Origin of the sequence: Nocardioides sp. (assembly GCF_047602075.1) — a bacterium.
In the GTDB taxonomy this organism is placed as follows: Bacteria; Actinomycetota; Actinomycetes; order Propionibacteriales; family Nocardioidaceae; genus Nocardioides.
This window is the reverse complement of the sequence record NZ_JASGIF010000001.1, coordinates 618,422-846,492: the sequence shown is the minus strand read 5'-3', so window position 1 is coordinate 846,492 and position 228,071 is coordinate 618,422. Positions and strand designations below refer to the sequence as shown.

The 228,071-nt window shown below is 68.6% G+C and carries 229 protein-coding genes, 1 tRNA gene, 2 pseudogenes and 1 riboswitch (2 of these 233 running past the window's edge); of the genes and pseudogenes, 105 read left to right on the top strand and 127 right to left on the bottom strand.

What is annotated here, in order from left to right; translation table 11 throughout:
- The 4 genes from QM714_RS04405 to QM714_RS04390 all read right to left on the bottom strand — a co-directional run.
- Positions 1-1,932, bottom strand: the 5' portion of a protein-coding gene (locus QM714_RS04405; protein WP_415097964.1) for an aldolase/citrate lyase family protein. The gene continues 489 nt to the left of window position 1, outside the view; 1,932 of the gene's 2,421 nt are visible here — the first part of the coding sequence; its start codon is at positions 1,930-1,932; the stop codon falls past the left edge of the window.
- Positions 1,929-2,393 carry a MaoC family dehydratase gene (locus QM714_RS04400; RefSeq protein WP_415097962.1) on the bottom strand — a complete coding sequence of 155 codons (465 nt, stop codon included), beginning with the start codon at positions 2,391-2,393 and terminating at the stop codon, positions 1,929-1,931. Before QM714_RS04400 ends, QM714_RS04405 begins: the two co-directional genes overlap by 4 nt.
- 88 nt (positions 2,394-2,481) lie before the next feature.
- Positions 2,482-3,243 carry an enoyl-CoA hydratase/isomerase family protein gene (locus tag QM714_RS04395; RefSeq protein ID WP_415097960.1) on the bottom strand — a complete coding sequence of 254 codons (762 nt, stop codon included), beginning with the start codon at positions 3,241-3,243 and terminating at the stop codon, positions 2,482-2,484.
- Between the two features lie 19 nt (positions 3,244-3,262).
- Positions 3,263-4,849 carry an AMP-binding protein gene (locus tag QM714_RS04390; protein ID WP_415100969.1) on the bottom strand — a complete coding sequence of 529 codons (1,587 nt, stop codon included), beginning with the start codon at positions 4,847-4,849 and terminating at the stop codon, positions 3,263-3,265.
- Between the two features lie 164 nt (positions 4,850-5,013).
- Here QM714_RS04390 and QM714_RS04385 point away from each other — a divergent pair, with 164 nt between their 5' ends.
- Both QM714_RS04385 and QM714_RS04380 read left to right on the top strand, forming a co-directional pair.
- On the top strand, positions 5,014-5,604 hold the full coding sequence (locus QM714_RS04385; RefSeq protein WP_415097958.1) for a TetR/AcrR family transcriptional regulator: 591 nt from the start codon (positions 5,014-5,016) through the stop codon (positions 5,602-5,604).
- Between the two features lie 164 nt (positions 5,605-5,768).
- Positions 5,769-6,587: an alpha/beta fold hydrolase gene (locus tag QM714_RS04380; protein WP_415097956.1), complete on the top strand. Its 819-nt coding sequence runs from the start codon at positions 5,769-5,771 to the stop codon at positions 6,585-6,587.
- Positions 6,588-6,714: 127 nt separating this feature from the next.
- Here QM714_RS04380 and QM714_RS04375 read toward each other — a convergent pair.
- Positions 6,715-6,801 (bottom strand) — tRNA-Leu (locus QM714_RS04375).
- Positions 6,802-6,892: 91 nt separating this feature from the next.
- Between QM714_RS04375 and QM714_RS04370 the strand changes: the two genes are divergently transcribed.
- Positions 6,893-8,215 (top strand): M20/M25/M40 family metallo-hydrolase, encoded by a 1,323-nt coding sequence (locus QM714_RS04370; protein ID WP_415097954.1) that lies wholly within the window; start codon positions 6,893-6,895, stop codon positions 8,213-8,215.
- On the opposite strand, the gene QM714_RS04365 is transcribed toward QM714_RS04370, so the two are convergent.
- Complete coding sequence (locus tag QM714_RS04365) at positions 8,121-8,468, bottom strand: DUF5703 family protein (protein ID WP_415097952.1); 348 nt, start codon at positions 8,466-8,468, stop codon at positions 8,121-8,123. The two genes, QM714_RS04370 and QM714_RS04365, sit on opposite strands and share 95 nt — an antisense overlap.
- 4 nt (positions 8,469-8,472) lie before the next feature.
- A complete protein-coding gene (locus QM714_RS04360; protein WP_415097950.1) occupies positions 8,473-9,420 on the bottom strand; it encodes an aldo/keto reductase in 948 nt (315 codons plus the stop codon).
- Between the two features lie 129 nt (positions 9,421-9,549).
- Here QM714_RS04360 and QM714_RS04355 point away from each other — a divergent pair, with 129 nt between their 5' ends.
- The gene (locus tag QM714_RS04355) at positions 9,550-10,377 is read left to right on the top strand and encodes an undecaprenyl-diphosphate phosphatase (protein WP_415097948.1); all 828 of its coding nucleotides are present in this window, start codon (positions 9,550-9,552) and stop codon (positions 10,375-10,377) included.
- Between the two features lie 67 nt (positions 10,378-10,444).
- On the opposite strand, the gene corA is transcribed toward QM714_RS04355, so the two are convergent.
- The gene (corA, locus tag QM714_RS04350; RefSeq protein WP_415097946.1) at positions 10,445-11,425 is read right to left on the bottom strand and encodes a magnesium/cobalt transporter CorA; all 981 of its coding nucleotides are present in this window, start codon (positions 11,423-11,425) and stop codon (positions 10,445-10,447) included.
- A gap of 33 nt (positions 11,426-11,458) precedes the next feature.
- Between corA and QM714_RS04345 the strand changes: the two genes are divergently transcribed.
- The 4 genes from QM714_RS04345 to mshC all read left to right on the top strand — a co-directional run bounded on the left by QM714_RS04345 (position 11,459) and on the right by mshC (position 14,826).
- On the top strand, positions 11,459-12,160 hold the full coding sequence (locus tag QM714_RS04345) for an MSMEG_4193 family putative phosphomutase (protein WP_415097944.1): 702 nt from the start codon (positions 11,459-11,461) through the stop codon (positions 12,158-12,160).
- Between the two features lie 46 nt (positions 12,161-12,206).
- Positions 12,207-12,779: a DUF3090 domain-containing protein gene (locus QM714_RS04340; RefSeq protein ID WP_415097942.1), complete on the top strand. Its 573-nt coding sequence runs from the start codon at positions 12,207-12,209 to the stop codon at positions 12,777-12,779.
- Between the two features lie 80 nt (positions 12,780-12,859).
- Positions 12,860-13,573, top strand: a complete 714-nt coding sequence (locus QM714_RS04335) for an SCO1664 family protein (RefSeq protein WP_415100967.1) — start codon at positions 12,860-12,862, stop codon at positions 13,571-13,573.
- 29 nt (positions 13,574-13,602) lie between these two features.
- Positions 13,603-14,826, top strand: coding sequence for a cysteine--1-D-myo-inosityl 2-amino-2-deoxy-alpha-D-glucopyranoside ligase (gene mshC / locus QM714_RS04330; protein WP_415097940.1), 1,224 nt, complete (start codon positions 13,603-13,605; stop codon positions 14,824-14,826).
- Positions 14,827-14,842: 16 nt separating this feature from the next.
- Here the strand turns inward: mshC and QM714_RS04325 are convergent, their stop codons facing one another.
- Positions 14,843-15,691: a PAC2 family protein gene (locus QM714_RS04325; protein WP_415097938.1), complete on the bottom strand. Its 849-nt coding sequence runs from the start codon at positions 15,689-15,691 to the stop codon at positions 14,843-14,845.
- A 127-nt stretch (positions 15,692-15,818) separates the two neighbouring features.
- Between QM714_RS04325 and metH the strand changes: the two genes are divergently transcribed.
- Together metH and QM714_RS04315 are read left to right on the top strand one after the other, a co-directional pair.
- The gene (gene metH, locus QM714_RS04320; RefSeq protein ID WP_415097936.1) at positions 15,819-19,550 is read left to right on the top strand and encodes a methionine synthase; all 3,732 of its coding nucleotides are present in this window, start codon (positions 15,819-15,821) and stop codon (positions 19,548-19,550) included.
- Between the two features lie 4 nt (positions 19,551-19,554).
- Complete coding sequence (locus QM714_RS04315; RefSeq protein ID WP_415097934.1) at positions 19,555-20,211, top strand: HAD family hydrolase; 657 nt, start codon at positions 19,555-19,557, stop codon at positions 20,209-20,211.
- 69 nt (positions 20,212-20,280) lie between these two features.
- Here the strand turns inward: QM714_RS04315 and QM714_RS04310 are convergent, their stop codons facing one another.
- Positions 20,281-21,147: a PD-(D/E)XK nuclease family protein gene (locus QM714_RS04310; RefSeq protein WP_415097932.1), complete on the bottom strand. Its 867-nt coding sequence runs from the start codon at positions 21,145-21,147 to the stop codon at positions 20,281-20,283.
- Positions 21,148-21,201: 54 nt separating this feature from the next.
- Between QM714_RS04310 and QM714_RS04305 the strand changes: the two genes are divergently transcribed.
- From QM714_RS04305 to arc, 3 genes are all read left to right on the top strand, one after another.
- Positions 21,202-22,350 carry a site-2 protease family protein gene (locus QM714_RS04305; protein ID WP_415097930.1) on the top strand — a complete coding sequence of 383 codons (1,149 nt, stop codon included), beginning with the start codon at positions 21,202-21,204 and terminating at the stop codon, positions 22,348-22,350.
- A 2-nt stretch (positions 22,351-22,352) separates the two neighbouring features.
- On the top strand, positions 22,353-23,309 hold the full coding sequence (locus tag QM714_RS04300) for a tRNA (adenine-N1)-methyltransferase (protein WP_415097928.1): 957 nt from the start codon (positions 22,353-22,355) through the stop codon (positions 23,307-23,309).
- A gap of 99 nt (positions 23,310-23,408) precedes the next feature.
- Positions 23,409-25,145: a proteasome ATPase gene (gene arc, locus QM714_RS04295; RefSeq protein ID WP_415097926.1), complete on the top strand. Its 1,737-nt coding sequence runs from the start codon at positions 23,409-23,411 to the stop codon at positions 25,143-25,145.
- A 77-nt stretch (positions 25,146-25,222) separates the two neighbouring features.
- Here the strand turns inward: arc and QM714_RS04290 are convergent, their stop codons facing one another.
- Together QM714_RS04290 and QM714_RS04285 are read right to left on the bottom strand one after the other, a co-directional pair.
- Positions 25,223-25,543, bottom strand: coding sequence for a hypothetical protein (locus QM714_RS04290; RefSeq protein ID WP_415097924.1), 321 nt, complete (start codon positions 25,541-25,543; stop codon positions 25,223-25,225).
- Between the two features lie 150 nt (positions 25,544-25,693).
- Positions 25,694-26,323 (bottom strand): class I SAM-dependent methyltransferase, encoded by a 630-nt coding sequence (locus QM714_RS04285; protein WP_415097922.1) that lies wholly within the window; start codon positions 26,321-26,323, stop codon positions 25,694-25,696.
- 36 nt (positions 26,324-26,359) lie between these two features.
- Here QM714_RS04285 and dop point away from each other — a divergent pair, with 36 nt between their 5' ends.
- The 14 genes from dop (at position 26,360) to QM714_RS04215 (ending at position 40,775) form a co-directional block, all read left to right on the top strand.
- A complete protein-coding gene (gene dop / locus QM714_RS04280) occupies positions 26,360-27,886 on the top strand; it encodes a depupylase/deamidase Dop (RefSeq protein WP_415097919.1) in 1,527 nt (508 codons plus the stop codon).
- 9 nt (positions 27,887-27,895) lie between these two features.
- A complete protein-coding gene (locus QM714_RS04275; RefSeq protein ID WP_415097917.1) occupies positions 27,896-28,093 on the top strand; it encodes a ubiquitin-like protein Pup in 198 nt (65 codons plus the stop codon).
- Positions 28,093-28,929, top strand: coding sequence for a proteasome subunit beta (gene prcB / locus QM714_RS04270; RefSeq protein WP_415097915.1), 837 nt, complete (start codon positions 28,093-28,095; stop codon positions 28,927-28,929). The genes QM714_RS04275 and prcB overlap by 1 nt, the downstream gene beginning before the upstream one ends.
- An 18-nt stretch (positions 28,930-28,947) precedes the next feature.
- Positions 28,948-29,772, top strand: a complete 825-nt coding sequence (gene prcA / locus QM714_RS04265) for a proteasome subunit alpha (protein ID WP_415097913.1) — start codon at positions 28,948-28,950, stop codon at positions 29,770-29,772.
- 386 nt (positions 29,773-30,158) lie between these two features.
- Positions 30,159-30,962 carry a hypothetical protein gene (locus tag QM714_RS04260; RefSeq protein ID WP_415097911.1) on the top strand — a complete coding sequence of 268 codons (804 nt, stop codon included), beginning with the start codon at positions 30,159-30,161 and terminating at the stop codon, positions 30,960-30,962.
- Positions 30,963-31,046: 84 nt separating this feature from the next.
- A complete protein-coding gene (pafA, locus tag QM714_RS04255) occupies positions 31,047-32,408 on the top strand; it encodes a Pup--protein ligase (protein WP_415097909.1) in 1,362 nt (453 codons plus the stop codon).
- 168 nt (positions 32,409-32,576) lie between these two features.
- Positions 32,577-33,581: an FKBP-type peptidyl-prolyl cis-trans isomerase gene (locus QM714_RS04250; protein WP_415097907.1), complete on the top strand. Its 1,005-nt coding sequence runs from the start codon at positions 32,577-32,579 to the stop codon at positions 33,579-33,581.
- 20 nt (positions 33,582-33,601) lie between these two features.
- Entirely contained in the window at positions 33,602-34,561 is a 960-nt protein-coding gene (locus QM714_RS04245) for a helix-turn-helix transcriptional regulator (protein ID WP_415097905.1), read from the top strand.
- Positions 34,558-35,565, top strand: coding sequence for a helix-turn-helix transcriptional regulator (locus tag QM714_RS04240; protein ID WP_415097903.1), 1,008 nt, complete (start codon positions 34,558-34,560; stop codon positions 35,563-35,565). Before QM714_RS04245 ends, QM714_RS04240 begins: the two co-directional genes overlap by 4 nt.
- Positions 35,566-35,616: 51 nt before the next feature.
- Positions 35,617-35,868: a twin-arginine translocase TatA/TatE family subunit gene (tatA, locus tag QM714_RS04235; protein WP_415097901.1), complete on the top strand. Its 252-nt coding sequence runs from the start codon at positions 35,617-35,619 to the stop codon at positions 35,866-35,868.
- Between the two features lie 50 nt (positions 35,869-35,918).
- Complete coding sequence (gene tatC / locus QM714_RS04230; protein ID WP_415097899.1) at positions 35,919-36,734, top strand: twin-arginine translocase subunit TatC; 816 nt, start codon at positions 35,919-35,921, stop codon at positions 36,732-36,734.
- Positions 36,731-37,159: a hypothetical protein gene (locus QM714_RS04225; RefSeq protein ID WP_415097897.1), complete on the top strand. Its 429-nt coding sequence runs from the start codon at positions 36,731-36,733 to the stop codon at positions 37,157-37,159. The genes tatC and QM714_RS04225 overlap by 4 nt, the downstream gene beginning before the upstream one ends.
- Complete coding sequence (locus tag QM714_RS04220; protein ID WP_415097895.1) at positions 37,156-38,028, top strand: diacylglycerol/lipid kinase family protein; 873 nt, start codon at positions 37,156-37,158, stop codon at positions 38,026-38,028. Before QM714_RS04225 ends, QM714_RS04220 begins: the two co-directional genes overlap by 4 nt.
- The gene (locus tag QM714_RS04215; RefSeq protein ID WP_415097893.1) at positions 38,025-40,775 is read left to right on the top strand and encodes a DEAD/DEAH box helicase; all 2,751 of its coding nucleotides are present in this window, start codon (positions 38,025-38,027) and stop codon (positions 40,773-40,775) included. Before QM714_RS04220 ends, QM714_RS04215 begins: the two co-directional genes overlap by 4 nt.
- A 120-nt stretch (positions 40,776-40,895) precedes the next feature.
- On the opposite strand, the gene QM714_RS04210 is transcribed toward QM714_RS04215, so the two are convergent.
- Positions 40,896-41,834: a 5'-3' exonuclease gene (locus QM714_RS04210; protein ID WP_415097891.1), complete on the bottom strand. Its 939-nt coding sequence runs from the start codon at positions 41,832-41,834 to the stop codon at positions 40,896-40,898.
- 33 nt (positions 41,835-41,867) lie between these two features.
- Between QM714_RS04210 and QM714_RS04205 the strand changes: the two genes are divergently transcribed.
- Complete coding sequence (locus QM714_RS04205; protein ID WP_415097889.1) at positions 41,868-42,305, top strand: Lrp/AsnC family transcriptional regulator; 438 nt, start codon at positions 41,868-41,870, stop codon at positions 42,303-42,305.
- Between the two features lie 18 nt (positions 42,306-42,323).
- Here the strand turns inward: QM714_RS04205 and QM714_RS04200 are convergent, their stop codons facing one another.
- The gene (locus tag QM714_RS04200; protein ID WP_415097887.1) at positions 42,324-43,772 is read right to left on the bottom strand and encodes a KamA family radical SAM protein; all 1,449 of its coding nucleotides are present in this window, start codon (positions 43,770-43,772) and stop codon (positions 42,324-42,326) included.
- A 127-nt stretch (positions 43,773-43,899) separates the two neighbouring features.
- On the opposite strand from QM714_RS04200, the gene QM714_RS04195 reads away from it, so the two are divergent.
- Genes QM714_RS04195 through QM714_RS04165 form a run of 7 tightly spaced genes read left to right on the top strand, consistent with a single transcriptional unit; the run spans position 43,900 to position 50,456 of the window.
- Complete coding sequence (locus QM714_RS04195; protein ID WP_415097885.1) at positions 43,900-44,991, top strand: L-erythro-3,5-diaminohexanoate dehydrogenase; 1,092 nt, start codon at positions 43,900-43,902, stop codon at positions 44,989-44,991.
- Positions 44,991-46,580 (top strand): lysine 5,6-aminomutase subunit alpha, encoded by a 1,590-nt coding sequence (locus QM714_RS04190; protein WP_415097883.1) that lies wholly within the window; start codon positions 44,991-44,993, stop codon positions 46,578-46,580. Before QM714_RS04195 ends, QM714_RS04190 begins: the two co-directional genes overlap by 1 nt.
- Positions 46,577-47,320 carry an OAM dimerization domain-containing protein gene (locus tag QM714_RS04185; protein ID WP_415097881.1) on the top strand — a complete coding sequence of 248 codons (744 nt, stop codon included), beginning with the start codon at positions 46,577-46,579 and terminating at the stop codon, positions 47,318-47,320. Before QM714_RS04190 ends, QM714_RS04185 begins: the two co-directional genes overlap by 4 nt.
- 14 nt (positions 47,321-47,334) lie before the next feature.
- On the top strand, positions 47,335-47,709 hold the full coding sequence (locus tag QM714_RS04180) for a hotdog domain-containing protein (RefSeq protein ID WP_415100965.1): 375 nt from the start codon (positions 47,335-47,337) through the stop codon (positions 47,707-47,709).
- Between the two features lie 25 nt (positions 47,710-47,734).
- Positions 47,735-49,219, top strand: coding sequence for an apolipoprotein N-acyltransferase (lnt, locus tag QM714_RS04175; RefSeq protein WP_415097879.1), 1,485 nt, complete (start codon positions 47,735-47,737; stop codon positions 49,217-49,219).
- Positions 49,219-49,983 carry a polyprenol monophosphomannose synthase gene (locus QM714_RS04170; protein ID WP_415097877.1) on the top strand — a complete coding sequence of 255 codons (765 nt, stop codon included), beginning with the start codon at positions 49,219-49,221 and terminating at the stop codon, positions 49,981-49,983. The genes lnt and QM714_RS04170 overlap by 1 nt, the downstream gene beginning before the upstream one ends.
- Positions 49,980-50,456, top strand: coding sequence for an FxsA family protein (locus QM714_RS04165; RefSeq protein WP_415097875.1), 477 nt, complete (start codon positions 49,980-49,982; stop codon positions 50,454-50,456). Before QM714_RS04170 ends, QM714_RS04165 begins: the two co-directional genes overlap by 4 nt.
- On the opposite strand, the gene QM714_RS04160 is transcribed toward QM714_RS04165, so the two are convergent.
- The 4 genes from QM714_RS04160 to QM714_RS04145 form a co-directional block, all read right to left on the bottom strand.
- Entirely contained in the window at positions 50,453-50,833 is a 381-nt protein-coding gene (locus QM714_RS04160) for an RNA polymerase-binding protein RbpA (RefSeq protein WP_415097873.1), read from the bottom strand. The genes QM714_RS04165 and QM714_RS04160 overlap by 4 nt on opposite strands.
- A gap of 124 nt (positions 50,834-50,957) precedes the next feature.
- Complete coding sequence (locus QM714_RS04155) at positions 50,958-52,361, bottom strand: MFS transporter (protein ID WP_415097871.1); 1,404 nt, start codon at positions 52,359-52,361, stop codon at positions 50,958-50,960.
- A gap of 72 nt (positions 52,362-52,433) precedes the next feature.
- A complete protein-coding gene (locus QM714_RS04150; RefSeq protein ID WP_415097869.1) occupies positions 52,434-53,960 on the bottom strand; it encodes a helix-turn-helix domain-containing protein in 1,527 nt (508 codons plus the stop codon).
- 51 nt (positions 53,961-54,011) lie between these two features.
- Positions 54,012-54,536 (bottom strand): CAP domain-containing protein, encoded by a 525-nt coding sequence (locus QM714_RS04145; protein WP_415097867.1) that lies wholly within the window; start codon positions 54,534-54,536, stop codon positions 54,012-54,014.
- 53 nt (positions 54,537-54,589) lie between these two features.
- On the opposite strand from QM714_RS04145, the gene QM714_RS04140 reads away from it, so the two are divergent.
- The 5 genes from QM714_RS04140 to QM714_RS04120 are packed head-to-tail and all read left to right on the top strand — an operon-like array spanning position 54,590 to position 58,690.
- Positions 54,590-55,024: a fluoride efflux transporter FluC gene (locus tag QM714_RS04140; RefSeq protein WP_415097865.1), complete on the top strand. Its 435-nt coding sequence runs from the start codon at positions 54,590-54,592 to the stop codon at positions 55,022-55,024.
- A complete protein-coding gene (gene crcB, locus QM714_RS04135; protein ID WP_415097863.1) occupies positions 55,021-55,389 on the top strand; it encodes a fluoride efflux transporter CrcB in 369 nt (122 codons plus the stop codon). Before QM714_RS04140 ends, crcB begins: the two co-directional genes overlap by 4 nt.
- A 10-nt stretch (positions 55,390-55,399) precedes the next feature.
- Positions 55,400-55,858, top strand: coding sequence for a helix-turn-helix transcriptional regulator (locus QM714_RS04130; protein WP_415097861.1), 459 nt, complete (start codon positions 55,400-55,402; stop codon positions 55,856-55,858).
- 5 nt (positions 55,859-55,863) lie between these two features.
- Entirely contained in the window at positions 55,864-56,274 is a 411-nt protein-coding gene (locus QM714_RS04125; protein WP_415097859.1) for a VOC family protein, read from the top strand.
- A 55-nt stretch (positions 56,275-56,329) separates the two neighbouring features.
- Positions 56,330-58,690 carry an ATP-binding cassette domain-containing protein gene (locus QM714_RS04120; protein ID WP_415097857.1) on the top strand — a complete coding sequence of 787 codons (2,361 nt, stop codon included), beginning with the start codon at positions 56,330-56,332 and terminating at the stop codon, positions 58,688-58,690.
- Positions 58,691-58,702: 12 nt separating this feature from the next.
- Here the strand turns inward: QM714_RS04120 and QM714_RS04115 are convergent, their stop codons facing one another.
- Positions 58,703-59,263 (bottom strand): TOPRIM nucleotidyl transferase/hydrolase domain-containing protein, encoded by a 561-nt coding sequence (locus tag QM714_RS04115; RefSeq protein ID WP_415097855.1) that lies wholly within the window; start codon positions 59,261-59,263, stop codon positions 58,703-58,705.
- 41 nt (positions 59,264-59,304) lie between these two features.
- On the opposite strand from QM714_RS04115, the gene QM714_RS04110 reads away from it, so the two are divergent.
- Positions 59,305-59,514, top strand: coding sequence for a type II toxin-antitoxin system VapB family antitoxin (locus QM714_RS04110; protein ID WP_415097853.1), 210 nt, complete (start codon positions 59,305-59,307; stop codon positions 59,512-59,514).
- Positions 59,511-59,915, top strand: coding sequence for a PIN domain nuclease (locus QM714_RS04105; protein ID WP_415097851.1), 405 nt, complete (start codon positions 59,511-59,513; stop codon positions 59,913-59,915). Before QM714_RS04110 ends, QM714_RS04105 begins: the two co-directional genes overlap by 4 nt.
- Before the next feature lie 116 nt (positions 59,916-60,031).
- On the opposite strand, the gene QM714_RS04100 is transcribed toward QM714_RS04105, so the two are convergent.
- Positions 60,032-60,445: a VOC family protein gene (locus QM714_RS04100; protein ID WP_415097849.1), complete on the bottom strand. Its 414-nt coding sequence runs from the start codon at positions 60,443-60,445 to the stop codon at positions 60,032-60,034.
- Between the two features lie 135 nt (positions 60,446-60,580).
- Here QM714_RS04100 and QM714_RS04095 point away from each other — a divergent pair, with 135 nt between their 5' ends.
- The 10 genes from QM714_RS04095 (at position 60,581) to QM714_RS04050 (ending at position 66,352) form a co-directional block, all read left to right on the top strand.
- Positions 60,581-60,727: a hypothetical protein gene (locus QM714_RS04095; RefSeq protein WP_415097847.1), complete on the top strand. Its 147-nt coding sequence runs from the start codon at positions 60,581-60,583 to the stop codon at positions 60,725-60,727.
- Between the two features lie 168 nt (positions 60,728-60,895).
- On the top strand, positions 60,896-61,540 hold the full coding sequence (locus tag QM714_RS04090; protein WP_415097845.1) for a GrpB family protein: 645 nt from the start codon (positions 60,896-60,898) through the stop codon (positions 61,538-61,540).
- A gap of 14 nt (positions 61,541-61,554) precedes the next feature.
- A complete protein-coding gene (locus QM714_RS04085) occupies positions 61,555-61,839 on the top strand; it encodes a type II toxin-antitoxin system Phd/YefM family antitoxin (RefSeq protein WP_415097843.1) in 285 nt (94 codons plus the stop codon).
- A 47-nt stretch (positions 61,840-61,886) separates the two neighbouring features.
- Positions 61,887-62,108 carry a type II toxin-antitoxin system RelE family toxin gene (locus QM714_RS04080; protein ID WP_415097841.1) on the top strand — a complete coding sequence of 74 codons (222 nt, stop codon included), beginning with the start codon at positions 61,887-61,889 and terminating at the stop codon, positions 62,106-62,108.
- Positions 62,109-62,237: 129 nt separating this feature from the next.
- On the top strand, positions 62,238-62,726 hold the full coding sequence (locus QM714_RS04075) for a 2'-5' RNA ligase family protein (RefSeq protein ID WP_415097839.1): 489 nt from the start codon (positions 62,238-62,240) through the stop codon (positions 62,724-62,726).
- Positions 62,727-62,827: 101 nt separating this feature from the next.
- Complete coding sequence (locus tag QM714_RS04070; RefSeq protein ID WP_415097837.1) at positions 62,828-63,379, top strand: O-methyltransferase; 552 nt, start codon at positions 62,828-62,830, stop codon at positions 63,377-63,379.
- Between the two features lie 82 nt (positions 63,380-63,461).
- The gene (locus QM714_RS04065; protein WP_415097835.1) at positions 63,462-64,214 is read left to right on the top strand and encodes a class I SAM-dependent DNA methyltransferase; all 753 of its coding nucleotides are present in this window, start codon (positions 63,462-63,464) and stop codon (positions 64,212-64,214) included.
- A 64-nt stretch (positions 64,215-64,278) separates the two neighbouring features.
- Positions 64,279-64,533, top strand: a complete 255-nt coding sequence (locus QM714_RS04060) for a type II toxin-antitoxin system Phd/YefM family antitoxin (protein ID WP_415097833.1) — start codon at positions 64,279-64,281, stop codon at positions 64,531-64,533.
- Complete coding sequence (locus tag QM714_RS04055; RefSeq protein WP_415097831.1) at positions 64,530-64,955, top strand: type II toxin-antitoxin system VapC family toxin; 426 nt, start codon at positions 64,530-64,532, stop codon at positions 64,953-64,955. Before QM714_RS04060 ends, QM714_RS04055 begins: the two co-directional genes overlap by 4 nt.
- 473 nt (positions 64,956-65,428) lie before the next feature.
- Complete coding sequence (locus tag QM714_RS04050) at positions 65,429-66,352, top strand: hypothetical protein (protein WP_415097829.1); 924 nt, start codon at positions 65,429-65,431, stop codon at positions 66,350-66,352.
- A gap of 39 nt (positions 66,353-66,391) precedes the next feature.
- On the opposite strand, the gene QM714_RS04045 is transcribed toward QM714_RS04050, so the two are convergent.
- The 8 genes from QM714_RS04045 to QM714_RS04010 all read right to left on the bottom strand — a co-directional run bounded on the left by QM714_RS04045 (position 66,392) and on the right by QM714_RS04010 (position 71,112).
- Complete coding sequence (locus QM714_RS04045) at positions 66,392-66,832, bottom strand: PIN domain-containing protein (RefSeq protein ID WP_415097827.1); 441 nt, start codon at positions 66,830-66,832, stop codon at positions 66,392-66,394.
- Positions 66,829-67,035, bottom strand: coding sequence for a type II toxin-antitoxin system VapB family antitoxin (locus QM714_RS04040; protein WP_415097825.1), 207 nt, complete (start codon positions 67,033-67,035; stop codon positions 66,829-66,831). Before QM714_RS04040 ends, QM714_RS04045 begins: the two co-directional genes overlap by 4 nt.
- 314 nt (positions 67,036-67,349) lie before the next feature.
- Positions 67,350-67,784 (bottom strand): type II toxin-antitoxin system VapC family toxin, encoded by a 435-nt coding sequence (locus QM714_RS04035; protein WP_415097823.1) that lies wholly within the window; start codon positions 67,782-67,784, stop codon positions 67,350-67,352.
- On the bottom strand, positions 67,781-68,041 hold the full coding sequence (locus QM714_RS04030) for a hypothetical protein (protein WP_415097821.1): 261 nt from the start codon (positions 68,039-68,041) through the stop codon (positions 67,781-67,783). The genes QM714_RS04035 and QM714_RS04030 overlap by 4 nt, the downstream gene beginning before the upstream one ends.
- A 94-nt stretch (positions 68,042-68,135) precedes the next feature.
- Positions 68,136-68,957 (bottom strand): alpha/beta hydrolase, encoded by an 822-nt coding sequence (locus QM714_RS04025; RefSeq protein WP_415097819.1) that lies wholly within the window; start codon positions 68,955-68,957, stop codon positions 68,136-68,138.
- Between the two features lie 46 nt (positions 68,958-69,003).
- The gene (locus QM714_RS04020; protein WP_415097817.1) at positions 69,004-69,423 is read right to left on the bottom strand and encodes a type II toxin-antitoxin system VapC family toxin; all 420 of its coding nucleotides are present in this window, start codon (positions 69,421-69,423) and stop codon (positions 69,004-69,006) included.
- On the bottom strand, positions 69,420-69,647 hold the full coding sequence (locus QM714_RS04015; RefSeq protein ID WP_415100963.1) for a type II toxin-antitoxin system Phd/YefM family antitoxin: 228 nt from the start codon (positions 69,645-69,647) through the stop codon (positions 69,420-69,422). Before QM714_RS04015 ends, QM714_RS04020 begins: the two co-directional genes overlap by 4 nt.
- Before the next feature lie 40 nt (positions 69,648-69,687).
- Positions 69,688-71,112 carry a hypothetical protein gene (locus tag QM714_RS04010; RefSeq protein WP_415097815.1) on the bottom strand — a complete coding sequence of 475 codons (1,425 nt, stop codon included), beginning with the start codon at positions 71,110-71,112 and terminating at the stop codon, positions 69,688-69,690.
- 135 nt (positions 71,113-71,247) lie between these two features.
- On the opposite strand from QM714_RS04010, the gene QM714_RS04005 reads away from it, so the two are divergent.
- Both QM714_RS04005 and QM714_RS04000 read left to right on the top strand, forming a co-directional pair.
- On the top strand, positions 71,248-71,817 hold the full coding sequence (locus QM714_RS04005; RefSeq protein ID WP_415097813.1) for a hypothetical protein: 570 nt from the start codon (positions 71,248-71,250) through the stop codon (positions 71,815-71,817).
- Between the two features lie 46 nt (positions 71,818-71,863).
- On the top strand, positions 71,864-72,799 hold the full coding sequence (locus QM714_RS04000) for an LD-carboxypeptidase (protein WP_415097811.1): 936 nt from the start codon (positions 71,864-71,866) through the stop codon (positions 72,797-72,799).
- 1 nt (position 72,800) lies between these two features.
- On the opposite strand, the gene QM714_RS03995 is transcribed toward QM714_RS04000, so the two are convergent.
- Genes QM714_RS03995 through QM714_RS03970 form a run of 6 tightly spaced genes read right to left on the bottom strand, consistent with a single transcriptional unit; the run spans position 72,801 to position 78,859 of the window.
- Complete coding sequence (locus QM714_RS03995) at positions 72,801-73,226, bottom strand: type II toxin-antitoxin system VapC family toxin (protein ID WP_415097809.1); 426 nt, start codon at positions 73,224-73,226, stop codon at positions 72,801-72,803.
- Positions 73,223-73,459, bottom strand: coding sequence for a ribbon-helix-helix protein, CopG family (locus tag QM714_RS03990; RefSeq protein ID WP_415097807.1), 237 nt, complete (start codon positions 73,457-73,459; stop codon positions 73,223-73,225). Before QM714_RS03990 ends, QM714_RS03995 begins: the two co-directional genes overlap by 4 nt.
- A gap of 17 nt (positions 73,460-73,476) precedes the next feature.
- Positions 73,477-73,896, bottom strand: a complete 420-nt coding sequence (locus tag QM714_RS03985; RefSeq protein ID WP_415097805.1) for a pilus assembly protein CpaE — start codon at positions 73,894-73,896, stop codon at positions 73,477-73,479.
- A 14-nt stretch (positions 73,897-73,910) separates the two neighbouring features.
- Positions 73,911-76,346 carry a GcvT family protein gene (locus tag QM714_RS03980; protein ID WP_415097803.1) on the bottom strand — a complete coding sequence of 812 codons (2,436 nt, stop codon included), beginning with the start codon at positions 76,344-76,346 and terminating at the stop codon, positions 73,911-73,913.
- Positions 76,339-77,244, bottom strand: coding sequence for a phosphotransferase (locus tag QM714_RS03975; protein WP_415097801.1), 906 nt, complete (start codon positions 77,242-77,244; stop codon positions 76,339-76,341). The genes QM714_RS03980 and QM714_RS03975 overlap by 8 nt, the downstream gene beginning before the upstream one ends.
- A gap of 1 nt (position 77,245) precedes the next feature.
- Positions 77,246-78,859, bottom strand: a complete 1,614-nt coding sequence (locus QM714_RS03970) for an amino acid permease (RefSeq protein WP_415097799.1) — start codon at positions 78,857-78,859, stop codon at positions 77,246-77,248.
- 136 nt (positions 78,860-78,995) lie between these two features.
- On the opposite strand from QM714_RS03970, the gene QM714_RS03965 reads away from it, so the two are divergent.
- The 6 genes from QM714_RS03965 to QM714_RS03940 are packed head-to-tail and all read left to right on the top strand — an operon-like array spanning position 78,996 to position 84,942.
- Positions 78,996-79,730, top strand: a complete 735-nt coding sequence (locus QM714_RS03965; RefSeq protein WP_415097797.1) for a FadR/GntR family transcriptional regulator — start codon at positions 78,996-78,998, stop codon at positions 79,728-79,730.
- 19 nt (positions 79,731-79,749) lie between these two features.
- Positions 79,750-81,120: a glutamine synthetase family protein gene (locus QM714_RS03960; protein WP_415097795.1), complete on the top strand. Its 1,371-nt coding sequence runs from the start codon at positions 79,750-79,752 to the stop codon at positions 81,118-81,120.
- Positions 81,121-81,122: 2 nt separating this feature from the next.
- Positions 81,123-82,478 carry an aldehyde dehydrogenase family protein gene (locus tag QM714_RS03955; protein WP_415097793.1) on the top strand — a complete coding sequence of 452 codons (1,356 nt, stop codon included), beginning with the start codon at positions 81,123-81,125 and terminating at the stop codon, positions 82,476-82,478.
- An 18-nt stretch (positions 82,479-82,496) separates the two neighbouring features.
- Positions 82,497-83,276 carry a 3-oxoacyl-ACP reductase gene (locus QM714_RS03950; RefSeq protein ID WP_415097791.1) on the top strand — a complete coding sequence of 260 codons (780 nt, stop codon included), beginning with the start codon at positions 82,497-82,499 and terminating at the stop codon, positions 83,274-83,276.
- A complete protein-coding gene (locus QM714_RS03945) occupies positions 83,273-83,983 on the top strand; it encodes a gamma-glutamyl-gamma-aminobutyrate hydrolase family protein (RefSeq protein ID WP_415097789.1) in 711 nt (236 codons plus the stop codon). Before QM714_RS03950 ends, QM714_RS03945 begins: the two co-directional genes overlap by 4 nt.
- Positions 83,980-84,942 carry an alpha/beta hydrolase gene (locus QM714_RS03940; protein WP_415097787.1) on the top strand — a complete coding sequence of 321 codons (963 nt, stop codon included), beginning with the start codon at positions 83,980-83,982 and terminating at the stop codon, positions 84,940-84,942. The genes QM714_RS03945 and QM714_RS03940 overlap by 4 nt, the downstream gene beginning before the upstream one ends.
- Here the strand turns inward: QM714_RS03940 and QM714_RS03935 are convergent.
- From QM714_RS03935 to QM714_RS03920, 4 genes are all read right to left on the bottom strand, one after another.
- On the bottom strand, positions 84,939-85,901 hold the full coding sequence (locus QM714_RS03935) for a hypothetical protein (protein ID WP_415097785.1): 963 nt from the start codon (positions 85,899-85,901) through the stop codon (positions 84,939-84,941). The genes QM714_RS03940 and QM714_RS03935 overlap by 4 nt on opposite strands.
- Positions 85,902-85,971: 70 nt before the next feature.
- Complete coding sequence (locus QM714_RS03930; protein WP_415097783.1) at positions 85,972-87,120, bottom strand: SPFH domain-containing protein; 1,149 nt, start codon at positions 87,118-87,120, stop codon at positions 85,972-85,974.
- 34 nt (positions 87,121-87,154) lie between these two features.
- Positions 87,155-87,628, bottom strand: coding sequence for an NfeD family protein (locus QM714_RS03925; protein ID WP_415097781.1), 474 nt, complete (start codon positions 87,626-87,628; stop codon positions 87,155-87,157).
- 25 nt (positions 87,629-87,653) lie between these two features.
- Entirely contained in the window at positions 87,654-88,454 is an 801-nt protein-coding gene (locus QM714_RS03920) for an ABC transporter ATP-binding protein (RefSeq protein WP_415097779.1), read from the bottom strand.
- A 52-nt stretch (positions 88,455-88,506) separates the two neighbouring features.
- Between QM714_RS03920 and serB the strand changes: the two genes are divergently transcribed.
- Positions 88,507-89,730: a phosphoserine phosphatase SerB gene (gene serB, locus QM714_RS03915; protein ID WP_415097777.1), complete on the top strand. Its 1,224-nt coding sequence runs from the start codon at positions 88,507-88,509 to the stop codon at positions 89,728-89,730.
- On the opposite strand, the gene QM714_RS03910 is transcribed toward serB, so the two are convergent.
- Genes QM714_RS03910 through QM714_RS03895 form a run of 4 tightly spaced genes read right to left on the bottom strand, consistent with a single transcriptional unit; the run spans position 89,708 to position 91,990 of the window.
- The gene (locus QM714_RS03910) at positions 89,708-90,223 is read right to left on the bottom strand and encodes a SixA phosphatase family protein (protein WP_415097775.1); all 516 of its coding nucleotides are present in this window, start codon (positions 90,221-90,223) and stop codon (positions 89,708-89,710) included. The genes serB and QM714_RS03910 overlap by 23 nt on opposite strands.
- On the bottom strand, positions 90,224-90,994 hold the full coding sequence (gene fabI / locus QM714_RS03905; protein ID WP_415097773.1) for an enoyl-ACP reductase FabI: 771 nt from the start codon (positions 90,992-90,994) through the stop codon (positions 90,224-90,226).
- 11 nt (positions 90,995-91,005) lie between these two features.
- On the bottom strand, positions 91,006-91,734 hold the full coding sequence (locus QM714_RS03900) for a beta-ketoacyl-ACP reductase (protein WP_415097771.1): 729 nt from the start codon (positions 91,732-91,734) through the stop codon (positions 91,006-91,008).
- A 43-nt stretch (positions 91,735-91,777) separates the two neighbouring features.
- Positions 91,778-91,990, bottom strand: coding sequence for a dodecin (locus QM714_RS03895; RefSeq protein WP_415097769.1), 213 nt, complete (start codon positions 91,988-91,990; stop codon positions 91,778-91,780).
- Positions 91,991-92,022: 32 nt separating this feature from the next.
- Between QM714_RS03895 and QM714_RS03890 the strand changes: the two genes are divergently transcribed.
- Complete coding sequence (locus QM714_RS03890) at positions 92,023-92,322, top strand: DUF3099 domain-containing protein (protein ID WP_415097767.1); 300 nt, start codon at positions 92,023-92,025, stop codon at positions 92,320-92,322.
- Between the two features lie 150 nt (positions 92,323-92,472).
- Here the strand turns inward: QM714_RS03890 and moaA are convergent, their stop codons facing one another.
- On the bottom strand, positions 92,473-93,465 hold the full coding sequence (gene moaA / locus QM714_RS03885; protein WP_415097765.1) for a GTP 3',8-cyclase MoaA: 993 nt from the start codon (positions 93,463-93,465) through the stop codon (positions 92,473-92,475).
- A 44-nt stretch (positions 93,466-93,509) separates the two neighbouring features.
- Between moaA and QM714_RS03880 the strand changes: the two genes are divergently transcribed.
- Entirely contained in the window at positions 93,510-94,274 is a 765-nt protein-coding gene (locus QM714_RS03880) for an SURF1 family protein (protein WP_415097763.1), read from the top strand.
- Here QM714_RS03880 and QM714_RS03875 read toward each other — a convergent pair.
- Both QM714_RS03875 and QM714_RS03870 read right to left on the bottom strand, forming a co-directional pair.
- Positions 94,241-96,082 (bottom strand): ABC transporter ATP-binding protein, encoded by a 1,842-nt coding sequence (locus QM714_RS03875; RefSeq protein ID WP_415097761.1) that lies wholly within the window; start codon positions 96,080-96,082, stop codon positions 94,241-94,243. The two genes, QM714_RS03880 and QM714_RS03875, sit on opposite strands and share 34 nt — an antisense overlap.
- A gap of 23 nt (positions 96,083-96,105) precedes the next feature.
- Positions 96,106-97,704 carry an ABC-F family ATP-binding cassette domain-containing protein gene (locus QM714_RS03870; protein ID WP_415097759.1) on the bottom strand — a complete coding sequence of 533 codons (1,599 nt, stop codon included), beginning with the start codon at positions 97,702-97,704 and terminating at the stop codon, positions 96,106-96,108.
- 53 nt (positions 97,705-97,757) lie between these two features.
- On the opposite strand from QM714_RS03870, the gene QM714_RS03865 reads away from it, so the two are divergent.
- Positions 97,758-98,717 (top strand): neutral zinc metallopeptidase, encoded by a 960-nt coding sequence (locus QM714_RS03865; RefSeq protein ID WP_415097757.1) that lies wholly within the window; start codon positions 97,758-97,760, stop codon positions 98,715-98,717.
- A 9-nt stretch (positions 98,718-98,726) separates the two neighbouring features.
- On the opposite strand, the gene QM714_RS03860 is transcribed toward QM714_RS03865, so the two are convergent.
- The 12 genes from QM714_RS03860 to QM714_RS03805 are packed head-to-tail and all read right to left on the bottom strand — an operon-like array spanning position 98,727 to position 109,357.
- The gene (locus tag QM714_RS03860) at positions 98,727-99,632 is read right to left on the bottom strand and encodes a phosphotransferase (protein ID WP_415097755.1); all 906 of its coding nucleotides are present in this window, start codon (positions 99,630-99,632) and stop codon (positions 98,727-98,729) included.
- A gap of 39 nt (positions 99,633-99,671) precedes the next feature.
- A complete protein-coding gene (locus QM714_RS03855; protein WP_415097753.1) occupies positions 99,672-101,261 on the bottom strand; it encodes an ABC transporter permease in 1,590 nt (529 codons plus the stop codon).
- Entirely contained in the window at positions 101,258-102,148 is an 891-nt protein-coding gene (locus QM714_RS03850) for an ATP-binding cassette domain-containing protein (protein WP_415097751.1), read from the bottom strand. Before QM714_RS03850 ends, QM714_RS03855 begins: the two co-directional genes overlap by 4 nt.
- Positions 102,149-102,176: 28 nt before the next feature.
- Positions 102,177-102,779: an acVLRF1 family peptidyl-tRNA hydrolase gene (locus tag QM714_RS03845; protein WP_415097749.1), complete on the bottom strand. Its 603-nt coding sequence runs from the start codon at positions 102,777-102,779 to the stop codon at positions 102,177-102,179.
- Positions 102,780-102,784: 5 nt separating this feature from the next.
- Positions 102,785-103,147, bottom strand: a complete 363-nt coding sequence (locus tag QM714_RS03840; RefSeq protein WP_415097747.1) for a metal-sulfur cluster assembly factor — start codon at positions 103,145-103,147, stop codon at positions 102,785-102,787.
- The gene (sufU, locus tag QM714_RS03835) at positions 103,144-103,620 is read right to left on the bottom strand and encodes a Fe-S cluster assembly sulfur transfer protein SufU (protein ID WP_415097745.1); all 477 of its coding nucleotides are present in this window, start codon (positions 103,618-103,620) and stop codon (positions 103,144-103,146) included. Before sufU ends, QM714_RS03840 begins: the two co-directional genes overlap by 4 nt.
- A complete protein-coding gene (locus QM714_RS03830) occupies positions 103,620-104,903 on the bottom strand; it encodes an aminotransferase class V-fold PLP-dependent enzyme (protein ID WP_415097743.1) in 1,284 nt (427 codons plus the stop codon). Before QM714_RS03830 ends, sufU begins: the two co-directional genes overlap by 1 nt.
- The gene (sufC, locus tag QM714_RS03825) at positions 104,900-105,658 is read right to left on the bottom strand and encodes a Fe-S cluster assembly ATPase SufC (RefSeq protein ID WP_415097741.1); all 759 of its coding nucleotides are present in this window, start codon (positions 105,656-105,658) and stop codon (positions 104,900-104,902) included. The genes QM714_RS03830 and sufC overlap by 4 nt, the downstream gene beginning before the upstream one ends.
- 13 nt (positions 105,659-105,671) lie before the next feature.
- Positions 105,672-106,007 (bottom strand): non-heme iron oxygenase ferredoxin subunit, encoded by a 336-nt coding sequence (locus tag QM714_RS03820; RefSeq protein ID WP_415097739.1) that lies wholly within the window; start codon positions 106,005-106,007, stop codon positions 105,672-105,674.
- Complete coding sequence (gene sufD, locus QM714_RS03815; RefSeq protein WP_415097737.1) at positions 106,004-107,194, bottom strand: Fe-S cluster assembly protein SufD; 1,191 nt, start codon at positions 107,192-107,194, stop codon at positions 106,004-106,006. The genes QM714_RS03820 and sufD overlap by 4 nt, the downstream gene beginning before the upstream one ends.
- Positions 107,195-107,243: 49 nt before the next feature.
- Positions 107,244-108,662 (bottom strand): Fe-S cluster assembly protein SufB, encoded by a 1,419-nt coding sequence (sufB, locus tag QM714_RS03810; RefSeq protein ID WP_415097735.1) that lies wholly within the window; start codon positions 108,660-108,662, stop codon positions 107,244-107,246.
- Entirely contained in the window at positions 108,659-109,357 is a 699-nt protein-coding gene (locus QM714_RS03805) for a helix-turn-helix transcriptional regulator (RefSeq protein WP_415097733.1), read from the bottom strand. The genes sufB and QM714_RS03805 overlap by 4 nt, the downstream gene beginning before the upstream one ends.
- An 83-nt stretch (positions 109,358-109,440) precedes the next feature.
- Here QM714_RS03805 and QM714_RS03800 point away from each other — a divergent pair, with 83 nt between their 5' ends.
- The 5 genes from QM714_RS03800 (at position 109,441) to QM714_RS03780 (ending at position 114,984) form a co-directional block, all read left to right on the top strand.
- On the top strand, positions 109,441-110,172 hold the full coding sequence (locus tag QM714_RS03800) for an ABC transporter ATP-binding protein (protein ID WP_415097731.1): 732 nt from the start codon (positions 109,441-109,443) through the stop codon (positions 110,170-110,172).
- Positions 110,169-110,933, top strand: coding sequence for an ABC transporter permease (locus QM714_RS03795; RefSeq protein WP_415097729.1), 765 nt, complete (start codon positions 110,169-110,171; stop codon positions 110,931-110,933). The genes QM714_RS03800 and QM714_RS03795 overlap by 4 nt, the downstream gene beginning before the upstream one ends.
- Complete coding sequence (locus QM714_RS03790) at positions 110,924-111,817, top strand: COX15/CtaA family protein (RefSeq protein ID WP_415097727.1); 894 nt, start codon at positions 110,924-110,926, stop codon at positions 111,815-111,817. The genes QM714_RS03795 and QM714_RS03790 overlap by 10 nt, the downstream gene beginning before the upstream one ends.
- A gap of 435 nt (positions 111,818-112,252) precedes the next feature.
- Entirely contained in the window at positions 112,253-112,723 is a 471-nt protein-coding gene (locus tag QM714_RS03785) for an ABC transporter ATP-binding protein (protein ID WP_415097725.1), read from the top strand.
- 56 nt (positions 112,724-112,779) lie between these two features.
- Positions 112,780-114,984, top strand: coding sequence for an FtsX-like permease family protein (locus QM714_RS03780; RefSeq protein WP_415097723.1), 2,205 nt, complete (start codon positions 112,780-112,782; stop codon positions 114,982-114,984).
- Here the strand turns inward: QM714_RS03780 and QM714_RS03775 are convergent.
- Positions 114,930-115,814 (bottom strand): heme o synthase, encoded by an 885-nt coding sequence (locus QM714_RS03775; RefSeq protein WP_415097721.1) that lies wholly within the window; start codon positions 115,812-115,814, stop codon positions 114,930-114,932. The two genes, QM714_RS03780 and QM714_RS03775, sit on opposite strands and share 55 nt — an antisense overlap.
- A gap of 183 nt (positions 115,815-115,997) precedes the next feature.
- Here QM714_RS03775 and tkt point away from each other — a divergent pair, with 183 nt between their 5' ends.
- Genes tkt through pgl form a run of 6 tightly spaced genes read left to right on the top strand, consistent with a single transcriptional unit; the run spans position 115,998 to position 124,123 of the window.
- Positions 115,998-118,100, top strand: a complete 2,103-nt coding sequence (gene tkt, locus QM714_RS03770) for a transketolase (protein ID WP_415097719.1) — start codon at positions 115,998-116,000, stop codon at positions 118,098-118,100.
- A gap of 24 nt (positions 118,101-118,124) precedes the next feature.
- Positions 118,125-119,234: a transaldolase gene (gene tal / locus QM714_RS03765; RefSeq protein ID WP_415097717.1), complete on the top strand. Its 1,110-nt coding sequence runs from the start codon at positions 118,125-118,127 to the stop codon at positions 119,232-119,234.
- A gap of 8 nt (positions 119,235-119,242) precedes the next feature.
- Positions 119,243-120,907, top strand: a complete 1,665-nt coding sequence (gene pgi, locus QM714_RS03760) for a glucose-6-phosphate isomerase (RefSeq protein ID WP_415100961.1) — start codon at positions 119,243-119,245, stop codon at positions 120,905-120,907.
- Positions 120,907-122,427: a glucose-6-phosphate dehydrogenase gene (zwf, locus tag QM714_RS03755; RefSeq protein ID WP_415097715.1), complete on the top strand. Its 1,521-nt coding sequence runs from the start codon at positions 120,907-120,909 to the stop codon at positions 122,425-122,427. Before pgi ends, zwf begins: the two co-directional genes overlap by 1 nt.
- Positions 122,427-123,380 (top strand): glucose-6-phosphate dehydrogenase assembly protein OpcA, encoded by a 954-nt coding sequence (locus QM714_RS03750; RefSeq protein WP_415097713.1) that lies wholly within the window; start codon positions 122,427-122,429, stop codon positions 123,378-123,380. Before zwf ends, QM714_RS03750 begins: the two co-directional genes overlap by 1 nt.
- Positions 123,377-124,123 (top strand): 6-phosphogluconolactonase, encoded by a 747-nt coding sequence (gene pgl, locus QM714_RS03745; protein ID WP_415097711.1) that lies wholly within the window; start codon positions 123,377-123,379, stop codon positions 124,121-124,123. The genes QM714_RS03750 and pgl overlap by 4 nt, the downstream gene beginning before the upstream one ends.
- Here the strand turns inward: pgl and QM714_RS03740 are convergent.
- The 11 genes from QM714_RS03740 to uvrA form a co-directional block, all read right to left on the bottom strand.
- Positions 124,120-124,479 carry an RNA polymerase-binding protein RbpA gene (locus QM714_RS03740; RefSeq protein ID WP_415097709.1) on the bottom strand — a complete coding sequence of 120 codons (360 nt, stop codon included), beginning with the start codon at positions 124,477-124,479 and terminating at the stop codon, positions 124,120-124,122. The two genes, pgl and QM714_RS03740, sit on opposite strands and share 4 nt — an antisense overlap.
- Before the next feature lie 13 nt (positions 124,480-124,492).
- On the bottom strand, positions 124,493-124,729 hold the full coding sequence (secG, locus tag QM714_RS03735; RefSeq protein WP_415097707.1) for a preprotein translocase subunit SecG: 237 nt from the start codon (positions 124,727-124,729) through the stop codon (positions 124,493-124,495).
- A gap of 31 nt (positions 124,730-124,760) precedes the next feature.
- Positions 124,761-125,555 (bottom strand): triose-phosphate isomerase, encoded by a 795-nt coding sequence (gene tpiA / locus QM714_RS03730; RefSeq protein ID WP_415097705.1) that lies wholly within the window; start codon positions 125,553-125,555, stop codon positions 124,761-124,763.
- A gap of 35 nt (positions 125,556-125,590) precedes the next feature.
- Positions 125,591-126,796 carry a phosphoglycerate kinase gene (locus QM714_RS03725; RefSeq protein WP_415097703.1) on the bottom strand — a complete coding sequence of 402 codons (1,206 nt, stop codon included), beginning with the start codon at positions 126,794-126,796 and terminating at the stop codon, positions 125,591-125,593.
- Positions 126,797-126,809: 13 nt separating this feature from the next.
- The gene (gene gap, locus QM714_RS03720) at positions 126,810-127,814 is read right to left on the bottom strand and encodes a type I glyceraldehyde-3-phosphate dehydrogenase (protein WP_415097701.1); all 1,005 of its coding nucleotides are present in this window, start codon (positions 127,812-127,814) and stop codon (positions 126,810-126,812) included.
- A 161-nt stretch (positions 127,815-127,975) separates the two neighbouring features.
- On the bottom strand, positions 127,976-128,962 hold the full coding sequence (gene whiA, locus QM714_RS03715; protein ID WP_415097699.1) for a DNA-binding protein WhiA: 987 nt from the start codon (positions 128,960-128,962) through the stop codon (positions 127,976-127,978).
- A 36-nt stretch (positions 128,963-128,998) separates the two neighbouring features.
- On the bottom strand, positions 128,999-129,973 hold the full coding sequence (locus QM714_RS03710; protein WP_415097697.1) for a gluconeogenesis factor YvcK family protein: 975 nt from the start codon (positions 129,971-129,973) through the stop codon (positions 128,999-129,001).
- A complete protein-coding gene (gene rapZ, locus QM714_RS03705; RefSeq protein ID WP_415097695.1) occupies positions 129,970-130,839 on the bottom strand; it encodes an RNase adapter RapZ in 870 nt (289 codons plus the stop codon). The genes QM714_RS03710 and rapZ overlap by 4 nt, the downstream gene beginning before the upstream one ends.
- On the bottom strand, positions 130,836-132,821 hold the full coding sequence (uvrC, locus tag QM714_RS03700) for an excinuclease ABC subunit UvrC (RefSeq protein ID WP_415097693.1): 1,986 nt from the start codon (positions 132,819-132,821) through the stop codon (positions 130,836-130,838). The genes rapZ and uvrC overlap by 4 nt, the downstream gene beginning before the upstream one ends.
- A gap of 361 nt (positions 132,822-133,182) precedes the next feature.
- A complete protein-coding gene (locus QM714_RS03695) occupies positions 133,183-133,647 on the bottom strand; it encodes a Rieske (2Fe-2S) protein (protein ID WP_415097691.1) in 465 nt (154 codons plus the stop codon).
- Positions 133,648-133,709: 62 nt separating this feature from the next.
- Complete coding sequence (uvrA, locus tag QM714_RS03690) at positions 133,710-136,604, bottom strand: excinuclease ABC subunit UvrA (protein WP_415097689.1); 2,895 nt, start codon at positions 136,602-136,604, stop codon at positions 133,710-133,712.
- Positions 136,605-136,743: 139 nt separating this feature from the next.
- On the opposite strand from uvrA, the gene QM714_RS03685 reads away from it, so the two are divergent.
- From QM714_RS03685 to QM714_RS03675, 3 genes and pseudogenes are all read left to right on the top strand, one after another.
- The gene (locus tag QM714_RS03685; RefSeq protein WP_415097687.1) at positions 136,744-137,427 is read left to right on the top strand and encodes a maleylpyruvate isomerase family mycothiol-dependent enzyme; all 684 of its coding nucleotides are present in this window, start codon (positions 136,744-136,746) and stop codon (positions 137,425-137,427) included.
- A complete protein-coding gene (locus tag QM714_RS03680; protein ID WP_415100959.1) occupies positions 137,424-138,104 on the top strand; it encodes an MBL fold metallo-hydrolase in 681 nt (226 codons plus the stop codon). Before QM714_RS03685 ends, QM714_RS03680 begins: the two co-directional genes overlap by 4 nt.
- Positions 138,083-138,370: pseudogene (locus QM714_RS03675) on the top strand (LysE family transporter); the annotation flags it as partial. The gene QM714_RS03680 and the pseudogene QM714_RS03675, both read left to right, overlap by 22 nt.
- On the opposite strand, the gene QM714_RS03670 reads toward QM714_RS03675, so the two are convergent.
- From QM714_RS03670 to QM714_RS03645, 6 genes are all read right to left on the bottom strand, one after another.
- Positions 138,370-138,909: a hypothetical protein gene (locus QM714_RS03670; RefSeq protein ID WP_415097685.1), complete on the bottom strand. Its 540-nt coding sequence runs from the start codon at positions 138,907-138,909 to the stop codon at positions 138,370-138,372. The pseudogene QM714_RS03675 and the gene QM714_RS03670 overlap by 1 nt on opposite strands.
- Before the next feature lie 336 nt (positions 138,910-139,245).
- The gene (locus tag QM714_RS03665) at positions 139,246-139,719 is read right to left on the bottom strand and encodes a very short patch repair endonuclease (protein WP_415097683.1); all 474 of its coding nucleotides are present in this window, start codon (positions 139,717-139,719) and stop codon (positions 139,246-139,248) included.
- A 29-nt stretch (positions 139,720-139,748) separates the two neighbouring features.
- Complete coding sequence (locus tag QM714_RS03660) at positions 139,749-140,600, bottom strand: hypothetical protein (protein ID WP_415097681.1); 852 nt, start codon at positions 140,598-140,600, stop codon at positions 139,749-139,751.
- A gap of 10 nt (positions 140,601-140,610) precedes the next feature.
- Positions 140,611-141,483 carry a DNA cytosine methyltransferase gene (locus QM714_RS03655; RefSeq protein ID WP_415097679.1) on the bottom strand — a complete coding sequence of 291 codons (873 nt, stop codon included), beginning with the start codon at positions 141,481-141,483 and terminating at the stop codon, positions 140,611-140,613.
- Positions 141,480-141,821, bottom strand: a complete 342-nt coding sequence (locus QM714_RS03650) for a DNA cytosine methyltransferase (RefSeq protein ID WP_415097677.1) — start codon at positions 141,819-141,821, stop codon at positions 141,480-141,482. Before QM714_RS03650 ends, QM714_RS03655 begins: the two co-directional genes overlap by 4 nt.
- A 123-nt stretch (positions 141,822-141,944) precedes the next feature.
- Positions 141,945-142,910 carry a glutathione S-transferase family protein gene (locus tag QM714_RS03645; RefSeq protein ID WP_415097675.1) on the bottom strand — a complete coding sequence of 322 codons (966 nt, stop codon included), beginning with the start codon at positions 142,908-142,910 and terminating at the stop codon, positions 141,945-141,947.
- Positions 142,911-142,936: 26 nt separating this feature from the next.
- Between QM714_RS03645 and QM714_RS03640 the strand changes: the two genes are divergently transcribed.
- From QM714_RS03640 to QM714_RS03620, 5 genes are all read left to right on the top strand, one after another.
- The gene (locus QM714_RS03640) at positions 142,937-144,802 is read left to right on the top strand and encodes an amylosucrase (RefSeq protein WP_415097673.1); all 1,866 of its coding nucleotides are present in this window, start codon (positions 142,937-142,939) and stop codon (positions 144,800-144,802) included.
- Positions 144,799-145,566: a type I methionyl aminopeptidase gene (gene map, locus QM714_RS03635; protein ID WP_415097671.1), complete on the top strand. Its 768-nt coding sequence runs from the start codon at positions 144,799-144,801 to the stop codon at positions 145,564-145,566. Before QM714_RS03640 ends, map begins: the two co-directional genes overlap by 4 nt.
- A gap of 51 nt (positions 145,567-145,617) precedes the next feature.
- Positions 145,618-148,530 (top strand): M36 family metallopeptidase, encoded by a 2,913-nt coding sequence (locus QM714_RS03630; protein ID WP_415097669.1) that lies wholly within the window; start codon positions 145,618-145,620, stop codon positions 148,528-148,530.
- 95 nt (positions 148,531-148,625) lie between these two features.
- A complete protein-coding gene (locus QM714_RS03625) occupies positions 148,626-149,855 on the top strand; it encodes an alpha/beta hydrolase fold domain-containing protein (protein WP_415097667.1) in 1,230 nt (409 codons plus the stop codon).
- Positions 149,852-150,508, top strand: coding sequence for a class I SAM-dependent methyltransferase (locus tag QM714_RS03620; RefSeq protein ID WP_415097665.1), 657 nt, complete (start codon positions 149,852-149,854; stop codon positions 150,506-150,508). Before QM714_RS03625 ends, QM714_RS03620 begins: the two co-directional genes overlap by 4 nt.
- Here the strand turns inward: QM714_RS03620 and QM714_RS03615 are convergent.
- The 7 genes from QM714_RS03615 to uvrB form a co-directional block, all read right to left on the bottom strand.
- The gene (locus QM714_RS03615; RefSeq protein WP_415097663.1) at positions 150,467-151,561 is read right to left on the bottom strand and encodes a prenyltransferase; all 1,095 of its coding nucleotides are present in this window, start codon (positions 151,559-151,561) and stop codon (positions 150,467-150,469) included. The genes QM714_RS03620 and QM714_RS03615 overlap by 42 nt on opposite strands.
- Positions 151,558-152,271 carry a class I SAM-dependent methyltransferase gene (locus tag QM714_RS03610; RefSeq protein ID WP_415097661.1) on the bottom strand — a complete coding sequence of 238 codons (714 nt, stop codon included), beginning with the start codon at positions 152,269-152,271 and terminating at the stop codon, positions 151,558-151,560. Before QM714_RS03610 ends, QM714_RS03615 begins: the two co-directional genes overlap by 4 nt.
- Before the next feature lie 4 nt (positions 152,272-152,275).
- Complete coding sequence (locus QM714_RS03605; RefSeq protein ID WP_415097659.1) at positions 152,276-153,532, bottom strand: glycosyltransferase family 4 protein; 1,257 nt, start codon at positions 153,530-153,532, stop codon at positions 152,276-152,278.
- Between the two features lie 89 nt (positions 153,533-153,621).
- Positions 153,622-153,816, bottom strand: a complete 195-nt coding sequence (locus QM714_RS03600) for a ferredoxin (protein WP_415097657.1) — start codon at positions 153,814-153,816, stop codon at positions 153,622-153,624.
- A 6-nt stretch (positions 153,817-153,822) separates the two neighbouring features.
- On the bottom strand, positions 153,823-154,794 hold the full coding sequence (locus tag QM714_RS03595; protein WP_415097655.1) for an NAD(P)/FAD-dependent oxidoreductase: 972 nt from the start codon (positions 154,792-154,794) through the stop codon (positions 153,823-153,825).
- Positions 154,795-154,988: 194 nt separating this feature from the next.
- Positions 154,989-155,447, bottom strand: a complete 459-nt coding sequence (locus QM714_RS03590; RefSeq protein ID WP_415097653.1) for a cupin domain-containing protein — start codon at positions 155,445-155,447, stop codon at positions 154,989-154,991.
- A complete protein-coding gene (uvrB, locus tag QM714_RS03585) occupies positions 155,444-157,561 on the bottom strand; it encodes an excinuclease ABC subunit UvrB (RefSeq protein ID WP_415097651.1) in 2,118 nt (705 codons plus the stop codon). Before uvrB ends, QM714_RS03590 begins: the two co-directional genes overlap by 4 nt.
- A 94-nt stretch (positions 157,562-157,655) precedes the next feature.
- Between uvrB and QM714_RS03580 the strand changes: the two genes are divergently transcribed.
- From QM714_RS03580 to QM714_RS03570, 3 genes are all read left to right on the top strand, one after another.
- A complete protein-coding gene (locus QM714_RS03580; RefSeq protein ID WP_415097649.1) occupies positions 157,656-158,915 on the top strand; it encodes a phospholipase D-like domain-containing protein in 1,260 nt (419 codons plus the stop codon).
- A 238-nt stretch (positions 158,916-159,153) separates the two neighbouring features.
- The gene (locus QM714_RS03575) at positions 159,154-159,522 is read left to right on the top strand and encodes a hypothetical protein (RefSeq protein WP_415097647.1); all 369 of its coding nucleotides are present in this window, start codon (positions 159,154-159,156) and stop codon (positions 159,520-159,522) included.
- Positions 159,482-159,736 carry a hypothetical protein gene (locus QM714_RS03570; RefSeq protein ID WP_415097645.1) on the top strand — a complete coding sequence of 85 codons (255 nt, stop codon included), beginning with the start codon at positions 159,482-159,484 and terminating at the stop codon, positions 159,734-159,736. Before QM714_RS03575 ends, QM714_RS03570 begins: the two co-directional genes overlap by 41 nt.
- On the opposite strand, the gene QM714_RS03565 is transcribed toward QM714_RS03570, so the two are convergent.
- Positions 159,729-160,694, bottom strand: a complete 966-nt coding sequence (locus QM714_RS03565; protein WP_415097642.1) for a DNA-3-methyladenine glycosylase family protein — start codon at positions 160,692-160,694, stop codon at positions 159,729-159,731. The genes QM714_RS03570 and QM714_RS03565 overlap by 8 nt on opposite strands.
- 283 nt (positions 160,695-160,977) lie before the next feature.
- Between QM714_RS03565 and QM714_RS03560 the strand changes: the two genes are divergently transcribed.
- The 3 genes from QM714_RS03560 to QM714_RS03550 all read left to right on the top strand — a co-directional run bounded on the left by QM714_RS03560 (position 160,978) and on the right by QM714_RS03550 (position 164,072).
- The gene (locus QM714_RS03560; RefSeq protein ID WP_415097640.1) at positions 160,978-161,316 is read left to right on the top strand and encodes a cupin domain-containing protein; all 339 of its coding nucleotides are present in this window, start codon (positions 160,978-160,980) and stop codon (positions 161,314-161,316) included.
- Positions 161,317-161,361: 45 nt separating this feature from the next.
- On the top strand, positions 161,362-162,213 hold the full coding sequence (locus tag QM714_RS03555) for a tryptophan 2,3-dioxygenase (protein WP_415097638.1): 852 nt from the start codon (positions 161,362-161,364) through the stop codon (positions 162,211-162,213).
- A gap of 329 nt (positions 162,214-162,542) precedes the next feature.
- Complete coding sequence (locus QM714_RS03550) at positions 162,543-164,072, top strand: ATP-dependent DNA ligase (RefSeq protein WP_415097636.1); 1,530 nt, start codon at positions 162,543-162,545, stop codon at positions 164,070-164,072.
- Here the strand turns inward: QM714_RS03550 and QM714_RS03545 are convergent.
- From QM714_RS03545 to QM714_RS03525, 5 genes are all read right to left on the bottom strand, one after another.
- Positions 164,048-164,293, bottom strand: a complete 246-nt coding sequence (locus QM714_RS03545) for a hypothetical protein (RefSeq protein ID WP_415097634.1) — start codon at positions 164,291-164,293, stop codon at positions 164,048-164,050. The genes QM714_RS03550 and QM714_RS03545 overlap by 25 nt on opposite strands.
- Position 164,294: 1 nt before the next feature.
- Positions 164,295-164,459, bottom strand: coding sequence for a hypothetical protein (locus QM714_RS03540; protein WP_415097632.1), 165 nt, complete (start codon positions 164,457-164,459; stop codon positions 164,295-164,297).
- A 92-nt stretch (positions 164,460-164,551) separates the two neighbouring features.
- Positions 164,552-165,802, bottom strand: a complete 1,251-nt coding sequence (locus QM714_RS03535) for a peptidoglycan DD-metalloendopeptidase family protein (RefSeq protein WP_415097630.1) — start codon at positions 165,800-165,802, stop codon at positions 164,552-164,554.
- A gap of 144 nt (positions 165,803-165,946) precedes the next feature.
- On the bottom strand, positions 165,947-166,804 hold the full coding sequence (locus QM714_RS03530; RefSeq protein ID WP_415097628.1) for an acyl-CoA thioesterase: 858 nt from the start codon (positions 166,802-166,804) through the stop codon (positions 165,947-165,949).
- 4 nt (positions 166,805-166,808) lie between these two features.
- Positions 166,809-167,771: a proteasome assembly chaperone family protein gene (locus QM714_RS03525; protein WP_415097626.1), complete on the bottom strand. Its 963-nt coding sequence runs from the start codon at positions 167,769-167,771 to the stop codon at positions 166,809-166,811.
- Between the two features lie 99 nt (positions 167,772-167,870).
- Between QM714_RS03525 and QM714_RS03520 the strand changes: the two genes are divergently transcribed.
- The 4 genes from QM714_RS03520 (at position 167,871) to QM714_RS03505 (ending at position 174,117) form a co-directional block, all read left to right on the top strand.
- The gene (locus QM714_RS03520; RefSeq protein ID WP_415097624.1) at positions 167,871-169,070 is read left to right on the top strand and encodes a thiolase family protein; all 1,200 of its coding nucleotides are present in this window, start codon (positions 167,871-167,873) and stop codon (positions 169,068-169,070) included.
- Positions 169,067-171,154, top strand: coding sequence for a 3-hydroxyacyl-CoA dehydrogenase NAD-binding domain-containing protein (locus QM714_RS03515; protein WP_415097622.1), 2,088 nt, complete (start codon positions 169,067-169,069; stop codon positions 171,152-171,154). Before QM714_RS03520 ends, QM714_RS03515 begins: the two co-directional genes overlap by 4 nt.
- A gap of 70 nt (positions 171,155-171,224) precedes the next feature.
- A complete protein-coding gene (locus tag QM714_RS03510; RefSeq protein ID WP_415097620.1) occupies positions 171,225-172,217 on the top strand; it encodes a hypothetical protein in 993 nt (330 codons plus the stop codon).
- A gap of 328 nt (positions 172,218-172,545) precedes the next feature.
- Entirely contained in the window at positions 172,546-174,117 is a 1,572-nt protein-coding gene (locus tag QM714_RS03505) for a carbohydrate binding domain-containing protein (protein ID WP_415097618.1), read from the top strand.
- On the opposite strand, the gene dxs is transcribed toward QM714_RS03505, so the two are convergent.
- The 4 genes from dxs to QM714_RS03485 form a co-directional block, all read right to left on the bottom strand.
- A complete protein-coding gene (gene dxs / locus QM714_RS03500) occupies positions 174,080-175,987 on the bottom strand; it encodes a 1-deoxy-D-xylulose-5-phosphate synthase (protein WP_415097613.1) in 1,908 nt (635 codons plus the stop codon). The two genes, QM714_RS03505 and dxs, sit on opposite strands and share 38 nt — an antisense overlap.
- A 68-nt stretch (positions 175,988-176,055) precedes the next feature.
- Positions 176,056-176,985, bottom strand: a complete 930-nt coding sequence (locus tag QM714_RS03495) for an SMP-30/gluconolactonase/LRE family protein (protein ID WP_415097611.1) — start codon at positions 176,983-176,985, stop codon at positions 176,056-176,058.
- Positions 176,982-177,410, bottom strand: a complete 429-nt coding sequence (locus QM714_RS03490) for an NUDIX domain-containing protein (protein ID WP_415097609.1) — start codon at positions 177,408-177,410, stop codon at positions 176,982-176,984. The genes QM714_RS03495 and QM714_RS03490 overlap by 4 nt, the downstream gene beginning before the upstream one ends.
- A 28-nt stretch (positions 177,411-177,438) precedes the next feature.
- Positions 177,439-177,723 carry a helix-turn-helix domain-containing protein gene (locus tag QM714_RS03485; protein WP_415097608.1) on the bottom strand — a complete coding sequence of 95 codons (285 nt, stop codon included), beginning with the start codon at positions 177,721-177,723 and terminating at the stop codon, positions 177,439-177,441.
- Positions 177,724-177,879: 156 nt separating this feature from the next.
- On the opposite strand from QM714_RS03485, the gene QM714_RS03480 reads away from it, so the two are divergent.
- The gene (locus tag QM714_RS03480; RefSeq protein ID WP_415097606.1) at positions 177,880-178,224 is read left to right on the top strand and encodes a DUF6907 domain-containing protein; all 345 of its coding nucleotides are present in this window, start codon (positions 177,880-177,882) and stop codon (positions 178,222-178,224) included.
- Positions 178,225-178,232: 8 nt separating this feature from the next.
- Here the strand turns inward: QM714_RS03480 and QM714_RS03475 are convergent, their stop codons facing one another.
- Complete coding sequence (locus QM714_RS03475) at positions 178,233-179,288, bottom strand: histone deacetylase family protein (RefSeq protein ID WP_415097604.1); 1,056 nt, start codon at positions 179,286-179,288, stop codon at positions 178,233-178,235.
- 56 nt (positions 179,289-179,344) lie between these two features.
- On the opposite strand from QM714_RS03475, the gene QM714_RS03470 reads away from it, so the two are divergent.
- The 3 genes from QM714_RS03470 (at position 179,345) to QM714_RS03460 (ending at position 183,435) form a co-directional block, all read left to right on the top strand.
- Entirely contained in the window at positions 179,345-180,424 is a 1,080-nt protein-coding gene (locus QM714_RS03470) for a P1 family peptidase (RefSeq protein ID WP_415097602.1), read from the top strand.
- A complete protein-coding gene (locus QM714_RS03465; protein WP_415097600.1) occupies positions 180,409-182,328 on the top strand; it encodes a CocE/NonD family hydrolase in 1,920 nt (639 codons plus the stop codon). The genes QM714_RS03470 and QM714_RS03465 overlap by 16 nt, the downstream gene beginning before the upstream one ends.
- Positions 182,329-182,502: 174 nt before the next feature.
- Positions 182,503-183,435, top strand: coding sequence for an aldose 1-epimerase family protein (locus tag QM714_RS03460; RefSeq protein ID WP_415097598.1), 933 nt, complete (start codon positions 182,503-182,505; stop codon positions 183,433-183,435).
- Between the two features lie 12 nt (positions 183,436-183,447).
- Here QM714_RS03460 and QM714_RS03455 read toward each other — a convergent pair whose 3' ends face one another.
- The 8 genes and pseudogenes from QM714_RS03455 to ribD form a co-directional block, all read right to left on the bottom strand.
- Positions 183,448-183,810, bottom strand: a complete 363-nt coding sequence (locus QM714_RS03455) for a PH domain-containing protein (RefSeq protein ID WP_415097596.1) — start codon at positions 183,808-183,810, stop codon at positions 183,448-183,450.
- Between the two features lie 87 nt (positions 183,811-183,897).
- Positions 183,898-184,770: an ATP phosphoribosyltransferase gene (gene hisG / locus QM714_RS03450; protein ID WP_415097594.1), complete on the bottom strand. Its 873-nt coding sequence runs from the start codon at positions 184,768-184,770 to the stop codon at positions 183,898-183,900.
- Positions 184,771-184,777: 7 nt separating this feature from the next.
- Positions 184,778-185,041: a phosphoribosyl-ATP diphosphatase gene (locus QM714_RS03445; RefSeq protein WP_415097592.1), complete on the bottom strand. Its 264-nt coding sequence runs from the start codon at positions 185,039-185,041 to the stop codon at positions 184,778-184,780.
- A gap of 11 nt (positions 185,042-185,052) precedes the next feature.
- A pseudogene (ribH, locus tag QM714_RS03440) lies at positions 185,053-185,563 on the bottom strand (6,7-dimethyl-8-ribityllumazine synthase).
- The gene (locus QM714_RS03435) at positions 185,560-186,822 is read right to left on the bottom strand and encodes a bifunctional 3,4-dihydroxy-2-butanone-4-phosphate synthase/GTP cyclohydrolase II (RefSeq protein WP_415097590.1); all 1,263 of its coding nucleotides are present in this window, start codon (positions 186,820-186,822) and stop codon (positions 185,560-185,562) included. The pseudogene ribH and the gene QM714_RS03435 overlap by 4 nt, the downstream one beginning before the upstream one ends.
- Positions 186,819-187,502, bottom strand: coding sequence for a nicotinamide riboside transporter PnuC (pnuC, locus tag QM714_RS03430; RefSeq protein WP_415097588.1), 684 nt, complete (start codon positions 187,500-187,502; stop codon positions 186,819-186,821). Before pnuC ends, QM714_RS03435 begins: the two co-directional genes overlap by 4 nt.
- Positions 187,499-188,134: a riboflavin synthase gene (locus tag QM714_RS03425; protein ID WP_415097586.1), complete on the bottom strand. Its 636-nt coding sequence runs from the start codon at positions 188,132-188,134 to the stop codon at positions 187,499-187,501. The genes pnuC and QM714_RS03425 overlap by 4 nt, the downstream gene beginning before the upstream one ends.
- 2 nt (positions 188,135-188,136) lie before the next feature.
- On the bottom strand, positions 188,137-189,204 hold the full coding sequence (gene ribD / locus QM714_RS03420; protein WP_415097584.1) for a bifunctional diaminohydroxyphosphoribosylaminopyrimidine deaminase/5-amino-6-(5-phosphoribosylamino)uracil reductase RibD: 1,068 nt from the start codon (positions 189,202-189,204) through the stop codon (positions 188,137-188,139).
- 80 nt (positions 189,205-189,284) lie between these two features.
- A riboswitch (FMN riboswitch) is annotated at positions 189,285-189,415 on the bottom strand.
- A gap of 106 nt (positions 189,416-189,521) precedes the next feature.
- Between ribD and QM714_RS03415 the strand changes: the two genes are divergently transcribed.
- Together QM714_RS03415 and QM714_RS03410 are read left to right on the top strand one after the other, a co-directional pair.
- Positions 189,522-189,989, top strand: a complete 468-nt coding sequence (locus QM714_RS03415; RefSeq protein WP_415097582.1) for a MarR family winged helix-turn-helix transcriptional regulator — start codon at positions 189,522-189,524, stop codon at positions 189,987-189,989.
- Positions 189,986-191,194, top strand: coding sequence for an MFS transporter (locus QM714_RS03410; RefSeq protein WP_415097580.1), 1,209 nt, complete (start codon positions 189,986-189,988; stop codon positions 191,192-191,194). The genes QM714_RS03415 and QM714_RS03410 overlap by 4 nt, the downstream gene beginning before the upstream one ends.
- Before the next feature lie 4 nt (positions 191,195-191,198).
- On the opposite strand, the gene rpe is transcribed toward QM714_RS03410, so the two are convergent.
- Positions 191,199-191,867 carry a ribulose-phosphate 3-epimerase gene (gene rpe, locus QM714_RS03405; protein ID WP_415097578.1) on the bottom strand — a complete coding sequence of 223 codons (669 nt, stop codon included), beginning with the start codon at positions 191,865-191,867 and terminating at the stop codon, positions 191,199-191,201.
- Between the two features lie 157 nt (positions 191,868-192,024).
- On the opposite strand from rpe, the gene QM714_RS03400 reads away from it, so the two are divergent.
- Positions 192,025-195,270 (top strand): S53 family peptidase, encoded by a 3,246-nt coding sequence (locus tag QM714_RS03400; protein WP_415097576.1) that lies wholly within the window; start codon positions 192,025-192,027, stop codon positions 195,268-195,270.
- Here the strand turns inward: QM714_RS03400 and ligD are convergent.
- The 23 genes from ligD to QM714_RS03285 form a co-directional block, all read right to left on the bottom strand.
- Positions 195,260-196,225, bottom strand: coding sequence for a non-homologous end-joining DNA ligase (gene ligD / locus QM714_RS03395; protein ID WP_415097574.1), 966 nt, complete (start codon positions 196,223-196,225; stop codon positions 195,260-195,262). The genes QM714_RS03400 and ligD overlap by 11 nt on opposite strands.
- A gap of 9 nt (positions 196,226-196,234) precedes the next feature.
- Positions 196,235-197,638, bottom strand: coding sequence for an RsmB/NOP family class I SAM-dependent RNA methyltransferase (locus QM714_RS03390; protein ID WP_415097572.1), 1,404 nt, complete (start codon positions 197,636-197,638; stop codon positions 196,235-196,237).
- On the bottom strand, positions 197,631-198,047 hold the full coding sequence (locus QM714_RS03385; RefSeq protein WP_415097570.1) for an MmcQ/YjbR family DNA-binding protein: 417 nt from the start codon (positions 198,045-198,047) through the stop codon (positions 197,631-197,633). The genes QM714_RS03390 and QM714_RS03385 overlap by 8 nt, the downstream gene beginning before the upstream one ends.
- Before the next feature lie 17 nt (positions 198,048-198,064).
- A complete protein-coding gene (fmt, locus tag QM714_RS03380; RefSeq protein WP_415097568.1) occupies positions 198,065-198,991 on the bottom strand; it encodes a methionyl-tRNA formyltransferase in 927 nt (308 codons plus the stop codon).
- A 13-nt stretch (positions 198,992-199,004) separates the two neighbouring features.
- A complete protein-coding gene (gene def, locus QM714_RS03375) occupies positions 199,005-199,550 on the bottom strand; it encodes a peptide deformylase (protein WP_415097566.1) in 546 nt (181 codons plus the stop codon).
- 54 nt (positions 199,551-199,604) lie between these two features.
- Positions 199,605-201,644 carry a primosomal protein N' gene (locus QM714_RS03370; RefSeq protein ID WP_415097564.1) on the bottom strand — a complete coding sequence of 680 codons (2,040 nt, stop codon included), beginning with the start codon at positions 201,642-201,644 and terminating at the stop codon, positions 199,605-199,607.
- Positions 201,645-201,718: 74 nt separating this feature from the next.
- Positions 201,719-202,912 carry a methionine adenosyltransferase gene (gene metK / locus QM714_RS03365; protein WP_415100957.1) on the bottom strand — a complete coding sequence of 398 codons (1,194 nt, stop codon included), beginning with the start codon at positions 202,910-202,912 and terminating at the stop codon, positions 201,719-201,721.
- Positions 202,913-203,024: 112 nt separating this feature from the next.
- Positions 203,025-204,290 (bottom strand): bifunctional phosphopantothenoylcysteine decarboxylase/phosphopantothenate--cysteine ligase CoaBC, encoded by a 1,266-nt coding sequence (gene coaBC, locus QM714_RS03360; RefSeq protein ID WP_415097562.1) that lies wholly within the window; start codon positions 204,288-204,290, stop codon positions 203,025-203,027.
- A 39-nt stretch (positions 204,291-204,329) separates the two neighbouring features.
- Positions 204,330-204,680 (bottom strand): DNA-directed RNA polymerase subunit omega, encoded by a 351-nt coding sequence (gene rpoZ / locus QM714_RS03355; RefSeq protein WP_415097560.1) that lies wholly within the window; start codon positions 204,678-204,680, stop codon positions 204,330-204,332.
- 10 nt (positions 204,681-204,690) lie between these two features.
- Entirely contained in the window at positions 204,691-205,284 is a 594-nt protein-coding gene (gmk, locus tag QM714_RS03350) for a guanylate kinase (protein WP_415097558.1), read from the bottom strand.
- A complete protein-coding gene (gene mihF / locus QM714_RS03345) occupies positions 205,281-205,598 on the bottom strand; it encodes an integration host factor, actinobacterial type (protein ID WP_415097556.1) in 318 nt (105 codons plus the stop codon). The genes gmk and mihF overlap by 4 nt, the downstream gene beginning before the upstream one ends.
- 79 nt (positions 205,599-205,677) lie before the next feature.
- Positions 205,678-206,493 carry an orotidine-5'-phosphate decarboxylase gene (pyrF, locus tag QM714_RS03340; RefSeq protein WP_415097554.1) on the bottom strand — a complete coding sequence of 272 codons (816 nt, stop codon included), beginning with the start codon at positions 206,491-206,493 and terminating at the stop codon, positions 205,678-205,680.
- Complete coding sequence (locus tag QM714_RS03335; protein WP_415097552.1) at positions 206,490-207,596, bottom strand: quinone-dependent dihydroorotate dehydrogenase; 1,107 nt, start codon at positions 207,594-207,596, stop codon at positions 206,490-206,492. Before QM714_RS03335 ends, pyrF begins: the two co-directional genes overlap by 4 nt.
- On the bottom strand, positions 207,593-211,048 hold the full coding sequence (gene carB, locus QM714_RS03330; RefSeq protein ID WP_415097550.1) for a carbamoyl-phosphate synthase large subunit: 3,456 nt from the start codon (positions 211,046-211,048) through the stop codon (positions 207,593-207,595). The genes QM714_RS03335 and carB overlap by 4 nt, the downstream gene beginning before the upstream one ends.
- Positions 211,048-212,211, bottom strand: coding sequence for a glutamine-hydrolyzing carbamoyl-phosphate synthase small subunit (carA, locus tag QM714_RS03325; protein WP_415097548.1), 1,164 nt, complete (start codon positions 212,209-212,211; stop codon positions 211,048-211,050). The genes carB and carA overlap by 1 nt, the downstream gene beginning before the upstream one ends.
- Before the next feature lie 102 nt (positions 212,212-212,313).
- Positions 212,314-213,816: a hypothetical protein gene (locus tag QM714_RS03320; RefSeq protein ID WP_415097546.1), complete on the bottom strand. Its 1,503-nt coding sequence runs from the start codon at positions 213,814-213,816 to the stop codon at positions 212,314-212,316.
- Positions 213,817-214,541: 725 nt separating this feature from the next.
- Complete coding sequence (locus QM714_RS03315; RefSeq protein ID WP_415097544.1) at positions 214,542-215,300, bottom strand: ABC transporter ATP-binding protein; 759 nt, start codon at positions 215,298-215,300, stop codon at positions 214,542-214,544.
- Between the two features lie 554 nt (positions 215,301-215,854).
- The gene (locus QM714_RS03310; protein WP_415097542.1) at positions 215,855-216,745 is read right to left on the bottom strand and encodes a DMT family transporter; all 891 of its coding nucleotides are present in this window, start codon (positions 216,743-216,745) and stop codon (positions 215,855-215,857) included.
- Between the two features lie 91 nt (positions 216,746-216,836).
- Positions 216,837-216,962 carry a hypothetical protein gene (locus tag QM714_RS03305; protein WP_415097540.1) on the bottom strand — a complete coding sequence of 42 codons (126 nt, stop codon included), beginning with the start codon at positions 216,960-216,962 and terminating at the stop codon, positions 216,837-216,839.
- A gap of 93 nt (positions 216,963-217,055) precedes the next feature.
- Entirely contained in the window at positions 217,056-218,315 is a 1,260-nt protein-coding gene (locus QM714_RS03300; RefSeq protein ID WP_415097538.1) for a DDE-type integrase/transposase/recombinase, read from the bottom strand.
- A 50-nt stretch (positions 218,316-218,365) separates the two neighbouring features.
- Positions 218,366-218,761 (bottom strand): amino acid permease, encoded by a 396-nt coding sequence (locus QM714_RS03295; protein WP_415097536.1) that lies wholly within the window; start codon positions 218,759-218,761, stop codon positions 218,366-218,368.
- Positions 218,697-219,209, bottom strand: a complete 513-nt coding sequence (locus QM714_RS03290; RefSeq protein ID WP_415097534.1) for an APC family permease — start codon at positions 219,207-219,209, stop codon at positions 218,697-218,699. The genes QM714_RS03295 and QM714_RS03290 overlap by 65 nt, the downstream gene beginning before the upstream one ends.
- Positions 219,210-219,935: 726 nt before the next feature.
- On the bottom strand, positions 219,936-220,535 hold the full coding sequence (locus tag QM714_RS03285) for a TetR/AcrR family transcriptional regulator (RefSeq protein WP_415097532.1): 600 nt from the start codon (positions 220,533-220,535) through the stop codon (positions 219,936-219,938).
- A gap of 79 nt (positions 220,536-220,614) precedes the next feature.
- Between QM714_RS03285 and QM714_RS03280 the strand changes: the two genes are divergently transcribed.
- Positions 220,615-222,288: an amidohydrolase gene (locus QM714_RS03280; RefSeq protein WP_415097530.1), complete on the top strand. Its 1,674-nt coding sequence runs from the start codon at positions 220,615-220,617 to the stop codon at positions 222,286-222,288.
- Between the two features lie 34 nt (positions 222,289-222,322).
- Positions 222,323-224,662, top strand: a complete 2,340-nt coding sequence (locus QM714_RS03275; protein WP_415097528.1) for a M14 family zinc carboxypeptidase — start codon at positions 222,323-222,325, stop codon at positions 224,660-224,662.
- Here QM714_RS03275 and QM714_RS03270 read toward each other — a convergent pair.
- Entirely contained in the window at positions 224,656-225,072 is a 417-nt protein-coding gene (locus QM714_RS03270) for a PIN domain-containing protein (RefSeq protein ID WP_415097526.1), read from the bottom strand. The two genes, QM714_RS03275 and QM714_RS03270, sit on opposite strands and share 7 nt — an antisense overlap.
- Complete coding sequence (locus tag QM714_RS03265) at positions 225,056-225,301, bottom strand: DUF6364 family protein (RefSeq protein WP_415097524.1); 246 nt, start codon at positions 225,299-225,301, stop codon at positions 225,056-225,058. Before QM714_RS03265 ends, QM714_RS03270 begins: the two co-directional genes overlap by 17 nt.
- Before the next feature lie 88 nt (positions 225,302-225,389).
- On the opposite strand from QM714_RS03265, the gene QM714_RS03260 reads away from it, so the two are divergent.
- The 3 genes in view from QM714_RS03260 to QM714_RS03250 are tightly spaced (each overlapping or abutting the next) and all read left to right on the top strand, a layout consistent with a single transcriptional unit that may run on beyond the window.
- Entirely contained in the window at positions 225,390-226,382 is a 993-nt protein-coding gene (locus QM714_RS03260) for a Gfo/Idh/MocA family protein (protein WP_415097522.1), read from the top strand.
- A complete protein-coding gene (locus QM714_RS03255; RefSeq protein WP_415097520.1) occupies positions 226,375-227,943 on the top strand; it encodes a GMC oxidoreductase in 1,569 nt (522 codons plus the stop codon). Before QM714_RS03260 ends, QM714_RS03255 begins: the two co-directional genes overlap by 8 nt.
- On the top strand, positions 227,940-228,071 hold the start of the coding sequence (locus QM714_RS03250; RefSeq protein ID WP_415097518.1) for a VOC family protein. 399 nt of this gene lie beyond the right edge of the window; only the first 132 of its 531 coding nucleotides appear in the window; its start codon is at positions 227,940-227,942; the stop codon falls past the right edge of the window. The genes QM714_RS03255 and QM714_RS03250 overlap by 4 nt, the downstream gene beginning before the upstream one ends.

The window sequence follows — 228,071 nt, the reverse complement described above, 5'->3', positions numbered from 1 at the left end:
ACGACAGTCGGCAATTCCTCGGGCGGACTCCAGACCAACCACGAGAGGTGCGTCGCTGGGGAGCCGCTCCCGGAGGTCCTCGGCTTCGGTCCGATCTTGGTACTTCGGCAGGACAATGCCGATCCCGTCCAAGTCAGCCAGAGCTGCGAGATCGTCGGTGTACCAGGCGGTGCCCGGTGGGTTGACTCGGACAAGGACCTGGACTCGACTCGAGCCCAAGTCAGCCAGCGCGGCTACTGCAGAGTGCCTTGCCGCGTCCTTGTGCGCCGGCGCGACGGCATCCTCCAGGTCGACGACGGCGAGATCGGGACGGACCGATGGGATCTTCGCGATCATGGAGGGCTTGTTCCCAGGCACAAAGAGCATGCTTCGAGCCACGAGGGTCGTCGATGAGGGTATGGACATCAGACCGGGCTCACCAAGTGGTGGCGTCGCTCTTTGGAGCGAGTCCAGTGCCGGGCCGCATGCAACCGGGCGACAAGCTTCCCCCCGGAGTTCCTGCGGCTCAACAGTGGCGTCTACGACGAGCTCGCTGGCCATCCGCAACAAGGTGAACTCCTCAGCCTGTTCCTCGACCCGTGCTGCCACGAAAGCAGCACGTTCATCGGGGTTCTCGATCGCCGAGATCTTGTTGGCATAGATGGCGTTAACCGATGCATCCGGTGACATGGTGCCGATCGACGCCGTGGGGAGTGCGATCGTAGCGCGCGGCTCGAAGCCCGGTGCGCACATCGCATAGAAGCCTGCAGCGTAGGTCTTTCGGAGAATGACTGAGAACTTAGGCACCTCTGCGCTGGCCATGGCGGCGATCATCTTGGCGCCGTGGCGAATGATTCCCTGCCGTTCTACGGCTGCGCCGACCATGAATCCGGGGACATCGTGGAGGAAGAGCAAGGGGATATTGAACGCGTCGCACAGCGACACGAACCTGGCTGCCTTGTCCGCGGTATCGACGAATATCGCTCCGCTGCGGACCGAGGGTTGGTTCGCGACGATTCCCAACACTTGGCCTTCGATTCGGGCCAGACCAGTCACGATCTCGGTAGCCCAGACGGACTTGATCTCGTAGAAGCTGCGGGCATCGACGAAGCGATCGATGACGTCGCGGACGTCGTAGCTCACGTTGGCGTCTTCGGGTATGAGATCTGTCGGCCACGTGTTGAATTCAGGATCCACAGCCTCCGTGCGGGGCGGCGTCGTCCGCCAGTCGTCGGGCAAGTAGGTGAGGAGGTGTCGTGCGGCAGCGATGACCTCCCAGTCAGACCCGAAGACTTCGTCGGCGCATCCGGAGACGGTGGCGTGCATGACGGCGCCCCCCATCTCTTCCAGCGTGGTCTTCTCGCCGGTGACCTTCTCAGCTATCCGAGGTGACGCCAAGTACATGGACGCGTTGCCCTCGACCATCCCGACCCAATCGGTGAAGGCGGGCATGTAGGCACCTCCGGCCGCGGACGGGCCGTGGAGGCAGCAGATCTGAGGAACCCGCCCGGACAGCGCGACCTGAAGCTGGAAGATGCGCGAGGCACCGCGTCTGCCGGGGAAGAAGCCCATCTGGTCTGTCAGTCGCCCGCCGGCGGAGTCGACGAGATAGAACACCGGAAGCAGGTCACGATCTGCCCGCTCCAAGATGCGGATCTGCTTTTCACAGCTCAACTCACCCCACGAGCCCGCCTTCACCGAAAAGTCGTGCGCGACCACTGCGACCGGCCGACCCTCGACGGTGCCGACGCCGGTAAGCACGCCATCCGCGGGCAGTCTGCTGCCGGCGGCATCGGCTAGCAGTCCGTCCTCGACCCAAGAGCCTGGATCGAGCAGCAGGCCGATCCGCTGACGGACGGGGAGTTTCTCGGGCCAGCGGCTAACGTCGCCTCCCGCCAGGGCGGAGGACCTGGCGACGCGGAGCGAGTCCGCCACGCGAGAGTCGGGGTTCATGCCGAGCCCCCAACCGGGCGGCGCAGCATGAGGCCCACACGACGCACGCGGCAGACCAGCTCGTTGCGTTGGTTGAAGGCGCGATGTTCGAAGGTGACCAGGCCCGCATCGGGCCGGGAGCGGGACGGGCGGGCCCGGACGACCTCGGACTCCACGTGAATCGTGTCACCACAGAAGACTGGTTTGGGGAACTCAACGTCACTGAGACCCAATTGGGCAACGATGGTGCCCAACGTGAGCTCGTAAACCGAGATGCCGACGACGAGCGCAACCGTGAACATGCTGTTCACCAGCGGCTGACCGAACTCTGATCGGCCAGCGTAGTGCGCGTCGAGGTGCATCGGTGCGGGGTTCATCGTCATCGCGGTGAAGATGACGTTGTCGGTTTCGGTTGCCGTGCGGCGCACAGCATGGTGAATGGTCTCTCCGGGCTGTAGTTCCTCGAACCAGCGCCCGGACACCGGACGCTCGGGCTCGTGGACAGTGGATGTGTCCATGACTCCTCGATTCTTTGGCGCAGGCGGTGGAATTCGATGGTCGCAAGTGGGGTCAGGTGAAGCGAGGCGTACGTCGCTCGGCAAATGCAGAGAGCCCCTCCCTGACGGTGGCGCTGGACAGGTGCGCTAGCAATGCGTTCCGTTCCTCGACGGCGGCGCTCGCGGGGTGTGTCGCCAGGGCGACGCGGTGCAGCCTCTTCATCTCGCGGATTGCATCTGGAGGTCGTGTGGCGAGCCTGGTGGTGAGGTTCTCCAGCATCTCTTCCAGCTGACCCACAGCAGCGATGTGACTGATCAGCCCCAGGCGCAGCGCCTCCTCGGCACCGATCATGTCGCCGGTCAGCAGCAGGCGTCTCGCGGCCGCCGGGGGCATGGCGCGACTCATCCGGACCGAGCCACCCGCGCCAGGCAGCAATCCGTACTCGAGGTGTCGATCACCGATCTGAGAACGGTCGCTCGCCAGCGCAAGGTCGCACGCCAAGACGATCTCGCAGCCTCCGGCGAGTGCATAGCCGTCGATGACACACACTGAGATCAGGGGAGCCCGTTCGAGTTCGTCGAGCGCCGCGCCGATGGAGGCGATGTACTTGTGAGATGCGGCTGGATCGTCGAGCGTGCCGCGCAGGAAGGTCAGGTCAGCCCCGGCAGACAACGTTCCGCCGCTACCGCGCAGGATCAGGACCGTGCATCCCGAATCTACGGATCGTGCGATGGCCCTCCTCAGGCCGTCGATGACGTCCGGGCTGAGTGCGTTGCGGGTCTGAGGGCGGTCGATGACAACGGTCGCGACACGACCCTCGATCGCGACCCTCACGGCTGGAATCGTCGGGAGTTCAGCGGTTGAGGACAATGCCCGCCGCCTCCCGATCCCACAGCTCGCCGATCCGATCGGCTGCGGCGGTCTTCAGTTTGTATTTCTCGACCTTCTCGCTGGGAGTCTTGGGCAGACTCGGTAAGAACTCGAGGTAGCGAGGAACCATGTAGTACGGCATCTGTGCGTCGCAGAAGGCGATGACTTCTTCGAAGGACACATCTGCTCCTTCGGCGGCCACCAGGTAGACCATCAGGTCGTCTTCCCCGAGTTCGGATGCGACCGGGACGGCAGCCGCCTCGATGATTGCCGGGTGCTGACAGACGATCGTCTCGACTTCGTGAGCGGAGATGTTCTCGCCACGACGCCGGATGGCCTCCTTCTTGCGGCTTGAGAAGAACAGGTAGTCGTCAGCGTCGAGGTGTCCCAGGTCGCCAGTGTGGAACCACAGGTCCGTGATGGCATCGGTGGTCGCCTGCGGCATCTTGTAGTAGCCAAGCATCATGCAGCCGGGCTCGTTGGGTCGGATGCAGATCTCGCCAATCTGCCCGCGCGGAACCTCCAACCCAAGGTCGTCGACGATGCGGACTTGGACGTCGCTGCGCAGACGGCCGGTGGACGGTGCCTTGTCAAGTGGGTCCGTGGCGGTGAACACGGTGACTGGGCAGTTCTCGGTCATCGCATACACCGAGGTCGTCGTGATCCCATAGCGACTCTGGAATCCGATTGCGTGTTCCGAGGAGTTGGGCACCATCATGCACACGCGCACGTTGTGGTCCCGGTCCCGCTCGCTCGGCGGCAATTGCCAGATGATGTTCGCCATCGCGCCTAGACAGTTGATCACCGTTGCTTTGGACTCGCGCACCTGCTCCCAGAAGCATCGCGCGGAGAAGTGGGGATACAGGGCCACGCAGCCTTCGGCCCACAGAGCCGCGTACACGGTGTACCACAGCGCGTTGCCGTGAAAGACCGGCAGGCAGGTGTACAGGGTGTCCTGCGAGCCGTAGTCATTGAGTGATGCCATCGTCCGGCCCACCGTGTGTCCTTGCGCTTGTGGACTGACTGCTCCCTTGCTGGGCCCGGTCGTTCCGCTCGTGAACAGAATCAGGTGAGGGTCGCTCCACTGGACCGGTTCGGCGACCAGCGGCGGTGTAGGCGGGGCGTTGGACAGATCGTCGGTGCTGGCGAACCTAACGTCCTTGGCAGATATCGACGTAGCGATCTCGGTTGTCGTCGTACCCAGTCCGACCACGGTGCGCAGGCATCCGAGGTCGGACAGCACGGCCGCCAGTCTCGACAGCAGATCGCTGGCGATCACGATGGTCGTGACGTCTGACTGATCGAGGAAGTAGCGCAGCATCTCTCCCTTGGCAGCCGTGTTGAGAGGCACCGCAACTGCGCCGAGCTTGCCAAGTCCCCACAGGGTCCACAAGAACTCCGGACCGTTGGGGAGCAATAGTGCGACGTGGTCTCCGCGGCCGACTCCCAGCTGGGCGAGTCCGTTGGCGTAGCGGTTGGTCCACTCGTCGAGATCACGGTAGGTGAATGTCTCGCCCTGCCACAGCAGAAACGGGGAGTCGCCGACGCGCGCGGCCTTGTCTGCCAGCACATGCGTCGTGGTGCGATCCCTCAGGTCGTAGTCGCGCACGGGAGCCGTGCCTCCCTTCTGGGGTCCGAGGCGTGTAGCAGAGTATGCAGCCAACAAGTGTTTGTTACAAATGCCGTGGCCGATCCGACGATTCTGGGAGCCTCGGGCTGGGGTTAGATGTCAGGGTGGCGCGCGAGGACAAGGGCACAGTCGACTACTTCACTCCGATCGTAGAAGTTGCCGCGGGCTTGTTCGCCCGGAAGGGGTATCGAGGCACGTCGATGCGGGACATCGGTCGCGGCATGGGGATCCATGCGGGCAGTCTGTATGCGCACATCGAAACCAAGGAGGACCTGCTTGAGGCCGTCGTGCATCGCATCATGGAGCAGTCCGAGAAGGACATGCAGGCAGCGCTGGCGATGGGCGGTACTGCCAGGGAACAGCTCCACGAGGTCGCCATTCGTGACGTGGCGCTGATTGCGGGCAACCGAGAGTATGCCACCGTCTTCTTCCACGAATGGAGGAACCTGTCCCCAGAGCGTCAGGTCAAGGTGGTTCGGAGCCGCGATCGCTGGGAGGCGGGACTGCGAGAGATCATCGACCGCGGCGTGCGCGAGGGTGAGTTCCGTCCCGTAGACCCGAGATTGGCCAGCATTGCATTCGCGAGCATGCTCAATTGGGTCTACGTCTGGTATGCCCCTGAGGGAGACCTGAGCACGGATCAACTCGCCGATCAGTACGTGGAGCTCCTCGTCGACGGCCTCGGCGCACGCTGAAGCCGGGCGCAGCAAGAGTCGCCGCGTGACGGTGCGCCGCCGAGCGGATGCAACAAGTGTTTGTTGACTTGCCGCAGGGCTGATGCTTAACTCCCTCAACGCGCGTGGGCCACGTCACATGTTGTCCATGGGCGGAGCCCAGACTCAGCTAAAAGGAGACGAACATGCCCTTCGTACGAGCTTCCGACGGTGTCCTCCTCCACTACACGGCGGTCGGCGCTGGCCGACCGATCGTGCTCGTGCATGGGTGGACCATGAACGGGCGGTTCTTCGACAAGAACATTGCCGCGCTCGCCGAGAATCACCAGGTGATCACGATCGACTCCCGCGGGCACGGGCTCTCCGGCAAGGACTTGATCCACCTGACCATGCCTCAGGTCGGGCGCGACGTGGAGACGGTTCTTGCCGAGATCGACGTCCGAGAGGGAGTGCTGGCGGGCTGGTCCATGGGGATGGCGACCGTCTACAACTACCTCGCCCAATACGGGACCGAGCGTCTCGCGGGGATCGTCGACATTGATATGACGCCCTACCTGTTCGCAGAGGATGACTGGGAGCACGGAGTGTTCGGCAATCTCACACCTCGGTCATCACTGGAGGTGCAGGCACAGATGATCGCCGATCGAGAGACCCTCGGGACGACGTTGATCCCGGCCATGTTCGCCGCCGGAAGCACGCAGTCCCCGGAGGACTTGGCTTGGTGGGCAGAACAATCTCTCATGGTGCCTGACCTCATCGCGATGTCCTTGTGGGTATCCTTCTCCAACCAGGACTGGCGGCCGCTGTTGCCTGAAATCGACGTCCCGGTGCTGTTGGCGCACGGCCGCAAGAGCCAGATCTATCCCACTCCCGTCTGGGAGGCACTGGAACGCCAGATTCCGCAGACACACACTCACATCTTCGAGGACAGCGGACATTCACCGTTCTGGGAGGAGCCCGAGGAGTTCAACCGAGCTGTTCTGGGGTTTGTGGACGGTCTGTGAACTGAAGGATTGGCACACCGGTCTCCGCTGCCAGTGGGCGGGAGGCGCCACGCGGCTTCGATGCCGTGAACCGGAGAACGGCGCGACCGGTTGTACCAAGCGCCGACTTCTGACCGATTCCACGCGGTGTCCGAGGGGGGACTTGAACCCCCACGCCCGTTAATAGGGCACTAGCACCTCAAGCTAGCGCGTCTGCCAATTCCGCCACCCGGACGAGTGCGACCGCGACTCTAGCAAAGGCGGGGGCGTTTCCTGACATCGCGGCGCGACGCCGAGGTGTCCCTGGGTGGTGTCAGGATGGGGGCATGTCGGACCAGCCCGCGCGACCGCCGTACGACCCCGCTGCCGAGGTCGTGGGGCTGTGCAGCGACCTGATCAGGATCGACACTACGAACGCCGGTGACCGAGAGGGACCGGGGGAGCGGAAGGCGGCCGAGCACGTCGCCGGGCTGCTGGACGAGGTCGGCATCGCGGTCGAAGTCGTCGAGCTCTTCCCGGGCCGCACGCAGCTGATCGCCCGGTGGGGCGGCGACGGTCGCCGAGACGACGCGCTGCTGGTGCACGGCCACCTCGACGTGGTGCCCGCGGAGGCCACGGACTGGCAGGTGCATCCGTTCTCCGGCGAGGTGGTCGACGGATACGTCTGGGGTCGCGGTGCAGTCGACATGAAGGACTTCGACGCCATGGTGCTGTCGGTGGTGCGAGCCCGGGCACGGGCCGGAGTCGTGCCCAGTCGGCCGCTGGTCCTCTGCTTCACTGCTGACGAGGAGGCGGGTGGGTCGTACGGCGCGCTACCCCTGGTCGAGCAACGCCCCGAGCTGTTCGACGGCTGCACCGAGGCGATCGGCGAGGTGGGCGGCTTCAGCGTCGACGTGCGCGGACGCCGGATGTACCTCGTCGAGAGCGCCGAGAAGGGGATGTCGTGGATGCGGCTCAGCGCCCGCGGCCGCGCCGGACACGGCTCGATGATCAACCCCGACAACGCCGTCACGGCGCTGGCGCAGGCGGTGGCACGCATCGGCACCCATCAGTGGCCGGTGCGGCTCACCCCCACCATGCAGGTGCTGCTCGCCGGCGTCGGTGAACTGGCCGGTGTCGAGGCGACGCCGGACAACGCCGAAGCCCTCGTCGAGGAGTTCGGCGGCGCCGCGCGGATGCTCGGCGCGGTCCTGCGCAACACCACCAACCCGACCATGCTGAACGCCGGCTACAAGGTGAACGTCATCCCGACCGAGGCCACCGCGCATGTGGATGGCCGCTTCCTCCCGGGCTTCGAAGACGAGTTCTTCGACACTCTCGCCGAGCTGTGCGGGGAGCAGGTGGAGGTCGAGGTGCTGACCAAGCAGCCACCGTGGGAGATGCCCTACGACGGCGCGCTGGTCGACGCGATGACCCGCTCCGTGCTGGCGGAGGACCCGGACGCCCTGGTGGCGCCGTACCTCATGAGCGGTGGCACCGACGCGAAGTACTTCGGCCGGCTCGGGCTGCGCACCTACGGCTTCACTCCGCTCCGGTTGCCCGCGGACCTGGACTTCACAGCGCTCTTCCACGGCGTCGACGAGCGCGTCCCGACCGATGCCCTCGAGTTCGGCGCGAGCGTGCTGGACCGGCTGCTCGAGGACGTGTGACGGCGGTCAGACGCGGGGGAGTGCGGGCAGCAGGTCGGCGCGCAGCTGCCGGATGATCTTGCGGCGCAGCACCACCCGACGGGTCCCGTCGGGGGTCACCCGCAGGCGGTCGAGCTTCCCATCCCTCGTGCTCGGCACGCTCGACGAGGAGCCGGGTGACGTAGTTGCGGGAGAACTCACGAGGAATGGTCAGCCGGCAGTACTCCCACTCCACCCCGCGACCGGGCGGTCGGCGCTCGACGCGGGGGGCCATCGGGTCAGGCCCTCGAGACGTCGTCGAGGGCCTCGGCCAGCTCCCCCGGGAGGGCGAGCTCCTCGGTGGAGAGCGCGGCCGCGAGCTGGGCGGCGGTGCGGGCGCCGACGATGGGCGCGGTCACCCCGCGACGGTCCCGCACCCAGACGAGCGCGACCTGGAGGGGGGTCCAGTCCAGGCCGTCGGCCGCCCGGGCGACGGCCTCGACGATCCGTGCGCTGCGCTCGTCCAGGTAGGGGGCGACGAATCCCTCGAACGCCGGTGAGGCGGCCCGCGAGTCTGACGGCGTACCGGCGCGGTACTTGCCGGTCAGCACACCGCGGCCCAGCGGAGACCACGGCAGCACCCCGAGCCCGAGCGCCTCCGCGGCGCCGACGACCTCCGCCTCGATGCGGCGGTTGAGGAGGGAATACTCCACCTGGGTGGAAGCCAACGGCGCCCGGCCGGGGACGGCGCGCTGCCAGGTCGCGGCTTGGGCGGACTGCCAGCCGGAGTAGTTGGAGATGCCGACGTACGCCGTCCGACCGGTGGCCACCGCGGTGTCCAGAGCAGCCAGCGTCTCCTCCAGCGGCGTGTCGTCGGCCCAGGTGTGGACCTGCCAGAGATCCACATAATCCACGTCGAGATGCCGCAGCGAGGCATCCAGATCCCGCAGCAACGCTCGCCGTGACACGTCGACGGTGCGGTGACCGGAGCGCCGGGTGATCCCCGCCTTGGTCGCGAGGACGACATCCTCGCGTGCCACCACCGAGCCCAGCAGCGAGCCGATCAGTCGCTCCGACGCGCCGTCGGCATAGCTGGCGGCCGTGTCGAGGAGCGTCCCACCGGCCTCGACGAACGCCACCAGCTGGTCACGTGCCTCGTGCTCGTCGGTGTCCTGCCCCCAGGTCATCGTGCCCAGCCCCAGTCGGGAGACCTTCAGGCCCGTCCGGCCGAGAGAGCGCTGCTGCATGGGGTGAGACTAGTAGACCGGGTGATCTGACCGAGCGAAGGCCGCGGGGCGCCTCCCTGCAGCGCTGGCCCACCCCTCTACGCTGGTCGACGGCGCCCACCGTGGGAGGCCGACGGAAGGGGCGCACGGTTGAGCTACCTGGAGGCGGTGATCCTCGGGATCGTCGAGGGGCTCACCGAGTTCCTTCCCGTGTCGAGCACCGGTCATCTGACCCTGACCGAGAAGATCCTCGGTCTGCCGGTCGACGACCCCGCCATCACGGCGTACACCGCTGTGATCCAGATGGGTGCGATCGCGGCCGTGCTGCTCTACTTCTTCAGCGACATCTGGCGGATCGCCTCCGCATGGGTGAAGGGTCTGGTGCACGCGGAGTATCGCGGCTCCTTCGACCACCGCTTCGGCTGGTTCGTGATCGTCGGCACCCTGCCGATCATGGCCATCGGCTTCCTGGCCCGCGACGTCATCTCCGGACCGCTGCGCTCACTGTGGTGGGTCGGCGGCGCGCTGGTCGGCTGGAGCGTGGTGATGTGGTGGGCAGAGCGGAAGGCCACCCAGGCGCGCGGCGAGCGAGACCTGACCCTCCGCGACTGCCTGATGGTCGGGCTGGCCCAGTGCATCGCGCTGATCCCCGGCGTCTCCCGCTCGGGGGCCACCATCTCCGTGGGCCTGCTGCGTGGCCTGGACCGAGTGACCGCGACCAGGCTGAGCTTCTTCTTGTCCATCCCCGCCCTCACCGCCGCCGGACTCTTCGAGCTCAAGGACGTCATCGGCAGCCACATCGGCATCGGCCCGACGATCGTCGGCACCGTGGTCAGCTTCGTGGTCGCCTACGCCGCCATCGCCTGGCTGCTGCGCTTCGTCGCCCACCACCCCATCACCTGGTTCGTGCCCTACCGGGTGCTCCTCGGCGGTGGGGTGCTGGCGTTGTTGGCGGCGGGGGTTATCTCGGCGACGTGATGCGGTTTGGGCCCAAACGGCAGAGATTCGGGCCGGATTGTTGCCGTTTGGGCCCAAACCGCAACGGTCACAGCCATCCGGAGCGCTTGAAGAAGACCCACAACCCGGTCACGCTGAGCAGCATCAGACCGAGTGCCATGGGGTAGCCCCAGACCCAGTCGAGCTCGGGCATGTAGTGGAAGTTCATGCCGTAGATCCCGGCGATCAGGGTGGGTACGACGACGAGTGCGACTCCGGCGGAGATCCGGCGCATGTCCTCGTTCTGCTGGACCGAGATGCCGGCCAGATTGGCTTCGAAGGCTGCCGACAGCAGCACGTCGAGGGAGTCGATGGTCTCCGAGACTCGGATCAGGTGGTCGGCCACGTCGCGGAAGTAGTACGACGCGTCGCTGGGGACTCCCGGGACCTGGCCGACGGAGAAGCGGCGCATCGGGTCTCGGAGCGGCAGGACCGCGCGGCGCACTTCGGCGATCTCGCGCTTGAGGGTGTAGATCCTGGCCGAGTCACTCGTCCGGCGCTCGGAGAACACCGAGGCCTCGATCTCGTCCACGTCGTCCTCGAGGGCCGCGGCGACCACTTCGTACTCGTCGACGATCAGATCGGTGATGGCGTAGAGCGCGGCACCCGGGCCGAGTGCCAGCACTGAAGGGCGCTCCTCGAGACGCAATCTGGCGTCGTGGAGGTTGGCGCCGTCACCATGCCGGACTGTGACGATGAAGTCGGGACCGAGGAAGATGTTGATCTCGCCGGTCTCCACGGCGTCGTGCTCGTCGACGTACCACAGCGTCTTCAACGTGATGAACAGCGAACCCTCGTAGTGCTCGAGCTTGGGTCGCTGGTGGGCCGACACCGCGTCCTCGACGGCCAGGGGATGCAGTCGAAAGGCCACGGCCACATCTTCGATCTCGGCCTCGTTCGGCTCACGCAGCCCCACCCAGACGAAGTCACCGGGCTCGGTGATCCCGGCTCGGATCTCGTGCAGATCCTCCGCCTTGCAGTCGAGGGGGACTCGGATGCCGTTGCGGTACACCGCGCTGTCCACGATCACGAGTGAAGGCTAGCCCTCGTAGAGTCGGGCACCATGGCAACACTCATCCTAGTCCGGCACGGCAGGAGCACGGCCAACACGGCGGGGGTGCTGGCCGGCCGGACCGGGGGAGTCCATCTCGACGATCTGGGCCATGAGCAGGCAACGCGAGTGGCGTCCCGGCTCCGAGACGTTCCCCTGGCCGCACTGGTCTCCAGCCCGTTGCTGCGCTGTCGAGAGACTGCGACGGCGATCGCAACGGCCCACCAGCCGCCGCTGTCTGTGCGCACCGAGCGGGGGCTGACCGAGTGCGACTACGGCGCCTGGGAGGGGCGTCCCCTGCGCGAGCTGGCCAAGGAGAAGCTCTGGCGGACCGTCCAGCAACATCCCGCAGCGGCCGGATTCCCCGACGGAGAGACGCTGGCGGGGATGGCGACGCGAGCGGTGGCCGCCGTACGACGTCTCGACGCCGCCGTGACCGAGGAGCACGGCGCCCACACGGTCTGGGCGGCCGTCAGCCACGGCGACCTGATCAAGGCGATCCTGGCGGACGCGCTCGGTCTCCACCTCGACCTGTTCCAGCGCATCCAGGTGGACCCGGCCTCCGTCTCGCTGGTCGCCTACGGCGCCGACCGCCCGATGGTGCTCGGCGTCAACACCCAAGAGGGCGACCTCGGCTGGCTGGGCCACCGGCCCAAGCGCTCTGGCCGGGGGGCCACGGTCGGGGGTGGCGCGGGGCCGGCGGCACAGGGCTAGCGGCACAGGGCTAGCGGTATGGGGCTGGCGGCATAGGCTGACGAACATGCCTGTCGTCCACGGATTCGACCCGCCCGACCGCTTCGTCGTCGGGACCGTCGGAGAGCCCGGGGCGCGCACCTTCTTCCTGCAGGCCAGGCGGGACGCCAGGTTGACCAGCGTGGCGCTCGAGAAGCAACAGGTCGCCGTGCTCGCGGAGCGGATCGACCAGTTGCTCGACACCCTGCTCGCCGACCCCGACATCACCGCCGTCATCCCTGCCGTCGCCCCCGAGGGCAGTGAGGACCCCGCGCCCCTGGATCAGCCGATCGAGGAGGAGTTCCGCGCCGGCACGATGACGCTGTCGTGGGATCCCGACGACGAGCGGATCGTCATCGAGGTGTTCCCGCTGGTGGGGTCGGAGGAGATCGAGCTCGACGACGACGGCGACCCGGTGGAGCCGGAGCCCGAGGAGGTCTTCCTGGTCCGCGTCTCGGCGGGCGCCGCGCGGGCCTTCGTCAGGCGCGCGGTCCAGGTCATCGAGGCTGGTCGGCCGAGCTGCCCCTTCTGTGGGATGCCGGTGTCGCCGGAGGGCCACCTGTGTGTCCGCGCCAACGGCTTTCGCCGCCGCGAGCCGTGACCGGAGAGGTCATCGGCGGCGGCCCACCGCCGCTGCCGCGTGAGTTGCTGGAAGGCGAGTTGACCCTGCACGGACGGATCATGCCGGCCTCCAACGCGACCTTCCTCGGTGACATCGGCGGCACCGACGTGGTCTACAAGCCTCGGGCCGGCGAGCGCCCGCTGTGGGACTTTCCCGCCCGCGACCTCGCCGACCGGGAGGTGGCGGCCTGGCTGGTCTCGGAGGCGCTCGGCTGGCGGATCGTTCCGCTCACCTTTCTGCGCCACGGCCCGCACGGGGAGGGCATGGTGCAGGTGTGGCAAGAGACGGACGACGACCAGGTGGCTGTCGACGTCGTCGCCGAGGGCGAGGTTCCGGCCGGGTGGCTGCATGTCTTCGACGGTGTGGATCAGCATGATCGACCGGTCGCGCTGGTCCACGAGGACTCGGCCGCCCTCCGCCGGATGGCCGTCTTCGACGTCTTGGTGAACAACGCCGATCGGAAGGGCGGCCATGTGCTGGCGATGGCGGACGGACACCGCTACGGCGTGGACCACGGCGTCACCTTCCATGTGGAGCCGAAGCTGCGCACGGTGTTGTGGGGGTGGCTCGGCGAGCCTCTCGACGAGTCCGAGCTCGACGGCGTACGCCGGGTCCGGGCCGCCCTCGACGGTTGGCTCGCGGCGGAGCTCGGCGAGTTGCTCGATCGGCCCGCCCTGGACACCCTCACCCGTCGTACGGACCGGCTGCTCGAGGTGGCTGCCTTCCCCGCGCCAGACGGGGACTGGCCCGCCATCCCGTGGCCGCCGTTCTGACCGACCAGGCGCTCGATAGGCTGCCGGTCATGCGGTCCTGGCCAGCCCCTGACGTCCCGCGGCTCCCGGTCACCGGGCCGCCGGTCCGGCTCTTCGACTCGGCCTCCCACAGCGTGGTCGCGACCGCTCCGGAGGACGCGGCGCGGCTCTACGTCTGCGGCATCACGCCCTACGACGCCACCCACCTCGGCCACGCGGCAACCTATGTCGCCTTCGACCTGCTCAACCGCGCCTGGCGGGCGGCTGGCCACTCGGTGCGCTATGTGCAGAACGTCACCGACGTCGACGACCCGCTGCTGGAGCGGGCCACTCGCGACGGCATCGACTGGCGGGAGCTCGCCGAGCGGGAGACCGAGCTGTTTCGTCAAGACATGGCGGCGCTTCGGGTGCTCCCGCCCGATGAGTACGTCGGCGTGACGGAGTCGCTGCCCTTGGTGATCGCGGAGATCGAGCAGCTCGCTGCTGCCGGGGCGACCTATCGAGTCGACGACGACGTCTACTACTCCGTCGCGTCGGATGCGTCGTTCGGTGAGGTGTCCGGCATGCTCCGTGAGGAGATGCTGCACGTCTTCCCCGAGCGCGGCGGCGATCCGGACCGACCGGGCAAGCGGGATCCGCTGGACGCGCTGCTGTGGCGCGGTGAGCGGCCCGGAGAGCCGTCTTGGGAGAGCCCCTTCGGCCCGGGTCGGCCGGGCTGGCACATCGAGTGCAGCGCGATCGCGCTGGAGTTCCTCGGCCCGTCCTTCGACGTGCAGGGCGGCGGCAGCGACCTGGTCTTCCCCCATCACGAGATGAGCGCCGCCCACAGTCAGGCGGTCCGACCGCAGGCGCCGTTCGCTCGCGCCTACGTGCACGCCGGGATGGTCGGCTACGACGGCGAGAAGATGTCGAAGTCGCGCGGCAACCTGGTCTTCGTCTCCCGGCTGCGCAACGACGGCGCCGACCCGATGGCCATCCGCCTCGCGCTGCTCGCCGAGCACTATCGCAGCGACTGGGAGTGGACCGACGCCCAGCTCACCGAGGCGCAGGCGAGGCTGGATCGATGGCGGGCAGCTGCCTCCGCGACTGCCGGTGCCCCCGCCGAAGCCGCGACGCGCGAGGTGCTGGAGGCGTTGGCCGACGACCTGGATGCACCTCGCGCGGTCGCGGCCATCGACGTCTGGGCCGAGGCCAGCCAGCGCGACACGGCGTCGGCCGAAGCGCCCGGTCAGATCCGCACCCTCGTCGACGCCGCGCTCGGCGTACGCCTGTAGAGGGCTCCGGCCCGACTCAGTCCTCGCTCTGCGTCCGCTTCAGGTAGCGCTGGAACTCCCGGGCGATGGCCTCGCCGGAGGCCTCGGGGAGCTCGGTGGTGTCTCGGGTCTCCTCCAGCGCCCGGACGTATTCGGCCACCTCGTCGTCCTCGCTGGCCAGCTCGTCGACCCCGCGCTCCCAGGCTCGAGCGTCCTCGGCCAGCTCGCCGAGCGGCAGGTTGGCCTCCAGCAGCTCCTCGAGGGCGCCGACCAGGGCGAGCGTGCCCTTGGGACAGGGCGGCTGCGCGACGTAGTGGGGGATCGCTGCCCAGTAGGACACGTGCGGCATGTCCAGGCGCGCACAGGCGTCCGCCAACACACCGACGACGCCGGTCGGGCCTTCGTAGGTGGACGGCTCCAGGCTGAGCCGGTCCACCAGGTCGGGCTCGGTAGCCGTCCCGCTCACCGGAATGGGACGCGTGTGCGGAGTGTCGGCCAGGAGGGCCCCGAAGGTGACTACCAGGGTGCCGCCGAGCTCGTCGCAGGCAGCCAGCACTTCGGCGCAGAACTGCCGCCACCGCATGTTCGGCTCGATCCCGCGCACCAAGATCACGTCCCGGTCCAGGTCCGGCGGGGACGCGATCGCGAGTCGGGTGGTGGGCCAGGTGATCCGCCGATGGCCGTTCTCGTCGGTGCCGACCATCGGCCGGTTGACCTGGAAGTCGTAGAACTCCTCGGGGTCGATGGCACCGATGATGCGGGCACCCCACGCGTCGATGAGATGGTCGACGACCCCGGAGGCCGCGTCAGCGGCGTCGTTCCAGCCCTCGAAGGCGGCGATCACGATCGGATCCACCAGGTCGGGCACGTCGTCGAACTCGATCACCGCCTCAGTCTAGGTGGGCCGAGGTGGTCAGGATTGGTGAAGGGCGGGATGGAGTGTCACCATGGAACCCTGTGTCACGATGTGAACACAGTGTCCACGGATCGGACACCCTGAGGGGAGGAATCGAGTGCACGGCGCGACCCGGCCGGACGCCACGGATCAACTCACCAGGATCCTGCGCGAGCGGATCCTGCTCCTCGACGGCGCGATGGGCACCCTGATCCAGCAGCAGGGCCTGTCCGAGGCCGACTACCGCGGCACCGAGTTCGCCGACTCGGCAGTCGATCTCACCGGCGACGCCGACGTGCTCAACCTGACTCGCCCGGATCTGATCCGGCGAATCCATCGGGAGTACTTCGACGCCGGCGCGGACCTGGTCACCACCAACACCTTCACGGCCACCTCGATCTCGCAGTCCGACTACGGCCTCGAGCAGCGTGCCTACGACCTCAACCAGGCCGCCGCGGCACTGGCCCGCGAGGTCGCCGACGAGGTGTCCGAGGCCGACCCGGAGCGCCCCCGATTCGTGGTCGGCGCGCTCGGCCCGACCAACCGGACCGCCTCGATCAGCCCCGACGTCAACGACCCCGGCGCCCGCAACGTGACCTTCGACGACCTGGTCGGGGCCTACCGGGAGGAGGCGGCCGGCCTGGTCGACGGCGGTGCGGACGTGCTGATGGTCGAGACGATCTTCGACACACTCAACGCCAAGGCAGCCATCTTCGCCCTGGAGACCCTGTTCGAGGAGCGCGGTCGACGCTGGCCGGTGATCATCTCCGGCACCATCACCGACGCCTCCGGGCGAACCCTCTCCGGCCAGGTGACCGAGGCGTTCTGGAACTCCGTGCGACACGTGCGACCGCTGGCCGTCGGCCTCAACTGCGCGCTGGGCGCCGCCGAGTTGCGACCCTACGTGGCCGAGCTGCACCGGCTGGCGGACTGCTTCGTGTCCGCGCATCCGAACAACGGCCTGCCCAACGAGTTCGGGGAGTACGACGACACTCCAGACCAGTTCGCCGAGGTCCTCTCCGAGTTCGCCCACGCGGGCCTGGTCAACCTGGTCGGTGGCTGCTGCGGGACCACACCGGACCACATCGCCGCGCTCGCGAAGTCCCTTGTCGCCGCCGAGCCGCGCGTGCCCGTCACCCCTCAGCCAGCGATGCGGCTGTCCGGTCTCGAGCCGATGAACATCGACGCCGACAGCCTGTTCGTCAACATCGGCGAGCGCACCAACATCACCGGGTCGGCACGGTTCCGCAACCTGATCAAGAACGGCGACTACGACACCGGCCTGTCGGTCGCTCTCCAGCAGGTCGTCAGCGGCGCTCAGGTCATCGACGTCAACATGGACGAGGGGATGATCGACGGCGTCGCGGCGATGGACCGCTTCCTCAAGCTGATCGCCTCCGAGCCCGACATCTCACGGGTGCCGGTGATGGTCGACTCCTCAAAATGGGAGGTGCTCGAGGCTGGGCTGAAGTGCCTGCAGGGCAAGCCGGTGGTCAACTCGATCTCCCTCAAGGAGGGCGAGGAGATCTTCCTCGAGCACGCTCGGCTGTGTCGCAAATACGGCGCCGCCGCAGTGGTGATGGCCTTCGACGAGAACGGCCAGGCCGACTCCCTCGAGCGACGTACCCAGGTCTGCGAGCGCGCCTACCGGATCCTCGTCGACGAGGTCGGCTTCCCCGTCGAGGACATCATCTTCGACCCGAACGTGTTCGCCGTCGCCACCGGCATCGAGGAGCACGCCACCTACGGCGTCGACTTCGTCGAGGCGACCCGCTGGATCAAGCAGAACCTCCCCGGCGCCAAGGTGTCCGGCGGCATCTCCAACGTCAGCTTCTCCTTCCGCGGCAACAACCCCGTCCGCGAGGCCATCCATGCGGTGTTCCTCTACCACGCCATCCGCGCCGGCCTGGACATGGCGATCGTGAACGCCGGAGCACTGGCGGTCTACGACGAGGTCGACCCCGAGCTGCGCGAGCGGATCGAGGACGTCGTCCTCAACCGGCGCGCCGATGCCACCGAGCGGCTGCTGGAGATCGCCGAGCGCCACAACGTCTCCGGAGAAGCCGCCGAGGTCGACCAGGACGAGTGGCGCGAGCTGCCGCTGCGCGAGCGGATCACGCACGCGCTGGTCAAGGGCATCGACGCCCACATCGAGGACGACACCGAGCTGCTCCGCGCGGAGATCGACCGCCAGGGCGGCCGCCCCATCGAGGTCATCGAGGGCCCCTTGATGGACGGCATGAACGTGGTCGGAGATCTCTTCGGAGCGGGCAAGATGTTCCTGCCCCAGGTCGTGAAGTCGGCTCGGGTGATGAAGAAGGCCGTCGCCTACCTGATCCCCTTCATCGAAGCGGGCAAGGCGGCCGAGCCCGACCCCGAGGCCGCCAGCGACTCCGGCTCCGGCCTGATCGTGATGGCAACGGTGAAGGGCGACGTCCACGACATCGGCAAGAACATCGTCGGCGTCGTGCTCCAGTGCAACAACTACCGGGTCGTCGACCTCGGCGTGATGGTGCCCGCCCAGAAGATCCTGGACACGGCCCGCGAACTGGGTGCGGACCTGATCGGCCTGAGCGGACTGATCACCCCGTCGTTGGACGAGATGGTCAACGTGGCGGCCGAGATGGAGCGCCAGGGCATGGAGATCCCGCTGCTCGTCGGCGGCGCCACCACCAGCCGCGCCCACACGGCGGTCAAGGTCGACCCGCGCTACCACGGTCCCGTGGTCTGGGTGAAGGACGCCTCCCGATCCGTGCCGGTGGCAGCCGCCCTGCTCAGTGACGAGCAACGCGACCGGCTGCTCACCGACGTAGCCGAAGACTACGACGCGCTGCGGGCCCGGCACGCGGCCAAGCACGACCGGCCGATGGTCGACCTAGACACCGCGCGGGCCAACCGGCCGGCGGTCGACCGGTCCGCCGTACCCCCCGCCCCCGCGCGGCCCGGCGTCCACGTCTTCGACGACTACGACCTGGCCGAGCTGCGGGAGTACATCGACTGGCAGCCCTTCTTCAACGCCTGGGAGATGAAGGGCAAGTTCCCCGACATCTTGAACAGCCCCGTCACCGGCGAGGCGGCCCGCAAGCTGTACGACGACGCGCAGGAGATGCTGGACCGCATCGTCGCCGAGCGCTGGATCACCGCACGGGGCGTTGCCGGGTTCTTCCCGGCCGCCTCCGCCGGCGACGACGTCGTGGTCTACACCGACGACACCCGCACCGAGGTGCTCACCACGTTGTGGCAGCTCCGCCAGCAAGGGGAGCACCGCGACGGTGTGCCGAACAAGTCGCTGGCCGACTTCGTGGCCCCGGCCGGCTCCGGGGTGCCCGACCACATCGGCGCGTTCGCCGTGACCGCCGGCCACGGCGTCCGCGAGCGGGTGCTGGCCTTCAAGGAGGAGCTCGACGACTACTCGGCGATCATGCTGGAGGCCCTGGCCGACCGGCTCGCCGAGGCGTTCGCCGAGCGGCTGCACGAACGCGTCCGGATCGAGCTGTGGGGCTACGCTCCCGACGAGTCGTCGTCGGCGGAGGATCTGCTCAAGGAGCGGTACGCCGGGATCCGACCCGCTCCTGGCTATCCCGCCTGCCCGGACCACACGCTCAAGCGCGAGCTATGGGACCTCCTCGACGCCGACACCCACACCGGGATCGAGTTGACCGAGTCGATGGCGATGTGGCCGGGCGCCAGCGTGTCGGGGTGGTACTTCGGCCACCCCGATGCGCAATACTTCGTCGTCGGGCGGCTGCGCCGCGACCAGGTCGAGGACTACGCCGCGCGCCGCGACGTACCCCTCCCTGAGATCGAGAGGTGGCTGTCCGCCTACCTCGCCTACGACCCGGAGGACTGAGCGCGTGACCGACAACTGGCCCGCCGCGGTGCTGTGGGACATGGACGGCACACTGGTCGACAGCGAGCCGTACTGGATGGAGACCGAGTTCGAGCTCGCTGCCGCCTTCGGCGGCACCTGGAGCGAGGAGCACGGGCTGTCCCTGGTCGGCAACAACCTGCCCGACGCCGGCCGCTACATCCAGAAGCACATGGGCATCGACCTCGCGCCCGAGGCGATCGTGGAGTGGCTGCTCGACGGCGTCGTCACCCGCATCGAGCGGGTCGTCCCGTGGCGGCCAGGCGCCCTAGAGCTGCTCAGCGCGCTGGTGGAGGAGGGCACGCCGTGCGGCCTCGTCACGATGTCCTACCAGCGCTTCGTGGCCCCCGTGCTGAGCGCCCTGCCCGAAGGCACCTTCAGCGAAGTCGTCACCGGCGACGCCGTGGAGCGGGGCAAGCCACACCCCGAGCCCTACCTCACCGCCGCCGCTCGCCTCGGAGTCGACCCCGCCCACTGCGTGGCCATCGAGGACTCCCACAACGGCGCCCAGAGCGCCGAGTCCGCCGGCTGCACCGTCGTGGTGTTGCCCAACCAGGTCCCCGTCCCCGGCTCTCCCTCCCGGATCTTCGCCGACTCCTTCGCCGACGTCTCACCCGCCTGGCTGAGGTCGCTGCGGGGGTAGGGCGGGGGGTTGGGCCTGCGGTTTGGGCCCAAACCGCAACCTTCCGACCCTCCGAAGTCGGGTGTTGGCTCAAGAAGGAACATCGCGAGCAGGCAGGGGCGGGGGAGTGCCGCCGTAGGCGGGACAGAGGTCCCGGTGGGAGCACCACTGACACATCGGACCTGGGCTGGGGCGCCAGTCGGCGGTGTCCTCGGCGCGTCGAATCGCCTCCCACACGGCGACCACCTTGCGCTCGGTGGCGAGTAGGTCCGCCTCGTCGGGGACGTAGCGCAAGAGCTCTCCATTGCCGAGATAGACGAGTTGGAGCATCGCGGGGATGACCTCGCGGGTCCGCCAGATGACCAGGGCGTAGAACTTCATCTGGAACAGTGCCTTGGCCTCGAAACCGGGGCCGGGGGAGCGGCCGGTCTTGTAGTCGACGACGCGGACCAGGCCGTCGGGGTTGATGTCCAGACGGTCCACGAACCCTCGGAGCAGGAGTTTGGACTCCAACACCGTCTCGACGTACAGCTCGCGCTCCGCAGGCTCCAACCTGGTGGGGTCCTCCAGCGTGAAGTAGCGATCGAGCACGTCACGGCAGGACTGCAGCCATGGGTCGAACGCGAGGGTGCCGTCCGAGAACAGCTCGGCAATCTCGGGGGTGTCCTCCAGCATCGTCTGCCACGTCGGCTCCACCATCTCTTGTGCCTGTGGCGTGGTGCGTTCGTGCGCCGGGAGGTCGAAGAGGTCTTCGAGCACCTTGTGGACGAGCGTGCCCCGGACAGCATCGGCGGAGGGTTGGTCCGGCAGCCGGTCAATGGTGCGGAAGCGATAGAGCAGCGGGCAGGCCATGAAGTCGCTCGCCCTGCTCGGTGAGAGTGCGCCCAACACGGTGACGCCGTCGACGACGGTGGACATCGCCTCGGCTGGCGAGGGATCCGGCGCCGGGACAGCCATAAGGTCAATCTAGGTGACCGGTCCGACATGTGCCTCGTCCAGTAGCCTCCTGATGTGGCCCATCCCGAGCAGGAACCCGACGCGCCGGCGCCGCGCCCTCCTGGTGCGATCCGCCTCGGTCGTCTGGCGGGTGCCGACATCTATGTCACGTCCTCCTGGTTCCTGATCGCCGCCTTGCTGACGGTCGTGATGGCGGCTCCGATCGAGGCCGCGCAGCCTGGTCTGGGCGCGTGGAAGTACGTCGGCGGCTTCGCGTTCGCGGTCCTGCTCTATCTCTCAGTGCTCCTCCACGAGGTCTCCCACGCGGTGATGGCACGCCGGTACGGCCACCCGGTGCACGCGATCACCTTGCACTTCCTCGGCGGGATGACCTCGGTCGAGGGCGAGGCGAGGTCGCCGCGGCAGGAGTTCTTCATCGCCGTCGTCGGACCGATCACCTCCTTGGTGGTCGGGTTCGTCAGCCTCCTGGTCTACCGAGTGGCTCCCGACGGGGTGATCTCGGTCGCGCTGCAGGGACTGGTGGGCACCAATCTGCTGGTCGGGCTGCTCAACCTGGTGCCGGGTCTGCCGCTCGATGGCGGGCGGGTGATGAAGTCGATCGTGTGGGCGGTCTCCGGGAACGCCCACACCGGCACGCTGGTGGCTGCCTGGTGCGGTCGCCTCGCCGCCGTCGCCGCCATGCTCTGGCCGTTCGTCCAGGAGCGCCTGGTCGGCTGGACGACGACTCCGGCCGACTATCTCATCGCGTTCGTGGTGGCGATGTTCTTGTGGACCGGTGCGACCGCCGCGATGTCGTCAGCCCGGCTGCGTCGCAAGCTTCCGAGCCTGGTGGGCCGGCAGCTCGCGCGCCGCACCCTCGCAGTTCCGGCCGATCTTCCTCTTGCCGAGGCGGTACGCCGCGCGCAGGAGGCCCAAGCCGGGGGGCTTGTCACCGTGACCACAGACGGGCGCCCGTCCGGCCTGGTCAGCGAAGCAGTTCTGCTCGCCACCCCCGAGGAGCGTCGCCCGTGGGTGCCCGTCTCCAGCGTGTCGCGCACCCTCGGCGAGGGTCTGTCTCTTCCGGCGGATATCGCCGGTGAGGATCTGATCGTCGCGATCAGCCGTCGGCCCGCCGACGAGTATCTCCTCTTGGAGGACGACGGATCCATCTACGGCGTCCTGGCGACCGCCGACGTCGACCAGGCCTTCCGGGCAGCCCACTGACGATGGCGACCGGCGATCCGCTCGATGTGCCCGCTGATGCCTGGGCCGGGGTGCACCGAGGTCCGCTGCGCGAGGGCGAATGGGTCCGGCTCACCGATCAGAAGGGTCGGCGCCACAACTTCGAGTTGGTCGCGGGCAAGCGATTCTTCTCCAACAAGGGCCACTTCGACCACGATGAGCTGATCGGTCGCGAGGAGGGGTTCACCGTCACCTCCTCCGCGGGCGGGGAGTATCTCGTCTTCCGGCCATTGCTCTCGGAGTTCGTGGTGTCGATGCCGCGCGGGGCGGCCGTCGTCTATCCCAAGGACGCAGCCCAGATCACCGCCCTCGCGGACGTCTTCCCCGGCGCCCGAGTGGTGGAGGCGGGTGTCGGATCCGGGGCGTTGACCTGCTGGCTGCTGCGGGCGGTCGGCGCCGCCGGCCGCGTGTCGTCGTACGAACGGCGCGAGGAGTTCGCCGATGTCGCCCGGCGCAATGTCACGCAGTTCTTCGGGGGCGACCACCCGGCCTGGCAACTGACCGTCGGAGATCTCGTCGAGGCGTTGCCTGCCAACGGCGAGCGGGCCGATCGGGTCGTGCTGGACATGCTGGCGCCGTGGGAGTGCATTCCGGCCGTGGCGGACGCCCTGGTCGCGGGCGGGATCGTGTGCGTGTATGTCGCCACCACGACGCAGCTCAGCAGAGTCGTCGAGACGCTCCGCGCTCATGGTGGCTTCACCGAGCCGCGAGCCTGGGAGTCCCTGGTCCGGGACTGGCACGTGGAGGGTCTCGCGGTGCGGCCGGGCCACACGATGACCGGGCACACCGCATTCCTGGTCACCGCCCGACGGATGGCGCCGGGGCAGCAGGCACCGGTCAAGAAGCGTCGGCCGGCCCCGGGTGCCTACGGACCCGACTACACCGGGCCACGCCCGCCGGGGTTGCCGCCGATCGCTGGAGAGGAGCCACGAGAGGGCTGATAGGGGCCTGGCGTCCAAATCGTGACCTTTTGGGGCGTCGATGTCCTTCCCACCGGACGTTGCGCGGGTAATGTCACAAGTCACGAGGAGGTGACGATCATGCCGACACCAGACGAGCGCAGTCCCGAGCAGCTCACCGACCAGATCCAGTATCTCGAGGCGGAGGTGGCCGAGCTGCGCCGTCGCCTGAGCGACGCACCCACCCACAGCCGTGGACTCGAGCTGAGGCTGGCGGACACCCAACGGTCGTTGGCCGCGGTGACAGGCCAGAACGAGCGGCTCGCGCTGACGCTGCGTGAGGCCCGTGACCAGATCACCAAGTTGAAGGAGGAGGTCGACCGGCTCGCCCAGCCGCCAGCCGGCTTCGGGACCTTCCTGGGCCGCAACGACGACGACACCGTCGATGTGTTCACCGGCGGCCGCAAGCTCCGGGTGACCGTGAGCCCGGCCGTCGACCTGGACCGCCTCGAGCGAGGCCAGGAGGTCATGCTCAACGAAGCCCTCAACGTCGTGGCCGCACTTCGCTTCGAAGAGGTCGGCGAGGTCGTGATGTTCAAGGAGCTGCTCGCGGACGGCGAGCGTGCCCTGGTCATCGCCAACGCCGACGAGGAGCGTGTGGTCCGCCTGGCGGCCCCTCTGCGGGAGACGACCCTGCGTGCGGGCGACTCGTTGCTGCTCGACCCGCGCGCCGGCTACGTCTACGAGCGGGTGCCCAAGTCCGAGGTCGAGGAGCTGGTGCTGGAGGAGGTTCCCGACATCGAGTACGGCGCTATCGGCGGGTTGCTCACCCAGATCGACCAGATCCGCGATGCCGTCGAACTGCCGTACCTCCACCCCGACCTGTTCCGCGAGCACCAGCTCAAGCCACCCAAGGGGGTCCTGCTCTACGGTCCGCCCGGATGCGGCAAGACGCTGATCGCGAAGGCCGTCGCCAACTCGCTGGCCAAGAAGGTCGCCGCCAAGACCGGGCAGGAGGGGAAGTCGTACTTCCTCAACATCAAGGGACCCGAGCTGCTCAACAAGTACGTCGGCGAGACCGAGCGCCACATCCGGCTGGTGTTCCAGCGGGCGCGGGAGAAGGCCAGCCACGGCACTCCGGTGATCGTCTTCTTCGACGAGATGGACTCCCTGTTCCGCACTCGGGGCTCGGGGGTCTCCTCCGATGTGGAGAACACCATTGTTCCGCAGTTGCTCAGCGAGATCGACGGCGTGGAGGCGCTGGAGAACGTCCTAGTCATCGGTGCTTCCAACCGCGAGGACATGATCGACCCGGCGATCCTGCGACCGGGACGGCTCGATGTGAAGATCAAGATCGAGCGCCCTGACGCGGAGTCTGCTCGCGACATCTTCAGCAAGTACCTCACCGCCGATCTGCCGCTGCACGGCGACGACCTCGCTGAGTTCGGCGGCGATCAGGCGGCGTGTGTGGCGGGCATGATCCAAGCCACCGTCGAACGGATGTACACCGAGTCCGAGGAGAACCGCTTCTTGGAGGTCACCTATGCCAACGGTGACAAGGAGGTCCTCTACTTCAAGGACTTCAACTCCGGAGCGATGATCCAGAACATCGTGGACCGGGCCAAGAAGATGGCCATCAAGGACTTCCTCGAGCACGAGCAGAAGGGGCTGCGCGTCCAGCACATGCTCCAGGCCTGTGTCGACGAGTTCAAGGAGAACGAGGACCTGCCCAACACCACCAACCCCGACGACTGGGCCCGGATCTCCGGGAAGAAGGGCGAGCGCATCGTGTTCATCCGGACCCTGATCACGGGCAAGCAGGGCACCGAGCCGGGCCGGTCGATCGACACCGTGGCCAACACCGGCCAGTACCTCTGACGGCGGCTCCCGCGCCGGGGCTAGGGGTGTTCTTCGACCAGCAGCCGGAACTCCTCGAGACCAGTCACACCGCGGTGTCACGCGATCGCCTCAATCTGCGTCATCTGGCGCTCATCGAGGCGAACGCCGACATCTTGCGAGGCCGCACCGTGGTCGACATCGCCAGCCACGACGGCCGATGGTCGTTTGGCGCCCTCGAGGCCGGCGCGACCAAGGTGATCGGGCTTCCGAGCCAAGGCGGGCCGGCTGAGCGCTTCCGCTTCGTCCACGGTGACGCCCACCAGTTGCTGTTCCGGCCGGGGGTGAAGGGCGATGTTGTGATGTGCCTCGGCTTCCTCTACCACACGGCACGTTATGTCGAGCTGATGGCGGGCATCGAGAGCACCGGTGCTGAGCACGTCACCGGCAGTCGGGTGAGCTTCGTTGTTCGCAAGCGGGGTGATCTGCGGCGTCGATGGGGCTGCGGTTTGGGCCCAAACCGCAATCCTCGGGCCGGATTTGTTGCCGTTTGGGCCCAAACCGCAACATTGCGGCCCCGGGACGACGGCTCAGGGAGACACCCAGCGCGCGGTGGCGCGGGCACGGTAGAGGTAGTGCCAGGGTCGCCCGGCTGCGGCGGAGGTGAGGTACTCGGTCGCCCGATCGTGGAGGACGAAACCGGCAGCACTGAGGAGGGCGAACGGGTCGCGGGTCAGATGACAGCCACCGGCGAATCGGCGCTGGGTGGGCTCGAGCCGCCGCTGCCACCGCGCGACTCCGGGTTCCGGGGCCAGACCGTGCTCCAAGACGTGGACCGAGCCTCCGGGACGGAGCACGCGGCGTACCTCGGCTAGCGCACCTTCCGCATCGGGGATGGTGCACAAGGTGAAGGTGATCAGCACCCCGTCGTACGACGCATCGGCGGCGGCCAGGTGCTGTCCGTCGAGGCCGGTGCGGACGATCGGGAGTGAGGTGCGGGCGCGACGTCGCTCAGAGAGACCCCAGGCGACATCCTCCGGCTCCACCGCGTGGACCTCGGTGACCTCCGGGGGATACCAGCGCACGTTGAGGCCGGAGCCAAAGCCCAGTTCGAGGACGCGGCCAGATAGCCCCGCGCAGGCGAGCGCGCGCCGCTCGCCGAGCTCGTGTCCGCGCAGCGACAGGTCCACCAGACGGGGCAGGACGTGAGAGCGCCACATGCCTGACGACCGTAGCGCGCAGCGTAGGCTGACACCATGAGCGTGCGCCGGGTCATGGGCACCGAGGTCGAGTACGGCATCTCCGTGCAGGGCCAACCACTGGCCAACCCGATGGTCGCCTCCTCCCAGGTCGTCAATGCCTATGCATCTGCCACGTTGAAGGCGCGCCGCGCTCGATGGGACTTCGAGGAGGAGTCGCCGCTGCGTGACGCCCGTGGGTTCGACCTCTCCCGCAGCGTCGCCGACCCGTCCCAGCTCACGGACGAAGACCTCGGTTTGGCCAACGTGATCCTCACCAACGGGGCGCGGTTGTACGTCGACCACGCCCACCCGGAGTACTCCACCCCCGAGGTCACCGGCCCGCTCGACGTAGTGCGGTGGGACAAGGCCGGGGAGCTGGTCATGTTGGACGCGGCGCGTCGGGCCAGTGCGGTCCCGGGAACCGCCCCGATCGTGCTCTACAAGAACAACACCGACAACAAGGGTGCGTCCTACGGCGCCCACGAGAACTATCTGATGAGCCGGTCGACGCCGTTCGGCGACATCGTCCGTCACCTCACGCCGTTTTTCGTCAGCCGACAGGTGGTGGCCGGTGCAGGTCGGGTCGGCCTCGGCCAGGAAGGTCGGGAGCACGGGTTCCAGATCAGCCAGCGCGCGGACTTCTTCGAGGTCGAGGTCGGCCTTGAGACCACTCTCAAGCGGCCGATCATCAACACCCGTGACGAGCCGCATGCCGACCCGGAGGTCTACCGCCGACTGCACGTCATCATCGGTGACGCCAATCTCGCCGAGATCTCGACCTACCTCAAGGTGGGCACGACTGCGCTGGTGCTGGCGATGATCGAGGACGGCTTCATCTCCCGTGACCTCGACGTCGAGGGGCCAGTCGCGAGCCTGCGTGCCGTCTCCCACGACCCGGCCCTGCGGCACGTGCTGACGCTGAACGACGGGCGTCGGCTGACCGCCGTACAGCTGCAGATGGAGTACCTCGAGCTGGCCCGCAAGTACGTCGAGGACCGCTACGGCGTCGACGTGGACGCCGAGACGGTGGACGTGCTCGAACGCTGGGAGTCCGTGCTCGATCGGCTTGAACGAGACCCGATGCTGTGCGCGGGGGAGTTGGATTGGGTGGCCAAGTATCGGCTGCTGCAGCAGTACCGCGATCGCGACGGACTGGGCTGGGACGACGCCAAGTTGCAGCTGATCGACCTGCAGTACTCCGACATCCGGCCCGACCGAGGCCTCTACCACCGACTGGCGCAGACGGGCCGCATCACTAGGCTGCTCGATGACGGTTCGGTCGAGCAGGCGATGCACGACCCGCCGACCGACACTCGGGCGTACTTCCGCGGTCGTTGCCTGGAGAAGTATCCCGACCAGATCGCCGCCGCCTCCTGGGACTCGGTGATCCTCGACCTGAGCGGTCGAGATTCGCTCCAACGGATTCCCACCGCCGAGCCCTTGCGCGGCACGAAGGCGCACGTTGGCGGGCTGTTGGACCGCTGCGCCACGGCCGAAGAGCTCTTCGCGGCGTTGACCCGCGGACCTGGCCGACCGGGATAGGGTCGGGGTATGGCACAAGAGCAGAAGCAGCCGCGCCGGTCAGGGTCGGCTGACGAGGCCACCCAGGTGGCGCCGGAGTCCGACGTTGCCGAGCGCAAGGAAGCCATCGACGAGGACGTCGACGCCATCCTCGACGAGATCGATGAGGTCTTGGAGTCCAACGCGGAGGACTTCGTGAAGTCGTTCATCCAGAAGGGCGGCGAGTAGTGGTCGACGCGCCGCGCCTGCCGGCGGCGTACCTCGCTCCAGGCACCTCCTCCTTCGCGGACTTCCTCGCTGGCCAGGCCCCCGACCTGCTGCCCTCGCACCGTGGTCTCGGCGGGGCCAGCAACGCGGGCGAGCTCGCACCTCACGGCACCACGATCGTGGCCGCGGCCTTCGACGGCGGCGTGGTGATGGCCGGGGACCGTCGCGCCACGATGGGCAACATCATCGCCCAGCGCGACATCGAGAAGGTGTTCCCCGCCGACGAGTACTCCGCGGTCGGGATCGCCGGCACCGCTGGACTCGCCGTCGAGCTGGTCCGGCTCTTTCAGACCGAGCTGGAGCACTACGAGAAGATCGAGGGGACCACGCTCTCGCTCGACGGGAAGGCCAACCGCCTGGCCGCCCTGATCCGTGGGAATCTCGGGATGGCGATGCAGGGGCTGGCCGTCGTACCCCTCTTCGCGGGCTTCGACCTCGAGGTCGGGCAGGGCAGGATCTTCTCCTACGACGTCACGGGTGGCCGCTACGAGGAGACCGCGTTCCACTCCGTGGGCTCGGGCTCGTTGTTCGCCCGCGGCTCCCTCAAGAAGCTCTACCGCGAAGGGCTGAGCGCCGAGGAGTGTGTGACGGCGACGGTGCAGGCGCTGTACGACGCCGCCGACGACGACTCGGCGACCGGCGGGCCCGACCTGACGCGACGGATCTTCCCGGTCGTCCACGTGATCACCGGCGCCGGCGGCCGCAGACTCCCAGACGGCGAGGTGGCCGAGATCGCCGACCGGGTGATCGCCGGCCGAATGAGCCGCCCCGACGGCCCCGCCGCGGCGCTGACCTGAGATGAGGAGGACCCGCTAATGAGCATGCCCTTCTACGTCTCGCCCGAGCAGCTGATGAAGGATCGGGCCGACTTCGCGCGCAAAGGCATCGCGCGCGGACGGTCCGTGGTCGTCGTGCAGTACGCCGACGGCGTGCTGTTCGTCTCCGAGAACCCCTCGCAGGCCCTCCACAAGGTCTCCGAGATCTACGACCGGATCGCCTTCGCCGCGGTCGGCCGCTACAACGAGTTCGAGAACCTGCGGATCGCGGGAGTCCGGCTGGCCGACATACGTGGCTACTCCTACGACCGCCGCGACGTCACCGGTCGCGGACTTGCCAACGCCTACGCCCAGACCCTGGGCACGATCTTCTCCAGCGGTGGCGAGAAGCCCTACGAGGTCGAGTTGTTCGTCGCCGAGGTCGGTGACGCTCCTGCCGACGACCAGATCTACCGACTCACCTACGACGGTCAGGTGGCCGACGAGCACGGCTACGCCGTCATGGGTGGGACCACGGAGCGCGTCGTGGAGTATCTCCGCGACCACTACACCGAGGGCGCCCCTCTGGCCGAGGCGCTGCGCGACGCCGTCGCCGCACTCGGATGCTCCGACGGCGGCGGTGAGCGAGTGATCCCGGCCGGGCACCTCGAGGTGGCCGTCTTGGATCGCACTCGAACCCAGGCTCGCAAGTTCGTCCGGATCCTGGGGCCTCGTCTGGTTGAGCTGCTCGGGGAACGAGGTCCCGAGACCCCTGCTGAGTCGGATCCAGATGCGGTTTGGGCCCAAACGGCAACCACCGAGGATGAAGCCGAGGACCGGGAGGACACCGACCACGGTCAATCCTCCGACAACACCGCTGGGTGAGAGCGCTGCGGTTTGGGCCCAAACGGCAGTGAGACAGCCGCGATCGATGCCGTTTGGGCCCTAAACAGAGGGGGGCGGGCACGGATGGCCCACTTCCCATACACCAGGCCCCGAATCGTCGGGCTATCCACAGCGGAGGCCTGGTAGGCCCCCGCTGGCGAGGATCCGACGACACTCTTGAAGGCATGGCACGTGACTCCAACCCCGCCCAGTGGCGAGCCCGGCAGATGAAGGGCCCTGATGCTCCAATCCGCGGCCAGGTCCGCCTGGTCGACCACCGACGAGTGAGTCACGGGCTCTATCGACGAAGACGAGAAGGGCTCAACGAGGATGAGGAGTTTAGGCGGGACCTCGAGGCATATCTCTTGTTGTTGCCACAAGGAGCGGTGTTCACCCATGTGACGGCGGCACGCCTGCTGGGTTGGCGACTACCGCAGCTACCAGAACAGGTTCCGGTGTTCATGGCGGTGAGGGGCGATGGGTTTCATAGCCGACGGCCGGGTCTGCTCTGTTCGCGGCTGACTCACGGGGCAAAGCCAGGTAACGCGCAGGGTCTTCCAGTCGATTCTGCCCCGGAGATTCTGCTGCGCTGCGCGAGAGAACTTGGCACGCTGGATCTGCTGATCATGGTCGACTCGGCTCTACGACTCGGACACCTCAAGCCTCGGGAATTGGAGGAGTTGTTGGCGACTTCGCGGCCCGGCGTGCGAGCGCTCCGCAAGGCGTACGCGTTGGCGGACCGCCGCTCCGAGTCAGCTGGAGAAACCCTGCTTCGTGCCTTCCACCAGGTCCTCGGCATTGAGGTGGAACCGCAGAAGAAGCTCTACAACCGCGCTGGACAACTGGTAGGTCGGGCCGACCTACTCATCCGCGGTACACCCTTCGTACAGGAGTACGACGGGGCAGTTCACAGATCCAGCGGTCAGCACGTCGTCGACCTGAGAAGGGAGAGGAGTTGGGCGGGCACCAAGTACCAGCGCAACGGCTACGCTCTCGATGATTTGCTGAACCATGCTGCGACAGTGATGCATGAGTTGGATCGCCTGTTGGGCCGTCCGCATGATCGCCGATGCTTGGAGCGGTGGCGTGCCCTGGTAGAGGAATCGTTGTACTCCAAGACTGGTCGCGCGCGGGTTGTGAATCGCTGGCGGCGCCAGTGGGACCCCAGCGTTTGGACGCAAACGGCATGATCTCGGCCGAAATTGCTGCGGTTTGGGCCCAAACCGCAGGCCAGAAGACCGGGCAGCAACCCGTGAGCCGCCTAGGCTGAGGGTATGGACCGGCGGATCTTCGGGATCGAGAACGAGTACGGCGTCACGTGCACGTTCCGAGGACAGCGTCGGCTGAGCCCGGACGAGGTGGCTCGGTACCTGTTCCGGAAGGTGGTCTCCTGGGGACGCAGCTCGAATGTCTTCCTTCGCAACGGGGCCCGGCTCTACCTGGATGTGGGCAGCCACCCGGAGTACGCCACTCCGGAGTGTGATGACGTGATCGAGTTGGTGACCCACGACAAGGCCGGCGAGCGGATCCTGGAGGGACTGCTGGTCGATGCCGAGCAGAGGCTGCATGACGAAGGCATCTCAGGCGAGGTGTACCTGTTCAAGAACAACACCGACTCGGCCGGCAACTCCTACGGCTGTCATGAGAACTACCTGGTCAGCAGGGCAGGGGAGTTCGGCAGACTCGCGGATGTACTGATCCCGTTCCTGGTGACTCGGCAGGTCATGGTCGGCGCTGGGAAGGTCACCCAGACGCCGCGCGGGGCGTCGTACGCCGTATCGCAGAGGGCCGAACATATCTGGGAGGGCGTATCAAGCGCGACGACAAGAAGTCGTCCGATCATCAACACTCGAGACGAGCCGCACGCTGACGCCGAGAAGTACCGCCGTCTGCACGTGATCGTCGGTGATTCGAACATGAGTGAGACCACCACCATGTTGAAGGTGGCCAGCTGCGACCTGGTGCTGAGGATGATCGAGGAGGGGGTCGTCATGCGGGACCTCTCCTTGGAGAACCCGATCCGGGCGATCCGAGAGATCGCTCATGACGTGACCGGGCGTCGCCTGGTGCGCTTGGTGAACGGTCGGGAGGCCAGCGCATTGACCATCCAGCAGGAGTACCTCGCCAAGGCACACGACTTCGTGGACCGTCGGGGAGTCAGCACGCCGGTCATCGAACGGGCGCTGGACCTGTGGGAACGGTCGCTCAAGGCGGTCGAGAGCGACGACTGGGGTCTGGTTGATCGCGAGATCGACTGGGTGATCAAGTGGAAGTTGATCGACCGCTACCGCGCCAAGCACAATCTGCCGCTGGCGCATCCGCGAGTCGCTCAACTCGATCTTGCCTACCATGACATCCATCGCGATCGTGGCCTCTACTATCTGCTCGACAAGCGTGGCGCGGTGGCTCGGCTGGTCAACGACTTGAAGGTCTTCGAGGCCAAATCGGTGCCCCCGCAGACCACCCGGGCTCGGCTTCGCGGCGACTTCATCCGCAAGGCCCAGGAGCGGCGCCGCGACTTCACGGTCGACTGGGTGCATCTGAAGCTCAATGATCAAGCGCAGCGCACCGTTCTGTGCAAAGACCCATTCCGGGCGACGGACGAGCGTGTGCAGCGGTTGATCGACGGGATGTAGGGGCTGCCCGGGGACAGTCGGTACCGCCCGGGTCATGTCGTTTGGGCCCAAACCGCAACGCCAGCCCCGAGCCGAAGCCCCCAACCCGGTGAGCCCAGGGACGTGGGGCTAGGGGCCCCGGGTAGGGTGACCGGGCCAACCTGACGCCTGATCCGGAAGTGACGCCTGATGCCTCGACCCACCGTACGACTCGTCGCGACACTGCTGGCTGCGGGGCTGATCGCCACGCTGTCGGCCTGCGGTGGTGACAAGGCGAAGGATCCCGACCCGAGCAGCTCGACATCGGCCTCGGAGTCGGAGTCCGCGACTGCGGCGCCGATGAAGGACGGCACGGTGAAGGGGATCACGGTCAAGGGCAAGCAGGGGGAGACGCCCAAGATCACCTGGGCGAAGGAGGGTGTGACGGCCACCGATCCGGTGCGCCAGGTGCTGACCAAGGGCGACGGGGAGACGGTCCAGAAGGACGACAAGGTCTTCGTCCAGCTCTGGGTCGGCAACGGCACCAAGAAGAAGGAGGCCTACTCCAGCTACACCGGGGCGCCTCAACTGGTCACCGCGAGCAGCACCCAGACGCTGGCTGTCCTTGCCGACGCGATCACCGACCAACCGGTGGGGTCGCGGCTGCTGGTCGCCCAGTCGGTGAGTGGGGCGTTCGGTGAGTCCGGCCAGTCCGACATCGGCTTGAAGCCGGACGACACGGCCGTCCTGGTCATCGACATCACCGGGAAGCTACTGGACGGCCCGAAGGGCGCGAAGCAGGATCCGGCGGCGTGGGCGCCGAAGGTGGAGGCTTCCGGCGACATCCCGACCGGGCTCGACTTCTCCGACACGCCCAAGCCCAGTGGCGACTTCGAGATCACCACCTTGATCAAGGGGAAGGGGCCGAAGCTGCAGAAGGGTGACCACGCCTACGTCAACTACCTGGGTCAGGTGTACGACGGCAAGGAGCCGTTCGACCAGTCCTACAACCGGGGCACGCCGTTCGACTTCGACCTCGGCGGCGGGTCGGTCATCAAGGGTTGGGACCAGGGTCTGGTCGGCGTGACGGTGGGCAGCAGGGTGATCTTGCAGGTGCCACCGGACTGGGGCTACGGCAAGAAGGGCAACGGCAGCGCGGGCATCGCCGGCACCGACACGCTCTACTTCGTCGTCGACGTCCTGGGCGCCAGCTAGCCACAGCGAGGCACGAGCCGATGGCCCCGGTCCGCAAGAGCGAGCGGCTGCTCAACCTGCTCATCATGCTGCTGGTCCAGCGGCGGTATGTCAGCAAGGACCGGATCCGCGAGATCCTCTACCCGGGCCAGAGCCGGGACGCGTTCGAGAAGATGTTCGAGCGTGACAAGGAGGAGTTGCGCAGTCTCGGGGTGCCGATCGAGGTCGGCAGCCTGGACACCTACTTCGAGGACGAGCTGGGTTACCGGATTCGGCCCGACCAGTTCGGCTTGCCGGAGGTGAGCCTGACCGCCGACGAGGCCTCCCTGCTCGGTCTGGCCGCGAAGGTGTGGGAGCACGCCCGCCTGGCCGAGGTGACCACCGATGCGGTGCGCAAGCTCACGGCGGCGGGGGTGGCGGTCGACGTCGCCGCCTTGGAGGTGGTGCAGCCTCGGCTGGCGGCCGACGAGCCGGCCTTCGACGTCTTCTGGGAGGCCACCCACACCCGCACGCCGGTGGAGTTCGACTACGGGCGGGCCGCCCAGCGCCCGGCGACCCGTCACCTCCAGCCCTGGGGCGTGGTGCGCTACGCCGGCCATTGGTACGTCGTCGGGCTGGACACCGATCGCGGCGCGGAGCGGGTCTTCCGGCTCTCCCGGGTGCAGGGCGCACCACGCCTGGCCGGAGCACCCGGCTCCTTCGAGGTCCCGGCGGACACCGACGTGCGCGGGGTGGCTCGGCGGTTGGCTCCGGAGGCTCCCGCCGAGCCGGCGACCGTTCTGGTGCGCTCGGGCAGTGGGCACAGCCTGCGCCGGAAGGCGACTCGGATCGAGCAGGGCATCGCGGGTCCGGATGACGACACCTGGGATCGACTCACGATCGACCAGGGGGACGTCGCCGACGAGGTTCTCGCACACGGCACCGACGCCTATGTGGAGGGGCCGCAGTTGCTGCGGCAGACCGTCGTACGTCGCCTGCGCGCGGTCGTGGAGGCACCATGACGCCCACCGCGATGCCCGGAGGCGCGAAGGAGCAGGTGGCCCGGCTGCTCGCGCTGGTGCCCTACCTGCACAGCCGGGGCCAGGTGCACCTGGACGAGGCGAGCGCGGATCTCGGCGTCTCCCCGGAGCAACTGCTGCGAGATCTCCGAGTGTTGCTCATGTGTGGCCTTCCCGGCGGCTACCCGGGTGACCTGATCGACGTGGACCTGGACGCCCTCGAGGCCCCTGAGGGAGACGGCGTCATCCGGATCTCCAACGCCGACTATCTCGCCCGCCCGCTGCGGCTGACGCCGACCGAGGCCAGCGCGCTGATTGTCGCGCTGCGGGCGTTGCGGGAGAGCTGCGAGGAGCAGACCCGGGAGGTGGTGGACCGGACCCTGGCGAAGCTCGAGGCGGCGGCCGCCCAGGGTGCAGGTGGTCAGAGTGTGGGGGCTCAGGTCCACGTGGGTGACCGGGTCGACGAGGTGGCCGGGCTGCGCACCCTGCTCCTTGACGCGGTGGGCCGACATCGACAGGTCGAGTTGCGCTACTTCGTGCCTAGCCGAGACGAGGTCTCGCACCGGCTGGTGGATCCGCATGCGGTGGTCTCGGCCAACGCCGTGGACTATCTGGAGGCGTGGTGCCACAGCGCCGAGGCACCGCGCGTGTTCCGGCTGGATCGGATCGAGGCGGCTGACGTGCTCGACACCGAGGTGACCACCCAGGCCGCTCCGCGTCGACCTCTGGCCGACGGACTCTTCCTGCAGGCCAGCGACGCGGCTCGAGCCGTGCTTCGACTGGACCCGCCCGCGAGGTGGGTCCTCGACTACTACCCGGTCGAGAAGGTGCGCCACCGCCGAGGTGGCGTGGTCGAGGTGACCATGCTGGTCGCCGATCGGCAGTGGCTGGAGCGGCTGCTGCGTCGGCTGATGCCACATGCGACCGTGCTCGAACCGGCCGAAATGGCCGAATCGCTACGCGCCACCGCCGCGGCCACCCTCGGCTTGTACGGTGAGGGCACGTAGGATGGGGATCGGCCCGGTTGCCGGGGCCGACACTGTCGAGGTGAGGAACACATGATCACACCACTCTTCGAGATGCCTGGTGGGTGGGAGCTCATCATCATCGTCCTCGTCGTCGTGCTGCTCTTCGGCGCCAAGAAGTTGCCCGAGCTGGCGCGTGGCAGCGGCCAGGCGTTGCGGATCTTCAAGGACGAGACGAAGGGCCTCACCTCGGGCGACGAGGCCAAGGATGCCGCTGACGTCACCGAGATGAAGGCTGAGCCGGAGCCCGAGCCGGAGCGCCGCAGCGACGGCACCTCCGCCTGATCCCTCTCCGCCTGATCTTTCTGGGCACCGTCTGATTGGGGCTCACCGTCATGTCGTTCTCCGGTGTGGTCCAGCTCTTCGCGGGCAAGCCGGTCCACCCGGTCGGGCCCGACGGCAAGATGGCGCTGTCGGACCATCTGCGCGAGTTGCGCGGACGGATCATGAAGTGCGCGCTGGTGCTCACCGTCGCCTTCATCATCGGCCTGGTCTTCTACGACCAGATCTTCGGCTTCATCATGGGGCCCTACAAGCACGCCCAGCAGCAGCTGCCCGGCGGGACCAACTCGGTCGCCACGGTCAACGGTCCCGGCGGCCCGTTCCTGCTCTACTTCAAGATCGCCGGACTCGCCGCGGTGGTCGGCACCAGCCCCTACTGGCTCTACCAGATCTGGGCCTTCATCCTGCCGGGCTTGCACCCCCACGAGCGTCGCTGGTCGCGGGTCTTCGCGGCCATCGCAGGTCCACTGTTCATCGTCGGTGTCATCATTGGCTACGTCACCTTGCCGAAGGGCCTCGAGGTGCTGATCGGGTTCACCCCTGACAGCCTCACCAACCTGGTCGAGTTCAGCGAGTATCTCTCCTTCCTGACCCGCACCCTGCTCGTCTTCGGGATCGCCTTCGAGATCCCGGTGTTCATCGTTCTGCTCAATCTCGCTGGAGTCGTCACCGCGAAGAAGCTCGCCGAGCATCGCGCCTGGATCATCATCGTCGTGTTCGTCTTCGCTGCGATCGCGACACCGTCGACCGACCCGTTCACCATGTGCTTCTTGGCCTTCCCGATGGTCGGGTTGTTCCTGGTGTCCGAGGTGATCGCCCGGTTCAACGACCGTCGGCGCAGGCGGGCACGCGAAGCGGCCGGCCTGTGACCGGACCGGCTCCGCTGGGCCCGGTCGACCCGTTCGACCTGCCGGAGTGGCTGGGCGAGCAGGCCGTCACCTGGCACCCGGAGGCAGGCATCACCGGCAGGCCGCTGGTCGCCGGAAGACTCGTCTCGGCGCAGGGGGAGGAGCAGCCCTGCGACCTGCTCGCCGTCGACGAGGCCTACCCCGGTCCGGTCGCGGACGATGCGGCACGCACGCTCGCCCACCAGGCGTGGCAGCACGGCCAGGTCCATCTCGCTGACCGTCGCGGGCGACTCACCCTGGCTGTTCCGGGCCGCGAGTTCACTGCCGATGCGGTGCTTGCCGCGCTGGCCCGGCTAGCGCTCGCGTTGGGCTCATCGCCGGCTCGGATGTCGGCGCTGCTCACCGTCGGACGCGACGGCAGCTCAGCGGCTAGTCTCGCCCCGTGACTCGCGAGATCGCGCTGCTGACCAACCCGACCGCCGGCCGAGGCCGCGCGGTCCGGGTGCGCGACGCGGCGCTGCCCCGGCTGCGCGCCGCTGGCTTCGTGGTGCGCAGCATCACCGGTCGCGATGCCGACGAGGCTCTGGACCTCGCTCGGGAGTGTGTCGCCGACGGCGTCGAAGCGCTGGTCGTGTGCGGTGGAGACGGCATCGTGCACCTCGGCGTCCAAGCGGTGACCGGCACCGCCACCCGCTTAGGTCTGTTGCCAGGCGGCTCTGGCAACGACGTGGCGCGCTACCTCGGCTTGCCGGTCGACCGGCCTTTGGTTGCCGCGGATCGGATCATTGCGGGACGCACCCGCACGCTGGACCTAGGTCGGAGCGGGACCCGCTATTTCGTGACCGTGCTGGCCGCTGGATTCGACGCCGTGGTGAACGAGCGGGCCAACAAGATGTCGTGGCCGCGAGGCCAGATGCGCTACAACATCGCGACCGTCGCCGAGCTGCGGACCTTCAAGCCGCTGTCCTACACGTTGGAGCTCGACGGGCAGCAGCGCGAGTTGGAGGCAATGCTGGTCGCGGTCGGCAACGGGCCGTCCTTCGGAGGCGGCCTGCGGATCGCCGAGGGCGCCCTGCTCGATGATGGTCTCTTGGATGTGGTGATCTTCAAGCCGGTGGGCCGGCTGGAGCTGGTCCGCACCTATCCGAAGCTGTTCAAGGGCACCCACACCCGTCACCCGCAGTACGAACACCACCGCGTGCGCTCGGTCACGATCGCAGCCCCGGGCGTGGTGTCCTATGCCGACGGCGAGCGCTTCGGCGAGCTGCCGCTCACCGTGGAGTGCGCTCCGGGAGCTCTGACGGTCCTCGGATGACCGACCACGCACATTCCGTCCTCGGCGAGTTCGCCGAGCGCTACCCGTTCCCGCTCGACCCGTTCCAGGTCGAGGCATGCCGCGCGATCGAGGATGGCCGTGGCGTCCTGGTGGCCGCACCGACCGGCTCGGGCAAGACCGTGGTCGGCGAGTTCGCCGTACACGTCGCCTTGAGCACCGGGCGCAAGTGCTTCTACACCACCCCGATCAAGGCGCTGTCCAACCAGAAGTACGCCGACCTGGTCGCCGCCTACGGTCCGGACCAGGTCGGCCTGTTGACCGGCGACAACACCGTCAACGGCGAGGCCCCGGTGGTCGTGATGACGACCGAAGTGCTGCGCAACATGCTCTACGCCGGCTCCCGGACGCTGCTCGGTCTCGGCTATGTCGTGATGGACGAGGTGCACTATCTGGCCGATCGGATGCGCGGAGCCGTCTGGGAGGAGGTGATCATCCACCTCCCCGAGTCGGTGACCTTGGTCTCGCTGTCCGCGACGGTCTCCAACGCGGAGGAGTTCGGCGCCTGGCTCGAGACCGTGCGCGGGGACACCACGACCATCGTGGAGGAGCGCCGGCCGGTCCCGTTGTTCCAGCAGGTGATGGTCGGCCGCAGGCTGATGGACTTGTTCGCCTCCTCCGACGTCGACGCTGCGGCCGGCTTCGTGCGGGAGGGTGCGCCGGTCAACGACCAGCTCCTCCGGGTGGCTCGCGATGACTGGGCCAGCAGCCGGCTGATGCGCGATCGCAGGTCGGCTCGCAAGGGCCGACCGGGCTCGTCGAAGAACCCACGCAGCATCGGCAACGGGCGTCGCGTGTGGATCCCGAGCCGGACCGACGTGATCGATCGGCTCGATCGCGCCGGGCTGCTGCCTGCGATCGTGTTCATCTTCAGTCGGGCCGGGTGTGACGCCGCGGTGCGCCAGTGCTTGCAGGCGAACATCCGGCTGACGACCGCCGACGAGCGGGACACCATCTTCGCCTACGTAGAGGACGAGTGCCGTCACCTACCCGACGCGGACCTCAACGCCCTGGGCTACGCCGACTTCCTCGACGGGCTGACTCGTGGCGTGGCGGCCCACCACGCGGGCCTGCTGCCCACGTTCAAGCAGGTGGTGGAGGGCCTGTTCGTGCAGGGCCTGGTCAAGGTCGTCTTCGCCACCGAGACGCTCGCCCTCGGCATCAACATGCCGGCCCGCACCGTCGTGCTGGAGAAGTTGACGAAGTTCAACGGTGAGACACACGCCGACATCACACCGGGGGAGTACACCCAGCTCACCGGCCGGGCCGGCCGACGCGGCCTCGACGTCGAGGGGCATGCGGTCGTGCTGTGGCAGCCGGGCATGGATCCGCGGGAGCTGGCCGGGTTGGCGTCCACCCGGACCTATCCGTTGCGGTCGTCCTTCCGGCCGTCGTACAACATGGCGGTCAACCTGGTGCACCAGTTCGGCCGGCGCCGCTCCCGCGAGCTGCTCGAGACCTCCTTCGCGCAGTTCCAGGCCGACCGAGCCGTGGTCGGCCTGGCCCGCCAGGTGCACCAGGCGGAGGAGGCGCTTGCCGGCTACGCCGAGGCGGCGCAGTGCGAGCGCGGCGACTTCACGGAGTACGCCGCGCTCCGGCGGCAGATCTCCGAGGCGGAGAAGGGCGCCGCGAAGGCACGCCGAGCCGACCGCAGGGCGGAGGCGCGGGAGTCGTTGGCTGCCCTGCGTCGAGGTGACGTGATCATGGTCCCGGTCGGCAAGTTCCGCGGCTGGGCCGTCGTCTTGGACCCGGGCTCGGAGGGCGAGGAGCCGCGTCCGCAGGTGCTCACGGCTCAGCGCCAGGCGCGGCGGCTGGCACCGATGGACTTTCCGACCCCGGTCGCCGCGGTGGCACGGCTGCGGATCCCGAAGCATTTCAACGCCCGCAGCCCCCAGTCACGACGAGACCTCGCCTCGGCCTTGCGCGAGCGCACCCGGCACCTCGACGACGCGCCGACGACACGGTCTGCTCGCCGAGATCAGCCGGCCGACGCGGCGACCGCGGCGCGAGTGGCTGATCTGCGTGCCGAGCTGAAGGCGCATCCCTGCCACCACTGCCCCGACCGCGAGGATCATGCACGGTGGGCGGAGCGGTGGATCAAGCTGCAGCGCGACACGGGCACCTTGCAGCGTCGGATCGAGCAGCGGACCAACACGGTCGCTCGCACCTTCGACCGCGTCTGCGACGTGCTCACCGTGCTCGGCTATCTGGACGGCGATGTGGTCACCGACCGCGGGCGACCGCTGATGCGGCTGTACGGCGAGCTCGACCTACTCGCCGCGGAGGCGCTGCGACGGGGCCAATGGGAGGACCTGGACGCGGCCGAGCTCGCAGCGGTGTTGTCGGCGTTGGTGTTCGAGTCGCGCCGCAGCGAAGACACCACCCCGCGGATCCCGGGCGGTCAGATCGGGGACCGGCTCACCGCGCTGAGGCGGGAGTGGCGCGAGCTGGCGGACCTCGAGCGCGACCACCGGCTCGACTTCCTCTCCGAGCCCGACCCGGGGTTCGCCTGGGCGGCCTGGCGGTGGGCGTCCGGGGACGACCTGGACAGGGTGCTGGACGGCGCCGACCTGGCCCCTGGAGACTTCGTGCGCTGGGTCAAGCAGGTGATCGACCTGGCCGGCCAGGTGGCCGATGCTGCGGGCGACAGTCCCGTGCGCCACGTCGCGCGGGAGGCCGTGCGGGCGATGCGTCGCGGGGTTGTGGCCTACTCCTCGCTGAACGACTGACTCATCAAGTGAACCTTCGGCAGCGAGGAGTAGGCCACCGTCCCCCACGTCTCGATGAGCGAACGCTAGGGCGCTGCGGCAGGGCGCGGCAAGGGCTCTGGTCGGGTAGTTCGCGCTGGGTCAGGCAAGTTCTGTCAGGGCAGTGAGCAACCGCACCACGGGCCCCTCGAGCCCCCATCGCTCCGTGACCTCGCGAGCCAGCTCCGGATCGGGTGGCGCGAGTGGCAGCCGTGCGTCGTAGTCGCCGAGGTCCAGGTCACGAGCGACCGCGACCACCTGTGGTGCCACGTCGAGGTAGGCGGCTGCCGTCTCGATCTTGGCGCGCAGTCCGGGCGTCATCTCGGCCTCCGGGTCGGTTGCCGCGGCGCGGATCCCGGCCAGGTCGTCGAACTTGCGGAGCAGGGAGGCGGCCGTCTTCTCACCGATCCCGGCAACTCCGGGCAACCCGTCCGAGCTGTCACCACGCAGGGTCGCCAGATCGGCGTACTGGCGGGCGTGCACGCCGTACTTCTCGCGCACCACGGCGTCGGTGATCTGCTCGTGGCGGCTGACGCCCCGGGCGATGTAGAGCACGCGCACGGCCAGATCGTCGTCGACAAGCTGGAAGAGATCCCGATCGCCGGTCACCACATCCACCGGCATCCCGGCTCCGGTGGCCACGGTGCCGATCACGTCGTCGGCCTCGTAGCCGTCCGCGCCGACGATGGTGATGCCGAGCGCGGTCAGCATCTCCACGATGACGGGGATCTGGACCTCCAGCGGATCCGGCACCTCTTCCACGTCGGGCGCGGCGCCGGGCACGACGTATTCGACGCGGTGGGCCTTGTACGACGGGATCAGCTCGACCCGCCAGGCGGGACGCCAGTCGTTGTCCCAGGCACAGATCAAGTGGGTCGGCCGATAGTCAGAGACCATCCGGGCGATGAAGTCGAGGAGCCCGCGGACGGCATTGACCGGCGTGCCGTCGGGAGCACGGAAGCTGTCGGGGACACCGTAGAAGGCCCGGAAGTACATCGAGGCGGTGTCGAGCACCATCAGACGGGGGGACGGAGACTCCATCCCGGCATCCTCGCACTCCACTAGGGTGTGGGCGTGGAAGAGACCGATCGGCAGATCGTCAGCCTGCTTGCTGCCGACGGCCGGATGTCGTTCACCGACCTGGGCCGGGCCACCGGGTTGTCGACGTCCGCCGTGCACCAGCGGGTCAAGCGCCTGGAGCAGCGCGGCCTGATCAACGGCTATACCGCCCGGATCAACCACGAGCAGCTCGGCCGGCCGCTGACCGCGTTCGTCTCGATCACGCCGATCGACCCCTCCGAACCCGACGACTACCCGGACCGCCTCCGCGGGATCACCGAGATCGAGTCCTGCTGGTCGGTGGCGGGCGAGGAGTCCTACATCCTCAAGGTCCGAGTGCCGACTCCGGCCGCGTTGGAGGACCTGCTCGCTCGGATTCGCGCCAACGCCAACGTGTCGACCCGGACCACGATCGTGCTGTCCACACCGTTCGAGAACCGGCCGTTGGACTGACCCGAGCCAGCCGCGGGCTCAGTGTGCCTGGAGCGCGGCGGTGCGTCGGGAGGCCTCGGCGACCTCGGCAGCCTTGAGGGCGCTCTCGTCGATGCGGCCGTGCTCGGACCACCACGCCTGGCCGGCTTCGGGCAGGGTGTGGATCGGGTCGTAGTACTCGTAGCTGCGGGTGAGCGCACCCTCGTCCTCGGCCTCGATCGAGGTGCGGTAGTTCTTGGTCCAGTAGGAGATCCCGCGCTCGGTGTCGTAGGACTCGAGCTGGTGCACCCAGCGCTTCCCCACGAACGGGACGTCGCAGACGATGCGCGGGGTGGCGAAGCCGGGCAGGTAGCCCATCATCTGGTGCTGCAGGCGCTGCGCCTCGCCCACCGAGACCCGCCAGTGCTCGGAGTAGGGGATCATGTCGCACATGTAGAAGTAGTAGGGCATGATCCCCGCGCCGTCGAGCAGCGCGAAGCACAGGTCGAGCAGGTCGTGCGCGTCCGCGTTGACGCCGTTCATCAGCACGCCCTGGTTGCGGACGTCGCGGATGCCGGTGTCGAGCATCGCGCGGGTGGCCTTCGCCACCAGCGGGGTCACCGAGTTGGCGTGGTTGACGTGGGTGTGGATCGCGATCGATGCGCCGCGCTCTCGCGCGATGTCGGCAACTCGGCCCATGCCGTCCACCACGTCGGCTTGCAGCCAGTGCTGCGGCAGCGCCATCAGGGCCTTGGTCGCCAGCCGGATGTCGCGGATGTTCTCGATCTCCAGCAGATCGGTGAGGAACGCCTCGAGGCGCGGCCAGGGCATGTTCGCCACGTCGCCGCCGGAGACTACGACGTCGCGGACCTGGGGGGTCTCGCGCAGGTAGTCCAGCATCGCGCCGAGTCGGTCGACCGGCTTGCCGACGAACTTGAGCTTGTCGATGGTCGGGGTGGAGTTGCCGACCAGGTCCATCCGGGTGCAGTGGCCGCAGTACTGCGGGCAGGTCGGCAGCAGCTCGGCCAGCACCTTGGTCGGGTAGCGGTGGGTCAGCCCCTCGGCCACCCACATGTCGTGCTCGTGCAGCGAGTCGCGGGTTGCCTGCGGGTGCGAGGGCCAGTCCGTGCGCCGGTCGGAGAAGACGGGGATCATGTAGCGGCGCACCGGGTCGGCGTAGAACGCCTCGGTGAGCGAGCCCGGCCCGGCCGGCGTGACGTCCGGGGCCATCGTGTTCATCATCTGCGGCGGGACCAGCATCGACATGGTGGCCCGCTCCGCCTGGTCGCGCTCCAGGTCGGCGTAGAACCGCTCGTCGACGAGGTCGCCCATCAGCTCGCGGAGCTGCTTGACGTTCTTGATGCAGTGGGAGCGCTGCCACTGCACCGACTCCCAGTCGGCAGAGGTGACCTCCCGCCAACCCGGGAACCGGGTCCAGTCGGGCTCGACGAGCTCGGTCCGGGCGTAGGCGTAGGGCTGTAGACGGTCGGTGTTCGACATGACGGTCATGGCTGCTCCAGCTCGATTGTGTGAGATAGGCCGCACGTGGGAAAGTAGGCGGAGAACGTCCGGCCAGTCTATTACAACGCCGTAGAATTTGCGGCATCGAGCCGCCTAGATGGAGAACGTATCGGCCATGTCCGCAAGTGTGAGCGATCCCACAGGTCTGCACCGAGTCCTGGACGACCGAGTCGTGCTGCCTCAGGCGGCGGCCCGGCTCGATGCCCGTCGCGAGCTGTGGCCCGACGAGGTCCGCGTCCGAGTCGAGAAGCTGAACCTCGACGCGGCGTCGTACCGCCAGCTCGAGGGCAAGCACGCCGCGCCCGGCGGGACCGTCGACGGTGACGCCGTGCGCGCCGAGGTCCTCGACATCGTGGCGACGCGCGGCAAGATGCAGAACCCGGTCACCGGGTCCGGCGGGATGCTGGTCGGCACTGTCGAGGCCGTCGGCGAAGAGTCGCCGCTGGGCTTACAGGTGGGAGATCGGGTCGCCACCCTGGTGTCGCTCTCGTTGACCCCGCTGGTGATCGAGGACGGCCTGCGCGATTGGGATGGCCTGGCCGAGCAGGTGCCCTGCGACGGCTACGCCGTGCTTTTCGGCCGATCGATCGCGGCGGTCATCCCCGAAGACCTCGACCCGGATCTCTCCCTGTCGGTGATGGATGTCTGCGGGGCGCCCGCGCTGACCGCTCGGGTGGTCGGGGAGTACGCCGCCCGCGGCGGCGAGGTGACCGCCGCCGTGGTGGGCGGCGCCGGCAAGTCGGGTTCGCTGAGCCTGGCCGCCGCCCGGGCCGCGGGAGCGACGCGCACCATCGGAGTCGTGCCGCACGAGCGTGAGGCGGCTCTCTTGCGCGAGGCGGGCATCGCCGACGAGGTCGTGCTGGCCGATGCGCGCGACCCGATCGCGCTGCGAGACGCCGTCGTCGCTGCCGGCGGACCCGCCCAGGTGACCGTGGTCTGCGTCGACGTGCCGGGCTGCGAGGGCGGCGCCATCTTGGCGACCGCCGAGCGCGGCACCGTGATCTTCTTCTCGATGGCCACCTCCTTCTCGGCCGCCGCTCTGGGCGCGGAGGGGCTTGCCGCCGACGTGACCATGCTGGTCGGGAACGGCTATGCGCCGGGCCACGCGGCGTACGCCTTGGATCTGCTCCGCTCGGTTCCTGGTGTGCGTAGCCTGTTCGAGCGTCGGCTGGCTTCCCATCAGGGCCCGGCAGGAGGTGCCAACTGATGGCGAAGAGTCGCGGCAAGCTCGATCTCGACCCGAAGACCGTCAAGCAGGCACGTCAGCTGGCCCGCAAGGTCGGCAAGCCGATCGTCCGGCTGGCGCAGCAGCACACCACTGTCTCCGTGGAGCGGGCGACCCTGCGCCTCGCGGGTCTGTCGGGTGCCGACGACGAGGGCACCCCCTGGGTGAACCGCCTCGTCGACGCGGTCCGGGCCGATGTCGGTCTGGAGGGTGGCGTCGCGGTGCCGGTGTGGGATGCCCTGCGCAGGACCGAGGCGACGGATCTTCACCAACTCGCTGCCCGCGCAGCTGCCGGTGAGGTCCGCTTCGAGATTCCGGAGGGACAAGCGGGCAAGCGGGCCAGGAGTGAGTCGCGCAAGGCGGTGCACGCCGGCATCCGCCGCATCGACAGCCGGCGCCGGGAGCGGCAGCGGCTGATCCACCGTCTCGGCGACGCGCCCCGTCAGCCCTGGATCTACCTCATCGTCGCCACCGGCGACATCTACGAGGACATCCCGCAGGCTCAGGCGGCCGCTCGGGCGGGGGCGGACATCATCGCGGTGATCCGCTCGACCGGGCAGTCGCTGCTCGACTTCGTGCCCGAGGGCGCGACTCGGGAGGGCTTCGCCGGGACCTACGCGACCCAAGAGAACTTCCGCCTGATGCGGGCGGCTCTGGACGAGACGAGCAAGGAGCTGGGCCGCTACGTGCGGCTCACCAACTACGCCTCCGGGCTGTGCATGCCCGAGATCGCGGCGCTGGCTGGCCTCGAGCGGCTGGACATGATGCTGAACGACTCGATGTACGGCATCCTCTTCCGCGACATCAACCCGATCCGCACCTTCGTGGACCAGCGGTTCAGCCGTCAGGTCCATGCCCGGGCCGGCATCATCATCAACACCGGCGAGGACAACTACCTGACCACTGCCGACGCGGTCGAGGCCGCTCACACGGTCACCACCAGCCAGTTGCTCAACGAGTACTTCGGCAAGGAAGCCGGCCTGGAGGACTGGCAGCTAGGCCTGGGACATGCGTTCGAGATCAACCCCGACCGACCGGAGTCCTTCCGCCTCGAGCTCGCCCACGCCCTGTTGGCCCGCGAGCTCTTCCCCGACGCTCCACTGAAGTGGATGCCGCCCACCCGGCACATGACCGGCGACGTCTTCCGCGGCTACCTGCTCGACGGGTTCTTCAACCTGGTCGGGGCGCTCACCGGACAGGGCATCCTCCTGGTCGGGATGATGACCGAGGCGGTCGTCACGCCGTGGCTGTCCGACCGAGACCTGGCCCTCCAGAACGTCCGCTACGTGATGAACGCAGCCGGCAACCTGCACGAGGACTTCCAGCCCGCGAAGGACGGCTTCATCGAGCGTCGCGCTCGCGAGGTGCTGGCCGAGACCATCGAGCTGCTCGGCGACATCGCCCAGGACACCGACGACGCCGGCGACCCGCCGCTGCTGGCCGCCATCGCGGACGGCACCTTCGGACTGATGAAGCGGCCGCCCCACGGCGGGCGTGGCCTGGATGGTGTGGCTCGCAAGGCCGAGCACTACTACAACCCCGCGAGCGAGATCTTGGAGGGGGACCGATGAGCGAGGAGACCTCGAGCGGCGTCGTACGCCCCTATGGCGACACCACGGGCGACGGGATGGTGCAGCTGTCCTTCACCCTGCCGGTGCCGCACTCGAAGCGTGCAGAGGGCGCGGCCCTCCAACTAGCCAACAAGATGGGCATCGACCCGGCGCTGGTGGTGCACAGCAAGCCGATGGGGGAGGGGTTCAGCTTCTTCGTCGTCTACGGACGGGTCAACCACCTTGTCGAGCTGTCGAAGGTCGAGGTGGTCGAGCGGGACTATCCTCTGCTCACACCCAAGGAGGCCAATGCCCAGATCAAGGCCGCGCTGCGACGCCGGTTGGTGGTCGTCGGCGCGTGCATCGGCACCGACGCACACACGGTCGGGATCGACGCCATCTTGAACATCAAGGGCTTCGCGGGTGAGAAGGGGCTGGAGTACTACCGGGAGGTGAAGGTGGTGAACCTCGGCGCACAGGTCTCGGTGCCCACCCTGGTCGAGCGGGCACGGCAGGAGAAGGCCGACGCCGTGCTGGTCTCCCAGGTGGTGACCCAACGAGACGCCCACCTGCTGAACACCCGGGAGATGTCGGCGGCCTTCCGGGAGTCCTACCCGGAGGGCAAGCGGCCGCTGCTGGTGGTCGGCGGTCCCCGTTTCGACGAGACGATGGCCACCGAGCTCGGGGTGGACCGGGTGTTCACCCGTGGCACCACCCCGGCCGAAGTGGCCAGCTATCTCGTGCATCGGGTGGCGTCGTGACGGCGACGGTCGGGATGCGCGTCGTGCACCGCCGCTACGTGCCCTACTCACACGCCCACTACGCCGGCAACTTGGTCGACGGCGCCTACTCGCTGGGCCTGTTCGGCGATGTGGCCACCGAGATGTGCATCCTCACCGACGGCGACGAGGGTTTGTTCGCGTCCTACTCCGACGTGCAGTTCCGCGAGCCGGTCCGGGCCGGGGACGTGCTGGAGACCGTCGCCGAGCTGGTCAAGGTCGGCACCCGGTCCCGGGTGATGGAGTTCGCCGTGCGCGTCGTCGCGCGTGGCTGCGCCACCGAGGAGCGACCCGGCGCCGCCGAGCTGCTCGCCGAGCCACTCGTGGCAACGACCGCGACCGGCACCGTGGTCGTGCCTCCCTCGTCCTGAGGGCGCGCCAGGTACCTTGGGCGCCGTGATCCGCCGCGCCCTGGCCGCCTTCGTCTTCGGGGTGGTTGGCGCGCAGACGTTCGGTGGAGGTCTGGCCTTCCTTCTGCTCCCGCTCGCCGTGGCCGGGTTCGTGTGGTGCGTGCGAGGTCTGTCGCCGCGATCGGCGTGGATCCCGGGGTGGGCGTTCGGCATCGGCTTCCAGTTCGCGCTGCTGTGGTGGATGCGGGCGGTCGGCTGGGACGCCTGGGCTGCGCTGGCGGGAGTCGAGTCGCTCTTCTATGCCGTGCTCGGGTCCGCTACCGCCGTGCTGGTCCGGTTGAGGGGGTGGCCGGTCTGGGTCGCGCTGGCCTGGCTGGCGATGGATGCCTGGCGCTCCAGCTGGCCGTTCAGCGGAATGCCCTGGGGCCGACTGGGCTGGGCGGTGATCGACACCCCGCTCGCCCCGGCCACCGCCTACGTCGGTGTCAACGGCGTGACACTGCTAGCCGCCTTGCTGGGCACCACCCTCGCCTGGTGTGTCCTGCGCGGACCGCGTCGGGTCTTGTCCTCCACCGTGTGGTTGGCGGTCGTCGCTGCCGCCTCCTGCCTGCCTGCGCTGGTGCCCTACGCCGCTGCGGCGGACGGCGAGGCCCGGGTTGCCGTCGTCCAGGGGAACGTGCCGGGCGACGGCACCGACATCCTGCTCGACTACCGCCAGGTGACCCGCAACCACCGTGACGCCACCGTCAAGCTCGCCGAGGACGTGCGCGCAGGCAAGACCAAGGCCCCCGACTTCGTGGTCTGGCCGGAGAACTCGACGGCCGTGGACCCCTTCAACGACGCCGAGACGCACGCCGACATCGTGGCCGCCTCGGACGCGATCGGCGTGCCGATTCTGGTCGGCGCCATGGTCGACGCCCCCGACCCGGCCGACGTGCTCAACCAGGGACTGGTGTGGGAGCCCGGCGTGGGCGCCATCGACCGCTACACCAAACGACACCCCGTCCCGTTCGGGGAGTACATCCCCTGGCGCGGCACCGTCTTCGGGACGTTCGGCAAGCTGCGGCTGATCTCTCGAGACATGCTCAGCGGCGACCGTCGCGACCCGCTCACCATCGCAGGGGTCAAGGTCGCGGACTCGATCTGCTTCGACATCGGCTATGACGACGGCATCCGCGACCAGGTGCTGGCCGGCGCGCAGATGATGACCGTGCAGACGAGCAACGCGATGTTCATCTACACCCACCAGATCGACCAACAGTTCGCGATGACACGGTTGCGCGCCATCGAGTCGCATCGGGCGGTCTCCGTTGCCGCGACCAACGGCCTGACCGGTCTGATCGGGCCCGACGGCCAGGTGCTGGACGTCGCGACCCCGCGCACGACGACGGTCCTGGAGCAGGAGCTCCCGCTCGGGGCGACCATCACCCCCGGGATCAGGTACGGCATGTGGATCGGCCGGGCAGCGCAGCTGCTGACGCTGCTCGCGCTCGCCGTTGGGCTGGTCACGTATCGTCGAGGGGAATGCTGATGAGCGCCGACCTCGGACGGGTCGTGATGGTCGTGCCTACCTACAACGAGGCCGACAACCTGGCCTGGATCGTCGGACGGCTGCGCGTCGCCCGGCCGGAGGTCGACGTGCTGGTCGTCGACGACAGCTCTCCGGATGGCACGGGCGTGATCGCCGATCAGCTCGCCGGGGAGGACCCTCAGGTGTCCGTCGTGCATCGCTCGGAGAAGGGCGGCTTGGGGGCTGCCTACCGGCATGGCTTCGAGGTGGCCATGGAGCGGGGCTACGACGTCATCGGCGAGATGGACGCCGACGGCTCCCACCAGCCCGAGCAGCTCGGCCGGATGCTCGACGCGCTGCGTGAGGCAGACCTCGTCATCGGTGCGCGCTGGGTCCCCGGTGGCTCGGTGGTGAACTGGCCGAAGTCACGCGAACTGCTCTCCCGAGGAGGCAACCTCTACGTCCGGATCCTGCTCGGTTTGAAGGTGCGCGACGCCACTGCCGGCTTCAGGCTCTTCCGACGCAGCGCCTTGACGGCGATCGACCTGGCCAGCGTGGAGTCCACCGGATATGTGTTCCAGACCGACCTGGCCTATCGCGTGGTGATGGCCGGGCTCAGGGTGGTCGAGGTCCCGATCGAGTTCGTCGAGCGCGAGCGTGGTGACTCCAAGATGACCCCGGAGGTGGCCACCGAGTCTCTGCGCCGGATCACCGTGTGGGGGATCCAGGAACGAGGCCGGCAGGCGGCCGACCTGGTCGGACGCTGGAAGGGGAGGTGGCGATGAGTCGCGGTCGACGCTACGCCGTCTGGGCGCTGGTGACGGCGTTCGTGGTGGTCCCGCTCGTGGAGATCAGCGCGCTGATCCTCGTGGGCAGGCTGATCGGTCCGTGGTGGACGATCCTGTTGCTGATCGCCGACAGCATCCTGGGTGGATGGCTGATCCGTCGCGAGGGGTCACGGGCCTGGGCAGCGCTGAGCGACGCTCTGGCGACGGGTGCGATGCCCGCCAAGGAGCTGGCCGACGGTGCCCTGATCCTGGTCGGCGGCACCCTCATGCTTGTGCCGGGGTTCGTCTCCGACCTGTTCGGCGCGCTGATGATCCTGCCGATCACCCGGCCAATCGCTCGCCGCGCGCTCACGGCGATCGTGACCCGGAGACTGCTGATGGCCGGGGTGACCGGCGTTGCCAATGACGCGCGACGCCCCGGACCCGGGCCGCAGGGACCCGTCGTCCGGGGCGAGGTCGTCGACGACTAGCTGACGCGCTTCTTGGCGTTGGCCCGGTGCAGGTGCGCGGGGCCGATCTCGCCGCCCCGCAGCAACTCGAGCCGCTCGGCCAAGATGTCCTCGAGCTCCTTGACCGACCGGCGCTCCAGAAGCATGTCCCAGTGTGTCCGGGCCGGCTTCTCCGCCTTCCGCTCGGGCCGAGCGCCCGAGGTGTTGAGTGCTTCCGCGCCGCAGCGCGCGCACTCCCAGACCGGAGGCACTTCGGCCTCCTCCGACATCGTGATCGCGAATTCGTGGCCGTTCGGGCAGGCGTAGTCCACCTGTTGCCGGGCCGCAAACTCGATCCCGCGCTCGTCCTCGAAACTCTGGCCACCTAGCCTCGCGCCACGCAGCGTGCGCTCCGCCATGAGTACCTCCCGTTGCTGATCCCCACCTGTCATGGGTGAGACGGGCGGGTAAAGAAAACGTGACGCGGTTTACGCGCCTGTCTTTACCAACGGTAGCGAACCGGCCAAGATTCCGTCGAAACGGTCAGACGACCTGCGGGACCCTGTTGCCTGCCTCACGGATGCCCTCGCGGGGGTCGAGCCGGATCAGGAAGAAGGCGCCGAGCACGAAGAAGATGATCAACGCGAAGATCGCGGGGCGGTAGGACCCGCTCAACTGGAAGACCAGAGCGAAGACGAGCGTGCCGAACCAGCTGGTGCCGCGCTCGGCAGCGTTGTAGAGCGCGAAGAACTCGCCCTCCTTGCCCTTCGGGATGAGCAGGCTGAAGAAGGACCGGGAGAGCGCCTGGGTGCCGCCGAGGACCACCCCGATCGCGACACCCGTGGCGAGGAACAGCGGGAGGTTCTCGCGGGGGAGCACCATGGCCCAGGTGACGATGCCCATCCAGACGAACGTCCCCCACAGGATCGAGCGATAGGAGCCGTACCGGGCTGCGAGGCGGCCGAAGAAGAGGGCGCCGCCGAAGGCCACGAACTGGATCATCAAGATGGCCGCGATGAGGACCGACTCGTCGAACCCGAGCTGCTTTTGGCCATAGATGGATGCGGCATAGATCACGGTCTGGATGCCGTCGTTGTAGAAGAGGTAGGCGAGCAGGAAGGTCATCGTCATCGGGAACTGCGGCAGTTGCTTCAACGTGGTGATCAACTGCCCGAAGCTGCGTTGGAACAGACCGCCCTCCTCGGGGACCACGTTGCGAGGGGCATAGTTGCGGAGGCGCACGAAGGGGATGATCGTGAAGGCCGCCCACCACGCGGCGGCGGACAGCAACGAGAGCCGGACTGCCATCTCCTTGTCGATGCCGAAGGTGTCGTGCATCTGGACCATGACCAGGTTGATGACCAGCAGCAGGCCGCCGCCGAGGTAGCCCCAGGCCCACCCTCGAGACGAGACGGCGTCGCGCTGATCCTCGGTGGAGATGTCGACGAGGATCGCGTAGTAGCTCACCAGGGAGCAGCCGGCGAGGATGCTGCTGAAGAACATCGAGATGACGCCGATCTGCCAGTGATCACCGCGCATGAAGAACATCAGCGACGCTGACGCTGCACCCAGCCACGCGTAGGTCGCCATATGAACCTTCTTGCGAGGCGATCGGTCGGCAAAGGCGCCGACGATCGGCAGCACCAAGGCGCTCACGACGGTCGCGACCGAGGTCAGGTAGAGCGACATCGAACCGGCCGCGATGGGGATGCCGAGGACGGCCACGGTCTTGTCGCACACGTCGGTCGTGTCAGAGCAACCAGCGGCGCGGCCGGCGACGGTGGCCAGGTAGGGCCCGAACAAGACGGACAGGGTGGTGGTGTAGAACGCCGAGTTGGCCCAGTCGTACCAGTTCCAGGCCTTCTGCTGGCGCTCCATGCTCTCGAGGACCGGCGTCAGGTCCGCGATGCCTCCGTCGCCCGCACTGCCGCGATCGTCTGCGCTCATCTGCCCATCCCCTCACCGGCCCGCCCCTCACCTACCTGCACGGGCGCGGTGCTGAGTATGCCGGGACGAGGCTCAGATGTCGCGGAACGGCTCGATGTTGGCGCCGAGTTGGTTGAGGCGCTCCGCGAGGTCCTCATAACCGCGATGGATGACGTAGGTCGAGCGGAGCACCGAGGTGCCCTTGGAGGCGAGCATCGCCAACAAGATGACCACCGCGGGCCGGAGGGCGGGTGGGCAGACGATCTCGGCGCCGGACCAATGCGTCGGGCCCTCGATCATCACCCGATGCGGGTCGAGCAGCTTGACGTTGCCACCGAGCTTGTTGAGCTCGACGAGGTAGATGGCCCGGTTCTCGTAGACCCAGTCGTGCAGGAGGGTCTGTCCCTCGGCGACGGCGGCGATCACCGCGAAGAAGGGCAGGTTGTCGATGTTGAGACCGGGGAACGGCATCGGGTGGATCTTGTCCAGCGGCGCATGCAGAGTGGACGGCTTCGTGGTGAGGTCCACGAGGCGGGTGTGGCCGTTGTTGGCGACGTACTCGGTGGAGCGGGTGTAGCAGAAGCCCATCTCCTCGAGCAGCGCGAGCTCGATCTCCAAGAACTCGATCGGCACCCGCTGGATGGTGATCTCCGAGGAGGTCACGATCGCCGCGGCAAGCAGGGACATCGCCTCGATCGGGTCCTCGCTGGGCGCATAGTCCACGTCGACGTCGATCTCGGCCACGCCGGTGACCTCGAGGGTGGTGGTGCCGATGCCCTCGACACCCACGCCGAGCCGACGCAGGAAGAAGCAGAGGTCCTGGACCATGTAGTTCGACGAGGCGTTGCGGATGATCGTGGTGCCGGGGTGCAGCGCTGCCGCCATCAGAGCGTTCTCGGTGACCGTGTCACCACGCTCGGTGAGGACGATCGGCCGACCAGGCTCGACGGCGCGGTTGACCTGGGCGTGGTAGGAGCCCTCGCTGGCCTTGACCTCGAGCCCGAACGGTCGCAGCGCGGCCATGTGCGGCTCCACGGTGCGGGTGCCGAGGTTGCAGCCGCCGGCGTAGGGCAGCTCGAAGATGTCGGCTCGATGCATGAGCGGGCCGAGGAACATGATGACCGAGCGAGTACGCCGCGCCGCGTCGACGTCGATCCGGTCCAGGTCCAGCTCACGCGGGGGGATGATCTCCAGGTCGTTGTCGGAGTTGAGCCAGCGAGTCTGCACGCCGAGGCTGCCGAGCACCTCCAGCAGGCGGTTGACCTCCTCGATCCGGGCCACCTTGCGCAGCGTCGTGCGGCCCCGGTTGAGCAGTGACGCGCACAGCAGCGCGACACCGGCGTTCTTGGAGGTCTTGACCTCGATGCTCCCCGACAGCCGGGTGGGGCCGGTCACCCGCAGGTGCACCGGGCCGGCGCCGACCGCCACGATCTCGGAGTCCAGGGCCGCGCCGATCCGGGCCAGCATCTCCAGGGAGAGGTTCTGGTGCCCCTTCTCGATCCGGTTGATCGCGCTCTGGCTGGTGGCCAGCAGCTCGGCAAGCTGATGCTGGGTGAGCCCACGATGCTTCCGGGCGTCGCGAATCAGGTTCCCGATCCGGTCCTTGTAGTCATCGGTCACCAGACCACGGTATCTCAAATATGAGATAGGGCGTAATGGCGGCGTTGGTGGTCAGCCGCCGAAGTCTTGAACCCAGTACTTCGTGCCGTTGCTGGAGGTGACCAGGCCCAGGCCGATGCGGTGGAAGCTCTTGCGCAAGATGTTGGCGCGGTGCCCCTCGGAGTGCATCCAGGCCTTCATCACCGCGGCGGCCGTGGGGTAGCCGTAGGCGATGTTCTCGCCCACCGTGGAGAAGCCGGGGCAGAGCTCGAAGATCTTGGTCAGGTTGCGGTGCTCCAGCCGCCCGGTGCGGGCCATGTGGCGAGCCCACGGCTGCGCGACGTCGTTGGTCAGGCAGGCCGAGACCTTCAACGGCTTGCGGCCGTGTCGGGCACGCGCCTTGTTGACCTTGGTCAACACCTTCTTGAGCGGGCCGCGCAGGGCGACCTTGGCTGGCGGGGAGACCTTGGCGGAAGCAGCCGCCGGGGGAGCGAGGGGAGGGTCAGTGGTGGCGTGAGTGGGTGCCGGCGCCCCGAGAAGGGCCACCAGGGCCGCGGCCGAGACCACTGCCTGCACCGCGCGGTGGCGTGCGAACATGCGGTCCAGGGTAGAACGAGCACGCCGCCACCGCTACGGAATGGCAGGAGACCATGGCTGATCGCCAGCCAGCACGGATCGCGAAAGATCTCGACATCGTCGCGGTGATCGCACTAGGTGGCGCACTCGGCAGCCTCGGGCGCTGGGGGCTCGCCGAGGCGATCCCGCACACCCCGGGGGACTACGCCTGGGCGACGTTCGTGGTGAACATCGTGGGCGGGTTCGCCCTCGGCTTCTTCATGGCATCGACGGCTGAGGTGCTCGCCCGCACTCGTCTGCTCCGGCCGTTCGTCGGGGTGGGCATCATCGGCGGGTGGACCACCTTCTCGACGTACATGCTCGACGCCTTGCACCTGCTGCAGGCCGACCGGATGGCGATGGCAATCGTCGGCTATCTGGGCGGCACCCTGGTCGCCGGCTTGGCCGCGGTGTGGCTGGGATTGACGGCTGGCCGCCTGCTTCCGATCCGTGGGGGAGCGAGGCGATGACCGCGCTCCTGGTCGTCCTCGGAGCCATGGTCGGAGCACCGGCGCGGTATCTGATCGACCTCCACGTGCAGTCGCGGCACCGCAGCGTCTTCCCGTGGGGAACCTTCACGATCAACATCGCGGGGTCGTTCGTGCTGGGGGTAGTTGCCGCGGCAGTGTCCTCGAAAGGGGCGCCGGAGTGGCTCTACGTGCTGGTGGGCACGGGGTTGTGCGGCGCGATGACGACGTTCTCCACCTTCGGCTTCGAGACGGTCCGACTGGTCGAGGACGGCGAGTGGTCGGCGGCCATCGCCAACGCCGCAGGCAGCCTCGCGGTGGGTCTGGCTGCCGTTGCGTTCGGGTGGTGGCTGGTGGTCACGCTCTAGGATCTCGAAGATGAGCACCAGGTCGGCAGACGAGCAGCGGCTCCGCCAGCTCGTCGTGCTGCGACGGGTGCGCGACCGGATCGACCGGGAGTACGCCCAGCCGCTGGACGTGGAGGCGCTCGCCCGGGGTGCACACATGTCTGCCGGGCACCTGAGTCGTGAGTTCCGCAGCGCGTTCGGGGAATCGCCGTACAGCTATCTGATGACGCGCCGCATCGAGCGAGCGATGGCGCTGTTGCGTCGGGGAGACCTCAGCGTCACCGAGGTGTGTTTCGCCGTGGGCTGCTCGTCGCTCGGCACGTTCAGCACCCGGTTCACCGAGCTGGTGGGTGTGTCGCCGCGCGCCTACCGTGACCAGGTCGCAGCGGAGGAGCGGGCCGGTGGTGAGCCGCCGTCCTGCGTGGTGAAGTCGGCCGCGAGACCGGTCAGGAATCGAGAAGCACCGCCAGCCCTCTCCCACCTAGCGTGAAGCCTATGGACATCACCATTCACACCACGCCCCTTCCGCACACCGACCCCGAGGCCTCGCTCGCCTTCTGGCGGGACACCCTCGGCTTCGAGGTCCGCAGCGACGTCGGCCAGGGCGCCATGCGCTGGATCACCGTCGGCCCCGTCGGACAGCCCGAGACCTGCATCTTGTTGGCGCCGCCCCTGGCCGACCCGGGCGTCACCGACGACGAGCGTCGGGTCATCACCGAGATGATGGCCAAGGGAACCTACGGCTGGATCATGTTGGCGACCCACGACCTCGACGACGTCTTCGCGAAGGTCCAGGCCGCCGATGCGGAGGTCGTGCAGGAGCCGGTGGACCAGCCGTACGGCGTGCGGGACTGCGCGTTCCGCGACCCGGCGGGCAACATGGTCCGCATCCGGCAACTCACCTGAGCCGATGTGTCGACCGGGCTGGACCGAGGCCCGCACCGAGAGGACAAGAACGACGATGACCCAGGCCCATGCCGCGGACAGCCACGACCTGATTCGGGTCACCGGGGCGCGCGTCAACAATCTCAAGGACGTCAGCGTCGAGATCCCCAAGCGCAGATTGACGGCGTTCACGGGGGTCTCGGGGTCCGGCAAGAGCTCGCTGGTCTTCGACACGATCGCCGCCGAGTCACAACGGTTGATCAACGAGACCTACAGCGCCTTCGTGCAGGGCTTCATGCCGACCCTGGCGCGCCCCGAGGTCGACCTGCTCGACGGACTCACCACCGCGATCATCGTCGACCAGGAGCGGATGGGGGCCAATCCGCGCTCCACCGTCGGCACCGCGACCGACGCCAACGCGATGTTGCGGATCCTCTTCAGCCGGTTGGGTGACCCGCACATCGGCTCACCCAACGCCTACTCCTTCAACGTGCCCACGGTCCGGGCCGGAGGAGCGATCACCGTGGAGCGCGGGCCCGGCAAGACCAAGGCGGAGAAGGTGACCTTCAACCGCTTGGGCGGCATGTGCCCGCGCTGCGAGGGGATGGGCAAGGTCAACGACTTCGATCTGACTGCGATCTATGACGAGACGAAGTCGCTCAGCGAGGGTGCGCTCAAGGTCCCGGGCTACAGCATGGACGGCTGGTACGGCCGGATCTTCAGCGGTGCCGGTCTGCCGATGGACAAGCCGATCGGCAGGTTCACCAAGAAGCAGCTGCATCAGCTGCTCTACGGTGAGCCGACCAAGATCAAGGTGGAGGGCGTCAACCTCACCTATGAGGGCGTGCTCCCCAAGGTTCAGAAGTCGATGCTCTCCAAGGACATCGAGGCCCTCCAGCCTCACGTGCGTGCGTTCGTCGAGCGAGCGGTGACCTTCACGACCTGCCCAGACTGCGAGGGCACCCGGCTCACCGCCGAGGCGCTGTCCTCGAAGATCCGCGGCAAGAACATCGCCGATCTCTGCACGATGCAGATCAGCGACCTCGCCGAGTGGATCGCTGGGCTCGACGAGCCGTCCGTCGGCCCGCTGCTCACCGGACTGCGGCACCTGCTCGACTCCTTCGTGGAGGTCGGGCTCGGCTATCTCTCGTTGGATCGGCCCTCGGGGACCCTGTCGGGCGGCGAGGCGCAGCGCACCAAGATGATCCGGCATCTGGGCTCCTCACTGACCGACGTCACCTACGTCTTCGACGAGCCCACCATCGGGCTGCACCCGCACGACATCCAACGGATGAACACCCTGCTTCTGCAGCTCCGCGACAAGGGCAACACGGTCCTGGTCGTGGAGCACAAGCCCGAGGCCATCGCCATCGCCGACCACGTCGTCGATCTCGGTCCGGGCGCCGGCACCGGCGGCGGCAGCATCTGCTTCGAGGGCACCGTCGAGGGGCTCCGGGGGAGTGACACGATCACCGGTCGACACCTGGACGATCGGGCCATGCTGAAGGCCGAGGTTCGCGAGTCCACGGGTGCCTTGGAGGTCCGCGGCGCCGACACCCACAACCTGCGTGGTGTCGACGTCGACATCCCCCGGGGCGTGCTGGTGGTGCTGACCGGCGTGGCGGGCTCCGGCAAGAGCTCGCTGATCCAGGGCTCGGTCGTGGGACGTGATGGTGTGGTCGTGGTCGACCAGGGTGCGATCAAGGGGTCGCGACGCAGCAACCCGGCGACGTACACCGGTCTGCTCGACCCGATCCGGAAGGCCTTCGCGAAGGCGAACGGCGTCAAGCCGGCGCTGTTCAGCGCCAACTCCGAGGGTGCCTGTCCTGTCTGCAACGGCGCGGGGGTCGTGTTCACCGACCTGGGCATCATGGCCACGGTCGAGTCGACCTGCGAGGAGTGCGAGGGGCGGCGATTCCAGGCCGCAGTGCTCGACTACACCTTCGGCGGTCGCAACATCGCCGAGGTGCTCGAGATGCCGGTCGAGGAGGCTCGGGACTTGTTCGCCGACGGCGAGGCCAAGACGCCGGCAGCGCACAAGATCCTGGATCGGCTCGCCGACGTGGGGCTGGGCTACCTCACCCTGGGACAGCCGCTGACCACGCTGTCTGGCGGTGAGCGGCAACGGCTCAAGTTGGCGGCACAGATGGGGGAGAAGGGCGAGGTCTACGTCCTCGACGAGCCGACCACGGGCCTGCACCTCGCCGACGTCGAGCAGCTGCTCGGACTGCTGGATCGACTGGTGGACTCCGGGAAGTCGGTCATCGTCATCGAGCACCACCAGGCCGTGATGGCGCACGCCGACTGGATCATCGATCTCGGTCCTGGTGCCGGCCACGACGGCGGCCGGGTCGTCTTCGAAGGTGTTCCGGCCGACCTGGTCGCTGGTCGATCGACTCTGACGGGTCAGCACCTGGCGGAGTACGTCGGCGGCTGAGCTTGGCTTAGGTCAAACGCGCGCGAGAAGCTGCTCCAGCGGCTCCGGCACCCGGTCGAGATCGAGTGCGCCGACCAGCAACGCGGCGTAGCGTGTCTTGCGTCCGGATCGCACGCCGAGGAAGCGGCGCAGCACCGCCTCCCGCGGCCAGCCTCTCTGGGCAGGCATCTGGGCGAGAAGGCGCAGCGAGCGGGTCTCGCCTGCCGCCTCGATCACGGCCTCCACACCTTGGATACCTAGGGCGCGGATGAGCTCGTCCTCCAGATCCACGGTGCACTGGTAGAAGCCCAGCTGCGGCAGCGCCTCCGCTGTGAGGGCGTCGCTCATGCCTGCGGCGAGGAGTCCGCGTCGGACCTTCGCCTCGTCGGCGGCGTCGTACAACCCAGCAACGGTCAGTTGCAGGCCGAGGGGTCCGTATCGACGTGCGAACGTCCGGATGTTGGTCACCCCGCCCATGGCGACGATGCGGACGCCCTCGGCCACGAGGTCGCGGCCCCGCCGCGCCGCCAGGGTCTGCAGTGCGACACGATCGCTGTCGCCCTCGACAAGGACGACGGTGCGGGGCGTGACCATCTCACCATTGTCCAATACACCTCAGTGTGTATTGTGGTGTTATGACGCGGACGAACATCGACTTGGACGATGATCTGGTCGCTACGGTGATGAGTCGGTATCGCCTGGAGTCGAAGAAGAGTGCGGTCGACTTTGCGCTCCGACAGCTCGTGGTGGAGCCGATGACTCGCGAGCAGGTGCTCGGGATGCGGGGGAGTGGAGCTGAGCTCTCCAACGAGGAGATCGAGAGTGACTGGGCAGCCGAGGAATGATCGTTGACACCTCCGTGTGGATCGAGTTCCTGCGCCCGGGTCCTTCGCGAGCGGGCGACCGGCTGGCAACCATGATCGAAGCCGGTGACCGCATTGTCGTGACGGAGACGGTGATGCTGGAGCTGCTCAGCGGACCGACTGATGAAGCCGTCGCGGCCCAGCGCCAGCGAATGCTGGAGGCGTTCGAGATCGAGCCCCTCGCCCCGCTGGCCGACAGCCTGGGTGCGGCACGCCTGCAGCGCACCTGTCGCCGTGCGGGCGAGACGGTCCGCAACCTCGGTGACTGCCTGATCGCGGCGACCGCCCTCCGGTTGAACTTGCCCGTGCTGCATCGTGACCGAGACTTCGAGGTGCTCGCGCGCCACTCTGCCCTGCGCACCGTGGCGCTCTTCGAGGGTTGACGCCGAACTGGGTCGAGTCAGTGAGGACGCAGTGGCGGCAGCCAGCGCTGGTCGACGGCCGCGACGGGGCCGCGGAATGCCCAGATCGCCCCCTGTACTTGAGTGGCTGGGCTGGCCTACTGGACGAGCAGGCAGAAGGGATGTCCGGCCAGGTCGGCGAGAACATAGAGCGGTTCTCCCTCGTCCTCCGAGCGGTCGTACAACAATCGAGCTCCCAGAGTCTCAGCGCGTTCGCGATGCCTCTCTAGCTCCTCCGGCGAAGACACCTTGAAGTCCATGTGCATCTGGATCGGGACTTGTTCCGACGGCCAGGTCGGACGCACGGTTTCCTTCTTCTCCTGCACGGTCACCACGCGGTCGCCATTGTCGTTGAGCAAGACCAACCAGTCGGCATCATCAAGGCCGCCGTCGGTCGGCGGCTCATCGCCATCCCGGTAGTGCAGCCCGAGCAACTCCCGGTAGAACTCGGCCAAGCCTCGACAGTCCTGCGCGTCGATTGCGGTGTGAAGCAAGACGGGGTAACCGGACACGGAATCTCCCCTTCATCGCGAGAGCGTCCACCGTATCGCCGACGACGGGCTCACGCGGCAAGAGCAGGGGACCAAGGTGCCCAGCGCTGTGAGCCTGATGGCGCATAGCGTGGTGGTCGCGACGTTAGGGGCTCCATGATTCTCCCGAAGGTCCGGGCGTGGACCCGTGGCGAGATCACGATGACGGAGTCCCGCTTGCTGGTGGCCATGCCATGGCGGCAGCACGGGACAAGCAAGGAGCGGTGCGGCATGCGGCGTACGCCGCTGGGCAAGCTGCCGTAGTGGCCCATGTCAGACCGCTGGCCGGCTCGAGTGTCAGTGGCAGCGAGACCAGCTCCCCGAGCCGATCCGAGAGCTCGTGCTGGACGACCAGGGGCTGCGCAACGACATCTGCTGGCCGGTCTTCGAGTGCTGAGCAGGCCGGGTACGAATGGCCATAGGGTCGTCAGCGTGCACACCCATCCACTGTGGAGGCCCTACGAGACACCCTCGATGGAGGAGATCAACGCCGCCCGGCTCGAGGTGGGTGCCCCGGCATCGGTGCCGGTCGAGGTCGTTGCCCCGGATCCTGACTGGCCGAAGTGGTATGAGAGCGTGAGCGACAGGATCCGAGGTGCCCTGGGGGAGCGGGCCCTGGCGATCGAGCACGTCGGTTCGACGGCCGTCCTAGGGTTGTGGGCGAAACCACTGATCGATGTCGACCTGACCGTCGCCGACTCGGCCGACGAGGACGCGTGGCTCCCGGACCTCGTTGCCGCCGGATTTGTGCTTCGCGTGCGCGAGCCCGAATGGGAAGAGCACCGACTGGTCCGTGGCACCGACCCCGACAGCAACGTGCACATCTTCTCCCTGGGCGCACAAGAGTCTCAGCGGGTCCGGATGTTTCGCGATTGGCTGCGCACCCACCCCGAGGACCGCGACGCCTGCTCTACAACAACGCGAAGGCATGGTTCATCTACGACCTCTACGAGAAGATCTTCGCGGCCGATTCCGAGCATGAGCACGATCCACACCCACGCGAGGACGAGCGTCGGAGACCGGCGGAGTGAGCGCCGTCCTATCTGCGCAACTCCTTGTCTCTGCTGCACGTTCTAGTCATACTTGTGACCATGAGTGAGGTTCTGTCGCTGGCTGAGGCGAAGGCGCATCTGTCCGAACTCGTCAGTCGGGTCAGCGGCCAGCACGAACGAGTCACCGTGACCGTCCACGGCCATCCGTCCGCCGTCTTGTTGTCTCCAGACGATCTTGAAGCTCTCGAAGAGACCATCGCGATCCTGTCCGACGAGGCCGCCGTCCGACAACTGGCTGCTTCCGACGCCGAGTTGGCAGCAGGGCTGGGGGAGTCCGAGCTTGAACTCGCCGGGGCGATGCGCCGGCGTGGGCGGACTGTGTGACGCCGAGGCGCTTCGAACTCGTCATCTCGCCCACAGCGCGACGACAGTTGACTGAGAGTCTCCCGGAGTCAGTGGGGTTCGCGGCGTTTGAGTTCATCATCGGACCGCTGCTCGACAATCCGCACCGAGTCGGCAAGCGGCTTCACCCGCCGTTGGCGGACCGCTATAGCGCCCGACGCGGCACCTATCGCGTGATCTATCGGATCGATGACGAGCACCGTCGAGTGACCGTGGTCGGCGTCGTACACCGATCCGACGCCTACCGGTGATTCCTGGGGGAGCGGAGTTGAGGATCCGCTCAGTTGAGGATCCGCTCGATGCCGGGCGTCCGACCAAGCCCGCGTTGTCGGTCATAGGGTGCTCACGTGGTTACGCCGCGGCATGCTTTGGTCGTCCTCGTGGAGGAAGCTGAGCAGGTCGTGGCCGAGTTTCGGCATCAGCTCGACCCGGTCGCACACTTGGGGATGCCCGCACATGTGACGGTCCTCTTTCCCTTCGCACCTGCTGGGGGAATCAACGACGACGTCGTGGATCGACTCCGCAGCTTGTTTGGGACCGTACCCGCGTTCGAGAACAGCTTCGTGCGCACGGAGTGGTTCGGCGAAGAAGTGCTCTGGCTCGCCTCCGAGGCCGATGAGACTCTGAGGTCCTTGACGAGCTTGGTTGCGGAGGCCTTCCCGGAGTCCCCGCCCTACGGCGGAGAGTTCGATGATGTGGTGCCGCACCTGACAGTCGCCGACCACGGTCCCGTCAATGCGATGCGCGCCGCCGAGCGGTCGCTTCGATCTCACTTGCCGATCAACGCGTTCACGTCTGTCGTCACGCTCATGGCGGAGCAGCCATCGGGTCGGTGGGAAGCCGCAGGCTCGTTTGTCTTGGGTGGCTGAAGAGTTTCCGCAGTGGCGATTGCGTCGCGAGTCGAAGGGCTTCGAATAGTCCTTGCCGCAACGCGGACGGTTTGCGCCGTGGGCCTGGTTGGATTGCGACTGTGAGTGCCGATGTGATCCAACGGCTTGCGCTGAGATCGGCTGCGATCGGCTTCGAGGCGTCGTCGACGGATGCCGTTGGTGATCTGCTGGCGGCATTGGTCGCGAGCAAACCGGGCGGCCGCATTCTCGAACTTGGCACGGGCACTGGTCTCGGCACGGTGCGCCTCCTCCAAGGAATGGATCCCACGGCACACCTGGTCACCATCGAACTCGACGCCACCCTCTCCGCGATCGCTCGGGAAGAGATCCACGACGAACGGATCGAGTGGATCATCGGCGACGCCGGCGAGTGGCTTGCAGGACGCTCGGATGAGTTCGACCTGATCTTCGCCGACACATGGCCCGGCAAGTTCACCCACCTCGAGGAGGCCCTGGGGCTGGTCAAGTCGGGAGGGTTCTACGTCGTCGACGATCTACGTTCGCAGCCCGACTGGCCGGCAGATCATCAGGCTGCGGTGGACGACCTCGTCGCCACACTGAGCCGCCGGCCGGATTGGATCACGGCGCACCTGGATGCTGCTAGCGGTGTCATGGTGTGCGTCCGTCTCTGACGCGCCAGTGTTGTTCTCCGTCCCCGCTCGGCGGCGCGAAACCGACTGGCGACGAACTCGCCCTTGATGGAACCCTGCACGGATGACCAGCAGCGAGATATGGGACGAAGAGACCGCTGCCACGTATGACGCTGATGCCGCACCCCAGTTCAGACCCGAGGTCTTGGGTCCGACCGTCGACCTTCTCGAGCGTTTGGCTGAGGGCGGTCCGGCGTTGGAGTTCGCCATTGGGACAGGCCGGGTCGGGATTCCGCTTGCCGCGCGCGGCGTACCCACGAGCGGGATCGAGCTGTCCGAACCCATGGTGGCGCAACTCCGGCGAAAGGTGAGTGAGAAGCAGCTTCCCGTAACGGTCGGAGACATGGCCACCACGGTCGTTCCTGGCGCGGGAGCGTTCTCGCTCGTCTACCTCGTCTGGAACACCATCTCCAACCTCCGGACGCAGGCCGAGCAGGTGCAGTGCTTCAGGAACGCTGCGCGGCACCTCCGCCCGGGAGGCAGGTTCGTGATCGAGCTCTGGGTCCCGCCGATCCAGCGCCTATTGCCGGGGGAGGAGGTCGTTCCGATGAGCCTCGAGGAAGAGCACCTCGTCTTCGACACGTACGACGTGGTGACCCAGGCGTGCGCCTCACACCACTACTACAAGGCTGACGACGGTGGCATCCGATACGGAGTCGGTCAATTCCGGTACATCTGGCCCTCCGAGTGCGATCTGATGGCGCAGATCGCCGGCCTCGAGCTCGAGTCACGATCGACTGACTGGATTGGCTCACCATTCCTCTCCACGAGCGGCAGCCACGTGTCCGTCTGGCGGAAAGTCGACATGTTGAGGTGAGATGAGTTGCCTGGCATAATGGCGATATTCAACTGTTCTAATATCGCCACAAAGGGGGTTCGTGATGGACGTCGGAGTGCGCGAGCTCCGTGACGGCCTGAGCCGCCACTTGGCGATCGTCCGCGAGGGGCACACGATCACCGTCACCGATCACGGTCGCCCAGTTGCGCGAATCATCCCCGTGGGGGTTCCCACCAAGTTGGAGCAGCTGATCGCTGCGGGCAAGGTGACGCCAGCCAAGCGCCGGAAGGGCAAGCGTCCTGCGCCGATCAAGGCCGCCGGAGTCGTCAGCGACCTCGTCGAGAAGCAGCGTCGGTGATCCTCTACGTCGATACTTCGGCTCTTGTGCCACTGCTGATCGACGAGCCTGCATCGGAGGCATGCGGCGAGCTTTGGGACAGCGCCGACAGGGTCACGGGGACGCGTCTTGCGTACGTCGAGGCAGTGGCCGCCCTCGCCATGGCTGAGCGGATGGGTCGGGTCTCCAAACAAGACGTCAGCGACGGCAGAGCCGTCCTCGATGACCTCTGGCCGACCATCGACGTGGTCGAACTCGACCAGGACATGATGTCGAACGCCGCAAGCTTGGCGGTTGCCTACAGCCTTCGCGGCTACGACGCCACACACTGCGCTGCCGCAGTTGCGGCAAGCGACGCGGACTTCGTCGCAGCGTCGGGAGATCAACGACTACTCGCAGCCTGGCGAGCGGAGGGCATCGCCGTCCGAGACACGACCGCGTGATGCTTTCATCTCCGAAGACTGATGACACGACGGAACTCTCACTGTTTGGTCGATGGTCTCGTGGCGCTCTGAAGCCAATCGGGTCACCGACGCGTGCGTGTCTCGGCTGATCCGGATGGTTGTCGTGTCACCCATGACCTCATCGTAGGGACCTGTCGACAGTTCCGTCTGCAGGCCGCCTGCAACACCTGGCGACTAGGCGCCGATAATCGACATTATGTCAAGTCATGCAGAAGGGTCCGTCTCCCAGGCACTCAGCGGTTCCTCCCCTGTTGTCCTTGTCCTGTCTCAGTTGAGTCGTCGCAGTCTCACTAAACCTGACGCATTCGAGGATCTGTCTCACTGAAGTTGACGCATCCGTACGGCGCGTCTCACTCAATCTGACGCAGGCCGGGCGGCACCCTCGATGTATGCCATCAAGTCGTGTCCCCGGACTCCGCATTGAGCCGATTGATCTCGCAGACGCGGACCAATTGATCGCCTGGAACGAAGTGCTACGAGTCGGCTACAACGCGAGCCGGGAGGCCGCATGGTGGCGCAGCCCTGAAGCCACAGTTGCCCAGTTCCAGTCTCCAAAGCCGGGACGCACGTCCGTCGCTCTATGGGCGATCGCCGATGATCTCCCCGTCGGCGCAGCAGAGGCACATGTGGACCCCGACGAGCCCGCAGAGGTAGAGATTTCCGTCATCCAGGATCGGCGACGTGAAGGCATCGGGCGCGCATTGGCCGGCGCCGTGCGCGAGGCGCTGGCCGGCGCGGCCGGAGTGGTCCAGGCCGAGACGTACTGCATTGAAGGTGTCGAGTTCGCGCGGGCGCACGGAATGGCGGTCGGGAACCAAGAGTGGCGACAGCTCCTCGACCTTCCCGTACCTCCTCAGCGGCTTGTCGAGCTAGGCCAACCCAGCGTCGGCGTCGAGATCCGTTCATGGTGCGGCCCCTGCCCGGACGAACTGGTCGATGACTGGGCCACGTTGGTCACCCGGATGGATGCTGACGTGCCGATGGGTGAGCTCACCCGCACGTCGGCGGCCACTAACGTGGCAACGGTCCGGCAGAACGAACAGCGGACCCGGGACCACGGAAACCTTCTGGTCCGTTCGCTGGCGCAGGTCGACGGGAAGAGCGTTGGCTACACCGAGATGTTCGCGTCGCTCCACGGCTCCCAAGTCGTGTCCCAGGACGACACTTTCGTAGATCGGGGCTACCGGTGCCGTGGCATCGGCCGCGCCATGAAAGTGGCCAACCTCAGCAACCTCATGAGTATCCCCGAGGCTCAGTCTGCCCGCTGGGTGCAGACCTACACGGCCGTCGCCAACACTCCGATGCTTGCTTTGAACAAGGCTCTTGGATTCCGCGTGGCAGACATGATGACAGTGCTCGAGGGACGGGCCGTCTGACTCGGCGCCCGAGCCGCCGAACTCTCCGCCCGCCGAGCATCAGGCGACCGAGCCCGGCTTAACGATCCAGCGCGCTCGCAAGTCGGGGCAGATTCGCGCCAGGTGGTCGAAGTCGGCGTCGTAGTGCACGATCGTGACCACTTGAGTCTCGGTGGAGTGTCGCAACGCCGTTGCCGCGATCTGGAGATCGCTGACTCCCACCGCGCGTCCGGAACCTGCGGCGAAGAGCAGCCCTTGGAGCTTCACAGCAGTGTCGGCAACCTCCTCGTCCGGCGGGAGGAACACCTTGCTCCCCCGGTTGTCGTCGAGGATCACGCGATAGTCTGCGCCGCTCCGAGCCGAGTAGCACTCCTCCAGCAGTTGCGGAAGACAACTGGCCAACTCGCCGGTCGCGAGCAACCCGGCCACCACATCCGCAACCGCGGGAGCACGGTGGATCCGCTGTGTCACAGAATTGTCGATCAGGTACAACTGCCTCATCGCTGCGCTTGCGCGACCACGTCGGGGTCATCCAGATCACGCGCGATGCCCACCTGAAGCCGTTCCAGATACTCCAGCGCATGCGCCTTGCGGACGACCTGTTCCAACGCTTCCGTCACCGTGGCTCGCTTCGTGGCGTGGCCAGTTGCGGCCATTGCCGCTGCCATCAACTGCTCGTCCACGTCGATCAGAGTCTTCGTCATCACCGCTCCAGATATCTAGATGTGGAAAGAAGTATATCTGAATGTCTACCCTGAGGACCGGTTCTTCCCGCGTGGTCAACCGATCTCCTCTTGCCTTGAAGTACCACTGCTCGGTGTCGACCAGTACGCCGTCATGATCGAACAGGGTGTACTTCTTCAGGTGGAGGATCCTCGGCTCCAGCAGTAGGTGATCGGGCTGGCGAACCAGAACCACGAAACCGCTGATGCGATGCCCGCGGTCGGCGACCCACGCCTCGTCGCGGTCCACTGTCGCCGCACGAATGCCCAGTGGCATCCCCACGTTGGGAGCGGGGTCATGGTGCACTGCTTGGCCGCTCCCAACGAACGCCTGCGAAGCGTTCAAAGTCGGTGTCGTAGGAGACGATGTGCGCCCGATGTTCGATCGCGAGCGCAGCCAGATGGGCATCGCTGACCAGGTTGCCGGTCGCACCGCTCTCTCGCAGCAGCTCGGCGAGGACGAAGGGGTGGCGCACGGTGGGTTGGACGAGTTGAGCACTCGGCTGGGCGAGCCAGTCCTGGACCTGAGTCATGGCTACCTCGGTGCTCACTGGGCTGGGGAAGATACCGGCCTTGGTGGTCAAGCGGACGAATGCCAGCAAGGGCAACCATGCGAAGGCGACCGTCGCGGCACCAGACAGCGCGGCATCCAGCCACTCCTTCGCCTCGGTGTGACGGTCTGCGTCGGTGTTGAAGGCGTAGATCAACACGTTGGCGTCAACGAGTTTCACAAGGCGGCCTTCGCCTTGCTGATGAGTTCCTCATCTTCGATCTCGGCCGCGAGTTGGAGTGCTCGATCGAGTCCAAAGGCCGGTCGTCCCAGCGCGACCGAACTCGTCACGAAGTCTGGTCGTGGCGGGCGCCCCGTGTCCGTGGCGCCCGAGCGAATGGCGTCGTTCAATGCACGCTTGAACGACACGCCGTCGCGCTGCATGCGCTCCCGGACGATCTGCTCTGAGTCCGCGTCAAGCGTCACGGTGGTCCTCATAGTTGACAGCATAGCATCAGCCAATCTGATTGGATGCCATCATGTGATGTCGAGCCCACAGCCATCGCTGGCCGTCTCTCCCGCGGTTCGATCTCTAGGTCAGCTTCAATGCGTGCCGTATGCCCGGCCACGCAAGCCTTCCCAACCGCTCCGCGGCGGCTGGGTTGCCTCCGGTGAGGTACGGACGCGCGGAGTCCGACGCGACCTCCCCCGGCAGGACGATCGTGTGACCGGCCGCTGGATCTTCGACCAGGACCGTGTCCAGACCGTACGTCGCCCGGCGCGCCGTGATAGCCCGGGCGGCCGGCACGCTCGGCCACACCTGGTCATCGCCCCCCGCCACCAGCACCAGCTCGCCGATGAAGCGCTCGACGGGGATCCGGGCGGCGTCAACAGCGGCGGCGCCTGTCGCCGTACGGCTGCGTTCGTAGTGCGGAGCGAATGCGGGCATCGGTTCGTCAGGCACCCAGTCGCGGTCCAGTGGGACGAACGGCACCGGAGCGCCGCGCCAGGTCCACTTGCTGCGCCGCGGATCGGCATCGTGCTGATGCTGCCCCTCCCAGACGACATCCGTCGGCGCCAACGCGATCACGGCGTCGATCCGCGGGTCGCGGACCGCCGTCAATAGCGCTGCCTCGGCACCGTAGGACAGACCCAGCACCGCCAGTCGGTCGCACTCCTCCGCGAGCAGGTCGAGTGCGTGGATGAAGGCCTCGAGAGGGACTTCACACGGCGTCGCGGGTTGCCCAACGCCCCCGAACCACCGCATAGCGAGCGCGGTGGCACCAGCCGATGCGAGAAGGTCGGCACGGCCCACGTCGAGGCGACCACTCGATCCCGCCAGAACGAGCACACCGGTGCCTCCGCCGCCATGAGGGCGTGACCAGTAGAGCTCGGATTCCGCGATCGTCGTCACGGGCTCGCCGCCAGGACGGCTAGCGCGTACGCCGGTGCCGCGGTGATCACGCGTCGGGGTGCGGCAAGGGACGGATATCCAGCCCCTCGATGCCCTCGAAGTCATCAGGATTGCAGGTGTAGAGCGGGACGCCTGCGGCAATGGCGGTCGCGGCGATCAGTGAGTCGTAGGCGCGAGCGCTGGGCTTGCGCCCAGCTGTCCGCAACGACGCCGCCACTCGACCGAATGCGCGGGCCGCCGAAGCGTCGAACGGAACCATCTCGAAGTCGGACTCCGCTTGTTGAAGGTGGGCCTGCCGGGCGGATCGCTCGGCAACGGTCGTCGCGACCAAGGGCCCCAACGACAGTTCGGCGAGCGTCACTGCGCTGACTACAGAGTCCTGCGGGAGGAGCGAAGGGTCGTCCAGCCGTCCGAGAAGGATCACCGTGGACGTGTCGAGCATCCCGCGAGCAAGTGCTGTCGTCACAGCGTGGCATCCAAGACAGAGTCGAGGTCCCGCCGTAGCGCATCGGGATCCACTTGTGGCAAGGTCCGGCGACGGGCGACGAGCTCGGCGGGCGACGGGCTGCGACGAGCGCGAGGTCGCAACTCGGCAACCTCTGCCCCATCGCGAGTCACTACGAGGACCTCGCCGCGCGCGACGCGATCAAGCACCTCTCCCCCGTGATTCCTCAGTTCCCGTACTGTCACCGACTCCACCAGCTCAGTGTATCACCGGTGATACATCGGGTTAGGGGTCGGGGCCGTCGTCGTCGTGGGTGTGGTGGGTGCCGGTGGGATCGACTTGTCGGGTGAGGCCGTGGGGTGTGGTCCATAGGTAGGTGCCGGGGCCTAGTTGGCGGACTTTCCAGCCGGGGTGGTGGGTCTTGATCCGGTGGTGACTCCTGGTCAGGGGTCCGCTGTTGTGGGTGCCGGTCTGCCCGGCCGGGCCGTTCTTGTCGTAGGGGGTGACGTGGTCGTAGTCGACGTGGCGGCTGGTGGAGACCGCGTAGGGGAAGTAGTCGCCGCCGGTGGTCTGGTAGACGCGGTCCTTGATCGCGGTGGGGTGTTCGTAGCCGGTGACGGCGACCTGGTCGGCGAGGTCGATGACGGGTTGGAGCCGGATGCGGGTGTGGCCGAGTAGCCCGGCGAGCTGGTCGAGCAGCATCGGGCCGAGATCCTCGACCCTGGCCAGGCCACCGTGCTGGGCGAGGACGTCGTGGGTGAGGTGGACGTGGACGGTCCCGGGTGGGCGGAGCCGGTCGGGGTCGGCACCGCGGAGTGCGTCGAGGAGGTCGGTGGGGAACGCGGTGGCCCGCGACCGATACCCATCCGGCTCCGGCTCTGGCTCCAAATCGGGCTCTGGGTCGGCTGGCTGGTCCTGTTCGACTGTCTGTTGGTGTTGGAGGAGGAGGGTGAGGAGTTCGGCGGGGCGGGCGAGCCAGCCGAGGGCCCTAGCGCGGCGTTCGTCCTTGGTGCCGGTGTCGCCATCGGTGGCGAGGATGTCGGCGACGTGGTCGACTATGGCGTCGAGCCAGGTGGCGTCGCCGGCGTCGAGGCGGGCGAAGATGGTGCGGAGTCCGTGGTCGGAGGATCGGGAGAGGTGCACGCAGCGGCGGGTGGCTTCGCGGGCGAGCTGGGTGGCGTAGTAGTCGGGGTCGGCCTCGATGATCTTGGCCTCGGCCAGCTCCAGGACACGGCCGGCTGACAGGCTGCCCAGCACCGGCGCGACCGCGGCGTCGACCAGCGCGGCCTGGTCGGGGTCCAGCCGGTGGGTGAGCCGGGCGATCCGGCGGGCGATCCAGACCTCGCCTTGGAGTTGTTGGACTGCGGCCCAGCACTGTGGGAGGCGGTGGGCCAGGTCGAGTGCGTCGGCGATCAGCTGGCGGGCGGCGGTGGTGTGTTGGTCGCGGGCCACCCCGAGCTCGGCGGGGCAGAACTCCCGCACCAGCGGTGTCCCGGCTCCGCCGAGGCGGATCATCTGCTCCCCGCCCGCGACACCGGCTTGGCCGGGTGCTGGCTCGCCGTGCAGGACCGCCCACTGTCTGGCCAGCCGGAGCCCGGTCACCTCCGCGCGTCGTTGCGCGGCCACCGCGGTCTGGGTGGCCCTGAGCACGCCGCGGGCGTCGAGGTCCTCGATCCCCGACCACTCATCCCCGCTGTCGAACCGGTGCATGAATATAGCCAACCACCAGGCACCGACAACCAGACCCCGGTAGACCGGGTTACCCACAGAACCCGGCCCGCCGTAACCAAACTGTGACCTCGAACCGCGGTTGACCCGAGCAGATGAGACAGCGATGGTGTGGCTATGACCCGACACGTCGACTTCGCCGCCGACAACAGGTCTATCGGCCGGTGCATCGTCCTTCCGGGGAGGCAATACACCCCCGACGGGCCGTTGCTGTTCTTTGCTGCTCAGACCGCATTGTCTCGCGGCTGGGACGTGCGGCAGGTGTGGTGGGATCCACCAGACCGCGGCAGCTGGACGGTCGATGATGAAATCGCGTGGGTGGGTGCGGAACTCGATGCGGCAGTCGATGGCTACCGCGGGAAGATCCTGGTGGTCGGAAAGTCGCTGGGGACCTTGGCCGCTCCGGTTGCTCGCTCCCGCGGCTACAGCGCCGCTTGGCTCACGCCGCTCCTGACCGAGCCGAGGCTCGCGGACGCGATGACCACCTATCCCGCCAGACAGTTCACCGTCATCGGCTCCAGCGATCCGTTCCTGGACAAGGAAGTGTTCGAGGCGCTTCCTGGCGAGCGACTCCTCGTGGCGGGCGACCACATTCTGCGTGTCCCTGAGGATCCAGCCGGAATGGTGGAGAGCCACGCCCGCTTCGTCCGAGCCTTCGACGCGTGGCTCACGGCAGCGCAGGTCTAGCGGCTTGACCGGCGAAACCAGATGACAGCGAGCCTATCGTCAAGCCATGGAGTTCGTCTCGGTCCCGAAGGCCCGGCCCGGTGACAAGGTCGCCGTCCTCTCCCCTTCGTTCGCGGCGCCAGCCGTTGCCCCGCGAATCAACGAGCAAGCGCTGGAGCGCCTCGCGGCACTGACGGAGCTCGAGCCGGTCGAGTTCCCGACCACCCGCGAGCTTGGCGCCTCTGCGCGGGATCGAGCCGCAGACTTCAATGCGGCCTTCGCCGATCCGGACATCCGCGCCGTGCTGGCGACCATCGGCGGGGACGATCAGATCACCGTGGTCCCTCACCTCGACGCAGAGCTGGTGCGTAGGGATCCGAAGCCGTTCCTCGGCTACAGCGACAACACCAACATCCTCAACTGGCTGTGGACCCACGGGGTGCCGGGCTACTACGTCGGCTCGACGCAGGTGCAGCTCGGACCGGGGCCGGGCATCGATCCGATCCACGCGCAGGCCCTCCGTGCCGCGCTCCTCACCGGCGAGCGTCTCGAGATCACCGAGCCCGGCGAATCAGAAGACTTCGGCCGCGACTGGAACGACCCCCGCGCCCTCACCGAGTCCGGTGAGCGCGAGCCGACCGAGGCGTGGGTCTGGTCGGGACCCTCCACGTCGGTCACCGGGCGCACCTGGGGCGGCTGTATCGAGGTGATCCAGTGGATCCTCACCGCCGGCAGGTTCCCCTCCGATCTGGCGGTCCTCGACGGCGGCGTAGCACGGCCGCCCACCTCGGACTTCACGGTTAGACCATCGGCGGAGGAGCGCAAGGCCAAGCGGGACGAGCAGCGTGACATGGCGATCTCCCTCGTCGACCGCTACAACCCCGACGCCCTGGTCGTGGTCGGTCCGCCGTTCGGGCACACGCGACCGCAGTGGATCGTGCCGTACGGCGGCCAGATGACCGTCGACGGCAGCGCCAAGCGTCTCTTCGCCGACTATCGGTGAGTCAGATCCGGCCGGACGCCATGTCCGAGGCTGTGTGGGCCAGGCCCGCGGCCACGAGCCGTCGGTCCGCACTGACAAGCGGAACATCCAGTGCCGCTGCGGTCGCGGCCCAACTGGCGTCGTAGAACGACAGGCCGTGCACCTCGGCCAGACGGGCGGCCTCAGGGAGCCAAACCGGCGACATGACCAGTGGTGGCCCCACGATGGTGAGGAGGTCATCGAGCTGGGCCGCGACGTCGCCGGCGCCCCACCCCAGCGCGCGTGCGAGGACATTGCCGACCTCGTAGATCGCCAGATCCAAGATGTGCGCGTCGAGATCGCCCCGCAGGTGCGCATCCCTGATCGCGCGTGCCTCGTCGACCTCGGCCTCCCCCTCGGAGTGGAACCACTTGATCAACACCGACGTGTCGAGCAAGAGGCGTGTCATCGCCGGTCGTCTCGATCCGCACGCACGAGATCGGCCGACTCGAAGCTGCCTGCCTGTCGAAAGCGCCGTTCCGACCGAGCGATGGCGGCCGCAACCTTGCCCGGATCGCGACGCGCCAGCTCGCGTCGTGCTGCGGCGGCAAGGAGCGCGCTGCGGCTCGTCTCCCTGCGCTTGACCTCTGCGTCCAGCTCGACGAGGAGGTCATCGGGCAGCGACACCATCACCTTGGCCATACCAAGAGTATAGCCAGCTAGATATCCGCAGCTTTGCCTTCAGGCGACCCCGCGCCGATGACGGCCAACGCGTACGCCGTCTCGGGGTCGTCCGCCGTCGCCTCGGAGTCGTCGGCGGTGAGGACGACGTACGACGGGCCACGTCGGACGAGCGAGACGAATCGGGGGCCCAACAGCTCGCGGAGTTGGTGCTCCCACGGGATCCACAGCACGTCAGAGGCGAGGATGCTGTCGAGAGCCCACTCCGTGGTGCCGTTGAAGCGGATGTGCCGCCCGCTCGGCAACTCCTCGACCTCGATCGTCATCTCCGCGATCACGAACACCTCTTCGAGGTCGCGGCCCGGGACGACGAACCGGTCCCCTGATGCCGGCTCCCAGGGCCGACCTTGCTCCCGCAGCAGGTAGTCCAGTCTCTCGGCGAGGTGAGCAGTGATCACACAGACAGGATTCCTCAGCCGAGTGAGCGGCGCACGTCGAGCGGCACCAGGTGACCGCCGACGTCGGCCTGCCAGCTGCCCGACTCGACGAAGTCCCAGCTCGTGACGGTGGCGTCGAGATCCTCGACGTAGGCGAGCCCCACGCAGCCACCGAACGCCTCGCCCCACGCGGCGCTGGTCACCTGCCCCGCGCGGCGGCCGTCGCGCAGCAGCAATTCGCCGCCCCAGAGCATGGCCTCGGGGTCCCGGGCGACGAAGCCGGCCAGCCGGCGGCGTGGTCCTTGGGCGCGGGACGCCTCCAGGGCCTCTCGGCCGAGGAAGGGTACGTCGGTGCGTACCTTGGTCGCGAAGACCAGACCCGCCTCCACCGGCCCGTAGTCGGGAGTGAGCTCCCGCCCGAAGGCTCGGTAGCCCTTCTCCAGCCGCATCGACTCGATCGCGTAGTAGCCGGCGTCACGGGCGCCGAGGTCCTCCCCCGCGGCCATCAGCGCGTCGTAGACGCCGATGGCGAACTCCACCGGCACCAGCAACTCCCAGCCGAGCTCGCCGACGTAGGTCATCCGGGTCGCCCGCACCAGCGCGTGGCCCAACGGGATGATCCGGCTGGTCGCGAAGGTGAAGCCCTCCTCGGAGAGGTCGGCGTCGGTCAGCCGACCGAGCAGGTCTCGGGACGAGGGTCCCATCACACCGATGACGGCGTGTGCGGCGGAGACGTCGCGGACCTCGACGGCAGCAGGGTCCGGCAGGTTGCGGCGGATCCAGTCCTGGTCGCGCACGGTCGTGGCCGAGCTGCTCACCAGGAGGAACTCCTCCGGTCCAGTGCGGGTCACCGTCAGGTCGGACTCGTAGGTGCCGCGGCGGTTCAGCAGTGGCGTGTAGACACAACGGTCCACGGGTACGTCGACGTCGTTGGCGCAGATCCACTGGAGTGCCGCGACCGCGCCGGAGCCGGAGACGACGTATTTGGAGAAGGAGGTCTGGTCGAACACCGCGACCTGCTGACGGCAGGCGCGCTGCTCGGCGGCCGACCAGGGCAGCCAGTGCGGCTTGCCCCAGGTGTAGACGAGCTCGGGTGACTCGCCGGCGGGGGCGAAGAAGTTGGGCCGCTCCCAGCCCATCCGGGAGCCGAAGTTGGCACCCCGCGCAGCCAGCCGATCGTGCAGTGGTGAGCACCGGAACGGTCGTGCGGTCGCCAGCTCGCGGTTCGGCCAGGGCAGCTCGTAGTGGACACCCAGAACCTCGGCGACGCGGGCCCGCAGCCATCGGTTGTTGGCGTTGAACGGCGCGAACCGGCGGATGTCGACCGAGAGCAGATCCGAGGTCGGCTCCCCCGCCACGATCCACTCCGCCAGTGCCCGGCCCGCTCCCCCGGCCGACGCGATGCCGACCGAATTGAAGCCGGCTCCGACGAAGAAGCCGTCGAGCTCGGGCGCCTCGCCCAACAAGAACTGGTTGTCGGGCGTGAAGCTCTCCGGTCCGTTGTAGAACTTCCGAATCCCGGTGTGCTCCAGCGCGGGGATCCGGACCAGGGCGGAGTCCATCAGCACCGAGAAGTGGTCCCAGTCCTCCTCGAGCAGTTGGAACTCGAAGGGATAGGGGATCCGGTCCGGCGAGACCCACGGCTTGGCCTCGGGCTCGAAGCCGCCGATGACCAGGCCGCCGACCTCCTCCTTGAAGTAGGTGTAGCCGTCCGGGTCGCGCATGATCGGCAGATCGGGGTGCATCCCGTCCAGCCCCTCGGTCACGACGTAGAAGTGCTCGGCCGAGTGCAGCGGGACGGTGACGCCGACCGCGTCGCCGAGCGCCTTGGCCCACTGGCCCGCGCAGTTGACGACAACCTCCGCCTCGATGTCACCCTGATCGGTGCGGCAGCCGACCGCACGCCGCCGTCCGCCGCTCTCGGCCACCAGGATCTCGGTGACCCGCGTCCGCTCGAAGATCCGGGCCCCACCCTGCCGAGCGCCCTTGGCCAGCGACTGGGTGAGATCGGTCGGATTGACCTTGCCGTCGCCGGGCAGCCAGATCGCCCCGAGCAGATCGTCGGTCCGCATCGCCGGCCACATCTCCCCCGCCTCGTCCGGAGACAGCATCCGACAGTCCATGTCGTAGGAGATGGCGTTGGCGGCAGTACGACGCAGCGCGGTCAGCCGGTCCTCGGTCCGGGCGACGATCACGCCGCCCACCGGCCGATAGCCGGTGGCCAGCCCGGTCTCCGCTTCCAGGGAGGCGTAGAGGTCGGCGGAGTACTGCACCAACTGGGTCCCGCTCTCGGTCGCCCGCAGTGGCCCGACCAGCCCCGCCGCGTGCCAGGTCGTGCCCCCCGAGAGGCTGCCCTGCTCCAGCAGCACCACGTCGCCCCAACCGAGCTTGGTGAGGTGGTAGGCCGTGGAGCAGCCGATCACTCCCCCACCGATCACCACCACCTGGGCACGCGACGGCAGCTCAGGCATCGGCGACCTGCCCCAAGAGATGCTCGAAGTCGGGACCAGTGAAGGTCCGGGCGGCCTTCTCGAACCGGTGCATTCCCCACTCGTGGAAGTCGTAGTCGATCGGGCTGGACGCGGCCTGGATGAACCCCCACAGCGACCAGCCGTATTCACTGCACAGGGCCTGGAGTCGCACCCGCGCCAGATCCGCCGGATGCAGGCTGCCGAAGTAGGCCTCGGTCCAGGCTTCGGTCATCTCCGGGGTGAACTCACACTCGGTCGAGGTGTTGCCGATCTCGAAGCACGCGTCGTTCATGCCGGAATATTCGTAGTCGATGAGCCAGATCCGCTCACCGTTGTCGAGGTAGTTGCCGGCCAACAGGTCGTTGTTGCACGGCACCAGCGGGCGTGGAGAGACGGCGAGGGCGCGACGCACGTCGGCAAACGCGTCGGTGAACCGTTCGTAGCCCTCCGGCAACGGGAAGCCGTTCTCCTTCACCGTCGTCAGGTAGCCCGCCTGTCGGGTGAACATGTCGAAGACGCCGGTGAACTCCGGGCCTGCGTGCAGCAGGCGGCACGCCTGCGCGGCGCGAGCCATCACGCCCGGATCGGTGAACGACTCGTTCGCCAGGGCGAGCCCGGGCAGGAAGGTGATGAGCAACATGCCGAGGTCCGGTCGATAGTCGATCACCTCGGCTCCGACGCCAGCGCGAGCAGCGGCTGCGGTGTTCAGGTGCTCGGCGTCGCGGTCGATGCCGAGCAGGCTGGCGTCGCTCGAGGATGCCCTCACCACGTAGACGCCGGAAGGCGTGGACACCTTCAGATTGCGGTTGGTCAGCCCACCGGACAGCTCCTCGACCGAGGTGCGGTGCCGAAGCACCTCCACCTGGTCGAGGAGCTCGTCCAGATCCTCGAGAGTCACCTCACTTGAGTGCCTCGGCGACCGAGGCATCGATAGTCATCTTCGGGCCGGTGAACCAGTTCTTCGCCGACACCGACCACCAGATCGCCAACACGACGAGGGCACCAACGGTGACGATGGGGGCGTAGTTGACGAACTTCCATTCGAACTCGTCGCTGAACGGCACCGCCCCGGGCACGAACGGCATCATCAGGTAGAGACACACGATGATGATCTCGGCAACCGCGATCGGGTTCATCCACTTGTATTTCGCGCCGTTGTTCCACGTGCCGACCTCGAACCGATCGCCGTGCTGCCAACGCAGGAAGATCGGGATCGCGAAGGCGAGGTAGAGGCCGATCACGGCGATCGAGGTGACGGCGTAGAAGGCGACCGGCACGACGTAGGGCTCGTCCGCTGTCCCGAGGTTGACCTCGATGAGGGCTGGGAGTGTGACGACGGCGGCCACGACGGCTACCAGAACCACAGCGTTGGCCGGCACCCGGCTGGCGCTCAGCTTCGACCAGCGCGACGAGCCCGGGACACCGCCGTCACGACTGAACGCATACGTCATCCGCGACGCGGAGGTCATGCAGGAGGTGGCACAGAAGAACTGGGCCGACGCCGAGATGAACAGCACGAGAGTCGCCCAGTTCCGGTCCATCGACTGCACGAAGATGTACGCGACGCCACCAGCGCCCACTCCGGCGTTGTCGGGGTTGCCCGCGGCGTCGTTCGGAACGGCGAAAACCACCGCGAGCAGCAGGATGTAACCCCCGAGCACCGAGTAGAAGATCGACTGCCAGATGCCCTTCGCCGCCGCCATCGAGGCCGAGGCGGTCTCCTCCGAGAGATGGGCGCAGGCATCGAAACCGGTGATGGTGTACTGCGTGAGCAGGAAGCCGAACGGGACCACGGCGAACCAGAATCCGAACGTGCTCGTGCTGCCGCCGGAGAAGCCCGAGTTGTTGAACCGCTCGGTGAACACGTAGCTGAAGCTCTGGTGCTGATCCGGGACGATGATGAGAATCAGGACGATCGCGGCCGCGCCGATGACGTGCCACCAGACCGACACGTTGTTCATGATCGCCATCAGGTGACTGCTGAAGATGTTCAGGAGGGACGCCAGCGCGAGGACGACCACAAAGATCAGAAAGACCCTGGTCAAGGAGTAGTTGGCGGCGTAGGAGTCGGAGTAGGTGCTGATGGTCAGGTCGATGAACGTGGCGCAGCCGTAGGAGACACCGGCGGTCACCGCGACCAGGCCGATCAGGTTGAGCCAGCCGGTGAAGAAGCCGGCTCGCGGGCCACCGAGCTTGGCCGCCCACCAGTAGATGCCGCCCGAGGTCGGGTAGGCGGAGACGAGCTCGCTCATGGTGAAGCCGATGATCAGGATGAAGATGCCGAGAATCGGCCACGACCAGGAGATCGAGATCGGGCCGCCGTTGTTGAAGCCGGCGCCGAAGTTGGTGAAGCAGCCGGCGAGGATGGAGATGATGGAGAAGGAGATGGCGAAGTTGGAGAAGCCGGACCAAGACCGGTGCAGGTCCTGGCTGTAGCCCAGCTTCGCGAGGTGCTTCTCGTCTTCGGTCAGGTGCTGGAGTTGCTCTTCGACGTTCTCGTGGCCTTCAGGCATGTCAGACCTCTCGGGATGAAGCAAGCGATTGGCCGCAGGCTAGACCCGAGATCTCGGCGGCGTAAATAGTTCTCGCCGAATTGGTTTGAACTCAGACCATTGACACCCTCGCCAACGAGGTCCAAGACTGTCCCGAGTGACCGCTGAGCCGCACGCCCACCTGTCGAAGGTGGTGCTGCGCCCGGTGCGTGGTCATCATGCGTTCGAGTCGTGTGTCGAGCAGCTGGCCACTGCCATCCGGCTCGGTGTCTACCCCCTCGGGACCGTTCTGCCCAGTGAACGCGAGCTCGCCGAACGGCTGGATGTCTCCCGCGCAACCTTGCGCGAAGCGATCGCTGCGCTGCGAGAAGCGGGCCTGGTGGAGACCAAGCGGGGCAGGCACGGCGGCACTGCGGTGACGTTGAAGCTGCGCACGCCCTCGGCCCGCAAGGCCGCCCGCACCAGCCCAGAGCAGCGAGCCGACTGGCTGGACGCACTGGACTTCCGGCGGGTGGTCGAGCCCGGCGCGGCCTACCAGGCCGCGCAGCTGTCGCTCTCCGAGCACAGTCGGTCCAGGCTGGAGCAGGCACTCGACGCTGTCACTCATGCCCGCGTCAGGGCCGCGCACCGACAGGCCGACTCCCGGTTCCATTTGACGATTGCGACGTTGACCGAGTCGCCCCGCACCATCGACGCCGTCACCTCCGTGCAGGCCAGCCTGCACGAGATGCTCAGCGCGATCCCGGTGCTGGGTGCCAACATCGCCCACTCCCACCGCGACCACCGGCAGATCTGCAGTGCGATCTTGGAGGGTCGCGCCGAGGAGGCACGGCACCTCATGGCGGACCACTGCGAGGACACCGCCGCGCTGCTGCGCGGCTTCTTGGGCTGATCACGACGAGAGGACACCGATGACCGCACCCAACGACCGCTACCTGACCCTCGACGACCTCCGGACCCGGATCGGGGAGGGTGAGATCGACACCGTGATCTTGGCGTTCACCGACATGCAGGGCCGCCTCCAGGGCAAACGGTTGCACGCGCAGTACTTCCTCGACGTGGCACTGGCGCACGGCACCGAAGGGTGCAACTACCTGCTCGCGGTCGACATCGAGATGAACACCGTGGACGGCTATGCGATCTCGTCGTGGCAGCGGGGGTACGGCGACATGGAGTTCGTGCCCGACTGGGACACCCTGCGCCTGCTCACCCATCTGCCGGCGACGGCAATGGTGCAGTGCGACCTGGTCTGGCTCGACCATGCCCCCGTGGTGCAGTCCCCGCGCACCATCCTGCGCCACCAACTGGATCGGCTGGCCGAGCGAAACCTGGTCGCCCTCGCGGGGACCGAGCTGGAGTTCATCCTCTTCGACACCTCCTTCGAGGAGGCCTTCGACCGTCGCTACCGCGACCTGGTGCCGTCCAACCAGTACAACGTCGACTACTCCATCGTCGGCACCTCTCGGGTCGAGCCGGTGCTGCGCGACATCCGCAACCACATGTACGCCGCGGGCATGAACGTCGAAGGCGCTAAAGGCGAGTGCAACTTCGGGCAGCACGAGATCGGCTTCCTCTACGCCGACGCGATGGTGACCGCGGACAACCACAGCGTCTACAAGACCGCCGCCAAGGAGATCGGGTCGCTGCACGGCAAGGCGATCACCTTCATGCCGAAGTTCAACGAGCGCGAGGGCAACTCCTGCCACATCCACCTCTCCCTGCGTGGAGCCGACGGTGACATCGTCTTCGCCGACAAGGACACCGACAGCGGTCGGAGCCAGATGTACGACCAGTTCATCGCCGGGATGCTGGCCACGATGCGCGATTTCACGCTGCTTTACGCACCCAACATCAACTCCTACAAGCGCTTCGCCGCTGGCTCGTTCGCCCCCACCACGGTTGCCTGGGGCCGCGACAACCGCACCTGCGCCGTACGACTCGTGGGGAACGGCCCCAGCGCACGGCTGGAGAACAGGGTCCCCGGAGGCGACGTGAACCCCTATCTCGCCTTGGCCGCGATGATCGCGGGCGGACTGCACGGCATCGACGAGGCCCTCGCCCTCGAGCCGGAGTTGGTGGGCAACGCCTACGACTCCGACAAGGAGAAAGTGCCACACACGCTGCACGACGCACGAGACGTGTTCACCTCCTCGGCCATCGCGCGAGCCGCCTTCGGCGACGACGTCGTCGACCACTACACCAACATGGCCAACGTCGAACTTGCTGCCTTCGACGCCGCAGTCACCGATTGGGAGCTGATCCGCTCCTTCGAGAGGATGTGAGGGTGGCTTCGAGCACTGTGATCAGCCCGGTCGACGGACAGCCGATCGCGGAAGTGCCCTCGGCGAGCGCCGATCAGGCCGACGAGGCGATCGATCGGGCACACGACGCCTTCCCCGCGTGGAAGGCGGTGGCACCGGGTGACCGAGCCCGCCTGCTGCGCCGCTTCGCCGCCGTCGTGGACGAGCACATCGAGGAGCTCGCGCAGCTGGAGGTGCGCAACTCCGGGCACACCATCGGCAATGCCCGGTGGGAAGCGGGCAACGTCCGGGACTGCCTGAACTACTACTCGGCTGCTCCTGAGCGGCTCTTCGGCCGACAGATCCCGGTGTCGGGCGGCACCAACGTGACGTTCCTCGAGCCCCTCGGTGTGGTCTCGGTCATCGTGCCCTGGAACTTCCCGATGCCCATTGCCGGTTGGGGCTTCGCCCCCGCGCTCGCAGCCGGCAACACGGTCGTGCTGAAGCCCGCCGAGCTGACTCCCCTGACCGCGATCCGCCTCGGCGAGCTCGCCTTGGAGGCGGGACTGCCCGAGGGTGTCTTCACGGTCATCTCGGGCAAGGGCTCGGTGGTCGGTCAGCGGTTCGTCGAGAACCCGCTGGTCCGCAAGGTCACCTTCACCGGCTCGACCGAGGTCGGCAAGCAGATCATGGCCGGCTGCGCAGCTCAGGTGAAGCGGGTGACCCTCGAGCTTGGCGGCAAGAGCGCCAACATCGTCTTCGCCGATGCCGACATCGAGCAGGCGGCCGCCACCGCGCCGTACGCCGTCTTCGACAACGCCGGCCAGGACTGCTGCGCCCGGTCGCGCATCCTCGTCGAGCGGTCGGCGTACGACCAGTTCCTCAGCGGCCTGGACGCCTCCGTGCGCGCCCTGCGCGTGGAAGACCCCGCTCAAGAGGGCAGTGAGATGGGGCCGCTGATCTCCGCCGGTCAGCGCGCCACCGTGGCGGGCTTCCTCGACGGAGTCTCCCCCGCCATCACCGGCACCAGCCCGGACGGTCCCGGTTTCTGGATGGCGCCGACCGTGGTCGAGTCCACCTCGACGGCCGAGCGCATCTGGCGCGAGGAGATCTTCGGGCCGGTCGTGGCCGTGATGCCCTTCGACGACGAGGACGAGGCGATCGCGCTCGCCAACGACAGCGAGTACGGCCTCTCTGGGTCGATCTACACCAGTGACCTGGGCCGCGGACTGCGGGTGGCCCGCGAGGTCGAGGCCGGGAACCTCTCGGTCAACAGTCACTCCTCGGTGCGCTATTGGACGCCGTTCGGCGGCTACAAGCAGTCCGGCCTGGGCCGAGAGCTCGGCCCGGACGCCCCGGACGCCTTCACCGAGGTCAAGAACGTCTTCTTCGCCCACTGAGAAAGGACCCGACTCGATATGGCAGGACGTCTCGACGGCAAGGTGGCCGTCATCACTGGTGGTTGCTCGGGCATCGGCCTCGCCACGGTCCGCAGATTCCTCGAGGAAGGCGCTCGGGTCGTGATCGGCGATATCGACGACGAGCGAGGGCCCGCGCTGGTCGAGGAGCTTGGCGGCCCGGAGCGGGCGACATACTGCCACGTCGACGTCACCTCGAAGGACGAGGTGGACGCGCTGTTCGCCTGCGCCAAGGACAGCTACGGCTCGGTGGACATCGCGTTCAACAACGCCGGGATCTCCCCACCGCAGGACGACTCGATCCTGGACACCGACCTGGAGGCCTGGCGACTGGTCCAAGAGGTCAACCTGACCAGCGTCTACCTGTGCTGCAAGGCGGCCTTGCCCTACATGCTGGAGCAGAAGTCCGGCTCGATCATCAATACCGCCTCCTTCGTCGCGGTGATGGGCGCCGCCACCTCGCAGATCTCTTACTCCGCCTCCAAGGGTGGGGTGCTGTCGATGACCCGCGAGCTGGGCGTCCAGTTCGCCCGCGAGGGGGTCCGGGTCAACGCGCTGTGCCCGGGCCCGGTGAACACCCCGTTGCTGCAGGAGCTGTTCGCCAAGGATCCCGAGCGCGCCGCCCGTCGTCTGGTGCACGTGCCGATGGGCCGCTTCGGCGAGCCGGAGGAGATGGCCAATGCGGTGCTGTTCCTGGCCTCCGACGAGTCCAGCTTCATGACCGCAAGCACCTTCCTCGTGGACGGTGGCATCTCCGGTGCCTACGTGACGCCGCTGTGACACCGGTCATCGGCCTGACCGCCTATCGGGAGGAGGCGGCCTGGGGGGTTTGGCATCAGAGCGCCGACCTGCTGCATCGGCAGTACGCCGACTGCGTGGTCGCCGCTGGTGGCCTCCCGGTGCTGTTGCCCGCTGTGATAACCACAGCAGACCAGGCCGATGTGCTGATCGACCGCTTGGACGGGCTGATCATCTGCGGCGGCGCCGACGTCGATCCGGCCCGCTACGGTGAGCAGCCGCACCCGCGCACCGCGGGCTGGCGGACTGATCGCGATGCCTCCGAGGCAGCCCTGCTCGCTGCCGCCGAGCGCGCCGCCCGTCCCGTGCTCGGGGTGTGCCGCGGCATGCAGCTGATGGCGGTGCTGGCGGGCGGCAGTCTCGACCAGCACACCCCCGACACCGTGGGCCATCTCGGCCACGGTCCGGAGCCGGGCGTGTTCGGCACGGTCGAGGTCACCACGGTGCCGGGCTCCCGGGTCGCCGCGCTGGTCGGTTCCGATGCCCACGTGCCGTGCCACCATCACCAGTCCGTCGACCGACACCCCGGCTTCGAGGCCACCGCGACTGCCGCGGACGGCACTGTGGAGGCCATGGAGGCCCCCGGGGACCGCTTCTGCGTGGCCATCCAGTGGCACCCCGAGCAGGACACCGACCTCGCCTTGTTCGAGGCGCTGGTCAACGCGGCCAAGGAACGAGAACGGGTGTGAGCTGGGAGACCGACGTCCTCGGCGCGCCGTACGCCGTGGAAGCGTTCGCGCTGAAGCCTGACGTGGAGGGGGCGGTGGAGGCCAACCTGGTCCGCCTCGAGTCCGGCGAGGGTGGGTCGAGCCGCGCCGTGCTGCACGTGCACGGCTTCTGCGACTACTTCTTCCAGACCGAGTATGCCCAGTGGTGGGCCGACCGCGGCTACGACTTCTACGCGCTCGACCTGCGCAAGTACGGCCGCTCCCTACGCGACCACCAGACACCGGGATATGTGGACGACCTGAGCGAGTACTTCGAAGAGCTCGATCTTGCCTGGCAGATGATCACCGAGCGCGACGGGCACGACTCGGTCCTCCTCAGCGCGCACTCGACCGGCGGCCTGACCGTGCCGTTGTGGGCACGCGAACGCGCGGTGCCGTTCCGGGCCATGGTGCTGAACTCACCCTGGGTCGACATGCACGGACCGTTCCTGATGCGGCTGGGCGCGCAGGTGGTGCGAAGGGTCGGCGCCTATCAGCCACGCCGAGAGATCCCCCGCAACCGCTCCACCATCTATGCCCAGGGCCTGCATGCCTCAATGTCGGGCGAATGGGACTACGACCTTGCGTGGAAGCCGCCGGAGTCGTGGCCGGTCTACGCTGGCTGGGTGCGGGCCATCAAGCGTGGTCAGGCCACCCTGAGCGAGGGCCTGGACCTCCGCTCCCCCGCCCTGGTGCTCACCTCGGCCCGGACCGGCCGGCCCAACGACCTCACCGACGAGGTGTGGAGCACCGACATCGTCCTCGACGTGACCAGGATGCGCCGATGCGCTCCCGCGCTGGGCCGCCACGTCACCGTGGTCGCGGTCGACGGCGCGATGCACGACGTGGTGCTCTCCCGGGCGCCGGCCCGCTCCCGGGTCTACGACGAGATCGACCGCTGGCTCAGGGCGTATGTGGAGGTGGATCCAGGGGGTCGTTAAGAGAGCCGACGAGCCTTCTCTTCGACAGATCCCCAATAGTCCGATGCTCGCCGAATCTGCTCGGCGTGCTCGTGTTCGAAGCTGTCGACGAGCGACTCGACTCGATCGATGTTCTCGGCATAGATCGATGCGCGGCACGACCAGTCAGCATCGAAGTACTCACGTTCGACCGACAAGAACGTCTGCCACTGACCGTTCTGCCACTCTTGTTCGTTCGATATGTCGGAGGGAATCGCATCGTCGTCCGGAGAGGCGCCACTCATGGCGTAGCCAAGATCCTGCACCTCCAAGTCCTGACTCTCGAAGATCGACAAGTGTTTCGACTGCAGGCACGAGTAGTAGTCGTCGGGCGACGCGTCGACGGCGTCGTCGAGTTCGGCAACCTGAGTCCACCAGGCATCTTGGAGTTTCTCAATGGCCCGTGACGGAGAGTCAGCATCGGCTTCTGTCTGTGTCGATGCTGCGGCCCCTTCGATCGGGGACGACAACTTCACATTGCACCGAGCAGTGGCGGCCTCTTCCGCGTCATCGGTGGGGTTGTTCATCTCCTTCTCGGCAAACAGGAACGGGCGCATGGACACCAGGTCGTGCGATCGCCAGTAGCTCATCGGTTGATTCAGCCAGAGGCTCGTCTCGAGGGCATCATCGGGATCCGCAGGCACAGACGCGAGCGACCAATCCCACTCCGGGAACCCTTCCTCCGACATGCACCGGTCCATCTCGGCGTTGGCGCCGTACGCCGCCACCACCGCCAGCGCACTGCGCTGGGCCTGCGTCCCGGAGAAGGACTCGAACAAGTGCTGAGCCGCGGAGCGCGACTCCGCTCCGACCTCTGGCCCGGCGCCATTCCACTCGTCCACAGACATCGCCTCGGAGTCGCGATGGGAATCGTTGCTGGCTATCCCGGTTCCGGCGAGCAGACCCACCACGAACAACGCCGAAAGCAGCACGCCCGCCACCAGCGGGAACCCGATCCTACGGCTCACCCGGATCCCCCATCCTCAAGAAGCCCGAGGAGGGTTCACTATCTCACGAACCCGAGACAGGTGGAGGTGGATCCAGGGGGTCGCTGAGCGGGTCGGTGGAAGCAGCGTCGCGGCGGCCGGCGCCGGGGTTGGCGGCGCTCTGTGCCTCGGCGATGGCCGCCTCGACATCGGCGCGGGTGTTGGACAGTTCGCGATCGGACGGACCGACGCTGCCAGTCTCCAGTTCGCCGCCTGCGGGCCCCATGTCGACCCGTGTGCGCGGTCCCTCCGAATCGGCAGGGATGCCCTGGATAGAGCCGAGCGTTGAGCCGAGGCCCTCGAGAGCACGGCCGATCTCCGACGGCACGATCCAGACCTTGTTGGCGTCGCCGGACGCGATCCGGGGCAGCATCTGGAGGTATTGGTAGGCGAGCAGGGATTGGTCGGGCTGCCCGTCGTGGATCGCCTGGAAGACCGTCTGGATGGCCTGGCCCTCACCCTGGGCGCGCAGGATGGCCGCCTCACGGTCGGCTTGGGCACGCAGGATCTGCGACTCCCGGGCACCCTCGGCGGAGAGAATCGCGGCCTGCTTGTCACCCTCGGCGGTGAGGATGGCCGACTGCCGCTGGCCCTCCGCGGAGAGGATCGCGGCCCGCTTGTCGCGGTCGGCGCGCATCTGCTTCTCCATCGAGTCCTTGATCGAGGGCGGCGGGTCGATGCCCTTGATCTCGACCCGGTTGACGCGGATGCCCCACTTGCCGGTGGCTTCGTCGAGGACACCGCGGAGTCCGTTGTTGATCTCCTCACGGCTGGTCAGTGTCTGCTCCAGATCCATGCCGCCGACGATGTTGCGCAGGGTGGTCATGGTGAGCTGCTCGACCGCGGTGATGTAGTTGGCGATCTCGTAGGTGGCGGCGATCGGATCGGTCACCTGGAAGTAGATGACGGTGTCGATGGAGACCACCAGGTTGTCCTCGGTGATCACCGGCTGGGGTGGAAAGCTGACCACCTGCTCGCGGAGGTCGATGAGATAGCGGACCCGGTCGATGAACGGCACCACGATGTTGAGGCCGGCGGGCAGGGTCTGCTTGTACTTCCCGAAGCGCTCGACGATCCCGGCCCGCGCCTGCGGGATGATCCGGACGGTGCGGCCGAGCATGACCACGACGAAGAGCAGGACCAGGGCCAGCAGGATGAACGGGATGGCGGTCATCTGGCTTCCTCTCGGTTGGGGAACGACGGGCTGGTCAAGAGCCCAGCTCCGCGATCGGATGGACGAAGGCGGTGGCACCGCGGATCTCGAAGACCTGCACGGTCTGTCCCACCTCGATGGTCAGCGACTCGTCGTAGGACTCGGCCGACCAGATCTCGCCGGCGAGCTTGATCCGCCCGGGTGCGTGGGCGGCGATGCGCTGGGTCACGACGGCCTCGAGGCCGACCAGCTTGGCGTGCCCGGTGGTGAGCTCGGGACCGTCGTGCAGTCTCTTCACCAGCGAAGGGCGGAGCAGCCCGAGCGCGGCCACAGCGGCGATCGCGCCGCCGAGGACCTGGAGAGCGAAGGGCAGTCCGACCAGGGCGAGCACCATGCCGACGAGGGCACCAGCGGCCAGCATCGCGAGGACCAGGTCGAGGCTGAACATCTCGGCGACGCCCAGCAGGATGGCCAGGCCGAGCCAGCCCCCCGCCTGGTGATCGCCGAGCCAGTCCAGGAACTCCCTCATGCATTCAGACCCTATCCGGCGTGTTCTATTCGGCCCGGTGTCGGGTCTCCCGCCGCGCGGTCCAGCGGCCATCGGCGGACGACACCACCAACGGCATGCCGAACGTCTCACCGAGGTTGGCCGGCGTCAGCACCTCGTCCAACAGCCCTTGCGCGACGACCCTGCCCTCGCGCAGGAGCAAGCCGTGGCTGAATCCGGGCGGGATCTCCTCGAGGTGGTGCGAGACCAGGATCATCGCGGGAGCATCCGGATCGAACGCCAATCGGCTCAGCGTCGAGACCAGATCCTCCCGACCACCCAGGTCCAGCCCGGCGGCCGGCTCGTCGAGCAGCAGCAGCTCCGGATCGGTCATCAGCGCCCGAGCGATCTGAACCCGCTTCCGCTCCCCCTCGCTGAGCGTGCCGAAAGTACGATCGACCAGGTCGCCCGCGCCCAGCTCGACCAGCAGTTCGGCGGCACGCTCGTGGTCGAGGTCGTCGTAGCGCTCACGCCAGCGACCGACCACGGCGTACGACGCCGAGACGACCAGGTCGCCGACCAGCTCATGACGGGGCACCCGCTCGGCGACGGCAGCGGAGGTGACGCCGATCCGGGGACGCAGCTCGAAGACGTCCACCGCCCCCAGCGTCTCCTCCAAGATGGTCGCCGTGCCCGACGTCGGGTGGATGGCGGCGGAGGCGACCTGGAGGAGGGTCGTCTTGCCGGCGCCGTTGGGGCCCAGGATGACCCAGCGCTCGTCCTCCTCGACCGCCCACGTCACCTGGTCCAGCAGCGTCGCCCGGCCACGGCGGACGGTGAGATCGGTGAACTCGAGGGCCAGCGCCATGGCGGACACCCTATCGACCTGCACCATCGAGATCGGGGTAGCCTGCCGCTCGATGGATCCCCAGCATCCCGACGCGTCGCAGACGCTCCTCATCACCCTCTCCGGACGGGATCGGCCGGGGGTCACCTCGGCCGTCTTCCGGGTGCTGTCGGCCGCAGCGGTAGAGGTCGTCGACGTCGAGCAGATCGTGCTCCGTGGCCGGCTGGTGCTCGGCGTCCTGGTGACGGCGCCCCGCGACTGGCGGCGCCTGGTCGAGGCGGTGGAGAACACCGCGGCCGGTCTCGAGATGCAGGTCGACATCGAGCGCGGCGTGGGCGACAACACCCGACGGCGGACCGGACGCTGCAAGGTCACCTTGATCGGCGGCCCGCTGCGGGCGAAGGCGTTCGCGGCAGTGGCCGGCCGGATCGCCGACAGCGGTGCGAACATCGACCGGATCACGCGGATGGCCCGCTATCCCGTGACGGCGATCGACCTGCACCTTTCCGGCGCGAACACCGACCTCTTGCGCACCCTGCTCGCCACCGAGGCGGCGGCGCAAGGGATCGACATCGCCGTCCAGCCCGCGAGCCTGCTCCAGCGCAGCATGCGGCTGATCGTGATGGACGTCGACTCCACACTGATCCAAGGAGAGGTCATCGAGATGCTCGCGGCCGAAGCCGGTTGCGAGGCGGAGGTCGCGGCCGTCACCACGGCGGCGATGAACGGTGAGCTCGACTTCGAGGAGTCACTGCGGGCGCGGGTAGCCCTGCTGGAGGGCCTCGACGCGACGGCGCTGGATCGGGTGTACGACGCGATCGAGCTCACCCCGGGCGCCCGCACCCTGGTCCGCACGTTGCGTCGGTTGGGGTTCCGATTCGCCATCGTGTCCGGAGGCTTCAGCCAGATCACCGATCGGCTGGCCAAGGAGCTCAAGATCCACTACTCCCGAGCCAACGAGCTGGAGGTCGTCGACGGTCGGCTCACCGGCCGGATCGTCGGCGACGTGGTGGACCGGGCCGGGAAGGCGGCCGCGCTGCGGCAGTTCGCCGCCGACTTCGGCGTGCCGGATGAGGCGGTGGTGGCGATCGGTGACGGCGCCAACGACCTGGACATGCTGTCGGCCGCCGGTCTCGGCATCGCCTACAACGCGAAGCGGGTCGTCCGGGAGGCCGCGGACACCGCGGTGAACGTGCCCTATCTCGACACGATCATGTATCTGCTCGGCATCACTCGCGAGGAGATCGAGACCGCGGACGAGGCGGCAGGGGTGGTCACCCCCGCTCCCCCTCTCTGAAGGCCACCAACCGGGCACCTGCCCAGCCGAGCTCACGCCACGGACCGGGGAAGGTGAACACGGCCAGACTCGCCGGCGGGTAGCCGCCAGCCATCGCCAGGCCGGTCGCGACGTCGCCCTCGCCGTCGTCGAGGAGTTGGGCCATCGTCGCGACAGTGGGGTTGTGGCCGACCACGACCAGGCAGTGGCTGCCCTCGTCGGTCTCCCGGACCAGGTCCAGCGCGCTCTCCGCGTCGGCGTGGTAGAGGGCGCGGTCGAGCAGCGGCTCGGCGCTCCAGGCCGCCCCTTCGCTGAGAGACGCCCAGGTGCGCTCCGCACGCCGTGCCGCCGAGACGAGGGCCGCATCGGCGACGTACCCCTCCGCGGCCAGCCAGCGGCCTGCGGCGAGGGCGGCCCGGGCGCCCTCCGGCTCAAGGTCGCGGTCGAAGTCGGCGCCCTCCTGCGACGCGCGGGCGTGCCGCACCACGACGAGGGTGCGCTCCACGGTGGGCACTCAGGCACCCATCGCGTGGAAGCCGCCGTCCACGTGCACGATCTCGCCCGTCGTGGCAGGGAACAGGTCCGAGAGCAGCGCGCAGACCGCCTTCGCGGTGGGGATCTGGTCGGTCTCGTCCCAGCCCAGCGGGGCCCGGGTCGACCACATCGACTCCAGATCCTCGAAGCCGGGGATCGCCTTGGCGGCGAGCGTCTTCAGCGGCCCGGCCGAGACCAGGTTGACCCGCACCCCTGACGGCCCCAGATCGCGCGCGAGATAGCGAGCGCAAGACTCCAGGGCGGCCTTCGCGACGCCCATCCAGTCGTACGCCGGCCAGGCGATGCTGCCGTCGAAGGTCATCCCCACGACCGAGGCGCCGTCGGTCAGCATCGGTTGGCAGGCCACCGTGAGCGACTTCAGGGAGTAGGCCGACACCTGGAGTGCCTGGGCGACGTCCTCCCAGGGCCCGTCGAGGAACTTGCCGCCGAGGAGCGTCTCGGGGTTGCCGTAGGCGATGGAGTGCACGACGCCGTCGAGCCCGTCGACGTGGTCGCGCAGCAGGCCCGGCAGCCGGTCGAGGTGCTCGGGATCGGTCACGTCGAGCTCCAGCACGGGCGGCTCGACCGGGAGCCGTTTGGCGATCCGCTTGGTGATGCCGAGGGCGCGCCCGAAGTTGGAGATGATCACCGTCGCGCCCTGCTCCTGGGCGACCCGGGCCACGGCGAACCCGATCGAGCTGTCCATCGTGACGCCCGCGACCAGGATGCGCTTGCCATCCAGAATTCCCATGCTGTCTCCTCTCAGTGACCCATGCCCAGGCCGCCGTCGACCGGGATGACCGCGCCGGTCACATAGCCGGCCCCCTCGGAGGCCAACCAGGTCACGACGGAGGCGATCTCCGCTGGTGTCGCGTAGCGGCCGAGTGGGACCTGGGACCGGATCGCGGCCCTCTGCTCGTCGGTCAACACGTCGGTCATGTCGGTCTCCACGAAGCCGGGTGCGACGACGTTGGCAGTGATGCTCCGCGAGCCGAGCTCGCGGGCGATGGAGCGGGCCATCCCGACCAGGCCGGCCTTCGAGGCGGCGTAGTTGGTCTGCCCCGCCGAGCCGAGGAGGCCGACGACGGAGGAGATCAACACGATCCGGCCGCGGCGCAGTCGGAGCATGCCCTTGGCTGCCCGCCGGACAACCCGGAACGAGCCGGTGAGGTTCGTGTCCACGACGGCCGTCCAGTCCTCCTCGGACATCCGCAGGAGCAGCGTGTCGTGGGTGATGCCCGCGTTGGCCACCAGCACTTCGACCGGACCGTGCGCGGCCTCGACCTCGGCGAAGGCCCGGTCCACCGAGCCGGCATCGGTCACGTCACAGCGGACGTCGAGGCAACCCTCGGGCGCGCCGCCGTTGCGAGTGGTGACGGCGACCTGGTCGCCGAGAGCGACGAACGCCTCCGCGATGGCGCGACCGATCCCTCGGTTGCCGCCGGTGATCAGGACGGAGCGCCTCGGGGGCGCGACGGTGGAGTCACTCACGGAGCACGACGCTAGTGGACGCCGTGCGCCAGGCGAAAGCGACTCACTCGTCCTCCAACCGGAAGCCGATCTTCATGGTGACCTGGAAGTGCTCGATCTCGTTGTCGCGGAGCTGGCCGCGGACGCCGGTGACCTCGAACCAGTCGAGGTGGCGCAGGGTCTGTGAGGCTCGCTCGATGCCGTTGCGGACGGCCTGGTCGATGCCGTCGGGTGAGGTGCCGACGATCTCGCTGAGTCGGTAGGTGCGGTCGGTCATGGTGGTGATGGTAGCGGCGTACCATGGCAGGTATGTCCGTCCGGGATCGACGCCACGGCGACGAACCGGTCCGGATCACCACCGCCCCGCCGAGCCGTGCCGAGGACACCGCCGCCCGACAGCGGCACTATCTGGTGTCGATGGCGATCCGCACCGGCTGCTTCGTGGGTGCCATCGCGGTCGGGCAGGGTTGGCTTCGCTGGGTCCTGATCGCGGGAGCCGTGATCTTGCCGTACGTCGCTGTGGTCCTCGCCAACGTCTCCGCGAACGGCAGCGAGGGCGTCGACCTGCCCGAGGGGCCGTCCGACGTGCGCGAACTGCCCCACTCCTGACCCGCCGTGAGGCTCGTTGCCCACGGGGTCAGGTCGTGCAAGAATCCACTTCGCGAGCCCAGTCTCCCCCGTCTGGGAATCGCCGTGAGATGCCGGACGGCTTCCCCCGTGGCTGTCCGGCATCTCCTCATTTCAGAGTCGATCTCGGGGTCAGCCGCCGATCGCCGACATCGGGCGATCGGGCTGGAGGAACTTCGGATCGTCGATGCCGTGTCCCGCTCGCTTGCCGCTCATCGCGACCACCCAACGATCGGCGATCTCGTCGTCGGTCGCGCCGTTGCGCAAGGGTGTGCGCAAGTCCGACTCCTCGCGGGCGAACAGACAGTTGCGCAGGGTGCCGTCGGCGGTGAGCCGAACCCGGTCACAGTCGCCGCAGAACGGCCGGGTGACCGAGGCGATCACCCCGACGGTCGCCGGACCGCCGTCGACGAGGAACAACTCGGCTGGGGCGCTGCCGCGCGGCTCGGCAGCGGGCGTGAGGGTGAACTCCTCCTCGAGCCGCTCGAGGATCTCGTCGGCCTCGACCATCTCGGTGCGGCTCCAGCGGTGTTGGGCGTCGAGCGGCATCTGCTCGATGAATCGCAGCTGGTGGCCCTCCGATAGCGCCCACCGGAGCAGCTCGGGGGCCTGCTTGTCGTTGAGCCCTCGCATCAGCACTGCGTTGAGCTTCACCGGACGCAACCCGGCGTCGCGGGCCGCCGCAATCCCGGCCAGGACGTCGGGCAGCCGGTCGCGCCGGGTGATCTCTGCGAACGTCTCCGGACGGATGCTGTCGAGGCTGACGTTGACCCTGTTCAGGCCCGCGTCTGCGAGTGCGGCCGCCGTGCGCGCCAGACCCAGCGCGTTGGTCGTCATGGAGAGCTCGACGTCCGGGGCCGCGAGGCGGGTGCGGCGCACGATGTCGACCAGACCACACCGGACGAGGGGCTCGCCGCCGGTGAATCGAATCTCGCGGACACCCAGCAGGTCGACGCCGATCGTGATCAGGCGAATGACCTCGTCGTCGGTGAGCACCTCCTCGCCGGGCAGCCAGTCCAGGCCCTCGGCGGGCATGCAGTAGGAGCAGCGCAGGTTGCACCGGTCGGTCAACGAGACCCGAAGGTCGGTCGCGACCCGGCCGAAGCGGTCTGCCAACACTCGCACCCGTCGAGTCTACGCGTAGGGATCGCTGATCTACGCTCGTCGGCGTGCGTTCACTGCGGTTCCTGCTCTCCCGCCGGTGGGTGCTGCTTGCGCTCGCCGTCGTGCTGCTCGGCTACCTCGCCTGGTGGCTGGGCGAGTGGCAGTTCCATCGCCTCTCCGAGCGCAAGGAGCGCAACGCGGTCACCGAGCGGAACGAGGCTGCCACCCCGGTGCCAGTGGGCGACGTGCTCGCGCAGGGACGGCCGGTGGCGGACTCGGACGAGTGGCGGCTGGTGACCGCCACCGGCAGCTACGACACCGACGACACCGTCGTGGTGCGGTATCAGACTCGCGAGGGTCAGGCGGGTGTCGATGTGGTGGTGCCGCTGGACACCGACCAGGGCACGGTTTTGGTCGATCGCGGATGGGTGGCGACCTCGAACACGACTGCCGCGCCGGATGAGGTGCCCGCGCCGCCCACCGGTGAGGTGACCGTGGTCGGCTGGGTCCGCGCCGACGGGACCGGCGACAGCACGAAGGTCACCGACGGCTCGACCAGGGCCGTCTCCAGCGTGGCGATCAGCGACTACCTGGACCGGGAGCTGCTCGGTGGCTTCGTGGACCTGAAGTCCGAGGATCCACCGCCAGACAAGCCCCTCGCGCCGACCGAACTGCCCGATCTGGGCAACGGTCCGCACTTCTTCTACGGGTTGCAGTGGTGGTTCTTCGGGCTGCTGGCGGTCGGCGGATTCGGCTATCTGGCCTGGGACGAGTGGCGCAAGGGCCGCCGCCAGGATCAGGATTCGCCGACGGCCTCGCCGAGGAACTGAGTGCGGTAGAGCGTGGCGTAGAGCCCCCCGTCGGCCAGCAGCTGCTGGTGGGTGCCTTGCTCGACGACCCGGCCGTGATCGAGCACCACGATCCGATTGGCGTTGCGCACGGTGGACAGCCGGTGCGCGATGACGAGCGCGGTCCGACCGGCGAGGGCGGCATCCAGGGCGCGCTGCAGCGCCACCTCCGACTCGCTGTCCAGGTGGGCGGTCGCCTCGTCGAGAACGACGATGGGCGGCGCCTTGAGCAGCAGGCGGGCGATGGCGAGTCGTTGCCGCTCACCGCCGGACAGGCGGTAGCCGCGGTCGCCGACCACCGTGTCAAGCCCGTCGGGCAGGCTGCGCACCAGGTCCGCGATCTGTGCGGCCTCCATCGCTGCCCAGACCTGCCGGTCGTCGGCGTCCGGACGCGCATACCGCAGGTTGGCCCGGATCGTGTCGTGGAACAGGTGCGCGTCCTGGGTCACGTAGCCCACGACGTCCTCCAGCGACTGCAAGGTCACGTCTCGCACGTCGTGGCCATCGACGTGGACGGCGCCGGCGGTGACGTCGTACAACCGCGCCACCAGATGGGTGACCGTGGTCTTGCCCGCCCCGGACGGACCGACCAGGGCGACCATCTCCCCCGCGTCAGCGCGGAGGGAGACGTCGGTGAGCACCGGCCCGGTTGGCCGCGACCCGGCCCGAGCGACCACCTCGAGGGACGCCAGGGAGACGTCCTCGGCGCGCGGATAGGAGAAGCCGACCCGGTCGAACTCCAGGGACGACGCGGTCGACGGCAGCGCGGTGGCTCCGGGCTTCTCCTGGATCGTGGACGGCAGGTCGAGGACCTCGAAGACCCGCTCGAAGCTGACCAGCGCCGTCATGACGTCGATCCGGACGTTGGAGAGGCCTTGGAGGGGACCCAGCAGCCGCAGGAGGAGTGTCGCGAGCGCCAGCACCGTCCCGACGGTGAGCCGACCCGAGATCGCGAGGTGGCCGCCGACGCCGTACACCAGGGCGGTGGCCAGGGCGGGCACCGCCAGCAGTGCGGCGGCGAAGACGCGGGTGATCAGCGAGATCCGGACGCCCAGATCCCGCACGACGGCGGCCTTCGTGGCGAACAGCCGGTCCTCCTCGTCGCGGCGGCCGAAGAGCTTGAGCAGCATGGCGCCACCGACGTTGAAGCGCTCGGTCATCATGTTGCCGAGGTCGGCGTTGCCGTCCATCTGCTCACGGGTGAGCCCGGCCAGGCGGCCACCGACCCAGCGGGAGGTGAGCAGCAGGATGGGAAACAGGGCCACGCACAACAGCGTGATCTGCCAGCTCAGCGCGAGCATCGCGATGCCGACAACCACCACGGAGATGGCGTTGGAGACCGCACCCGACAGGGTGGAGGTGAACGCGCGCTGGGCACCCAGCACGTCGTTGTTGAGCCGGGACACCAGGGCACCGGTCTGGGTGCGGGTGAAGAACGCCAAGGACTGGCGTTGCACATGGCTGAAGACGACGCTGCGCAGATCGAAGATGAGGTTCTCCCCGATCCGAGCGGACAGGTAGCCGTTGGCCACCCCTAGGAGCGCGTCGAAGAGTGCCGTCACAGCCATCGCCAGCGCCAGTAGCGTCACCAGCCGGCCGTCGCGGCCGATGATGCCCTCGTCGACGATCCGTTGCACCAGCAGCGGTGTCACGACGACCAGTAGTGCGTCGACGACGGTGAGGGCGATGAAGAGGGCGATCAGCCGCCGCTGTGGTGCCGCGAAGCCGAGGACGCGGCGGAGGGTGCCCGGCCGAATTCGATTGTGGACGATGTCACGGTCGGTGCGCACGGTGCGCCACGTCGGACCCAGTGTCATGCCAGTGCAACAAGATCGGTGTAGTCCTCGTTCCACAGGTCCTCGACGCCGTCGGGCAAGATGAGCACCCGCTCCGGCTCCAGAGCGGTCACCGCGCCCTCGTCGTGGGTGACGAGCACCAGCGCCCCCTGATAGCGGCGGATCGCGGCCAGCACCTCTTCTCGCGAGGCGGGGTCGAGGTTGTTGGTGGGCTCGTCGAGCAGCAGCACGTTGGCACTGGACACCACCAGGATCGCCAGCGCCAGCCGGGTCTTCTCCCCGCCCGAGAGCACGCCCGCGGGCTTGTCGGCGTCGTCACCACTGAACAGGAACGAGCCGAGGACCGACCTGGCCTCGGTGTCGGAGAGGTGAGGCGCGTTGCTGTGCAGGTTCTCCAGCACGGTGCGTGAGACATCCAGGGTCTCGTGCTCCTGGGCGTAGTAGCCCAAGCGGAGACCGTGCCCGGGTGTCACCTCGCCGGTGTCAGGTGGGTCGAGTCCCGCCAGGATCCGGAGAAGAGTGGTCTTGCCTGCCCCGTTCAGGCCGAGGACCACGACCCGCGAGCCCCGGTCGATCGCCAGGTCGACATCGGTGAAGACCTCCAGGGAGCCGTAGGACTTCGAGAGCTCGGAGGCGGTCAGCGGAGTCCGACCACACGGTGCCGGCGCCGGGAAGGCGATCCGCGCCACTCGATCGGCACGACGCTCCTCGTCCAGCCCCGCGCGCAACCGGTCCGCACGGCGCATCATCGACTGCGCTGCCTTGGCCTTGGTTGCCTTCGCCCGCATCTTGTTGGCCTGCTCGGTCAACGAGTCGGCCTTGCGCTCGGCATTGGCGCGCTCCCGCTTGCGGCGCCGCTCGTCGTTCTCCCGCTGGGTCAAGTAGTCGCGCCAGCCCATGTTGTAGACGTCCACCTGGGCTCGATTGGCGTCGAGGTGGAGCACCCGGTTGACGGTCTCCTCGAGCAGGGCCGTGTCGTGGCTGATCACCACGATCCCGCCCTGATAGGCTTTCAAGAAGTCACGCAGCCAGCCCACGGAGTCGGCGTCGAGGTGGTTGGTCGGTTCGTCCAGCAGCAGCGTGTCGGCCTCGGAGAAGAGGATCCGGGCCAGCTCGACCCGCCTGCGCTGGCCACCGGACAATGTGCGCAGCGGCTGGTGCAGGACGCGCTCTTCGATGCCCAGGCTGGCCGAGATCCGAGCGGCCTCGGCCTCAGCGGCGTACCCACCACCCGCATGCAGCTCGGCGTCCGCACGCGCATATCTGCGCATCGCCCGCTCACGGACGGCGTCGTCGTCGCTGGACATCTCCTGCTCGGCCTCGCGAAGACGCCGGACCACGTCGTGCAGACCCCGCGCTGACAGCACGCGATCGCGCGCGAGCTGGTCCGGATCGCCGGCTCGAGGATCCTGAGGCAGATAGCCCACCCGTCCGGTCCGCTGGACCTGGCCGGCGGCCGGCTGACCTTCGCCCGCGAGAATCCGGGTCAGGGTCGTCTTGCCGGCACCGTTGCGCCCGACCAAGCCGACGGTGTCTCCCGCGGCCACGCGGAACGAGACATCCTCGATCAACAATCTGGACCCGGCGCGGACCTGGACATGCTGGGCCGTGATCATCACCGGATACCCTACTTGCCGGGCAATCGCCCGCCGCACGAAGGGACGTCCGCATGCGATTCAACCCGAAGGCCAAGATCGACACCGGTCGCGTGCACGACGCCGGCAGCTCGGGTGGTGGCGGCGGAGGCATGGGTGGCCTCGGCGGTGGGGGCATGCAGTTCCCGATCCCCAGCGGCAAGATGGGTGGCGGCATCGGCGGCGTTTTGATCGTGGTGATCCTGCTGGTGGTCGCGATGTGCGGCAACATCGACCTGACCGGTGGGGGGACGACGCCGTCGGCTCAGGGCGGCTCGCTGGACCCCAGCCGGATGGACGGGACCGGCCGTTACGAGAACTGCAAGACCGGCGAGGATGCCAACAACAGCGAGGACTGTGCCAGAGTGGCGGTAGAGAACTCGCTCACCAACTTCTGGTCCGCCACCCTCGGCAGCGACTTCCGGCCCGAGGCCGCACTGGTCACCTTCTCCGGCGCCATCAACACCGGCTGCGGCAACGCGACCGCGGATGTCGGCCCGTTCTACTGCCCTGCCGACCAGACGATCTATCTCGACACCAGCTTCTTCGACGACGTGCTCCAGCGCCAGCTCGGCGGTCCGGCCGGCGCCTTCGTGGAGCCCTACGTGATCGGTCACGAGTATGGTCACCACATCCAGAACCTGCTCGGCATCATGAAGCGGGTGAAGACCCAGCAGGGCCCCACCAGTGACGCGGTCCGGCTCGAGCTGGAGGCCGACTGCTTCGCCGGCATGTGGGCCAAGAGCGCCACCTCGACCGATGATGCCACCGGAGAGCCCCTGATCACCGAGCTCAGTGATCAGGACATCCACGAGGCGATCGAGGCGGCGGCCTCGGTGGGTGACGACCGGATCCAGCAGCGCACCCAGGGTCGGGTGTCCCCCGACGGCTGGACGCACGGCTCGGCCGAGTCTCGGGTGAAGTGGTTCACGGTGGGCTACCAGCAGGGATCCATGGACGCCTGCGAGCAGGTGTGGAAGGTCGCCACGCCCTGACCGTCCCTCTCAGCCGACCAGGGCCTCGATCTGGGGGAACTGGCGCTGCAGTGCACGGAGGTACGGCGCCACGCTCGGGTGGCGGTACTTCCCCGCCAGGGCGCCCTCGCCGGTGGCCACCCGCGCCAGGGCCCACTCCGCGCGGGTCAGGACGGTGTAGACGGCCGTGATCCGCGCACCCTGCCGGACCTGGTCCTCGGTGGCCAGCCCGGGGGGCAGTCCCGAGCAGTAGGCGCGGACGAGGTAGTCGAACTCTTCTCGGGCCGACAGTGCGTAGTAGCCGATGTCGGCACCCACCGGGCCGCGGCCGAGAGTCGCCCAGTCCACGGCCAGCACCTCGTCCCCGTCGCGGCCACGGAGGTTGTCGGGGACCGGGTCGCCGTGCTGGGTGACGACGGGCAGCTCGTCGGCTGCCCGCAGGTGTGCCTCGCGATGGCGCCATAGGTGGTCGGCCACGTCGGCGACGGTGGTGCGGGCCAGCGTCGGCCAGCCGCCCCGAAGGGCGACCCGCTGCAGCCGGTCTCGCAGTTGGTCGGTCGCCAGCCAGCTCCGATCGGCCAGCTCCTCGCCGGCGAACCGGCCCAGGGCGCGTGCCACGAACAGGCCGGGATTGTCGGTGATCGGAACCCGCTCGTGCACCACGGTGATCCCGTCGGGGTCCTCCTCCACCCTGACCACAGCCGGTGACCGCAGTCCGGCCGTGGCGGCGACCAGTCCGTCGAGGGCGACGTCGGCGCTTCTGCGCCAGTAGGCGAAGTGGCGCGGGTCGAGCAGCTCGGGCGGGTCGTGCTCGGCGGGCGCCGCGAGGCGCTTGGCGACGAGCTCACGACCGTCCTCGACGATCGACCAGACCCCGACGGTCGAGGTGCCGCTGCCGCCCGGCAACGGCTGCCACCCCGGTTGCGGGTGCCACATGGGTGCCTCCCGGAGCGGACGACGGATCTGCCCGGGAGGTTAGCCGATATCGCGGTGTCGGTAGGCCCACCACGCCACGGCGGAGACGACTGCGGTCAGCACGGTCAGCACGACAGCCGGGCCCCACGCCATCGGCTCGCTCGGCACCTTGGCGATGTGTTGGAAGGGTGACAGGCCGACCACCCAGTCGGGCAGGCTCAGCAGCTCGCCGACGATGCCGACCGTGGTGAAGGCGGCAAGGAGGACCCACCCCAGCAACGCCCAACGGTCGCCGAGGGAGAGGCCCAGGATCGCCAGGGCTGCGAGCAGCCAGGCCGCGGGCAACGGGGCGAGCCCAGCGCCGAGTGACCTTCCGGCAGCATCGCCGAACCCGCCAGCCTGCGCACCGTAGCCGACGGCGGCCGCAACACCCAGCAGCAACAACAGCCATGCTGTCGCCACCAGGACGAGGGCGAGCAGCGCAGTGAAGGTGTGCCCTCGCGGCGAGGCCGTGGCGAGCACCTGCTCGGTGCGGCCGTCGTGCTCGTCGCTCCCCGCATGGGCGGCGACGCCGGCGGTGAAGCCACACAGGATCAGGGCCACCACCGACATGATGCCGGCGAGCATCGCATCCTCGACCGCACCGGAGCCGCCGAGGCGGCGCAGCATCTCCTGACCTGTCGGAGAGTCGAACAGGGTGCCCAGGCTGGGCACCACCGAGCCGAACAGCACCCCGCAGACGGCGGCGGCCACCGACCACCCGACCAACGACGGGCCGTAGACCCGGAGGGCCAGCGAACCGGCGTCCCGGAGCCGCGGGCTGCCCTCGGCGGGGCCTGGTCGAGGCGCCACCAGACCGGCGCCGAGGTCGCGGCGGTCCCGCAACCAGAGCGCTACCGCGAGCAGAGCCACCGCAGTGACCGGGTAGAGCAGGAGCACCCACCACCGCGGCTGCGACCAGGCGCTGAGCTGGGTGTTCCAGCCGAGCGGGGAGAGCCAGCTCAGCCACGACTCCGAGACGTCGCCGACGGCGCGGAGCAGGAAGATGACACCGAGGCCAGCGGCGCCCGCGGCCCCGCACGTGCGAGCGCTGGCACTGACCTGGCAGGCGAGCGCCGCCACCCCGACGCCGACCATGCCGCTGCCCCACCACGACGCCGCGAAGACCAGGGATCCGGCGGCGGGCAGACCACCGGCCACGCTGCACAGCCCGGCCAGCGCGGAGATGATCGTCACGACGACGCCGGCCTCGACGACCGCCGACACCAGAGGAGCACGTCGGCCTACCCGACCGGCGGAGACCAGCTCGGTGCGGCCAGACTCCTCCTCCACGCGGGTGTGCCGTCGCACCAGGACCATGGCGAGCACCATCAAGAACAGCGCGTAGGTGACCGTGGTCTTGGTCATCGCGAGCTCACCGAGACTGTGCACGTCGAGGATCGGTCCGTAGAGGGCGACCGCGGCGGGGCTCGCGTTGACCAGCCTCGCCGCCTCCACCCTGTCCGCTTCGGTGGGATACAACCCGTTCGTCGCGGAGGCCGAGGCGTAGACGACGGCCAGCAGCACCAGTCCCCAGAGTGAGGCGAGGATCCGGTCGCGGTGGAGCTGGAAGCGGGCGAGGCCGACGGTGCCGGTGAGCTGGAGGCTCATGGCGTGTCCCGGTAGAGGTCCAAGAACAGCTCCTCCAGCGTCGGCGGTGTGCTGGTCAGGGAGCGCACGCCGGCGGCGGTCAGCGCCTCCAGCAGAGGCGAGAGGCCGTCGGCGTCCACGGTGCAGGACAGGTGGTGGCCGTCGACGGAGAGGTCGTGGACGCCAGGCAGCGCGGACAGGTCCGACGGTGGCTTGTCCAGCTCGGCCTGGATCCGATTGCGACGCAGGTGGCGCAGCTCGGCCAACGTGCCGGTCTCGACCGCGCGCCCGGCCCGGATGATGGTCACCCGGTCGGCCAGCAGTTCCACCTCGCTCAAGATGTGGCTGGAGAGGAGCACCGTGGTGCCGGCCTCCTTGTGCTCAGCGAGGCACTCGTTGAAGACCTGCTCCATCAACGGATCCAGACCCGAGGTGGGCTCGTCGAGGACCAGCAGGTCGGTCGGCGCGGCGAACGCCGCCACCAGGGCCACCTTCTGCCGGTTCCCTTTGGAGTAGGCCCGGCCCTTCTTGGTCGGATCGAGGTCGAACCGTTCGAGCAGATCGGCGCGCCGGCTGCGGTCGACCTGGACGCCCCGCATCCGCAGGAGCAGGTCGATGGTCTCCCCGCCCGAGAGGTTCGGCCACAGGCTGACGTCACCGGGCACGTAGGCCAGCCGACGGTGGATGTCGACCGGATCCCGCCACGGATCGAGGCCGAAGACCTCGGCCGTGCCGGCCTCGGTGCGGAGCAGACCCAGCAGGCTGCGGATGGTGGTCGACTTGCCTGCCCCGTTGGGGCCGAGGAAGCCGTGCACCTCCCCCGATCTGACGGTGAGATCGAGCCCGTCGAGCGCCCGAACCGATCCGAAACGCTTCACCAGTCCGCGGACGTCGATGACGCTCTCCACGTCTGCCACTGTACGGCGGCAGGCACGCTCAGGCGTTGACCACCTCGACCTGGATGGCGACCGCCTCCTGGATGGCACGATCCAGCTCGCGACGGCGTGGATCGGGGACGTCGAGCCAGGGCGCTACGGGCGTCAACCCGGCAAGCCGCCTGTCACCGAGCACCTCGGCCACGGCAGCCCGATCCCCTCCAACGACGACGGTGGAGACGCCGTCCAACAGGCGCGCGGCGTGGTCGGCTGCGGCCTCGAACGCCTGCCGGGCCTGGTTGTCCCTTCGTCGGGAGAACCGCTGCTGGCTCTGTCCGCCAGCCTTGGTGCGGCCTTGGACGTGGCGCTGCCCGATCTTGTGGGCCGCCAGCTGGTCATCGGCCAGCCGGGCGATCGCGAAGCCGCCCTTGCGGACCAGGAGCACGCCCCACGTCGCCGGGTGCTTCGCGGCCTCCGCGAAGCTGGCGGCGTCGGGCGCAGCGTCGTACTGACCGTCGAACGGGAGCCTTGCGGTGAACGTCGAGCCGTCCGGAGCGGTGCCGTGCAGGGCACCGTCGGTCACCGTCAGGGTGGTGCCGCCATGACGGTCGGCGAAGTTGGCCGTCCACCGCGCAAACCGTGCCGACGGCACCGCGACCCGCATGCGCCTCAGACGTTGAAGCCGAGGGCCCGCAACTGGTCGCGGCCGTCCTCGGTGATCTTGTCCGGACCCCACGGGGGCATCCAGACCCAGTTGATCGCGACGTCCTTGACCATGCCCTCCAACGCAGCATGGGTCTGGTCGGTGATCACGTCGGTCAGCGGACAGGCCGCCGAGGTGAGGGTCATGTCGAGGACCACGAAGGCGTCGTCGTCGACGTGCACGCCGTAGACGAGACCGAGGTCGACGACGTTGATGCCGAGCTCGGGGTCGACCACGTCCTTCATCGCCTCGGTGACGTCCTCGACGGTCACCGTGAGGTCGCCGGTGATGGCGTCGAGGTCGATCTCGGGAAGGTCGTCGGTGTTCATGGGGTCTCCTCCGGAACGGGTGCGGCGAAGGCAGCCGAGGTGGCGTCCTTCCAGGCCATCCAGGACAACAGGGCGCACTTGACGCGGGCAGGGAACTTGGCGACGCCGGCGAAGGCGACGGCGTCCTCGAGAACCTCCTCGTCGGGCTCGACCTGGCCCTTGCCCTGCATCAGCTCGAGGAACGCCTCGTGCACCTCCATCGCATCGGCCACCGTCTTGCCGATCACCAGGTCGGTGAGGATGGAGGCGGACGCCTGCGAGATCGAGCAGCCGAGCGAGTCGTAGGAGACGTCGCGCACCACGGTGTCGCCGTCCTGCTGGTCGAGGTGGACCCGCAAGGTGACCTCGTCGCCGCAGGTCGGGTTGACGTGGTGCACCTCGGCCTCGTAGGGCTCCCGCAGACCGCGATGGTGCGGGAACTTGTAGTGGTCCAGGATGATCTCCTGGTAGAGGCTGTCGAGGTCGGCCGACATCAGCTCACCTTGAAGTAGTCGCGGGTGTAGAGCAAACCGTCGACGAGAGCGTCGACCTCCTCCGGCGTGGTGTAGAGGTATGACGACATCCGGGTCGAGGCCTGCACGCCGAAGCGGGCATGGGCCGGGCGGGCACAGTGGTGGCCGGCGCGCACGGCGATCCCCCGGGTGTCGAGGACCGTGGCCACGTCGTGTGGGTGCACCCCGTCGAGCTCGAAGGCGATGGCACCCCCACGCTGCTCCGCGGACAGCGGGCCGAGCACGGTCAGGCCGGGCACGCTGGCCAGGCCGTCGAGGGCGTAGCCGGTGATGGCCTGCTCGTGGGCGTGCACGTGCTCCATGCCCAGGCCGTCGAGATACTCCAACGCTGCCGCGAGGCCGACCGCCTCGACGATCGGTGGGGTGCCCGCCTCGAAGCGGCGCGGCACCGGCGCATAGGTGGAGGACTCCATCCGCACGGTCTCGATCATCTCCCCGCCAGCCAGGAAGGGGGGCAGCTGGTCGAGGATGCCGCGACGGCCCCACAAGACACCGATGCCGGTCGGCCCGACGGTCTTGTGGCCGGTGAAGGCGAGCAGGTCGGCACCACAGGTGGTGACGTTGATCGGCAGCTGTGGGGCGGCCTGAGAGGCGTCCACGACGACCAGGGCGCCCACCTCGTGGGCGCGCCGGGCGATCTCGGTGATCGGGTTGACGGTGCCCAGGGCGTTGGAGACCCAGGTCAGCGCGACCACGCGGGTCCGCTCGGCGATCAGATCGTCGATGTTGTCGAGGTCGAGCTGGCCGTCGTCGGTGATCCCGAACCAGCGCAGCGTGGCGCCGGTCCGCTGGCTGAGCAGCTGCCAGGGCACGATGTTGGAGTGGTGCTCCATCTCGGTGATCACGATCTCGTCACCGGGCCCGATCCGCCCGACCCGCGCGGACCAGTCGCCCTCGGCCCAGGCGAGCGTGTTGGCCACCAGGTTGAGCGCCTCGGAGGCGTTCTTGGTGAAGACGATCTCGTCCTCGCCGGCGTGCAGGAAGGAGGCCACCCGGGCGCGTGCGCTCTCGAACGCTGCCGTGGACTCGGCGCCGAGCTGATGCATCGCCCGAGCCACGTTGGCGTTGTGCCGCTCCAGATGGTCGACCATCGCGTCGATGACGACCTGCGGCTTCTGGGAGGTGTTCGCGCTGTCCAGGTAGACGAGAGGATGTCCGCCCGCCAGGGTGCGGGAGAGGATCGGGAAGTCCTTGCGGACCACCTCGAGGTCGGGCAGCAGGCCTGGGAGGGCGGACTCGGTCACACCGCGGCCCTGGTGAAGCGGTCGTAGCCCTCGGCCTCGAGCAGGTCGGCCAGCTCGGGGCCACCCTGCTCGGCGATCCGACCGGCCACGAAGACGTGCACGAAGTCGGGCTTGATGTAGCGCAGGATCCGCGAGTAGTGCGTGATCAGCAGGACCCCCTTGTCACCTTCGGCGGTGAAGCGGTTGACCCCCTCCGAGACGACCTTGAGAGCGTCGATGTCGAGCCCGGAGTCGGTCTCGTCGAGGATCGCGATGGTGGGGTCGAGCAGCTCGAGCTGGGCGATCTCGTGGCGCTTCTTCTCGCCACCGGAGAAGCCCTCGTTGACGCTGCGCTGCGAGAAGGCCGGGTCCAGCCCGGTGCGGTCGAGCGCCTCGTTCACGCTCTTGACCCAGGTGCGTAGTTTGGGCGCCTCGCCGTCGATGGCGGTCTTCGCGGTGCGCAGGAAGTTCGCCACCGAGACGCCGGGCACCTCGACGGGGTACTGCATGGCCAAGAAGAGGCCGGCCCGGGCCCGCTCGTCGACCGACATGGCCAGCACGTCGGCTCCGTCGAGGGTGACCGAGCCGCTGGTCACGTTGTACTTCGGGTGGCCCGCGATGGAGTAGGCCAGCGTCGACTTGCCGGATCCGTTCGGACCCATGATCGCGTGGGTCTCGCCCTCGTTGATGGTCAGCGTGACGCCCTTGAGGATCTCCTTGGGGCCGTCCTCGGTGTCGACCGCGACGTGTAGGTCGTTGATGACCAGGGTGCTCATGTGGTGCTTCCTTCTAGCTCGGGGTGACGCCGTTGAGCGTCCGGGTGGTGTCGACGTACACATCGCCGTCACGGACCTCGACGGGGAACGTGGCGACTGGTTCGGTGGCGGGCAGCACGGTGGGCTTCCCGGTGCGCAGGTCGAAGGCGGAGCCGTGGAGCCAGCACTCGATCGCACAGTCGACCACCTCGCCCTCGCTGAGCGGGATGGCCGCGTGGGTGCACTGGTCCTGCACGGCGAAGAACTCGTCGCCGTCACGGGCGACGGCGAGCTCCAGGCCGCCGACCACGGCCGCATGGGCCTGGTCGTCGCCCACCTCGTCGGTGCTGCAGACGCGCTCGAAGCTCACCGCTCGCTCCCCTCGATCGTCACCAGGTCGCCCATCGTGGCGGCCAGCTCGGCCTCGACGGCGGCGAAGAGGTGCTCCTCGATCACGGGCACGTCGATGCGGCGGATCAGCTCGTTGAAGAAGCCGTGCACGACCAACCGGCGCGCTTCGGTCTCGTCGATGCCGCGGCTGCGGAGGTAGAAGAGCTGCTGGTCGTCGAACCGACCGGTCGCCGACGCGTGCCCGGCCCCCTCGATCTCACCGGTCTCGATCTCCAGGTTGGGCACCGAGTCGGCCTGACAGCCGTCGGTGAGGACCAGGTTGCGGTTCTCCTCGTAGGTCTCGATGCCCTCGGCGATCTTGCGGATCAGCACGTTGCCGATCCAGACCGTGTGCGCCCGCTCGCCCTGCAGGGCACCCTTGTAGGACACATGGCTGCGGGTCTTGGGCGCGGTGTGGTCGACGAAGAGGCGATGCTCGATGTGCTGGCCCGCGTCGGCGAAGTAGAGGCCGAGCAGCTCCGCGTCGCCGCCGGGGCCGGCGTACTCCACGTTGCTGCAGGTGCGCACCAAGTCGCCGCCGAAGCTGACCTCGGCCAACCGGACGTGCGCGTCCCGACCGACCCGGACGCCCACCTGGGCGGCGTGCACGGCGTCGTCGTCCCAGTCGTAGATCGACGCCATCACAAGGTTGGCGCCGTCGCCGACCAGCACCGAGGTGGTGGCGCTGTAGCGGGCGCTGCCGGTGTGCTCGAAGACGATCGTCGCGCGCGTGTGCGAGCCGACCCGGACCACGAGGTGGCCCCAGACCAGCCGGTTGGCGTCGTCACCGTGCAGGCGCACCCGCACCGGCTCCTCCAGCACGGTCTCGGCCGGGATGTCCAGCAGCATCGCGCCACCCGCGTGGGCGACGGCGAGGGCCGCCAACCGATCACTGGGCAGCACCTCGCCGAGCGCGGCGGCCTCGGCGGTGGTCACCTCGGTCAGGGTGACCCCTGCGGGCAGATCGGTGGTCCAGGAGAGATGGCCGTCGGACGGCTGGTCGTCGAGCAGTCCGCGCAGCCGGCTGAGCGGGGTGAACCGCCAGATCTCCTCGCGCCCGGTGGGCATCGGGTGGTCGGCCAGGGCATACGACGGCTCCGGATGGAGGTGGCTGTCCACCTTGTCCATCTCGACGGCGCTCGACAGCGGCTGTCCAGTGAGTGTCACGTTCTTCCTTGTCAGATGTCAGATCGGTTCCGGCAGCGGGCGGTAGGGCTCAGCCCACCGCGCCTTCCATCTGCAACTCGATGAGGCGGTTGAGCTCGAGGGCATACTCCATCGGGAGCTCCTTGGCGATCGGCTCGACGAAGCCGCGCACGATCATCGCCATCGCCTCGGTCTCCTCCAAGCCACGGCTCATCAGGTAGAAGAGCTGGTCCTCGCTCACCTTCGACACGCTGGCCTCGTGGCCCATCGACACGTCGTCTTCGCGGATGTCGACGTAGGGGTAGGTGTCCGAGCGGCTGATCTGGTCGACCAGCAGCGCGTCGCAGAGCACGTTGGACTTCGACCCCGAGGCGCCCTCGTTGACCTGGACCAGGCCGCGGTAGGACGTCCGGCCACCGCCGCGAGCCACCGACTTGGACAGGATCGAGGACGACGTGTGCGGGGCAGCGTGCACCATCTTGGCGCCGGCGTCTTGGTGCTGACCCTCGCCCGCGAACGCGATCGAGAGCGTCTCGCCCTTGGCGTGCTCCCCCATCAGGTAGACCGCGGGGTACTTCATGGTGACCTTCGAGCCGATGTTGCCGTCGACCCACTCCATGGTGGCGCCGGCCTCGCAGGTCGCCCGCTTGGTCACCAGGTTGTAGACGTTGTTCGACCAGTTCTGGATCGTCGTGTAGCGGCACCGGCCGCCCTTCTTGACGATGATCTCCACCACCGCGGAGTGCAGCGAGTCCGAGGAGTAGATCGGTGCGGTGCAGCCCTCGACGTAGTGCACGTAGGCGCCCTCGTCGACGATGATCAGGGTCCGCTCGAACTGCCCCATGTTCTCGGTGTTGATCCGGAAGTAGGCCTGCAGCGGGATGTCCACGTGCACGCCCGCCGGCACGTAGATGAAGGAGCCACCCGACCAGACCGAGGTGTTGAGCGAGGCGAACTTGTTGTCGCCGACCGGGATCACGGTCGCGAAGTACTCCTTGAAGAGGTCCTCGTGCTCGCGCAGGCCGGTGTCGGTGTCGACGAAGATCACGCCCTGCTGCTCGAGATCCTCGCGGATCGAGTGGTAGAGCACGGTCGATTCGTACTGCGCGGCGACGCCCGCGACCAGCCGCTGCTTCTCGGCCTCGGGGATGCCGAGCCGGTCGTAGGTGTTCTTGATGTCGGCGGGCAGGTCCTCCCAGGTGTTGGCCTGCTTCTCCGCCGACTCGACGTAGTACTTGATGTTGTCGAAGTCGATGTCGGACAGGTCCGCACCCCACGACGGCATCGGCTTGCGGTCGAAGAGGCGCAGGCCCTTCAGGCGGAGGTCGAGCATCCACTCCGGCTCGCCTTTGCGGCCAGAGATGTCGCGGACCACGGCGTCGTTGAGGCCGCGCTTGGCCGTCTCGCCGGCAAGGTCGGGGTCGTGCCAGCCGAACTCGTAGCGACCGATGCCTTCCAGCCCGGGGTTCAGCTCTTCGATGCTCGTCATGATGACGCTCCGTCCTCGCGTGGATGGGGGATGCAGGTGGTGCACACGCCGTCACCGTGTGCGATGGTGGCCAGTCGGGCGACATGGGTGCCGAGGACCCGGCTGAAGGCCTCGGTCTCGGCGTCGCACAGCTGGGGGAACTCGTGGGCTACGTGGGAGACCGGGCAGTGCTGTTGGCACAGCTGCTCGGTGCCCTGGCCGAGACCGCTGTCGGGCAGCTCGCGGACGTGCGCGGCGTAGCCCTCGTCGCGGAGCACGCGGGCGAGCACCTCGGCCGACGACAGGGCAGGGTTCTGCGCCGAGACCCGGGCGAAGTCGCGCTCGATGAACGCCACCCGGCGGCGCGCGAACTTGAGGACCGCCTCGGAGCCGGCCGTCTCGGCGAGGAACCTGAGCGCCTCGGCGGCCAGGCCGTCGTACTGCTGGTCGAACCGGTCGCGGCCCTCCTCGGTCAGGGCGAAGGTGCGCGCCGGCCGACCCCGACCGCGGGGACCGCTGGGGCGTGCCTCGGCCGCGATCACCGCCCCGTCGGCGACCAGGTGGTCGAGGTGGCGGCGCACGGCGGCCGGGGTCAGACCGAGCCGGTCGGCGAGACTGGCCGCGGTGGACGGGCCGTTCTCGAGGATCGAGTGGGCCACCCGGGTGCGGGTCGACGCCTCACCGGCTGCGGGAGCGACGGCTGGGGCGAATTCCACAACAACAGTGTGACGTTAATACCCCGTCCGGTTCAAGTCGGGGGTGGTCGTCGCTTACGGAGGCCCGTTCCTAGACTGGCCGGGTGCCCCCAGACTCCCCCGCTGCCGTGGAGGTGGCCGGGCTGGTCATGCGCTACGGCGAGAAGACCGCGGTCGACGGGCTGACCCTCGGCGTCGCCCGGCACAGCATCACCGCCGTGCTCGGTCCCAACGGCGCCGGGAAGACCACCACCCTGGAGACCTGCGAGGGCTATCGGCGCCCCCAGCAGGGCTCCGTCCGCGTGCTCGGGCTGGACCCGATCGCGGACCGGGCTCGGTTGCTGCCCCGGATCGGGGTGATGCTGCAGGAGGGCGGGGCCTGGTCCGGCGTCCGGGCCGAGGAGATGCTGCGTCACCTCGCGCGGCTGCACGCCCACCCGCTCGAGGTCGAGATGCTGGTGGACCGGCTCGGTCTCGCGGAGTGCGGGCGGACCCCCTATCGTCGCCTCTCCGGTGGTCAACAGCAGCGGCTCGGCCTGGCGATGGCGTTGGTCGGCCGACCGGAGCTGGTCTTCGTCGACGAGCCGACCGCGGGGATGGACCCACATGCACGGCGAACCACCTGGGAGCTGCTGGAGGAGATCCGCCGCGACGGGGTGACGGTCGTGCTGACCACCCATCACATGGACGAGGCCGAGCGCCTCGCCGACGTGGTGCACATCCTCGACCACGGTCGCCTGGTCGCATCGGGCACCCCCGCCGAGCTGACCGACGAGGGCAGGCTCGACCTCGAGGACGTCTTCGTCGATCTCACCGACCCGGGCCGGGCCTCATGAGCGGCCAGTTCGCTCCTGCGCCTGGCGCCGCTCCGCTGGGCCGTCAGGTGCTCGCCCAGGCCGGGATGGAGACCCGGCTGATGCTGCGCAACGGCGAGCAGCTGCTGCTCGCCATCGTGATCCCGCTGATCGTGCTCATCGGTGCGGTCGAGGGCGCTGTCCGGCTCGGCATCGATGTCGACCACCGCCCGATCGACCTCTTCACCCCAGGCGTGTTCGCCCTCGCGGTGATGTCTTCGTCGTTCACCTCGCTGGCCATCATGACCGGCTTCGAGCGGCGGTACGGCGTGCTCAAACGGCTCGGCTCCTCCCCGCTCCCCCGGCACGGCCTGCTGCTGGGCAAGACCGGCGCGCTCGTCGCGGTGCTGGCCGTGCAACTCGTCGTCATCGGTGTGGTCGCCCTCGTGATGGGCTGGCAGCCCGAGGCTGGCTGGCTCGGTGCCCTCTTGGCGGTGGTGCTCGGGGTGGCCGCCTTCGCCTCCCTCGGGTTGTTCGTCGCGGGCGTGCTGCGTGCCGAGGCGACGCTGGCGGTGACGAACCTGGTCTATCTCCTGCTGCTGGCGGCGGGTGGCGTGGTGTTGCCCACGTCGTCGTACGGCGGGATCGGGCCGCTGCTCGCACTGCTGCCGTCCGGCGCACTCGGCGACGCACTGCGCTCGGCGTTCCTGGACGGCACCGTCGCCTGGGGCAGCCTGCTCGTGCTGGTGGTCTGGACTGTGGTCGGCACCCTGCTCACGGCCAGGACCTTCCGATGGGAGTGAGCGAGCCCTCCCTCAGCCCTTGGGTGCGGCGGATGGGTTGGGCCAGCCTGGTCGCCAACCTGGGCCTGATCGTCACCGGTGGCGCGGTCCGGCTGACCGGCTCCGGCCTCGGCTGCCCGACCTGGCCGCGGTGCACGTCGGAGTCGTTCACGCCGCACGGCGCCCTGGACCTGCACTCGGCGATCGAGTTCGGCAACCGCACCCTCACCTTCGTGCTGGCCGCCGTGGCGATCGGCACGTTCTGGATCGCCTGGCGCTCGCGGCGGTCGGATCTGACCCGGCTCGCCCTGCTGCTCGGCCTGGCGATCCCGGCGCAGGCGCTGCTCGGCGGCCTGACCGTGCTCACCCACCTCAACCCGTGGGTGGTCTCGCTGCACCTGCTGCCCTCACTGGGCATCGTCTCGCTGGCCGTGGTCTTCTTGTGGCGGATCGACCATCCGGCCCCGGTGATCCGCCGTGGCGCCCTGACGCAGCTCGCCTGGTGGGTCTTCGGCGTCGCGTGGGCGGTCTTCTACGTCGGCACCGTCGTGACCGGCGCGGGCCCACACGCGGGCGACTCAGGGGCGGCCCGCAACGGGCTGGACCCGCTGGAGTGGAGCCAGGCCCACGCGGACCTCGTCTTCCTACTCCTCGGACTGACCCTCGGCCTGGTCTACGCCGTCCGCGTCGCCGATACTCCCCCGATCACCCGCCGCGCAGCCCTGGTCCTGCTCCTGGTCGAGCTGAGCCAGGGCCTGATCGGCTTCGTGCAGTACTTCACGCACCTGCCCGTCCTGGTGGTCGGCCTGCACATGCTCGGCAGCGGCCTCACCGCGGCCGCCGTCACCTGGGCGCTGCTCACCGTCCGCGAGAGCGGACGAGAGGAATCAGGGCACAAGAAATGACGACGGTTCGCCTGCACCCCCGTGACCAGGCTTACCGTCGTCAACAGTAAAGACGCAGCAGGGGCCGATTCGGTTGCGTCTTTGGCGAGGTTTCTTTTGAGAGGCTCCCGAAGCAAGGGCCCACTCGCGCGATCAGGACTGTAGGTCTGCGCCTCTGGGTGTGCTCCGACCCGCCTCATTCGGGTTCGGCTGGGGCGCGTAGAGCGACGGCGGCTGGTCAAGGCCGTCCGTCTCTCGAACTAGCGGAGGGCAAGACTGTCTACTACAAGAGTTGTATCGCGGACACATTCTGGGACACATGCTCGGGCGAAGTGAGCGGTGTCGCCTAAACCCGCGGTCAGTTCGCAGTCCGAGGAGGGTGATGTCGGCGCGAATTCGATGATGACACCCGCAGTTGAGGCGCGGGATGTGGTGTATGGATATCCCTCTCAGCCGGTGTTGACCGGACTCAACTTGCGGGTGTCATCGGGCTCGGTGGTCGCAGTCATGGGGCCGAGCGGCTCGGGGAAGTCGACGCTTCTACATCTTCTCGGCGGTCTGCTGGTGCCGGATCAGGGCGAGGTCCTCCTAGCTGGACAAACCCTCAGTCGCCTGCGTGAGGACAAGAGGGACGTGCTGCGGCTCCATCAGGTCGGTTTCGTGTTCCACATTCATCAAGTCTCCGGTGGGCAACAGCAGAGAGCCGCGATCGCCCGCGCGTTGGTCCATTCTCCCGCGCTCCTGCTCGCCGACGAGCCGACAGGCTCGCTTGACGAAGACAACGCTCAACAGGTGCTTAGCCTGCTTTTCGACAGATCACGCGCGAGCGGAGCAGCGGTTGTCCTTGTGACGCACTCTCGAGAGGTCGCCCGAGCATGCGATGAGGTCTACGCCCTCGCCCATGGATCGCTCACCTCGGCCTCATGACACGGCCATTGCTGCTCGGTCTGCGGTTGTCACGGCCTCGGACCTATGTCGCGGGTGTGAGAGATGTTGCTGTCTTCTTGGTGTGTGCGCTCGGCGTCACGACCGTGCTCACACTCTTGGCGGCGCAAGCCGTTGTTGGCGCCCAGCAACTCGCGGAAGACCTCCGAACCCCGCGCCCTCCAGACGTCCCGTCCCGCAGTTCAAGCCACCTCTTGTCAGCCGAGTTCGTTAACAACTGGAGCGGTCGCAAGGTCACCAGGGTGGTGATCAGCAGCCCCCAGTCAGATCTTGACAATCATCCGCCCGGCATCTCGCGCAACCCGCTCCCTGGGGAGGTGTTTATCTCACCAGAGGTTGCCGCGTTGCGGGACGGGTCACCAGCGCTCGAAGCCGCTCTCGCGGGTGCCAAGGTTGTCGGGGAGATCAGCCCCGCAGGATTGATCGATCCGCATGAACTCCGGATCATCCAAGGAACGACGGCCCGGTCGGCCAAGAACTCGACGATGGCGGTGATTGAGGGATGGTCAACGCACGCGCGGCCGCGCGTCGATCTGTCCGGGCCACTGCTGTTCTTCGTTCCCCTGATGGTCAGCCTCTGCCTCCTGCCGCTGGTCCTCGCCCTCCTCCTCGGGTCGAGGCTGACCGCACCCGAGACCGATCGGCGAGCAGCACTGCTCAAGGCACTCGGGCTCCGGCGGCGACAAGTTCGCATGGTCTCGCTGGGTGAGTTGTTGCCCTCGAGCGCTGCCGGGGTCATTGCGGGGTGGCTCTTCTTCGCGTGGGCGAGCCGCCATCTGACCAGGGTGCCTGGGACGGGACTCGCGTTCTGGCCGGCCGACGCGGCACTGCCGCCCCTGACGCAAGTCCTCGTGCCGCTCGTGATCCTGGTTCTCACGCTTACACTGGGGACAAGCACCGTTATCTCTCGGCGGTTCAAGTCCGTGCGGCCCGTAGCCAGACACTCCGCGCCGCGCTGGTGGTGGGTTGTCCCCTCTGCTCTCGGCATGATCGGCGTGGTCGCAGCCTCGACATTCGACATCCGCCGTACCCCTGAGGCAACGTCCTACATGATCGTCGCCGCGGCCATACTTCTACTCGGCCTGCCGTGGGCACTTCGGTATCTCACTGCGGCCGTAGGTGAGCATATGGCACGCGTCGCGCGCTCCGGAACTACTTTGCTGGCTGGTCGCTGGGCGACCAAGCATCACGGCGCAACTTCACGGCTCGCTATCGCGGTAGCGGCTGGAATCTTCGCGGTGGCCGCTGCCGCGCCCTTCGTAACCATTCTCAGCGGACCCATCGGGGACGCCCAGGTGAACCTGAAGGAGGCTAGGGGCTACAACCTGGCTGTCTCCAATACCACGCTCACCCGGTCTCAGATCTCGTCACTGCCGGAGGTTCGGCTGGTTCTGGAGGTGGTCGCGGTCGGCCGTCCGCGCGACGGCGCAACCGCGCTCCGAGCGACCTGCGCGGATCTGGACGCGATCGTCCGATTGCGGTCAGCCTGCACATCGAAACCCTCATGGATTCAGGTCTATGACGGATCGATCAAAGGCTTTCTCCCAGACCTAAGGTATCCAGCCGAGGTCCCGGCCTTGTCGATGAGCATCTCCGAGGCGCCGACACGGACGGTTCGGGCGAGGCTGGACCCCGAGTTCCAAGCAGCCATCCTGCTGGACCGCCCGGGACAAGACGTGGCGGCTGGGCAGGCCGATTTCCTGGTCAATCTTCCAGACGGAAGTCGATCGCTCGAGGTCTTCGAGGGTCACCTCGCTCATTGCGTGTCGCCAGCCGAGTACCACAACGCCTACTCCGATTGGATCGCTCAGGCGCACTCGTTCTCCGGCTACCTTGCGTTCCTGCGCGTGGGCGGCTTCGTGGGACTGTTGGGCCTCTCTGTCGCTCTGCTCTCAGCCCTGACCAGAAGCGCGATCGAACGAAGGCAGGTGACGGACCTGCTCCGGACGATCGGACTGACTCGCAAGGCTCGCATCAGAACCCACATCGCCTCACAGTTCATTCCCTTATGCGTCTCCATGGAGGCCGCAGCGCTGGCAGGGGTTGCGGTCTGGATCGCCGCTGCACACCTCTACGCGCGGGCAGCCATGAGTGTGGGCGCCTATCTGGTGCTTCTCACCGTCCCGATCGCTATCGCGATTCTGTTGACCGTGCTGACCCTTCCCGCCGCATTGGCCGCAGCTTCTGCTCAGCGGGACAGCAGCGGGTCGATGGCGACGGCGACGAAGAGGAGGGCGAGGTAGAGGTTGGAGATGTGGAAGAGGCGCATCGGCTGGATCTCGGCGAGCACGTCGGAGCGGCGGGTGCGCGCCCACATCCGGTGTGCTTCGACCAGGAAGATCGCGCCGAGGACCATCGCGGTGATCAGGTAGAACAGGCCGGTGTCGGCGACGCTCCACAGCGCAAGCGAGGTCAGCACGGTGGCCCAGGTGTAGAGCACGACCTGGCGGCCGACCGTGGCGGCCGGGGCGACCGCGGGGAGCATCGGCACCTCCACCCCGGCGTAGTCCTCGCGGTAGCGCAGTGCGAGCGCCCAGGTGTGCGGAGGGGTCCAGAAGAAGACGACTAGGAACAGGACCACCGGGGTCCAGGCCAGCTCCCCGGTCACCGCGGTCCAGCCGATCAGAGCCGGGAAACAACCGGCGATGCCGCCCCAGACGATGTTCTGTGTCGTCCGGCGCTTGAGCAGCATCGTGTAGACGAACAGGTAGAACGCCTCGGCGGCCAGCGCGAGCAGCGCCGAGAGCCAGTTCACCCAGACGGCGAGCACGACCGTGGCGACCACACCGAGGATCACGCCGAAGGCCAGCGCGGCGCCGGGCGAGACGATGTGTCGGGGCAGCGCCCGCCGACGTGTCCGGCGCATCTGCTCGTCGATGTCCCGGTCGTAGACACAGTTCAGCGCACTCGCCGAGCCGGCGGACAGGGTGCCGCCGACGACGGTCGCTGCGACCAGGCCGAGCGGCGGGATGCCGCGGGCGGCGAAGAACATCACCGGCACCGTGGTGAGCAGCAACAGCTCGATGACGCGCGGCTTCATCAGACCGACGTACGCCGCGACGACGTCCTTCACGCTGGCACGCGAAGCCGTTGTGGCGGGTGCCGCTGAGCACCGGGTGGTCGACCGGTCAGCCGGTGTGCCTGGGGAGGCGGAATGGCTGACATCGGTCACTCGCGGAGTCTATCCCTCATCATGAGTAGGCTCGGTGGTGCCGTTTGACCCCGTCGCTTGACCCGTCTCCCCGAGAGGACGTCCGTGAGCACCCAAGCAGCCCCCCTGGAGTGGACCGACACCGACAAGCAGGCGGTCGACACCGTCCGCGCACTCGCCATGGACGCGGTCCAGAAGGTCGGCAACGGCCACCCCGGCACGGCCATGTCGCTGGCTCCGGCGGCATACCTCCTCTTCCAGAAGGTGATGCGGCACGACCCCGCCGCCACGGACTGGATCAACCGCGACCGGTTCGTGCTGTCGTGCGGCCACTCCAGCCTCACCCTCTACATCCAGCTCTTCCTGGGCGGCTTCGGCCTCGAGATGGCCGACCTCGAGGCGCTGCGCACGTGGGGCAGCCTGACCCCCGGTCACCCCGAGCACGGCCACACCCGCGGCGTCGAGGTGACCACCGGGCCGCTCGGCCAGGGTGTCGGCAACGCGGTCGGCATGGCGATGGCCGGCCGCCGCCTGCGCGGCATGCTCGACCCGGACACGCCGGCGGACGAGTCCGTCTTCGACCACTACGTCTACGTGCTCTGCTCCGACGGCGATCTCGAGGAGGGCGTGAGCGGCGAGGCGTCGTCCATCGCCGGCACCCAACAGCTCGGCAACCTGGTGGTGATCTACGACGACAACCGGATCTCCATCGAGGACGACACGGCCGTCGCCTTCAACGAAGACGTCTCGAAGCGCTACGAGTCCTACGGCTGGCACGTGCAGGACGTCGACTGGACCCACGGCGGCACGGAGTATCACGAGGACATCCAGGCGCTCTACGACGCCATCGTCGCCGCGAAGGCCGAGACCGACCGACCCAGCTTCATCAACCTCCGCACCATCATCGCCTGGCCCGCGCCGAACGCCCAGGGCACCGGCAAGGCCCACGGCTCCGCCCTCGGCGCCGACGAGGTGCGCGCCACCAAGGAAGTGATGGGCTTCGACCCAGACCAGTCCTTCGCGATCGCCGACGACGTGCTGGCCCACACCCGCGGCCTGCTGGAGCGTGGCGCCGCCTGGCGGGCGGCCTGGGGCGAGGCGTACGCCGCCTGGGCAGCGGCCCACCCCGACCAGGAGGCCCTCCTGCAGCGGCTCGAAGAGCAGCGGCTCCCCGATGGCTGGGCCGACGACCTGCCCACCTTCGAGGCCAACCCAGGCGGTGTAGCGACCCGCAAGGCCTCCGGCGAAGTCATCCAGCGCCTAGCCGCGAAGCTGCCCGAGCTCTGGGGCGGCTCGGCCGACCTGGCGGAGTCCAACAACACCACCATCGAGGGGGCGCCCTCCTTCATCCCCGCCGACCGGAGCACCAAGCAGTGGTCGGCCGACCCGCTGCACGGCCGGGTGCTGCACTTCGGCATCCGCGAACACGCAATGGGCTCGATCATGAACGGCATCGCCCTCAACGGCGGGACGCGAGTCTTCGGCGGCACGTTCTTGACGTTCTCCGACTACATGCGCGGCGCGGTCCGGCTGGCGGCGCTGATGCAGCTGCCGGTCACCTACGTGTGGACCCACGACTCCATCGGCCTGGGCGAGGACGGTCCCACCCACCAGCCCGTCGAGCACCTGGCTGCGCTGCGCGCCATCCCGGGCCTGGACGTGGTCCGGCCGGCCGACGCCAACGAGACGGCGGCCTGCTGGAAGGCGATCATCGAGCACACCGACCGGCCGGCCGGGTTGACCCTGACCCGGCAGAACGTGCCCGTCTTCCCACGGGGCATCGACGGGTTCGCCGGCCTCGAGGACGTGCACCGTGGCGGCTACACACTCCTCGACACCGACGGCACTCCAGACGTGATCCTGGTCGGCACCGGTTCCGAGGTGCAGCTCGCCGTGGAAGCGCGCGCGCTGCTCGCCGGGAAGGGCATCGCGGCGAGGGTGGTCTCGATGCCCTGTCGTGAGTGGTTCGACGCCCAGGACGCGTCCTACCGCGACGCCGTCCTCCCACCGGACGTGCGCGCACGCGTCTCGGTCGAGGCAGGCGTGGCGATGGGGTGGCGCGAGGTCGTCGGCGACCACGGCCGGATCGTCTCGCTGGACCATTACGGCGCGTCCGCGGACCAGGCCACCCTGTTCCGCGAGTTCGGATTCACTGCCGACCATGTGGCAACGGCGGCCCAAGAGAGCATCAGTTCGGTCGCGGGCTGACCCGGCCGAGGAGAGGAAGCAACCATGTCCGAGCGACTTCAGCAACTCAGCGACGCCGGCGTCTCCATCTGGCTGGATGACCTGTCCCGGGATCGGATCGAGACCGGCAACCTCGCCGAGCTGGTCAAGGCCGACAACGTGGTCGGGGTGACCACCAACCCGTCGATCTTCGCGGCCGCGCTGGCCGAGGGTGAGCGGTACGACGACCAGGTGGCCGCGCTGGCCGCCGACGGCGCCGACCTGGATCGGACCGTCTTCGAGCTGACCACGACCGACGTACGTAATGCCTGCGACATCCTCCGGCCGGTCTTCGACGCCACCGGCGGCGTGGACGGCCGGGTGTCGATCGAGGTCGCCCCCGACCTGGCCTACGACACCGACGCCACCGTCGCCTCCGCCCGGGCGCTGCATGCCGAGGTCGACCGGCCCAACCTGCTGATCAAGATCCCCGGCACCCCGGAGGGCTTCCCGGCCATCACGGAGACGCTGGGGGCCGGCATCAGCGTGAACGTGACCCTGATCTTCGGCCTGGAGCAGTACGAACACGTGATGGAGGCGTTCATCGCCGGCATCGAGAAGGCCAGGGACAACGGGCTGGACCTGTCCACGATCCACTCGGTGGCGTCCTTCTTCGTCTCGCGAGTCGACACCGAGATCGACGCGCGCCTCGACAAGATCGGCGCCGACCCCACCCTCCACGGCAAGGCGGGGGTCGCCAATGCTCGGCTGGCCTACCAGGCCTACGAGCGGTTCTTCGACACCGACCGCTGGGCTGCGTTGGAAGCTGCGGGCGCTCACCGGCAGCGCCCGCTGTGGGCCTCGACGGGTGTCAAGAACCCGGCCTACCGCGACACGATGTATGTCGACGACCTGGTCGTGGACAACACCGTCAACACGATGCCGGAGAAGACGCTCCGGGCCGTCGCCGACCACGGAGACATCCGCGGCGACCAAGTCCGGCCCTACTACGCCGAGGCGGCCGCCGACCTGGCAGCGCTGGCCGCGGTGGGCATCGACTACGACGACGTCATCGCGACGCTGGAGAGCGAAGGGGTCGAGAAGTTCGTGACGTCGTGGCACCAGCTGCTGGACACCGTCCGGGCCAGCCTGGAGCAGGCGAAGAGCCGCCAGTGACCACGCCCGTGGCCGACGAGCCGGTGGACCCGACCTCGACCCGAGCCTGGATCCGCCTCGACGAGCTGGCCGGGGAGCTCACCCCCGACCTGCGTTCCTGGTTCGCCGACGACCCTGGCCGAGTAGAGCGGTTCAGCTTCCAGGCGGCAGATCTCTACGTCGACCTCTCCAAGAACCTGGTCGACGACGCCGTTGCCGCGGCGCTGATCGAGCTGGCGGCAGCGGTCGGTCTGGAGGCGCGGCGCGACGCGATGTTCCTCGGTGAGCGGATCAACGTGACCGAGGACCGCTCCGTGCTGCACACCGCCCTGCGACTGCCCGCCGACGCCGTGCTCGAGGTCGACGGGCAGGACGTGGTCGCCGAGGTGCACGACGTGCTCGGCCGGGTCTACGCCTTCGCCGACCGGGTCCGGTCGGGGGCGTGGACCGGCGTGACCGGCGAGCGCATCCGCACGGTGGTCAACATCGGCATCGGCGGCTCCGACCTCGGCCCGGTGATGGCCTATCGAGCGCTCCGGCCCTACCTGCTCGACGGGCTGGAGTGCCGCTTCATCAGCAACATCGATCCGACCGACTGCGCCCTGACCCTCGCCGACCTCGACCCCGCCACCACACTGTTCATCGTGTCGAGCAAGACCTTCGGCACACTCGAGACGCTCACCAACGCCCGGCTGTGCCGGTCCTGGCTGCTCGACGGTCTGCGGGCGGCCGGGGCCACGGCTCCGGACGCCGACGCCGTCGCGAAGCACTTCGTCGCTGTCTCCACGGCGCTGGACCGGGTCGCCGAGTTCGGCATCGACCCGGCCAACGCCTTCGGCTTCTGGGACTGGGTCGGCGGGCGCTACTCGGTCGACTCGGCGATCGGCACCTCGCTGGTGATCGCGATCGGACCGGAGCGGTTCGCCGAGTTCCTTGCCGGCATGCACGCGATGGACGAGCACTTCCGGACCACTCCCCTCGCGGCCAACGTGCCGGCGCTGATGGGTCTGCTCAACGTCTGGTACGTCAACTTCCTCGGCGCCGAGACCCACGCCGTGCTGCCCTACTCCCAGCTGCTGGAGCGGTTCCCGGCCTACCTCCAGCAGCTCACCATGGAGTCCAACGGGAAGGGCGTCCGATGGGACGGCTCCCCCGTCACGACCGACACCGGCGAGGTCTTCTGGGGTGAGCCCGGCACCAACGGTCAGCACGCGTTCTACCAGCTGATCCACCAGGGCACCCGTCTCATCCCGGCCGACTTCATCGCGGTCGCCACCCCGCCGTACGCCCTCGGCGACGGGGACGTAGACGTGCACGAGCTGCTGCTCTCCAACTTCTTCGCCCAGACGAGGGCATTGGCGTTCGGCAAGACCGCCGACGAGGTGCGCGCCGAAGGCACACCGGAGGCGATCGTCCCGGCCCGCGTGTTCACCGGCAACCGGCCGACCACGTCGATCATGGCGCCGGAGCTGACCCCGTCTGTGTTGGGGCAGCTGATCGCGCTCTACGAGCACATCACGTTCACCGAGGGCGTGGTGTGGGGCATCGACAGCTTCGACCAGTGGGGTGTCGAGCTCGGCAAGCAGCTCGCGTTGCAGGTGGCTCCCGCCGTCTCCGGCGACGCCGACGCCCGAGCCGGCCAGGACGCCTCCACCCAGGCCCTCATCGACTACTACCGCGGGCACCGCCGCTGATGGTCGGCAACCCGCTCCGCGATCCGCAGGACCGTCGCCTGCCGCGGATCGCAGGGCCGTGCGGGATGGTGCTCTTCGGCGTGACCGGCGACCTGTCCCGCAAGAAGGTGATGCCGGCCATCTACGACCTCGCCAACCGCGGCCTGCTGCCGCCCGGGTTCTCCCTGGTCGGCTTCGCCCGGCGGGACTGGGCCCATCAGGACTTCGCCCAGATCGTCCACGACTCGGTCCGCCAGCACGCCCGCACCGAGTTCAGGGAGGAGGTCTGGCAGCAGCTGGCCGAGGGCTTCCGGTTCGTCCCCGGGGACTTCTCCGACGACCTCGCCTTCGAGGGGCTGCGGCGCACCATCGAGGAGCTCGACGTGGTGCGCGGGACGGGCGGCAACCATGCGTTCTACCTGTCCATCCCACCGCGCTTCTTCGGCGAGGTCGTCCAGCAACTGCAGGAGCACGGGCTGGTCGACCACCGCGAGGGCTCCTGGCGGCGAGTCGTCGTGGAGAAGCCGTTCGGCCACGACCTGGAGTCCGCACGCGAGCTGAACGACATCATCGGCCAGGTCTTCCCGAGTGGGTCGGTCTTCCGGATCGACCACTACCTCGGCAAGGAGACCGTGCAGAACATCTTGGCGATGCGCTTCGCCAACGCGATGTTCGAGCCGTTGTGGAACGCCAACTACGTCGACCATGTGCAGATCACCATGGCCGAGGACATCGGCATCGGTGGCCGCGCCGGCTACTACGACGGCATCGGTGCCGCTCGCGACGTGATCCAGAACCACCTGATGCAGCTGATGGCGCTGGTGGCGATGGAGGAGCCGCCCTCCTTCGATGCGGAGAACCTGCGCCAGGAGAAGCTGAAGGTCCTCTCCTCGGTGTCCCTGCCGAACCGGCTCGACCTGCACACCGCGCGGGGACAGTACGCCCCCGGCTGGGCCGGCGGGATCAAGGTGCCCGGCTATCTCGAGGAGGACGGGATCCCTCGGACCTCGACTACCGAGACATTCGCGGCGATCCGGCTCGACATCGACAACAGACGGTGGGCCGGGGTGCCCTTCTATCTGCGCGCGGGCAAGCGGCTCGGCCGCCGCGTCACCGAGGTCGCGGTGGTCTTCAAAGGCGCCCCGCACCTGCCCTTCGCCAAGGCCGCCACCGAGGACCTCACCCAGAACGCCTTCGTCATCCGGGTCCAGCCCGACGAAGGCCTCACCGTGCGATTCGGGTCGAAGGTGCCCGGGACGGCGATGGAGATCCGGGACGTGTCGATGGACTTCGCCTACGGCGGCTCCTTCACCGAGGCGTCGCCCGAGGCCTACGAACGACTCATCTTGGACGTGCTACTCGGCGATCCGCCGCTGTTCCCCCGGCACGAGGAGGTCGAACTGTCCTGGCGGATCCTGGATCCGATCCTGAACCACTGGGCTCGCAAGGGCCGACCAGACGCCTATGAGTCCGGCACCTGGGGGCCGCACTCCGCCGACCTGATGCTGGCCCGGGACGGCCGCACCTGGAGGAGGCCCTGATGGCGCGCATCACCGAGCTGACCGACACCGACTCGGCCGAGATCGCCGCGGAGTTCGTCCGGGCTCGCACGCGCGCCGGCAGCCCGGTCATGGGCATGGTGATGACCACCGTGATCGTCGTGGACGAGGACGCCTCGGTCGCGGCGATGGAGGCCGCCAAGCAGGCCTCCCACGAGCACCCGGCCCGCGTGCTCGGGGTGATCCTGGGCAGCCTGCGGGGCCCCAGCCAGGTGCACGCCCAGGTCGGCATCGGCGACGGTTGGAGCGGAGAGACGGCGGTGATCAGGCTCTCGGGAGAAGTCGTCAGACACCCCGAGTCGGTGGTCCTCCCCCTTCTCCTGCCCGACTCCCCCGTCGTGGTGTGGTGGCCGCGCGACCACCCCGATCGGCCGGCTGAGGACCCGATCGGTCGCCTCGGCCAGCGCCGGATCACCGACGCCGCCTTCGTGACCCGCGGCAAGACCAAGGCGCTGCGCGAACAGTGCGCGGCCTACGCCGAGGGCAACACCGACCTCGCGTGGACCCGGATCACACCGTGGCGGGCGATGCTCGCCGCCGCTCTGGACCAGCAGCCGCTGAAGGTCACCGACGTGGTGATCCGCGCCGAGCGGATCAGCCCCAGCGCGGATCTGCTGATGGCGTGGTTGAACGACCGGCTCAAGGCGCCGGCGCGGCGCCTGGTCTCCGGTGGCCCCGGCATCACCGAGGTCACCATGAACACCCGTGAAGGCCCCATCAGCATCACCCGGGCCGACGGCAAGCTGGCGACCTTCTCCTCCCCCGGTCAGCCCGACCGACCGGTGGCGCTCCGCCGCCGACAGGTGCCCGAGCTGCTCGCCGAGGAGCTCCGCCGGCTGGACGAGGACGACGTCTATGCGGCCACCGCTCGACGCCTGGTCAAGTTGACCGCGGACGGGGAGACGCATGCAGCGCAAGGGAGGAGACGCTCATGACACCACCAGCGACCGAGCCCACCGTGGAGGTGCTGCCGGACGCGAGCGCGCTCGCGACCCGGGTGGCGACCGAGCTGCTGGGCCACATCGTGGCCGCTCAAGCCTCCGGTGAGGAGCCGCAGATCGCCCTGACCGGCGGCACCATCGCCGATGCCATCCATCACGAAGTCAGCCGGCTAGCGCCCAGCTCGGGCGTCGACTGGTCCCGGGTCGGGATCTGGTGGGGCGACGAGCGCTTCGTCGCCGCTGACAGCCCCGACCGCAATGCCGGCCAGGCCCGCGCCGCGCTGCTGGACCAGGTGCCCATCCCGGCAGACCAGGTGCACGAGGTGCCGGCCAGCGATCAGGCGGCCGACCCCGACGCGGCCGCAGCGGCGTACTCCACCGAGGTGCGCGCCTTCGGAGGCGGGGAGTTCGCGGTGCTCATGCTCGGCGTCGGGCCGGACGGCCACATCGCCTCGCTCTTCCCGGGCTTCCCGCAAGTCGAGATCGAGGACAAGATCGCGGTCGGGGTGACCGGCTCGCCGAAGCCGCCCCCGGAGCGCGTCTCACTCACCCTGCCGGCGCTCAACCACTCCCGGGCGGTGTGGTTCGTGGCCAGCGGCGAGGGCAAGGCTGCCGCCGTCGCGGGAGCTCTCGACCCGTCAGCGGAGGATCCGCTGCCCGCCGCACGCGTGCACGGGCGGGTCGAGACCGTCTGGTTCCTCGACGCGGCCTCGGCCGGGGACCTCTCGAACCCCTAGAAGATGATGTCGCCGGCCTTGCGGCGGCTGCGCAGGGTCTGCAGGGCCTCGTTGAGGATGTCCTTGGCCTCAGCGTCGGAGCGGCGCTCCTTCACATAGGCCAGATGGGTCTTGTAGGGCTCGATCCGAGGAGCCGGAGGCGGGTTCTCGGAGTCGAGCGAGGCGGGGAGCCCACACTTGGGGCAGTCCCACGACTCGGGGATCTGCGCCTCGACCGCGAAGGTCACCACCGAGCGATGCTCGTGAGAGCAGTAGTAGGCCACGGCCTGCCGCGGCGCTGCTTCGCCGCGCTCGGCCTCACCCATCGGGCCCGCGCCGACACGGCTGCCCCGAATAGCGTTTCCACCACCAGCCACTGAAGGAGTCCTTTCAGCCCTTGTGCGCCATCCACAGCCCGAGGGCGATGATGGTGGCGAACCAGACGACGCCGATACCGACTGTGAAGCGGTCGAGATTGCGCTCGGCCACCGAGCTCCCGCCGAGCGAGCTGGACATGCCTCCCCCGAACATGTCCGACAGGCCACCACCGCGACCCTTGTGCAGCAACACCAGCAGCACCAAGATGGCGCTGCTGATGAGCAGGACGGTGGTGAGAGCGAGAGTCACGGTCGCAAAGCCTACTTCACGGCCTGTGGAATCACAGGATCGGCATGTCGTAGTAGCGACAGATCCCGCCGAACTCGTCGGCCTGCAGGCTGGCGCCGCCGACCAGGCACCCGTCCACGTCGGGCTGCTCCATGATGCCGGCGACGTTCGCCGCCTTCACCGAGCCGCCGTAAAGGATGCGTACGCCGTCCGCGGCGGCGTCACCGTGCGCCTCACGGACCCACTCACGGATCGAGCCACACACCTCCTGCGCGTCGGCCGGGGTGGCGACCTCGCCGGTGCCGATCGCCCACACCGGCTCGTAGGCGATCACCAGCCCGGCGACCTGTTCGGCGCTGAAGCCAGCGAGCGAGCCCTCCACCTGAGCCAGGGTGTAGGGCACCTGGTCGCCGGCCTGACGGATCTCGAGCCCCTCACCGACGCAGACGATCGGGACCATGCCGGCCTCGAGGCTGCGATGCGCCTTGGCGTTGACGACCTCGTCGCTCTCCGAGTGATACTCGCGCCGCTCGGAGTGCCCGACCACGACATAGCTGCAGCCCAGCTTGGCCAGCATCGCCGGGGAGATCTCCCCGGTGTAGGCGCCGTCCTCGTGGGTCGAGACGTCCTGAGCGGCGTACTTGATCGACAGCTTGTCGCCGTCGACCAGGGTCTGCACCGAGCGCAGGTCGGTGAACGGCGGCACCACGACCACCTCGACGGCGCTGTAGTCGTGCTTCTTGTCCGACAGCGTCCAGGCGAGCTTCTGGACCAGCACCACCGCCTCTTGGTGGTTGAGGTTCATCTTCCAGTTCCCCGCCATCAGCGGGGTTCGGGTGGTGGCCATGGGACCTTCCTGTCGAGGATCGGGGTGCGGAGGGATCAGGCGGACTGCTCGAGCACGCCGATGCCGGGGAGCTCCTTGCCCTCCAAGAACTCCAGGCTCGCGCCTCCACCGGTCGAGATGTGGCCGAAGGCGGTCTCGTCGAAGCCGAGGGTGCGCACCGCCGCCGCGGAGTCGCCACCCCCGACGACCGAGAGCCCGGGCACCGCGGTGAGCGCTTGCGCGATGGCACGAGTGCCGTCGGCGAAGGCTGGCGTCTCGAAGACGCCCATCGGACCGTTCCAGAAGACCGTCTGGGCATCGGCGAGGGCCGCTGCGAACGCAGCCGCCGACGCCGGCCCGATGTCGAGGCCGAGGCTGTCTGCGGGGATCGCCGAGGCCGGCACCACCTCTGGCTGCGGGTCCCGGTCGGCGCTGGGGAACTCGGTGTCCACGACGATGTCGGTCGGCAACAGCAACTCGACTCCTGTGGCAGCAGCTCGCTCGAGGTAGCCGCGGCAGGTCTCGATCTGGTCCGCCTCGAGGAGGCTCTTGCCGACCTCGTGACCCTGCGCCGCGAGGAAGGTGAAGACCATCCCGCCGCCGATCAGCAGCCGATCAGCCTTGCCGAGCAGGTTGTCGATCACGCCGAGCTTGTCGGAGACCTTCGAGCCGCCGAGCACGACCACGTAGGGGCGGGCCGGGTCGACCGTCAGCCGGCGCAGCACGTCGACCTCCTTGGCGACCAGACCGCCCATCGCAGACGGGAGTCGCTGCGCGACGTCGTACACCGAGGCCTGCTTGCGGTGCACCACCCCGAAGCCGTCGGAGACGAAGGCGTCCGCCAGCGCGGCGAGCTGGTCGGCGAAGGCGCCGCGCACGGCATCGTCCTTGCTGGTCTCGCCCTCGTTGAAGCGGACGTTCTCCAGCACGGCGACCTGTCCGTCGGTCAGCGCCGCGACGGTGGCCTCGGCGCTCTCCCCCACCGTGTCGGTGGCGAACGCCACCGGCTGGCCGAGCAGCTCACCGAGTCGCGCCGCGACCGGCGCCAGGGAGTACGCCGGATCGGGTGCCCCCTTCGGACGACCGAGATGGGCGGTCACGATCACCCGGGCGCCGGCGTCGGCCAGCGCCCGGATGGTCGGGACGCTGGCCCGGATCCGGCCGTCGTCGGTGATCGTCGTGCCAGCCAGCGGCACGTTGAGGTCGGACCTGACCAGGACACGCTTGCCCCGCAGGTCCCCGAGGGACTCCAGACCGGACACGAGGCTGCTCCCTCTACAGCGAGGAGCCGACGAGCGACACCAGGTCGATGAGGCGGTTGGAGTAGCCCCACTCGTTGTCGTACCAGCCGACGACCTTGACCTGGTTGCCGATCACCTTGGTCAGCCCGGAGTCGAAGATGCACGAGCTCGGGTCGGTGACGATGTCGGCGGACACGATCGGGTCCTCGGTGTACTTCAGGTAGCCCTTCAGCGGTCCCTCGGCGGCAGCCTTCACGATCGCGTTGACCTCCTCGACCGAGGTCTCGCGGCCGGCCTCGAAGGTGAGGTCGGTGGCCGAGCCGGTCGGCGTGGGGACACGCAGGGCGTAGCCGTCGAGCTTGCCCTTCAGCTCGGGCATGACCAGACCGATCGCCTTCGCGGCGCCGGTCGAGGTCGGGATGATCGACAGCGCGGCGGCACGGGCCCGACGCAGGTCGCGGTGCGGACCGTCGAGCAGGTTCTGGTCGGAGGTGTAGGCGTGCACGGTCGTCATCAGTCCCCGGACGATGCCCAACTCGTCGTGGAGCGGCTTCGCCATCGGGGCGAGGCAGTTGGTGGTGCAGGAAGCGTTGGAGATGACGTGATGCCTCGCGGGGTCGTAGTCGGTGTGGTTGACCCCCATCACGAAGGTGGCGTCCTCGTTCTTCGCGGGAGCGGAGATGACGACCTTCTTGGCGCCTCCGTCGATGTGCGCCTTGGCCTTCAGGGCGTCGGTGAAGATGCCGGTCGACTCGACCACGACGTCCGCGCCGACGTCGCCCCAGGCGATCGCGGCGGGGTCGCGCTCCTCGAACACGCGGACGCGGGTGTTGCCCACGGTGATGGACTCGTCGTCGTAGCTGACGTCGTCGGGCAGCACGCCCAGCACGGAGTCGTACTTGAGCAGGTGGGCGATGGACTGGTTGTCCATCAAGTCGTTGGCGGCGACGATCTCGATGTCGGCGCCGGAGGCCTGTGCGGCGCGGAAGAAGTTGCGCCCGATGCGGCCGAAGCCGTTGATACCTACGCGAACAGTCACGGTGACTCCTCAGATCCCGGTGGGTGAAGGCACATCGCACCGCTTGTGGCGGCCCGCGTCGTGCCGGTCGTCCTCACCCTATCGCCCGTCCGGGACGCTCCTGACCGGCTGTCTCAGGGAGTCGACCGTAACGCTGGACACACTGACGAAAGCCGTGCGGGTCAGGCGTCCTCGGCCAGCATCTCGGGGGTCAGGGACGCTTCGGTGTCGGGGATGCCGAGCTCTTCGGCGCGCTTGTCGGCCATGGCCAACAGACGTCGGATCCGACCCGCGATCGCGTCCTTGGTGAGCACTGGCTCATGCAGTTGGCCGAGCTCCTCCAGGGAAGCCTGCTTGTGCTCCAGTCGGAGGTCGCCGGCCAGCTTCAGGTGGTCGGGCACCTCGTCGCCCAGGATCTCCAGGGCCCGTTGCACGCGGGCGCCAGCGGCGACAGCGGCGCGCGCGGAGCGACGCAGGTTGGCATCGTCGAAGTTGGCCAGCCGGTTGGCCGTGGCGCGCACCTCGCGGCGCATCCGGCGCTCCTCCCAGGCCATCAGCGACTCGTGCGCGCCGAGCCTGGTCAGCAGGGCACCGATCGCGTCGCCGTCCCGGATCACCACCCGGTCGACGCCGCGCACCTCACGGGCCTTCGCTTGGATGCCGAGCCGCCGAGCGACGCCGACCAACGCCAAGGCGGCCTCCGGGCCGGGGCAGGTGACCTCCATCGCCGAGGAGCGTCCCGGTTCGGTCAGCGAGCCGTGAGCCAGGAAGGCGCCACGCCAGGCCGCCACCGAGTCGCAGCCACCCCCGGACACCACGGCAGGCGGAAGCCCACGCACCGGTCGACCGCGGTTGTCCAGCAGTCCGGTCTGTCTGGCCAGCGACTCTCCGTCTCGGGTGACGCGGACCAGATAGCGGGTGCCCTTGCGCAGACCGTTGCCCTGCACGACGGCGACCTCGGACTGGTGGCCGTAGACGTCGGCGATGTCCTTGCGCAGCCGCCGAGCGGCGGCCCCGGTGTCGAGCTCGGCTTCGATGACGATCCGGCCGCCGACGAGGTGCAGGCTATTGGCGAACCGGAGCAGCGAAGCCACCTCTGCCTTGCGACAACAGGTCTTGGTGATCTGCGTGGCAGCGAGCTCCGCCTTGACCTGTGCCGTCATCGCCATGCGGTGAATCCTCGCACGGCCGTCAACGACCCTCCGTCACACCGTCGATGTCGCACCGTCGATGATGCTGCGATAGGCGGCGGCCAGTCCGGCTTGGTCGTGGCGTGGGGTGCCGTCGCCGCGCGCCACGTCGGCGATCACCAACTGCGCGCCGTACGACGCCACGGTCGCGGCCAGCGAATCGGGGTCCGAGACCGTGGTCGGGTCGGCCAACACGGTGTGCACCTTGAGGGCCGGGGCGTGGGCGACCAGGGCCGCGAGATGCTCCTCCGGGCCGTAGCCCTCGGTCTCTCCGTCTTGGGAGGCCAGATTGAGAGTGACCACGACGCGGGCGGCGGTCGTCGTGAGCGCATCGTGCAGGTCGGGCACCAGCAGATGCGGGATCACCGAGGTATACCAGGAGCCGGGGCCGAGGACCACCCAGTCGGCCGTTCGCACCGCCGTCACCGCCTCGGCGCAGGCCACGGGCTCGGCTGGCTCCAGGTCGATGCTGACGATCCGACCCGGAGTGGTGGCGACCTGGACCTGGCCCCGCACGATCGTGCGGGTGTCCGGGAGGTCGGAGTCGGCACCCTCGACCTCGGCGCGGATGTCCATCGGCGTCACCGCCATCGGCAGCACCCGGCCTTGCGCGCCGAGCAGCCGGGCCACCCAGTCGAGCCCTTCCACCGGATCGCTGAACAGGTCCCACAATCCGACGATGAGCAGGTTGCCCACCACGTGACCGTGCATCTCGCCGGCGCCACCGAACCGATGCTGGACCACGCGCTCCCAGGTGCGGCCCCACTCGTCGTCGCCACAGAGCGCTGCGAGCGCCATCCGCAGGTCACCGGGCGGGAGCACACCGAACTCTCCACGGAGGCGTCCGGAGGAGCCGCCGTTGTCGGCGACGGTGACCACCGCGGTCAGGTCGCTGACGACCCGACGCAGCGCAGAGAGCGAGGCATGCAACCCGTGTCCGCCGCCGAGGGCGACGACGCGAGCGTCGAGCGTGGTCGAGTCCGCGATCACTCGCGCCCCAGATCGCGATGCTGGGGCTCCGCGTCGTGGCCACGGGCGGTCAGCTCCGCCGCGATCGCCTCGGTCATCGCGACGCTGCGGTGCTTGCCGCCGGTGCACCCGATCGCGACGCGCATGAACCGCTTGCCCTCACGCAGGTAGCCCTCCGCGACGGTCTCGAGCAGAGCGACGTACTGATCGAGGAACTGCTTGGCCTCCGGCCGGCCGGTGACATAGGTCGCCACCGGAGCATCACGTCCGGTCAAGGGGCGCAGCTCGGGCTGCCAGAACGGGTTGGGCAGGAAGCGCATGTCGGCGACGAAGTCCGCGTCGACGGGGATGCCGTACTTGAACCCGAAGCTGACCACCGACACCTTCAGCCGGACGGTGTCGGGCGTGCCGAAGGCCTCGGCGACGCGGTCGGTCAGCTGGTGCACGTTGAGGTTGGTCGTGTCGATGACCAGATCGGCCGTGCTGCGCAGCTCCGCGATCGCCGCTCGCTCGCGCAGCAACCCGTCGAGCAGCCGTCCGCCGCCCTGCAGCGGGTGCGGGCGTCGGGCAGCCTCCTGGCGGCGGACCAGGACCTCGTCGGTAGCGTCCAGGAAGAGCAGGGTGGTGCGGCGCCCGGTGAGCCCTTGGGCCAGGTTGGCCCTGAGGGTGTCGAAGAACGAGCCGGAGCGGACATCTACGACGACGGCGATGGGCTGCTCGGTGCCGCGGCTCTCGTCGACCAGGCGGACGACGTCCTTGAGCAGGGTGGGCGGCATGTTGTCCACGACGTAGAAGCCGAGATCCTCCAACTCCTTGGCGGCCGTGCTCCGCCCGGCTCCGGTCATGCCGGTCACCACAACCAGCTCGCCACGCTGCTCGGTGGTCATGGGTCCTCCTGGATCTCGCCGGTGGCGGTGTTGACGGAGACAGTCTTGCGGGTCGCGGCGTGCCTCTCGACCGCTTCCTTGATCGCGGTCGCGGTCCGTGGCCCGATGCCGGGCACGGCGGCGAGCTCCTCGACCTCGGCGGCGCGGAGCTTCTTCAGCGAGCCGAAGTGCTTGAGCAGGGTCTTGCGGCGCACCTCGCCCAGACCGGGGATCTCGTCGAGCATGCTGTCGACCATCGTCTTCGACCGCCGCGAGCGGTGATGGGTGATCGCGAAGCGGTGCGCCTCGTCACGGATGCGCTGCAGAAGATAGAGGCCCTCGGAGGAGCGGGCCAAGATAACCGGGTCCTCCTGATCCGGCAGCCACACCTCCTCCAGTCGCTTGGCCAGACCGCAGACGGGGATGTCGTCGATGCCCAGCTCGTCCAGCGCCCGTTGTGCCGCGGCGACCTGTGGTGGCCCGCCGTCGACGACGACCAAGCCCGGCGCATAGGCGAACTTGCGCGGCCGACCGGTCTCCGGATCGACCAGCATCGGGCCTTCGGCGGCCCCATCTCCTCCATCGGTCAGGGCGGTCTCACTGCGCGCCTGCTCGTCGAGCAGCCGCCGGAAGCGCCGGGTGATCACCTCGTGCATGGAGGCGACGTCGTTCTGCCCGTCGACGCCCTTGATCACGAAGCGGCGATACTCGCTCTTGCGGGCCAGCCCGTCCTCGAAGACGACCATCGAGGCCACCACCTCGGTGCCCTGCAGGTTGGAGATGTCGTAGCACTCGATGCGCAACGGCACCTCGTCGAGCTCGAGGGCGCGCTGGATCTCCTCCAGGGCTCGGTTGCGGGTGGTCAGGTCGCTGGCCCGCTTGGTCTTGTGCAGCGCCAGCGCCTGCGCGGCGTTGCTGGCCACCGTCTCCTGCAGCGCCCGCTTGTCGCCGCGCTGCGGCACCCGGATGCGCACCCGGCTCCCCCGCAGGTCGCCGAGCAGCAGCTCGAGCGTGGTGGTGTCCGGCGGCAGGGCGGGCACCAGCACCTCGCGCGGGATCGAGTCGGACTCTGCGGAGTAGAGCTGCAGGAGGAAGTCCTCCACCAGCTCGCTGGTGCCGCCCTCTTCCACCCGGTCGGCGACCCAGCCGCGCTGACCGCGGATCCGGCCGCCACGGACGTAGAAGATCTGCACGGCGACCTCGAGCGGATCCTCGGCGAGCGCGATCACGTCGGCGTCGGTGCCGTCACCGAAGACGACCGCCTGCTTCTCCAGCGCCTTCTGGAGAGCGCCCAGGTCGTCGCGGAGCCGCGCCGCACGCTCGAAGTCGAGCTCGTCGGAGGCGGAGTACATCTCCCGCTCGATGCGGCGCACGAACGACGAGGTGTTGCCGGCCATGAAGTCGCAGAAGTCGTCGACGATCCGACGGTGCTCCTCGACCGTGACGTTGCCGACGCAGGGCGCGGAGCACTTGTCGATGTAGCCGAGCAGGCAGGGCCGGCCGATCTGCCCGGAGCGCTTGAAGACCCCGTTGCTGCACGACCGCATCGGGAAGACCCGCAGGAGCAGGTCCACGGTCTCTCGGATCGCCCAGGCATGGCTGTAGGGCCCGAAGTAGCGGGTGCCCTTCCGCTTGGCGCCACGACCCACCATCACCCGAGGGAACTCGTCGGACACCGTGACCGCGAGCCAGGGATAGGACTTGTCGTCGCGGTACTTGACGTTGAAGCGGGGGTCGAACTCCTTGATCCAGGAGTACTCCAGCTGCAGCGCCTCCACCTCGGTGGCGACCACCGTCCACTCCACACTGGCCGCGGTGGTCACCATGGTGGCGGTGCGGGGATGGAGCGCGCCGATGTCTTGGAAGTACGACGACAGCCTGGCGCGCAGGCTCTTGGCCTTGCCGACATAGATCACCCGGCCGCGCGAGTCCCGGAATCGGTAGACGCCCGGCCGGGTCGGGATCGACCCCGGCTCGGGGCGGTACGACGCTGGGCTGGGCACGCTCCCACCCTACGAGCGAGCGGGGACAGTCGTTCGGCGGCTTGCTCGTGCGGATCGAGGCGGTGATCTGTGCGGGGTGCCCCTTTGGGGTTGCTGGTCGCTGATGGTGCCGACCGACAGGGCAGCGATCGGAGAGGCAGTTGGCGGCTGGGGTTGCTGGCCGGGTCGCCGAGGTCGTGGCCTGCCCAGGTCGGCGTCTGCCGCGGTCTTCTTGCGTCTGCCGCGGTCTTGTAGTGGCAAAGTGCCCGGTATACCGGGTCCCAGGCCACTACAGCACCGCGCCAGATGGGTCAGCCCCACCGGCCACCAGCAACCCGGCAGCGCCGCCCAACCCGGGCACCGCTCTCCCGGGACCTACCCGTCAGCCGGCGAGGACCTTGCCGCCCTTGACCTTGAGCGCGAACCCGGCCAGCGGGCTGGTTGCCGGACCCTCGACCGGGGAGCCGTCGACGGCAGAGAACATGCTGCCGTGGCACGCGCAGTGGATGTTGCCGTCGACCATGTCGGTGACCGGGCATTGCTGGTGGGTGCAGGTGCGGTTGAAGCCGTGGAAGTCGCCCTCGGTGGGTTGGGTGATCACCACGGACGGCTCCTCCAAGAACACCGCACCGCCCACCTCGATGTCGGCGGTCTTGGCGAGCACCTTGCCGCCGCTCCCTGAGCCTGAGCCGCCCGAGCCCCCGGATGCGGAGGTCGCAGCCGACGAGGGGGTGTTGGCGTCGGTCGCGGTGCTGCCACTGTCACTGCCACACGCGGCGAGCAGCGGGACGCCGACCCCTGCGGCAGCGCCGACGAGCGCCTGGCGGCGGTTGAGTCCTGAGGTCACGGTGGCTCCTTCGATCCGAGGAGGGCGGTCGGCCGAGACGCTAGCCGCGCTCGCTGTGAGTGCTATGTCGATCTGCTGCGAGTCTTCCGCCGCGCAGTCGAGGACGCGGCGCGGCCACCGTCGAGCAGCGGCGCCAGGAACTGTCCGGTGAAGCTGCCCGGGTCGTCCGCCACCGACTCCGGGGTGCCCTCCGCGATGACGGTGCCGCCTCGCGAGCCGCCCTCGGGTCCCATGTCGATGATCCAGTCCGCCGTCTTGATGACGTCGAGGTTGTGCTCGATGACGAGCACGGTGTTGCCCTGATCGACCAGACGGCCGAGCACGAGCAGCAGCTTGCGGATGTCCTCGAAGTGCAGGCCGGTGGTCGGCTCGTCGAGGACATAGACCGTGCGGCCGGTCGACCGCTTCTGCAGCTCGGAGGAGAGCTTGACCCGCTGCGCCTCACCACCGGAGAGCGTGGTCGCTGGCTGGCCGAGGCGGACATAGCCCAGGCCGACCTCGCAGAGCGTCTTCATGTGCCGGGCGATCGCGGGCACGGCGGCGAAGAACTCCGCCGCCTCCTCGATGGGCATGTCCAACACCTCGGCGATGGTCTTGCCCTTGTAGTGCACCTCCAGGGTCTCCCGGTTGTAGCGCGCACCGTGGCAGACCTCGCAGGGGACGTAGACGTCCGGGAGGAAGTTCATCTCGATCTTGATCGTGCCGTCGCCCGAGCAGGCCTCGCAGCGGCCACCCTTGACGTTGAAGGAGAACCGGCCCTGCAGGTAGCCGCGCATCTTCGCCTCGGGCGTCGAGGCGAACAGCTTGCGAATGTGGTCGAAGACGCCGGTATACGTCGCTGGGTTGGAGCGTGGTGTCCGCCCGATCGGCGACTGGTCGACATGGATCACCTTGTCGACGTGCTCGAGGCCGGTGATGGTCTTGTGCCGCCCCGGCACCGCACGCGCGTTGTAGATCTGCTTGGCCAACGCGGTGTAGAGGATGTCGTTGACCAGGGTGGACTTGCCCGAGCCCGAGACGCCGGTGACGGCCACGAACAGACCCAGCGGGAACGCCACATCGATGTCGCGGAGGTTGTGCTCACGCGCCCCCACGACCTTGAGCTGACGGCCCTTGGTGCGCGGACGGCGTACGGCGGGGACCGGGATCTCGCGGCGACCGGAGAGATACTGACCGGTCGTCGAGTCACGATGCTTGAGCAGTTGGGCGACCTTGCCGCTGTGCACCACCTGGCCGCCGTGCTCGCCCGCACCGGGGCCGATGTCGACCACCCAGTCCGCGGTGCGGATGGTGTCCTCGTCGTGCTCGACGACGATCAGGGTGTTGCCGAGGTCGCGCAGGCGGATCAGGGTCTCGATCAGGCGCTGGTTGTCGCGCTGGTGCAGGCCGATCGACGGCTCGTCCAGGACGTAGAGGACGCCGACCAGGCCGGCCCCGATCTGGGTGGCCAGCCGGATGCGCTGCGCCTCTCCCCCGGACAGTGAGCCGGAGGGCCGCGCCAAGGAGAGGTAGTCGAGGCCCACGTCGAGCAGGAAGCGGAGTCGCTCCTGGATCTCCTTGAGCACCCGCTCGGCGATCTGACGCTCCCGGGTGGACAGCTCCAGGGTGGCCAGGAACTCGGCGCACTCGTTGATCGGCAGGGCGCACACGTCGGCGATGCTCAGCCCGCCGAGGGTCACCGCCCGGGAGACCGGCTTGAGTCGGGTGCCCGCACAGGCCGGGCAGGGCACCTCGCGCATGTAGCCCTCGAAGCGCTCCCGACTCGTGTCGGACTCCGCCTCGCGGTGGCGGCGTTCGATGTAGCTGCGAACCCCCTCGAACTGGGCGTAGTAGGCGCGCTGTCGGCCGTATCGGTTGGTGCTGACCACATGGACCTTGGTCGGATGGCCGTCGATGACGGACTTGCGTGCCTTGGCCGGGAGCTTCTCCCACGGAGTGTTGAGGTCGAAGCCGAGCTCCTCGCCGAGGGCGTGCATGAGCTTGAGGAAGTAGTCCGCGACGTGGGCGCCGCTCCACGGCTGGATCGCTCCCTCGCCGAGGGTGGCGCTCGGGTTGGGCACCACCAGCTCGGGGTCGACCTCCATCCGGGTGCCGAGACCGTGGCACTCCGGGCAGGCGCCGAAGGGCGAGTTGAAGGAGAAGGAGCGCGGCTCCAGCTCGTCGGTGTCCAGGTCGTGCTCGTTGGGGCAGGCCATCCGTTCGGAGAACCGCATCTCCCGGTGCGGGTCGTCCAGGTCGACGTCGACGAAGTCGAACAGGACCAACCCACCGGCCAGGCCCAGCGCGGTCTCGACGGAGTCGGTGAGCCGACGCTTGGCCGACGGCTTCACCGCGAGTCGGTCGACCACGACCTCGATGGTGTGCTTCTGCTGCTTGTTGAGCTTGGGCGGAGAGTCCAGCGGATGCGTGTCGCCGTCGACCCGCACTCGGGAGAAGCCCTGGGTCTGGAGCTGCTTGAAGAGCTCGAGATACTCGCCCTTGCGGCCGCGGATGATCGGCGCGAGCACCTGGAACCGGCGCCCTTCGTCCAGCGCGAGGATCCGGTCCACGATCTGCTGAGGGGTCTGCCGCTCGATCGCGGCGCCACAGATCGGGCAGTGTGGTCGGCCCGCTCGAGCGTAGAGCAGGCGCAGGTAGTCGTAGACCTCGGTGATGGTGCCGACCGTGGACCGCGGGTTCTTCGAGGTCGACTTCTGGTCGATCGACACCGCTGGTGAGAGACCCTCGATGAAGTCGACGTCCGGCTTGTCCATCTGGCCCAGGAACTGGCGGGCATAGGCCGAGAGTGACTCGACGTAGCGCCGCTGCCCTTCGGCGAAGATGGTGTCGAAGGCCAACGAGGACTTGCCGGAGCCCGACAGGCCGGTGAACACGATCATCGAGTCGCGGGGAAGGTCGAGGGAGATGTCCTTCAGGTTGTGCTCCCGGGCGCCCCGGATGATGAGCTGGTCGGCCACTGCGGTCCCCGTCGGATCGGAATTCGTGCTGGTCACTGGTTCGAACAAGTGTTCGCTATCTTATCGCGCGGCACAACCCGGCACGCCGCTCGATGGCCACACTCTCACGGCCCACCGACAGCACGTCAGGATGGAGCCCATGACCGATCTGCCTGATGCCGTCCGCGACGCCACTCGGCGACTTGTCCGCTCCGTCGACGCGCTGACCGACGAGGCCTTCGCCGAGGCGTCGCTGCTGCCCGGCTGGACCCGAGCGCACCTGGTCGCCCATCTCGCACTCAACGCAGAGGGGCTCGGCGCGGTGCTGCAGGCGCTCGCGGCGGGCGAGGCCCGGACGATGTACGCCTCTCAGGAGCGCCGCGACGCCGATATCGACGAGTTGTCCGGCGCCTCTCCCTCCGAGTTGCGCGACCGGCTGCTCGGTAGTTGCGCGCTGTTCAACGACGCGGTGCACCGTGTCCCCGACGACGCCTGGGAGGGCCGCTTCGAGCGCACCCCAGGTGGCCCACAGTTCCGGCGCACCTCGATCCCGACGATGCGGCTCCGAGAGATCGAGATCCACCACGCCGACCTGGCTGTCGGCTACTCCGCCGCGGACTGGCCGACCGAGTTCGTCGACCTCATGTTCACCCGAGTGGTCCAGGACCGCGCTGACGGTCCGCCGATGCTGCTCCGCACGCCCGAGGGCGAGGTCGCCATCGGAGACGGCGGGCCTGTGGTCGTCGGCTCTCGGGCCGCTCTCACCTGGTGGCTGCTCGGCCGAGGCGCGGGCGAGGGGCTCACCGCCGACCCGGCGCTGCCTACGCTGGGCCCATGGCGATGACCGAATCAGACAGCTACACCGGCGCCGTGTCCGCCGGCGGGCCACCGGACATTCGTGAGCTGGCCGCGTTGACGATCCGCAAGGTCGCGGTCGACCCGCAGATGTCCAACAACTGCTATCTGCTCACCTGCCGCGCGACGGGTGACCAGCTGCTGATCGACGCGGCCGACGAACCAGCCGTCCTGCTCGACCTGACCGGCGAGAGACTCCAGACCGTGGCCACCACCCACCAGCACTGGGATCACCATCGTGCGCTCCGCGACATCGTGTTGGCGACGGGAGCGACCACGGTCGCGGGCGCGCCGGACGCGCAGCCGATCGCGGAGCAGACCGGAGTCACCATCGACCGTGAGGTCGGCGACGGGGACACCATCGCCGTCGGCGACTGCGTGCTCCGGGTGATCGCGATCGCCGGTCACACGCCCGGCTCCATCGCACTGGTGTACGACGACCCAGACGGACACCCGCATCTCTTCACGGGCGACTCGCTCTTCCCCGGTGGCGTCGGCAATACCTTCGGTGACGATGCCGCCTTCCGCCAGCTCATCGACGAGGTGGAGACCAAGGTCTTCGGCACCCTGCCCGACGACACCTGGTTCTACCCCGGCCACGGCGGTGACTCCACCCTGGGCGCCGAGCGTCCCCACCTGGCCGAGTGGCGCGAGCGGGGCTGGTGATCCTCGCGGCCGTTGGTAATCCAACCGTGCATCCGGCTCTCGTCCTAGGTTTCGGGCTTGCCGTGGTGCCGCTGGCTCTGACGCCGGGCGCGAGCTTCACGCTGACTGTGACGCACGCTTCTTCCGGCGCACGCGCGGTGTCTGGGGTGATCGTCGGGACCGGCCTTGGCATCTTCACCCACGCGCTCCTCGCGGCTCTTGGGCTGTCGGCGCTCGTGATGAAGTCAGCCGAGGTCTACCGAGCAGTCCAGCTTGCAGGCGCGATCTATCTCGTGTTCCTTGGCGTGACGCTGATCCGATCTACGAAGCGTGACCGAAGGACCGCGACGGTGGCGAAGCGCCTGAACTTCTCGTCTGGCCGTGGTCCGCTAGTGGGATCGGCAACAGCGCCGTTGCGGACCACGTTGTCACCGATAATGACTGTCCCCGGACGGCTAAGGGCCATCGCCGCCTCCAGGTGGATCGGATTGCTCGGCTTGTCGGCATCGATGATGACGAGATCGAAAGGCTCGACCTGCTGGTCCACCAACGTCCTCACCGACTCAGCAGCAAGCCCGACGACCAACTCGATGCGGTCGCTGACGCCGGCACGCTGGAAGTTCTCCGCCGCCACCGGAGCCGCACGGCGCAGGATCGGATGACGGTCGGAGCCGCTCGCCTCGATCACGATCGGATCGGTGATCGTCAGCCAGTCGAGGCGAAACCCAGGAAGGCTGTCCGTGGTAGTCGGGACGGCGCGTCCATACAGGGACTGCTGGACGTCAGCCTGCCGGAGGGTTCCGTAGGAGAACACGCGATGCTCCACATGGGGAGTCTAGGAGCGGATGGACGGGATGACTGTTTGTCACCCCAGGAGGCCCGATGGAGCGGACCAGGAGCGGCGCGCCCAGCTCCCCCAACGGAGGTCATTCGGGACCTGTCGCTGGCCGTGCTGGCCTGTCGCAGGCATGTCCGTCAGCTCGCTAGGTCCCGCGGAAGGCAATCGGGGGCCCTGTCGTGGTGCTCTCGCCGGGGCTCGGAGCTTGCGAGCAAGGGCGACCTGCTCACGGCTGAGCACGGAGGCCTGCCGACCTGACGGCCCCGAGCCTTGGCAGTCTCACGGGCGGCCTGAGTGCGCTCAGCGATCCATCCCTTGGCCCGCTCAACGTCGCTCTCCGCCATGCCCCTCATCATCGTCCGCTCGAGCGAACGCCGCCCCAGCGCCCCCTGCTGCGCGGACCACACGCTGGACAGCATCATCAACAGGCTCATGCTCCCAGACTCGAATCACTCGCCACCCATGCGCAGCCAGCACGATGTCCTGTTCACGGTCGCGTTCCACGTTGCGGGCAAGCTTGGGCGCCCAGTAGCCGGAGTTGCGGGTCGGCTGCGTCCCGTGGATCGGGCAGCAATGCCAGAAACAACCGTCGACGAAGACCACGACCTTGGCTCGCGTGAAGACGACGTCCGGACGCACCCTCACGTCTCCAAGGTCCAATCGGTAGTCCTTGCGGAAGCGGAGTCCTACCGCGTGCAACTTGCTCCTCAGCGCTATCTCTGGCTTCGTGTCGGTGCGGCGGTTACCCCGCATCGAGGTGCGCGTGGCGCGCGACGATGCCCAGGACTCCAGGGTCATGCCTCCAGGGTCATTGAGGGTAGGCGCGTTCAGATGTGCGCGAAGGTGGCGTCGTACTCGTTGGCCATCCGGACGACCATCCCCGCGTAGTGGAAGTTGCTGCCGGGTGCGGGCGCTGGAGGCCCTGAAACAAGGGTGACCGGCGTTCCGTCGTTCCTCAGGTCGAACACGCTGATGCCGATGGCATCGAAACCGTTGCCGCTCTTGCCTGTCCTGCGAGGGATCTGCCCGACCTTGTCCAGAACCCGCTGTGTGTCAGACGGCTGCTTGTGTCTAGAGATCTTCACCGGCAACCCCTCGGAGATGCGTTCGCTGTTCATCACCGGTGAGATGAAGTCCGTCGCGTTGTTGACCTGCACGTAGGCAATGGCGAGGGCTTGGCTGGACGCGCCGTGGATCGCCAGGTGCGAGGAGTTGAGTTCGTCATAGAGCCTGGGCAATGACTTCACGTGGGCAGTCATGCAGGCCTTAGCCTCAAGCGCGACCAGCACCGCCGAGACAGGCGCGATTGGGATGTCTGGCAGAGCATTCAGCAGCTTGCGCTCGTCATCCGTCAGCGGGATGCCGTAGTGGTCAACGAGCGACCGAAAGGTGGCTCCTCCAGGTGACGGTGCACTCTCTGGCCGGGCAATCACCAGATCGAGGTCCTTCTTCCGGTCCCAATGGAAGTCGCGCATCTCGTGGTTCACACCGAGCACGATCTTCCCCGCCTTGGCGTGCTCTTGCATCAGAGAAGACCGAATCAGAAGGTCGAATGCGACGCCCCAGCAGCCAACTTTCGAGTGCCGGTCAGACCGCGAGTGATACTGCCAGCGCTGGCCATACTTGTCCGGCGGGCCGGGCACCGACAAGAACCGCGCGAGCAGATCGGGTCCATACACCCAGGAGACGTTAGCCGACTCGCAGCGTCATTCCCGGGAGCACGGCACCGTCATGCTGCAGTGACCATGTCAATTCTCGGTAGCGTGCGACGTCATCGCGGAATCCCTCGTGTCGGCCGAGGTTCCCCTGCGACAGCCGGTTCTGAAAGCCGTTGATGGCTCGTGCGCTCAGCGGAACGGCGGCGTTGAGATCGACCACCGACGACAGATGTTCGTACGGCGCGAGGAGTGGAAACTCCGACACCAGAACCACGCGAGCACTCCCATCACCGCCCCAGGCAGCCGTCGGCCAGCGACTGGACACCTTCGGCCCGTCCAGATCGGCCACAGGATCACTCGGGGCAGATATCCGTGTTGCTACCCACTCCGCCACCCGAGTCGTCACCGCATTTCCGACCAGCTTCCAGCGAGGTCCATTCTTCCGTGCGGTGGCACGGACATCGGTCCAACCCCGCTCGAAGCCCTGCATCTGCTCGGCATCCTCCACACTCGGGGTCACGAACAAGCGGTCGTCGGGGGCACCGGGGACCCAGATGGCCGGCGGGGACGGGATGCCAACCGTCGAACCACCCTTCAGCGTGGGGACGGCGTCCTGCGCCCAGCCCAAGCCGCCACGGCCCTCGGTCCAGTAGAAGCCGAAGGCGTCGTTCTTGAGGTCGGCTTCTGGCCTCGCGCCAGCGTCATCCGCGAAGAGCACTCGACGCGGGTCTTCGGTGGCCGAGGCCAGCAGAATCACCCGGCGCCTGCGCTGGGGCACTCCGGTGAAGCGGGAATCGACCACCCGATACGCCCAGCGATAGCCGAGGGCTTCAATCTCGCGGACGAGGTACGCCATCGCCCTGCCCTTGTCGAGCGTCAGCATGTTCGGAACGTTCTCGATCATGAGCCACGGCAGTCGTCTCTCGCTGGTGGCCGTGAGCCTGAGCGCCTCGAAAACGTGTGACACCAGACCCGACTGACTTCCCCGATGCCAGCTGTACGCCCGGCCTGTGAGAGATCCGTGCAGGGGAAACCTGCGGCGAGTAAGTCGAGGCCCCCCGGAAGCTCGCGCAGCTCGCGCACGTCAGGGTGCAGGTCGACGCCGGGGAAGTGGTGGGCGAGGACCGCTTGGGCGGGTTCCCACCACTCGCAGAGCAGTGCGGTTTCAAGTTCGTCCCCAAGCGCCTGATGGAAGCCACGCTCAATGCCGCCGATGCCAGCGAACAGGCCCGCGATCTTCACAACTTCCTCCTACGGCGACGACTCTCGAAAACCGTAGCCGCCCCCACCGACAAACTCGAGCCGACGAGCCGATGAAGGCGTGCGAGCTCGTTTCGGATCGGTGACGAACCCTTGAGCGCGGGATCAGAGCCGGTCGCGGTCGGTCGGGTCGAGCCAGGTCGACAGGTCCGGGCCCAGCGGGATGACCTGGGCCGGGTTGATGTCGCTGTGCACCACGTAGTAGTGCGCCTTGATCTGGGCGAAGTCGGTGCTGTCACGAAACGCGGGCAGTGAGTAGAGGTCGCGGGCGTAGCCCCACAGGTTCGGCATCTCGGCGAGCTTCTGTCGGTTGCACTTGAAGTGGCCGTGGTAGACGGGGTCGAAGCGGGCCAGCGTGGTCCACAGGCGTACGTCGGCCTCGGTGAGCCGGTCGCCCATCAGATAACGCCGCGTCGCGAGTCGCTCCTCGAGCCAGTCGAGCGCGGTCCAGAGCCGGTCGTAGGCGGCGTCGTACGCCTCTTGGGAACCGGCGAAGCCACAGCGGTACACGCCGTTGTTGACCTCGGTGTAGATCCGCCTCATCACCGGCTCCATCTCCTCGCGGAGGTCTGTCGGCCACAGGTCGGGGGCGTCGGCACGGTGGAACTCGTGCCACTCGAAGAAGAAGTCGTGGGTGATCCACGGGAAGTCGTTCGTCACCACCCCGCCGGTGGGGACGTCGACGATCGCGGGCACGGTGATCCCGCGCGGATAGGCCGGGAAGCGCGCGAAGTAGGCCTGTTGGAGCCGCTCGATGCCGAGCACGGGATCGACGCCGCCGGGGTCCAGGTCGAAGGTCCAGCTGCGCTGATCGTGGACCGGGCCGGGCATGCCGACCGAGATCATCTCCTCCAGACCCAGGAGCTGGCGCACGATCAGGGTGCGGGTCGCCCACGGGCAAGCCTTCGCCGCGATCAACCGATAGCGACCCGGCTCGACTGGCCACAGCTCACCGTCGACCGGACCGAACTCAGGGCGCCGCCCACCACGCGTGATCCGGTCAGGGATGTAGGCCGTGTCGCGCGTGTATTCGCTGGTCGCGCGGTAACCACCACGCCCCGAACTGTCCATGACCTCCACTGTAGGAGGTCCGGCGGATGGGCCGCTGGCATGCTGTTCTCGTGCCAGCACCGGAGCCCGTCGAGGATCGCGTCAGTCGGCTGCGGCCCGAGCTGGTCGCCACCCTCTCGCGGGTGTACGGCGACCCGGAGGTGGTCGCCGACCGGTTGACCGCGCTGGTGGGGCGGGCGCATGCCCAGCGACCCGCCGAGCTGGTGGAGCTGGACCGGCATCGGCAGGAGGAGCCGGACTGGTTCCAGCGGCCGGAGGCGCTCGGCTATGCCGCCTACGCCGACAGGTTCGCCGGCACTCTGGCGGGCGTGGCCGAGCGGGCATCGTACCTCGCTGATCTGGGCGTGACCTACCTACACCTGATGCCGTTGCTCCTCCCCCGGCCCCGACCGAACGATGGCGGCTACGCGGTGCAGGACTATCGGCAGGTGCGACCCGACCTCGGCAGCATGGAGGATCTGCGCGAACTGTCCGGCGTCCTGCGCGGGCACGGGATCAGCCTGTGCCTCGACCTGGTCCTCAACCACGTGGCACGTGAGCATCCGTGGGCCGAGGCAGCTCGCGCGGGCGACGCCGCCAAGCGCGACTACTTCTTGGTGTACGACGACCGTGAGGTGCCGGACGCCTACGAGCGGAGCCTCCCGGAGGTGTTCCCGGACTCGGCGCCGGGCAGCTTCACCTGGGATGCCGAGCTCGACGCCTGGGTCTGGACGACGTTCCACAACTACCAGTGGGATCTGAACTGGACCAACCCGTCGGTCCTCTGTGAGTTCGCCGACCTGATCCTCGGCCTGGCCAACCTCGGCGTGGAGATCTTCCGACTGGACGCGATCGCCTTCCTCTGGAAGCGGCTGGGCACCAACTGTCAGAACCAGCCAGAGGTGCACGACCTGACTCGCGCGCTGCGGATCGTCGCCGAGATGGGGGCACCCGCGGTGGCGTTCAAGGCAGAGGCGATCGTCGGGCGCGCCGACCTGCCGGCCTATCTGGGCCTCGGGAAGCACGCCGGCCGGGTCTCCCACCTCGCCTACCACAACAGCCTGATGGTGCAGATCTGGTCGATGTTCGCCAGTAGGGACGTCAAGCTCGCCACCAAGGCCCTCCAGGGTCTGCCGCAGCCGCCGTCGTCGACGGCCTGGGTCACCTATGTGCGCTGCCACGACGACATCGGCTGGGCGATCGCCGACGAGGACGCCGAGGCGGTCGGGCTCACCGGTGAGGGGCATCGACGATTTCTGTCCGACTGGTATTCCGGCCGCTTCCCCGGATCGTGGGCGCGCGGACTGATCTTCCAGGAGAACCCGGCCACCGGCGACCGCCGGATCTCCGGGTCACTCGCGTCGCTGGCCGGGCTCGAGCTCGGTGATCCGGACGCCGTCGCGCGGATCCTGCTCGCGCACGCGATCATCTTGGGGTACGGCGGTCTCCCCGTCCTCTGGATGGGCGACGAGCTCGGCCTTCTCAACGACCCCGACTGGGCGGTCGAGCCGGCGCACGCGTCGGACAATCGCTGGGTGCATCGTCAACAGATGCCGTGGCCCACTCCCCCTGACGAGCACGGGATCAGGGCCGGTCTCGACCATCTCCTGGCGACCCGCCGCCGACTCCCCCACTTGCACGCCGCGGTGCCGACAGAGGTCTGGGATCCACGTGACGACGGCGTCTTGTTGGTGGTCCGCCGACACTCGGACGGCCCCCTGCTGACGGCGTACAACGTCACCGGCGAGACCCGATCGGTGCCGGGTGAGGTGCTGGCCTGGCTGGGACTCGGTGAGGCGGAGCTGATCGATCATCTCAGCGAAGCCGCTCCCGAGCGCACCACCGACGGTGGACTGGTCGTGCCGCCCTGGTCGGGACTGTGGGTGACGGGCACGCCTATCCTGTCCCGGTGATCGAGCTTCGCACGCCCGCCCAGATCGAGCAGATGCGCCCAGCCGGCCGGTTCGTGGCCGAGGTGCTCACCCGCCTCTCCGAGGCCGCCGACGTCGGGGTGAACCTGCTCGACCTGGACCGCCTCGCCCACGACATGATCCGGGAGCGCGGCGCGGAGTCCTGCTACATCGACTACCACCCCTCGTTCGGCGCGATGCCCTTCGGTCACGTGCTGTGCACGTCGGTGAACGACGCCGTCCTGCACGGCCTGCCCCACGACTACACCCTCCGCGACGGCGACCTGGTCTCGCTGGACTTCGCGGCCAGCGTCGACGGTTGGGTCTCCGACTCCGCGGTCAGCATGGTGGTCGGCACCCCGCGAGAGCAGGATCTTCGGTTGATCGCGGTGGCCGAAGACGCACTCGCGGCAGGCATCGGCGCCGCCCAGGTCGGCAACCGGCTCGGCGACATCTCGTTCGCCATCGGCAACGTGGCCCGCGAGCACGGCCTCGGCATCAACCTGCAGTTCGGCGGGCACGGCGTAGGCCGCACCATGCACGGCGACCCGCACGTCTCGAACGACGGCCGGCCGCATCGCGGCTTCCCGCTCAAGCCCGGTCTGGTGATCGCGATCGAGCCGTGGTTCCTCCAGACCACCGACGAGATCTACATCGACTCCGACGGCTGGACCATCAAGTCCGCCGACGGATCGCGGGGCGCGCACGCCGAGCACACGATCGCCATCACCGAGGACGGCCCGGTCATCCTCACCGCTCGGGCGTGACCCTCAAGTGGACGGTTGCACTGCTGGCCGACCTAGGCCATGGTGGAGCGCATGACCCGGACCTCGCATGCCCTGACGACGTTGATCCTGGCCAGCGTGGGGGCGGTCGCCGTCGCGGGCACGCTGTCTCCCGCAGGGGCTAGTCCGCAGCCGGCGCTGAGTGAGGCCCGGTCCACCGGCACCCACCGATCGACCGGCTCGGACGTCGACGTCCGCAAGGGCGTGACCGAGAAGCACCGGCTGTCGGTCCAGCGCGCCCAGGCACGCGCCAGCGCGCGGCCGGCGACCCACGCACTCGCGAAGTCGCTGGGCGACGACGCGATCCTCGACATCGACGGCGTGACCGGGACGCCTCGTCGAGTGGCGGTCCGCGGTGGTTTCCTGACCGCCCCGAGCACGGCCAGCCCCGATTCGGTGGCGCTGGCCTACGTGCGCGACCACGCCCCTGCCCTCGGTCTGGCAGCCGCTGACCTGTCCACCTTCCGGCTGCGCCGTGACTATGTCGACGTGGCAGGCATTCACCACCTGTCCTGGACCCAGGTCATCAACGGGACTCCCGTCTTCAGCAACGGTCTGCTCGCTGCCGTCACCGCTGACGGCCGGCTGCTGGAGGTCGGCGGCTCTCCGGTGCCGGGCGCGCTGGTCGACAAGCCGGCACGCGCCAAGCTCACGGCCAACCAGGCGCTCACCCAGGCGGCCGGCGAGCCCACCCAGGCCGGGCCGCACAGCACCGCGAGCAAGGTCCTGCTGGTCGCCCGCAGTGGCACCTACCTGGGCTGGCAGACGCTGACCATGGACTCCGACCAACCGGCGGTGAGCGTCGTCGACGCTGCGACCGGCAAGGTGATCTACCGTCAGTCACTGCGGGTCCACGAGCGCACCGAGAAGGGCCCGGGCAGCACGGGCGTGGCCTTCCGCAGCCACCCCAAGCCCGCCTACAACGGCGGCGGCAAGTACCTCAAGGTGAACTACACCAAGAAGGGCTGGCTCAGCGGCACCGCGAAGAGGCTCGAAGGCAACAACTCGCACGCCTACTCCGACGTCAACGACGACGGCCGACCGCAGAAGAAGGAGGAGGTCGGCCCGAAGAGCAAGCACCAGTGGAACTACCGTCTCAAGCCCTTCCACCTCAAGCGGATCTCCTGGTGTGACAACCCCAACCCGTGCAGCTGGAACCCCAACAAGCCCTACTCCTGGCGCACCAACCGCGCCCAGAACACCGCGCAGGTGTTCTTCTTCGTCAACAACTTCCACGACTACCTGGAGCGCAAGCCAATCGGCTTCACCGAGGCGGCCGGCAACTTCCAGACCAAGAACTTCTCCGGCAAGGGCAAGGGCCACGACGCGGTCGACACCCAGACCTTGGACGGCGCCAACTCGACCGGCACCGGGCTCCCGGACGGTGCGCACATCGACAACGCCAACATGGACACCCCACCGGACGGACATGCGCCGGTGATGCAGATGTACCTCCAGCACCAGCCGTTCACGTCGTACCCCGACGGCGATCCGTTCCCGCCCAACAACACCGGCGACGAGTCCGACACCGTCTACCACGAGTACACCCACGGCCTGTCACACCGTCTGGTCATCGACGCGACCGGGCTCTCCACGCTCGGCCCGATCCAAGGCGACGCGATGGGTGAGGCCTGGAGCGACTTCTACGCCTTGGACTACCTGGTCACCAAGAAGCTCGAGCGGGACAAGCCACGTCCCGACGTCCGACTCGGTGAGTACGACGGCGCCGGCGCGGCGCTGGTGCGCACCGAGGCGATCGACTGCAAGGTCTCCTCGGTCGGCAGCCCCGAGTGCACCGGTGGCGACACCGGTCACGCCGGCGGCTACACCTATGCCGACTACGCCAAGATCGTCGGTGGACCCGAGGTGCACGGCGACGGCGAGATCTGGGGCCAGACGCTGTGGGACCTGCGGGCCAAGCTGGGTCACAACAAGACCGCGAACCTGGTCACCCGCGGCATGGAGCTGACCACGTCGAGCAACCCGTCCTACCTCGACATGCGCGACTCCATCCTGATGGCCGACACCGCCGTCTACGGCGGGGCGCACGAGGACACCATCTGGCAGGTCTTCGCGACCCGCGGGATGGGCTACTTCTCCGGTTCCCTCACCGGTGACGACGCGGCTCCCGCTGCCGACTTCCACACCCCGCCCAGCACCGTGCAGCATGCGGACATCACCGGCACGGTGACCGACGAGGACAGCGGCGACCCGGTCGAGGGCGCCGTGGTGACCCTGCCCTTCCAGGGCGGCAACCCGGTCAACCCCTCCGCGGTGACCGACGCCGACGGCGACTACACGATCAGCAACGTCGTGGTCGGCGACTACAGCAAGCTGGTGGTCAACGGGGACGGCTACCTTCCGGTCAGCACCCCGGTGACGGTCAGTGTCTCCGGCGCGACCGAGGACTTCTCGATCCGCCGCGACTGGGCCGCCGCGAGCGGTGGGGCTACCATCGCCGACTTCAACGGGCCCGACTACGGAATCTACGGCTGCGGCCCGGGCGAGGCCATCGACCTCAGCCAGGCCACCGGCTGGAGCAGCACCACCGGCGACGACGAGGGCACTCCGACGACAGACTTCGTCGACAAGTTCATCGTCATCGCGCTGCCCACCAAGGTCGACATCACCGGGATCGGCATCGACCCGGCGGCCACCTGCGGCGACGGCGGCAGCGCCTCCCTCGGCAAGTTCACCATCGAGACCTCCTCCGACGGCGGGAGCACCTGGACCCCCGCTGCCACCGGCGAGTTCACCCTGGAGGACCGCGGTCTGATCAACCAGGTGGACCTGACCGCCGGCGCCGACGGGGTGGACCACGTCAAGGTGATCATGCAGGGCAACCAGACCCCCGACTTCACCACGAACTGTCCCGACGGCGCCTACTCCGGCTGCTCCTACACGGACATGAGTGAGGTCACCGTCTACGGCGCTGCGTCGCCGTAGGACCGCGGGAGACGGGTCAGAGGCACCACAGCACCCCGCGGGAGCGCACCACTCCCGAAGCCGAGCGTTCCCCTACTCCTCGGTAGCATGACGGTGTGGGTTTCCTCCGTCGGCGTCTGGTCACCGCCGCGCTGACCGCGAACGCGCTCCGGCCGCCGCAGGGTCCGCGCAGCGGCGCCTACGCCTTCCCGGCGGGGCTGTTGACGGGTGAGCTCGCCCCACAGCTGCTCGGCCTGACCGTGGCGGACACGGTGATCAGCGTGCTTCGTCGCAAGGCCGGCTGGCCGGGGCTGGCGGTCGCCGCGGCGACGTCGTACGGCCTGGTCCGGCTGATCCGGGCCAGCCGCGGCGTGCGGGTGCTGGTCGACGATGTGGTGACGCACGACCTGGGCGAGCAGCTGGCGGCCGAGCTGGATCCGGTCACACCGGAAGAGCTGGCCACCCCGTGGCATCAGCTGGTCACGCCGTTCCGGCGGAGCGATCCGCGAGTGCGGGTCGATCGCGACCTGCGCTACTCCGATGCGGGCGGACGCGGCCTGCTCGACATCTATCGGCCGGCCGACCGTGAGCTCACCAACGCCCCGGTGCTCGTCCAGGTGCACGGCGGCGGCTGGGTGCTCGGCAGCAAGAACGAGCAAGGCATCCCGTTGATGAACCAGCTAGCAGCGCACGGTTGGGTGTGCGTGGCCGCCAACTATCGACTCGCGCCCCGCGACCCGTGGCCGGCGCAGATCATCGACGTCAAGCGGACGCTGGCCTGGGTCAAGGAGCACATCGCCGACTACGGCGGCGACCCGTCGTACGTCGTCATCACCGGCGGCTCGGCGGGTGGTCACCTGGCCGCACTGGCGGCGCTCACCCCGGGCGACCCGACCTTCCAACCCGGCTTCGAGGACGCCGACACCTCCGTGCGGGCGGCGGTGCCGCACTACGGCGTCTACGACATTGCCGCCTCCTCCGGGTTGCGCAGCGCGCTCTGGATCCGAGACAACTTCTTCGGTCCCAAGGTGATGAAGCACACCTGGCAGGAGACCCCCGAGGTCTTCGAGCAGGCCTCTCCCCTGTTGCGGATCACACCGGACGCACCGGACTTCTTGGTCATCCACGGCGCTGGCGACTCGTTGGTCTCCGTCGAGCAGGCGCGGGTGTTCGTCGAGCGGCTGCGCGCCGTGTCGCGCAACACCGTGGTGTACGCCGAGCTGCCCGGCGCCCAGCACGCCTTCGACCTGTTCGCGTCGATCCGCTCCGCCCACGTGGTCCGGGCCATCGAGCGCTATCTGACCTGGCACCACCGGCATTGGCAGGCCGGGCTGGTGGGCCAGTGACGGAAGGCCCAGAGATAGAGCTGCTCGCGCTGGCCCGGGCGACGAAAGGCTTCATGCCGGAGGCGGAGGGGCTGCTGCTCCACCGGGTCGCGCGGACCCAGCTGCCGCGGGGTCCGGTGCTGGAGATCGGCAGCTATTGCGGGAAGTCGGCGATCTACCTGGGTGCGGCGGCGCGCGAGGTGGGCGGCACGGTGTTCACCGTCGACCACCATCGAGGCTCGGAGGAGATCCAGGCCGGCTGGGAGCATCACGATCCCGAGGTGGTCGACCCCGAGTCGGGTCTGATGGACACCCTCCCCTTCCTCCGCCGCACGCTGGCCCATGCCGGGCTCGAGGACCATGTCGTCGTCATCGTCGGCCGGTCCACGAGCGTCTCAGCGCTCTGGCGGACGCCGCTGTCGATGGTCTTCGTCGACGGCGGACATGCCGAGGTGCATGCCCAGGCGGACTACGTCGGATGGGCGCCCTGGGTGCAAGCCGATGGGCTGCTCGCTCTCCACGACGTCTTCCCCGACCCCGCCGATGGCGGGCGCCCGCCGTACGACATCTTCTGTCGGGCTCTCGACAGCGGCGACTTCGTCGAGGCCGAGGAGCTGGGCTCGATGCGCGTGCTACGCCGAGTGCGCGGAGACGCCGGCGACCCGGTCCGCTGACGGGCAACCACACTGCAGGTCCAGCTCGCCGAAGTGCGGTGCGAGCCGATCGCCGCGCAGCACTCCCGCAGCCGGGGTCAGATCGAAGAGCGCGTCAGCGGCCAGCAGCACCGCCGCGGCGGTATACGTCGTGTGCTCGACCGGCCAGTGCACGTCGTCGGGGTAGACGTAGCCGGTCCAGTAGCGGCCGCCCTCGGCGCGCAGGTGCTGCAGGTCGGCGAAGAGCTGCCTGGCCCGGTCGTGGTCGCCCAAGCCCTCCAGCGCGATCGCGAGCTCGGCGGTCTCGGCGCCGGTGACCCACGGGTTGACGTCCACGCACAGGATGCCCAGGCCGGGCCGCACGAACTCCTCCCAGCGGCTGGCCAGCAGCGCGAGAGCCTGCTCGCCCCTGACGGCCCCACCGAGGACGGGGTAGTACCAGTCCATCGAATAGGTCGACTTGTCCATGAACAGGTCACGGTGCCCCCGCAGGGCGTGGCCGAGCCGCCCGCCGGCCAGCTCCCAGTGCGGCTGCGGATCGCCGACCAGGTCGGCGAGCGCGACGCCCGCGCGCAGCGAGTGGTAGATGCTGGACGATCCGGCCAGCAGTGCCTCCCGATTGACGGTGGCGGGACCACGCTCGTCCCACTCTTGCGCCCAGGCGATCCCGCCGAACGGCAGTTGCATGCCGACGACGAACTCCAGGCCTGCCCGGACGGCCGGCCAGAGCCGGTCGACCCACTCCCGGTCGCGGCGGACCTGCCAGTGATGCCAGACGCCCACGGCGAGGTACGCCGACACGTTGGTCTCCCCGCTGGCGTCCTCCACCCGATCGGCCACGATCTTCAACGGCCAGGAGCCGTCCGAGCGCTGCTGGTTCGGCACCCACGCGAGCGCCCGCTCCGCCGCGGCCGTCTCGCCGCCCACGAGCAGCGCCATCGCGCCTTCGACGTGGTTCCAGATGTCGGTGTGCCCGCCTGGGGTCCACGGGATCGCACCCGTCGGCTCCTGCATGGCGACGATCGACCGCGCCGTCTCACCCAGCTGGCCCGCGGAGAGCACCGGGCCGGTCATGCCGGCTTGTGGAGGTAGAGCACGAGCGACTTGCCGATCACCGGGTCGAGCACCCGCTCCGCGAACCGAGTCGTGCGCGGCTTGCGCATGATGTCCCACACCAGCAGGCGGTGGTAGCCCTTCACGAGGGGATGGTCGTCGTTCTTCACGCCGACGGCGCACTTGAGCCACCAGTACGGCGAATGCAGGCCGTGCGCGTAGCCCCTGCCGTCGAGGACCAGGCCGGCGTTCTCCGCCTTGGCGATCAGCTCGGCGTCGGTATAGATCCGGATGTGGCCGCCCGGCTCGTTGTGATAGTCCGCAGACAGCCGCCAGCAGATGACCTCGGGGAGCCAGCGAGGCACGGTGAGGGCGACCGTACCGCCGGGTCGCACCACCCGCACCAGCTCTTCCAGAGCCTGGATGTCGGCCGGGACGTGCTCGAGGATCTCCGCGGCCACGACCCGGTCGAACTCGCCGTCCGCGAACGGCAGCGCCAGCGCATCACCCTCCTTGGTGTCCGCCTCCGCGCCCTCCGGCACCTCGCCGGCTGCGCGCATCGCGGCGAACAGCTCACCCACGGCCGCGAGCTCGTCGGGGTCTTGGTCGAAGGCGATCACGTCGGCACCGCGGCGATACATCTCGAAGGCATGCCGGCCGGCGCCGCAGCCGAGATCCAGCACCCGATCACCGGGGCGCAGCCCGAGCCGGTCGAAGTCGACAGTCAGCATGCGGTCACTCCTCGTTCCTGGCAGCGCGCTCGCGCCCGTAGTCGGCGATCACCCGCTCGTAGGCAGCGGCGACGCCGACCGCAACCGCACGCCAGCTGAACTTCTCCTGCGCGCGGCGCCTTCCTGCCTCGCCCATCGCCGCTCGGCGCACCGGGTCGTCGAGCAGCGTGGCGATGGCGCGCTCCAGCTCCCCGACATCGCCCGGAGTGACCAGGAGAGCGCACTCGCCGTCCGGACCGACCACCTCGGGGATGGCACCTGCCCGCGACACCACCAGTGGGGTGGCGCATGCCATCAACTCGGCGGTCGGCAGCGAGAACCCTTCGTAGAGGGACGGCACGCAGGCGACCTCGGCCGAGCCCATCAGCTCGACCAGCTCCATGTCACTGACGTTGTGCACGAAGTGCACGTGCTGGCCGATGCCGAGCTGCTCCACCAGCCGCTCGGTGCGGCCGCCCTCGACCGGCTTGGTGACCAGATACAGCTCCAGGTCCCGCTCGGTGCGGAGCTTGGCAAACGCCTCCAGAAGCGTGCTGATCCCCTTCATCGGGGCGTCGGCGCTGGCCATCGCGAGAAGTCGGCCGGGCACTCGTGGTCGGGTAGGTGGCCGGAACCCTTCGTCCACGCCGAGCAGGATCACCTGGACCCGCTCGGGATCGACGCCGAAGTCGGCGACGATGTCTCGTTTGGAGGCTTCGGAGGGGGTCAGGATCCAACGCGCCGCGCGGGCCACCTTCGCCTGCATGCGCACAAAGCCGTACCACCGGCGCAGCACCAGCCGCCGCCGCCAGTTGGGGGCCGCCGCAAGATCGATCCGTCGGTCGAAGGTGATCGGGTGGTGGATGGTGGTGATCATCGGGAGGCCGGCCTCCTCGAGATCGAGCAGCCCCGTGCCGAGCACCTGGTTGTCCTGGACGATGTCGAAGTCGTCGACCCGCTCACGGAGCAGCCGTGCGACCCGGGTGCTGAAGGTCTTCGGCTCCGGGAAGCCGGCCACGCACATGGTGAGGAACTCCTCGACGTCCACCCGGTCGCGGAACTCCCGCAGCTTCGGGATGCGGAAGGGGTCGGGCTCGCGGTAGAGGTCCAGGCTCTCGACCTTGGTCAGCCGGACTCCTTCGTCGAGGATCGGGTACGGCGGGCCCGAGAACACCTCCACCTCGTGACCGAGGGCGACCAGCTCACGGCTGAGGTGGCGCACATAGATGCCCTGACCGCCACAGTGGGGCTTGCTGCGATAGGACAGCAGCGCGACACGCATCCGGGACCTCTCCGATCGGGCACGGACCGAAGCGGCCGTGGAACCTACTGCTCAGTATGACCGACGCCCGGGAGCGGTAGGCGCCTCGCTCAGTCCTCCACCAGCGAGATCGCCTGCCGAGGGCAGGAGAACACCACCCGACGGAGCAGCTCGGCGTCCTCGGGCGGGACGTCCTCCTGCTTGACCATCAGGTAGTCGTCGTCATCGAGCTCGAAGTAGTGCGGCGCCATCGCCTCGCAGACGGCGTTCGACTCGCACAGGTCGAAGTCAACGGTGACCTTCATCGTGGATCAGCCTCCCTCACTGGAGTGACCTGGGAACACGTGGGCGCTCGGGTCGATCGCGACAGCGGCGTTGTTGACGGCGGTCGCGGCCTCGCCGAAGCCGACGGCGATCAGCCGCACCTTGCCGGGATACTCGGTGATGTCACCAGCAGCGAAGACCCGCTCCAGGTTGGTGCGCATCGAGGAGTCCACCACCACGTGGCGCTTGTCGGTCTCCAGCCCCCACGACTGCAGCGGTCCCAGGTCTGCGACGAAGCCGAGGGCCGCGACGATCGCCTGCGCGGGCCGCTCGACGGGCGGCTCACCGTCGACGGTGATCTCGACACCCGACACCATCCCGTCGCCGTGCACCTGGGTGACCTGGGCCCGGGTGATGATCTGCACCGAGGTGGCGCGCACCGCGTCGACGCTGCGCTGATGGGCGCGGAAGGCATCGCGGCGGTGGACCAGGGTCACCGAGGACGCCAGCGGCTCCAGGTGCAGCGCCCAGTCGAAGGCGCTGTCCCCTCCGCCCACGACGACGACGTCCTTGTCGACGTACGGCTCGAAGCTCGGCACGAAGAACTCCATGCCCCGGCCCAGCCAGCCGTCGCCCGCCGGCAGCGGGCGGGGACTGAACTTGCCGATGCCGGCGGTGATGATCATCGCCTTCGCCGTGATCCGGCTACCGTCGTCCAACCCCAGGGTGAGGCCGCCCTCGGAGGTCTTGAGAGTTTGGGCGGTGCGGTCGAGGAAGTACGACGGCGAGGCCGTCGCGGCCTGCTCGACCAGCCCGCTGACCAGGTCCCGGCCCTTGACCGAGGGAAAGCCAGCCACGTCCAAGATCGCCTTCTCGGGGTACATCGCCGTGATCTGGCCACCCAGCTCGGGCAGCGAGTCGACCACCGCCACGCCGAAGCCGCGAAAGCCGGCGTAGTAGGCGGCGAACAAACCGGTCGGGCCGGCTCCCACGATCACCAGGTCGACCTCGGCGTCCATGGGTCAGGTCTATCAGACCACCGGGGTCGACACGGCTTCCCCTGGCCGATCTTCGTCATGCGCGGCACCGGGATCAACGCGCTGCGGGTCACCACCTCGAAGTCGGACTACGTCGCCTCCGAGGTGCGCCGTCTGTAGAAGAAGGGAGCAGCGAGCCATCCGGCGGCTGCCTCCGGGTGGACCGTGGTGAGCGCCTAGGCGCGGGAGTACTCCGCTGGGCCGAAGACCACGATCACCGCGAAGTCCTCCACGATGTCGACGAAGCGGTGCTCCTCTCCCGCCGGCACGAAGGCCACGTCGCCAGGGCCCATGGGCGCGGATCCGTCAGTGGTCCACAGCGTCGCTCGACCGCGGGTGACGACGTAGATCTCGTCTTCGGTGTGGGGTGACTGCGGGTCCGTTCCACCGGCGGGCAGCGAGTAGGTGCCACAACTGAGGTCAGGCACCTCGAGATGCTCTTGCCAGTCACTGCTCGTCGTCGAAACGAATGCTCCGGCGCCCGCGAGGATCTTCATGTCGTGATGGTATTCAGCACGAAGACAGACGTCGGGCTCGCACAGCTGGCGCGCCACGGCAAGCAGGACGTCCAAGCCCCTGCTGAACGACGTCTGGCCGGGCGAGTGGGCCACCGGCGCCTTGTCGTCGGGGCTCACCTCACCCCAGCTTCCATCATCTGGCGCAGCTCCTTCTTGAGCTCGGAGATCTCGTCTCGGAGGCGGGCGGCGACCTCGAACTGGAGCTCGGCGGCGGCGTTCTTCATCTGCTCGGTGAGCTGCTGGATCAGCTCGGCGAGGTCGCTGCTCGGCAGGCCGGCCAGATCGGGAGCCTGGTCGGAGGTCTTGAGCTTGGAGAGCCCGGGGACCGGAGCCTTCTTCGAGCGCGGGTCGAGATGCTGCCAGGTGGCGAGGAGCTCCTCGGTGTTCTCGTCCTCGCGGGCCAGCATCTCGGTGATGTCGGCGATCTTCTTGCGCAGCGGCTGCGGGTCGATGCCGCGCTCGAGGTTGTAGGCCACCTGCTTGGCGCGTCGACGGTTGGTCTCGTCGATCGCCGACTCCATCGACGGGGTGATCGAGTCGGCATACATATGCACCTCGCCGGACACGTTGCGGGCAGCCCGGCCGATGGTCTGGATGAGGGACTTGTCGGAGCGCAAGAAGCCCTCCTTGTCGGCGTCGAGGATCGACACCAAGGACACCTCGGGAAGGTCGAGGCCCTCGCGGAGCAGGTTGATGCCGACCAGGACGTCGTAGTCCCCCAGCCGGAGGTCTCGGAGCAGCTCGATGCGCTTGAGGGTATCGACCTCGGAGTGCAGGTAGCGGGTGCGCACACCGGCGTCGAGGAGATAGTCGGTGAGGTCCTCCGACATCTTCTTGGTCAACGTGGTCACCAAGACCCGCTCGTTGCGCTCGGTGCGGGTGCGGATCTGATGGATCAGGTCGTCGATCTGGCCCTGGGTCGGCTTGACGATCACCTCGGGGTCGACGAGCCCGGTCGGCCGGATCAGCTGCTCGACGGCGTGATCGCGGCCACCGATCTTGTCCAGTTCGTAGTTGCCCGGCGTGGCAGAGAGGTAGATCGTCTGACCGATCCGCTCCAAGAACTCCTCCCATTTCAGCGGGCGGTTGTCCATCGCGCTGGGCAGCCTGAAGCCGTGGTCGACCAGGTTGCGCTTGCGGGACATGTCGCCTTCGTACATCCCGCCGATCTGCGGCACCGCGACGTGCGACTCGTCGACGACGAGGACGAAGTCCTCCGGGAAATAGTCGAGCAGGCAGTTGGGTGCGCTGCCGCGGGTGCGACCGTCGATGTGCATCGAGTAGTTCTCGATGCCTGCGCACGAGCCGACCTGGCGCATCATCTCGACGTCGTACGTCGTGCGCATCCGCAGCCGCTGAGCCTCCAGCAGCTTGCCATGTCGCTCGAACCACTCCAGCCGGTCGGCCAGCTCCTCCTCGATGCCGCCGATCGCCCGCTCCATCCGCTCGGGTCCGGCGACATAGTGGGTGGCGGGGAAGATGTAGAGCTCTTCGTCCTCGGTGAGCACCTCACCCGTCACCGGATGCAGCGTCATCAGCCGCTCGATCTCGTCGCCGAAGAACTCCACCCGGATGGCCAGCTCCTCGTAGACCGGGAAGATCTCCAGGGTGTCGCCGCGCACGCGGAAGGTGCCACGGGTGAAGGACATGTCGTTGCGGGTGTATTGGATGTCGACCAGGCGCCGGAGCACGGAGTCGCGGTCGAGCTCGTCACCGACCTTCAAGCGCACCATGCGGTCGACGTACTCCTGCGGGGTGCCCAGCCCGTAGATGCAGGAGACCGTGGAGACCACGATGACATCACGGCGGGTCAACAGGGAGTTGGTCGCCGAGTGTCGCAACCGCTCCACCTCCTCGTTGATGGAGGAGTCCTTCTCGATGTAGGTGTCGGTCTGCGGGACGTAGGCCTCGGGTTGGTAGTAGTCGTAGTAGGAGACGAAGTACTCCACCGCGTTGCCCGGGAACAGCTGCCGCAACTCGTTGGCGAACTGGGCGGCCAGGGTCTTGTTGGGCTGGAGCACCAGCATCGGCCGCTGCAACCGCTCGGCCACCCAGGCGATGGTCGCGGTCTTGCCGGTGCCGGTGGCGCCGAGCAGGACGATGTCGCTTTCGCCGTCGTTGACGCGCTGGACGATCTCCTCGATGGCGGTCGGCTGGTCTCCCGAGGCCTGGAACTCGGAGACCACCTGGAACGGCGCCACCCGGCGCTCGAGGTCGGTGATCGGTCGCATGCGCACGAGCGTACGACCATGCGCCGACAGTCGCTCCGGACGGCGGCAGGGGCTGTCCAGGCCGGGTGCTGGAGCGGTCATCTAGATTGATCGAGTGGCCCGTCGCATCCTCCCGCCGACCCGCTGGCTGACCGCGCTCCGGCGCGTCCTGCTCGGCCTGATCGTCGTGCCGGTGGGGACAGCCCTGGGGCTCACCTTGGTCGACTCCTACCGTCGCCGAGGCAAGAAGCCCGGTCGCTTCCCGACCACCCCGCCGGCGACGGTTCAGATCGGCGACAACGCGGTCACGACGTACACCTTCGGCCAGGATCTGTACGACGACATGCTGGCCGCCATCGAGAGCGCCGAACGGCAGATCATGCTGGAGACCTACATCTGGAAGGGCGACGAGGTCGGTGAGCAGTTCAAGGATGCCCTGATTCGTGCTGCCCGCCGTGGGGTCGAGGTCTATGTCATCTACGACAACTTCGCGAACCTGGTCGTCGCGCCGTCCTTCAAGCGGTTCCCCGCCAGCCTGCATGTGCTGCGCTATCCGGTGTGGTCGGCGGGCCTGCGGTTCTGGGACCTGAGCCGCTACGGCCGCGATCACCGCAAGATCCTGGTCGTCGACGACCGGATCGGCTTCGTCGGGGGCTACAACATCGGCACGGCCTACGCCACCGAGTGGCGCGACACCCACGTCGGGATCACCGGCCCGGACGTGTGGGACCTGAGGCGGGCCTTCGCCGACTTCTGGAACCTGCACCGCCGGCGCCGGATCGGGCAGTCGCACCCGCCCCTGGTCTTGGAGGCGGCGTCGCAGTGGGAGCCGCGGGTCCGCTTCCACCGCAATGTGCCCCGACTGTGGATGTTCCCGATCCGGGCGATGTACCTCGAGGCGATCAACCGGGCCGCCCATCACATCTGGCTGACCCAGGCCTACTTCCTGCCCGACCAGGACTTCGTGGACGCCCTGAAGCAAGCGGCGGAGCGAGGCGTGGACGTGCGACTGCTCATCCCGCTGAAGTCCAACCACATCGTGGCCGACTGGATCTCACGCGGCTACTTCTCCCAGCTGCTCGCCTCGGGGGTGCGCATCCTGCGCTTCAAGGAGGCGATGGTGCACGCGAAGACGGCCACCATCGACGGGACCTGGACGACGGTCGGGACGGCCAACATCGACCGGCTCTCGCTCACCGGGAACTACGAGATCAATGTCGAGATCATCGACCCCGAGATGGCCGAGGCGATGGAGGAGATCTTCGCTGTCGACGAGTCGGGCAGCCTGGAGCTGACCCGGGACGAGTGGGAGGCCCGGGACCTCCACCGCAAGTTCACCGAGGGGATCCTGCAGCCGTTGCGGCCGCTGCTGTAGCCGCGGCCCCGGGCTGTCCTCGAGCCCTGGCGTCGGCTGTTGTCCCCCGATTTGGGGTCACGACAAGCGCCGCAAAATCCCTTTGTGTCGCGCCCGATCTTGACACTATCCGACAGGTAACGTCCGAAGACGCACGGCCCTCAGACACCGACCCTGAGACTCGGACACGGTCGCGTCGTTGTCAGCCGAGTGTCGTCACGTTGTGGGGATTCTGCTAGTACCAACACGAAGGGGAAGCATGAAGAAGATCATCACCGGGTTCGCTGTCGCGATCCTCGCTATGACGCTGTTCGCCGGGGGCGCGTCCGCGGCGAAGCTGATCACCGGCAAGGACATCAAGGACGGCTCCGTGAAGAGGGTCGACCTCGGCAAGGGCGTCAAGAAGTCGCTGAAGGCGGTGCCGGTCGTGTCGACCGAGACTGACCTGACGACCATCGAGAACATCGGCGGCACCTTCGGCAAGTTCACCGAGACGGTCCGGGCGACCAAGCTCGGCGAGATCACCCTCAAGCCCGGCAAGTATGTCCTGACCGCCGACGGTTGGTTCGTGCCCAACCAGGACACGAGTGGGGATTCGCACGGTCAGCTTCGCCCTCCGCGTCGATGACGGCAGCCCCTGGGGCCTGGACTTCGGCACCTGCTTCGCGCCGGTGAGCCCGGCCAAGGACCGTGAGTCCACCTGCTCGAGCACTCGAATCGTGTCGGTGACCGACCCCACCGCAGTCCTCGTCTACGCCTTCGGCTACTCCGACGACACGGGCAGCGCCGACTCCGGGAAGATCGACGCCAAGGCCTTCGTCACCGCAGTGCGGGTCAAGTAGGCCTCCCAGAGGAGGACCCGAAGTCCTCGGCGCGTGCCGTCGGTAGGTGGGTTCGGGCAGCCATCCGTGGGCCTCGCCGCGGACGTCGTACGCCGGTCGCGGCGAGGAGCTGCACGACGCGGGCTCGGTGCGGTCGATAGGGCTCCAGCACCTCGGCGAGCGCATCGTCGTCGATGTCGTGCCCGACCAGCGCCCAGCCGACGTCCTTGGCCAGGTGGTAGTCACCGAAGCTGACCGCATCCGGGTCGCCGAGGGCACGCAGCCGGATCTCGGCGCTGGTCCACACTCCGATCCCGGGAACGAGCCTGAGCCGCCGGTCTGCCACTTCGCCCGGCAGGTCGACCACCCGCTCCAGGCTGTCGACCACCCGGGCGGATCGGACCAAGGTGCGAGAGCGGGCGGGGTCGACCTGCATGTGCAGCCACTCCCACGACGGCACCGCGCGCACGGTAGCGGCCGCCGGTAGGACCGCCAGCCGGAGCTCGGCCGGAGCCGGCCCGGGCGCGGGCTCGCCGTGCCGTCGGACCAGGGCCCGATAGCCGCGGTTGGCCTCCTGCCCGGTCACCTTCTGCTCCAGCACCGCCGGCACGAGTGCCTCGAAGAGGCGTCCTGAGCGCCCGATCCGCAGATCCGGATGCCGTCGCTGGGCCTCGGCGAGCAACGGGTGGCGTGGGTCGAAGCCGGCAGGATCGTCGGCGGCTCCGAGCAGGTCCGGCATCGTCTCCAGCGCCCACTCCGCACCCGGCCCCCAGGCCTGCCCGCGCACCTCGCCGTCCTCGGGACGTGCGGTGATCGCGAGCGTGGCGGGCCCGGACGGCGCCCGCATGGCCAGCCAGTAGCGACCGGTGTCGTCCCGCTGCCACGCGGGGTCGCCGCGGCCGTGCCGCAACGGCGCAAGGACGGCGCCCACCGGGCATGGCCAGCCCGGCCGCCAGACCCGGGTTGCAGCCTGGTCCATAGGCACGACGTTAGTCCTCGCCCCGACCGACTCCTACGGCGCCATGCTGAGCATCAGCACCACGCTGACCAGCGGCGACGAGGTGCCCTCTAGGAACTGTCGGGCCGCGCAAGAGATGCTCCACCTCCTGGCGCGGCCTCATAGTCCATCCGGGTCAGAGGCTCCGATCCGACCGGACGATTTGCCAAGCTGAGCGGGCAAGTCGAGAAAGTTGCCTAGACCATCGGCTGAATGCGGCCCGGTCGTGTGGCAAACATGGCAGGTCGGTGCCACGATTTCTCACATGACAGGCCGTTACCTCGATGTCGACGTGTTCGCGAGCACGATGCCTCGCCAGCGCGTCCCTGCCGACGACACCGTCGGCGGCTTTCCGACCACAGGTGCCCGTCTGCTCGGGGGGATCGGCGCCACTCAAATCGGCATCCAAGAGATGACTCCAGGCATGGTTCGCGACGAGGAGTGCGACGAGGTCTTCGTCGTGCTCACCGGTCGCGGCTCGGTGGAGTTCCAAGACGGAGAGGTCATCCCGCTGACCCCGGGTGCCGTCGTCCGCTTGCACAAGGGTGACCGCACCATCTGGCACGTCGCCGAGACGCTGCGCAAGGTCTACATCACGGGCTGACCCAGAACCCGGCCAGAGCCGGTCGGCCGGGCGTAGGTTGGCCCCATGACCGATCCTGCCGTTCGCGATCTGGAGCCGGGCATCCGGCAGGACTTCCGCCACGACTTGTCGTACGGCGAATACCTCTGTCTCGACCGGCTGCTGTCAGCGCAGCGCCCGCTGAGCGACCCGCCGCAGCACGACGAGTTGCTGTTCATCATCCAGCACCAGGCCTCGGAGCTGTGGCTGAAGCTGCTCGTCCACGAGCTGCGGTCCGCCCGCCGGTTGCTGCGAGAGGACCGGCTCGCGCCGGCCCTCAAGCGGTTGGCCCGGGTCAAGCACGTCCAACACACGCTGACCGACCAGTGGTCGGTGCTCGCGACGCTCACGCCCAGCGAGTACGCCCTGATCCGCCCCTTCCTCGCCACCAGCTCCGGCTTCCAGTCCTGGCAGTACCGCGAGGTCGAGTTCCTCCTCGGCAACAAGAACGCCGAGATGGTCAAGGTCTTCGCGCACACTCCCGAGGTCCAAGCCGAGCTGGACATGCTCCTGCACGAACCGAGCCTGTACGACGAGTTCCTGGCCTTCCTCGCCCGGGCCGGCTATGACATCCCGCGGGAACTACTCGACCGCGACTTCGCCCAGCCGCACCGGATGAACCCCGCCCTGGTCGAGACGATCGCCGCTGTCTATCGCGACCCCGGTGCCCACTGGGGTGTCTACGAGACCTGTGAGGAACTCGTCGACGTCGAGGACAACTTCCAGGAGTGGCGCTTCCGCCACCTCCAGGTCGTCCAGCGCACCATCGGTCACAAGACCGGCACCGGCGGCTCCAGCGGCGTCGACTTCCTCCGCCGCGCCCTCGACCTCACCTTCTTCCCCGAGCTCTACGAGGTGCGCACCCAGATCGGGTCGTGAGCCGGCGGCGGCTGGGACGGGTGCGCCCGCTGTGAACGAGGTTGCCATCCGGGTCGCTGGTCGGCCGGTGTGCTGCCCCGGGGGTCGGCGTCTGCTGCAGGATTGTTGCGACTCCTGCGCCCCTATGGGTGCTGGGTGCCCGGTCTACCTGGCACCCAGCCCCGACACCCGCGCACCAGACGGGTCCGACCCTGATCCGGAGCCAAGACCCCACCGATTGGGCACAAACGACAACGAGAACGCCCTCTGGCATGTCGTTTGCGCCCAATCGACGACCCCTTCTCGCCCGGACCCCGGCCAACGCCCCGGCTCGGGAGAGAATGCACGACATGCTGCTTGCACAGATCGTGGTCGCGTCGAGAGAGGTGGCGGCGACCAGGTCGAGGAAGGCGAAGGTCGAGATCCTCGCGGCGGCGCTGGCAGCCGCTCCGCCAGAGGAGCGCGAGACTGCGGCGTCCTATCTCGCGGGGAGCCTGCTGCAGCGACGGACCGGTGTCGGCTGGCGGGGGGTGCCCCGCGAGCTCGACGCGGTGGACGAGCCTCGGCTGACCCTGACCGAGGTGCACGAGGCGTTCGAGAGGCTGGCCGCGCTGAGCGGTCCGGGCTCCCGAAGCCAGCGGGCGGCGGAGGTGGCCCACCTCTTCGGCAGCGCTACGACCGATGAGCAACGCTGGCTCGGCGGGGTGGTCACCGGTGGAGTGCGTCAGGGCGCACTGGATGCGCTCCTCCAGGAGGCGCTGGCGACGGCAGCGGGTGTGCCCCTGACCGCGGTGCGCCGCGCCGCGATGCTGGCCGGCGGGACGGTGCCCGTCGTGACCGTTGCGTTCGACCGGGGCGAGGAGGGTCTGGCCGAGGTCGGCCTCGAGGTGGGCCGGCCGGTGCTGCCGATGCTCGCGGCCAGCGCGCCCAACCTCACCGTCGCCTTCGCCAAGCTGAGCGACCGACCAGTCGCCGTGGAGACGAAGCTGGACGGCATCCGGATCCAGGTGCACCGGCGCGGGGACGACGTGGTCGTCGCGACACGAAGCCTGGATACTATCACCCACCGGTTGCCCGAGGTGGTGGAGGCTGCACTCAGCCTGCCCTCCGAGCAGTTCGTCCTCGATGGCGAGGCATTGGCCCTCGATGGCCAGGGCCGGCCACGGGCTTTCCAGGACACCGCCTCGCGCACCGCCCAGGCGGGCGGGGTCGCGGTGACACCGTACTTCTTCGACATCTTGCACCTCGACGGCACCGACCTGCTGGACGAGCCGGGAGCGCGCCGGCACGACGCGCTGGTCGGCCTCGTCCCGGAGCGCTGGCGGGTGCACCGCCTGGTCACCGACGACGCCGAGTCCGCCGAGGCGTTCGCCACCGAGGCGGTCGCGGCCGGTCACGAGGGCGTGGTGGTGAAGACACTCGCCGAGAGGTACGCCGCGGGCCGACGCGGCGCCGGCTGGATCAAGGTCAAGCCGGTGCACACGCTCGATCTCGTCGTGCTGGCCGTCGAGTGGGGCAGCGGCCGTCGGCAGGGCTGGCTGTCGAACATCCACCTCGGAGCGCGAGATGCCGACACCGGGGAGCTGGTGATGCTCGGCAAGACCTTCAAGGGGATGTCCGACGCGATGCTGGTCCGGCAGACCGAGCGGTTCACCGAACTCGCCGTCGACCGGGAGCGGATCAAGGACCACTATGTGGTCGAGGTGCGCCCCGAGCAGGTCGTCGAGATCGCCTTCGACGGCGTGCAGCGGTCGAGCCGCTACCTCGGCGGGGTCGCCCTCCGCTTCGCGCGAGTGCTGCGCTATCGCGACGACAAGACTCCCGCCGAGGCGGACACCATCCAGACGGTGCGGTCCTACCTACCGGCCACGGACGGTTGACGGCAGCGCTCGTTGGTGGGCGGCACGTCGGACATGTACCACCCGTCGTACATCTGGTTCAGCGTCCCGTCGTCGACCAGATCGCAGGCCTCGCAGATGCGATAGCGACCCCCGTCGTCGGTGACCCGACGCCGCCACTCGTGGTGGAGGCGCAGTCGACACCACACCCGGCTGTGTCGTGGGAGGACATCGACAGTTTCAACTCGACTCGCTGACGCCATGTCACACCACCTTGAGATCGGGGTCCCCTGCGTCCATCGAGTCTACGTTCGAGGCGGAGACGAGCGGTGCGGCTGGGACGTCGCCGTCGTGGAGCACCACGAGTTCCCCGGACGGCGGGAGCCAGACCAGCTCCCCCATGGTGGCGTGGCCAGGCCGAGAGACCACGCTGAACGCCCCGGCCACGCCGCGTGCGCCCGCGTCCAGCAGGCAACCCTTCGCCAGGGCTGTTCACCCTCGGCGAAACTCAGCGCCCGAAGTCAGCGTGGGTGGCCGAGCTGGATCGTCGTCACGGTCGCCTTGGTCGCCGTCGGCCGCTTGGCCATCCGCTTGGAGAGCGTTGCGGTGTGTGGATCCCAGACGCCGAGATCGGTCTTGCCGTTGCCGTCCCAGTCCGCCACGACCGGAAGATCGCCGGGAGCACCGAACTTCACCGAGGCGGTCCACGGGAGTCCGTCCTCGTCGACGATCCGCAGAGTGAACATCGCGGCGGCTTGGTCGTAGACCCCGATGTCGGTGCGGCCGTCGCCGTCCCAGTCCCCGGCGACCGGCAGGTCGCCCTTCTCACCCAGCCGCGCTCGGGTCACGGAGCCGTCCGCGTGCCGGAGCCGGAAGACGCCCTTCGGTCGTCGTACGCCGACCTCGTCGGTGCCGTCACCGTCCCAGTCGCCGGCGACGGGAAGGTCGCCCTTCATGCCGAACTTGATGGTGGTGACGCCTGCCGGCGTCTTCAGCTCGAAGGTCTTCGTCGCCGGGTCCCGCACACCGACGTTCGCGTGGCCGTTGCCGTCCCAGTCACCGAGCACCGGGTCCTCGGAGGCGGTTCCGAAGACGGTGGTCTTGGTCTTCTTCGGGAGCACGGTGGTGAACTTCGCCGGGGTCGCTCGGGTGAAGTAGACGGGCTCGGCGGCCTTGGGGCCGCGCATGTTCGCCGCCAGCGGCACGTCTGGGCAGTTCTGCGAGGTGAGCGTGGACCCGAAGACGAACGCCTTGCCGTGGAAGTACGGCGCGGTGTCCGAGCTGCCGATCCGCTCCTCGAAGTGCAGGTGCGGTCCGGTGGCGTTGCCGGTGTCGCCGACGTAGCCCAGCAGGGTGCCCTGGTCGACCTTCTGGCCCGCCTTCACCGCCACCCCCGACAGGTGGGCATAGATCGTCGTCTCGTTGTTGCCGTGATCCAGCATCACCCACTTGCCGTAGCCGCTGTCCACGACTGTGTCGGCCACGGTCACCGTCCCGGACGCGGCGGCGACCACGTCGTCCCCATAGTCGTCGGTGCGGTTCCAGTCGATCGACAGCGGGCTCGGACTGTGGTCGCTGCGCGTGGTCCCCGTCCAGGCCTGGCCGCAGGGGAACGGCATCTCGTAGGCCGTGGTCGGCGCCTTGGCGACAGTCCCCTTGGAGACGCGGTCCTCGGGATAGCGCTGCTTGCCCTCGCCGGCGGAGGCCGAGGTCAGCGTCGAGATGCTGAGCAGTACGGCGATCCCAGGGGCCAGCGCGGCGGCAGTTCTCATCGGGGCGTCACCCTTCATCGGAGGCGGTGGACGCGACCAGCCGGTTGCAACCACATCAGTCACAACAGTGATCAGGCGTCACAGAAGCACTCAGACGTTACCCCGAGCACGGCGTGTCTGTCACCGAAAGTCCGGAAGGCTGTGCTAACTGCGGTGCCGGATCAGCCCCTCCTGGGCAACCGTCGCGACCAGGGTGCCGTCCTCGGTGAAGGTCCGCGCGAGGACCAACCCGCGACCGCTGGAGGCAGACGGGGACCACTGGTCGTAGAGCCACCACCGGTCGGCGCGGAACGGCCGATGGAACCAGATGGAGTGGTCCAGCGAGGCGGCCTGAAGCTCGGGTGACCCGATCCGCACGTCGTGGGGCACCAAGGCGGCCCCGAGCAGGGTCATGTCGCTGGCATAGGTGAAGGTCGCCAGGTGTTCTCGAGGATCGTCCGACAGCTCACCGTTGACCCGCACCCACAGGCGTGAGCGGGCCGGGTGCATCGGGTCCGCGGGCAGACCGGTCCGGGAGTTCCCGAGGTGTCGCACGTCCAGAGCGGCCCACTCCAACGCGAGCTGCTCGCTCTCCAGGTCGCCACGACTGGCCATCAGCTCGATGAGGTTCCGCCCGGAGTCGGGCGGACCCACCTCGGGCATCACGTCCTGATGCTCGAAGCCCTCCTCCGGCTGCTGGAAGTTGACGGTCTGAAAGTAGATCGGCCGGCCGTGCTGGCGCGCGACCACCCGCCGGGTCGCGAACGACCGGCCGTCGCGCAGGCGCTCGACGTCGTAGACGATCGGCACGGAGTAGTCGCCGGGCCGCAGGAAGTAGGAGTGCATCGAGTGCGGCAGATACTCCTGGCCGGCGGTGCGGATCGCGGCGATCAGGGCCTGCGCGGCCACCTGCCCCCCGAACACCCGCTGACGCATGGTGGTGGGCTGCCGGCCTCGGAAGAGGTTGAGGTCGAGCTGTTCTAGATCGAGCAGCTCGACCAGCTCGGCGGCCGAGGCGGGCATCGACTCAGTCCTCCTGGCCGGGCGAGCCGGCCGCAGGGTCGGAGTCGGGGCCGTCCAGGCCGGCCAGGAACTGCTCGAACTGACGGCCGATCTCCTCGCCGGTAGGCAGTGGTTCGTCACTGGCCAGCAGGCCGGCGCCCGACTCCTCGGCGGCGCGGAAGGCGTCGTACTGCTGCTCCAAGCCGGCCACCACGTCGCGCACTTCTTCGTTGGCGTCCAGGTAGCCGGTGATCTCCACCTCGCGCTCCTCCGCCGCGGCCCGGAGCGCCCCGAGGTCGATGGTCAGGTGGCCGCCGAGCTCGACCTGCTCGAGGATGGCCAGCGCTGCCTTCGGGTATTCCAGCTGCGCGAGGTAGTGCGGCACGTGCGCCACGAAGCCGAGGGCGTCGTGGTCCCACTCCCCCAGCCTCAGCTGCAGCAGCGACTGGGCGCTGGAGGGGATACGCAGCTCGCCACGCCACGGGCTCTCGCCGACCAGCAGCTGCGGCCGCGTGGCATGCGGGGTGATCGCGATCGGCCGGGTGTGCGGGACCGCCATCGGCACCGCCCCGATGTCCACGACGCGGGACACCTCGAAGTGCTCGACGACGTCGCGGACGGCGGCACAGAACGCCTCCCAGCGGTTGTCCGGCTCCGGACCACGCAGCAACAGGAAGGGCGTGCCGCCGCTGTCGCGCAGCAGCCGCACCAGCAGCCGCGGCGCCTCGTAGTCGGTGTAGTGGTCGCGGATGAACGACATCGCCGGTCGCCGGGCGCGGTAGTCGTGGAACTGGTCCACGTCGAAGGTCGCCACCACCTTCCCGTCCGAGAGCGACTCCAGGTGGTTCGCGACCAGCCCCGAGGCCGCTCCCGCATCCAAGAAGCCGTCCAGCGAGACCACCATGGTCAGGTCGCGGGGCTCTGCCTCGGTCCGGGCCAGTTCGGGCACCTCGTCGACGATGTGCACCAGGGGTGATCGTTTGCTCACCCGGTCACGATATGCCAGCCGATGGGAGCCGAATGTGCACAGTTAGTTACCCACAGGTAACCTGACCTCCGTCCCTGCCACTCTCACCAAGGAGCCCGCGTGTCCCGAGAGCTACGAGAGGTCGTCTTCGTGGACGGCGTGCGCACACCCTTCGGCAAGGCCACGGGGCAGTACGCCGAGACCCGCGCCGACGACCTGGTGGTCAAGTGCATCCGGGAATTGCTGCGCCGCCATCCGGCGCTGCCGCCGGAGAAGGTCGACGAGGTGGCCATCGCGGCCACGACCCAGATCGGCGACCAGGGTCTGACCATCGGCCGCACCGCTGCCCTGCTCGCCGGGCTTCCGCAGAGCGTGCCTGGCTTTGCGATCGACCGGATGTGCGCGGGTGCGATGACCGCTGTCACGACGACGGCGTCGGGCATCGCCTTCGGAGCGTACGACGTCGCGATCGCCGGCGGTGTCGAGCACATGGGCCGCCACCCGATGGGCGAGGGCGTCGATCCGAACCCGCGCATCCTCTCCGAGCGCCTCGTCGACCCCGATGCACTGGTGATGGGCAAGACCGCGGAGAACCTGCACGACCGCTACCCCACGATCACCAAGGAGCGCGCTGACGCCTACGCCGTCCGCTCCCAGGCGAAGACCGCGGCGGCCTACGACGCCGAGCAGATCCAGCCCGACCTGGTGCCGGTGGCGACCCGATCGGCCGAGCTGGGCTGGGGGCTCGCCGTGAGCGACGAGCCGATGCGGCCCGACACCACCCTCGAGTCACTTGCCAGCCTCAAGACCCCATTCCGACCGCACGGTCGGGTCACCGCGGGCAACGCGGCCGGCATCAACGACGGGGCGACCGCCTGCCTGCTAGCGGACGAGAGAACCGCCCGGGAACTGGGCCTGGCCCCGAAGATGCGGCTGGTCGCCTTCGCCTTCGCCGGCGTCGAGCCCGAGGTGATGGGTGCCGGCCCGATCCCGGCCACCGAGAAGGCGCTGGCCAAGGCCGGGCTGAGCATCGACGACATCGGCGCCTTCGAGATCAACGAGGCGTTCGCCGTCCAGGTGCTCGCCTTCTTGGAGCACTACGGCATCGCTGACGACGACCCCCGCGTGAACCCCTACGGCGGTGCGATCGCGATGGGCCACCCGCTCGCCTCCTCCGGCGTGCGGTTGATGACCCAGCTCGCCCGGCAGTTCGCCGAGCACCCAGACGTGCGCTACGGCCTGACCACCATGTGCATCGGCATCGGGATGGGCGGCACCGTCATCTGGGAGAACCTGAGCTGGAAGGGAGCCGGCCGATGACCGCGATGGCGACGCTGCTGGCACAGGCCCGGGAGATCTCGACCGATGCCGAGCGCGTCACCGCCGCCCGGCTGCGCAAGGTGACCCTGCCCGGTCATGCCGGTGTGATGGGGCTGATCACGCTGGACAACGGCGAGGACCACACCAAGCCCAACACGTTCGGACCGCGCACCCTGGTCGGACTCAACGACGCCATCGACACCGCCCTCGCCGACGACGAGATCGTCGCCCTCGGCGTGACCGGCAAGCCGTTCATCCTCGCGGCCGGTGCCGACCTGGTCTCGATCGCCAGCGGCGGAGCGCCCGCCGTGCGGATTGTCGCAGAGCTGGGCCACGCGGTCTTCCGCAAGCTCGGCGAGGGCGGCAAGCCGTCGTTCGCCTTCGTCAACGGGTTGGCGCTCGGAGGCGGCCTCGAGATCGCCCTGCACTGCGACTACCGCACCGTGCTGGACTCCGCAGCCGCGATCGGGCTGCCCGAGGTGATGCTGGGTCTGATCCCCGGCTGGGGCGGCTGCTACCTCGTGCCCAACCTGGTGGGCGCCGACAAGGCAGTCACGCTGATCTTGGACAACCCGCTCTCCCAAGGCCGGACGCTGAAGGGTCGCCAGGCCTTCGACCTCGGCCTCTTCGACACCTGCTTCTCCGGCGCCGACTTCCTCGAGCAGTCACTGGCCTGGGCAGCCCGCGTGTTGACCGGCGAGATCGTCGTGGCGCGGCCCGAGATCGACCGGGGCGGGGTGTGGGACGCCGCACTGGCTCGAGCCCGGCAGATCGCGGACGGGAAGACCGGCGGCGCCTCGCCCGCGGCGTACCGCGCCATCGAGCTGATCGCCGCCGCGCGCAGGGCGACTCGCGACGAGGGCTTCGCCGCCGAGGACGACGCGCTGGAGGCGATGGCGCAGACACCGGAGCTGCTGCACAGCCTCTACGCGTTCGACCTGGTGCAGAAGCGGGCCAAGCGGCCCGCTGGGGCGCCGGACCGATCCCTGGCCCGGCCGGTCACCAAGGTCGGCATCGTCGGCGCCGGCCTGATGGCCAGCCAGCTGGCACTGCTGTTCGTGCGTCGGCTCGAGGTGCCGATCGTGCTCAGCGACCTCGACCAGCAGCGCGTCGACAAGGGCGTCGGCTACGTGCACGCCGAGATCGAGAAGCTCCAGGCATCGGGGCGGCTCTCGGCGGACCGAGCCAATCGCTACCGGGCACTGGTCACCGGGGTCGTGGACAAGGCCGAGGCGTTCGCCGATGCCGACTTCGTCGTGGAGGCGGTCTTCGAGGAGATGGCGATCAAGAAGGCGGTCTTCGACGACGTCGAGAAGGTCGTCTCCCCCGCGTGTGTGCTGGCGACGAACACATCCTCGCTGTCCATCACCGAGATGGCCGCAGACCTGGGCCACCCGGAGCGGGTGGTCGGCTTCCACTTCTTCAACCCGGTGGCCGTGATGCCGCTGCTCGAGATCGTGCGCGGTGAGCAGACCGACGACGCGACCTTGGCGACCGCCTTCGCGACCGGCAAGGCGCTGAAGAAGACCACCATCTTGGTCAACGACAGCCCATCCTTCATCGTCAACCGCCTGCTCGGCCGCTTCATGGGCGAGGTCGGCAGGATCGTCGACGAAGGCACTCCGGTGCCGGTCGCCGACTCCGCCTTCGCCGGGGTGGTGCCGATGCCGCCCTTCGTGCTGCTCTCGCTGGTGGGGCCGCCGATCGCGCTGCACAACAACGAGACACTCGCGGCGGCCTTCCCCGACAGGTTCTACGTCTCTCCCGCGCTGCAGCGACTGGTGGCCGCCGGCAATTCGTCGCACTACCTGCCCGACGGCAGCATCGACCCCGAGGTCGCTGCCTTGGCCGAGCAGCCTGCCGACCCGGTGGCGCTCACCCCGGACGAGGTCCGTGACCGGGTCCTCTCAGCGCTCGCCGACGAGGCTCGACGGATGCTGGACGAGGGCGTCGTCGCCGCGCCGGAGGATCTCGATCTAGCGATGATCACCGGCGCCGGCTTCTCCTTCTGGAACGGCGGGCTCACCATGCTGCTGGACACCAGCGGCATCGCCGAGAAGGTGACCGGCCGGCGGTTCCACTGAACTCTCCGGCCGCACTGAGATTGGCTCTCCGACGGCAACCTGCGCTACGGTCGACGGCCGAGGAGGACAGATGACCCCCATCACGATCTCTGCCCGCACTCTCGTCGCAGTCACCGCGACCGTCGGCATGGCCGTGCCCGTTGCTCTCGCAGCGCCCTCCCTGGCAGCCAGTTCGACGGAGTCGACGGTCTCGAAGGAGGCGTCGGCGAAGGGCCACTGTGTCAGGAGCCGGCAAGGCATACCCCAGGCAGGCAAGACCTACCTCGGCGCTGCCGTCAACGGCACGCACACCATCGGTTCGCGCGAGCGACAGCTCGGTCGCACGATCCGTCTGCACCGCAGCTACTACAACGCCAACCAGATCAGTGGCGCGGTCCGTGACGCCAAGGCCGATCTCAAGGCCGGCCGACTGCCGTGGATCAGCTTCAAGGCGCCCTACTCCTGGTCGCAGATGGCCGCCGGCAACGGCAATCGCTGGGCGAAGGAACTCGCCCGCGGCCTGCGCAAGGTCCACGGGCCGGTGTGGTTGGCAGTGCACCACGAGCCGGAGAAGGACGGCGACCTGGCGCTGTGGACGAAGATGCAGCGGCAGATCGCGCCGATCATCCATGCCCGCACCAATAATGTCGCCTACACCGTGATCTACAGCGGGTGGAACACCTACGGCGGCGGCCGCAACACCGTGGCCACGAAGTGGCCCGGCAACGCCAACATCGACATCCTCGCCATCGACGCCTACAGCGACTACGGCGTCCGCCGAGCGGGTGGGGTGGGCGACAAGCACCTCGACGTCCGCCCGTACTTCCGCAAGATGGCGCGCTGGGCGCGCCACCATCACACAGCGTGGGCGGTCGCCGAGATCGGGCAGAGTCGGCCAGCAGCCAAGGACGATCCGAAGTGGCTCGTCCGGGCCTACCACACGATGCAGCGGCTCGGCGGCGCCGGAATGTCCTACTTCGACTCCAACAAGCACTCGGTCACCGACTGGACGCTCGACGACCCGGTGAAGTTCGCCCGCTATCGCAGCCTGATGCCGCTGTCGGCCCGGCTCTGCGGACGCTGACCTCAAGGACCACTGGCCTCACTCCTCCTGACCCGCTCGCTCCCAACACGCGGGCCTTGATGTTGCGACATAGATAACGTTTCGATTACGGTCAGGTGGGAACGAAGCAGCCACCAACCCCCGTCTCGGGCACAACCAGCCTCACCCGTATTCCCCACGGGCGGAAGGAAACATGACTGCCGAGCACCACTCGCACGCCCCCCGACACAGCGCAACCAGCGGTTCCTCTCCCCATCGCCGATCGCGCCCGACCCCCAGCAGTGGCCGACACCGATCCACCGGCCAACCGCCGCGTTCGCGGTTGCGACCAAGGCATAGCCTGCTCGCCGTGGTGACCGTCTGCCTGGTCACGCTCGGCGTGCCGGCCACGTTCGCGGTCACCATGATGCTGCCCTCTGCGAAGCAAGCCAGCCACAAGGCGGCGGCTGGCGCCGAGCTGGTGGTCAACGGCGGCTTCGAGGCCGGCACCAGCGGGTGGAAGGTCAACCGCGCCGCACAGCGTCTCGTCGCCGGGACACCGGCCGCGTCCGGCAAGGCCTCCGGCCAGTTGTCGCGGTCTGGCAAGGGCCTCGTGCTGGTGAACGACGCCCAGCCGACGATCACGTCGACCACCAAGGGGTCGACCTACACGCTGTCGGCGCGGGTTCGGTCCGAAGGGAGCCCCATCTCCGGGCGGCTGCGTGTGCGCGAGGTGCGTGACGGCAAGACCCTCACGAACACCCGCACCTCCTTCGAGACCACCTCGTCGTCGTGGACCCGAGTCGAGATGACCTACACCTCCTCGGTGTCGGGCGCCCTGGCCGACCTCAACGTGGTCGGTCTCCAGGTGCCTCGCGGCACCACTCTGCTCGTCGACGACATCTCGATGACGGTCGGCAGCGCATCATCGTCGGCCACCTCGTCCTCCGCGCCGCCGAGCTCGCAGAGCAGCAGCGCCGCAACGTCCTCCTCGCCGTCCTCGTCGGCCGCGTCTCCTTCGTCGTCGGCCGCGACGACGTCGTCGAGTCCGGCGTCGTCGCCCTCTTCGACGACCAGCCCGACCGGTGGCACCGCAGCCGGATGCGTCGATGACCCGATGGGCATCCCAGGGCCCGGCCAGACCTTCCTCGGGGCTGCCGTCAGCGGCGGGGTCAGCATCGAGCAGCGTGAGTCCAGTTTCGGCGCGACGCTGCCGCTGCATCGCACGTACTACGCCTCCGGACAGATCGATGCCGCCGTGCGCCAGGCAACCGCGGACGTCAACGCCGGCCGCTTGCCGTGGATCAGCTTCAAGGAGCCCTACTCCTGGTCGCAGATGTCCTCCGGCGCCGGTGACAGCTGGGCCAAGGAGCTGGCCGACAAGCTGAAGACCGTCCCCGGACCGGTCTGGCTCGCGATCCACCACGAGCCGGAGAAGGACGGCGACATGCTGCTCTGGACCGCCATGCAGCGCCGGATCGCACCGATCATCCACGCACGGACCGACAACGTCGCCTACACCGTGATCTACAGCGGGTGGAACACCTTCGGTGGTGGTCGCAACACGCTGGCCAGCAAGTGGCCGGGCGACGCCAATGTCGACGTGACGGCCATCGACGCCTACAACGACTTCGGGGTCAAACGCAACGGCAAGATCGGCACCAAGCACCTGGACATCCGCGCCTACTACGTCAAGCTCGCCGCGTGGGCGAAGGCCCACGGCACCGCGTGGGGCGTCGGAGAGACCGGGCTGTCGGAGGCGGCCGCGGCTGATCAGCCGACCTGGCTGATCAACGCCTACCAGGACATGCAAGACCTCGGTGGCGCCGGCCTCAGCTACTTCGACTCCAACCAGAACTCCGTGATCGACTGGCGTCTCAACGACGCTGCCAGGGCCGGACAGTTCAAGAAGGCTTTGGCTGGCTCGGCTCGACTCTGCTGAGGTCGGAGGTCCGGCAAAGGTCGGCGGTCAGATCACGGGCGACCGCCTGAGCAGTCAGCCCGGCCCGCTCGAGGATGACGGTCCGCTTGGCGTGGGTGAGAAACTCCTGCGGCACGCCGTACAGCCGGTACGGCGTGCTCACGCCGGCGTCGACCAGGGTCTGCAACAGGGTGGCGCCGACCCCACCGACGCGCCCGTTGTCCTCGATCGAGACGACGAGGCGGTGGTCGCGGGCAAGGTCGACGAGGGTCGGCGCCATGGGCTTGACCCAGCGCGGGTCCACCACCGTGACGCCGATGCCCTGAGCGACCAGGCGCTCACCGACCTCGACGGCCGTGGTCGCCATCACGCCGACGCCGACGACCAGCACGTCACGGGTGCCCGACCGGACCAGCACATCGAGGCCACCGATCTGGTCGACTGCCTCCAGGTCGTCCGGCGGCGGACCCTTGGGGAACCGCACCACCGTGGGGGCCTCCGCGACCTCGACCGCCTCGCCGAGCAACTCACGCAGCCGACTGGCGTCTCGGGGCGCGGCGATCCGCAGTCCCGGCACCACCTGGAGGACGGACATGTCCCAGATGCCGTTGTGGCTGGCGCCGTCGTCGCCGGTGACCCCGGCACGGTCCAGCACGAAGGTGACCCCACAGCGGTGCAGCGCGACGTCCATGAGGATCTGGTCGAAGGCGCGGTTGAGGAAGGTGGCGTAGACCGCCACGACGGGGTGCAGGCCACCCATCGCCAGGCCGGCCGCTGAGGTCGCGGCATGCTGCTCGGCGATGCCGACGTCGAAGGTGCGCTCGGGGAAGCGGGCCTGGAAGTGGTGCAGCCCGACCGGGTGCATCATCGCCGCGGTCAGCGCCACCACGTCGGGGCGCCGCTGACCGATCTGCACGATCTCGTCGGCGAAGACGTCGGTCCAGCTGTGCGGCTTGGGGGCCTCCGTCCCGGTGGCGATGTCGAACGGGCCGGGGCTGTGAAACCGATCGGCCTCGTGCTGCTCGGCGGAGTCGTAGCCGAAGCCCTTGCGGGTGATCGCATGGACGATGACCGGTCCGCCGAAGCCCTTGGCACGGTTGAGCGCATCCTCCAGCGCTGCGCGGTCGTGGCCGTCGACCGGACCGACGTACTTCAACCCCAGATCCTCGAAGAGGCCCTGCGGGGCGAGAGCGTCCTTCATCCCCTTCTTGACCGCGTGCAGCACGTCGTACGCCGCGTGCCCGACGCCGGGAACCGCGTTAACCCGTCGCTTGACCTGGCCCAGCGCCTGTTCGTAGCGCGGGTTCGTGCGCAGCCGGGTGAGCGCCGTGGTCAGCCCGCCGACGGTGGGGGTGTAGGACCGCCCGTTGTCGTTGACGACGATCACCAGCCGGCTGTCGCCGGCGACGGCGATGTTGTTGAGCGCCTCCCAGGCCATCCCGCCGGTCAGCGCGCCGTCGCCGATCACCGCGACCACGTGCCGCTCCTCGCCACGCAGCGCGAACGCCTTGGCCAGGCCGTCGGCGTAGGAGAGCGCCGTCGAGGCATGCGAGTTTTCGACGAGGTCGTGCTCGGACTCCGCGCGGCTGGGATAGCCCGATACCCCACCCTCCTGCCGCAGCCGCTCGAAGTCCTGCTTCCGCCCGGTCAGCAACTTGTGGACGTAGGCCTGGTGGCCGGTGTCGAAGACGATCGCGTCGGTTGGGCTGTCGAAGACCCGGTGCACGGCGAGGGTCAGCTCGACCACGCCGAGGTTGGGCCCGAGGTGTCCGCCGGTCCGCGCGCACGTGGCGACCAGGAAGTCGCGGATCTCGGTGGCCAGCGCGGCCAGCTCCTGGTCGTCGAGCCTGCTCAGATCGCGCGGCGAGGTGATCGAGTCGAGCTGACCCATGGTGCTCCGATCCGGTCTGCACATCGGTGAGGACGCGGCGAGTCTACGCGGCGGCCCGACGTCGGCGGCTACAGCTCGACTACGGCGACGGCGGGCTCGTGAAGGCTGCCCAGCCAGACCCGACCGTCGTGCTCCCGGACCCCGGTCACCATGTGGTAGGCCTCGGTCTTGAGGTCGAGGTCGTGGACCAGGGCGCCTTCGGCGTCGTACGCCTGCACCCGGACGGTGCGCTTCGGCTTGGGCTGCAGTGCCTCGGGGATGCGGGTGACCTGCCGGCTCAGCCAGAGCGGCGCTCGTTGGAGTCGTTCGACGACCGGGTCGGTGGGTGAGGCGATAGCGACCCAGATCAGGCCGTCGCTGCCGCGGGCGATGTTGTCGGGATAACCGGGCAGGTCGTCGACCAGGAGATCGCGCTCACCTGCTTGGGGGCCGGTCAGCCAGTGGCGAACGACCGTGCGCGCGCCTGTCTCGGCCACCGCGACGAAGGACTCGTCTGCAGCCAGGGCCACGCCGTTGGCGAAGGCGAGGCCGTCGAGCACTACCTCGATGGTGCCGTCGGGCTCTCGCCTGAGCAATCGGCCGGTCCGGGTGTCCTGGACCAGGTCGGCCTTCCATTCGTCGATGCCGAACCTGGTCGAGGAGTCGGAGAACCAGACCTCGCCACTGGTTGCGACGGCGGCGTTGTTGCAGAAGACGTATCGCTCGCCGCCCACCTGATCGCTGATCGCCTCCACCCGCCCGGTGGCGGGATCGACCCGGAGCAGCCCGCGCCTGGCGTCGCAGACGAGCAGGCGACCGTCGGCGTCGAACTCGATGCCGAGCGGGCGACCACCGGTGCGCGCCACCCGCTCGATCCGGTTGCCGTCGTGGCTGATCCGGAAGATGCTGCCCTCCTCGGTGCCGGTGAACACCGAGCCCGTGTCCGGGCCGTGGGTGGCGACCACGACGTCCTCGGCGCCCGGTGCCGGCACGGGATGGACCTTGAGGGTTGCGGTCATGAGGTCATCGTGGCGTAGAGCGCGGAGGTGAGGAAGCCCGACACTGCTGCGCGGGCCGTCTCGCTCAGATCGAGCGACTCGACGGCCTCGGGTGCCACGAAGACGATCTGTCTGCCCTCCCCCACCACGATGTCGTCGTCTGTCAGCTCGCATGTTGCGACGAAGATCCAGATCCGGTCGGTGCTGTCGTAGGCCTCGTGGAAGATATCCAGGGTCCGCCAGAAGGTCAGCTCGTCGGATTTCAGCTCGACGCCAGTCTCCTCGGCCAGCTCCCGGCTCGCTCCCACGGCGGGCTCCTCGTCCCCGTCGAGGTGGCCGCCAACCAAGCTCCACTTCTCCGGGTCGATCACCGGGTGCTCGTCACGCTCTTGGAGCAGCACCCAACCACGCCGATCCACCAGCACCACACTCGCGAAGGAGGTCACCTGGGGACCTTACGCCGTGACGTGCGAGTCAGCGGCCCGCCGTGAGATCGGGCGCCTTGGGCGGCAGCAGCTCGGTCACCGAAATATCGAGAACCTGGCACAACGCCGTCAACGTCGTCAGCCGCGGATTCATCGGGGTGCCCGGCTTCGACTCACCCTTCTCGAACTTCTGGTAGGTGTAGCCGGAGATCCCCGCCGCGTGCGCGACTCGCTCCTGGCTCCACCCTTTGGCCTGGCGGGCTCGCAGGAGATTGTGGCCGAGCTCCCGGGCATACTCCTCCCAGGTGCGCGCCGTGCGCCGTCTCGCTGCCACAGGTCAAGCGTGGCCGCGTAGGCAACTCCACATGGTCATATAGGTATGGGATTCTGGTGGACCGGGCGTCTGTCTGTGGAGAACCCACCTGCGCGGAGCATGGTTGTCGGTGGGCATCCCTAGCGTGACGCCATGGACTGCATCGCGAGGTGATTCATGGACTCCCGTCACTCAGGTCAGCACGACCCTCAGTCTGCCTGGCCGCCCGAGCACTGTCCGCCGTGGTGTGCTCGACCGCACTCCCGCGATGATCACCCCGAGGATCGGCTGCACCGGTCGGAAGCAGTCATCTTCCCGGTCGTCACCACCGGCGACTTCCTGTCGATCGACCGGCACACCGGCGAGGCTCAGGTGTTCATCACCCAGGGTGTGCGAGGCGATGTCTGGGTCTCCGTCCTCGACAGCGACACACCGGCGGTGCAGCTCAACCTCACCCTCGACTCCGCCATCGGCCTCGAGACGGCGCTTCGCCAGTCCCTGGCGCTCGCGGCGACGGCTTGAACTGAGCGCTAGTCGCTGAGTCCGCCCAAGAATGCCTCGACGAGGGTGCCCAGGGTGGGCAGGTGGTAGCCACCTTCTTGGACGGCGACGACCGGCAGCCCGGCGGCGCCGATGAGTGCTCCAGCACCGCGATAGCCGTCGTGGCTGATCCGCAGCGGACTCTCTGGGTCGTCGACCGCAGCATCGACGCCGAGGGAGACGACGATCGCCGTGCAACCACCGGACCCGGTCCAATCGACGAGCTCGGCGACCGCCGTCAGCCAGTGATCGTCCTCGGTGCCTTCCGGGAGCGGCAAATTGTGGTTGGCGCCCGCCCCGGTGCCTACGCCGGTCTCGTCGGCATAGCCGAGCACGTGTGGGAACCAGCCGGCTCCGGGGTCGACATGGAGCGAGCCGTAGTAGACGTCGGCCCGGTCCCAGAAGATTGCCTGGGTGCCGTTGCCGTGGTGGGCGTCGACATCGATCACGGCCACTCGCTGGTGACCCACCGATCTGAGGACCTCAGCCGCGACTGCCGCGTTGTTGAGGTAGCACGAGCCGCCGTAGCCGGCCCGCGTCACGTGGTGTCCCGGTGGGCGACACAAGGCATAGGCTGCTTGCTCGCCGCCCGCGACCAGATCGACGGCGGTCAGTGCGCAGTCGACTGCCGCCCGCGCCGCCTCCCAGGTGCCTGGACCGACCAGGGTCATGGTGTCGTAGCAGTACTCCCCCGCCCGACCGTGCACCGCAGCCGCCCGATGGATCGGCATGCCCTGGGTGAGCGCGGGCGTCGGGAAGAAGTAGGGCACCACACGGTCCTGGCCAACCAGATCGCCATACGGCCCGGCCAGCCACTCGTCGTACACCCCGGCGAGATGCGTGAGGAAGTCCGGGTCGTGCACACGGTGCAGGATCGTGTCGTCGTGGCGCTCGGCCTCGACTAGCCGATGGTCAGCGAGTGAACTCAGAATGATGTCGACCCGAGCCGGCACCTCGGTGCCCTCGGTCGGCACCCCCACCCAGACCTCATGCTTCGGCTCGTGCCGACGGGTCTCCGGTGACCACACCACTGGGATCGACGTCACCGGCCAAGCATGCCAGCGCCCGGTGGCCCCGGACAGCGATGCGGCAGGATGTCCCCATGCCGCGCGCACGCGACCTGGGCATCGTCATCGGGGATCTGCCAACCGGATCGACGAACTCGCCCCTCGATGTGGCGGGCGTGGGGATCGGTCACGCCACCATCCACCGCGACGAAGCACCGCCGCCCGAGGGGCGGGGCATCGCCCGCACCGGGGTGACCTGCCTGGTGCTGGCCGAGGATGTCTTCCGCCGGCCGGTGCCGGCTGGCGGCGCCGTGCTCAATGGCGCCGGCGAGTGCACGGGCTTCCTCACCGCCGCGGAGTGGGGTGCGGCGGAGACGCCGGTCTACCTCACCTCGACGCTGCAACTCGGTCGGGTCTACGACTCTGCCTGCCGGATCGCGATGGAGGTCGAGCCGGAGGTCGCCACCGAGGTAGTGATCCCGGTCGTGGGCGAGTGCGACGACTCCTTCCTCAACGACAACCGAAGGATGCAGGTCGAGCACGAAGATGTCGTGGCCGCCTGGCAGGCGGCGATGGCCTCTCGGGGCAGCGCCACTCCCCCGGCCGAAGGCGCGGTCGGCTCCGGCACCGGGATGTCCTGCTTCGACTTCAAGGGTGGCATCGGCACCGCGTCCCGGGTGACGCCGGCCGGTCACACCGTCGGCGTGCTGTTGATGACCAACTTCGGCGTTCGTGAGGAATGCGTGGTTGGCGGCGTCCCGGTCGGCCGGATCCTCGGGCCGGTCGATTCTGGACCTCATGCTCCACCGGGGTCGTGTATCGGCCTCGTCGTCACCGACGCCCCGGTCGACGGAGCAACCTGTGCGCGGCTGGCACGACGAGTCGGTCTCGGTCTGGCGAGGGCCGGCTCGGTCGCGCATCACGGCAGCGGCGAGATCTTCATGGCCTTCGGCACCGGCATGCGGCTGGATCGTGACGGGCGACCTGACGGCACGACCCTGGTCGCCGGTCGCAACCTCGATCCCCTCTTCGCTGCTGTGGTCGAAGCTTCCGAGGAGGCCGTCTTGAACTCGATGTTCACCGCCCCGACCACAGTCGGACGCGAGGGCAACACCAGCTGGTCCATCGACGTCCCCGAGGTGAGAGAGGTGCTGCAGAGATGGTCTCGACAGTGACGACCCGCGAGGTGCGGATTCGGATGGCCGACGGCGTCGAGCTGGCGGCCACGCTCTACCTCCCTGACGAGGCGGCCGGGCCACAGCCGTGCCTGCTCGAGGCACTGCCCTATCGCAAGGACGACCTCACGTCGTCGTACGCGCCGTCGTATGTGTCCTTGTGTGAGAACCATCAGTACGCCGTCTGCCGGCTCGACCTGCGCGGCACCGGCTCGTCGGGGGGCAACGCCACCGACGAGTATCCGGAAGCCGAGCAGCACGACCTTGCCGAAGTGATCGCGTGGCTCGCGGCACAGGAGTGGTGCGACGGGAACGTCGGCATGTGGGGGACGTCCTACTCCGGTTTCAATTCGCTCCAGATGGCCTGCGAACAGCCGCCTGCGCTGAAGGCGATCTGTGCCATCTTCGCGACCGACGACCGCTGGACCGACGACGTCCATTGGCGCGGCGCCGCGCTGCGACTGGTCGACCTCGTCGACTACTGCACCTACATGACACCGATGTGCGTGCTGCCCCCGGTGCCGGCGCTGTGGGGCGACGGCTGGGAGGAGGAGTGGCACCGGCGACTGCGCACCAACGAGCCCTGGGTGCTGACCTGGCTGCGGGAGAACCGCCATGGCGCTTATTGGAACCACGGCTCGGTGCGGCTGGACGGCACGACACGGGGCTACGAACGGATTGCCTGCCCCACCATGATCGTCGCGGGCTGGGCCGACGGCTACCGCAACAACTCCTTCCGCACCATCGCCGAGCTAGCCGAGCACGACGTGCCGCACCGGCTCCTTGCCGGACCGTGGGCGCACGACGACGCGACCACCGCGATGCCAGGGCCGCGGATCGACCTGGAGACCGAGCTGGTCGCCTGGTTCGACCGCTGGCTGCGCAACCGGGGTGAGCACACCGACGGCTGCGACGTGTTCGTCCGCTCCTCGACGCGACCCGAGCCCGATCTGGACATGCACGAGGGCTGGTGGCTCCGGCTCCCCTCGGTCCCGCCCGTGACGCCGACCGGCGTACCGCTTCCCGGCCCCCGTGAGTTGGTGGTCCGGCCCGATGTCGGCACCACCGCATGGATCGACTGCGCGGGCCACCTGCCCTGGGGGCTGTCGGGCGACCAACGGATCGACGACGCTCGGTCCCTGACCTGGGACTCGGCTCCGCCCACCGAGCCGGTCGTTGGCTATCCGCGCGCGAAGTTGCGGCTGGCCTCCTCCGAGCCGCTGGCATCCCTCTCGGTCAAGCTCTGCGACGCCTTCCCCGACGGCACCTCGGCGTTGGTCTCGCGGGGGACGGTCGACCTGGCCTACCGCGGCAGCGTCCATGGCGGGGCCCAGCCGCTGGAACCCGGCGTGCCGATCGATGTCGAGGTCGACCTCGACGCCTGCGCCTATGCCTGGACTCCTGGGAATCAGCTGCGGATCTCGATCGCCGGAGCGGACTGGCCCAACACCATTGCTCCCCCGGCGCCACTCACGCTGACGGTGCTCGACGGGACCCTCGAGTTGCCAGTCCTGACCGGCGACCACCCCGCACCGGTCTTCGTGCCTGGTGCCGAGCATTCCACCGAGTCCGCCGAGGGCATCGGCTGGGAGATCCACCACGATGTGCTGACTCGCCGGGTCTGCGCCGTCACCCGGTCCGACTCGTCCTACGAGACGCCGTACGACGGCCACGCGCGCGAGCTCTACGAGGGTCAGGTCAGCGTGGACACCCGCACCTTCGACCAGCACGCGCACGCCGACACCCTCTACGAGCTCGGCTGGCCCGGGATCGAGATCACCATGCACACGGTGATGGATGTCGAGGTGCGCGCCGAGGGCTACGACGTCACCATCGAGACCGTCGCCACCCGTGACGGCGCCGAAGTGAGTCGGCGGAGCTGGCACGAGCAGATCCCCCGCTGACTCCGCCGGGCCCTACCCAGCGCTACTCAGCGTTCCTGTGCCCCGCGCTCGGCCATCAACTCGTCCAGTTCGTTGAAGTGGATGATGTCTCCGGCCGCTACCTCCTTTGAGGCCAGGCCCTGTCACCAGAAGTGGCGTCTCACGCAGGACACCTGCCTGTGAAAGGCTGAGCGCATGGTGGCGCCCACAGGTGAGCAGTACGACATCGCAGCGGCTGGCTATCGGGCGGTGGTGACGGAGGCGGGGGCGACGCTCCGCGTCCTGGAACACGACGGTCATCGGTTGCTCGACGGCTTCGAGGTCACCGAGCGGCCGAGCGGAGGTCGGGGCCAGCTGCTCGCGCCGTGGGTCAACCGGATCCGCGACGGACGCTACGTCTTCGAGGGCGAGACGTTCCAGTTGGCGCTCTCCGAGCCGGGCCGGCACAACGCCTCGCACGGGCTGGTCCGCAACGCTGCCTGGACCGTCGAGGAGCACACCGAGCAGTCGGTGACACTGCTGTGCAAGGTGATGGCGCAGACCGGCTATCCGTGGTCACTCGACCTGCGGGTGAGCTACGACCTCTCCGCCGACGGCCTGACGGTGACGCACTGGGTCGCCAACCTGGCCGACGAGCCAGCACCGTACGCCGTGGGGGCGCATCCCTACCTCACCATCGACAACACTCAGATCGATGAGCTGGAGTTGGTGTTGCCGGCCGCGACGAGGTTGCTGGCCGACCCCGACCGCAAGCTTCCGACCGGCACCGAGTCGGTCGACGGCACGGACTATGACTTCAGGCTCACCCGTCCGGTGGGCGTGACGGTCTTCGACCACGCCTTCACCGACCTGGTCCGAGACAGCCACGGTCAGGCGACCACCGAGCTGCGCGACCCGAGGTCGGGCCGCGGTGTCGCCCTGTGGGTCGACGAAGCACACCGCTGGCTGCAGGTCTACAGCGGCGAGGAGACCCCCGCGACGGCGCGCCGCTCGCTGGCCGTGGAGCCGATGACCGCACCACCCGATGCGTTCAACAGCCACACCGACCTGGTCGTCCTCGCTCCGGCCGGCGCCCCGGGCGACGAGCACGTGTGCTCCTGGGGCATCCGCGCCCTGGAGACCAACTAGACCCGCGGAAGATCACTCCGACGGCTGGTGGGCCTCGATCAGCGCGCGCAGGTCGCGCACAGCGCGCCGAGCACGGGCGCCGTCCGAGCCCTGAATCCCCATCGCCGAGACGGTAGTGCCGTCGTTCAGGTCGAGGGTGGCCCACGGGGCGCCGGCCGGGAGGTGCACGCTGACCACCTGGGCCCAGTCGAAGACGCGGGTGCGATAGCCGTTGACGACCGTCAGACCCTCCTCGGTCACCTGCACCCGGCACCGCATCAGCGCATAGAACGCCGACCACACGCAGATCCCGAGTGCGACCATGGTGAGCCGCTGGGACCAGGAGAAGGCGTCCTTCACCTCGTCGTCGAAGGTCAGCCAGGCGGCGGCGCACACGGCTAGCAGCGCCAGCCCGAAGATCCAGCCGGCGAGCCTGGCACCGAGGGGCCGCCAGGTGATCGGGAAGCTCGGGCAGGTCGGGCATCACAGCCGACAAGCGTGGATGTCGGTGACCAGGATCCCCCGCGCCCCGATCTCGAACAGCTCGTCCATCAACCGCTGAGCACCCGCCCGCGGGACCATGGCGCGCACGGCAACCCAGCCCTCCCGGTGAAGCGGCGAGACCGTCGGACTCTCGATGCCCGGGGTGAGGGCCACCGCCTCGGCGACGCGCGCCGCGGGGATGTCGTAGTCCATCATCACGTAGGTCCGGGCCACCAGGACGCCCTCGACACGGCGTTGGAACACCGCGAAGCCGGGCGGCTCCTCGGCCCCGTGGCGGCTGATGACGATCGCTTCGGACTCCAGCAGGGTCTCGCCGAAGGTCTCCAGCCCCGCAGCCCGCAGCGTGGTCCCGGTCTCCACCACGTCCGCGATCACGTCGGCCACACCGAGCTGGATCGACGTCTCCACCGCGCCGTCGAGTCGGGTCACGGTCGCCTCGATCCCGCGCTCGGCCAAGAAGGCCTCCACCAGGCCGGCGTACGACGTCGCGACGCGCTTGCCGGCGACCTGGGCGAGGTCGGCGTACTCCCCCGCCGGCCCGGCGAACCGGAAGCGCGACCGGCCGAAGCCGAGTGGGAGCACCTCGCGCGCGTGGGCACCGGAGTCCAGCAGCAGATCACGGCCGGTAATGCCGACGTCGAGAGTCCCCTCGCCGACGTAGACCGCGATGTCGCGCGGCCGTAGGTAGAAGAACTCGACGCCGTTCTCGGCGTCGGTCAGGGTCAGCTCCTTGGTGTCGTGCCGCTGGCGGTAGCCGGACTCGCGCAGGATGTCCGCCGCGGACTGGGCCAGGGCCCCCTTGTTGGGAACGGCGACCCGCAAGAGGCGGCCGTTGGTCAGGGATTCGCTCATGATCTCTCTAGAGGTGGGTGTAGACGTCGTCCAGGCCCACGCCACTGGCCAGCATCAGCACCTGGGCGTGGTAGAGCAGCTGGCTGATCTCCTCGGCGGCCCGATCGGGCCCCTCGTGCTCGGCGGCCATCCAGGACTCGGCGGCCTCTTCGACCAGCTTCTTGCCGATCGCATGGACCCCGGCGTCCAGCTCCCGCACAGTGCCGGAGTCCGCCGGTCGGGTGCGGGCCTTCTCGGTCAACTCGGCCCACAGCTCCTCGAACGTCTTCACGGGCCCCCACTCTAAGGGTTCGCCGTCGCCGCGCCGGCAGCCGTCCCGTCGCCTATCTGCTGGAGCGTCCGGGCGGTGGCCAGAGCCGCCGCCATCGCCTCGTAGCCCTTGTCCTCCTGGGAGTGCTCGAGGCCGGCCCGGTCGAGAGCCTGCTCCTCGTCGTCACAGGTGAGCACGCCGAAGCCGACGGCGGTGCTGGTGTCGAGCGCGACCCGGGTCAGGCCGTCGGTGGCGGCCGAGCAGACGTATTCGAAGTGCGGAGTGCCGCCCCGGATCACGACGCCCAGGGCGACCACCGCGTGATAGCCCTGGGCAGCCAGCGCACCGGCGACGACCGGGAAGCTCGAAGGTTCCTGGCACTCGCACCACGGTTGGTGAGTCGACCTGGTAGTCGCGGGCCGCTCGCAAGGCGCCGTCGACGAGACCGGCCATGACCTCCTGATGCCAGCTGGCGGCGACGACGGCGACTCGCAGGTCGTGGCAGTCGACGGGACGCTGCTCCGGGGCTCCGGCTCCGCTCATGGCTGCTGTCCTCTCGTCGTCGGGAGGTCGGGCAGCTGATGACCCATCCGGTCCCGCTTGGTCTGCAGATAGCTCAAGTTGTGGTCGTTCGGTCGCGGCGTCAGGGGCACCCGTTCGGCGACGGTGATCCCGAAGTCGGCCAGGCTGGTGGTCTTGTCCGGGTTGTTCGTGAGCAGCCGCACCGAGCTCACGCCCAGGTCGCGCAGGATCTGGGTGGCGGTGCCGTAGTGGCGCGCATCTGCCGGCAGGCCGAGATCGAGGTTCGCGTCGACGGTGTCGCGCCCGGCGTCCTGCAGTGCGTAGGCCTGCAGCTTGGCGACCAGCCCGATCCCGCGGCCCTCGTGGCCCCGGAGATAGACGACGACGCCACGACCCTCCTCCACGACGCTGGCCAGCGCCTCCCCCAGCTGCGGGCCGCAGTCGCAGCGGAAGCTCTCGAAGACATCGCCCGTCAGGCACTCCGAGTGCACTCGGGTCAGCACCGGCTCGGTGCCGGACAGATCGCCGTAGACCAGCGCGATGTGCTCGCTCTGGTCGACCGTCACGCGATAGCCGTACGCCGTGAAGTCGCCGAACCGGGTCGGCAGCCGGGTCTCCGCGACCCGGGTCGCGTGCAGCTCGGTGCGCCTGCGGTAGCGGACCAGATCCTCGATCGAGATCATCGCCAAGCCATGCTCGTCGGCGAAGTCGCGCAGCTGTTGGCCGCGCTTCATGGTGCCGTCGTCGTTGACGACCTCGACCAGGACGCCGGCCGGAGTGAGGCCCGCCAGTCGAGCCAGGTCGACCGCCGCCTCGGTGTGACCGCGTCGGACCAGCACGCCGCCGTCGCGGTAGCGCAGCGGGAAGACGTGACCGGGCCGGGTGATCTCCCACGGCTCGGTCGCCGAGTCAGCCAGCACTCGCACGGTGTGCGCGCGGTCGGCCGCGGAGATGCCGGTCGTGACGCCGTCGCGGGCATCGACCGAGATGGTGTAGGCCGTCCGCATCCGGTCCTCGTTGTGCGGGGTCATCAGCGGGATGTCCAGCCGGTCGAGCAGAGCCGGCGTCATCGGCGCGCAGATGACACCACTGGAGTAGCGGATGGTGAAGGCCATCAGCTCCGGGGTCGCCTTCGCGGCGGCGAAGATGATGTCGCCCTCGTTCTCACGGTCCTCGTCGTCGACGACCACGACCGCCCGACCCTCCGCGATGTCCGCGATCGCGCGCTCCACGCTGTCCAGTCGCACGCTGCCGCTAGGTGCCACGTCGTGGTCGGTCATGCCATCGCCTCCTCGGCGTGGTCGGGGGCGGTCAGGCGTGCGCTGGCCCGCCACCAGGTCACGAATCCGACCACGACGAACGCGGCATAGACGAGGTACATCGTCGCCGTCGGGTAGTAGCCGGCTTGGATCAGGGTGGTCACTCCGACGATGTCCACGAGCACCCAGATCAGCCAGAACTCCACCCAACCGCGCGCCATGCCATAGGTGGCGAGCATCGAGCCGGCCAGGATCCAGGCCTCGGTGACCGGGCCCCAGGAGCCGATCGACTGCAGCACGAGGTACGCCGCCGCGTAGCCGACGATGCCGAGCAGCACCAGCATCAGCCGCTCTCGTGGCGTGGCCCAGCGTGGCGTGATGGCTCGCCCGTCCGCCGACCCTCCAGCGGCACGGAGCCTCGTCCAGCGCATCCAGCCGTAGACCGCCACCGCGATGAAGAACAACTGTCTTCCGGCCTGACCCCACAGCGGCTCGGTGGTCACGCCACTGAGCTCGCCGGACACGAAGACGGTGAAGAGCAGCAGGTTCCCGACCAGGCCGACCGGCCACGCCCACACGACACGACGCATCCCGAGCACCGCGCTGGCCAGGCCGAACAGGTTGCCCACGACCTCACGGACCGACAGCGTGCCGCCGCCGACGTGGAGCTGACCGTTGAGCAGCCATTCGATGAGAGTCATGCGGGCTCCTCCTCCGCCTGCGCCGGGACGCCGCCACCGAGCAGCCGCTCGACGTACTTGGCGAGGACGTCCACCTCGAGATTCACCCTGTCCCCCACTGCACGGCGGCCGAGGCTGGTCCTGGCCAGCGTCTCGGGGATCAGCGAGACGGTGAAGGCCTCGGGTGACACGTCGATGACAGTGAGGGACACCCCGTCGACCGCAATCGACCCCTTGGGCACCAGATAGCGGGACAGTTCGGGCGGGAGTTGGATCTCGACGACCTCCCAGTGCTCGCTGGGCGTGCGCGACGCCACCGTGCCAACGCCATCCACGTGGCCCTGCACGATGTGGCCGCCGAGCCTCTTGTCGACCGTCACCGCACGCTCCAGGTTGACCAGGTCGCCCTGGTGGAGCCCGCCGAGGCTGGTCTTGGCGAGCGTCTCGGCCATCAGGTCGGCCTCGAACGCCTCGGGCACATGGGTGTTGCGAGACAGGTGGGCGACCGTCAGGCAGCACCCGTTGACCGAGATGGAGTCGCCCAGCTGAGCGTCCTGCAGAACGGTCTCGTCGGAGATCGTCAACCGGACGGCGTCGCCGAGATCCTCGATCTTCTCGACCATGCCTTGCGCCTCCACGATTCCGGTGAACATGGTCAACGCTCCTTTCCAGATTCCGCGGGAGTGGGCTCCGAGCGGGATGGGTTGAGCACCAGCCGGGCGTTGGCCTCTGCACCGGCGCCGACGGTGACGACCTCGCACAACTCGAGCCGGAGCGCATCAGCGATCGTGCCGATGCACAGGTCGCCCACGGCAGGCTGCCCGGCTCCGAGCAGGGCAGGAGCGACATACGCGACGATCTCGTCGACGAGGCCGGCCTGGAGGAACGCGGCGGCCAGCGTCGGGCCCCCCTCGAGGAACACGTGCTGGTGGTCACGTGCCCACAGGTCCGCCAGGGCGACCCACGGATCACGCGTGCGCAACAGCACGGTCTCCGCCGCGTCGTCGAGGACCCGACGTCCGGGCGGCACGGCACGGAGCCCCATCACGGCACGCAGGGGCTGCCGCGGCAGCACGTCGTCGTGCTCGTCGCGCACCGTCAGCTGCGGGTCGTCCACCTCGACGGTCCCGGTGCCGACCAGGATCGCGTCGCACAATCCACGCAGTCGATGGGCATCCACCCGGGCGGCGCGCGAGCTCACCCATCGGCTGGTGCCGTCGGCCGCTGCGCTGCGCCCGTCGAGGGTGGCAGCAAACTTCCACGTCACGAACGGGCGGCGGTGCTGGACGGCGAAGCTCCAGACTCGGTTCAGGGCGGTCGCCTTTTCGGCCAGCAAGCCGCCCTCGACCTCGACCCCGCCGGCTCGCAGCCGGTCGGCACCACCGGCCGCCGCCGGGTTCGCGTCAGGTTGGGCGAACACGACCCGACGCACTCCCGCGGACAGCAGGGCCAGCGAGCAGGGACCCGTGCGTCCGGTGTGGTCACACGGCTCGAGCGTCACCACCGCGGTGGCACCGCGGGCGGCCGACCCGGCCGCGGCCAACGCAGCCGCCTCGGCGTGCGGAGTGCCCGCGCCGCGGTGTCGCCCTTCGGCGATGACCCGGCCGGCAGCGTCGATCAGCACACAGCCGACCCTCGGATTCGGTCCCAGTGGCACCTCCGGGTCGGCGGCCAGCTCGAGCGCGCGCAACATCGCTCGCCGCTCCGCGTCGCTGGCTGCCATGGATGCCTCCGGTCGGGCCTCGCGGGCCCCGGGGCTGTTGCGCGAGAGCCAGGCGCCGTGCACACGGCGCGCGGGCTGACCTGCGCTGCTCCTCCCATCCGGACTTTGACCGTCGGTCCAGGAGTTCCACCTGGTCAGCCGACCACTGGCAGTGGCCGGGTCGCGGACTTTCACCGCCGGTGCGGATTTCCACCGCCCCCAGAGCACGCGAGTTCGTGAACTCGTCCGGACCAGTGTGCCACACCGATCCGGGGTGGCCTCTGGGTGAGGAACCTCCGGACTTGTCATATTATATAGCCCTTCTATATAGTGTTCCTATGGACCCGGCTCTCGGCGCACAGCTGCTGAGTGCGATCGCCCGCCTCAACCGATGGGCCAACCGCACCGCCGGGGTCACCGAATCCGTCGCGGCAGCGCGGCTGCTGGCCGTGATCGAAGAGCTGGACGAGACCCGGATCGGCGACCTCGCCAAGGCCGACAACTGCAGCCAGCCCACCGTCACCACGCAGGTGGCCCGGCTGTACGACGCCGGTTGGGTCGCCAAGCAGGCCGATCCCGACGACGCGCGCGCGGTCCGGGTCTCCCTCACCGCCAGCGGACGGGCCTATCTCGCCGCCACGCGCGCTGCTCGGGCCGAGGCGGTCCGCCCGCGGCTCGAGCAGCTCGACCAGCGCCAGTTGGCGACCCTCACCGAGGCGGTCGGGATCCTCGAGCAACTCGCCACCCCGGGGTCGAGTGGCGACGCCAGCACCATCAACGACTACGCAGAAGGACGTCAGGCATGAGCATGTGGAAGCAACCGAGGTCGGTGTGGGCGGTGGCCTTCGCCTGTGTGATCGCCTTCATGGGCATCGGCCTGGTCGACCCCATCCTCAAGCCGATCGCCGACCAGCTCGATGCCTCGCCGTCGCAGGTCTCGCTGCTCTTCACCAGCTACATGGCCGTGATGGGTGTGGCGATGCTGCTCACCGGCTGGGTCTCCAGCCGGATCGGCAGCAAGTCGACGCTGCTGCTCGGACTGGCGATCATCATCGTCGGCTCGGCGCTCGCGGGTCTACAGGACAGCGTGGCCGGCATCGTCGGCTTCCGTGCCGTCTGGGGCCTCGGCAATGCGCTGTTCATCGCCACCGCCCTGGCCGCGATCGTCTCCTCCGCGCGCGGCTCGGTCGCGCAGGCGGTCATCCTCTACGAGGCGGCCCTCGGGGTGGGCATCGCGGCCGGCCCGCTCATCGGTGGCGAGCTGGGCACGATCTCCTGGCGCGCGCCTTTCCTCGGCGTCGCCGTCCTGATGGCGATCGCGCTGGTCGCGACCGCGCTGATGCTGCCTGCCAGCCCTCGCCCCGACCGGCCCACCTCGTTGAGCGCTCCGATCCGGGCGTTGCGACACCGGCCGCTGTTGCTGATGGCGCTGACCGCACTCCTCTACAACTTCGGCTTCTTCACGCTGTTGGCCTTCACTCCCTTCCCCCTCGACCTGAGCGCCCGCGCCATCGGGTTGATCTTCTTCGGCTGGGGCCTCCTGCTCGCGGTGAGCTCGATCTGGGTCGCTCCGCGACTGCAGGCCAAGATCGGCACCATCCCCTCCGTGCTGCTCGCGCTCACCGCGTTCGCGTTGATCCTGCTCAGCATGGCCGTCTTCACCGACAGCAAGCCGGTGCTGGCGGGCGGCGTGGTGCTGGCCGGCTTCTTCCTGGGCATCAACAACACCTTGGTGACCGAGTCGGTGATGAAGGCAGCCCCGGTGGAGCGCAGCACCGCCTCGGCGGCCTACAGCTTCGTCCGGTTCGGTGGCGGTGCCGTGGCTCCTTGGCTGGCCGGCTTCCTCGGCGAGCGAGTCGGCGTCCACGTGCCCTTCTACGTCGGCGGCGTCGCCGTCCTGCTTGCCGTCGCGCTGCTCGCCTCCGGGCGCAGCCTGCTCAGCCACATCGATGCCCCGGAGACCGACCCCGAGGTCACCTTGGCCGAAGCCGTCACCGTCGGCGACAGCTAGGAGATCAGCCGAGGCGGGACGCGGCGGTGGCGAGATCGCGGAGGCGGCGGACCATCGCGTCCGGGTCGTCCGCGCTGTAGACCGCCGAACCGGCCACGAAGACATCGGCTCCCGCCTCGGCGCAGCGCTCGATCGTGTCCGGTGAGACGCCACCGTCGACCTGCAGCCAGATCTCACCGCCGTGCCGCTCGATCAGCTCACGGGCGCGCCGAATCTTGGACACCACCACGTCGAGGAACCGCTGCCCGCCGAAGCCGGGCTCGACCGACATCAGCAGGATCGTGTCGAACTCGGGCAGCAGGTCGGCGTACGGCTCGATCGAGGTCGCCGGCCGCAGCCCCAGACAGGCCCGCGCGCCCAGGGCGCGCAGCTCCCGGGCCAGCCGCACGGGCGCACGGGTGGCCTCCGCGTGGAACGTCACAGATCCGCAACCGGCCTCGACGTAGGCCGGCGCCTCCCGGTCGGGGTCGTCGATCATCAGGTGCGCGTCGAGCGGCAGGTCGGTCGACTGGGCGATCGCCTCGACCATGGCCGGCCCGAAGGTCAGGTTGGGCACGAAGTGGTTGTCCATCACGTCTAGGTGCACCCAGTCCGCGCTGGCGATCCTGGCCACCTCCGCCCCCAGCGCGGCGAAGTCGGCGTTCAGGATGCTCGGGGTGATCTGGACGGCCACGGCCGTCGAGTCTAGTGCTCTGCGTGTCGCGAGCTGCGGCGGCTCCGGGGGCGGGGTGGTGTACTGTCCTGATACCCCCGCGGGGGGCGCATCGAGAAGACGGGGTCCGATGTGCCTGCCGACCCGTGGTCGACCCCGGGGAAGTGAGCCTTCGCTCATGCACTATCGATCGTCGAGTCACCGACCGGCCCTGCTCGGGGTGGTCGCCCTCGCCCTCGCTGCGACCGGCGCGCTCTCGCCCGCACAGGCCGCGACGTCGTCGGCTGACCGCACCACTCAGGCCCAGGCCGCCAAGGCCGGACACCAGGCGACGCTTGATCGGGTGACCCTGCTCTCGGGCGACACCGTCGTCGTGCGCACCGACACTGCGGGACGCACGCAAGCCTCGCTGACGCCAACCTCGCCCCATGCCGGCAAGCCGGTGCGCACGTTCTCGTTCGGGGGCGACAACTACGTCATCCCACAGCTCCCGATCGCGGAGATGGCGAGACTCGAACCGTCCGCCTTCAATGTGAGCGCCCTGCTACGCGCCAAGCAGGCCGGCAAGGCACCCCTGCTGGTGACCTTCGCGCCGGGCGCCGAGGTCCACGACCTGCCCGGCCTGCGGGTGGACCGCGCCAGTGCGGCCAAGCGCGTCGACGGCAGCCGCACCGCGCCCGCCACGGTCAGCGACCCACGTGCCCTCGCGCATCTCGCCGACGACTTGGCCGACGTCACCAAGATCACCGGACGCACCGCCAGCACATCACTGGCCGCCGGCGACTTCGAGATGTTCACGGTCACGATGAACGCCGTTCGTCGACCGGGCAAGCCGATCGAGTTCGGCATGGTGTCCTACATGAACGTCGACGACGGTCGGCTGGCCGTCGGCGACGCGTTCCTCGACGGCGGCGTCTGGAAGGTCTCCCTCCCGGCTGGGCACTACTGGATGCTGGTGCAGGACTCGATCACCGGTCGGGTCGTGGTGCGGGAGGTCGAGATCAGCTCCGACCAGACCGTCACCTTCGACATGAGCACGGCGACGGTGCGGCAGAAGTTCACCCTCGCGGGGCACAAGGTCGTCGAGCAGGGCGACACGCTGACCCGAGTCGACGCCCGCGGCGAGTTCACCTTCGTCGCCGGCTTCGGTGGCGTCGCACCACGCATCAATTCGGTGCCCGCACCGCCCAAGAGTCTGGGCACCTTCACGACATCGGCCGAAGCCACCCTGACCGACCGGCAGCAGAGCCCGAGGGCCGAAGCCTTCAAGCACCTCGCTATCGCTCGCAAGATCGTCAAGGGTGTCCCGGAGTCACTGACGTTCAACCTCAAGCCCGCGGACTTCGCGAAGATCCCGTGGCGGTCCTACGGCACCGGCAAGCCGGTGACCGATGTCGCGTTCGCCTTCGGTCTGGTCCCGAGCGACTTCTTCGTCTTCATCAGCGGCTACCCCATCGCCCGGCCGGGCACGATGTCCCTGTGGGCGCTGGCGGACAAGCGATTCACCTGGCTGACCGAGGAGGACTCCGGCAAGAACTACGAGGAGACTCTTGCCGCCCTCGCGCCGTACGGCCGCGGCCAACACAAGCCCTTGCGCTTCTACCGCGGCCCGCTCGGTCCCGGCCTCGACGTGGGCGGTGAGCGCAACGACAAGAGCTGGAGCTGCGCACTGTGCGTCTCGCACGGTCTCCTACACGGCGCCCAGCCCATGATCGCGAGCAGCGGCACCGACCTGGCCGGATACACCTTCAGCGACAACGGACGGTGGAAGCTCACCGCTGGCCGTCGCAAGCTGGCCACGGGGTTCGTCGCGGTGGCGCCCTACCTGAAGGCACCCCGCGCCGGCGCCGCCCTGCAGTTGCGGGCCACTCATCGCGCGCCGAGTTGGTCGCTGTCGTCCAAGGTGAGCGACACCTGGACCTTCACGATGCCCGGGCACAGCACCACGGTGCCGATCCTGCGTGCCCGCTATCAGTTGCCGATCGACCTGTCGTCGAGGATCGGTCGGGGCAGGGTGACCTTCCCGGTCACCTTCGACAACCTCGGCCCGGTCGATGCGCGGGTCACGGCAGCCCGGGTCCGCTATGCGGCCGGCAAGGGCCACTGGCGCTCGGCCAGGCTGACCCGGATCGACAAGAACACCTTCCGAGTGTCGTTCGCCAACCCCGCCTCGGGCCCCGTCAGTCTGGAGCTGTGGGCGAAGGACTCCGCGGGTCGGACGGTGCTGGAGCAGGCCGAGCACGCCTATGCCGTCTCGGGTCGGGCCAAGACCGTCCTGCCCACGTCTGACACGACCGCGTCCGACAAGAGTGCGTCCCAGAAGACCTCGACCACGCCGCGGTCGCGGGCGCCGTTCGACCCGAAGCGGGTCTGTCGCACGGCTGGCAAGAAGGTCTACAGCTGCTTCACGCACCTGGAGGGTCGCCGCACCGGCCCGACGGCCAAGCGGCCCGATCCGAAGGGCTGGGGTGCTCGCGACCTCCGCGACGCCTACGACATCCCCCACACGGGGAGCACCGACACGGTCGGGATCGTGGTGGCCTTCGACTACCCCAAGGCCGAGCAGGACATGAACAAGTACCGCAAGCAGTTCGGTCTGCCGCTGTGCACCTCGGCCTCGGGCTGCTTCACCAAGATCAACCAGAAGGGTGGCCAGGACCACTATCCGCAGGCTGACTACGGCTGGGCCCTGGAAGCGGCGCTCGATCTGCAGATGGTCTCGGCGGCGTGCCCGACCTGCAAGATCGTCCTCGCCGAGGCGCGGGTGCCGAGCACACCGGCCCTGCGCAAGGCCACTCTGGCCGCCACGGCAGCGGGTGCCACGGTGGTGAACCACTCCTACGGGATCCAGGAGTACACCGGCATCGAGGACGAGGCGCCGATCTACGACCGACCGGGCGTGACCGACGTGGTCGCCTCCGGTGACTACGGGTTCACCGCTGCCGCCTTCCCGGCGTCGGTGCCCGGCGTCGTCTCGGTCGGCGGCACCACCTTGGCGCATGCCGACAACCCTCGTGGCTGGCTGGAGAAGGCATGGCCGTACGGCGGGTCCGGCTGCTCGGCGTACTTCGCCAAGCCTGCCTATCAGTCCGACCCGGCCTGCCATATGCGGACCTTCGCGGACATGTCGGCGGTGGCCGACGACCTGGCGGTCTACGACACCTTCCTGCCCAAGCGCTACCGCGGCTGGCTGCTGGTCGGAGGCACGAGCGCGTCCTCGCCACTGACCGCTGGCCTGATCGGCGCGGCCGGTGCCGGTGGGATGAAGCCGGCCCAGCTCTACAGCCGGGCCGGAACGTTCACCGACGTCACCGCCGGGAAGAACGGGTTCTGCACGGGCAGCTACATGTGTCAGGCCAAGCTGGGCTTCGACGCACCGACAGGGCTGGGCACGCCGCAGGGCCTCGACCCGTTTACTCCGTAGCTGGGTCCTCTGGGGTGGGCGCGCCCGCGGCCTCGTCGCGGGCCGCCCACTCCAACAGCTCGGTGATGTCGAAGACGTGGTCGTCGATGTCGTCGTGCAGGTCACCCAGCTCGGCGAACCTCGCTGGCACCGTCTCGATGGTGAAGTCGCGCGGGTCGACCGCGTCCACCTCGTCCCAGCGGAGCGGCGTGGACACCCGCGCATCGGGCAGGCCGCGGACGGAGTAGGCCGCCGCGATGGTGTGGTCGCGGGCGTTCTGGTTGTAGTCGACGAAGAGCTGATGGGGATCGCGATCCTTGCGCCACCACGTGGTGGTGACGTCCTCGGGCGAGCGCCGCTCGACCTCACGGGCGAAGGCGAGCGCTGCTCGGCGCACGTCTCGGAAGCCATGGTCGGGGCGGATCCGGACATAGACGTGCAGGCCCTTGCCGCCGCTCGTCTTCGGATAGCCGACCGCGCCCAGCTCGTCGAGGATCTCCTCGACCACACGGATGACCCGGCGGACCGTGTCGAAGTCGCACAGCGGCCCCGGGTCGAGATCGATGCGCCACTCGTCGGGCTGCTCGGTGTCGGGGCGCCGGCTGTTCCAGGGGTGGAACTCGACGGTGGACATCTGCACCGCCCAGATCACGCTCGCCAGCTCGGTGACGCACAGCTCGTCGGCGGTGCGGTTCCAACGCGGGAAGTGCAGTCGCACCGTCTCCACCCAAGGTGGCGCCCCGGCGGGGAGCCGCTTCTGGTGCACCTTGTCCCCCGCCAGGCCCTTCGGGAAGCGATGCAGCATGCACGGCCGCTCGAAGAGCGCGTTGACGATGCCCGGCCCAACGGCGAGGTAGTAGTCGACCAGGTCGAGCTTGGTGGCACCCAGCTCGGGGAAGTAGACGCGGTCGGGGTTGCTCACCCGGACGACCTTGTCGTCGACCTCGATCTCGGCCACCGGCGGCTTGCTGGGCATGGTCGAACGCTACCCACGCCGTCGCAGCAAGGCGACGAACATCGCGTCGGTGCCGTGTCGGTGCGGCCACAGCTGCACCGTCCCTGGAAGTGGTCCGGCACTGTCGGGCACGTGTCGGAGCAGTGCGCTGGCATCCTCCAGGTCCGTCTCGGGGTGGCTCTCGAGCGCCGCCACGACCACCTCTCGAGTCTCGGCGAGGGCGGGTGAGCAGGTCGCGTAGCAGACGACGCCGCCTGGCCGGATCGAGGCAAGGGCACTGTCCAGGAGGTCGCACTGCAGGGGCACGAGGCTGGCCAGGTCGGCCGGCGATCGGCGCCATCGGGCTTCCGGTCGGCGGCGGAGGGCGCCCAGGCCGGTGCAGGGCGCATCCACCAGGATCCGGTCGAACCAACCCGGTCGCCACGGCGGTCGACGACCGTCGGCCACCAGCACGGCGGCCGCACCGGGTGCACTCCGCAGGGCGTCCTTGACCAGTGCCGCCCGGTGCGGCTGTCGCTCGCTGGCCAGCAGCGCGCTGCCACGGTCTGCGGCCAGGGCAGCGAGCAGGGCGGCCTTGCCACCGGGGCCAGCGCATAGGTCGAGCCAACGCTCGTCACGACCGGCCAATGCGGCGTCGGCGAGTGCGATCGCGACCAGTTGGGAGCCCTCGTCCTGCACGCCGGCCCGCCCCTCGGACACTGCTGGCACGTCCGCAGGGTCACCGCCGTCGAGGCGGACGGCGTACGGCGACCAGGGCGTCCGCTCCCCCGGCAACTCGGCGACGTCGGCGAGCCCGGGCCGGGCGACCAGCACCACGCGGGGTGGCTGATTGTCCGCGGCGAGCAAGGCGGTGAGCTCGTCCTCGGCTCCGGTTGCTGCGAGCGCGGCGGCGAGCTCGTCCACGATCCAGCGGGGGTGACTCTGCTCGATCGCCGCGAACCCGTGCGGGTCGGTGTCGGGATCTGGCGCGATCCGGCGCACCCACTCCGCCAGGTCGTGCTGGCTCACCCGCCGGAGCACTGCGTTGACGAAGCCGCTGGTGCTCGCGCCCACCTCGGTGCGGGCGAGGTCGACCGAGGAGCTCAACGCTGCGTGCGCGGGCACCCGCATGCCGAGTAGTTGGTGGGTGCCCAGCCTGAGCACGTCCAGCACCGGAGGGTCGACCTTCGCCAGCGGCCGGTCCAGGCAGTTGGCCAAGATGGCGTCGTAGGTGCCCCGCCCACGCTGGCTCCCGGCCACCAGCTCAGTCGCGAAGGCGGCATCTCGGCCAGTCAGACCGCGGCGGCGCAGCGCATGTGGGAGCACCAGATTGGTGTAGGCGTCCTCGGCGGTGACCGCCCGAGCGACCTCGAACGCCGCCAGTCGGGCGGGGTCCGGCCTTCGGCGCTGCTGGCGGGTGGTCGCCGGACGAGCGCGACGCCGCCGATCAGCCATCCGAGAAGTGCTTCTTCACCAACGACTTCGGCGCAACCGCACACCAGGCGTCGGTGATCACCTCGGTCAGCTCGTCGACCTGCATCTCGCCTAGCCGGGACTGTTGCACGAGCACGGCGTTGTAGCCGTTGAAGTGCGGGACGGTGAAGAACGGCGACGCCTCGTCCTCCACCAGTGCCGCCTTCTCAGCCGCATCCGCGACCCGGATCACCAGCAGGTCGTCGTACAGCTCCCCGGTCTCGGGGTCGATCGCCGTCTTGTGCGGCTTGCGGAAGAGCACGAATCCCTTCCCCTTCGGGCCGGTGGGCACCTTGTAGGTCGGCACGTCACCCCAGCTGGTCCCGAACTCCACCTCCGGCAGCTCACGACAGATTCGGTCCACGTCCTCCGGGGTCGCTCGCCTCGCCATGCCGACCAGGATAGAGGTCAGCTGAAGCGGGGATCGGTGCCGAGGCGCACGCCGCGGGCCCAGTCGGCGGCGGGCATGGGCCGCTTGCCGAACGGGCGGATCTCTCCTAGTCGGACCGGGTGGGTGCCGGTGCCGACATGCACGTCGCGCTTGGTGACCGCGAGGTGGCCCGGGGGCAGTGGCGGCTGATCGGGAGCGAGGGTGATCGGGGCGAGCTTGACCCGCTCCTCAGCCCACGTGGTCCAGGCGCCGGGCGCGGGGGTGCAGGCGCGCACCTGGCGATCGAGCGCGAGCGCGGGGTGGGTCCAGTCGAGGTGAGCGTCGTCGACGGTGATCTTCGGCGCGAGCGAGATGCCGTCGCTGGGTTGAGGCCGGGCAGACAGCGAACCGTCGGCGATGCCGTCCAGAGTCGCCACCAGCAACGCGGCGCCGGCCTCGGCCAGGCGGGCCAGCAGGTCACCAGCGGTGTCGTCGGGGCGGATTCGCTCGGTCATCACGCCGTACGTCGGCCCGGCGTCGAGCTCGGCGACCAGCCGGAAGGTGGTGGCGCCGGTGATCTCGTCGCCCGCCCAGATGGCCCGCTGGACCGGTGCCGCTCCACGCCAGGCCGGAAGGCAGGAGAAGTGCAGGTTGACCCAGCCATGCTCGGGCAGGTCGAGGGCCGGTTGCGGGACCAGCGCGCCATAGGCGACCACCGGGCAGCAGTCCGGAGCGAGCTCGGCGAGCGCGGCCCGGAAGTCGGGATCGCTGGGGCGTGCCGGCTTGAGGACGGACACGCCGAGCTCCTCGGCCCGAGCGCCGACCGGAGAAGGAGCGAGCCGACGCCCTCGCCCGGCGGGGGCATCCGGCCGGGTCACCACGCCGACCAGGTCGTGGCCCGAGGCGGCGATCGCGTCCAGGGACGGCAGCGCGACCTCCGGGGTGCCGGCGAAGACCAGCCGCATCAGGCGACGCCCGTCACAGGCCCAGACCGCCGGTGGCGTGCGGTGAGATCCTGACGGTGGGTCGCTCGGCGCCGAACCAGTCCGACTCGCGGATCTGCTTCATCGCGGCCTTCCGGTTCTCGGTGTCGAGCCGGTCCAAGAAGATGATCCCGTCGAGGTGATCGGTCTCGTGCTGGAGGGCACGGGCGAGCAGCTCGGATCCCTCGACGACGATCGGCTCACCGTGCTGGTCGAAGCCCTTCGCCACCGCGCGCAGCGCCCGGCGGCAGTCGTAGACGACGTCGGGGAGGGACAGGCAACCCTCCGGGCCGTCCTGGGTCTCCTCCGAGAGATCTAGCACCGGGTTGACCAGGTGGCCCACCTCGCCGTCGACGAACCACGTGAAGACCCGCAGCCCGACCCCGATCTGCGGCGCCGCCAGGCCCGCACCGGGGGCATCGCGCATGGTCTCGGTCAGGTCCTCCACCAGCCGGCGCAGCTCGCGGTCGAAGTCGACCACCTCGACCGCTCGGGTGCGCAGCACCGGGTCGCCGAACAGTCGGATCGGCTGGATGGCCACGGAGTTGCTCCTTTCGGGTGATGCGCGGGCAAGTTTAGAGGTGTCGTCGCGGGACTACAGGACCACGGGATCGACCTGGACGCGGACGGGGTCGAGCTTGCGGGCCGAGCGCACCCGCGCAGCCTCGCCGAGAGCGCGGGACAAGGCGATGCCCTGGGAGCGCGGGGCACGCAGCACGGCACGCCACTCCCCCCGATCGCCGAACGCCACCGGGCCTAGCACGTCGGCCGCGGAGGGCAGCTCGAGGATGGTGAGCAGGTCGTCGACGGCTCCCGGCTCTCCGGTGAGCGTCGCGAGTCGGGCGGCAGGTGGCAGCCGGGCCTCCCGGCGCTGCGCGATCTCACGCTCGGCGAATCCAGCCGGGTCCCAGCGCACCAGTGCCTGCAGCGCTGCCTGGCTGGCATCGCCGACGGCGACCACCGAGCCACCGGGTCGCACCAGGGCGGCAGCGTTGAGCCAGCGGCGCAGCGACTCCTCTTCGGTGCGCAGGTCCGCCCGGGCCAGCATCAGCCAGGTGTCGAGCAAGACCACCGCTGCGTAGCCCTCCCGCGCGATCGGCTCCGCGCCGGGCGTGGCGACCACGATCTCCCGCTGGCGGCTCACCTCGGCCAGGACATGGTCGCCGCTGGACCGTCGCACCGGGACCTGGGGGAACGAACGACCCAGCTCCTCGGCCGTCCGCGAGTCGCCGAGCACCGGCGCCCGCAGGCCGCGGTGGCCACAGATGGGGCACGCCCAGGAGTCCTCCGCAACCCCACACCAGCGGCAGACCGGAGGCGTCATCACCCCGGTGAGCACCAACGGACCCGAGCAGTGCCGGCACCGCGCGGGGCCGCGACATCGCTCACAGGCCAGGCTCGGGGCGTAGCCACTGCGGGGGGTCTGCACCAGCACGGGTCCGTCCGTGAGAGCCCGCCGAATCGTCTGGAAGGCCGTCGACGGGAGCCGCGCTCCGCGGGCATAGGGGTCGCGGGCCAGCTCTTCCTCGGCAGCGCCGGCAATCTGCACCGTCACTCGCTCGCGCACGACGGCTCGGGGTGCGGTGATCTCGTGGGCCCAGTTGGTGCGAAGCAGATAGGCGGTCTCGACGCTGCGGGCGAACCCGCCGAGCAGTGCTGCCGCGCCCTGCTGCTCGGCTCGCAGGAGCAGGGTCTCTCGGGTGTGAGGGTACGGCGCGCGCGGCTCGGCGAACAGGTCGTCACCGTCGTCCCAGATGGCGAGGAGACCGAGATCGTGAACGGGCGCGAACGCCGCCGCCCGGGTGCCGACGGCGATCCGGACGGCGCCACGAGAGAGTGCCAGGAAGTCACGGTAGCGGGCCTGGGGACCCACATCGGCCACGAGCTTCACGTGCTGGTCTGGCCCGAGCACCGCGGCGAGGGCGACCGAGACCCGGTCGACGTCGCGAAGGTCAGGCGCGCAGATGACCACCCCGCGACCGCTCGCCCGGGTCGCTGCCGCGGCGTGTGCGACCAGAGTCGGCCAATCGGCGGCGGGAGCGGCGGTCCACACCGCTCGCGGAGATCCGCCCGAGGACAGATGGGTCAAGAAGGCATCGCCGTGCCGATAGTCCGCCCAGGCCCGTTCCCCCGCCTCCAGGTCGAGCGTCGGCTCGGGAGCGGGCTCCCTGGCTGCCTTCTCCGCGGTGGCGTGGCGCGGAGGGACCGCCAGCCGGAGCACATCGGCGCGACTTCCGGCGTAGCGCTCGGCCAGTCGGCCGGTCAACCCGGCGATCTCCGGGAGCAGCACCGGCTCTGGGCTGACCACCCGGCGCAACGGCGTCAGCCGACCAGCGTGGTCGGAGGCGCCAGCCCGCTCGAGCACGAAACCGTCGACGTCCTGACCGGCGAACCGCACCCGGACCCGGGCGCCCGGGACGGCGTCCTCGCCCATGGTGGCCGGGACGGCATAGTCGAACGGTCGGTCGAGATGGGCGAGCGGCACGTCGACCAGCACCCTGGCCACCGGGTCTGTCTCGGCCACGGGCTTGCTCTGGGTGCCCGCCTTCGGCGCCGTGGCTCGAGAGCGGCGCACGGTGGCGCGCAGGCCAGGCAGCGCCTCCTGCTGTGCACTCGCCTGCGACGACCCGGTCATGGCGCGTTTCTATCAGCCGCCCTCGACATCTCCTCGATCAGCGAGGAGACGGGCGGGAGGCCGTGGCTCGTGGGTCAGCCGATCGCAGCGCGGAGCGCGGCGGCGCGGTCGGTGCGCTCCCAGGTGAACTCCGGCAACTCACGGCCGAAGTGTCCGTAGGCTGCCGTCTTGGCATAGATCGGCCGGAGCAGGTCGAGGTCGCGGATGATCGCCGCGGGTCGCAGGTCGAAGACCTCCAACACGGCCTCTTGGATCTGCGCATCGGGGACCACACCGGTGCCGAAGGTCTCGATGAAGACGCCGACGGGGTGGGCGGTGCCGATGGCGTAGGCGACCTGGGCCTCGCAACGACGTGCCAGCCCGGCGGCCACGACGTTCTTGGCGACCCAGCGCATCGCATAGGCGGCCGACCGGTCCACCTTCGAGGGGTCCTTGCCGGAGAAGGCACCGCCACCGTGGCGGGCCATGCCGCCGTAGGTGTCGATGATGATCTTGCGGCCGGTCACCCCGGCGTCGCCCATCGGGCCGCCGACGACGAACCGCCCGGTGGGGTTCACCAACAGGCGGTAGTCGTCGGAGGGGATCTCGACGTCGGTGAGGATCGGGTCGACGATGTGCTTCCTCACGTCGGGACCGAGGGTGTTCTCCAGGTCGACGTCGTCGGCGTGCTGCGTGGAGACCACGACGGTGTCGATGCGGACGGGACGGTTCTGCTCGTCGTACTCGATGGTGACCTGGGTCTTCCCGTCGGGCCGCAGGTAGGGCATGGTGCCGTCCTTGCGGACCTCGCTCAGCCGCTGGGAGAGCCGCTGGGCGATGGTGATCGGCAGCGGCATCAACTCGGGAGTGTCGTCGCAGGCGTAGCCGAACATCAGGCCCTGGTCGCCCGCACCTTGCCGGTCCAGCGCATCGGCGGAGCGGTCGTGGCGCTCCTCGTAGGCGTCGTCGACGCCCTGGGCGATGTCCGGGGACTGTGCGCCGATGGCCACCTGCACGCCGCACGAGGCGCCGTCGAAGCCCTTGGTCGAGGAGTCGTAGCCGATCTCCAAGATGGTCTCGCGGACCAGCTGTGCGACCGGGGCATAGGCCTCCGTGGTCACTTCGCCCGCCACCACGACCAGGCCGGTGGTCAACAGCGTCTCGACGGCCACCCGGCTCCGTGGGTCGTGCTCGATGAGATAGTCGAGAACGGCGTCGCTGATCTGGTCCGCGATCTTGTCAGGATGTCCCTCGGTCACCGACTCAGAGGTAAAAAGTCGTCCGGCCACGTTGCTCCACTCCTTGCTGCTCACGACGCTCGAAGACTACCTGGGTCGACCGGCGCCGCGGCGCCGTCTCGGCCTGCCATCCCCGTTGCGGGGCGGCTGGGCTCCTGCCAGTTCATTCCAGCCGCGTGGCCACCTGGTCCCAGATGACCTGCGCGACCGCACTCTTGCTGCCCCGGGGGACCTCGACGGCGCCACCATCGGTGTCCAAGATCACGGCCTGGTTGTCCGGCTCGCCGAAGACGGCACCACCGGAGACGTCGTTGACGACCAGCAGGTCGCATCCTTTCCGGGCCAGCTTCGCCCGACCGAGCTCGAGCACCGACCCGGTGGCGTCGCCCGTCTCCGCAGCGAAACCTACGACGACCTGGCCAGGGTGGGCGCGATCGGCGGCCAGGCTCTTCAAGATGTCGGGGTTCTGGGTCAGCGCGATGTCCGGGGCCGTCCCATCGGTGGCGCGCTTGATCTTGGCTTCGCTGACGGCAAGCGGACGGAAGTCGGCCGGGGCCGCCGCCATCACCACCGCGTCGGCCGAGGCCGCGGCTGCCATCACGGCGTCGCGCAGCTCCTCGGTCGTCTCGACCGAGACCACCTTCACTCCTGCCGGGTCGGGCAGCGCTACGTTGGCGGCGATCAGGGTCACCTCGGCGCCGCGGGCGGCGGCTACTCTGGCCAACGCATAGCCCTGCAGGCCGGACGAGCGGTTGCCGAGGAAGCGGACCGGGTCGAGGTACTCCCTCGTGCCGCCGGCCGAGACAACCACGTGCCGGCCGGCCAGATCGGGCGCCGAGACCCCGCGGACCAGCACGTCGCGACACAGTTCGAAGATCTCCTCGGGCTCCGGCAACCTGCCCTTGCCGGAGTCGGCGCCGGTCAGCCGGCCTTCGGCGGGCTCGACCACCAGCGCACCGCGGGCACGCAGGGTCGCGACGTTGGCGACGGTGGCGGGGTGCTCCCACATCTCGGTGTGCATCGCGGGCGCGAACACCACCGGGCAGCGTGCGGTCAGCAGGGTGTTCGTCAGCAGGTCGTCGGCCAGCCCGTGGGCCGCCTTCGCGAGCAGGTCGGCCGTCGCGGGTGCCACCACGACCAGGTCGGCGGTCTGCCCGATCCGCACATGCCGCACCTGATGCACGTCCGACCACACGTCGGTGGACACCGGTTTGCCCGAGAGCGCCGACCAGGTCGCCGTCCCGACGAACTCCAAGGCTGCCGCGGTGGGCACCACGGTCACGTCATGGCCGGACTCGGTGAAGCGGCGCAGCAGCTCGCAGGACTTGTATGCGGCGATGCCAGCGGCCACGCCCAACACGACATGCGGCTTCGACTCCGCTGAGGACAGCGGAGTCGAGGTGGCTTGGCTCGTCGGCGGCTGGCTCATCGGCAGGTGGTCGACCGGGCGAGACCGGTCAGGCGAGGATCACTCGCCCGGGGCGAACGGGTCCGACACCTCGAAGCCGGCGTCGAGAGCGGCCTGACTGCGGGCCTCCTCCTCGGCGGCCAGCGTGGCCGGGTCGACGTCCTCGCAGTTGAGCAGGTCGTCGTTGATCTCCCGGAGAGCGATCGACAGCGGCTTCTCCTGGACGTGGGTGTCGACCAGCGGGCCGACGTACTCCAGCAGGCCCTCGCCCAGCTGGGAGTAGTAGGCGTTGATCTGGCGTGCCCGCTTGGCGGAGAACAGCACCAGCTTGTACTTGCTGTCGGTCTTGGTCAGCAGCTCGTCGATCGGGGGGTTCGTGACGCCCTCGGCGGCAGGGATCGGGCCAGACAAGGAAATTGCCTCACAGAAGGTCGGTGGATTCGTCCGGCCGGGTGGGCGCGGGCGCAGTCATCAAGGTTACCAACTCCTCGGCCGCAGCGTGAACTTCGTGATTGACGATCGTCACGTCGAACTCGCGCTCGGCGGCCAGCTCCTCGACTGCCGTCTGCAGCCTGCGATCACGCTCCGCGCTGCCCTCGGTGCCTCGGCCGACCAGCCGGCGGACCAACTCCTCCCACGACGGCGGGGCCAAGAAGACGAACAACGCGTCCGGCATCGTCTCTCGGACCTGCCGGGCGCCCTGCAGGTCGATCTCGAGGAGGGCCGGCCGCCCCTCGGCCAGGGCCTGCTCGACCGGGCCCCGGGGGGTGCCGTACTTCGCCGCTCCGTGCACCACCGCCCACTCGAGCAGCTCGGCGCGCGCCACCATCGCGTCGAACTCCTCGTCGGAGACGAACCAGTAGTGGGTGCCGTCCGCCTCGCCCGGTCGCGGTGACCGAGTGGTGACCGACACCGACAAGAAGACCTCGGGGTGATGCGTGCGTACGTCGGCCGCGACGGTGCCTTTGCCGACCGCTGTCGGACCGGCCAGGACGACCAGCCTGGACTCGCTCACTGGTCGCCGAACTCGCGCTCCAATGCGGCGATCTGCTTCGTGCCCAGCCCACGCACGCGGCGGCTCTCGGCGATGCCGAGGCGCTCCATGGTCTGTCGGGCACGCACCTTGCCTAGGCCCGGCATCGACTGGAGCAGGTCCAGCACCCGCATCTTGCCGACCACCTCGTTGTGCTGGCCCTCGGCGATCACCTCGGAGATCGAAGCCCCGGAGTTCTTCAGCCGGTTCTTCACCTCCGCCCGCTCGCGACGGGAGGCCGCCGCCTTCTCCAGTGCCGCTTGACGCTGCTCAGGGGTGAGCGGGGGCAGGGCCACAGGCTTCTCCGTCTTCGTGGTGCTGGCTGACCCGGCCACCCTAGTGCGACGGTCTCCGGGGCGGCAATCGGGTGGGTCGCTAGGCGAGCTCGGCGTTGGTGCGCCGGGCAGCGTCGGCGAGGGCTGCGGGGTCGGGGCCGTGGCGGAGCAGCTCCCGGCTCGAGCTCGGGAGCACGTTGTGGGCGGCCGTCTTGAAGATCCGGCGGAGGTCGGCGGCGGTGCCGCCTTGGGCGCCGTACCCAGGAGCGAGCAGTGGGCCGTTGATGTCGAAGGACTCGCCCACGTCGGCGATGGTGGCGCCGACGACCGCGCCGAAGGAGCCGAGGGGTTGCTCGTCGGCGTTCAGGCGTCGCAGGTGGTCGAGCATGGTGCCGCCGACGGTGCGGCCGTCCTCCGTGACCGCGTGCTGCACCTCGGGCCCCTCCTTGTTGGAGGTCAGCGCTAGCACGAAGACTCCGGCACCGTGCTTGCGCGCGGTCTCCACGAACGGATCCAGGGAGCCGAAGCCGAGGTAGGGGCTGACCGTGATCGCATCGGCGGCGATCGGGGACGCCGGGTCGAGGTAGGCGTCGGCATAGGCCTGACTGGTCGAGCCGATGTCACCGCGCTTCACGTCGAGCAGGACCAACGCACCGGCGGCCCGCGACTCGGCGATCACCCGCTCGAGGACGGCGACGCCGCGGCTGCCGAACCTCTCGTAGAACGCGCTCTGTGGCTTGACCACGCAGACGTGCGGCGCCAGGCCCGCCACCGCCCCCAACGCGAAGCGCTCGAGGCCCGCCACGGTGTCCTCAAGTCCCCACTCGTGCAGCAGCGTGCTGTGCGGGTCGATGCCCGCGCACAGTGGTCCACGTTGGTCCATCGCGGCCCGCAGCCGCGCTCCGAAGGTCGTCATCGCTCCTCGTCCTCCCTGTCGTCTAGCCCGTGCGCCACCCGGCGCGGCCAGAGCGGGCCGCCGTAGATGAATCCGGTGTAGGCCTGCACCAGGCTCGCGCCGGCCGCGAGCCGCTCGCGAGCGTCCGCCGCCGAGGAGATCCCACCGACCGACACCAGCGTCAGTCGCCCGTCCACTCGGGCGGCGAGCAGGTGGAGCACCTCCAGCGACCGGGTCGCGAGCGGGGCTCCGGACAGCCCGCCAGCGCCGAGCTCGGCCACCTCGCCCGCCGGAGTCGTCAAGCCGTCGCGGGCGATGGTCGTGTTGGTGGCGATGATTCCGTCCAGCCCGATCGCCAGGGCCAGGTCGGCAACCGCTAGCACGTCGTCGTCGGCCAGGTCCGGTGCGATCTTGACCAGCAGCGGCACGCGGCAGTCACCGGTCACCCGGTCGGCTGTGGCGCGCACCGAGGTGAGCAGCGGTTCCAGCCGGTCGACGGCCTGGAGGTTCCGCAGGCCGGGGGTGTTGGGTGAGGAGACGTTGACCACCAGGTAGTCGGCGAACGGCGCCAACAGGGTCGTGCTCTTGGCGTAGTCCGCCTCGACGGCGGTAGCGTCGTCCTCCGGGACCACTTTGGTCTTGCCGATGTTGACCCCGAGCACCGGCCCCGTCGGGGCGCGACCTGCGCGACGCATGCTCCGGGCCGCGAGCCGACGTGCCACTGCTTCGGCGCCGTCGTTGTTGAAGCCCATCCGATTCACGATCGCCCGATCGGCCGGCAGCCGGAACAGCCGCGGCTGCGGGTTGCCCGGCTGCGGCTCGCCGGTGACGGTGCCCACCTCGACGTGTCCGAACCCGAGGCCGGCCAGTGCGTCGATGCCGACGGCGTTCTTGTCGAAGCCCGCCGCCAGGCCCAGGGCATTCGGGAAGGTCAGTCCGAGCGCCCGCACCGGCTCCGCTTCGTCCCGGGCCCGCGCGCCGGGCGCGACGACCCGCGCGGTCATCGGTCGCGCCGCCCGGATCGCCCGGAAGGCCCGCTCGTGGGCGGCCTCTGGGTCCAGTCGGGTGAACAAGCGGTCGAAGACCAGCTGGTAGGCCACCCCGCGGCCTCCGTCGGACGTCATAGGCTCTGGTCGCCCGGACGACCTGACGCGATGGCGTCCTCACCGGGTGGAGCGGCATCGGCGGGGGCGACGAGCGCCGCCCAGTCCTGCAGCGAGCGGACCGGCAGGCTGCCGGCGATCATCGCCTCGATGCCCTGCACGGCGGCACCCAGCCCCTGCACCGTGGTGATGCAGGGGACGTTGTTCATCACCGCCGCGGTCCTGATCTCGTAGCCGTCGACGCGCACCGACCCTCCGGCGCCCTGCCCGCCGCCCCCGGATCCGTGCGGGGTGTTCACGATCAGGTTGACCTCCCCCGACGCGATCAGCTCGATCGTGGTCGGCTCCCCCGCCGGACCCACCCCCTCGAAGTGCTTGCGCACCACGGTCGCGGCGATGCCGTTGCGGCGGAGCACCTCTGCCGTGCCCTGGGTCGCCAGCACCTCGAAGCCGAGGTCGGCGAGCCGCTTGACCGGGAAGATCATCGTCCGCTTGTCCCGGTTGGCCATCGAGACGAACACCCGGCCACGCGTCGGCAAAGACCCGTAGGCCGCGGTCTGCGATTTCGCGAACGCGGTGCCGAACATCGCGTCGAAGCCCATCACCTCCCCGGTCGACCGCATCTCCGGGCCGAGCACCGTGTCGACCGTCTTGCCGTCGGGGGTGCGGAACCGGTTGAACGGCATCACGGCCTCCTTGACCGCGATCGGCGCCGAGGCCGGCGGGTCACCGCCGTCGCCGTCGGCCCGGAGCACCCCTTCGGCGCGCAGGTCGGCGATCCGCTCACCCATCATCACGCGGGCGGCGGCCTTGGCCAGCGGAACCCCGGTGGCCTTCGACACGAATGGCACGGTGCGCGAGGCCCGCGGGTTCGCCTCCAAGACGTAGAGCACGTCGGAGCCGAGGGCGAACTGGATGTTCAGCAGCCCGCGCACGCCGACCCCGCGGGCGATCGCCTCGGTGGCGGTCCGGATGCGGTCGATCTCGGCGGCGCCGAGGGTGATCGGCGGCAGCGCGCAGGCGGAGTCGCCGGAGTGGATGCCGGCCTCCTCGATGTGCTCCATCACGCCGCCGAGGTAGAGATCGTCGCCGTCGTAGAGGGCGTCCACGTCGATCTCGACCGCGTCGTCGACGAACCGGTCGACCAGGACCGGATGCTCCAAAGACACCTGGGTGGCCCGCTCGATGTAGCCGTGCAGGGCGCCGTCGTCGTAGACGATCTCCATGCCGCGGCCACCGAGGACGTACGACGGCCGCACCAGCACGGGATAGCCGATCTCGGCGGCGATCCGCTGCGCCTCGGCGAAGGACGACGCCAATCCGTGCTTCGGGGCGGGCAGGCCGGCCTCGGCGAGCACTCGGCCGAACGCCCCACGCTCCTCGGCGAGGTGGATCGCTTCGGGGGTGGTCCCGACGATCGGGACGCCGGCGTCCTCCAGCCCCTGCGCCAGCCCGAGCGGGGTCTGTCCACCGAGCTGGCAGATGACGCCGGCCACCGGACCGGCCTGCTGCTCGGCGTGCACGATTTCGAGGACGTCCTCGAGGGTGAGCGGCTCGAAGTAGAGCCGGTCGGAGGTGTCGTAGTCGGTCGACACGGTCTCCGGGTTGCAGTTGACCATCACCGTCTCGTAGCCGCGTGCCGACAGCGCGAGCGAGGCGTGCACGCAGGAGTAGTCGAACTCGATGCCCTGGCCGATCCGGTTCGGCCCGGAGCCGAGGATGACCACCGCGGGCCGCTCGCGCGGCTCGACCTCCGTCTCCTCGTCGTAGGAGGAGTAGTGGTACGGCGTCCGCGCGGCGAACTCCGCGGCGCAGGTGTCGACCGTCTTGTAGACCGGTCGGACACCCAACGCGTGCCGGACGCCGCGGACGACCGCTTCTGGCATGTTGCGCAGCTTGCCGAGCTGCACGTCGGAGAAGCCGTGCCGCTTGGCCAGGCCGAGCAGCTCGGGGGTGAGCTCGGGGGCGTCGATGATCTCCTGGGCGATGTCGTTGATCAGGCACAGCTGGTCGACGAACCATGGGTCGATGCCGGTCGCGTCATGGATCTCTCGGGGGGTCGCTTCAGCCCGGATCGCGTCCATCACGAACCGCAGCCGCCCGTCGAACGGCGTCCTGATCCGCTCCAGGAGGTCGGCCTTGTCCAGCTCGACGTAGCGGTGGCTCCAGTCGAAGGGTGCGTCGCGGTTCTCCAGGGACCGAAGCGCCTTCTGCAGCGCCTCGGTCAAGTTGCGGCCGATGGCCATCGCCTCGCCGACCGACTTCATGTGCGTGGTCAGCGTCGGGTCGGCGCCGGGGAACTTCTCGAAGGCGAACCGCGGCACCTTCACCACGACGTAGTCCAGGGTGGGTTCGAAGGACGCCGGCGTGCTCTGGCCATCCTCGCGCGCGGTGATGTCGTTGGGGATCTCGTCGAGGGTGTAGCCGATGGCGACCTTCGCCGCGATCTTGGCGATCGGGAAGCCGGTCGCCTTCGAGGCCAGGGCAGAGGAGCGCGAGACGCGGGGGTTCATCTCGATGACGATGACCCGGCCGTTCTCGGGGTTGACCGCGAACTGGATGTTGCAGCCGCCGGTGTCGACGCCGACCGCCCGGATGATGCCGATGGAGAGGTCGCGGAGGTGTTGGTATTCGCGGTCGGTGAGCGTCATGGCCGGCGCCACGGTGATGGAGTCGCCGGTGTGCACGCCCATCGGGTCGAGGTTCTCGATCGAGCAGACGATGACAACGTTGTCGGCCTGGTCGCGCATCACCTCCAGCTCGTACTCCTTCCAGCCGAGGATCGACTCCTCCAAGAGCACCTCGGTGGTCGGGCTGGCGGCCAGGCCGGAGCCGGCGATCTTGCGCAGGTCGTCCTCGTCGTAGGCCATGCCCGAGCCGGAGCCACCCATCGTGAACGACGGCCGGACCACGACCGGGAAGCCCAGCTCACGGGCGCCGGCGAGGGCGCGGTCGAGCGCGATCCGCTCCAACTCCTGCTTGGGCGTGCCGGTCGGGGCGTCGGCGGCGTTGCAGATGACACTGCGCGCCACCTCGCCGCCGAGGTCGGTGACGATGCGCTTGAACGATTCCCGGTTCTCCCCTCGCTCGATCGCCTCGATCGAGGCACCGATCAGCTCGACGCCGTACTTGTCGAGCACGCCGCGCTCGGCCAGCGCCATCGCGGTGTTGAGCGCGGTCTGGCCACCGAGCGTCGCGAGCAGCGCGTCGATCGGGTGGCCGGCGTTCGACTCGGCCTCGATGACCTTCTCGACGAACTCCGGCGTGATCGGCTCGACGTAGGTCGCGTCGGCGAACTCCGGGTCGGTCATGATCGTCGCCGGGTTGGAGTTGACCAGCACGACCCGGATGCCCTCCGAGCGGAGCACCCGGCAGGCCTGGGTGCCGGAGTAGTCGAACTCGCAGGCCTGTCCGATCACGATCGGGCCGGAGCCGATCACCAGGACGCTGGAGATATCGGTGCGCTTGGGCATCAGGCCTCCCCCCGCTCGGCGCTCCGACTAGCGCTCATCAGGTCGCAGAACCGGTCGAAGAGGTACGCCGCGTCGTGCGGACCGGCCGCCGCCTCGGGGTGGTACTGCACGGAGAAGGCCCGCAGCCGTCCGTCTGAGTTACGCAGCTCCAGGCCCTCGATGACGTCGTCGTTGAGACAGACGTGCGAGACCCGGGCAACGCCGTACGCAGTGTCGACCGGCTCGTCGAGACCGACACCGTCGGGCCAGGCGACGGCGAAGCCGTGGTTGTGCGAGGTGACCTCGACCTTGCCGGTGGTGCGGTCGATCACCGGCTGGTTGATGCCGCGGTGACCGTATTTCAACTTGTAGGTGCCCAGTCCCAGCGCTCGGCCGAAGAGCTGGTTGCCGAAGCAGATCCCGAAGTAGGGCAGCCCGCGCTCCAGCGCACCGCTGAGCGTGGTCAGGTCGGCAGTGGCGGGGTCGCCGGGGCCGTTGGAACAGAACAGCCCGTCCGGCGCCAGCTCGAGCACGTCGTCCAGAGTGGCCGACGCCGGGAGCACGTGTGTCTCGACGCCGCGCTGAGCGAGCATCCGTGGCGTGTTGGACTTGATGCCCAGGTCGAGGGCGACCACGCGGAAAGCCGGCTGCTCGCCGGAGTCGGCAGCAGCCGGAACGACGTACGCCTCGTCGGTCGACACCGCGGCGGACAGGTCGGCGCCGGTCATCTCTGCCGACGCCCGCACCCGCTCCAGCAGCGCCTCGGCGTCGTGCTCGGTGGAGATGCCGACCCGCATCGCACCGCGCTCACGCAGGTGCCGGGTCAGCGCGCGAGTGTCGATGCCGCTGATCCCGACCACGCCCTGAGCCTGCAACTCGTCGTCGAGGCTGCGCCGGGCGCGCCAGTTGGAGGGGATCCGGGCCGGGTCGCGGACCACGTAACCGGCAACCCAGATCCGCTGGGACTCGTCGTCCTCGTCGTTCCAGCCGGTGTTGCCGACATGGGGCGCCGTCATCACCACGACCTGGCGGTGATAGCTGGGATCGGTCAACGTCTCCTGATAGCCGGTCATGCCGGTAGAGAAGACCGCTTCGCCGAAGGTGGTGCCGGAGGCACCGAAGGAATCACCGGTGAAGGTGCGCCCGTCTTCGAGGACGAGCAGTGCTGGGGCATGCACTGGCACGCCGACCTCCTTCTCCGCCTCACGGGACGGATCGTTAAAGGATGTTCGAGCGCCTCGACCCTATCAGCGCGGCTGGTCCGCAGCCTGCGGGGATCGCATTGATCAGAGCGATGCCTTCGAGCCCGGGCTCCAGGCCTGGCCGGCCCGGGCCGAGGCACGGAAGTTCACCAGGCTCATGATCCCTCCGAGCAAGAGGCACACCAGGACCGCGCCGAGTGCGAATCCCGTGGACGGCCTGTAGTAGGTCGGGGTGTTGGACATTGCGTTGATCCCGCTGGGGGTCGCCAGGTAGATCAGGGCCGCGACGGCCGCTGCAACGACTAGCGGCACTGCCACCACCAGTCCACTCAGCCCCGCCAGCCAACCGCGGCGGTCGGTGAGCGCAGCCAAAGGAGCGGTCGATCTGGCCGAGTCGCGGGTATCAGTCGCCAGCACGATAGCGGTGACAGCGACAAGACCCAGCAGCCCCCACAGCGCCCACAGGCTGATCCAACGCTGGTTCATGAGGGGCACCGTTCCCGCGGCAATCCAGGTCTCTCCGACCGAGGCGAGCCCAAGTCCACCCACGACCAGGTGGTTGGCAGATGCCTGCAACTCCTGGACGGGCAGGTCGCGTCCGGTCGTCGACACCAGGTTGAGCGTGGCCCGGCCATGCCGCAACTCCTCGGCCGCTGTGGTGCGAAGCACTCGAACTTCCGCGTTGGCAGGGATGCCGGCGCCGGCACGCAACGCAGCCAGTGGCTTGGTCGAGAACTCGGCAACCCCGACGGTCGTGCCGCACCTGAGCCCGACTGCCCCCAGGTCTTGACAGCTCCCGGAGATGCGGTAGCGGATCGGGGCATCGCTAGCCCCACCTCTCTCGTCCACGCCGTCCCATGTCCAAACCGGCGCGGCATTGGCTGGAAGTCGTGCGATGAACTGCTTGGTTCCTGAGGTGTTGGCGAGTCGACCCGCCTGGACGACGGTGTCGCCGAAGGTATCGCGTCCGGCGACTGCCTGGCGGTAGATGGCGGTCTGCAGGCCTACGTCGAGTTGAACCTGACCGAAGGTGAGGATGACGACTGCCACGCCTGCGGTCAGTCTGGCTGTGCGGGTGGTCATGAGTTGCAGCCGTCGTCCACCGACGATGGCACCAGCTGCACCGAACCGCTGGCCCCACGCGTGCACCCGATCGCCGAGCCCGACCAGGAGCACAGTCACCAGACCCGCCACGGTCACGATGACTGTCAGCACGAAGCCGTGGTAGGCAAGGACTCGCCCAGGCTGACTTGAGACGAACGGCACCAGCCAGATGGCAGCCGCGCAGGCGGCGATGCAGACGATGGCTCGGACTAGGGGCGGCGCGAGGGCAGCGCCGACCGGTGCGCGTTGGCCGCCACGCCCTGCGAAACGCAGGCCCGGAAAGCACACGACGACAGTTGCGGCGATAAACGTGATTGCGGCTGCCAGCAGACCTGTCACCCAGTGCCCGCGCACTTGAGCGGCGTTGAACTCCGCGTCGAGCCACGGGACCCGAACATTGACCACTCCCAACACCAACAGGCCCCCGATACCGAGAAATGCACCTGCTGCCACTCCGGGGAGAGCCGCCCTGACCTCGATCACCGCGAGATGTCTCCGCGCGGCCCCGATCGCGACCAGTTGGCGCGCTCGGTGCCGGCGACGCTCGGCACCGATGGCACCGGAGATCCCTAAAGCAACGAGCCCGGGGAGGACGACGAGAAAGGCCGGGGCAGCCCACAGCTGCCATCTTGGGTGCTCATTGAGGGTCGGGAATCCCCAAAAGCTTGGCTGTCCACCGACGCCGAAGCCGCTGATTCGCATCATGCTCGCGCCGCGCAGCGCTCGCTCGGTGGGGCGTACGTACACCCTGCGTTCACCAGGCACCTCGAGGCCCTCAGTTGCGATGACGCCCGCAACCGGTCCGAATAGATCTTCATTTCCACCTTGCAGGGCGCGCTCAACCGCAGGCGAGACCACCGCCTCGCCAGGCAATGGCCACCTAGAGACGCCAGGCGGCAGCGGGGCTCTCGTGGTCAGCGGCGACAGCCACACCACGACCACGCCCTGCTCGATCCCATGCTCATCGCGTACCGACTGCAGGCTCAGGTGATACAGAACGCGCGCCTTGTCGCGGGCCGTGGCCTTGACCGGAAGCAGTGATTCCATCCGTGCCTGCCGGTCAGAGTCCAAACCCAGCGACAAGGAAACCGCCAGGACTCCTGCCATCACGACCAGCGATGCCACTGTCAACGCGATCGTTCGCTGCCTCCTATGCCGGCCCCCGCCCATTCGCCCTAACTCAAGGAGCATCCGGGTCAGATCAGCCGTCACTTCGGGCCACCGGCGGGCAAGGCTTGCAGTCGGGCGTTTTCGAGCCGATAGATCCGGTCGCACGATCCCGCGACAACGTGATCATGGCTCACGAGCACCATCGCGCACTCGAAACTAGTCGGCAACTCTCGCAACAACGCGCACACCTCATCGCGGGTCTCGCGATCGAGCGAGGCCGTCGGCTCGTCTGCGAGCAGCAAGGACGGATGGTTGACGAGGGCCCGGGCCACGGCGACCCGTTGTTGCTCACCACCGGAGAACAGACCCACAATCCGATCCTCAGAGGGCGAAACGTGCAGACCCTTGAGCAACTGCACGGACCGATCATGGGCTTGTGCGCGTGGCAGACCGCCAAGAAGCCCGGCAAGAACGACATTGTCAATCGGAGACAATTCGGGGATCAACTCATCGCTCTGAAAAACCACTCCGATTCTCTCGCGCCTGAGACGAGCCATTGCTCGTCCGCGACGAGGATCGACCTTCTCGCCACACACTTCGATGGACCCCGACTCGGGGCGGAGAAGGCCGAGAATGCACGACAGTAGGGTGCTCTTGCCGGAACCACTCCGGCCCACCACCGCGACAGACTCCCCCAGATTCACTCGGAGGCTGATGCCGTCTAGGACGCAGTGAACCCCGAACCTGACCGACAAGTCATTAACGGAAAGGGCGAGCAACTCGGGCGAGACATCCTGTTCGAATGGAGCGGATGGCAACGCGCCATCTAGATCCAGAGAGGACTCATCTCCAGACACCACACGAATCAGGATGTCCAGACACTACACGAATCAGGCGCGAGCGTGTGATTCGTACACGCGCGATAAGACCCTACATGCGAGACGCCCTTGGAGACTGTCGTGCCAGCACCACTGTGGTTCTCCAGTCGATTGTTGGTCGTGCCAGCCCAGTTGCCGTACACATAATCACCGTCTGGGGAAAGGTCCTTCACCTTGAATGTGTCATCTCCTACACCCCAAGCCTTTCCCCCACCGTCCGGCGACACGGCCACAGCAAGAGCAGGAGATCCGGCAATCGCGATGAGACCCAGCACCGCTGACAGGAAAGCCATTCGCGTACGCATTTCGACTCCTTCCTATGACTCTCAAACCTTAGGCGGACCGCGAGTCTACTTTGACCATCTCACCGCTGGCGGCGGCTGTCAATGGCGCGAACAACACCGTCGACGGACGTCGTCCCCAGAACGGTGTGGACCGGTTCGGGCGGTCAGTTCGGAGGTGTCTGACGGCGTCGATGCAGGTCGAACTCGGCACGTTAGAACGCCGCAGCGAACTGGCACAGAATGCCGGCATCACCGGCCGTCTGTGGTCGCGCTGGCTTCCAGCTCGGCCTCCTGGTGCTCCTCCTCGAAGATGGCCAGCTGCCAGAGGCCGATCGCCACGGCGACCATCGCGACCAGCATCGCGGCGATGGCCCACGGCGTGTGTCGTGGCACCTCCTCGAAGACGATGTAGCCGAAGCCGAGGGCCACCAGCACGTCGACGATGTTGAGCACCGGCATCGACGCCGAGAGGCGGGCGCTGTGGTAGGCGAACTGGTTCGTGGCGACACCGCTCACGCCGACCACGACCAGTGCCCAGGTCGACCAGGACGTCAGCGCACCGACGACGCCACCGGCGGCGAGCTCGTGGACGGCGATCTTCAAGGTGACGGCAACCAGGCCGAACAGCAGGCCCGCGGCGATCCCCAGCACGAACGCTCTGCGCTGGCCGTCGTGGATGCGCTTCGACGCCGCCAGCAGCACATAGGCGACCAGCGCGGTCGCCGCAGTCATCGCGACCTGCACCGTGGTGCGGCCGGCGATGGTGCTCTCACTCGGGTCGGAGGCCACCAGGAAGATCGCCAGTCCCACAGCGGTGAGCGCCACCCAGCCGACCTCGGCGCGCGGCGGCAGCTGCCGCGAGATCGCGGCCCGGATCGGCACCGCGAAGACGATGCCGCTGATCACGATCGGTTGCACCAGCGCCAGCGGCCCGAAGTGCAGCGCCGCGGCATGGAAGACCACCGTCACCAGACCGAGCGCCTGGCCGAACAGCCACCACGGACGACCGGCCAGATGCCTCAGCAGGCCCACCACGCCCCCACCCCGGGGAGCGTTCTCGGCAGCGTGATGTTGGACCGAGGTGGACAGCCCGGCAGAGAAGGCGCTGGCGAGCGCGAACGCGATGGCCAGCCAGGTCACCTCGTCTACTGTAGGCGCACGACCCGCGACTGCCGCGAACCCGCGCCCATCGGTGTGTGAGAAGTCGGTGAAGCCTACTCGTCAGCGGTGCCTACTCGTCAGCGGCGGCGAGGTCGATCTTCGGCAGCGGCTTGGAGAAGCCCCGGGTCATCGCGAGCAGCGCGATGACCCCGATCACCAGCCAGGTGGTGCCGACGACGAGCGCCTGGGCATCCAAGCTGGCGAGCAGGCTGAGGCGTGATGCCTCATGTCAAGGTGCCCGCGAAAGGTTGACCATGCCTCACGAGGGATTTGCCCGCGAAACGGGGGGTCAGCCGGCGGCCTTGATCCGGACGCCTTTGCGGACGTCGGGTAGGGCTGTGGGGAAGCTGGCGAGGTAGAGCTGCTCGGTCTTGTGTTTGGCCAGTTTCAATAGGACTGCTTGCAGGTCGGCGATCTCGCGGCCGAGGGCGGCGGGGTTGAGAGTCTCGCGGTAGGTGGTCAGCTCGGTGGCTTGTGTCGGGGAGAGGACACCGGCGGCTAGGAGCCGGTCCAGTGGGGTGGCGGGCTTGTCGTAGACGCGGCGGCGGCGCCCGTCGCGGGTCGAGGTGTAGTCGACGGGCTTGATGGTGGGGGTGAGGTAGTTGAGCCGGTCGTTGATCAGCTGCCATAGCCGGTTCAGCACGACGCGTTCCTCGGTGGTGTCGTAGCGGTAGTAGAAGCCGTACTTGCGGACCAGGTGGTTGTTCTTGGACTCGATGGTGGCTTGGTCGTTCTTCTTGTAGGGCCTGGACCTGGTGAAGAAGATCTCTCGCTCAGCGGCCCAGTTGATGACTGCGTGGTTGAGGAACTCGCTGCCGTTGTCGAAGTCCAGGCCGACCACCTCGAACGGGATCTCCTCAACGCCGGCCGTCAACGCTCCCAGGATGTGGGTGTGGGCGTTGTTGCGCACCGAACGGGTGAAGGTCCACCCGGTGTGCACGTCGGTGAGGTTCAGAGTCCGGGCGAACTCGCCCTTCAACGACGGCCCGCAGTGCGCCACGGTGTCACCCTCGAAGAACCCCGGTTCGGCCTCGACCTCATCGCCGGCCTTGCGGATCTTGATCGAGGACCGCAGCAGCGGTGAGGGTTTGGTCGTCGAGGCCCCGCCGATGGCGTCCTTGGCCTTGGCGGGCTTGAGGTAGCGGTCGATCGAGGCCGCGGACATCGCCAGTAGCTCGGCGCGTACCGACGGGCTGTAGCGGTCGGTGCCGTCGACGAGCTCGCCGTGGCGTTCCAGGGCGTCGAGCTGGATCCTCATCGACGCCGCGAGGTACTTCCCACACTGCCCACCCGAGGCAGCCCAGACCTTCTGGAGCACGACCCGGGCGTCGTAGGAGAACTTATCGGCCCGCCGCTTACGCGGCTTCCTGGCCACCGCCCGGCCTGCTCCTGGCGGCCGGCTCGCTGCCGCGCTCAAGCGACGACGGGCGTTGTCACGCGACCAGCCCGTCACCGCGACCACCTCGTCGAGAATCTGGCCCTTTTCTTTCTTCATGGCCTGCTTGTAGGCCTTCGCGTACTTGCTGGTGATCTCGGCACGAGACTGCATCGACAACCCACTCCCCATGCCCGTCCACGCTCACCGTTTCGCGGGCATTCCTACGTGAGGCACGGAACGCGTTTCGCGGGCAATTTTCGTGAGTCTCGTCGTGAGGTTGACCAGCGCGCCGACGACGAGCACGCTGAAGGCGGGGACTCCGGTGACGCGGACACCACGTCGTCCAGCTTGGTCACGTCGGGGAAGAGCAGCTGCATCGCCATCGTGATGGAGACGAAGAAGGCGCCAGCGCTGAACACGATGATGAAGATCGCGCGCGGGATGTCCCGCTCGGCGGGCTTGGCCTCCTCGGCCAGGGTGGTCACCGCGTCGAAACCGAGGAACGACAACGCCGGGATCGAAGCGCCCGACAGCAGGGCGCCAAGGCCGGTGTCACCCAACTGGAGCGGCGCCAGGTCGAAGTCGGCGCCGTTGGTGCCTTCGATGGTATTGCGCACCAAGAAGAAGAGGAAGGCCAGTGAGGCGACCACCTGGGCACCGACCAGCAGGAGGTTGGCGTTTGGCGGCGACCTTGACGCCGACCAGATTCATCGCCGTCGTGACGATGACGGTGGAACCGATCCACACCCAGGCCGGCACGTTCGGGAACGGCACCGACATGTAGATGCTCGACAGCAGCGCGTTGATCATCGGCAAGAAGAGGTAGTCGAGCGTCGCCGTCCAGCCCACGAGGAAGCCCGCAGCGGGGTGGATCGTGCGGCGGGCATAGGTATACGCCGACCCGGCGAACGGCAGCACCGGCACCATCCGGGAGTAGCAGAACGCCGTGAACACCACCGCCACCAGGATCGCCAGGTAGGCCAGCGGCACATGCCCCTCGGTGGCCTCGGCGACGATGCCGAAGGTGTCGAAGACGGCCAGCGGCGCCATGAAGACCAGGCCCATGAAGACCAGGTGCCGCAGACCGAGCTCTCGATGGAGGTGCTCCTCGGTCTCGGCCGAGTCGCTGGTCGCCGCCTCCTCGGGTGGGCGTTTGCTGCGGGGTTGTGGCGTCTCGTGCGCCCCTATGGGTGCTGAGTGCCCGGTCTACCTGACACTCAGTCCCTACAACCGCGCACTCACATAGACCCGCGGGAGATGGGTGTGGGGCCCCATAAGGGCGCGGGGGACGGGCTCCGGTGGGTCGTGGGGTTGCGGTTTGGGCCCAAACGGCAACCAAACCGCGATCTGGGATGCAGTTTGCGGCCAATCGGTGAGCCATCCCCGGAGCTCGCCACACGCCTGGTTCCCGGCAGTCACACGGGTTGCTGCTTTCACAAGGTAACTAGAGATCCCTGCACTTACCGTGCGTCGTTCACCGAGGTAAGTGCAGGCCTATCGACATACCTCGTGAACACGGTGACCGGAGTGACCACCGAGGCCAGCAACCCGGCCGACGAGCCGCACCGCCAGCCGCCTCTCCGCGTAGGAGCCCTGTCGGTTGTGACCCCAGGGCAGCCAGCAACCCGGCTGACAATCCGGAACCACCGGCCGCCTCACCGCGTAGGAGCGGCCACCCGGCGTCGCTGCCCAGTTGCTGCCCAGCTCTCCCGCTGCCCGATGGCCAACCGACAGCTCCGCAGCAACCTGACACCCTTCCCCGGGTCAGGGGCCTAAGCCTGGACCCGGGCCCTAGCCAGGTGGACAGCCCAGACCGGCGGCGACGGAGCGCATCGCGCGGGCTGCTGTCGGCACGTCGAGGTGGGTGTTCCCGGCGACGATGTGCAGGCTGTAGGCGTCCTCGAGGGCGACCAGGTCCATCGCGAGCTCGTCGGGCGCGATGGTGGGCGCGAACTCCCCCGTCGCGACGCCGGCGCCGAGCACGCCGCGGTAGGTGGCGAGCTGACGGAGGTACATCTGCTGCACCAGGTCGGCGTGCAGCTCCGAGTGGCCGGCCAGGAAGTCGAACTCGTAGAGCAGCCGCATCAGGGCATCGTCCGGACCACTCGGAAGTCCGATATCGATCGCCAGAGCCAGCTGGTCGGCCGGGCTGGCGACATCGGCGAGACGCGCGTCGCGATCGTCGCAGAAGCGCTGGATCCCGGCCCGGTGAGTCTCCACCAGGAGGGCGTCGAGGTCGTCGAAGTAGTAGAGCAGCGCGCCCCGGGTCAGGCCGGCCTGCTTGGCGACGTCGGTGAGGCTGAGGGCGATCAGCCCGTGCTCCAGGACCGCGCTCTGGGCAGCCTGGATGAGCGCGATTCGACGCTCCTCCTGACGATTCGGCCTGCCCACGACTCTTGACTCTATCCGGTGTCCTCCGTCACTCTGAGCGAATTGTTTGACACGTCCGTGAAAGAACTCTGGAGGCGCTGTGCCGCTCGATCTTCTGCTCACCGGGGGGCCCGTGCGCACGCCCGCCACGTTCGGCACTCCGGAGGCCTTCGCCGAGGCGATCGGGATCAGCGACGGGCGGATCGCCTACCTGGGCCCGGCCGCGGAGGCGCCGGCCGCGGAGCGGGTGGTCGACCTCGACGGACGGTTGGTGACCGCCGGGGTGATCGACAGCCACAACCATCTGCTGCTCGGCTTCGACCCCGACGCGGTGAGCCTGGAAGGTGCCGAAGACCTGGGCACCGTGAGGGAGCGGATCGCCGGCCTGGTCGCCCGGCGTCCGGACCTGCCCTGGATCTGCGCCGAGAACGCGGTCTACTCCGTCGTCGAGGGTCGACGGCCCAACGCAGCCGACCTGGCCGGGCTGACCGACCGCCCGATCTTCATCACGACCTACGACCAACACTCGGTGTGGCTCAACGACGCCGCGCTGCGGGCGCTCGGCATCACCGACGGCGGCGAGATCGCCTGGGGCAACCCCGAGCGGGACGCCGCGGACGAGCCGACCGGGTGGATCACCGACTTCTACACCAGCGCGATGACCACGGCGGGGCTGGCCGGGCTGCAGCGCGACATCCCGCTCTACTCCCCCGAGCGGCGCGCCCGGCGGCTGCGCTCGAGCCTGCAGATGGCTGCGGCAGTCGGCATCACCACCGCGGTCGAGCCGCAGGTGCCGCTCGCCGAGCTGCACCTGCTGGAGGAGCTCCGCGACGAGGAGGGCCTGCGGTCCCGGGTGATCGCCGCGCTCTTCCACCCGATCGATGCCGACGCGGCGTTCCGCCGTGATCTACGCGCCGCCGTGGACCAGACGCGACAGGACGACCGGCTGCGACTCGGCCCGGTGAAGCTCTACGCCGACGACGTCATCGAGCCGCACACGGCCTGGATGCTCGACGACTACGCCAACCGTCCCGGCCACCGCGGTCACCCAAGCGCAGCGCTCGGCGAGCTGTCGCGCGTCGTCGCCGAGCTCGACCGGCTCGGGCTGCAGATCCACACCCATGCCACCGGCGACGGCGGCATCCGACTCGCGCTCGACGCCGTCGAGCACGCCGCCCAGGCCAACGGCACCACCGACATGCGTCACGGCATCGTCCACGTCGAGTGTCTGCACCCCGACGACCTACCCCGCTTCGCCGCGCTCGGCGTCACCGCTGCCATGCAGCCCCGGCATGCCTCGCCCGATCTGGTCGCCGGCACCTGGATGGACAACGTCGGCGAGTCCCGCTGGGATCGTGCCTGGCGACTCCGCTCGCTGACGGAGTCGGGTGCCCACGTGGCCTTGTCCAGTGATTGGCAGGTCGGTGAGATGGATCCGCTGGTCGGGATGTACGTCGCTCTCACCCGCGCCCGCCTGACCGGCGCCGACGCCTGGACCCCCGCCGAGCGGCTCACCTTGGACCAGGCGATCACCGGCTACACCCGCGAGGGCGCCTGGGCCTGGCACGCCGAGGACCGGTTGGGCTCCCTGCGGGTCGGCGCGGACGCCGACCTGGTCGTCTGGTCCGACGACCTCTACCGCTTCGCCGACGAGCCCGCCGGCCTACTCGACCAGCGCGCCGACCTCACCATCGTCGCCGGACAGGTCGTCCACGACGCCCACACGACGACTGGCCCCGGCCCGGATCTGCCCGCTACGGGCCACTGCCACTAGTGCCACCAGGAGTGAACTGCCCTATCCTCCGAGCATGCATCGAGCCCTTCGCGGAGTGACCGCCGCACTCACTGCCGGACTGACGGCCGCCAGTCTGATCGCGCTCTCCCCCACCACCACGGCGGCGGCTGGCCCGTCGACCGGTCCGCCCAAAGCGGCAGCCGCGAAGTGCGATCCGATCACGACCAAGCCACGCTTCGCGGGGGACGTGCCGAGCCCGACCAAGGTGCTCGGCTACCACTTCGGGAAGCGGCAGGCCACCAACCAGGAGATCGGTCGCTACTGGCAGGCCGCCGACCGGGCCAGCCGCCGGATCAGGACCGGGGTTTACGCAACCTCCGTCCAGGGTCGCCCGCTGCGCTATGCCCTCGTCGGCACGCCCGGCGCACTCCACAGACTGCCGAAGATCCAGCGCAACCTCGCCCGGCTTCGCGACCCAGCGACACCTGCTCAGCAGGCGAGGGCACTGACCCGCCGTACCCCCACCATCCTCTGGGTCGCCGCCAACGTCCACGGCAACGAGCCGTCCGGTGCCGACGCCGTCGTCAAGCTGCTGCACGAGATCGCCGACCGGTCCGACTGTGTGGGCCGCACGATCCGCAAGAACGCAGTGGTCGGCCTGATCCCGGTGCAGAACCCGGACGGTCGCGCGCACGACACCCGCAACAACGCCAACGCCTTCGACATGAACCGCGACGGGCTGATCGCTACTCAGCCGGAGATCGCCGGCCGGCTCAAGCTGCTCTGGAAGTACCCACCCCAGCTCTTCGTCGACGAGCACGAGAACAGCGGCCGCGGCTACTTCTTCCCACCGGACGCCGACCCGATCTACCACGAGACCCCTGACGGGCTCTACCAGGAGATCGAGAAGCTCTACGGCCCGGCGAACTCCCGGGCGTTCGACGCGCACGACTGGCGCTACGAGACCTGGCAGTCGGGGTATGACTTCTTCGCCCAGGTGTACGGCGACACGGTGCCGACCACCCAGATGGGCGCGGTCGGGATGACCTTCGAGCAGGGCGACGCGTCGCCGTACCCGGTCAAGGTGCGCCACCACTACACCACCGGACTGTCAAGCTTGTTCGCCGGCGCCAGCCATCACACGAAGGTGCTCCGGACCTGGCGCCACACGTTCGTCCAGGCCGAGGCGCAAGGTGAGCGCTGCAAGCTCGAGCCGAATCGGGTCTACAACCCCGGCAGCGACCTGCTGCTGCGGGTGCCCAAGCGCAAGGTCTGCGGCTACTTCCTGCTCGGCAACTCGCGAGAGACCCGGCTGGTCGTGAAGCGGCTCCAAGACGCCCGGGTCGAGGTGAGGCAGTTGAAGCGGCGCACGGTGGTCGACGACTTCAGGGCGTACGGCGAGGCGCCGGCTCGCACCGCGCTGCCGGCAGGGACGTACTGGGTCAGCCTCGCGCAAGCGCAGAAGCACTGGGTGCAGGCGGCGCTCAACGAGGACACCTACGTGCCGTTCCCGTACTTCTACGACGTCAGCGGCTGGAGTCTGCCCCAGCTCGCCGGTGTCGACGGCGGCTCCACCGGGCATCCGGTCACCGCCCCGACGGTGCGGGTGCCGTCTCTCCACAAGCCGGGGGGCATCCGCCCGCCCGCAAGCCGGCCGCGGATCGCGGTGCTCGACCAGTTCAAGCACACCTGGAACGACTACCAGAACGCCGGCTGGCTCAAGTGGCGGCTGGCTCAGGACTGGCGGCTCCCCTACACGGTGCTCCAGCCCAAGGACATCACGCCCGCGCGGATGCGCAAGTTCGACGTGATCGTCGTCGGCAACGTCGATGCGCGACCGGTCTACCACCGCCTCGGGCCGGCCGGTCGGACCGCGCTGACCGAGTGGGTCGAGCACGGCGGGCGCTACATCGGCTGGCAGGAGGGCTCTCTGCTCGCCGCGCGCCTCGGCATCTCCCAGGTGGGCATGAGCACGCCGGAGGCGGAGTCACCGGGCGCTCTGATGCGCACCCTGACGCCTCGCGGGACGACCACGATCGAGTGGGACAGCGACTACAACCTGGTCCTCGAGCCCGTCGGGAACGCACGCGTGCTCGGCGCCTTCCCTGACGACATGTTCGTCTCCGGCTTCGGTGTCAAGACCGACACCCTCGCCGGCACGGCGCTGCAGACCGTCGAGCGGGCAGGTGACGGCAGCGTGACCGTGTTCGGCTACGAGCCCAACTTCCGTGCCATCGCCGACGACTCGGCGCTCCTGCTCCGGCGGGCGATCCTGCGCACGCCCGCTGGGTCGCTGCCCTGGCCGAAGGCACGCACGGCGTCCGAAGGCGCTCGGCCGGCCGACGCGCTGCACCTCGCGCACGGCCCGGCCTGGCGTCGGGCTCACGAGAACGGGGAGGCGCCGCCTCACTGACCTACGAAGGGGTTGCGGACGACCACGCCACCGTAGTCCTGGTCGGACGACAGGTCCTCCGACAACACCTCGTGACATCCGGCAGCTCGTGCGGCTTCGATGATGAGTGCGTCCCAGTGCGAGATCTGGAACCGCTCCTTGGTCGTCAGCGCCGACACCACGACGTCGAGAGTCACCGGCTGAACCGGGTAGCGGGTCAGGGAGACGATGATCTGGACGGCTTGGTCATGCGTGAGCGGTGCCGAACGTGGCGGCCGAGTGGCCTGCACATAGAACTCGCTCAGCACCTGGGTCGACACGACGAGGTCCGTTGCGTCGAAGAGAGCCTGCGCTACGCGACGCTGAGGGGCCTCGGTCGGATCGTCGGAGATGGAGTACAGCGCGACGTTGGTGTCAACGAACCGTGGCACGGTCGTGGACCTCGTCCCGGCTGAGGCGGTCGCGGGCGCTGAAGCCGCTCACCTGCTCGGTGGCGTGGCGCTGCAACTCCCGCAGCTTGGCGAACTCTGTGCTCCGATCCTCCGACAGACGCCGCAGATAGTCCGCCACCAGCGCGCTCAGCGACACGCCCTGCTCTGCAGCACGGACGCGGGCGTTGCGATAGACGTCGTCGGGCACCGAGATCGTCACGTTGCGCATGGCTCCAATCTAACACGGGATCACAGTTTCACAGCCCTGCCCCGACGTAGCGAGAAGCACCCGCGCGGGCCGGTGATAGGTTCGCGAAGTGCCGCCGGAGCCCGGAGATGCGATCCAGGTCGCCTTCCTTGGGTGTGGGTTCATCGCCGGGGTGCACAGTCGCCATCTCCAGGCGCTGCCGCAGGTCCGGGCGAGTTATGCCAGTCGCGACCGCGCGCGGGCCGAGGAGTTCCGGGACCGCTTCGACGGGGTGCGTGCCTACGACGACTATCAGGCCGCGCTGGCCGATCCCGAGGTCGACGCCGTCGTGATCTCAGTGCCGCCGGCGCTGCACCTCGACCTCACCCTGGCCGCGCTCGAGGCCGGCAAGCACGTGCTGGTGGAGAAGCCCGCCTTCCCGCACGCCGAAGATTTCCGGACTGCCATTGCGGCCCGCGACGCCGCCGAGCGAGTGGTGCTGGTCGGCGAGAACGACCACTACAAGCCGCTGGCCGTCACCTTGCGGGGTCTGCTCGCCGAGGGGGTCATCGGCGACCTGGTGATGGCCCATTTCACGACCGTTGCCGACAAGCCGAAGGCGGCCGACGACTGGCGCAACGACGAATCGATGGCCGGGGGTGACGCGTTCTTCGAGGAAGGCATCCACTGGCTGCACCTGGCCGGCAGCCTCGGCCCGCGGATCACCGAGATCCACGGACTGCGGCCAACTCCCTCGGCTGCGCCGGGTGCGGACCGGCGGGCACGGAGCATGCTGGTCGCCTTCGCCTACGACAACGGGGCGACCGGAGCGCTGTTCTACTCCCGCGAGGTGCCGTCGCTGCTGCGCGGGCTGCGCACCTCGAAGCTCTACGGCCGCGAGGGCGTGATCACCTTCGAGTCCAACGGGGCCGCCGTGCTCGTCCGGGGGCGCGGGCTGCCGCGCGTCGTCGTACCAGGTGTGCGGGAGGCTCGAGACATCCGTGGCTATCGGGCGATGTACGCCGACTTCGCGGCGGCGATCCGCACCGGTCGAGCCCCGGAGATGACTCTCGAGCGTGCTCTGGAGGACCATCTCCTGATGGAGCAGGTGCGCGATGGCTGAGCCGCAGCCCTCCGTCGAGGTCGACGTCGTGGTCGTCGGGAGCGGCGCCGGTGGCGGCACCCTCGCGCGGGGGCTGGCCGGCCGGGACGCCTCCGTGCTGGTCGTCGAGCGCGGCGGCTGGCTGCCCCAGGAGAAGGAGAACTGGGACCCGACGGAGGTGTGGCGCAAGCAGCGCTACCGCGAGAACGAGCTCTGGCTGAACCGCAAGGGTCAGGAGTTCCAGCCCTTCATGCACTACCTGGTCGGCGGGAACACGAAGTTCTGGGGAGCCGTGCTCTACCGGCTTCGCGAGGAGGACTTCACCGAGATCGCGCACGCCGACGGGGTCTCCCCCGCTTGGCCGATCGACTACCAGACGCTGGCGCCGTTCTACGACCGTGCGGAGGAGATCTACCAGGTCCACGGCGAGGTCGGCAGCGATCCGACCGACCCCGACCGCAAGCCGTTCCCGCATCCCCCGGTGCCGCACGAGCCACCGGTCGCGGCGGTCGTCGAGCAGCTGCGCGACTTCGAGGTGACGCCGTCCTACCTGCCGCTGGCGCTGATCTCCCCCGGCGAGCCCGGTGGCTGCATCCTGTGCAACACCTGCAACTCCTTCCCGTGCCTGGTGCGCGGGAAGGCCGACGCAGACACCGTGGCGATGACGCCCGCGCTCGAGGCGGACAACATCGCGCTGTGGACCCATGCGCGGGTGGAGCAGGTGCTCACCGACGGCTCGGGGCGGCGAGCCACCGGCGTCGTCGTACGCCGTGGTGACGAGCTAGTCACGGTGCGCGCCGGCGTGGTCGTGCTGTCCGCCGGGGCAGTCAACTCCGCCGCCCTCCTGCTGCGCAGCGCCACCGCCGAACAGCCCCTCGGACTAGCGAACAGCTCAGGCCTGGTGGGCCGCCGCTTCATGGCCCACCACGCGACGATGATGGAGGCGTTCCACCCGTTCCGGGTCAACGAGACGGTGTTCCAGAAGACCGTCGGCATCAACGACTTCTACCGCTCGGCTCCGGGGCGGCCCTATCCGCTCGGCAACATCCAGTCCCAGGGCCGCGCACACGCGCCCATCGTGAAGGCCGCCGCACCGATCGTGCCGCTGCGTGCCGCCGACGCGTTCGTCAGGCGCGGGATGGACTGGCTGGCGATGACCGAGGACCTGCCCGACCCGGGCAACCGGGTGTCGGTGACCCGGGACGGCCGGATCCGGCTCGACTACCGCGGCAACAGCATGGCGCCGCACACCGAGCTGGTCCGCGAGTCGGTGCGGCTGTTCCGCCGAGCCGGCTATTGGAAGGTGATGACCCACATGTTCAAGAACGAGAACACCACCCATCAGTGTGGGACGTTGGTGTTCGGGGACGATCCGCGCACGTCCGTGTTGGACCCGTGGTGTCGGGCGCACGACCTGGACAATCTGTACGTCGTCGACGCGTCGTTCTTCCCCTCCTCCGCGGCCGTCAACCCCGGTCTGACGGTGATCGCCCAGGCGCTCCGGGTCGCCGATCACCTGTCCGATCGCTACGGCTGGGCCCAGTCACCGCCACCTTCGCCCTCTCCCGGAGTCGCCCGATGAAGTCCCACTCGTTCAGCCACGTCGCCCTCACCGTCGCCGACTTCAATCGATCCGTGCGCTTCTACCGGGACGTCTTCGGGGCCACCCTGGTCGGAGTGACCACCGAGCACCCGACGGATCGGCTGCAG

Excerpts from the sequence above, each read along its gene's own strand:
- QM714_RS04380 (WP_415097956.1), top strand. The coding sequence starts at position 5,769 with ATGCCCTTCGTACGAGCTTCCGACGGTGTCCTCCTCCACTACACGGCG.
- QM714_RS04370 (WP_415097954.1), top strand. The coding sequence starts at position 6,893 with ATGTCGGACCAGCCCGCGCGACCGCCGTACGACCCCGCTGCCGAGGTC.
- QM714_RS04365 (WP_415097952.1), bottom strand. The coding sequence starts at position 8,468 with ATGGCCCCCCGCGTCGAGCGCCGACCGCCCGGTCGCGGGGTGGAGTGG.
- QM714_RS04360 (WP_415097950.1), bottom strand. The coding sequence starts at position 9,420 with ATGCAGCAGCGCTCTCTCGGCCGGACGGGCCTGAAGGTCTCCCGACTG.
- QM714_RS04345 (WP_415097944.1), top strand. The coding sequence starts at position 11,459 with ATGGCAACACTCATCCTAGTCCGGCACGGCAGGAGCACGGCCAACACG.
- QM714_RS04340 (WP_415097942.1), top strand. The coding sequence starts at position 12,207 with ATGCCTGTCGTCCACGGATTCGACCCGCCCGACCGCTTCGTCGTCGGG.
- QM714_RS04335 (WP_415100967.1), top strand. The coding sequence starts at position 12,860 with ATGCCGGCCTCCAACGCGACCTTCCTCGGTGACATCGGCGGCACCGAC.
- mshC (WP_415097940.1), top strand. The coding sequence starts at position 13,603 with ATGCGGTCCTGGCCAGCCCCTGACGTCCCGCGGCTCCCGGTCACCGGG.
- QM714_RS04310 (WP_415097932.1), bottom strand. The coding sequence starts at position 21,147 with ATGGCTGTCCCGGCGCCGGATCCCTCGCCAGCCGAGGCGATGTCCACC.
- QM714_RS04300 (WP_415097928.1), top strand. The coding sequence starts at position 22,353 with ATGGCGACCGGCGATCCGCTCGATGTGCCCGCTGATGCCTGGGCCGGG.
- arc (WP_415097926.1), top strand. The coding sequence starts at position 23,409 with ATGCCGACACCAGACGAGCGCAGTCCCGAGCAGCTCACCGACCAGATC.
- QM714_RS04285 (WP_415097922.1), bottom strand. The coding sequence starts at position 26,323 with ATGTGGCGCTCTCACGTCCTGCCCCGTCTGGTGGACCTGTCGCTGCGC.
- dop (WP_415097919.1), top strand. The coding sequence starts at position 26,360 with ATGAGCGTGCGCCGGGTCATGGGCACCGAGGTCGAGTACGGCATCTCC.
- QM714_RS04275 (WP_415097917.1), top strand. The coding sequence starts at position 27,896 with ATGGCACAAGAGCAGAAGCAGCCGCGCCGGTCAGGGTCGGCTGACGAG.
- prcA (WP_415097913.1), top strand. The coding sequence starts at position 28,948 with ATGAGCATGCCCTTCTACGTCTCGCCCGAGCAGCTGATGAAGGATCGG.
- pafA (WP_415097909.1), top strand. The coding sequence starts at position 31,047 with ATGGACCGGCGGATCTTCGGGATCGAGAACGAGTACGGCGTCACGTGC.
- QM714_RS04250 (WP_415097907.1), top strand. The coding sequence starts at position 32,577 with ATGCCTCGACCCACCGTACGACTCGTCGCGACACTGCTGGCTGCGGGG.
- QM714_RS04245 (WP_415097905.1), top strand. The coding sequence starts at position 33,602 with ATGGCCCCGGTCCGCAAGAGCGAGCGGCTGCTCAACCTGCTCATCATG.
- QM714_RS04240 (WP_415097903.1), top strand. The coding sequence starts at position 34,558 with ATGACGCCCACCGCGATGCCCGGAGGCGCGAAGGAGCAGGTGGCCCGG.
- tatA (WP_415097901.1), top strand. The coding sequence starts at position 35,617 with ATGATCACACCACTCTTCGAGATGCCTGGTGGGTGGGAGCTCATCATC.
- tatC (WP_415097899.1), top strand. The coding sequence starts at position 35,919 with ATGTCGTTCTCCGGTGTGGTCCAGCTCTTCGCGGGCAAGCCGGTCCAC.
- QM714_RS04215 (WP_415097893.1), top strand. The coding sequence starts at position 38,025 with ATGACCGACCACGCACATTCCGTCCTCGGCGAGTTCGCCGAGCGCTAC.
- QM714_RS04210 (WP_415097891.1), bottom strand. The coding sequence starts at position 41,834 with ATGGAGTCTCCGTCCCCCCGTCTGATGGTGCTCGACACCGCCTCGATG.
- QM714_RS04200 (WP_415097887.1), bottom strand. The coding sequence starts at position 43,772 with ATGACCGTCATGTCGAACACCGACCGTCTACAGCCCTACGCCTACGCC.
- QM714_RS04195 (WP_415097885.1), top strand. The coding sequence starts at position 43,900 with ATGTCCGCAAGTGTGAGCGATCCCACAGGTCTGCACCGAGTCCTGGAC.
- QM714_RS04190 (WP_415097883.1), top strand. The coding sequence starts at position 44,991 with ATGGCGAAGAGTCGCGGCAAGCTCGATCTCGACCCGAAGACCGTCAAG.
- QM714_RS04185 (WP_415097881.1), top strand. The coding sequence starts at position 46,577 with ATGAGCGAGGAGACCTCGAGCGGCGTCGTACGCCCCTATGGCGACACC.
- QM714_RS04180 (WP_415100965.1), top strand. The coding sequence starts at position 47,335 with ATGCGCGTCGTGCACCGCCGCTACGTGCCCTACTCACACGCCCACTAC.
- QM714_RS04170 (WP_415097877.1), top strand. The coding sequence starts at position 49,219 with ATGAGCGCCGACCTCGGACGGGTCGTGATGGTCGTGCCTACCTACAAC.
- QM714_RS04165 (WP_415097875.1), top strand. The coding sequence starts at position 49,980 with ATGAGTCGCGGTCGACGCTACGCCGTCTGGGCGCTGGTGACGGCGTTC.
- QM714_RS04160 (WP_415097873.1), bottom strand. The coding sequence starts at position 50,833 with ATGGCGGAGCGCACGCTGCGTGGCGCGAGGCTAGGTGGCCAGAGTTTC.
- QM714_RS04155 (WP_415097871.1), bottom strand. The coding sequence starts at position 52,361 with ATGAGCGCAGACGATCGCGGCAGTGCGGGCGACGGAGGCATCGCGGAC.
- QM714_RS04145 (WP_415097867.1), bottom strand. The coding sequence starts at position 54,536 with ATGTTCGCACGCCACCGCGCGGTGCAGGCAGTGGTCTCGGCCGCGGCC.
- QM714_RS04140 (WP_415097865.1), top strand. The coding sequence starts at position 54,590 with ATGGCTGATCGCCAGCCAGCACGGATCGCGAAAGATCTCGACATCGTC.
- crcB (WP_415097863.1), top strand. The coding sequence starts at position 55,021 with ATGACCGCGCTCCTGGTCGTCCTCGGAGCCATGGTCGGAGCACCGGCG.
- QM714_RS04130 (WP_415097861.1), top strand. The coding sequence starts at position 55,400 with ATGAGCACCAGGTCGGCAGACGAGCAGCGGCTCCGCCAGCTCGTCGTG.
- QM714_RS04125 (WP_415097859.1), top strand. The coding sequence starts at position 55,864 with ATGGACATCACCATTCACACCACGCCCCTTCCGCACACCGACCCCGAG.
- QM714_RS04120 (WP_415097857.1), top strand. The coding sequence starts at position 56,330 with ATGACCCAGGCCCATGCCGCGGACAGCCACGACCTGATTCGGGTCACC.
- QM714_RS04115 (WP_415097855.1), bottom strand. The coding sequence starts at position 59,263 with ATGGTCACGCCCCGCACCGTCGTCCTTGTCGAGGGCGACAGCGATCGT.
- QM714_RS04110 (WP_415097853.1), top strand. The coding sequence starts at position 59,305 with ATGACGCGGACGAACATCGACTTGGACGATGATCTGGTCGCTACGGTG.
- QM714_RS04105 (WP_415097851.1), top strand. The coding sequence starts at position 59,511 with ATGATCGTTGACACCTCCGTGTGGATCGAGTTCCTGCGCCCGGGTCCT.
- QM714_RS04095 (WP_415097847.1), top strand. The coding sequence starts at position 60,581 with ATGATTCTCCCGAAGGTCCGGGCGTGGACCCGTGGCGAGATCACGATG.
- QM714_RS04085 (WP_415097843.1), top strand. The coding sequence starts at position 61,555 with ATGAGTGAGGTTCTGTCGCTGGCTGAGGCGAAGGCGCATCTGTCCGAA.
- QM714_RS04065 (WP_415097835.1), top strand. The coding sequence starts at position 63,462 with ATGACCAGCAGCGAGATATGGGACGAAGAGACCGCTGCCACGTATGAC.
- QM714_RS04060 (WP_415097833.1), top strand. The coding sequence starts at position 64,279 with ATGGACGTCGGAGTGCGCGAGCTCCGTGACGGCCTGAGCCGCCACTTG.
- QM714_RS04045 (WP_415097827.1), bottom strand. The coding sequence starts at position 66,832 with ATGAGGCAGTTGTACCTGATCGACAATTCTGTGACACAGCGGATCCAC.
- QM714_RS04040 (WP_415097825.1), bottom strand. The coding sequence starts at position 67,035 with ATGACGAAGACTCTGATCGACGTGGACGAGCAGTTGATGGCAGCGGCA.
- QM714_RS04030 (WP_415097821.1), bottom strand. The coding sequence starts at position 68,041 with ATGAGGACCACCGTGACGCTTGACGCGGACTCAGAGCAGATCGTCCGG.
- QM714_RS04010 (WP_415097815.1), bottom strand. The coding sequence starts at position 71,112 with ATGCACCGGTTCGACAGCGGGGATGAGTGGTCGGGGATCGAGGACCTC.
- QM714_RS04005 (WP_415097813.1), top strand. The coding sequence starts at position 71,248 with ATGACCCGACACGTCGACTTCGCCGCCGACAACAGGTCTATCGGCCGG.
- QM714_RS04000 (WP_415097811.1), top strand. The coding sequence starts at position 71,864 with ATGGAGTTCGTCTCGGTCCCGAAGGCCCGGCCCGGTGACAAGGTCGCC.
- QM714_RS03995 (WP_415097809.1), bottom strand. The coding sequence starts at position 73,226 with ATGACACGCCTCTTGCTCGACACGTCGGTGTTGATCAAGTGGTTCCAC.
- QM714_RS03990 (WP_415097807.1), bottom strand. The coding sequence starts at position 73,459 with ATGGCCAAGGTGATGGTGTCGCTGCCCGATGACCTCCTCGTCGAGCTG.
- QM714_RS03980 (WP_415097803.1), bottom strand. The coding sequence starts at position 76,346 with ATGCCTGAGCTGCCGTCGCGTGCCCAGGTGGTGGTGATCGGTGGGGGA.
- QM714_RS03970 (WP_415097799.1), bottom strand. The coding sequence starts at position 78,859 with ATGCCTGAAGGCCACGAGAACGTCGAAGAGCAACTCCAGCACCTGACC.
- QM714_RS03960 (WP_415097795.1), top strand. The coding sequence starts at position 79,750 with ATGACCGCACCCAACGACCGCTACCTGACCCTCGACGACCTCCGGACC.
- QM714_RS03950 (WP_415097791.1), top strand. The coding sequence starts at position 82,497 with ATGGCAGGACGTCTCGACGGCAAGGTGGCCGTCATCACTGGTGGTTGC.
- QM714_RS03930 (WP_415097783.1), bottom strand. The coding sequence starts at position 87,120 with ATGACCGCCATCCCGTTCATCCTGCTGGCCCTGGTCCTGCTCTTCGTC.
- QM714_RS03925 (WP_415097781.1), bottom strand. The coding sequence starts at position 87,628 with ATGAGGGAGTTCCTGGACTGGCTCGGCGATCACCAGGCGGGGGGCTGG.
- QM714_RS03920 (WP_415097779.1), bottom strand. The coding sequence starts at position 88,454 with ATGGCGCTGGCCCTCGAGTTCACCGATCTCACCGTCCGCCGTGGCCGG.
- serB (WP_415097777.1), top strand. The coding sequence starts at position 88,507 with ATGGATCCCCAGCATCCCGACGCGTCGCAGACGCTCCTCATCACCCTC.
- fabI (WP_415097773.1), bottom strand. The coding sequence starts at position 90,994 with ATGGGAATTCTGGATGGCAAGCGCATCCTGGTCGCGGGCGTCACGATG.
- QM714_RS03895 (WP_415097769.1), bottom strand. The coding sequence starts at position 91,990 with ATGACCGACCGCACCTACCGACTCAGCGAGATCGTCGGCACCTCACCC.
- QM714_RS03890 (WP_415097767.1), top strand. The coding sequence starts at position 92,023 with ATGTCCGTCCGGGATCGACGCCACGGCGACGAACCGGTCCGGATCACC.
- QM714_RS03870 (WP_415097759.1), bottom strand. The coding sequence starts at position 97,704 with ATGATCACGGCCCAGCATGTCCAGGTCCGCGCCGGGTCCAGATTGTTG.
- QM714_RS03865 (WP_415097757.1), top strand. The coding sequence starts at position 97,758 with ATGCGATTCAACCCGAAGGCCAAGATCGACACCGGTCGCGTGCACGAC.
- QM714_RS03860 (WP_415097755.1), bottom strand. The coding sequence starts at position 99,632 with ATGTGGCACCCGCAACCGGGGTGGCAGCCGTTGCCGGGCGGCAGCGGC.
- QM714_RS03855 (WP_415097753.1), bottom strand. The coding sequence starts at position 101,261 with ATGAGCCTCCAGCTCACCGGCACCGTCGGCCTCGCCCGCTTCCAGCTC.
- QM714_RS03845 (WP_415097749.1), bottom strand. The coding sequence starts at position 102,779 with ATGCGGGTCGCGGTGCCGTCGGCACGGTTTGCGCGGTGGACGGCCAAC.
- QM714_RS03840 (WP_415097747.1), bottom strand. The coding sequence starts at position 103,147 with ATGAACACCGACGACCTTCCCGAGATCGACCTCGACGCCATCACCGGC.
- sufU (WP_415097745.1), bottom strand. The coding sequence starts at position 103,620 with ATGTCGGCCGACCTCGACAGCCTCTACCAGGAGATCATCCTGGACCAC.
- sufC (WP_415097741.1), bottom strand. The coding sequence starts at position 105,658 with ATGAGCACCCTGGTCATCAACGACCTACACGTCGCGGTCGACACCGAG.
- sufB (WP_415097735.1), bottom strand. The coding sequence starts at position 108,662 with ATGACGAGCATCGAAGAGCTGAACCCCGGGCTGGAAGGCATCGGTCGC.
- QM714_RS03795 (WP_415097729.1), top strand. The coding sequence starts at position 110,169 with ATGAGCGGCCAGTTCGCTCCTGCGCCTGGCGCCGCTCCGCTGGGCCGT.
- QM714_RS03790 (WP_415097727.1), top strand. The coding sequence starts at position 110,924 with ATGGGAGTGAGCGAGCCCTCCCTCAGCCCTTGGGTGCGGCGGATGGGT.
- tal (WP_415097717.1), top strand. The coding sequence starts at position 118,125 with ATGTCCGAGCGACTTCAGCAACTCAGCGACGCCGGCGTCTCCATCTGG.
- zwf (WP_415097715.1), top strand. The coding sequence starts at position 120,907 with ATGGTCGGCAACCCGCTCCGCGATCCGCAGGACCGTCGCCTGCCGCGG.
- QM714_RS03750 (WP_415097713.1), top strand. The coding sequence starts at position 122,427 with ATGGCGCGCATCACCGAGCTGACCGACACCGACTCGGCCGAGATCGCC.
- pgl (WP_415097711.1), top strand. The coding sequence starts at position 123,377 with ATGACACCACCAGCGACCGAGCCCACCGTGGAGGTGCTGCCGGACGCG.
- tpiA (WP_415097705.1), bottom strand. The coding sequence starts at position 125,555 with ATGGCCACCACCCGAACCCCGCTGATGGCGGGGAACTGGAAGATGAAC.
- whiA (WP_415097699.1), bottom strand. The coding sequence starts at position 128,962 with ATGGCGATGACGGCACAGGTCAAGGCGGAGCTCGCTGCCACGCAGATC.
- rapZ (WP_415097695.1), bottom strand. The coding sequence starts at position 130,839 with ATGACCACCGAGCAGCGTGGCGAGCTGGTTGTGGTGACCGGCATGACC.
- QM714_RS03685 (WP_415097687.1), top strand. The coding sequence starts at position 136,744 with ATGACCGATCTGCCTGATGCCGTCCGCGACGCCACTCGGCGACTTGTC.
- QM714_RS03680 (WP_415100959.1), top strand. The coding sequence starts at position 137,424 with ATGACCGAATCAGACAGCTACACCGGCGCCGTGTCCGCCGGCGGGCCA.
- QM714_RS03665 (WP_415097683.1), bottom strand. The coding sequence starts at position 139,719 with ATGACCCTGGAGTCCTGGGCATCGTCGCGCGCCACGCGCACCTCGATG.
- QM714_RS03655 (WP_415097679.1), bottom strand. The coding sequence starts at position 141,483 with ATGATCGAGAACGTTCCGAACATGCTGACGCTCGACAAGGGCAGGGCG.
- QM714_RS03645 (WP_415097675.1), bottom strand. The coding sequence starts at position 142,910 with ATGGACAGTTCGGGGCGTGGTGGTTACCGCGCGACCAGCGAATACACG.
- QM714_RS03640 (WP_415097673.1), top strand. The coding sequence starts at position 142,937 with ATGGGCCGCTGGCATGCTGTTCTCGTGCCAGCACCGGAGCCCGTCGAG.
- QM714_RS03630 (WP_415097669.1), top strand. The coding sequence starts at position 145,618 with ATGACCCGGACCTCGCATGCCCTGACGACGTTGATCCTGGCCAGCGTG.
- QM714_RS03615 (WP_415097663.1), bottom strand. The coding sequence starts at position 151,561 with ATGACCGGCCCGGTGCTCTCCGCGGGCCAGCTGGGTGAGACGGCGCGG.
- QM714_RS03610 (WP_415097661.1), bottom strand. The coding sequence starts at position 152,271 with ATGCTGACTGTCGACTTCGACCGGCTCGGGCTGCGCCCCGGTGATCGG.
- QM714_RS03605 (WP_415097659.1), bottom strand. The coding sequence starts at position 153,532 with ATGCGTGTCGCGCTGCTGTCCTATCGCAGCAAGCCCCACTGTGGCGGT.
- QM714_RS03600 (WP_415097657.1), bottom strand. The coding sequence starts at position 153,816 with ATGAAGGTCACCGTTGACTTCGACCTGTGCGAGTCGAACGCCGTCTGC.
- QM714_RS03595 (WP_415097655.1), bottom strand. The coding sequence starts at position 154,794 with ATGGACGCCGAGGTCGACCTGGTGATCGTGGGAGCCGGCCCGACCGGT.
- uvrB (WP_415097651.1), bottom strand. The coding sequence starts at position 157,561 with ATGCGACCGATCACCGACCTCGAGCGCCGGGTGGCGCCGTTCCAGGTG.
- QM714_RS03575 (WP_415097647.1), top strand. The coding sequence starts at position 159,154 with ATGAAGAAGATCATCACCGGGTTCGCTGTCGCGATCCTCGCTATGACG.
- QM714_RS03565 (WP_415097642.1), bottom strand. The coding sequence starts at position 160,694 with ATGGACCAGGCTGCAACCCGGGTCTGGCGGCCGGGCTGGCCATGCCCG.
- QM714_RS03560 (WP_415097640.1), top strand. The coding sequence starts at position 160,978 with ATGACAGGCCGTTACCTCGATGTCGACGTGTTCGCGAGCACGATGCCT.
- QM714_RS03555 (WP_415097638.1), top strand. The coding sequence starts at position 161,362 with ATGACCGATCCTGCCGTTCGCGATCTGGAGCCGGGCATCCGGCAGGAC.
- QM714_RS03550 (WP_415097636.1), top strand. The coding sequence starts at position 162,543 with ATGCTGCTTGCACAGATCGTGGTCGCGTCGAGAGAGGTGGCGGCGACC.
- QM714_RS03545 (WP_415097634.1), bottom strand. The coding sequence starts at position 164,293 with ATGGCGTCAGCGAGTCGAGTTGAAACTGTCGATGTCCTCCCACGACAC.
- QM714_RS03535 (WP_415097630.1), bottom strand. The coding sequence starts at position 165,802 with ATGAGAACTGCCGCCGCGCTGGCCCCTGGGATCGCCGTACTGCTCAGC.
- QM714_RS03530 (WP_415097628.1), bottom strand. The coding sequence starts at position 166,804 with ATGCCCGCCTCGGCCGCCGAGCTGGTCGAGCTGCTCGATCTAGAACAG.
- QM714_RS03515 (WP_415097622.1), top strand. The coding sequence starts at position 169,067 with ATGACCGCGATGGCGACGCTGCTGGCACAGGCCCGGGAGATCTCGACC.
- QM714_RS03510 (WP_415097620.1), top strand. The coding sequence starts at position 171,225 with ATGACCCCCATCACGATCTCTGCCCGCACTCTCGTCGCAGTCACCGCG.
- dxs (WP_415097613.1), bottom strand. The coding sequence starts at position 175,987 with ATGGGTCAGCTCGACTCGATCACCTCGCCGCGCGATCTGAGCAGGCTC.
- QM714_RS03495 (WP_415097611.1), bottom strand. The coding sequence starts at position 176,985 with ATGACCGCAACCCTCAAGGTCCATCCCGTGCCGGCACCGGGCGCCGAG.
- QM714_RS03480 (WP_415097606.1), top strand. The coding sequence starts at position 177,880 with ATGGACTCCCGTCACTCAGGTCAGCACGACCCTCAGTCTGCCTGGCCG.
- QM714_RS03470 (WP_415097602.1), top strand. The coding sequence starts at position 179,345 with ATGCCGCGCGCACGCGACCTGGGCATCGTCATCGGGGATCTGCCAACC.
- QM714_RS03465 (WP_415097600.1), top strand. The coding sequence starts at position 180,409 with ATGGTCTCGACAGTGACGACCCGCGAGGTGCGGATTCGGATGGCCGAC.
- QM714_RS03460 (WP_415097598.1), top strand. The coding sequence starts at position 182,503 with ATGGTGGCGCCCACAGGTGAGCAGTACGACATCGCAGCGGCTGGCTAT.
- hisG (WP_415097594.1), bottom strand. The coding sequence starts at position 184,770 with ATGAGCGAATCCCTGACCAACGGCCGCCTCTTGCGGGTCGCCGTTCCC.
- QM714_RS03435 (WP_415097590.1), bottom strand. The coding sequence starts at position 186,822 with ATGACCGACCACGACGTGGCACCTAGCGGCAGCGTGCGACTGGACAGC.
- pnuC (WP_415097588.1), bottom strand. The coding sequence starts at position 187,502 with ATGACTCTCATCGAATGGCTGCTCAACGGTCAGCTCCACGTCGGCGGC.
- QM714_RS03425 (WP_415097586.1), bottom strand. The coding sequence starts at position 188,134 with ATGTTCACCGGAATCGTGGAGGCGCAAGGCATGGTCGAGAAGATCGAG.
- ribD (WP_415097584.1), bottom strand. The coding sequence starts at position 189,204 with ATGGCAGCCAGCGACGCGGAGCGGCGAGCGATGTTGCGCGCGCTCGAG.
- QM714_RS03415 (WP_415097582.1), top strand. The coding sequence starts at position 189,522 with ATGGACCCGGCTCTCGGCGCACAGCTGCTGAGTGCGATCGCCCGCCTC.
- QM714_RS03410 (WP_415097580.1), top strand. The coding sequence starts at position 189,986 with ATGAGCATGTGGAAGCAACCGAGGTCGGTGTGGGCGGTGGCCTTCGCC.
- QM714_RS03400 (WP_415097576.1), top strand. The coding sequence starts at position 192,025 with ATGCACTATCGATCGTCGAGTCACCGACCGGCCCTGCTCGGGGTGGTC.
- ligD (WP_415097574.1), bottom strand. The coding sequence starts at position 196,225 with ATGCCCAGCAAGCCGCCGGTGGCCGAGATCGAGGTCGACGACAAGGTC.
- QM714_RS03390 (WP_415097572.1), bottom strand. The coding sequence starts at position 197,638 with ATGGCTGATCGGCGGCGTCGCGCTCGTCCGGCGACCACCCGCCAGCAG.
- QM714_RS03385 (WP_415097570.1), bottom strand. The coding sequence starts at position 198,047 with ATGGCGAGGCGAGCGACCCCGGAGGACGTGGACCGAATCTGTCGTGAG.
- fmt (WP_415097568.1), bottom strand. The coding sequence starts at position 198,991 with ATGCGGCTGGTCTTCGCCGGCACCCCGGAGGTCGCGCTGCCGTCCCTG.
- QM714_RS03370 (WP_415097564.1), bottom strand. The coding sequence starts at position 201,644 with ATGACCGGGTCGTCGCAGGCGAGTGCACAGCAGGAGGCGCTGCCTGGC.
- coaBC (WP_415097562.1), bottom strand. The coding sequence starts at position 204,290 with ATGAGCCAGCCGCCGACGAGCCAAGCCACCTCGACTCCGCTGTCCTCA.
- pyrF (WP_415097554.1), bottom strand. The coding sequence starts at position 206,493 with ATGACGACCTTCGGAGCGCGGCTGCGGGCCGCGATGGACCAACGTGGA.
- QM714_RS03335 (WP_415097552.1), bottom strand. The coding sequence starts at position 207,596 with ATGACGTCCGACGGAGGCCGCGGGGTGGCCTACCAGCTGGTCTTCGAC.
- carB (WP_415097550.1), bottom strand. The coding sequence starts at position 211,048 with ATGCCCAAGCGCACCGATATCTCCAGCGTCCTGGTGATCGGCTCCGGC.
- QM714_RS03300 (WP_415097538.1), bottom strand. The coding sequence starts at position 218,315 with ATGCAGTCTCGTGCCGAGATCACCAGCAAGTACGCGAAGGCCTACAAG.
- QM714_RS03290 (WP_415097534.1), bottom strand. The coding sequence starts at position 219,209 with ATGGGCCTGGTCTTCATGGCGCCGCTGGCCGTCTTCGACACCTTCGGC.
- QM714_RS03275 (WP_415097528.1), top strand. The coding sequence starts at position 222,323 with ATGCATCGAGCCCTTCGCGGAGTGACCGCCGCACTCACTGCCGGACTG.
- QM714_RS03265 (WP_415097524.1), bottom strand. The coding sequence starts at position 225,301 with ATGCGCAACGTGACGATCTCGGTGCCCGACGACGTCTATCGCAACGCC.
- QM714_RS03255 (WP_415097520.1), top strand. The coding sequence starts at position 226,375 with ATGGCTGAGCCGCAGCCCTCCGTCGAGGTCGACGTCGTGGTCGTCGGG.